Origin of the sequence: Bacteroides intestinalis DSM 17393, from assembly GCF_000172175.1 — a bacterium.
Classification (GTDB): Bacteria; Bacteroidota; Bacteroidia; order Bacteroidales; family Bacteroidaceae; genus Bacteroides; species Bacteroides intestinalis.
In genome coordinates this window covers 1,325,039-1,555,724 of record NZ_ABJL02000008.1, presented here as the reverse complement: position 1 = coordinate 1,555,724, position 230,686 = coordinate 1,325,039, and the positions used below count along the sequence as shown (strand labels likewise).

The window sequence follows — 230,686 nt, the reverse complement described above, 5'->3', positions numbered from 1 at the left end:
TGCTGATTGCTTTCAATGTGGGTATTGCCGAGTTGGTAGACATCAGCAAGATACAGTTTACATTTGAGCGCTTCTTGATTGCGGCTGTGTTTACGTGGTTGCTTATGGCATTGATGATTGTTGTCGGCATTTGGTATCCGGCTTACAAGGCCATGCGGTTACAACCTGCTGAGGCACTTCATGACGAATAGTATTGTTTTATCAGAAAAAATAGAACTATGATAATCAGACAGGCATTTACACTTTTGCGACAAAATCCGTTTTTCAGCGTCGTTTCCATTATCGGTACGGCGGTAAGTATTGCTTTTGCTATGGTAGTCTACATGGTTTATGACATTCAGACTGCCAATATTCGTCCCGAATCGCATCGTGATCGGATGGTTTATTCTTCTTATGGCTATAGTTATCGTAAGGCAGATCATAGTAATGCGAACACGGGTATGTCTTATCAGGCTGCCAGCCGTGTTTTTGAAAATTTGCCTGGTGCGGAACTTGTTACTTATACCAGTTATTTCACCATGGAGTATTGTGGGGTTTCACCGGAGAAAGGTAGTCGCCGCCAGAAGCGTCGTGTCGATCTGAACTTCTGGCGTCTTTATGATATTCGTTTCGTAGCAGGTCGTTCGTTCGATCAACAAGAGTTTGATGCTTGTGCAGATGTTGTAGTCATTGCCGAGCGGTTGGCACGCGAAGCTTTCGGTTCGGCTGAAGAAGCTATTGGCAAGAGTTATTTTGTTGATTTTCGTCCCAAACGTGTAGTAGGGGTTACGGAAGATGTAAGTTCTCTTTTCACCTTTGCTTATGGCGAGGTGTGGGTGCCTTACTATACTAAAGACCCTGCATGGGGGAGTGAAGGATTACGTGGTGGTTTTGAAGCGATGGTGTTGTGTAAACCAGATGTCAGTCCCAATGAAATGAAACAACAGATAGAGAGTTCGCTGGATAGTCTGAATGCATCACTTACCGAATATGAATTGGTACTTCCTGATTTGAGCACCTATGCTGAGCGCCAGTTCTTCCGTGATGATTTCCTTAACCCTATGGCTACCTGTATCATTTTGGGGCTTATCCTACTCATTGTGCCGGCAATCAATGTTAGTGGACTTATCTCCTCTCAAATGTCTCGTCGTCTGTCGGAACTTGCGGTGCGTAAAGCTTATGGTGCAAGTCGTCTGACCTTGATGACACAGCTGCTAATTGAGAACTTGCTGATGGCATTCATTGGTGCATTGCTGGGATTTCTGCTTTCATGCCTGCTGTTATGGTTGGGGAAAGATTGGATGCTCGCAGGTGGATATACCGATACGAACTTCGAGGTAAGTATCTGGCTTTTCCTACGACCCACCGTATTTCTGACGGTATTGGGCGTATGCCTGCTTTTTAATTTTCTGTCCGTATTTATTCCGGCATGGAATGCTACTCGCCGTCCGATAGCAGAAGTTATCAGTGGAGAATAATTGTTTAAAAACTAAAGAGAAACCATTATGATAAAGTCTATCCTGACCCAAATCTGGAACCAGCGCCGTTCGAACAGTTGGCTCTTTGCAGAACTTCTGATTGTTTTCGTATTGTTATGGTATTGTCTTGATATGCTCTATGCTTTTGCTTATGCAGAACGTCAGCCTAAAGGGTATGATTTGGAACATGTATATAAAGTCAGTATTTCCACGAACCCCATGCAGTTGGTACTTTGTTCTTCCGAAGATAGTTTGCAAAATTTCTGGTTTAAGCCTATGGAGGAAGTATTCCGCCGGATCAAACAAAATCCGGATGTGGAGAGTGCCAGTATCTGGCTTGGTTCTGATGCTTATACTCGAAACACTGTATTTCAGGGATACACCACAGATAGCATAAGTGTGAAGGATGCTAATATTCGTTATGTATCTCCTGAATACTTTGATGTAATGCGTATTCCAATACAAGAAGGCACAGGAATGTTTTCTGCTGATATGAATGCCTTTGAAAGTACTTCCGGCTCTTCGCTGTCATTTGCTTCAGCCGAGTGGAATCCTGCTGTCACTCCATTGCCAGCTGTCATTACATTAGAGCTGGCTGACAGCCTTTTTCACGCTCATAACGGAGTATTGGGGAAGGAATTTTTCGATTATTATACAGGTAGCAGTCTCCGTTACCGGGTGACTGCCGTATGCGACCATCAGAAGACAGATGATTATGCCCGCTATGAATCTTTCATTTTAACCCCTCTTCCGAATTGGTTTTACAGAATGCAAGCTATTCCTTTTATTTCCATTCGCGTGCGCCCCGAAGCTGATACGAATGATTTTGCTACCCGCTTCTCCCGTGAAATGACTTCACGGTTGCAGGTTGCACCGTTCTATCTGTTTGAAGTCCGTAGCTATGATGAACAGAAAGCGGAGCGTGATGCATCCGAAGGGATTACTCCGTATATTCGCAGTGCACGGCTTATTGCTATATTCTTTAGCTTCAATGTTTTTATCGGGTTGATGGGGACTTTCTGGTTCCGTACCCGCCATCGCCGTAGTGAAATTGCTTTGCGTATGGCGATGGGAAGCAGTCGTTCCAGGATACGTTCCCAATTGTTGGGAGAAGGTTTGTTATTGTTGATACTGGCAGCTATTCCGGCTTTGATTATTTGTGGTAATCTGGTTATGGCGGAAGCTGTAATGACGGAACAGGCTGACGCTACCGGACTTCGCTTTGTGTTAGTCTCATTATTCACTTTCTTTCTTATGACCTTGATGGTAATTGCCGGTATCTGGTTCCCTGCTGCACAGGCGATGCGGGTGAAACCGGCGGATGCCTTACACAACGAATAGTCAGTTTTTCTTCTATATGTGCACCTTTTCTTTTGCATAAGGTAAAAGAAAAGGTGCATTCTATTCTGTATTTCAATATAATCCGTATATTTGCGAGGAAAATTCTTAGCACATTTATTCAAAAACAGAAGAAATCGAGATATGAAGAGACGCATTCTCCTCGTGATGCTGATAGGCCTGTTTCCTTGCATTGTATTTGCCGGACACCTTTATGCTGCAGAACGTACATACAACGTGCTTTTCATCCAGTCATATACTCATCGTACTCCCTGGAATGAACGTTTGACGGAAGGAGTGCGTGATGGTCTGTCACGTGGAGGTATAAAAGCGAAAGTTACAACAGAATATCTGGATGCCGATTACTGGACTTTCGCATCTGAGTGTGTCATTATGCGGCGTATTTGTGAACGGGCACGTCAGAAAAACACGGATATTATTATAACAAGCAGTGACGAGGCTTTCTATACATTGATGCATTGTGGGGATTCTCTGCCTTATAAATTACCGGTTGTAGTATCGGGTATTAAATATCCTAATGAAAAACTGATGTCGAAGTTACCCAATGTCTGTGGGTATACATCTAAGATCGATTTCATACATTTGCTTGAAAATGCACGTCGTGTATTCCCTAATCGTACAGAAGTAGTTTGTGTTTCAGATAGCAGTCTTTTAGGACTTAGAGGAGTTGCTGAATTAGAACGTGCGTGGCCTGATTATCAGCAGCTTCATCCTGAATATAAGTTGAAAGTAATGAATGTGCAGGCACAGGCTCCCAATCCTGTTATTGCTTCCATCTGTTATGATTATAACGCATATAACCGTATTGTCATTGCTCCCAAATGGACTCCTTTTCTCTCTTTTATCGGAAAAAACTCTAAGGCACCGGTTTTTGCCGGACAGAGTCTGGCTTTGACAAATGGAGTATTCTGTGTGCACGATATGGAGCCTTATGAAGGGGCCAGTGCAGCAGGTAAATGTGCTGCGCAAGTTTTGCAAGGTGCCACACCTTCTGTGGTTGGAGTTACGGATCTTCCAGGCAAATTGCTTTACGACTTTAAGCAGTTGGAATATTTCAGAGTAAATGCGGATAAAGTGAGTGATAGTGGTGTTATCATGAATGCACCTTTGATGGAACGTTACCGCATCTGGTTCGTGTTGTTCTACTCTATTGTTGTAGGTGCATTAGTTTTCCTCGTAATCTGGCTTTATCGTTTGAATCGTCATGAATCACGCCGTCGTATGCATGCTCAAACACGTTTACTGATACAGAATCGTTTGGTGGAGCAACGTGATGAATTTGATAATATTTTCTGCTCTATTCGCGACGGGTTGATTACGTATGATACGGATTTCCGTATACATTTTGTTAATCGTGCTTTGATGTTGATGCTCGAACTGGATCCTGATACTCATACGGCACGTTATTACGAAGGTCAGATGGCTGGTTCCATTTTCCATATCTATTCGAATGGGGAGGATATTCTACAGGCTTTACTGAAACAGGTGAGAGCTGAGCGTCGTGTAATACCTATTCCGGAGAAGGCTTTTATGCAGGAAGTTCATAAAGGAACTTATTTCCCTGTTTCTGGTGAGATTGTACCGATTTATTCCAAGAATAAGATGACGGGTATGGCTATTTGTTGCCGCAATATTTCGGAGGAAGAAATGCATAAGCGTTTCTTCAATCTGGCTGTGGATGCAAGTTCCGTATATCCCTGGCAATATGACATACGTACGCATAGTTTCCATTTTTCAGGTGCTTTGCTTGATTACTTCGGTCTTCCCGGCAAGCAGACTATCTTGCGGAAAGAATTGGAGCTTTTTATCCATGCGGATGATTTGGAAGAGGCTCACCGACATTTCACGGCCATTTTCAAAGGTGAGGAAATGGATACCCGTATGAGTTTCCGTATGCGTAGCGGAGAAGGTAAATATGAATGGTGGGAATTCCGTAGTGCCTCTTATAACGGTCTGGATTCTGAGGCGCCTTATATGGTATTGGGTGTTTGTCAAAGTATACAGCGCTATAAAACTACCGAAGAAGAATTGATTGCAGCCCGTGACAAAGCTTTGCAGGCTGATACTCTGAAATCGGCTTTCTTGGCCAATATGAGTCATGAAATTCGTACTCCATTGAATTCTATTGTCGGTTTCTCCGATTTACTGAAAGATATTGATGCATTCAGTCCTGAAGAAGTAAAACAGTTTGTAGATACAATCAATACGAACTGTACTTTATTGTTGGCATTGATTAATGACATTCTTGATCTGTCTCGCATTGAGTCCGGTTCAATGGACTTCCGTTTTGCCGGATACAACCTTATGTTTGTAATGCAGCAGATCTATGATTCTCAGCGTCTGAGTATGCCTCCGGGTGTAGAGCTGGTCATGAAATTGCCCGAAGAAAGTAAATCCATAGTAACGGATTCTATCCGCCTGAAACAGGTAATCAATAACTTCATTAACAATGCCAAGAAGTTCACGACTCAGGGTTCTATCACTTTCGGTTTCCAGACAGAAGACCCAGGCTACACCGTTTTCTTTGTAGAAGATACCGGAAGCGGTATTTCGGAAGAAAACCAGCGACGCATATTTGAGCGTTTCTATAAAGTGGATAGCTTTACGCAGGGTGCTGGTCTGGGACTAAGTATCTGCCAAACCATTGTAGAGCGTTTCAGAGGGGAGATAAACGTATCTTCTGAATTAGGAAAAGGTACACGCTTTACAGTACGTGTACCCGATTTTAATGAATAATGCGAATCAGTAGTTGAAACTGATTCGCATGAATAGTATTATTCAACTCTTTTGCATCCGTTAGCTTGCAGGAATTCATCCAGCAGTATTTCGTAATTCCCCTGTATTAAGATGTGGTGGTTTCCCAATGGATTTTTGAGAAAGTACTCTGCAGGTGTATCCATTTTTATGCGTACTTGTGTGCGGCACATGTTGATGTAGTTAGTGTTTTCGGTTAGTGTACCTGTACTCAGGTAATACTCGTCCAGACATTCTCCGCCACATTTTACCAAAGTTACGTGTCCTGTAGGCAGGATTCCCTGAATACCGATACCCGTCTCTGTTTCAAAGTGGTTGCGGATAATGTATTGTTCGGTTTGTGCAATACCCACGGTGCAGTGTGCAAGTACGATTTCGTTGGTGCGTGCATTGATCATCGAAGGGTTTGCCATGAAAGAAGCTTTGCCAGTCAGCACTTTTACGGCAAGCTGGGTAAAGACAGATTGCAGGTCACCTTCGCAGCCGGCAATGATACCATCATCGTTCAATAGGGAGAGAGCGAGGCATCCGGTGGTTCCGGTTTGTTCTATCAGCTTGAAGCAGCTCAGAGTGAGTGCGCTCAGTTTTTCTTCTTCCACAATCCGCTTTATGGCACGATACAGACGCATTGCCTTTATCAGATCTTCCGGACTTGCTTCTCGGCAGGCAAGTGCTTTACCTGCAAAGGTTGCACAGGCTTCGCCTACTTCATCATCCGTTATTTGATTGTAGTACTTATAAACACGATCCAGTGATATGTCAGTGTATTCAATTCCCCAACGTCGTTTGGAGAGGAGGTAATCTACATTGCTGGAAACGAGCCAGGAAGAAGGAGCACCTATTACGCCGATACGCGATCCTGAGAGTGCTCGTTGAGCTTTGAAGTTGCTGTATAGTACAAAGATACGCTTGATGATTTCGGGTAGCTCTCCGTGCAGAATTTCGCTTTTCATACCCCGGCCACGTAACCAGGACGAAATTTCGAGGGCAGCGGCAAGCGAGTTTTGCATACCATCCGCCAGTAAGATAACAGGGCGGGGTAGAGACTCGAAGTGTTGGATAACCAACCGTTCTACACCGCCGGTAGCAATGAAAAGCAGGCTGAAATCGTCTTTTGTGAGTTTGTTGATGTTTTGATATTCTACAATATTTACAGTGAAATATTTCTCCAGTTCGTTTAAGATAAGTTCGTGGGAGCCGAGAATGGATGCTTGCTTATGAAGCAAAGATGCAAATGTTATCAGGTTTAATACCATGGCATTGTATACGATTTACGATTTGAGAATAATCAAAGGTACAATTTCTTTTGATACAATCACTATCTTTTAAGTCATAGCTAGTGTTTTTAAACTTTTTTGCCAATGCTTTCCTGTCATTTCAAATAAAGTGTTACTTTTGCACCTTTGATTGCATATATATGAAAGTGTATCGCCAATCGTTAACATTTATTTGTCAAATTGTAAATACTTAGACATGCCAGCAATATCTATTCGCGGAACGGAGATGCCCGCGTCTCCTATCAGAAAACTGGCTCCTCTGGCTGATGCAGCCAAGCAAAGGGGAGTGCACGTATTCCATCTGAACATCGGACAACCCGACCTGCCCACACCGCAAGTCGCGATTGATGCTATACGCAATATCGACCGGAAAGTTCTGGAATATAGCCCCAGTGCCGGATATCGTAGTTACCGTGAAAAACTGGTGGGCTATTATGATAAGTTCAACATCAAACTGACGGCAGATGATATCATCATTACGTCCGGTGGTTCGGAGGCGGTATTGTTCTCCTTTCTGGCGTGCCTCAATCCGGGTGACGAGATTATTGTTCCCGAACCGGCTTACGCTAACTATATGGCGTTTGCCATTTCTGCCGGTGCTAAGATACGCACCATTGCCACTACGATAGAAGAAGGTTTCTCACTTCCTAAAGTAGAAAAGTTTGAAGAACTGATTAATGAGCGCACCAGAGCTATCCTGATCTGTAATCCTAATAATCCGACTGGTTACCTGTATACCCGTCGCGAAATGAATCAGATACGTGACCTTGTGAAGAAGTATGATTTGTTCCTCTTCTCCGATGAGGTGTATCGTGAATTCATTTATACAGGTTCTCCTTATATTTCTGCCTGCCATCTGGAAGGTATCGAAGATAACGTAGTATTAATAGACTCCGTATCCAAACGTTACTCGGAGTGTGGTATCCGTATCGGAGCTTTGATTACGAAGAATGCGGAAATTCGTAGTGCTGTAATGAAGTTCTGTCAGGCACGTCTCAGTCCTCCGTTGATTGGCCAGATTGCTGCTGAAGCTTCTTTGGATGCTGATGAAGATTACTTGCGTGATACGTATGATGAATATGTAGAGCGCCGTAAATGCCTGATAGACGGACTAAATCGCATTCCCGGTGTGTATTCGCCTATTCCTATGGGGGCATTCTATACAGTAGCCAAACTTCCGGTAGATGATTCCGATAAGTTCTGTGCCTGGTGTCTTTCCGACTTTGAGTATGAAGGGCAGACCGTATTCATGGCACCCGCTTCCGGCTTCTATACTACTCTCGGTTCTGGTCGGAATGAAGTGCGTATAGCTTATGTACTGAAGAAGGAAGACCTGACCCGTGCGCTCTTTGTGCTTTCAAAGGCATTGGAGGCATATCCGGGAAGAACGGAATAAAGTGATAAGGTGATAGGGTGGTAAAGTAATAAAGTTATATCACTTTACCATCTTATCACTCTATCGCTCTACCACCCTTATTACTCTATCGCTTTATTATTTAATTAATTAACCCTATGAGCCTGCCGTTGTTTTTGGCCCGACGTATTTACCGCGACAGAGATGCTGGAAAGCAAGTTTCACGTCCTGCCGTGCTCATTGCCCTGATAGGTGTTGCTATCGGTCTGGCGGTGATGATTATTACGGTGTCGGTGATTGTGGGGTTCAAGAGCGAAGTGCGTGGTAAAGTCATAGGTTTCGGTTCGGACATTCAGATTACGAATTCGGATGCTGCACGTTCCTATGAAACGCGTCCTGTGGTGGTGAATGATAGCGTTATCTCCATTCTTTCCGAATATCCTGAGGTAAAGCATGTACAACGTTATTCCACTAAACCGGGCATGGTGAAGACTGCCGACGATTTTCAGGGTATGGTTCTGAAAGGGGTAGGACCAGAGTTTGATCCTGCCTTTTTCCGTGAACATCTGGTGGAAGGAGAGTTACCACAGTTCAGTGATACAGTTTCTTCCAATCGGGTCGTCATTTCTAAGGCACTTGCCACAAAGTTAAGATTGAAACTCGGAGATAAGATAGATACCTATTATATACAGGATGATATCCGTGCCCGCCGGTTGCAGGTTGTGGGAATCTATCAGACTAATTTTTCGGAATACGACAACCTCTTTCTTCTTACAGATTTATATCTTGTAAATCGTCTTAATAACTGGGAGCCGGGGCAGGTGAGCGGTGCAGAACTACAGGTACGCGATTATGATCGTCTTGAGGAAACTACCTATCAGATTGCTGCCGACCTGAACGGAATAGAGGATAAGTACGGAGAAGACTATTGTGTGCGCAATGTGGAGGAACTGAATCCCCAGATATTTTCTTGGCTCAGTATTTTGGATGTGAATATTTGGGTAATATTGATATTGATGGCTGGCGTAGCAGGTTTTACCATGGTATCCGGTTTATTGATTATCATCATTGAGCGTACTTCCATGATTGGTGTGCTGAAGTCTCTTGGCGCTAACAATACCACCATACGCAAAGTATTCCTTTGGTTTTCAGTTTTTCTTATCGGAAAAGGTATGCTATGGGGCAATGCTATCGGATTGGCATTTTATTTCCTGCAAAAGTGGTTTGGAATCTTCAAGCTTGATCCTGAAACGTATTATATGGATACTGTTCCTGTATCTTTCAGTATCCTGTTGTTCTTATTACTGAATATTGGCACTTTACTGGCATCCGTTCTGATGCTTTTAGGACCTTCTTTCCTGATTACACGTATCCATCCTGCCAATTCTATGAGATACGAATAGAAATGCCGCATTTCATCGTCCTAAATGCCACACCTCAACAAGTGAAATGCCACACTTCGTGGGTGATAAAGTGTGGCATTTGTTCTATTGAGTTGTGGCATTTAGGACGATGAGGTGTGGCATTTGAAATGCTAACCTTGTGGCATTGGAAAATAGTCATCTTCTTAGGAAATCACTTCTTTTTCTGAACTGGCAATATAGCTTCCAGCGGAGTGATTGCATCGGCTGTAAAATATCGAATACCGGAAGGGTAAAGAAGTAACGCCGTTCTTCTCCGAGGTCCTTTGCCGTCTTATTGATAATCAAAGCTTGCATAGTGTATCGCAGGGCGAACATCAGAAATGCAATGCCGGCTGTCAGCCAGTGAAAATTCAGTATTCCAATCACCAGGGCTGCTATCCATGCTGCATGGAATAATAACCGTGTTGTAGTTTCAAAGCCCGATAAATAGCGTTGGATACCCTGGTAGAAGTGTGCTGTACCCATATAGCTGATTTTCTCTTCCCGCCAGTCTTTGGCGCGGTAAACGGGTTGTACGCGTACCACTGCGTTGGCATCGGTCTCTATCCTCGTATTTTCGGCTGTAGCTGTCCTGTTGATGAATAAATCGTCATCTCCGCGTTGCAGGTTCAAGTGTGCTGAGAACCCTTTTTGGGCATAGAATAACTCTTTCCGGTATGCCATGTTGCGTCCGATACCCATATAAGGCTTTCCTGCCAGTGCATAGCCCAGATAGCGCATGGAAGTGAACAGATTATCAAAAGACACCCGTTTGTGCAGCCAGCCTTTTCCACGTTCGTATCCGCTGTATCCTAGTACGATTTGTGCACGGGAGGTAAAGTTACGTGCCATGGTGCGCAGCCATTGGTTGCTTTCGGGCAGACAGTTTGCGTCGGTAAACACAAGCCAGTCATATTTACTTGCCTTTATTCCGAGAGTGATGGCCAGCTTCTTACGGCTGATGTAGCGTGAAGAACTTGGAACGAAGCTATGATACAGGTTCGGGTACTTTTCCCCTTGCAGGGTCAGGTAGTCTTCGCTTTCGTCCGTGTTGCCATCGTTGATGACGATCACTTCGAATTGCGGGTAATCTTGCTCCAGCACAGCAGGCAGATTGCGGCGCAGGTTTTCCACTTCCTCACGGGCATAGATGATGACCGATAAAGGTGGCAACTCCTGTGAAAAATGTATGTCACTTCGCTTTACGGCACGGCTACGGGTATGTATACGATTATAAAGACAAAAGTAATAAAGGAGTTGGATCAGGAAAAGGATACCGACAGCGGCAAGTAATGCTTGTTCTGTAGTATTGAATGTTAATGTTTCCATGTGGTCGTATGACGTTTTTTGTGTTGCAAATGTACACAAAAAATATGATTATACGACAGGTACCACCACAAACTTGCTTTCCGGGAAATACTTATTCAGATACCGGCGGATATACAGCATCGTATCTTCTTGTATTGTAGTATCTTCTACGGTAGGATAGAGATTATACAGCACCGTATCCAGCTGTATTCCTCTGCTTCGGATTGCCTCGAAACTGAGCAATGTATGGTTGATACTTCCCAGCTTGCCGGAAGTCACGAATATCAGTGGATATTGTTTTTCTGCAATGTAATCAATCGTCAGGTAATCTTCGGTAAGCGGAACCATTAGTCCGCCTGCACCTTCCACAAGCACTACATCGTAGCGTCGGGCAAGTTCTTGCGTGGCACGTTCTATCTTTCCGAAGTCAATCGGGCGGTTGTCGATGCGTGCAGCCAAATGAGGGGAGCAGGGATAAGAGAATATCTCAGGCATGGTCAATCCCTCACGATCCTCCTCTGTTATACCAATACCCATGAGGCGGCGGTGCAGGTCTATATCCTCGGAATGCCCGACGTTACCTGTCTGGATGAATTTTTGCGTGATAACACGTTTACCGCTGCCAATCAGTTGGCAGGCATAATAAGCTGTACAATAAGATTTTCCGGCATCCGTGTCAATACCACTGATAAAATAGACATTGTTTTCCATTGCTTTATTTGTTTTTCTTTCGTGTGACAATATAAATAGGATGGTACGTCAGAGTGACGTTGCCATCTTCTCGGCTGAACTGCTCGGTATATCCGTTGCAGAAGGTCTGTAACCGTCCTCGTGTCCATACTTTCTTTTCCGTTCCTGTTACTCCGGTTTCTTTCAGATGTTGCAATACCTGAAGTGGAGTATTAAAGGGGAGAGAAACTATTTCCTCTTCTGCGTATACAGTCTCAAAATGAGGAGCAAGCAGTTCTTTTAAGGTTTCTATCGACAGATACTCAAGTCCATGGCCTGTGAGTGTGTGGATTTCGCGCATATTTTCAGCGCCAAAGGTACTAAAAGCCAGATAACCCTCTTCCGACAGGAAACGATGACAACGGGCGAAGAACGCCTCTGGATCATTGAACCATTGCAAGGTAGAACAGGAAGTGATTAAATCCGTTCCTTCGGGAAAGTCCAAGGCTTCGGCATCCCCGGGAATGAATTGCACCATATTTTGTGGAAGCAAATCAGTAAGACATTCTCTCATTTCCGGACATAAATCATTCAGCAGCAAACTTTCCGGTTGTAGCTTGTCCAACAATAACCTGGAATAACTGCCTGTACCACATCCAAATTCTACGATACGATGAAAGAGGGAAGTATGCTCTGTCAGTAACCGTAACATTTTTTCGGCTACTTGTTGCTGTACCCGTGCTTCGCGTGAGTAGGTATCCCGTGCACGGGCAAATCGTTCTGCAATCAATCTTTTGTCCATATATCCTGCAAATAGTATCGGAACAGTTCAACTTGATAATGAGCATCTTCCGTATAATGTACCCGTATCTTTTTCCGGTTATTCTCTTCTTCTTTACGCCAGGCATTCAGTTGATTATCGGGTGGAATGATACGGTCGTTACTTCCCACTACTACTTGTTGCCAATGGAATGAAGTGGTAGGTTGTGCGAGATACATGCGTTCTATTTCAGCCAGTTCTTCTTTCAATTCTTCCAATGGTCGTCTGGGAGTAATATTCAGAAACTCTTTGAATGCCTCTCCGTTGAAGCACATCCTTCTTAGAAACTTATTCAGGGAAGGACCTGTCAACCCTTCCAGGGTTCCGTGATAAATAACGGATGGAATGCCACACGTATCATCAATAGGATAGGGAGTGCCGTTAATGGCTATACTATTTTTGATTATGAGAGATGTATCTGTTTCCTGTAATTTATCCATTACCCGAGATGCAGCCCATACACCCATTGACCAACCGATGACATTAATCTTCTTATATCCTTTCAGCAATGAAGCATCAAAATCCAGTGTCCGGTAATCGTAACAGAGCATATAATCACTGTCCGCAGGTTGATAATCTTTGAATGGCGTTTCATCGGCTCCCCAACCGGCAAAAAATAGCAATAGCCGGGGATGCCTGTCTTTTATTATATAAACTTGTTTCATAATCCTGTATGCTTTTTAAGGTATGCGGACGATGCGGATGAAAAATCAAAACCTGTGTTCGTCCGCTTCATTCGCGTATCTATATAATTATCTTAATCAGTTTCCTGATTTCTTCTTCCCTTATCTCCGCTGTCAATGAAAAACGAATGCGTGATGTTCCTTCCGGAACCGTAGGAGGCCGTACCGGCAAGGCATAAAACCCATGCCGTTGTAACTCTTCCGCCTTTAGAATCGTGTCTGAGCTTTTCCCTACAATCATCGGTACTATATAACTGTTACTCGGACAAGTATATCCTTTTTCTTTTAAAGCTTCGCGAAGAATATTGCTGATATTTTTTAAATGTATTCTTCGCTCTCTGAATTCAGCCAATCGCCGCACAATAAACAAAGTCCATGCGATATTTACCGGAGGAAGAGCTGTTGTAAAAATAAGTGTCCGCATCCTATTCACCAGATACTCCCGGATGGTGCGCCGGCAAACGATATATGCTCCGTCTGATGCGGCTGCTTTGCCAAAAGTCCCTACCAGAAAATCAATCTCCCGAATACATCCGGCTTCTTCTGCACACCCCAGTCCTTGTTCACCCCGCGCTCCGAAAGCGTGTGCTTCATCCACGTAGAGTAACACATTCTCATACATACGTTTCAGTCGTACCAGTTCTTTCAGATCGGCTATATCTCCGTCCATACTGAAAATGCTTTCGGTGACAATAATCACCTGTCTGTATAACGCATGATTTTCAGCTAATAATCGTTTCAGTTGTTTCAGATCATTGTGCCGGTAACGGATACATTTTGCTGTCGAAAGTCGAATGCCGTCAATCAGGCTTGCGTGTACCAGTTTATCTGCCAGTATCAGGGTCTGTGCGTCGCTCACGGCAGGTAGAATACCTGTATTAGCGTGATAACCACTGTTGAATACCAGTGCTGCTTCAGTTCCAAAGAGTTCTGCGAGCGTCTGTTCCAGTTCCTCATAGATGGTGAAGTTACCTGTTAATAGACGTGATGAGGAAGATGTTGGCAAAAAACTGTCGGCTGTCAGTTCTTTCAGAAACTCCTCCCGCAAGGTCCGGTCTGTAGCCAGTCCCAGATAATCATTAGAGGAAAGATTTAGCATTCGCTGTCCGTTTGCGATGACATCCCGTCCTTCATGGATCAGGTCGGGTAATGTCCGCAGATTACTGCTCTCTTTCAGTTCTTGCAGCTCCTGCTGCATTTGCTCTATTATACTCATTCCATTTCTCCTATAATCTTCAACAATCCGCTTGTCAGCTTCGTCAATTGCTCCGGTTCTATGATAAACGGTGGCATGATGTATACCAGTTTTCCAAAGGGGCGTACCCAAATGCCTTCTTCCACAAATCGTTTCTGCATCCAGGCCATGTCTACCGGATCTTGTACTTCAATTACTCCGATGGCACCCAATACACGGACATCTGCTACCTGCGGAAGTAGTAGTGCTGGTTCCAGTTCACGCCACAACTGTTCTTCAATGCGGCTCACTTTTCCTTGCCAGTCATATTCGGGGGAAGTCAGCAAGCGTATGGAGGCGCATGCCACTGCACATGCCAGTGGGTTTCCCATAAATGTGGGGCCATGCATGAAAGCACCCGGTGCGTGATTGGAAATCGCATCCGCTACTTTATTTGTGGTCAGTACTGCAGACAGGGTCATGTATCCTCCTGTCAATGCCTTGCCTATGCACATAATGTCTGGTTCCACGCCTGCATATTCCCAAGCAAACATCTTGCCCGTACGCCCGAATCCAGTGGCTATTTCATCAAAGATCAGTAATATATTATATTCCTTGCATATTCTGGCAGCTTCCCGCAAGAATTGCGGATGATAGAACCACATGCCGCCTGCACCCTGAACGATGGGTTCCAGGATCAGTGCTGCCAGTTCCTCATGATGTTTTTCTATAATATCCAGCAGTTCCAGTGCATCATCCGCATCCCAGTCGCCATCGAACCGTGATTGCGGACGGGATGAAAAGTACCGTACCGGCAATGCCGAACCGAATAGGGAATGCATTCCAGTTATGGGATCGCATACGGACATTGCATTCCAGGTATCTCCGTGATAACCGCGTCGAATGGTTACAAAATTACTTTTTTTAGCCAGATGTGCCCAATCCGGTGCCGACTGACTCATGGCATACCAATACTGTACAGCCATCTTCATAGCTACCTCTACAGCTACCGAACCAGAGTCTGCATAAAATATCTTTTGCATGGATGGCGGTACAAGTGGTAACAGTAACTTACCCAGTTCTATGGCCGGGTCATGTGTCAGTCCACCGAACATGACGTGCGACATTTTTTCCGTTTGCTCCCGGAGAGCCTGATTCAGTACTGGGTTATTGTATCCGTGTACCATGCACCACCAGGAAGACATGCCTTCTATGAGCACCTGTCCGTTTTCCAGTGTAATGGTTGCCCCGTCTCCACGTCTCACTTTATATACAGGAAGTGGGTTGGTGGTCGATGTATAAGGATGCCATAAATGCTCCTTGTCGAATTGTGAGTCGCTGAAACGATATCCCGCATCTTCTATCAGCGCTTTGTCTTCCGAAACTTTAGATCCGAGAGTAGTTAGCAAATCTCCCACGATGGCGGAGTTTACACCTATGTACAAGGATTTTTTCACAGCTTCTTTTGTTAACTGAGAACGTCCGCCGGCAAATCGCAGATAAGCTGTCGGATTGATGAAACGGAACAAAGCAATGGTGGTCAGCACTTCTTCTTCTGTCAGTTGAGTTTGGTTTTCCAGCGGTGTTCCCGGGATGGGTTGCAACAGATTCAGGGGAATGGAAGGTACTTCCAAATCTCTCAATGTAAAGGCAAATTCAATTCGTTGTTCAGCTGTCTCTCCCATACCGATGATACCACCGCAACAGATATCCATTCCTACGCGGCGGGCGGCTGTCAATGTCTGTAGTTTTTCTTCCTGCGTATGTGTGCTGCACAGGGTAGAGAAGTGGCTTGGGGCAGTTTCCAAATTACAATGGTAGCGCGTCACGCCTGCTGTATACAAAGCACGTAGTTCGTCTTCGTTCAGTAATCCCAGTGAAGCACAGAGTTGAATGGAGCTTTTTTGCCTCATATAGCGTGCTGCTTCACATAGTTTCTCCATATTCTTTCCTGAAGGTTTCCGTCCACTGGTTACCAATGAGAAGCGTGCCACGCCTTGTGATTCGTTGTGTAGTGCATGACGCAGGCATTCCTCCTTATCCACCAGATCGTAAACATCCGCTTTCGTCTTATAGTGTGATGATTGGGCGCACCATTTGCAATTCTCTGGGCAGCGGCCGGATTTTGCATTGATGATAGAACACATATCAAATTCCTGTGATGCCCGTGCGGTCGTAATCTCGTGTGCCGCTTCATAAAGGCTTTCCTTATCCGGCTGTGTAGCCAACCATTCTGCTTCTGCCTGTGTGATGGGTACATCTTGCAGTACTTTGTTTTTCAATTCTTCTACTGTCATATTCTTACGTTGGTTTTAGGAGAATACAAAACACAAATGACGCGGGGCGTGCAAATCTGAAAACAGCATTTGCATGATCCGCGTCATTTGTATTCCACTCTTATTTATAATAGTGTTTATATCTTTCTTCCCGTCAGGACTGATGGTAGTCGGACACAATATAGGCAGCAATCTTTTGAAACCGAAGATTTCAAGCATTGTTCCCAATCCGTTTTCACATCCCAATGGTATGCCTATATCTGTTTCCTGTCCTTTACCGTTATCTGTATCTTCCAGGTTTTGTCCGCCGCTTTTGCAGCCGGCCGATGTCCCGGAATTTTGTTTGGAAAGAGAACAATCTGCCACATTTTTTGGCAGACAACCAATAGTGACACAACGCCCCAGACTGGCAAATGCAGCATAGGCTTTCCGACTCCATTTCCGGAAGCGTATAGTCATTCTATAAAGTTGTCTTTTCCTCATGATATTGGGCTATCGGTATTGAACCGATAGCCGGTATTATTTTTGTTAATCGGCTGCAAATGTAACAAAAATATTTTCGTTTGTGCGACTTCTCGCAGATTACTCTGTTTTATTTAGTCATCGATATCAATTACCCGCATCTTCGAATCGAACTTGATTTCCCAACGGTTAGACAGCTTCACTTCATATTCTTTTTTATCTTTCTCTATCTGTACGATCTTAGTATCCGGATAGTTAGTCTTTACATAAGTGCGGATAGCTTCCGGGATGATTTGTGCAGGAACTTCACTCTGCTGGCATTTAACTTCTGTCCATTCTCCCGCCTTATCGAATTCAACTTTTTCTCCATTAGTGAAGACTACATCGTAACTCTTATAGAACAATTCCGTTTCCTGTTTCGCCAATGCTACTTTGTGATCTTTAAAATAAGTGTTGAGGAAGGTCTGAGCCTTTGCTGGAAGTTGATTGACCTGGATGGGTTTATCATTATCTGCCATAACCATTGTGTGCATTGTGAACATACATACTAATAACAAGACTAACTTTTTCATATTCTTCTATTTTTAATAATTAATACTTTGGTTTATTATGATATTGCAAATATAGAAGGAGAATCTGGACAGAAACTGGAATAAATTTCTTTTTTTAAAGTTTAAAAGCAGGAACGAATTCACTTAGTTTCCCATTGTAAGTCAGTGTCAATTTATGCATTGCCCTTGTTACGGCTACATAGAGCATACTTTTATCAATAGCTGAGTTATAGTTTTTGTCATTGACATAAGGAATGATAACTTCATCAAATTCCAATCCTTTTGCCATGTGAGATGAGGTAACGATGATACCCTTCACAAAAGCGGAGCTTTGATTGGATAGAAAATAAACTTCAGCAGTATATGTCTGTAGACTTTCTGCCAGTTCTTTCGCTTGTGCTTCAGTTTTACATACTATTCCGAGTGACTTATAACCGGATTTCTTGAAGGATGAAATCAGGTCGATAATACCGGAGTTTTCTTTTTCTGTATTCTCAAATTGTAGGACTGAAGGGAATTCACCATGTCGCATGACGGGTTCTAACTCATTATTCGTTTGAATTTTTTGTGCAAAATCCGTAATCTCAAATGTAGAACGGTAACTTTTGCAGAGCTTCATTACTTCGCCCATAATGAATGCTTTTCTGATCATTCCGGCAGTTGACGAACTATAAGGATTGACAGACTGGAAGGCATCTCCAAGAATTGTTTTCCGGCAGGGATAAAGTTTCTGGATAACTTTGTACTGAATCGGAGAGTAATCCTGCATCTCGTCTATCAAAAGATGCTTGACACGGCATTGGGTAATATTCCCATCTAAAGCCAGATGTAAATAGGTTAAAGGGGCCAGGTCAGTATATTCCAGTATTCTGTTTTTCCGTAATTTGAATAATTCGGGTTTCCCAATCCATTCAAAGAACTCTTTATAAACCTGAAGATCATTGTTACCTGCAAACATTTTCTTTATTTCTTTCTTCAACAGATTCCTGTCGGCGGTGGTAACCGTAAAGTAGTATTGTACTTTCATCATTTCCAGGATATAATCCGTCATTGCCTCGAATCGTTGACGCATGGGATAACGGTTGAAGCGTCTGAATTGCTCTTCAATATATTCAGCCGGAATAGTGATGTGCTTGGTGAGTTTTACATCTGTAGCTTTGAAACAGTTATTTTCCATATAGAGAATAAACTTGTCAAGCTGTGAAATGAACTCGAAAGAGGATTTATATTTTATCCGTTCTATAAAACTCTGAGTTGTTTTCCCTAGTAATTCCGTTACCTGTTCAAAGAAGCTCTGGTATTTGTATTTGTTTTCAAGAACTCCCGAAAGAATCTGTTCCATACTGGTTTCAGGCACACTTTCTTCTCCTAACTCGGGAAGGACATTCGAGATGTAATCGCCAAAAACCTTATTAGGCGAGATTATCAGTATGTCTTTTGAAGATATATTCCCTTTCAGTGTATAGAGCAGGTAAGCGATGCGATGTAAAGCAATAGACGTTTTGCCCGATCCGGCAACTCCTTGGATAATCAATATATGGGCTTCCTCATTGCGAATAATCCGGTTCTGCTCCCGCTGGATGGTGGTAACAATATTCCTCATTTTATCGTTTGCATTACTACTGAGTTCTTTTTGGAGAATTTCATCATGAACCGTCAACGAACTTTCTATCATGTACTCCATTTTTCCTTTGCGGATGCGATACTGACGTTTGAGCGAAACATCTCCACTGATTTCACCGGCGGGAGAGGTGTAAGTTGCTTCTCCCAGTTCATAATCGTAGAACATACTGGAGATGGGAGCACGCCAGTCGTATATCAGATTCATCTTGTTTTGAGAATCGTAAAATGTGTGTATACCTATATAAATAGGTAGAATGTTGGCACCGTTTTTCTTTTCTTTAAAATCTATCCTTCCGAAATAAGGAATGTCCAGTATCCTGCCCAGCCGCCTGCGTTTATCAATCACACTTTCACCCAGTGCAAAATGATTGAGGATACTCTCGCGCATAGAACGGATTTCATGAGGATCGATATCTTTGTTCGACCAGATATAATCTTTATATTCCTGTAAGGTTTCTACATGTTCTTTGACCGAAGTATCAGTGTTATGAATCGTATCATTTATGATACTGATGAGTTGTTGCAAGTGTACTTTTTCTTGTTGCTCTGTTTGATAAAATGTCATAGTTCTTTTAATTTTTTAGCTGAAAAGTTTAGAAAGGGTGGCAAAGTTAGTCCAAATTGTCAGATTATTAAATAGCTATTTATAGCTATATATCCATCCTTTTTTCTACATTTGCAAGTCATTTCAAAAGAAAAAATATGGATATCCTTGATCTTGCCAGGCGAAATCAGCAGAAAGCTTGGAAAATAATAGAAGACACAAAAATCATCCCGGCTTGGGAAAGTGTGGGTGCCAGAGTGAATCTCGTAGGTTCTTTGAATACGGGGTTATTGATGAAACACTTGGATATTGATTTTCATATTTATACCCCACAGTTTAGTTTGTCTGACAGTTTTCAGGCAATGGTAAAATTGACAGAGAATAAATCTTTTATGAAGATGAAACATAAGAATCTGTTGGATACTGAGGCGGAATGTGTGGAGTGGCATGCCTGGTATCGGGATGCGGATAATGAGCTTTGGCAGATTGATATGATCCATATTCTGGAAGGTTCCCGGTATGATGGCTATTTTGAAAAGTTTGCTGAACGGCTTTCTGCTGTTCTGACTGAGGAAACAAAGTATGCTATTTTAAAACTGAAATATGAGACTCCTGAGTCGGAAAAGATTATGGGAGTGGAATACTACGTAGCTGTTATTCGGGATGGCATACGCAGTTATGAGGAATTCATGGAATGGAGAATCCAACATCCGGTTACAGGCGTTATGACCTGGATGCCGTAAATAAGGTATTTCTTCCGGGTTAGCTTAGTACCCCCAATTCCAATCCTGCATTGATAGCCTCTATCGAATTTTGTACTCCTAATTTATGCAGAAGGTTTTGTCGGTGAATATGAACCGTATGAATACTTATGCGGAGATTATAAGCTATTTCTTTACTCAACAGCCCTTTTTGGATAAGCTGTAAAATCTCCAGTTCACGCTGTGTCAAATGGATTCGTGGATTCGTAAGTAAGGTAGGGGAGAAAGTCTGTCCATTCTTTAGATTTAATACAGTACAATCTACCTGATCCGAATCTTTTTGATTCGGTGCGATATCCATGCTCCCGAGTATGAGCCATGCTTTCCCGGTACTGTCTTTTTCTAAAACTTGTAGCCTGCTGATAACCCGTACATACTGCTGCCTGGTATTTCGTACCCGGTAACTGTAGATATTGGAATAATCATTCCTCTGCTCCGGAGGCAGACTATAAATGAATTGACTTAACCGAATCTGCAAGGTTTGTAATTGTTGTTGGTCATCGGGGTGGATGCGAGACTCCAGATAATCTCCCTGCCTCTCCAATGTAGCTATCTTATGGCTGTCATACCCCAGTAAGTCCACAAAGTTAGAGGAGGCAAAGGCATATCTGAACTTATATACATCCACCACAAAGGTACAGCTCTGGTTAAGGCAAGACATCTGGTGGAGCATTAATTTATCACGCTCCCAGATGCTATAGTCAATATCGGCAGCAGATAAATTCTGTCTGGCCCACATTTCCTCTCTTGTAATGTCGGTTGGTTTCATACAGGATAGTTCTTTGATTGCAAAAGTATAACAAGTAACTGTTTATCCTTGCATGTCTATCCTGTTTTTTTGTTATTTTCCCTATATTTAAAGGTTATATGTAATTATTCATTACTTTGATATTCAAAGAAGTCAGTCTTCACTGACGGAATTAGGACGTACATTAATAATCAGCTTGCCATTTTCTAGTTGATACCATTTTTCAAAAGGTGTTCGTAGAAAGTTCCAACAGAAACGCAATGAATCCTCATCAAATTCGTCTCTTACTGGTTCTTTCTTAAATACTACAGGGGTTAATCCGGTAGCTTTTTCAGTAGCAAGTACACGTCCTACTGTTTGAATGCTTCAATCTGTCTTTCATTTGTAGTTGGGAAGGACGATTTAATACATATCCTATTTGCTGCCAATACATCAGGTCTTTACTGTGAAAGACAGGAATTCCGGGGAACCATTCGAAGCTGGAAGCTACCAAGTAATAGTCGTTTCCTACCCGGCAGATACTGGGATCGGGATGAAGTCCGGAGACGATAGGATTCTTAAAAGTGGCTGTTTCATGATTCTGTCCTTTCATCGATATTGGCCATCCGGTAAGTGATCCGATAAAAATAAGAAGAGAAAGATTTTTTTATATTGTCATTATGTATTATTTAATCTGAAAGCAAATGTAAGGGGAAATTTGGGAAATGGAATAGTAGTCATTTGTCTAAAAATAGCTCTATTTGATTATTTTTGCTATATTTGGCGTGTGAAATTCAAATAAAACGATTGTTCAACTTATGAAGCACCAACTCTGTATATAGCTACGCTCCACGAATAGCACCTTCCAATAAAAGCTATTCTGCTATTTGACGGATTTCTGTAGTTCGTCACAGAGTTTTCATACCTGATTTATTTATATCGAGTGGCATGCGGCTATGTATATAGTTGTGTGGCATGCGCTTATTCTAGTGGAATAATGAATTATACCTATAAACAAATATGGCTCATCAATTTTCCTGTAATGATGAGCATGCTGATGGAGCAATTAATCAATATTACTGATGCTATTTTTCTGGGACATGTGGGCGAAGTGGAGTTAGGAGCTTCTGCACTTGCAAGTGTTTATTATCTGGCCATTTATATGCTGGGATTTGGTTTCAGTCTCGGTTTACAGGTCATGATTGCCCGCAGGAACGGGGAGCAAAGATACAAAGAAACGGAAAAAAACTTTTTCCAAGGTCTATTCTTTTTGAGCGGGTTGGCCGTATTCTTAAGTTTTACTTCCTATGTGTTGTCACCTGTTATCTTGAAGTTTTTTATTCATTCTCCAGAGATTTATAAAACTGTGGTCGACTATCTGGAGTGGAGATGTTTCGGCCTGTTATTCTCTTTTCCGTTTCTTGCATTTCGCGCTTTCTTTGTTGGGATTACGAAAACGAGAGTATTGTCGTGGGCAGCTACTCTCGCAGTTCTTATCAACATCCCATGTGATTACTTGTTTATTTTCAGTTTTAATTGGGGGATTTCAGGGGCGGCAATAGCTTCTTTACTGGCTGAAGCCAGTTCTTTATTGATATTGGTTATCTACGTCTTCTTGCAAATGAACAAAGAGAATTGGGGGTTAAGACTTGTTTACGATGGGAAACTATTAAAGTCACTTTTTCATTTATCTGTATGGAGCATGATGCATGCTTTCATTAGTGTTATTCCGTGGTTTCTCTTTTTTGTGGCTATTGCACGGTTGGGGGAAGTACAATTGGCTGTATCCAATATAATCAGAAGTATTTCTACTGTTTTCTTTGTGATAGTCAATTCTTTTGCAGCCACTACCGGTTCGCTGGTCAGTAACCTGATTGGTGCGGGAGAGGGGAAAAGCATGTTCCGGCTTTGTGGTAAAATCCTCAGATTAGGATATGTAGTTGGCTTTCCCCTAATAATTATTGCTCTGTTATTAAATAAGCAAGTTGTCGGATTTTATACAGATAATCCTGCATTGATAGAGTTTGCTTATTATCCGTTTATTGTAATGTTACTGAATTATACATTTGCTCTGCCCGGTTATGTTTTTATGCATGCAGTAACAGGTACAGGCAATACCCGGATTGCATTTATTTTTCAGATATCCACTATAGCTTTCTATCTGGTTTACCTATATCTGTTGAGTTATAGTTTCATTGCTACCCTTCCGGTATATCTGATGGCTGAGTATCTGTTTGTGATTCTCTTGGGTGTACAATCTTACATATACCTGAAAATGAAGCAGCATCGATAAAGATCAATATCTCTATTTGATGGGTAGAGTAACAATCATTCGTGTACCTTCCTTATATGCAGGATATATTTTTATCTCTCCAGCAAGCCGTTTTGTGATGAGCCGGCAGAGATACAATCCCAGTCTATTGCCGGGCATAAAAGTGTCAAACTTGGAGAAGCGATTGAATACTTTTAATATCAAAAAGATGTGTGCAAAAATGCTAAAAGCAAGAAAAGAGGGCATTACTGTTGCTAAATCTATGTGTATTGGACTATTTATACCCCGGTACAATTGGAAAATAACAACTTGTTACCAAATCAATGAGAAAAAAGTCGCATAGGCAAAAGAAAAGATAACAGGACTATAAACTATAAAAAAAGAGGAGATGTGTCAAAACTAAGGCACATCTCCTTTTTTTATATTTAAATGTTTTTTTTCTCTATGCGACTCTTTTTTCACTAATTTGGTAATACGCGGTGGAAAATCCAGTGTAAGCTGCCCCCTAAAACCAAGCGATTCTGCCCCCTTGTGCTAAAATAATCCTACCCCCTTGATTCCAATATAAAAATACCCCTGCTTAGCAATGCCCGGCAGGGGATTTTTCGTAGATTTGATTCCCGTCTTGACCGGTGGGATAAAATCATTTCTACTATGACAACAAAGATAGCAAACATCCTCCAATGTTACGCATTGGGGATGGGGATAAAGCAGATAAGCAGGAGCTTTGAGCTTTCCCGCAACACGGTGCGCAGATATGTGCGCCTGTTTCAAGAGTGTGGTATACCGATAAAGGAGTTGGCCGCCATGCCTTCCGCTCGCATCCAGGAAATGTTCTCTGAAGGTGTTGGCCGTAACAGGGAACCGTCACAACGCCAGCTTGAGCTTGAGGCACTCCTTCCTGAGTATGCTGCCCGGCTTAGCCGCCGAGGCGTAACAGTGAAAACCCTGTACGAAGAGTACCGCGAGACCCATCCTGACGGATACAGACATGCCAGTTTCGGCAACTATCTCATGCGTTACCGTATGGTGACACATGTCGTAGGCCATGTCGAGCATTATGCCGGAGACCAGATGTATATCGACTTCGCCGGTGACAAACTGGAAGTCGTTGACAGTGAAAGCGGTGAATGTCGCAGCGTTGAAGTGTTCGTGGCCATACTTCCGTGCAGCCACTATACCTATTGTGAGGCGGTCTGGTCCCAGTCAAGGCAGGACTTGATTAAGGCGTGTGAGAACGCGCTTCATTTTTACGGCGGGGTTCCGATGGCGATCGTACCAGACAACCTCAAATCGGCGGTAACCCGCAGCGACCGTAACGAGCCGGTAATCAACGAGGAGTTTGCGGCATTTGCCGAACACTACGGATGTACCGTATACCCCACACGGGTACGTCATCCAAAGGACAAGGCCTTGGTGGAGAATGCCGTGAAGCTGCTTTACCGATCCGTCTACGCTGACATCGAGGGTCTTGTATTCCACTCGCTGGAGTCTCTGAATGCGGCCATATCCGAATCGCTCTCGGCCTTCAACGGACGCAGGATGAGCGGGCGTCCCCAGTCCAGACGGGAACAGTTCGAGCAGATTGAGTCCGACTGCCTCCGCCCGCTTCCCGCCATACGCCATCAGATGAAAGAGCGACGCTCCGCAACAGTAATGCGTAACGGCTATGTCACCTTCAGGCTTCACCATTACAGCGTACCGAAAGAGTATATAGGCAAACGTGTCGAGATTGTCTATGATGCGGACACGCTGGAAATATATCATGGCCTGCGTCTGGTGACCACACACCAGCGCGATGACACGCCATACTCCTATACGACCAAGGATGCCCACGGACTGCCCGGACGTCATGGAAGTTATGAAAAGGATCTGGAACAGATTTACGAACGGGCCGGCCAGACAGATAACGTCCTGCGGCTGTATCTGCGCAAGGTGGCGGAACTCAAGAAGTATCCTCCCGCGGCGTTCCGTTCATGCAGAGGCATCATGGCGTTGGAGAAGACCTTCGGGCTGGAACGGTTGGTGGCGGCAAGCGCATGCGCCACGCAACTGCGCCTATACGGATATCAGGAGATAAGGCGGATCCTTGAACGCGGGGATGATGCAGACTTCCTGTCAAAAGACGACATCGACGATGAGGTCCCCGTAACATCTATCCACAAAAACATCCGCGGAGCAGCCTACTTCGCACAATTAAAACATTTAAATAGAGACAACAATGGAAACAAATAATCTTACCGCACCGATAGCTGTCGAAAAAGACCGCAACACGTTGACAATCGAACTGATGAACCGTATGAAGCTGCACGGCATGGCCGCCGCCTTCACTGAAAGCCTGACCTCCACTATGGCAGAAACAATGACAATCGACTCTTTCCTGCACATGTTACTTGCCAGGGAATGGGACTACCGTGCCAATGCAGCCATCCAACGCCTTATACGCGGGGCGGCGTTCCGCTACAAGGCCTGCCTCGAGCAGATAGACTATGCAATCCCGCGTGGCCTTGACCGCAATCAGATGGAGCGGCTTGCATCGCTGGAGTTCATCCGCAAGGGACAGAACCTCTTCATCACAGGGTCATCCGGTACCGGGAAGAGCTTCCTTGCCACAGCAATGGGGTATGAAGCCTGCAAGAAGGGCATACGGACATATTATGCGAATGCTCCGAAACTTATGGGTACGCTTAAGGTGGCAAAAGTAAAAGGCACACTGGAATCGGAACTCAAGAGAATCGAACGGAGCACGCTGCTCATATTGGATGACCTCTTCCTTGTGAACCTTGATGCCAAGGAACGCCCCATCCTGCTCGATATAATAGAGGACCGACATGGGCGCAAGTCCATCATCATCACCTCGCAACTGCCAACGGACAATTGGTATGATGCAATCGGAGACCCTACAGTAGCAGATGCCATTATGGATCGTATTATACATACGGCGCACCGGATTGAGCTGACAGGAGAAAGTGTCCGTAAAATGGCTGCATACAGAGGGAAATAAACTAAAATAATAATAACCCCATCGGTCAAGACTTTTTAAGGGGGCATTGTTGAATGTTTTAAGGGGGTAGAATCGCTTGGTTTTAGGGGGCAGCTTACACTGGATTTTCCAGGGAATAAACACATTTTTGAATGTGGTACAGGTAAAAATCCAGATAAAGATTGTGGTGGAAGAATATGTATTAATGGATACGCAAGATCTAAAGGTTATTGGCTGCAAACAAAATCATCGGATTCTACTTTCCCTATAGTTAAGGATAAGTTGATTAAAGGAATAATCAATGCGTGTAGATTAAGAGCAGAAAGCGATGCCAATACTGAAGAACCAATGTATTGTAGAAATCCATATACAAATGTAGATGTTCTTGTTGGTAGATTAATTGGAAAAATGACCATTTGCTATGACACTCCATATAATTATAATGAACATGGTAGCAATTGGTCTGTACAATTAAGTAATGATGGCTTGCGTATAACGAATCATAAGGAAGGACGGGAATTATTTAGAAAAGGAATGTTTTCAATATATGATTGGGAGAATAATACAAAAAAAGATTTGATTGAAAAGCCATTGTTGTTAGACAATAACTGTACAGAAGTAATACCGTGTGAACTTATGCCAAATGAAGTTGTAGTGATAGGAGCAGTCCCAAACAAAGAGATATTGCTACTACCTAAATTTGAATTTTAGAGATTTAATTCTTTATTTCTGCGAATTTATCGCAAAATTTACACATTAAATCTACAAATAAAGAATTAAGCAAATATTTATCTACATCAGAAAAGCCAACTTAAACTCCATTTTTTTGAAGTGTAAGTTGGCTCTACTATTGAGTAAAATGGTGCTAATAGAAAAACCTTTTTATAAAAAGACTTTTCTATTAGCCTATGTGTGTATAGTCCACCCGTGAATAGGATTCAGCAATACAGCAAACGATTGGTCGGGCTGTCCGTGATAGAGCAATCCTCCGACAATACCCGTTCTGCCATCGGGATATACCTGTCGGAATCCGAATGAGTGAGGCGCAGAGTCATAGTAGAGTTCAATCTCACACGGGCAGTTTGGATTTTCTTCCCATTGTTTCAAACGGTCAATACATTTCTGCAATGTTTCATTCTTGATTTCCTTTGCGTAGGCAACAGCCTTTTCATAACGCTCTTGACATAAAATCTTCATACTCGATATTTTTTAAGGTTTATAATAAATCTTCATATACTCCGAAGCTGTAGCAGTCGGCAATGTAAAAGTCCTCACTGCCGATTTCTGCAAGTGACTTCATATCTTCCAGCGTATCGCAATAGAAGAAAATGTCATCATCCTTTTCGGTATCGGAATCCATTCCGATGGCGATACGCACTTCAACTGTATCGTAGTTGTCCTTATAGCGGATAAGACAATCGGCATAATGAGGCTCGATGCCTCGCTCTGTAAAGAACTTCAAGCATTGACGGCTGATTTCCTTCTTGACAGCATCGGGTTTCTTCCAATCGGAGTCATCAATAATCTCAAGGCTCATGCCTTCGATAACCAAGCAGGTAGCACCATCAATGTTTGTCATTAGTGTACGCTTTCCCATATACTTCTCTCGTTCTTCTTCCCAGTTGGGAATATCCCATCTTTCGGTAGTCCATTCTCCGCGATAATCCTTTGGTTTGCGGAGATACTCTGACAATGTCATTCTAATCATATCTATAATGTATTAAAGGTTACTTTATAAGTTGCACAAGGCTTCCCAAATGCCGGAAATGGATTGAACTCTCTTCGAGACTCCCAATCTACGGTCATAATGCAGCCACTTGGAAAATTCTCTTCAAGGAACTTTATAATCATCTCCTCTTCATCTGCTTCCAATATAGGGTCTTCCTCTATGCCATATTCAAGAGCATAGATAGCCCATGACGGGATATTATCCCATACTTTCAATTTGCTCTTCGTTTCAGCCATACCTATTATCATTTAAGTTATACATTACAGGCGAAGCACTGTATTCTATTTCTTTACCGCCTTGACTGTTCCGTGCAGGATTGTGCAAGGTTGGCGGGAAAAATACCGCAAGCCCCGTGGGGCGAGGATGATTTTTCCACGACACCCACAGGGCTTGACCTTGCTCAATCCGAAAGGCACGGAACAACCTTTGCGGTAAGAAATAGGATACAGATTCTAATCGTTATCCTCTTCGTCCTTCTCGTCTGGTAACAATCGTTTACGCAATTCAGGATCAGCCTTTATACGCTCCATTTCATCTTGAACTATCTGTTCGACTTCATCTTTGATACGGGAATAGTTACGCTCTATCTGCTCCTGCATGATGTCGTTGCCGTTCTCGTCCTTGAACTCATTGACGATAGGAATCTTCTTGTATGCCTTCATCTCAGCATTGACCTTTGCACTATCCACGATGATGCGTGAGTGGAAAATCTTCTGGTCAATCTCCTCACCGAAGTTATCCGCCACGCTACCTACGAATGTACCTTGCGAGAGGTTGGAAATCTTCGATGCAGGGATAAGGAAATCCAGCTGCGTATTGATAGAGGTAGATGTGTCCTGACGGTTGATAGATACCGACTGACGCTGCTGGAGTATTTTGCCAAAACGCTCAGAGAGGTTCTTGGCTGTTTCGCCAACCACCTGTCCGCTGAAGATGTTTCCAACCGTATTTTGGATAACCTTTGCCTCCTTGTCGCCATAGTCACGAGCCAACTGCGAGTAGTCCTGAAAACCGAGACAAACTGCTACCTTATTGCTTCGTGCAGTGGCAATGAGGTTGTCGATACCACGAAAATAGATTGTCGGCAACTCGTCAATGATGATGGAACTCTTCAACTGACCTTTCTTGTTCACCAACTTCACGATACGGCTGTTGTATAGTCCGAGTGCTGCCGAGTAGATATTCTGGCGGTCGGGATTGTTGCCAACGCAGAGTATCTTCGGCTCATTGGGATTGTTCAAATCGAGGGTAAAATCATCGCCCGTCATCACCCAATAGAGCTGCGGAGAAATCATTCTCGACAGAGGAATTTTGGCACTTGCTATCTGGCCTTGGAGCTGATCTTGAGCTCCACCTTTCCATGCGTCCATAAATGGAGATAGGTAGTTTTCCAACGAAGGATAAGAGGTCAGAATCGTAAAGATATCCGCATACGGTTTGTTCAAGAATTCAATCGTATGTGGGAAGGTACAATACTTACCGTCCTTGTAGATTCTCAGGTACCAGATAATCGCAGCCAAAAGGATAATCGGAGATTCCACAAAGAAGTCGCCCTGCTTCTGAATCCATGTTTTATTCAAGTTAAGCATAATAGTATATGCTGATTCATAGGCATCGCTGATATCAACCATAAACTTCGGGTTGATGGGATTACAGCGGTGTGAGCGTCGTGGGTCGTCAAAGTTGATGACATAGAAACTCGGCTTTACCTTGTACTTGTCGATATTCTTCAGCAGCTCGTTATAGGCAATTACAGAGAGGTCATCAAACTTGTAGTCGTAGATGTATGTGGCAAATCCTTTGGCTATGGTCTGCTTGATGTAGTTGTTCACTACGGCATACGACTTACCGCTACCCGGTGTTCCCAATACAATGGTTGCTCGGAACGGATTCACGACATTTATCCAACCGTCCCATTCCTTGCCTTGATAGACAAACTTCGTAGGCAGATTTACCGAATACTCATTCTCCATCAGTCGTGTCTCCTGCATGAAACTCTCGTTGGCCACATTGAAGACATCTTCCATAAGGTTATGCTTGAACATACGGCTAATCCATACTCCAGACATAAGAAGGAGGATATATCCGACAGTCATAGTAACCGTATAGATTGCCATATTCACGATTGGCGAGAATGGCAAATCGAGCAACCACCAGTTCATAAAGAAGAGAACAAGACCTCCGAGGAAGGTCGCATAAATCTTCTGCCAGGTCATCTTCTGATTCTTCACGCCCTTAGTACCGAGGCACGACAGAGCCAAGAATATGATGGCGAAGACCTTTGTCACAAGCAGGTTGCTGAACAGCCCTGCCGTATTCTGAAAGTTGAGTAGTATCTTATCTACCACTCCGATGTTGATACCCATATCCACGATGGCCTGATAGCAGAACCAGTAGATATGTACTACAATAAATATAATGGATATGGCACGCATAAACTCCATGACCTTTGCCAATCCTCTCAAATCATCTTCCTGTTGCATAATAAATTCGTTTTAATGGTTAGTGAAATTGGTTTACGATATGCCGCGTGAACGGCGTTTTTTCTTCTTCCTTTTCTTCTGGTACTGCTTGGCGAGCATCTCCTCCTGCGGATCATTTGCAGGAGCGTCAAACGAGAAGATTCCGAAGGCTTGCTCCAGTCCCGATTCAAGGTCTGCCGATGAGAGGCTTTGGCTCTCGGAGAAACCTTGCGGCATATCGGCCCAAGGAATGTCGCCTTGCGAGTTGAATAGCTTCTCGAAGTTGTTTGCCGAGAACTCCTTGCCCAGACGGGAACCGTTATATGCCTCACGATTGTGGTGGTCGATGAATGTGACACCGTAGATACGCCCTGCATCGTTCTCGCGGAACACCACATCAATGCCCTTGCTGCCAAGCAGACGCACGAACTCCTCGCGGTTGCCACGACAGCCGTGCATTGCCAAAGCCACATCATTGCGGATTTTAGGTTGCCACCTCTTCGCTCGGAACTCCTGAGCATTGTAGGCGATACGCTTCTCCACACCCTCGAAGCCGAAACGCTTGCCGATAAGCGAGGACTTGATTGGCGTACAGATAGGCTTGCCGTTGTCATTGGTCATCGTGTAGATGATACCCGAATAGGGCTTGCCATCGAACTCGCCTTTGACCTGCTTTGCCTCGATGTTGAAGCACGAGAGCATGGCACTATACTCGCCGAAGGATTGGAAACGATACGAGGTAAAGACACTCTTGAGAATGTTGGATACCTGCTGCTTAATATCGCCACGGGTGTAGTCCGCCTTTTTCAGATAAGGTTCCAATAGTTCCCTGCGTTTGTCGGCAATCTGTTTTAGTCCGAACATTTGCTCCAATTCTCGGCAAGCCTTCATCGAGCGGTTCCACTCGTAGGCATCATCTATCTTCTCGCCATTCTCATTCACGCAGGTAGATACAATATGTATATGTCTGCGGTCAATGTCCTCGTGGAGATAGACAATGTAGGGCTGGTTGCCGTAGCCCATCTTCTGCATATAGGCTCTTGCCAAATCCGCAAACTGACTATCGGTAAGATTGTCGTCCAGTGTCGGGTTGAGCGATATATGCAGAATAGGCTTCTCGGTGTTTCTGTTGGCTGCGAGATAGCTCTCAAAGGCGAACATCGTCTGAGAGACAATCCTGTCAGGGTCGTAGAGTGAATCGGTAATCATACGGTTGCCCGCTATGATGCGACCTGTCGCCTCATTTACCTTCTGCTGGTTGTAGATGACTGCTCCGTAGAGCGAAGCTCCTCTGTTGATCTTAGCTACCATATCAACCTCCGCTTTTACGGTTCAAGTGCCTCTCCTCAAACTCGCGTGTGAGGGCGATAATCTGTTTGCTCAATACTACCAACTCCAGTGTGGCTTTCTCCAATTTGGCGACAAGGGCAAATGCCCGCTTATCCCCGAAGTTGGCTTTTACGGCTCGCACCGTCTGATTGTAGTTGTTGCCGATGGCTTGGAACTGATGGTAGAAATTCGTGAGGCGTATGTAATAATCCATCGCCGCCTTGTCGAGTTTTACCACCTTTACTTCACGCTCGAAGATTAGAGCCTTTAGAAATTTCGACCTCTCCTTGAATCCCGATTTTTGGAATTGGATGTCGAAGTGTCCGTTCTCTTCCGATGTCAATCGGACCACATAGCGATGTATAGCTGGATCTAATTTGGGTTTCCGGCCTACACCTTTTCTTTGGTTTTTCCTGTTGTTCGTCTGCATACTTTTACATTTTATTGGTTACTAACTTCCGCTATGGATTCACGACTTTGGAGTGAATCCCTCCCCGAGCCGCAGGCGAGTGGCAAGTTTGTTTTGAGTGCCCGAAAACATTTCGGGTGCCTCAAAACACAACTTGCTATGTTCGCTTGAACATGAATTTTCCTTCGTAAAATTGGCTGTCGCCGTTCCCCTCAGAGAGAAGCATCCGAAAACTCCGTTCGTCGTGCGTCCATAGACCTTTCGGGTGCAAAGTTAGACAGGTGTATTCTATTGATAAATAGCGAGTTATATGCAATGTGATGACATATGATGACATGTGTAGTCAGAGGCTTGACGACATTGTGATTATTCCAATTTTTCGCTATTTCTTTGCGTCAGAAATGGTGCAACAAACCAATAATTGATTGCTTGATTAAGTGATTAAGGATTGGTGAAATTGTGAGAGTAAGCAAGCAAATAATTATTGCATTATTGGGGCGTTGCAACAAACAAAGGTTGACTTATTGGTTGGTGAGCACAATGTCACCATATCACCAAGTAACCAACAAACCAACAAACCAAGTAATAGACAAATAATGTAATAAGTAATTAACCATTAAAAAATTTACAGTTATGAAAAAAAAACCAGTATTTGTTGCAGTAAGCAACCAGAAAGGTGGAGTTGGTAAAAGTACAATGTTGGTAGCCCTTGCCAGCCTCCTGAACTATACGATGGATAAGAGTGTAGCCATCGTGGATTGTGATGCTACCCAGCGTAGCCTTTATAATCTCCGTGAACGAGACAAGGAGATGGTGGAGAAAAACAAGAGGTATATGACGCTTCTTGAAGAGCAAAGACTCCGTGGATGTAAGATTTATCCTATCAAAAGGGTAAGGCCCGAAGAGGCCCGCGCCACAGCGGGAGAGTTTGCTGAAACTGGAGAGTATGACATCATTTTTATTGACCTCCCAGGCTCTATGGATGTCCCCGGAGTTTTACAGACCATTTTCAATGTGGATTATGTATTGACTCCCATTGCTGCCGACAACTTTGTAATGGATAGCAGTTTCAGCTTCGCAAGCAGTGTGGTGAGATTCTTGGCAGAAAAGAAAGGCATTCCGCTTAAGGATATCTATATGTTCTGGACGAAGGTAAAGCGAAGGAGCAATGTGGAGGTACTCAAGAACTATTCGGAGTTGATGGAGAAGACAGGATTAAAAGTACTGAAATCAAGTATCCCAGAACTTTGTCGATACGAGAAGGAGTTGTCGATGTCATCTCGTACCTATTTCCGATGTTCGCTGTTGCCTCCTCCTGCGGGGCAACTCAAAGGAAGCGGATTACAGGAACTTGCCAATGAACTTCTTGAAATACTTAAACTGAAATAACTATGGCAAAGAAGAGCGTAAAAGTCGATGAGGATCTTATAAGGGGGTATATGGCAGGGCGGGAACCTGATAATGTTTCTAAGAATGAAACTTCTGTACAGGAGATTCTGAATGAAGCCATAACCACCGAGGAAGAACCTGTTGAAGAGGTGGTGCAAGAAAAGCCCAAGCCTCGCAAAAAAAAGGAAGAGAGCAACTATAGACAGAAGTATTTGATGAATACACCTATGTCGGGGCGTGTTCAAGTGTATCTGAACCGTCAGCTATACGAGCAAATCAAGAACTTTTTGCCCGTGATTGCTCCAGAGACCAGCATTGCAAGCTATCTCAGTAACATTATAGCAGAGCATATAGAACTTAACATTGAGGAGATAACTCAACTTTATAAAGAACGATTTTCACCACCTAAAATTTAACAACTATGACAACAACCATTTTTTATTTATCAGTTAAGGCTGTATCAGCAACCTATATATTATACAAAGTATGGAATATGATTTTCAGTCAGCGAATGTATGACTTCTGGAATATGTTACACAATTGGGCTCGTATTGCCCGTATCAGATTGTGGAAGTATCGAAAGAAACGGATGGAAGAGAAAGCGAGGAAGGACAGGCGAAAAGCCAGAATGCAAAGACCTATGTTGCAGAAGGTACAGTCTGAAGAGCAAGCATTTCAACCTTCATCTTATTCTGATTTGGAAGCTCAAGCAATAGTAGAGGAACTTGCCAAGAGATTTGAAGACACTTCACAAGATGAAACATTGAAGTCACCCGTAGAAGAAAAGCCCAAGCCCAAGCCTAAAATCAAACCTGTGGTTTTTGATGACCCGAATGAGGTTATGGGAAAGTCCAATATCATCTATTATGAAGACCCTGAAGTCGCTCGCAAGACTCCGACACGCTCAATAGAGTTGAAGCAGGTTGAGTTACCTGTTGATGAGGATGTCAATCCGGAAGATGTAGAGGATAATTTTGTACCGCAGAAAAGATTGTCGCAAGAGGATATGAAGGAATTGATGTCTTCCGAGTCTATTCCTGATCCGGAATTTTCGGGAGCCTGTACTTTTGAAGAGTTGGGTAATGTGGCAGATGTCTTATTGAATAGGACTACAGATAAGAAAAAGATTATGGATGCCGCAGAGACCTTATATAAACTTCAAGATTCCGACATCTATCATTTTTACACTACATCTATCAGTACGGAAAAGCAAGTGGATAGATTGCTAAGAGATAATCTTGATGGTGCAGGTCGTCGGCAGAATGGTAAGCAATCAGAGCGTATTGCGGTTGATTGGAATAAATTTATGTAATAAACATTCTTTTTTTCATTGTTTATATATTTGGTTAACTAGGCTGGCACTCCGATGTGAATCGGGGTGTCAGTGTTTATATGTGTATTCAGCTACTCCAATTAACAAGTAAGGCAAGTATCGTAATGCCTTGTGCATTATGATTCTTGCCTTGCTATTAGTAAATTAAATAAGATTTATTTGTTAAGTAACCACTCTGTAGCAGGAACAACATTTATGGTGTAACCATCCTCCTCAATTGTTTCTTGTTCTTCAAAGGTTACAAGCGTAAGATTATTGCACTTTAGTTTCTTGGCTGCATTCTTCAAACCTCTAATCTCTCTATTGCGTGTCTTTTCAGTAGAGATATCGTATGATACCTGTATCAACTCTTGTACATTGCCATCTTTTGCTATAACAAAATCAACTTGCGAAGATGTTTCCTTATAGTAGAAAACATCACAAAAGAGTGGCTTATAGCGACGCATCAGCTCAATGCATACAATATTCTCCAACTTCCAGCCAAGATTTTCCAGTGAGAAATTATCCTCGCGTTCAGTGACAAATGCAGTATCCACTACATAAACCTTTTCGTTTCTTACACGATCTTTACTTTTATATGAGAAGCGATTTACTCCTACCAATAGAAATGCCTCTTTAAGGTAGGAATAATAGTTCTCAGCCGTATGATTTGATACTCCGAATAATTCACCTACCGTTTTGGCGACAAATTCCTGACAATAATTATCGGCAAGATAAGCTGCGATTCTTCGTAATGCTTCCACATTGCGAACCTTGAAGCGTTTTGCTATATCATTCTTGATGATGGCATCCAATAATCCGTTAATATAACCTTTACGATTACTCTCATTGAACAATTCTGGGAATCCACCTTGTAGAAGATATTCATGTAGGGTACTTTTGCGAATACCCTTTGCTTTTGTTGATAGCGAAGTGGTATCTATCTTTTTCATTGCACAATACTCGGAGTATGAGAAAGGATAGAGTTCCACCTTATTATTTCTTCCTGTCAGATGTGTACTTAATTCCTTACTGAGTAATTTAGAATTAGAACCCGTAATAAATAGATGCATTTTCTGGCGAAGCAATCGATTGACAAACAATGGCCAGCCTTCTATATTCTGTATCTCATCAAGGAACAGATATTTGAACTCTCCATAGGTCATATATAATGCTTCAAGCAAATGGTCTAAATCACTTGCCTTCATATCCTCCATTCGGTCATCATCAAAGTTTACATAGGCAAAGTCAATCCCCTTTTGCTTAAGGAACATTTCGCATAATGTTGATTTTCCACATCGTCTGACACCTATCACAACCTGAGCTCGATTGCTCTTTAAGTCAAGTTGTGATTCTTCAGGACGTGGGCACAACTCCGAGTAATCATTCGCTAGCAACTCCTCACGCTGGTCTGCTACTATTGATAGTAATGTCTGAGTATTCATAATTCATATTATTTTACTGCAAAAATAATTCTATTTCCATAAAACAGCAAATTTTCCGTAATCTATTTCCATAAATAATGCGATTTGTTTATTTCTATTTCCATAAATAGTACAAATCATCATTTTCTATTTCCATAAATTCACTCTTCGGTACAAAATCTATTTCAAATTTGGCACATCATTTATAACTCCTCACGACCTCTTTTCACCCCAAAATCCACCCTTCAAAATGCCCCAACTATGACATCTGACGACACGTTATGACGTGTATAGACCGATTTGAAAATCAATGAATTAAGTGCTATATATTCGCAGTCGAAATCACTTTTTGTATAACTAAAAAACATTTCGACGTATGAAGAAAAAAGTATTATTCGCAGCAGCATTTATGCTTGCAACAGTGAGTGCATTTGCACAGGGTAACGGTATCGCAGGTATCACCGAGGCTACCAACATGGTAACATCGTATTTCGATCCGGGTACCAAGTTGATTTACGCAGTGGGAGCCGTAGTCGGTCTTATCGGCGGCGTGAAGGTCTATTCGAAGTTCTCTTCTGGCGACCCCGACACCTCGAAGACCGCAGCCTCTTGGTTCGGTGCCTGTATCTTCCTGATTGTAGCCGCCACCATCTTACGTTCATTCTTCCTCTAATATGGCGGTCTATCAAATCAACAAAGGGATTGGTCGTAGCCCCGAGTTCAAGGGGCTACGCAGCCAATACCTCTTCATCTTCGCCGGCGGTCTGCTCGCCATACTCATTGCCTTTATGGTGCTGTATATGGCAGGCGTGAACCAATGGATATGTATCGCACTGGGAATCATCTCCGCTTCGGTACTTGTCTGGGCGACATTCCACCTGAATGCCAAGTATGGCGAGTGGGGCTTGATGAAGATACAGGCTGCAAAGAACCATCCCCGCTACATCATCAGCCGCAAGCGATTCTTGCGATTGATTATTCCTAACCTCAAAAACAGAAAGTCATGAGAAATGTAATGAAAGCAGCTACCCTCGAAAGCAAGTTCCCGATTCTGTCGGTTGAGCACGACTGCATCATCAGCAAGGATGCCGACATCACGGTCTGCTATCGTGTGGAGCTTCCCGAACTCTTCACTGTCACACAGGCGGAGTATGAGGCGATACACTCGGCATGGGTCAAGGCGGTCAAGGTCTTGCCGAACTACAGTATCGTGCATAAGCAGGACTTCTTCATTGAGGAGAGCTACACCCCCGAGTTGCAGAAGGAAGACCTCAGTTTCCTTTCTCGTTCCTTTGAGCGACACTTCAACGAGCGTCCTTACCTGAAGCACACTTGTTATCTGTTCCTCACCAAGACCACCAAGGAGCATAGCCGCACAACCAGCAGCTTCAATGCCCTTACCCGCGGCTTCATCATCCCGAAGGAGATGCAGGACAAGGAGGCGGTAAGCCGATTCCTGGAGTGCTGCGAGCAGTTCGAGCGTATCATCAACGACAGCGGATTCATCACGCTCACCCGTCTTACGGGCGATGAGATTACAGGCACAGAGTCAAGTGCGGGCATCATCGAGAAATACTTCTCGCTCTCGCAGGAGGATACCACCTGCTTGCAGGATATCACCCTCGGAGCTGGCGAGATGAAGATTGGCGACAACTACCTCTGCCTGCATACGCTCTCCGATCCCGAAGACCTGCCGACAAGCGTGGCTACCGACAGCCGTTACGAGCGTCTCTCAACAGACCGTAGCGATTGCCGCCTCTCGTTTGCCGCACCTATCGGGGTGTTGCTCACCTGCAACCACATCGTGAACCAGTACCTCTTCATCGATGACTCTGCGGAGATGCTGCGTAAGTTCGAGCAGACAGCACGCAATATGCACTCGCTATCGCGTTACAGTCGCTCCAACCAGATTAACCGCGAGTGGATTGAGGAGTACCTGAACGAGGCACACAGCCAGGGGCTGACGGCTATCCGTGCCCATTGCAATGTCTTCGCGTGGAGCGATGACAGGGAAAAACTGAAGCGTGTGAAGAACGATGTAGGCAGTCAGCTCGCCTTGATGGAGGCCAAGCCCCGACACAATACGGTGGATACACCGACACTATTCTGGGCTGCTATCCCCGGCAATGCAGGCGATTTTCCTGCCGAGGAGTCCTTCTACACCTTTATCGAGCAGGCACTATGCCTCTTCATTGAGGAGACCACAGGACAGGATTCACTCTCTCCGTTCGGTATGCGTATGGTGGACCGCTTGACGGGCAAGCCTATCCATCTGGATATTTCGGATTTGCCTATGAAGCGTGGTGTCATCACCAACCGCAACAAGTTCATCCTCGGTCCTTCGGGCAGTGGAAAGTCCTTCTTCACCAACCATATGGTAAGGCAGTATTACGAGCAAGGTACGCATGTGTTGCTTGTCGATACGGGTAACTCTTATCAGGGGTTGTGTAACCTTATCAATGCACGCACGCATGGCGAGGACGGCATTTACTTCACCTATGAGGAGAGTGATCCGATAGCCTTTAATCCTTTCTATGTCGAGGATGGTGTGTTCGACATTGAGAAGAAGGAGTCCATCAAGACACTTATCCTCACGCTGTGGAAAAGGGATGATGAGCCACCGACGAGAGCCGAGGAGGTGGCACTCTCCAATGCCGTGAACCTCTTCTTGGAGCGTATCCGCACTGACAAGAGCATCAAGCCATCGTTCAACACCTTCTATGAGTTTATCCGTGACGAGTATCAGGATATTCTCAAGGAGAAGCGTACACGCGAGAAGGACTTCGATGTGTGGGGATTCCTCAATGTCTTGGAGCCATACTACAAGGGTGGCGAGTATGATTTCCTCCTGAACTCCGACAAGCAGCTGGACTTGCTCAACAAGCGGTTTATCGTCTTCGAGTTGGATAACATCAAGGACAATAAGGTACTCTTCCCGATAGTGACCATCATCATTATGGAGACCTTCATCAACAAGATGCGTAGACTGAAGGGCATCCGCAAGATGATTCTCTTGGAGGAGGCTTGGAAAGCCATCAGCAAGGAGGGCATGGCCGAGTATCTGAAGTACCTCTTCAAGACCGTGCGTAAGTTCTTCGGCGAAGCAGTTGTGGTAACGCAGGAGGTCGAGGACATCATCTCTTCCTCTATCGTCAAGGGTACCATCATCAACAACAGCGACTGCAAGATTCTTCTTGACCAGCGTAAGTATGTGAACAAGTTCGATGAGATACAGGCTTTGCTCGGACTCACCGACAAGGAGCGTGCACAGATTCTCTCCATCAACCTCTCCAATGCTCCCGGCAGGAAATACAAGGAGGTGTGGATAGGTCTTGGCGGAGCACAGTCGGCGGTCTATGCCACAGAGGTATCTTCCGAAGAGTACTACTGCTACACTACCGAGGAGACCGAGAAACTGGAGTTGCAGCAGCTCACCGAGAAGTTGGACGGCAACATCGAGCTCGCCATCAAGCAGCTTGCCGAGAGCAAGCGAAACAAGTAACCCATTTATTCACCATTTAATTCGTAACAGTATGAGATTTAAAATTTTTATGCTCTGTCTGGTGGCTCTCTTTGTCAGCCAGACATCGAGGGCGCAGTGGGTGGTGACAGACCCCGGCAACCTCGCACAAGGCATCATCAATGCCACGAAGAACATCGTGCATACATCCTCTACGGCAAGTACGATGATTCAGAACTTCCAGGAGACAGTAAAGATCTATAAGCAGGGCAAGGAGTACTACGATGCTCTGAAGAAGGTGAAGAACCTTGTCCGCGATGCACGCAAGGTACAGCAGACCATCCTGCTTGTAGGCGACATCACCGACATCTATGTGAACAGCTTTGAGCGTATGCTCAACGACCCCTACTTCACGGTGGAGGAACTCAGTGCCATTGCTCTGGGATATACAAAACTGCTCGAAGAGAGTGCCCACCTCTTGAATGACCTTAAATCGGTGGTCAATGAGAACGGGCTCTCGATGAGCGACAAGGATAGAATGGATATCATCGACAAGTGTTATAGCGAGATGCTCCAGTACCGTGGGCTTGTGCAGTACTACACCAACAAGAATATCGGAGTGTCCTACCTCAGAGCGAAGAAGCAGAACGATGTTGACCGTGTGATGTCCCTCTACGGCTCGCCGAGTGAACGCTATTGGTAAACCTGAAACCCTACGACTATGGTACTATTAGCAGTAAACTTTGACAATCTGCATCAGATACTCCAGAGTCTGTATGTGGATATGATGCCCCTCTGCTCGCAGATGACGGGTGTCGCCAAAGGACTTGCCGGATTGGGTGCTCTCTTTTACGTCGCCTATCGTGTCTGGCAGTCGTTGGCAAGAGCCGAGCCTATAGATGTCTTTCCGCTCCTGCGTCCCTTTGCTCTCGGACTGTGTATCATGTTCTTCCCGACATTGGTGTTGGGCACGCTCAACAGCGTGATGTCGCCCATCGTGACGGGAACACACAGAATCCTTGAAACACAGACCTTCGATATGAACGAGTATCGCAAGCAGAAGGATAAACTGGAATTTGAGGCGATGAAACGCAATCCCGAAACAGCCTACCTTGTGGATAAGGAGTCCTTTGACAACAAGCTCGATGAGTTGGGAGCGTTGGATGCGATTGAGGCTTGCGGAATGTATGTGGATCGTGCGATGTACAATATGAAAAAGGCTGTTCAGAACTTCTTCCGTGAACTGTTGGAACTGATGTTCAATGCCGCAGCACTTGTCATAGACACGCTGAGAACATTCTTCCTCATTGTCCTCTCGATACTCGGGCCCATATCCTTTGCGATAGCCTGTTGGGACGGCTTCCATGCCTCACTCACGCAGTGGTTTGTCCGATATATCAGCATCTATCTATGGCTCCCCGTGAGCGACCTTTTCAGCAGCGTGCTTGCACGCATACAGGTACTGATGCTACAGAAGGACATCGAGCAGTTGTCCGATCCCAATTTCATCCCTGACGGGTCGAATGCGGTCTATATCACCTTCCTCATTATCGGCATCATCGGATATTTCACCATTCCGACAGTGGCCAACTGGATAATCCAGGCAGGCGGCGGTGCAGGTAACTACGGCAGGAACGTGGCACAGACAGCGAGCCGCACGGGATCGATAGCAGCAGGTGCGACAGGTGCCGCCATCGGCAACATCGCAGGAAGATTACTTAAACGATAACCTATTAAACAGTATTCAAATGGAATTCAAATCACTTAAAAACATCGAAACCGGCTTCAGACAGATACGCTTCTTCGGCATTGCCTACCTCTTTGTCTGTGCTTCACTTGTGGGCTTCTCGCTTTGGAAGGCATACAGCTTTGCCGAGGCACAACGACAGAAGATTTATGTCCTTGACGAGGGCAAGTCGCTGATGCTGGCTCTATCTCAGGACCTGGAGCAGAACCGTCCTGTGGAGGCAAGGGAACATGTGAAGCGTTTCCACGAACTCTTCTTCACGCTTGCACCCGACAAGAGCGCCATCGAGGGTAACATCCAGAGGGCAATGTTTCTGAGCGACCGCTCGGCATACGAGCACTACAGCGACCTTGCAGAGCAGGGATATTACAACCGTATCATCTCAGGCAATGTAACACAGCGTATCGAAGTGGATAGCATAAGCTGCAACTTCAACCACTATCCCTACGAGGTGGTGACATACGCAAGGCTATCCATCATCCGCGAGAAGAGTATCACCGAGCGCAGCCTAGTGACCAAAGGGCGACTGCTTAACTCCACACGCAGCGATAACAACCCTCATGGATTCATCTTCGAGGCGTTCCGTGTGGTGGAGAACAAGGACCTGAGAGTCTATGACAGATAACCTAATTATTCACCATTAACATTTACAGCGATGAAAAAGTACATTCAAAAAATCAAGGATTCAATCAACAAGTCTTGGAACAACAAGACATCAAAGACCAAACGCCTTATCATCTACGGCCTCTTGCTGGCATATATGGGATTTGCCCTCTATGTAATCTTTATGCCTGCTCCCGATTACAGGTATAAGGAGTATGTCAGAAGTGAGCCGCCTGCCACCAACCTGATTATCGAGGAGGAGGCAGCTCCTGCCGACAGCCTCTCGGATAAGAAGATACGGGAGATGGAAGAGTTCTTTAACCAATTTAATTCAGAGAACTATGAGTAACGATGCAAACGCTCTGAAAAGAAAGGAGCAAATCAAGAAGTGGCTTATATATGCCGGAATGGGACTTTTATTCCTCGTTTCCATGTACTTCATCTTCAAACCATCGAAGGAGCAGGTACAGGCGGAACAGCAGAAGGTAGGCTTCAATGCCGAACTTCCCGATCCGCGAGGTGCAGGCATCGAAGCGGACAAGATTGCCGCCTATGAGCTGGAGGATATGCGTGTCAAGCAGGAGCAGAAGATGCGTACCCTTGAGGACTTCACCGCAATGACCGCCGATGACGAGGAGGAAGAGGTGGTCGGGATACCCGAAGAGCCGAGATACACAGGTGGTAGCAGTTCATCCTATCGAAGTGGCAGCAGTAGTCGTAGCAACTCGTTCTCCACATCCACATCTGCCTACAATGACATCAATGCCACACTCGGCAGTTTCTACGAAGAGCCGCGTGAGGATCCCGAAAAGGAGGCTCTGAAAGCGGAGCTTGAGGAGTTGAAGCAGTCGATGGCACAACAGCAGAACAGCCAACCGACATATGCCGACCAGGTGGCACTCTTGGAGAAGTCATACGAGCTTGCAGCGAAGTATATGCCCGGAGGCACAACAACCACCTCCGAGAGCAAAGCCGAGGAGGTGGAGACCACGACACGAAGCGGCAAGGCGAAGGCTCAGCCCGTAGGTCAGGTAACGACACCCGTAGTGTCGGCACTCGCTCAGCCTGTGAGCGACTCGGCGATGATAGCAAGGCTGTCGCAATCCATAGGCGGAGGTTTTCATACCGCAGTGGGTGAAGCACCTGCCGAGACCGCACGAAACACCATCAAGGCGTGCGTGCATGGCGACCAGACCATCACAAGCGGTCAGAGTGTGCGACTGCGACTTTTGGAGGCAATGCGTGTCGGAAAGTATGTACTGCCACGAAACATCCTCATCACGGGCGAAGGAAGCATAAAAGGTGAAAGGCTCGACATAGAGATTCTTCAGGTGGAGTATGACGGCACAATCATCCCCGTAGAGCTAACGGTCCACGACAATGACGGACAGGCGGGAATCTTCATCCCCGGCTCGATGGAAGCGAGTGCGGCGAAGGAGATGGCGGCAAATCTGGGGCAGAACCTCGGAACAAGTATCTCCATCACCAACCAGTCTGCCGGAGACCAACTGCTATCTGAAGTAGGTCGTGGTGCCATACAGGGCGTGTCTCAGTACATCTCCAAAAAGATGCGTGAAGAGAAGGTACACCTCAAATCAGGATATACCCTGATGCTATATCAAAACAATTAATAACCCATTAAAACATTAAAGTCATGAAAAAGTTTTTTGTAATGCTTGCCCTCACTTTGGGCGTTGTAAGTGCCAATGCACAGTCGGTTGATTCAACCGCAGTAACCAACACGGTAGCCGGTGATGTAACCCTCACTACGGACATCTATCCGCAGCAGGAGGATGGTGACATCTATCACGGTCTGACAAAGAAACTGACCTTTGACCGTATGATACCGCCTTACGGCTTGGAGGTGACATACGACAAGACAACACACATCATCTTCCCTGCGGCGGTACGCTATGTGGATCTCGGTTCGCCTAACCTTATCGCAGGCAAGGCCGACGGCTCGGAGAATGTGATTCGTGTGAAGGCTACCGTAAAGAACTTCCGCGATGAGACCAATATGTCGGTGATTACTGAGAGTGGCAGTTTCTACACATTCAATGTGAAGTACTCCGATGAGCCTCTATTACTCAATATCGAGATGAAGGACTTCATTCACGATGGCAGTGAGGTGAACCGCCCGAACAATGCTCTCGACATCTACTTGCAGGAGTTGGGCAGCGAGTCGCCGAAGTTGGTACACCTTATCAGCAAGGCTATCCACAAGGACAACAAACGCCACATCAAGCACATCGGTAGCAAGGCTTTCGGCATCCAGTATCTGTTGCGTGGTCTATACACCCACAATGGTTTGCTCTACTTCCATACGCAGGTGAAGAACACATCGAATGTACCATACGAGGTGGACTTTGTGACCTTCAAGATTGTGGATAAGCAGGTGATGAAGCGTACAGCCATTCAGGAGCAGGTCATCTTCCCTCTGCGTGCATACGATTATGCCACAACCGTTGCTGGCAACAAGGATGAGCGTACCGTATTCGTGTTCGACAAGTTCACTATCCCTGCCGACAAGGTGCTTGTGGTGGAGATGCACGAGAAGAGCGGTGGCAGACACCAGACCTTTACCGTGGAGAGTGAGGACATCGTAAGAGCAAAAGTAATCAACGAACTTAAAGTTAAGTAACTATGAAGAAGTATCTGTTTCTATTTGTTGCAGTCGTATCGCTTGCCCTGTCATCGGGGCAGGCATACGCCCAGCGTTATCTCCCGAAGATGATGGGTGTGGAACTCAGAGGCGGCTTTGTAAACGGCTCTAAATCTCCGCTCAACTACTACACGGGAATAGCGATGTCGGGATATACCAAGAAGGCAAACCGCTGGGTGGTGGGTGCAGAGTATCTGCTCAAGAACTACGACTATCGCGGCACATCTATTCCGCGTGCCCAGTTCACAGCCGAGGGCGGTTACTACCTGAAGTTCTTGTCCGATCCTACAAAGACCTTCTTCCTCTCCATCGGCGGTTCTGCATTGGCAGGCTACGAAACGGTGAATTGGGGTGACAAGATGCTCTATGACGGCTCTACGCTGCTTGCCAAGGATGCCTTCATCTATGGCGGTGCCATTACCCTTGAATTGGAGAGTTATATAACAGACCGTATTGTACTGCTTGCAAATGTGCGTGAGCGTGTCCTTTGGGGAGGCTCACTCGGCAAGTTCAGCACTCAGTTCGGTTTAGGTGTCAAGTTTATTATCAATTAAAATTAAAAGCGTTATGAAAAAGTTATTTTCCTATATGATGGTTTGTGGTGCCATGATGACCGCTGTATTGGGTTTCACATCTTGCGAGGATGACCTCGATGTTCAGCAAGCCTATCCTTTTATGGTTGAGACAATGCCTGTACCCAAGCGATTGGTACAGGGCGAGACAGCAGAGATACGCTGTGAGATTGTTCGTGAAGGGTATTTCTCCGATACACGCTACACAATCCGTTATTTCCAGCCCGATGGCGAGGGAACATTGAGAATGGATGATGGTATGGTGCTGTTGCCGAATGACCGCTATCCGCTTGACAGAGATGTGTTCCGTCTGTACTACACCTCGGAGTGTGAGGATCAGCAGACGATAGATGTCTATTTCGAGGACAATCACGATCAGCTCTATCAGCTTACATTCACTTTCAATAACGAGGTGAAGGAGGAAGAGGATACCACAGAAGGTAACACGATTACTCCCATAGGAACTATCGTCTCTCCAATCAACATCAATCCTTAACCAACGGAGGCAGGCACTCGCTTGTCGGGTGTCTGCCGCCATAACCAATCACAAAAGAGAATCTATGAGAATAAAGTTGATGATTATATGTCTGACTCTGCTTTGCGGATATGCCAAGGCACAGACACGAGGCGGCGACTCTTCGCCACCGATGCCAAAGGAGATTTCTGCGGAACTGTTCGATAAGGCGGTAGCACTCATCAAGGAGTTTGAGGGGTGGCACGACCCAAAGACCACACCGGGCTATGTGGGCTATGGTCACCAGCTACAGAAGGGAGAGCGTTTCCCGAAAACACTGACACGTCAGCGTGCAGATTTGCTGTTACGGACAGACCTCCTCCGGCACCTGCGCCTATATGCCCGTTATGGCAGGGATGCTTATCTGCTTGCCACCCTCTCGTACCAGATTGGACCAGCCAAGTTGTTAGGCAATGGACGATACCCGAAAGCGTCCCTGCTCACCCGATTGGAACGTGGCGACAGGGACATCCTGCCACTCTATCTGAGCTATTGCAAATGGAGGGGAAAAGCAGTGGCATCCATTAGGAAACGGAGGTGGGTGGAATATCAGCTGTTGTATGCCGAGCGGTGAGGCACCATCCCTCCTATACCTGTTTGTCTGTCACTTATATTATATATAAAGGTAATAATTGCAATTTCAATGTTAAAGTCAGAGCATTATGGCATCCATCAAATTAAAGTTCAGAACATCATCTGTTCAAGAGAAAGAGGGTCGCCTGTATTATCAGGTGATACACAATCGTGTGGCACGTCAGATCCATACAGAGTACAGAATCTATTCCTCAGAGTGGGATGCGGACCATTCAAACATCATTTTGCCAACTTCCGTCACTCCACAACGTCAAGCCTATCTTCTTTCCTTGAAAGATACATTGGATGCTGACAGGAAGAAACTGCTGTTGGTCATTGCACGGTTGGACAAGGAAGGGCAGTCATATACAGCAGACACCGTCGTTGACAACTTCCATGAGGGAAAAGAATTACATGGCATTATCGGCTATACGCTGGAGTTGAACGAAAAACTGAGACGCATCGGCAAGAAGCGGATGGTAGCAAGGTACAAAACCACCCTCAACAGCCTCCAGCGTTACCTGAAAGGAGGCGATGTGCCATTGGAGGAAGTCGATGGGACAACGATACAAGGCTATGAACAGTGGCTGAAAGACAGCGGACTGTGCCGCAACACCACCTCTTTCTACATCCGCAACCTGCGCACCATCTACAATCATGCCGTAGATGACGGACTGGTCATCTCTTCCTCACCGTTCAAGCATGTATATACCGGCATCGACAAGACCGTCAAGCGGGCACTCCCCTTGGAAATCATCAAGCAACTGAAAGAGCTGGACTTGAGTCTGAACCCCCGTTTGGAGCTTGCAAGGGATATGTTCCTGTTCAGTTTCTATACCCGTGGGATGTCGTTCATCGATATGGCACAACTTACACCAAGCAATCTGCATGGCAGTACGCTCATTTACCGCCGTCAGAAGACCTCACAACAGTTGCACATCAAATGGGAACCTGCCATGCAGGAGATAGTGGCGAAGTACAAAACAGATGATTCTCCCTACCTGCTCCCTATAGCAAAAGGAGAGGGAGCCATATTCTGGAGACAGTACAAGAATGCCTATAGCCGTATCACCAAGCAGTTGAAGAAAATCGGAGAAATGATAGGCCTGTCCGTACCCCTGACCACCTACGTAGCCCGCCACTCCTGGGCAAGCATAGCCAAGAGCAAGAACGTGCCCGTATCTACTATCAGCGAGGCATTGGGGCATGACTCCGAGAAAACCACACAGATATACCTCTCCTCATTGGACACCTCTGTCGTTGACAACGCCAACAATCTCATCATCAATTCTCTTTAGGAGGTGCAGCGTCTCACTGCACCTTTATTTCAATATTTATAACTATTGTATTGCGGTGTGATACCGCAACTATAATAAAAAAGTCGGGGATTGTTGAGCAAAAAGGTGTTTCTCTCTTTAAGAGAAACTCTTCGGGATGCAAAAATATGAAAATAACTCCAATTCACCAAATTATATAGCGACTTTTTTACAAAAATGCTAAAATTTGTTGATTTCCGTCAAGCAATTGTTGAGCAAATATGTCTTTTACGATAAAATGATACCTCAATATCAACTGTTTAGCAAAACGATATTTCTCTTAAAGAGAGAAACATCTTTTGCATACCTTTTCCGACCGAATTTTTATGTCGTAAAGAGGGGCTTTGCAGGGGGTGGACTCAGAAAGATGAGAATAGATGACTATTGTAGTTGAAACACATAGAAAGTTGCTGATATACAGACCGATACGCATATCGGGATGAACCATGAGTACGTTCTTTTCTCAAAAAACACATGTCAAAACAGTATGGTGAATGTATTGGACAAGGATAAGATACTGTGGTATGTCATGCGGGTCTACAAGAACGAGAATACTGCCGAAGATCGGCTCTCTAATGAAACGTATGGCTTAGAGTATTTCATACCCAAGCAGAAAGTCCTTCGCACTGTCAAGGGCAAGAAAGTCTTTTTCATGGTACCCGTCATCCATAGTCTGGTGTTTGTGCATGCAAGTCATCAGAAGATTGTTGATTTCAAACACAATTATTATTACGACCTACAGTTTGTCACATGGAAAAGTGGCGGAGAACTTGTCTATCTGACTGTACCTGATGAAGACATGACCAACTTCATCAAGGTGTGCAAGCAGGCAGATGAAGAGGTACACTTCTACAAAATCAGCGAAATCAACAAGGAAAAAGATAAACCTCAAATCCGCAACCTATAGGGTTTCGTGGGAATTAAGGTTGATAATCTTGAAATTCTAACATCCGAAGCAGGGTTAGAGGAATTAATGAATAAATATTCGAAAAGAGATGAAATAAATTAAGGAGGGGTTATAATGAACAAAGTAAATATAAAAGATAGTCAAAATTTTATTACTTCAAAATATCACATAGAAAAAATAATGAATTGCATAAGTTTAGATGAAAAAGATAACATCTTTGAAATAGGTGCAGGGAAAGGTCATTTTACTGCTGAATTGGTAAAGAGATGTAATTTTGTTACGGCGATAGAAATTGATTCTAAATTATGTGAGGTAACTCGTAATAAGCTCTTAAATTATCCTAACTATCAAATAGTAAATGATGATATACTAAAATTTACATTTCCTAGCCACAATCCATATAAAATATTTGGCAACATACCTTACAACATAAGCACAAATATAATTCGAAAAATTGTTTTTGAAAGTTCAGCCACAATAAGTTATTTAATAGTGGAATATGGTTTTGCTAAAAGTTTATTAGATACAAACAGATCACTAGCATTGCTGTTAATGGCAGAGGTAGATATTTCTATATTAGCAAAAATTCCCAGGTATTATTTCCATCCAAAACCTAAAGTGGATAGCGTATTAATTGTATTAAAAAGAAAGCCAGCAAAAATGGCATTTAAAGAGAGAAAAAAATATGAAACTTTTGTAATGAAATGGGTTAACAAAGAGTATGAAAAACTGTTTACAAAAAATCAATTTAATAAAGCTTTAAAATATGCGAGAATATATGATATAAACAATATTAGTTTCGAACAATTTGTATCGCTATTTAATAGTTATAAAATATTTAACGGCTAAAAACAATAGGCCACATGCAACTGTAAATGTTTAGTTATAGGTAGGGTAGCATAAGTTAAAATGCTATTCTGCCTTTTAAAAGTATGGTATACATTCCAGAGAGAGATTGGATATGTTCCCGCCTACCGATAGTGCCAAAAACGTAGTGGATATGTTTCCGAGAACGGATACGCTCAAATGACATTCATTCTGTCCTCTCGAGCCATGTTGAGAGCGTGGTTCTGTTGACTAAAGTACATAATTGATAGTGTGAAAATGCTTGAAATATAAGGCTTATCCGAGGATTTGGACGTAAATCCAGGTCCTCGGATTTTCCGCGTTTTAGAGGCTGCAAAGAGATGAATTTTTATAGTTGGATAGACAGAAGTGTTGATTTGGGGTTGGATAGACAAAAATATTGACATAAGACCATTGCCATAACCTAAGAGAAGAAGAACGGAGAGAAATAACTTTTTAAACGAGGGGGAATTCAGATGAAAGAAAACAAATATGATGATAATATATTTTTTCAAAAATACAGTCAAATGAGTCGCTCACAGCAGGGACTAGCCGGTGCAGGAGAATGGGAAACATTGAGAAAGCTGCTGCCGGATTTTAAAGATAAGCGTGTGCTTGATTTAGGATGCGGCTATGGATGGCACTGTATTTATGCGATGGAACACGGAGCGTCTTCTGTTGTAGGTGTTGATATTTCTCATAAAATGCTCGAGGTAGCCAAAGAAAAAACACATTTTCCACAGGTTGAATATAAATGCTGTGCTATAGAAGATGTGGAATTCCCAGAGGAGAGTTTTGATGTAATATTAAGTTCACTTGCGTTTCACTATGTAGCAGATTATGAGATTTTAGTAAAAAAGATATATAGAATACTGAAGTCTGGTGGTAATCTAGTTTTTACGGTTGAACATCCTGTTTTTACTGCCTATGGAACACAAGACTGGCATTATAACGAAAAAGGAGAAATACTGCATTTTCCGGTGGATAATTATTATTATGAGGGCAAACGGACAGCTGTGTTTTTGGGAGAAAAGGTTACAAAATATCATAGAACACTGACCACATATCTAAATACACTGCTTTCAAATGGTTTTATAATAAATCATATTGTGGAGCCGCAGCCGCCGGAAAACATGATGGATATTCCGGGGATGCAGGATGAAATGCGCCGTCCCATGATGCTGATTGTATCGGCGAACAAAAAAGTGTATAGATAGAACTAAAACACCTATAAGATATAAATGGAGGTAATTTATGTTTAAAGAAAAAATTATTATAGAGATGAAAGAAGTATTCAAAGAAATTCCTTTTGGCATAGAGCATACTTTCAAAGTTTTGAAAAATGCAGAAGATATAATGAAAGGAGAAAATATCGGAGAGGAAGAAAAAGAATTCATCAGTATTATTGCTATACTACATGATATTGGTGCGGTTGAAGCACAAAAAAAATACGGTTCTATTGATGGTGTCTATCAAGAAAAGGAAGGACCAGAAGTAGCGAAAGAAATATTAAAAAAGGTAGGCTATAACAAAAATATTGATAGAATATGCTTTATAATAGGCAACCATCATACTCCATCTAAAATTGATGGACTTGATTTTCAAATACAATGGGAAGCTGATTTGCTTGAAAATTTAACGGTTATGGATAAAGAAAAAGAACAGGAAAAGATAAAAAAGTGTATAGATGAAAACTTTAAAACAAACACAGGAAAAAGGATAGCTTATAATCGCTTTATTTTAGATTAGTAGTAGATTATTACAGTTATGTATTTTACTCAAGTTTCGGATTTAGGTTTTATGCAGTCTGAGCGATCAGTTGCATGGCCTTGAACCTGCGGTTATCCCGTATAATTTGCTCCATCAATTCGTTCTCGTCAATGGTAAAAATCTCAGCCACGATTGCTATTACATCAATAATGATTGACCAGATCTTTTCCACGACGGTGAGCTCGTGTACGCCTTCATATATATCGGCGAACAATCCTCCAATGGTCTCTTCACCATGCTCTTCAGGCGCTCAAGCTTGGATACGAAATACTCTTCCTTGCGTTTTTCGGTCTGGCAGTCTCTGTCACGCTTGCGGTTGTAGCGCCTCTCGCGCTGCCGGGCCGTAAGACCTTGTTCCTTGCCATCGACCTTCCCTCTCTCGCCGTGAATCGAGAAGTCCACGACAAATTGAGAGCGGCCGTCGCTCCAGCACAGGGCCAGCAGCTTGTAGCCGAGAATGCACCGCTGAAACACGTGCGAGAATATCTTGCCAATACACTCCATCCTCAATCCGGTCTTCGGCAGGTCGGAATCATCCACAATAAGCACTGCCGGAAGATGGCTCTTTTGATAGTCTTTCCTTATGGTCACGGCCTTGATGAGATGACAGGCGATGTGCCAGATGATGTTGCTAGTCTATATTGTCCTTGGCCATAAACGAATAGAGTAGGTCCTTCTTACCCCCGAACAGTTTCGAGATTGACGATCCGGCATAATGAGAAAAACCCGGGACGGCCATAAACGGCAGAATCAATATGATCTGGAAAAGTTGAAGGTTGGTAAGCTGACAGTTCTCACGTTTTTTCCCTCCGAGATCTTTGTCTGAAATCCTCATCCCCTCAAGGAGGGTCATAAACTTGGAAAATGCGGGATTGATTCGTTTTCCCGTGAAAAAGTTGCGGATCTCCGATGGAATTTTTGTAATTTTGCTCATGGCTTTGAGTGATTGTAATTAGTTGTTTGGGCACCTCTAAATTACTAAATTTCCGTGACATACGGAAATCCTCAAAGCCTTTTTTATGCCCAAATCTATCCTCTCAACCTAAATCCGAAACTTGAGTAAATTATAATTATGAGATGCTACGTGCTTTTGTTCAATATACCCTAAACGTCGATTTAAATGCGCCTGTGATAAAGGATTTAGTTGAAAAGTATAAGGATATAGAACAATTTAATAGGAGCATAACAGATAAATACGTTGCAATATGTAAACGCTTTTAATATTTGAATTTAGCCGTTTATGTAGAATGAAGGTGTGCAAACAAACAGACCCTGAAAAGGGTCTCACCCCCGTTAACCGCAATGTCAAAGACTTGCGGATGGCCAGATGACTCCTATACATCCGACCCCAACGGGGTCGAACCATATAATCTGTAGAAAGGTTCGACCTCCGTTGGGGTCGTGGATTGGGAAGGCACTTCGACCCGCACATTGTATCATGTGCGGTTACTTGAAGTTCGACTCCCGTTGGGGTCGATGGCTCGTCGTTATTCTGAATCTTAGCAAATCCTCTCTTTTTTAATGAACTGTGTGCTTGATCACTGAAAATAATCCTTATTTTTGCCACGAGAGTTTTACGAAAGATAAATAGATAAAGTATTGGAAAAGAAACATAACTGTCAGCAGTGCCCACTGAGGCGGCGATACGACCGTTCACCCAAGTCATTGTTGGGTCGTTTTTGGCGATGGCACATCAATTTCTGTCCGGGATGGAAAGCCTATTTCCTGTCGCTGAGCGAAGAGGAACGGCATGTATTGAGAAAGCAATACGCTTTTCATAAGCCTCAAATCCGCAACTAAGTCCTTCATCGTCCTATTTACGTGTACACGTTCTCTCATTACTGAATTATTAGATAAATTGAGGCTGAAATACCCACTTCTGCCTACAATACCCCCTTACCCCACAATGCGACTTGAGACAATACGCAGTATCATACCCATAAGTTGTAGTCGTCATCCAAAATCAGTCTGGAATACATCTGCGTAAGCATTATTACAGGTATAGATATTCAGCACATACCACCTTGATGTTCTGATCCATTTGGCTGGTACAGAGACAAATCTGAAGACAAACGCTTTTATGCGACTTGTTTTATTGGGTCCGAACCTCTTTACGTCAAGTCTTTGGATAATGACCTTGTAGAAGTTACGGATAAGTGCTGTAAGAAGAAGGAACACTGTGTTCTCTGCCATGAAGGATTTGGGCAATCTGGACCATCCGAAACCATTGTTCATGTCATCGAAGATGCGCTCCTTTCCTCCGCGGAGGTTATAGAACTCGACAATCTCTCTTACGGAAGGCTCGTAGTCGTTGGTCAGGATGCAGCGGTATGTGTATTCTCCTTCCCAGAGGTCAAGCTCACCGTCCATCCGTTTCCGCCTTTGAATCACAAGCCGGTATGTCTTGCCTTTCCACTTCTCTACAAGAATGGAATTCAGCTCAAACTCAATGCCGTTGATTTCTCCCCTCTTCCAGCCTCTGAGAGCGAAGAGGTCATTGTAGAGCGAACTACAGCGGTTGGCACGGATATAGAAGGTCTTGCAGTGGGTGGCAACCTCTTCCACGATCTCTTCAGAGCACGAGCCGCAATCAGCTCTGAAACGATTGATAACAAGATTGTTCTGTTCAAACCTTTCGAAGAATCTCTTCAGCGTGTCCTTCTGATGGAAACGGACGTTTGTGTTGCCGTCGCTGTTCTCAATGCCGACAATCAAATCTCCAATAACCGCCACACCTGGTCGATAACCAAGGAACTTCTTGTATGTATGCTTTGCATCATATTTCTCTGTTTCTATGAACTGGTGGTCGAAATCAACATCATACATCTCACCCTCTTTCAGCTGACCAGCTGCACACATACAATTGAGCAGTAAGGTATTGAGGGTGTCAGCCGTATTGAAATCGTAGTTCTTACCCGTATCTGACGTGTATGAAATGTTCTCCTGCGTCAGTTCCTTTATCGCTCTGAGGATAGTGTCAGAGCTGCAGGTACGAAGTGTCGGATGAAGCGAGAGATGGGGCATCAAATGAGTTGTGACATCCTCAATACATGAGCCGCCACAGAAGTAGATGCTCATGAGAGAACGGATGATTTCGCTGTATTGATAACCATACAGCCTGCATCTTAGACCGAGGGTTGTGTCAATTACATATGACAATGTGGAGTCAAATTGCTCCATCATTGCAAATATTCCTCCAAAAGGAGTGAGTTTCTCAGATTTTATTGCTTTCTTTGCCATGTCTGTCGGGTTTGATACATATTTTGATTTGCAACACTAAGATAGGTGAAAAATCTGACATGACAAAATCCTGAGCAACTTTTTGTTGCTCAGGTACTTAAAAAGTTATATTTATAATAGTGTTGCGGAATTAAGGATAGAAAAACAAAATCCTAATGAAGGAAAGAACTGTGAAGAATGGCAGAAACTTACTTCTGAAACGATTCCATTAGAGGATATATATCAAGTCGTATACAAAATGGATTTAGAAAGTTTTGAAGCTTTATATGACAATAGAGGAGATAGTCATGAAAACAAATTTATTGAATGGATTACCCAAAAGGATACCGCAATCCTTGATTTTCTACTTCTAGCAAAGACTAATGAATACATACGTCTAAAACGTAATTCTCGTTGGTATTATCCGTCAATGAAAATCGGAGCTAGAATGACATTGGAAGAAATAGCAGATAGTGCTATATCAATAAAAGATTCTAGACTGAGAGACAGATATTTATTACAAGGAGTAAGGGCTTTGTTCTCCTTGTCTAAATATGAAAGGTGTATTGAGTTGTGGGAAAACGAAATATCTCATTGGTCTGACGAAAACCTTATGAGACAGCTTATCCAACCATATATAGCAGGAGCAGAATTTCATATAAAGCGTTCTGAAAAAGCCATTGAATACTTTGCTCAGTTAGGAGATATTCAATCTATGTTGTTTTGTCTTGGACGTTCAGGTGAAAAACTTTCCATTATAGATGCTTTAGAGTTTATATGTGAATATGCACCCAATAGTAGATTTATAGAGGAAACATTGCAGAAGTATATCAGAGAAATCGAGCCTCTAGGTGAATTCTATTGGGAAGATGAACTGGAAAAAACGCCAGAATTGGACAAATTGTATAATCTATGTTTAAAAATGGCTCGCTGTGGTAAAAGCAATAATCCTGCAATGTGGTATTATACTGCTGCATTTCTTGAGGATTTATATGGCAATACTGCCAGTGCGTCACGATTATTAAGTTTGGCTGAAAAAAGTAGGTCTTCGGAGTATATAAAAGAATCAATTAAAATCTTTAGAATATATTTAGACGCTAAGCTGTTACCATACGATTCTTATTATGAAAACCGTTTATTTGGTCAGCTAAAGTGGCTAGATTCAAAAATTCAATCTAATATAGATGATAAAGTCCGCAATGAGACTGCTCGTGGTTATATGCTATTCAATTGTGAAAGTTACTACTATTGGAATGATATGATGCGTAGAATCCTATTAGCTGAAGTTTGTCCTCGCATGATAAAATCAGGTAAAACTACCCGTGCATTACAACTTGCTAATATGGCAGATAACAGATTACTTAATATAGTAAACAGGCATGAAATATGTGATTGGATGGATGATAAAGTTGTACATTCTTACACAATGTCAAGTTATCGATATTCAACAAATTTTAATCCACACGATTATAGCAATAGTTTTTTTGAAATGATAGATAGCCTTGGAGTAAATGAAGCTATAAGATATGTTGAACGAGTAGATAAACCACAGAATGAATTTGATAGATTTCTGAATAATTGTGGTTATATCGGAAGTGATTATTTGAATGATATTGTAGGTACACAGTGTCTTCGTTATATGCGGTATCAAGAAGCTTTAGAATATCTAGGAAAAGTTAGTGAATCATATAAAACCCATCATAACGTATATATGGCATATGATCCATTTAGTGCTGAACCGAAAGCAATTAAAATGAAGACGGATTTCAGGTATGACTTTGCAAGGGAAATGCACTCATTGGAACGAGGAATCAATCTCACAACAGAGCCAAATCGGAAAGCATTGCTGATGGTTAAATATGCTATCGGTATAAGGAATTCCTTTGATTGGTGTTGGGGGTTGACACAATATTATCGAGGAACAAGTTATTGGGGACAAGTGTGTGAAAAGCGTGATTGGGAAAACGATGAAAATACCAAAGCTGCTATAGGGAAAGTAGAAGAGTTGATAAATCTTGCATGTGATATTGTAACAGATGATGAAACTGGGGCAAATATTCAGTATATGCTTTGTAATTTTAAGACTGTAGCTCGTAATTATCCAAATACAGAGAAAGGACAGTTTGTTAGAGGTAAATGTGATAATCTCTATGACTACCATGCCGATCAATCATATAGAAGTCGATAAGACTTCTATATGATTTTTAGGTCTATCCTATTTGTACCTGCTTCGCTTGCCATGCCTGATGAGCATTAATTACATCCTGACGCTCCTTTTCGAGTAGGGCTTCCGTTTCGGGAGTATAGCCGAGAAACTCGATGCAGCCGCCATTGTTGCCCGTGAGTTTACAGCGGATACCTGCTTTCTCCAATTTATCCATTCGCTTTTGTGCGGTCTTGGCACTGGAGTATGATAGTGGCCAGAAGTATTTGTCGCCACTATGTCCGTAGGAATCTTCACCGAGTACCATCTTGCCTTGCAGTCGTTGGCTATTGTGGAAACTGAAATAGGCACCTCCTAATGCTTGGCGTATTGCCTTGTGTGCAGCACCTTCGGGGTGCTTGAAGACATCGGGCTTCTTGCCCTTGCAATCCAATTTCGGCAGTTCTACCTTGTATGGTTTCTTGTAGGTGCCTACACCTAATGTAAGGTAGAAGTTGGTGCAGAAGTAGTCGGTCATCGGATCGCTGTCATCGAAGTTGTACGACATCACAAAGTCGCAGACATTCTTCATCACCTCTTTGGCTCTGTCGGTTAGGGTGTCATCGTTGTCAATGTGGTAGTGGTTCACATCGTGGTGGAACACAACACCTTTATTCTTCTTGAATGCCCCGAAATCTGCTTTGACGAGGTAGATATGGATAGAGTTATAGTGGTGTCTTGATACGGAGAACTTATACTTGGGATAGGTTTCCTTCATCCAGTTACGCACCAGCTCCACAATCTCAGGAGTGTGTTGTCCTTGATAGTTGCGACCTTTCCAACGATACTCGTTATATACGAAGTCGGCATACTCCTTTGCCGATGCTCCTGCGTAGTCATTCTCATAACCTGAAGCATTAGCCGATACGGTGGTGTCGTTCTTCCATATCTCGTGGAGCCGTTCAAACTCCACATTTATTTGTTGCATCACTTCGGTACTGCCACCTTTGTCGGGGTGGTTCTCCAATGCCAATCGGCGATACTCCTTCTTGAGTTCCGCCAGTGAGTGTATATTCTTAAAATAAGCCATAGTAGTAGATGTTAGTAGGTTAATGCCATTGTGAAATACTCTATACATTCGGACTCGATGCCGAGACCACTGCAAGAGAGTTCAATGTCGCTCTCTTGCAGGTCGTTTACCTCTTGCAGCTCTCTGAGGTGGCGTATCTCATCATTCAGATACTCCTTTGCGGTCGCTTCATCGCAGTTACACGAGCCGCATATTCTTTCGATAATATCATTCTCAGCCATAGCAGTAAGTATTAAGATTGTGATTTGAAATAGAGTTCTCGTTGGGTATCGTAGTCTTGACCATTCCACCAATCGTTACAGGCATCTACAAAGGATTGTGAACCATCTTCCGATGAGTAGTTAGTCTCGTGCAATCCTGTTATGCTTTCCATCGTAATGAAGTCAAGGTCTTTCCACCAATCTTGCATCTTCTGTTTGTAATCGCTCAATGTGCAGAAATTCTGACTCTGTTCACAGTCTGCACACCATTTGCAGTCCGTATCGTCATCATCTACATCACTTAGATATTCTGCGTTGTTGGCATCTACCCAAGCTTGAATCTCAATTTTTCTTGAACCGCAAGCATCACAGACATATACATCATCATCGTGAGGTTCTTCTCTTGTAGCCTTGCCGTCATAGAGTGCCACAGCACGATTGACAAGCAGTTCACGGTTGTTGTCCGAGAGTTCGGCATAGAATCGTTCTGCCGCTCCGAGGATAGATTTACTTGCAAGGGAGTTCCACTTCTCCCAGAAGTGCTTATAAGCACATCCGAAGGTAATCTTGCACTCTTCCTCGCTCCAAGCGTTCCACATATAGTAGTGGAAGCTCGATACTGCATTTACAGGGTCTAATTTCATAGTCGTAATCTTTAAGCGTTGTTATCTTCGTTCTCTTCCAATTGCTGCCATACGGCATCGTATATCTCATATAGCCAGTCGATGTTCTTTGCTCCGAGTTCAAAGGGTGTGGAGCAAGTCACCTCATCATTGCAAATCTTGTCATGAGCAATTACCGTCATGCTATTGTCCGTTACCTTGACACCCATTACTTTGCACTCGTATGGGTCTCCGTCCCAATTGAACCATATTACCCATACAGGATCATACTGCTCTTCGGGAAAGGTTATCTCTGTCAACCCGTGCGAGTAGAGCAACTGCCGTATGGCATCTATGATGTCCTTACGGAGTGTCTCTATCCTGTCGGAGAAGTCCATCTTCAGACGCTTTGTTTCGTTCTCTTTCTCTGTGTAGGATAGAATCTGCATATCGGGGTGAACATCGAACTTCCAATCCACCTCGTCATCATCGAGTGTGGTGTGGATGTTTCCACCCAGAACCAGTCCGCAATCTCTTGTTACCATTGTGCGTGCTTCATTGCGGTCATCTGCCGCTACGGTGTAAGTACCCTCGAAGAGGTATCTTACCTTTACTTCAATCTTCTTCATACATTTATATTTTTATTGTTAATACTGATTAGTTTGCCGGAACGATGCTTACCTGCTTGCCAAAGAAGCAGTCACATACGCCATAGACATGCTTGATGGAGCAGTCATACTTGGAGCGTTCATTGTCAAGTCGCAGGCGGAAACCATAGCCGTCCTTGCGTGCCTTATCCAGTCGGATTCTGATATCGTTTTTAAGTTCCATCTCTATCAGACTGCCACCGCCATACATCGAGCTGAACAGCCCGCAGGTGTTACCTTTTGGGATAATGACCTCTTTTATTTTGAAGTCGGCATCGTAGAGGTCGCGGAGGTTTACAAGCCCGATATAGGTAAGCAGATTGGCTCCGCAGCAGGAGTTCTCCAACTCCTGGCAGAAGTCCTCGTAAGACACCTGCTCCTTGCCGTCACGATACTTCTTGTTCGGAAATCTGCCATATACGGTATAGCCTTTCTCCGTCAATGCCTTCTTCACCTTTGCAGGGTTGAGGCGAAGGGTATCAATCATATCCCCGAAGTAACTCTCTTTGTAGCGGAAGCCACCTTGTGACTCTAACCAGCAGGAGTTGATGCAGTCGTAGTTGGATAGCATCTCCACTCGTACAGGTATGTCGTTGGTATTCTTGATGAGGTCGTTTACCGTGGTTGAGTCGTCTCGCTCGCGTATCTCGTCCCTTATCTCATCATCGTGTTCCTCGAAGAAGGCTTCAACTTCGTCCTCTTCAAAGTCGTGGAAGTCTATGCAGTGGCTCTTCAGCCCCTTGATTATCTCCTGTGTCGCCTGCTCCTCGGCATCCTCATACCATTCCTCGACCTTTGACCACAGATCTTCGCAGCCTTGTTTTTCAAGGCATTTCTGTAATAAGTCTCGGTTCTCATCAAAACTTTCCCGATAGTCCACCCATACGAGGGTGTATTTCTCATCCATTATGCTTTCTATGAACTCCATTGTGAGTGTTTTCTTTGTTTCGTTCATTTGTCGTTACCTGTGTACGGCAGGATTCGGTTTCCCGTACATATGTCTATAAATGCGAAGAGCGACCTTGTGGCCGCCCTTCGGTTACTCTTTACCGTTGAATATCTCTTCGTATCTCTCTTTCTCCATCTCCGTTTCACCCTTGAAACTGAAATGTGCCGTATATCGGTATCCTGTTCTGGGATTGCCACCGAACTTTTGGATAGCCATATCTATCTCCCAATCCACTTCACCTATGCCGATCGATATGCGGTCATAGTGCAGCAGGTGGTGAGCCAGTCGCAGTGCAGAGTCACTCTTTCTTTCGTGCCTCAGATGGTCGAAGGCTCGTATCGCTATCTCTCTGTTGGATACCTTGATTGTCGTTCCCATATTCTTTGATGGTTAGTTGAATACTCTCTCATCGTTCTCTTTATCCTTTGCTGCAAGCATACAGAACGGCATATCCAATATGCGATGTGAGAAGCACATATCGGAGTTGTAGTCCGTGCGTTGCCACAGCGTGAACCTGTCGTTGGCGAACGACCATCGGAAATATCCCGACAGTGAGCCGAACTGAGGGTTTACATTCCTTGCTATGAGATACCTGTTCACATCCATAATGTGCTTTGCAATGAGTATGATGTTGAGTATCTCCACAAATGCCAACTGCGAGTACGGGTCAATAGGCATTACCGGTCCTTTGAAACTGATTTCCATATATCCTTTATTTTAGTTATAGTTATCATCGAATATCTCATACTGAAGAGGAAGCATGTCGCAGAAGTTGCCCGATATGCCTGTATATACCAAAGCATCATCGGCTATGTCGGCAAGTTCCTCTTCGGTTTCCTGTATGGTGTTACCGTATATATCCTGATAGTGCGACACCATCATATGCGGATCATCGGTTGTGATGTCATATCCGAAGTGTTCGCTCCAAGTGACGAAATACTCCCTTTCGTTCTCATCGAGCCTTTCCATGGCATCGCGTATCTCGAAGAAGTTGGGACATATCCACTCTCGGTTTATCAGCCTGTCGGGTATGTTCTCCCACTTGGTATATCTGTACTCGGGTTCCTCTTCTTCGGGAAAGAGGTCGGAACAGGCACAGAGAAATTCTCCCATATCGCTGTAGTCGGACATTTGCACCCAGTAGTCCTTGTACTCTTTCCCGTCCAGGATGTGCTGTGTGGTTACGGCAACCTCGGCATTGCTTAAATCCATATTTTCCATAGACTTTCTGTTTAACTTGTTACTCGCTGGCTTCCCCAGCTGATATGTATCTTACCTTCGCTGTCCGTTGAGCGTATCAGCAGGCTGTCGATGACCGACATTGTGATATCGAACTCCTCGAAGATTTCCGACTGCTCTTTCACTTCACCTGTCTTGATGAACTCGTTGAGACGCTCTTTGGTGAGTACCAATGCCATGAGGTTCTGCTCAACGGAGTCCTCGTAGGTGACATAATGCACATCTTTCATCTCCTTGGAGTCGAGGCGTATGAAACGGAAGTAGAACTGCTCCATCTTGGGTATGTTCCATTGCAGTGACTCCAGTATCACATCGTTGCAGGTGGGTATGTTTACCGAACTGCTCAAGCTCTGCTGTGTGCATATCAGTATGCCGTTGATGGTGGAGTCGAACTCCGTCACTATGCTCTGACGCTTCTTGAACGCTACATCTCCCTTTACGACATATATCGGTCTGTCGGGAAAGCGTTCACGGATATAGCTCTCATAGAGGTCAAAGGCGGCAAGGGTGGTACAGCCGATGGCTACCTTGCCAGGTATCTTGCGTATCAATGATTCTATGTATCGTGTCTTGCTCGGGTAGTCATCGCCATAGTATCCCGATATGAGGTGTGGTACCGAACAAGCCTTGATAAGCAACTTTATCTGTCGCATAAGCCTCAGTCCTGCATCCTTCTTCGTGTCACCCGTGCTGTTGTAGTAGAGCTCACAGATACGGCAGAACTCCTCGATGATGACACGATAGACCTCGTGCTCGCCCTCTGAGGGGCTTACAGTATGTGTCCGTATCTTGTATTTCTCACCTGCAAAGTCTCGGAACTTACGGGTGATGATGGTTTTGCCTATGAGGTCGAAGAGTTCATCCTTGTTATAGACATCCTGATTCTGCTTCTCAATGCCGAATACCGTAGCCTTACCCGGACAGTGGCAGGCTCGGAACAGCACATGACCTCTGAACGCTGGGAATGGCTCACCGCAGTGGAGGTTCCTTTCACATTCTATCTCCTTATCTCTGTTCTCGTGGTAGATACTGCTGCACCAACAAGTCATATTGACCGAGTTGTTGTATAGCAACTCAAACTGGCTGTATAGCTCTGCGATATTGTTACGGGTGGTTGTTCCCGTATCGAGAATCTTGTATTTGAGCCTGCGGAAGACTGCCAGAATATGCTTTGTGCGTTGTGATGATGGGTTGGTAATCTCGTCCGATTCATCGAATACAAGGCATAGCTTCCTTGACGATAGTTTCACAAACCGCATAAGGTCGCGTTTGAGCTTGCCGACCATAGAGGTGGATAGCAGCAGGAAGATACCTCTCGGCACATATTCAAGGTCCTTGTATGTGCGTATCACTCTGTATCGCTCCTTGTTTATGGCGAGGAACGGAGTCCATGTCATATTGGTGGCAATGGCAGGGGCAAGTATCACCACATTGCGTACCTTGCCATATTTGAGCAGGTATTTGGCTCTGTGATATACCGCTGCGGTCTTGCCTGAGCCTTGCTGCCAGTTAAGCAGAGCATACCGCTTCTGAAGTACAAGGTTCAGATCGTGTTTCTGCAACTGTGTAAACTCGCATACCTCACCATCTTTATTTACGAAGGTGGCATTGTCGAGATACTCGGCAAGGGCATCGTCCGTTTCCATATCGGAGAATGGTTGAATCTGTATATCATAGAGCCAACGCTTACGGCGGATAAGCCTCTTGGCGATGCGTATCTGTCGTAGATTCTCTTCGGTTGCTATCTCCGGCATAGGCAGTACGGTACTATCCAATATGAGGTCGTTGATGCTTGCCGCTTTATGCTCCACCTTGTCAAGCAGTCGTGGTACATACTGCTTGAGCTTGAAGCCGTAGGAGGTCTTTACCAATGCGACCTCCTTGCGTGGTACGACATTCTGCGAGGTGATATACTTGCGTATGGTGGCCAGCACTTTGGCAGTGGTCAGCTTCTTGCGTTCCCACTCCTTCATCTGCTCGTTGGTGGCATTCTCTGGAGGCTTCTGGTTACGGAACTTGGTAACAAGAGCCACAGCCTTGTCGATATGCTTGTTGAGTTTCTTGTGAGCCTTCAACTCATACATATACTTGGCGAGCTTGTACTCGAAGTGCTCCAACTCCTCCTTGTCTATGCGGTTGGTCTCACGCATAAGGTCAAGACGCAAGCAGTGCTTCATCTCACGGGCTTTCTTTACTCTCTCCTTGAGTTCTGCCATAGAGACGAACTCATCGGCATTGTAGGGATTCATCTCGATATGCTGTGAACGACGCAAGAAGACCATTATCTTGGTGTTGAAGTTATCTACACCTACCGATGTAAAGGCTTGTGGTGATAGTCTTGTCTGTCCGATGAAGGAGAAGTCCTCGTTCACTCTTCCTACACGGCTCTTCTCCCAGAACTCATTCTGCATAAAGGAGGCTGGAACGATGATCATCAGGAAGCCCGCGGGATTGAGCAGATGGTATGCTTTGTCTATGTAATACTCCTGTGAGAGTCGAAAATCGAACTTCAGATTGAACGGAGGATTACCGATTATGGCATCGAAGCGTTGCTCGGAGTGGTACTGCTGTATGTCGCACTTCTCGATATGTGCATCGGGATAGAGATACCTTGCCACTGCCACAGCCTTGCTGTCTATGTCAAAGCCGTAGGCGTTGTGTTGGTTTGGCAGATGGTTGAAGAAGTTACCCATACCGCAACACATATCGAGTATCATCTCTGACGATGTGGGAGAGAGTACATCTACCATATCCCGACATACCTCGTGCGGTGTGAAGAACTGTCCCATCTCGAACTCCTTCTTTGCCTCGGCATACTCGTGGTAGCTGGCGAAGTCCGACTGCTTGAGGTTGTGCAGTCCTCCGATACCTGTATAGCAGTTGTATATACTCTCCGCAGGAATCATATCCTTACCGGAATTGATGGCAAAGAGAATCTTCTCGTTGATCTCCGCACGCTTGCCTTGCGGTATCTGTTGTGGTATGATGGCATACATGGCTGTAATGATTGAAGTGGATAAAAACGAAAGACACCCCGCAGGCAGTACCTACGGAGTGTCATACATATCGTGTGGTCATCAGTTCTCGTCTCTTAGTTTGATTTCATTTAGTCGCAGTCGCTTAAAACAGTTCTCTGCCGCAGCACTGTCCTTGAACTTGACATCAATGCGGGTGTTTCCGTAAAATTTGAGACTTACGGCGTTGGTCGTTGTCAGGTCATACCATCGGGAGATATCTACATTACGGGTATCAAGCCCCATAATCATCTCGATACTTCCGCAGAGTACATCATCTGCACCGAAGGCAATACCTTCGCAGAAGCGGCTGACCTTACGGTCTGTTTCGTATGAGAACTTATAATCCTTATAATATTCGTAATGGAAGGAATCCCAAGTTACAATATCTGGGAAGATGATTTTGTCCTTCTTTAGTTCAGGCTTTACCTTGCTCCAGTTAGATGGTCTGACCGTTTCAAGGAATCGTTTGATTAACTCCTCCTCGGCAGTATCTCGGAAACTCTTGCCTCCAAGATGTTCGATAACCACATCTACATAGGTGTTATATACAGGGCGGAAGTCTATCGGCAGAGTCTTCTCGTCAATCTTTGGAGCTTCAACAGAGACGCTGTATGTGTTGTTGAAATAGCCGATGATACGACTGATGAAGTTCCTGATAGCGTTATGACGACTATCCACCAACTCATTGATGTTCTTGAAAGGAGTAAACTCGTGATGGGTATAATCCTTCTCGTCATTATTGTACCGATAGTGGAGGTCATAGCTGTTTGTGGTAATCTTACCGTTCGGCTCATGCTTGAGTTTGATTTTACCCTCATACTTCTCGGCTTCTCTCTTGAAGATGTTGTACCACCAGGCAATCTGGTCGAGCGTCTTGTAAAGCTCGTCCTGCTGATTCTGGCAATAGATACGGTCTTGCTCCGTAATCTTCTCCTCGTTTCTCACTTGTACCTTCAAGATACCTGATAGCAGGTCGGTATGACCTGTTGCTTGACTGTTGTTTAATACTGCTTGTGACATAACATTATATATTTCTTGTTAGTCCGGCTATTCGGGGCCGGAGTTCCCAAACTACAGGCTCTAAAAGGTCGTGTTCTCGTCAGGCAAGGTTGTGTGGAAAAATACAGAAAGCCCCACGGGGCGAGGATGATTTTTCCACGACACCCGCAGGGCTTGACCTTGCTTGGACGAAAAGAACACGAGTTACCTTTGCCTGTGGTTTGGTGAACTCGGCTTCGAATCTATTTATTATAATAATATCTGAACCTTTTCCATATCACTCATAATGGTTTGATCCAACACCCTTGCATAGTGTTGAGTCATACGGGTAGATGCGTGCCCCATCATCTTTGCAACATTCTCCAACGAAACTTTATTAGCCAAAGTTATGGTCGTGGCAAATGTATGACGGGCCACATGTGTGGTCAGATTCTTGTCAATATTGCAAAGCGTAGCAATTTGTTTCAGGTATGAGTTCATCGTCTGATTGCAGAACAAAGGTAAACAGACATCCTTTTCAATACAGGTTGGATGATCCTCATATTTCTCAAGTATTTCTATGGCAGGAGTGATAAGAGGTACATTGCTGATACATCTTGCCTTCTCCTTTTTCATCTTGTGACGACCTTTTCTAATCCACATCTTGCCATTGTTGTCCTTAATGATTTCAGTGCGTTTCAACTCCTTTGCATCTATAAATGCAAGACCTGTAAAACAACTGAACAGGAACATATCCCTAACAATATTTAGTCGAGCTACAGGAAATTCCATACCTGCTATTGTCTTGACTTCTTCAAGAGTCAGGAATGTAGGATCATTTTCCTGCTGGCGATATTGTATGCCGGCGAATGGATTGATTCTCATCCAACCCATATTAAGTCCCATATTGACGAATTTCTTGAAACACTTCATATATCTCACCAATGTATTTTGGCAAAGACGCTTTTCAAGACGCATATGTCGCTCGACATAGATAATAAAGTCACGAGAAAGTTCAGGAAAGACAATATCCTCCTTTTCATAGAAAGATTGAACACAAGCCTTCAAGCAACGGTAGCAGTTCCAATATCGGTTGATGGTTATCTTTTCATACTCGATACCGATAAGTGCTTCCATTGCTTTAATCTCCTTTTCCATTGTATTGAGGAAGGTTCGCTTATCACCTTTATTAAATAAGCGTTTCAATAGGTGGGAAGGAGTGATGAGTGCGTCTTCAAGCAACAACTCTTTGTGAAGGTTGTGAATCTTGGTTTTGAGAGATTCGATGTAATCGTTCAATTCGATTGAAACCCTGTCTCTGCCTTTACAGCAGCCACGGGCTTGGTTCCACAAACGAGGCAATACGCTACGCTGTATGCGTACCTCGTCAGACACTCCGTTGATAGTAACACGGACTACGATAGGTGCTTCGCCGTTCTTCAGCAAGCTGCTCTTCTTGATAACGAAGAGGATTTTCATTGTTTCATGCTTCATCTTACATACATTTTTTGTGGTACAAAAGTGCTAATGTTTGATGAAACGCACGCTATGCAAATAAGTGAATATCTGTGCTTTACATATCAAATCGTGGCTTTTTTCAGTGGCTCAAAAAAAAGCCACGAATTTGGCACGATTGAAATTCCTAAATCTGCATGTTTTGCACAGTTGAAACAAAAAGAAAACCTCTGAATTCGTTGAAATTCAGAGGTTTTCATCTTTTTGCTGTGATTCTTCGTGGTGCCACCAGGAATCGAACCGGGGACACAAGGATTTTCAGTCCTTTGCTCTACCAACTGAGCTATGGCACCATTGTTTCTCTTTTGCGGTTGCAAAGGTAGTGAAACTTTTGGACTGTGCAAGGGCTTTGGGGATAAAAAACGCTGATAATTGCCTATGTGGCTAAGTATCAGCGTTTATAATTTAATAAAAAAGTGTTTTTTTATTCTTCTCCCTTTTATTCTTCTGCATTTTCGGTCGTTTCGTCTTTCAGTGGGTTCCATCCTTGGGCTTTTAACTCAAATTCCTGGCCGTCGCGAGTAATTAAAACACAACCCAGTTCCGGTTTCGTGATATGACCGATCAGTTTCACACCCTCCATTTCAGAAATCCTTTCGTGGTCAGAGATGGGGACGGTGAATAGCAATTCATAATCCTCGCCACCGTTCAGTGCACATGTAGTCAGGTTCATGTTGAACTCCTCTGCCATGACAGCTGTCTGGTAGTCAATAGGAATATGCTCTTCGTAAACACGGCAACCTACTTTACTTTGCGTACAGATATGCAGCAATTCAGAAGATAAACCGTCCGAGATATCCATCATGGAAGTGGGCTGAATCCCTTCTTCCGCTAATTTCTTGATGATATCGCGACGTGCCTCCGGTTTTAGCTGACGTTCCAGAAGATACTCTTTTCCAGAGAAATCAGGCTGCACATCAGTCTTCCCTTTTAATGCCACCTTCTCTCGTTCCAATAGCTGTAAACCCATATATGCCGCACCCAAGTCACCGGTCACACAAACTAGATCAGTCTCTTTGGCACCATTCCGGTAGATAACCTTATCCTTATCTGCCTCACCAATACAAGTGATGCTGATTGCCAGTCCTGTAAGCGAGGAAGAAGTGTCACCACCTACGATATCCACATCGTACTCCTCACATGCCAGGCGGATACCTGCATATAGCTCCTCCATATCTTCTACGGAGAAGCGTTTGGAAAGAGCCAGGGAAACGGTTATCTGCTTCGGGGTACCGTTCATGGCATAGATGTCGGAGAAGTTCACGACAGCCGCCTTATAGCCTAAATGTTTCAGTGGGACATAAATCAAATCGAAATGCACACCTTCCATCAGCAAGTCGGTAGTAATCAAAACCTGCTTTTCGGTAGGATAGGAGAGTACGGCGGCATCGTCGCCTACACCGTACTTGCTCGATTCATTCTTCAGTTCAATGCCTTCGGTAAGGCGGCGGATAAGACCGAACTCACCGAGGCTTGATATTTCTGTTCTCATGATTACGCTCTGTTTATCAATTCTCTCATAATTTCCGTCATCTTTGGTTGTGCAGCATCGGCAGCTTTCTGTACTTCCTCGTGCGTTACTTCCACAATCTTGCCTTCCACACCGAGGTCGGTAATCACGGAGATACCGAACACTTTGATGCCACAATGATTGGCAACAATCACTTCCGGCACTGTAGACATACCTACTGCATCTGCACCGAGGATATGGAACAATTTATATTCGGACGGTGTCTCAAACGTCGGGCCTTGCGTACCGACATATACGCCGTGTTGCACCTTAATTCCTTTTTCTGCTGCAATAGCATTCGCCTTACGGATCAGCTCTTTGTCATACGCCTCACTCATATCCGGGAAACGCGGGCCATACGGAATGTTCTTGCCACGCAACGGATGTTCCGGGAAGTAATTGATATGATCCGTAATAATCATCAGGTCGCCGATTTCAAAATCAGGATTCGTACCACCGCTGGCATTTGAAACGAACAGGGTTTTGATTCCCAGTTCACGCATCACACGTACGGGGAATGTTACTTCTTTCATAGAGTAACCCTCATAGTAATGGAAGCGTCCCTGCATTGCCATGATATCTTTGTTGGCTAACTTTCCGAATATCAGTTTTCCGCTGTGTCCTTCTACCGTCGATACAGGGAAGTTCGGGATTTCCTCATATTTTATTTCATACTTCTCAGTGATTTCGGTGGCGAGACTGCCTAAACCGGTTCCGAGGATAATTGCTGTCTCTGGTTGTGTGTGCATTTTACCTTTTAGGTAAGCTGCTGTTTCTTGAATGAGCTCTAACATAGCCAATAATATTTTGGTTAAATATATGTTGTTGATTTTGTAAAAATTCTATCTCAATAGGCAAAACGTATAGATACGGTTTCAATGCTTCGGCCAATGCCGGATGATGTTGCAGCCTTGTCGCATCCTTTTCTGTTGTGATTATCAGCTTCTTATTTCCTTCCATACGCTCGAAGCGTTCCTTGATCATTTGCAGATCCTTGCTACTGAAATCATGGTGATCGTCAAACTGGCATATGTTCACATGCGGTGTATATGCTTCCAGTTTTTCCACCAAGGGTGCGGGCGAAGCGATTCCTGTAACTAGCAACACCTGTTCGTCTTTTTCCAGTGATGTGAGTGTTCTCCGCTTCTTGCCGAAAAGCGGTGTCAGTGCTCCGTATCGGAATGAGGAGAAATAAAGTTGTTGGTATGGGTACAGTTTTAGCCTTTTCGTGATGATATTGAAATCTATTGGTTTGATATCCTCCGGGCATTTGGTTACGATTACGATATGCGCCCGGTTTTTACCGTCTTCCGGTTCACGCAATCGTCCTGCCGGAAGCAGGGTGTCATCTGAGAACAACCTGTGAAAATCAGTCAGCAGGATATTCAGTCCGGCCTTTACATGCCGGTGCTGGTAAGCGTCGTCCAGTAACACCACATCCACTTTGGGATTGTCCAACTTCATCAGTTGTTCGATGCCATGACAACGATTCTCGTCTACAGCCACCCGGATACCCGGGAATTTGATTTTTATCTGATATGGTTCGTCACCGATGCGCTTTACGTCTGTTTTCTCCGTAGCTAGCACATATCCCTTGCTTTTCCGTTTATAACCGCGGCTCAGCATGGCAACGTTCGCTCCTGTCTGTTGCAACAGCTTGATAAGATACTCCGTGTGTGGCGTCTTGCCTGTTCCGCCTACAGCGAGGTTTCCAACGCATACTACAGGTACGTCAAAACTCTTTGACTGGTAATATCCCCAATCAAAGAGTTTATTTCTCAGGTATACTCCCATCCCGTAAATCCACGAGACGGGGTATAGCCAATAGTGTATCTTAACCAGCGGTTCTTCCATCCACTCCTTTCTTTAATTGATGTTCAACTCGAACGGAACGCGTGCTTGAATCTTATCGTAATTCTCAAAGTTATTCAGCCAATCGAACTGATTGTAAAGTTCACCTACTTTGCCTTTCAGCATACGAGATTGGATATATCTACCCGGATTCGTATCCATCAGCGTTTCGAAGAAACTCTTCTTGCCGGGGTAAGACATTACGGTGTAAGCATCCAGTCCGGCCTTTGCGATAGCCATTTCCAATGCTTTGTCCAGTCCGCCCAGTTCGTCTACCAAGCCCAGTTCTTTGGCTTTGGCACCTGTCCACACACGACCTTCGGCAATCTTCTTGATTTCGTCTGTAGTCATGCCGCGACCTTCTGCGCAACGTTTCACGAACAGTTCATAACCCTCGTTCACCATATTTTGCATCAAAGCCTTTTCACCATCATTCAGTGCACGTCCCATCATTCCGAAGTCAGAATATGTATTTGTCTTCACAACGTCAAATGAAAGACCGATCTTGTCTGTCAATCCCTTCACGTTGGGGAACATACCGAAGATACCGATGGAACCCGTCAGCGTGGTCGGGTCAGCTACGATGCTGTCTGCGTTACAAGAAATATAGTATCCGCCTGATGCAGCATAGTCACCCATAGATACAATTACCGGTTTTTCTTTCTTCAACTCGGTCACTGCATACCATATTTGTTCCGAACCGAAAGCGCTACCACCCGGAGAGTTCACACGCAGCACTACCGCTTTCACGTCTTCATTTTCTTTCAGTTTGCGCAAGTCGCGGATCACCTTTTCAGAGTTGATTCCATTTTCGCTATCAGCATATGAACTTCCGCTATCAATGGCACCATACGCATAGTACACGGCAACAATGTTTCCACTCTTATCCTTCGGAACGTTTTTCTTTACGTTTACCATATCTTTCAGAGTCAGTACCGGCATACGGTCATCTTCATCTATGCCTATCAGAGTTTTCAGATAGTTGCGTACATCATTCTTATATATTAAGGTGTCTGCAAGTCCATATTCCACGCAGTCTTCTGCAGGGTAGAACATCAGCATCTTGTCGGCAGCCTCGTTCAGTTTCTCTTTGCTTACGCCTCTTGATTCGGAGATGTCACCCAACATTTGTCCCCAGATGCCATCCAGGAATACAGTTACCTGTTCGCGGTTGGCCGGGCTCATTTCGGTAGAGATAAACGGTTCTACAGCCGATTTGTAAGTACCTACCTTGAATACCTGCATTTCCACACCAATCTTAGACAACAAATCCTTGTAGAAAACCGGAGTAGAAGCCAGACCATACCAGCCGATTGAACCTTGTGGATTCAGAATCACCTTGTCGGCTACACTTGCCAAGTAATACAGACGCTGTGAATATTGGTCGCCGTAAGCTACTACGAATTTACCGCTGGTCTTGAAGTCAGCCAGTGCTTTGCGTATTTCTTCTATGGAAGCAAAACCTGCACCCATTGAACCGGCCTGCAGATAAATACCTTTGATGTTTTCGTTATCCTTAGCCTTCTGGATAGACGACAGAATGTCATCCAAACCATAAGTGGTTTCATCTTCACTCAGGAACATGTCGAATGGGTTGTCCTGACTGCGTTCAGAGAGCATGCCTCTCATGTCGAGCATCATCACAGAGTTCTTGCGTACTTGTGTTTCAGACTCCGACGAAGACAGCATACTAAACAGTATCAGGATGCTGACGAAAAACAACACAACGCATGACACGATAATACCTGTGATGGTGGCAAGCGTAAATTTAAAAAAATCTTTCATTGTAGTTATTGTTTTTTGTATGCTAACTTATAAAAGCTAACAAAGATAAATAATTGAATTGATATTTACCCTATCTGTCGCAAGGTTTTTCATTTTGTCACACTGTCTATCACAAAACATTATTATCTTTGTGTCGTTTAACGTTAAAAGGAGAACAAATCATGGGTAATAAAATCTATCCGATCGGCATACAAAGTTTTGAGAAGATTCGTAAAAACGGTTACTTTTATGTTGATAAGACGGCACTGATCTACAGATTAGTGTAGACTGGTAGCTATTACTTTTTGAGTCGGCCGCGACGTTTTGGCAAGAGTCTGCTTTTGTCTACTTTAGAGGCTTACTTCTCGGGTGCACGCGAACTTTTTGAAGGACTTGCTTTGGAACAGTTGGAGAAAGAATGGAAAAAACATCCGATTTTGCATCTGGACCTCAATATCGGGAAATATGATGCGCCCCACAGCCTTGACGATATTCTGAATAAGGCATTGTTAGAGTGGGAAGCCATTTATGGTACCGGTGTCGGTGAGGTAACTCTTGCTCTGCGCTTTGCAGGTGTAGTGGAGCGGGCTTACAAGCAAACCGGCGAAGGTGTTGTTATCCTTGTTGACGAGTATGACAAGCCTATGTTGCAGGCTATTGGAGACAAAGAGCTTCAGACCGAATTTCGTAATACCCTGAAACCTTTTTATGGTGTACTCAAGACGATGGACAGATGTATCCGGTTTGCTCTGTTGACGGGAGTTACTAAATTTGGTAAAATCAGTGTCTTTAGTGACTTGAATAATCTGAATGACATCTCTATGGATGAGCCGTTCGTTTCTATTTGCGGATTAACGGAGAAAGAAGTACATAATAATCTGGAAGAAGATTTGCATGAACTGGCAACGGTACAAAAGATGACGTATGAATAAGTTTGTGCCGAGTTGAAGGAGTGTTACGATGGCTACCATTTTGTAGAAGATTCTGAAGGGATCTACAACCCTTTCAGTGTACTGAATACCTTTTATAAGATGAAGTTTGGTAGTTATTGGTTTGAGACCGGGACACCTACTTATCTCGTAGAATTGCTGAAGCATAATCATTATGATCTGGAGCAGATGACTCACGAAGAAACCAGTGTGGATGTCTTGAATAGTATCTATGATGATGATAGTCCCATACCTGTGATTTATCAAAGCGGATATTTGACGATTAAGGGATACAATTCTCGTTTCGGCACCTACTGTTTGGGGTTCCCGAATAGAGAAGTAGAAGAAGGGTTTATGAGGTTTTTAATGCCATTCTATGCTCGGGTTAACAAAGCGGAAGCTCCGTTTGAGATACAAAAGTTTGTTCGTGAAGTAGAGAGTGGGCAACCCGATGCTTTCTTCCGTCGTTTGCAAAGTTTCTTTGCCGATACTCCTTATGAGCTTGTCAGTGATCTGGAACTTCATTATCAGAATGTGGTGTTTATAATCTTCAAGTTGGTAGGCTTCTATACGGAAGCAGAGTATCATACATCTGAGGGACGTATAGACTTGGTGCTGAAAACAGATAAGTATATCTATGTTATGGAATTCAAGCTCGAAGGTACTGCCGAAGAAGCATTGCGGCAAATAGAAGAAAAACGATATGCTCTACCTTTTGAATCCGATTCCCGTAAGTTATTTAAAATTGGGGTGAACTTTAGTAATCGTACCAGGAACATAGAACAATGGATCATAAAATAACATTTTAAGAGAAAATCATAAGAATCGACAGATAAATCCTATCATTTTAAACATAGCACTGCACGACATTGTTCGTGTGGTGTTTTTTATTTTTAATACAATTGATTATGAAACAAAACAGTTTAACCGACTTCATAAATGAAGTCATTGTAGAGTTGCAGCAGGAGGGGCGTTTCGCCACTGCTAATATCTACAAGTATGCCCTGCGGGCATTTACCCAATCCGTGGGAGGTGGTGAAATCTTCTGGGGAGGTCTGAACAGGGGAGCTTTGCATCGCTTCCAGACTTATCTGGAAGATTTGCAGAAGAGTTACAACACTATCTCTACTTATATCCGTGCGCTGCGTGCGGTTTACAATAGAGCAGTGGACCGTGGATTGGTGGCGGGTGAATTCCGTCTGTTTGCAAACCTGAAGACAGGAGTGGTTTCGGAAAAAAAGCTGGCAGTTACAGCTTCACAGATGCAGAAGCTGGTGCATACGCCCCGAAACCGACAGCTACCGCTGAAGGTTCGTCAAGCGCAAGACGTTCTTTCATTGATGGTACTGTTGCAAGGGATGCCTTATACTGACTTGGCGCATCTGCATAAAGCGGACCTGAATGATACTTTGCTGACTTGCCATCGCCAGAAGACGGGTACGGAACTATGTGAAAAGTATCAGTCTTACCACTGGCACGGGCACAGCCGTTTTCCGTGCTGCAAATGCAGCTGGCACCTTGGCACTGAATGACGGTACGATCACTCTTGCCACAACAGCCACCATCACTTTTACCGCAACCGCAGGAACTTCCCAACTTCCGGGTAATATCGGTGCCCCGAAACCGGTAGCTTACGGATTGGTTGCCCCGAAAGCTAAAGACGAAACCAGTACCAACCCGATATCCCTGAACCTCGTATTGGGGCAAAAGTCTGCATCAACCAACGACCGCACCCTGACCGCTGCCAACGCCGCCCTGTTCAACGGTGAGTGGAAGAAAGGACATCGTTACACCTACAACCTGCAACTCGACAAGAATGATATCACCCTGAAAAGTGTTGAAATAAAAGCTTGGACAGAAAAGGATGGAGGCTCGCAGGACGTGCCGCCCATTATAGAATAAACCGACGAAAGGAGAAACGAAGCAATGAAGAAACAGATTTTAAATATACTGCCTTATATCGCTTCCGGCTTCCTGTTACTGGCATCCGGTTGCACCGACGAGCAATCGGGTATTCCGGTAGCGTCAGGCACTCCACTCACCATTACTGCCGAGATCGGCACTTCCGCTTCCCCTTCATCTACAGATAGGCTGGGGGATGCTGCACCTGCCAATGACTACGATCTGAGTAAATTCAGAATCGGCGCCCAGATCAATGTAACCTGTACACGTAACTCCGTCCTGCTGGCATCCTCCGGATATACCCTGAATGCAACCGGTAATTAGAAAGCATCCGCAGGTAGTGAATTGGGTTTTCTTCCTGCCGTGATGTATCGTGCTTCTTTCCCGGTCGGTTACGATGGCATCCAGGCAAGCCAGGAGAAGAAAGCAGATTTCCTGAAAAGTAACTACCTCCGTACACCCGAAGTCCCTGTTTCGGGTGCTGAAGTGAAATTTACAGGCGACAATGCTTTCAATCATGAAAATGCGAAACGGACACTGAAGTTCACCGGTGTGAATACATTGCCTGTTTTCAGCCGGATGACCATACAGGCAATCGGATTGAGGACGGGCAGCAGTACGGCTATTGAAAGTATCAATATGCTGCGCCCTGTCGATTCCGAATACATCTGGTGCACGGTGATTTATCCGCGGGCCAAGAATACGGAGATTTCAATAACAATAACAGATGCGTATGGCCTCACCTATAAGGCTATTGTCAAATGTGCCATGGCAAAAGGAACCAGCTATACATATACACTGAAATTGCAGAATAATATTCTCGTCCCGGTAGGTCAGGCCGAAATAAAGGACTGGACGGTATCAAGCAGGCATAATGGGGACTTTGATCCCTCTATTTAAAAGTAAGCATGATGAATAAGACTCATATATATACTAACTACACGGGTATCCGGTCGCAATTCCGGTTACTACTGTTATTGATGGCAGGTGTATTCGCATCGTGTACACAGGACGGTGCAGGCGTCGCTACGCCGTTGGAAATATCTGCCGAAATCGGCAATCCCCAGACGCGTGCGGACGACCCGCATCTATCGGACTATGATAAAAAGAAATTTGTGACCGATGATGTGATTAAAATATCAAAAACAGGATCAACAGACGTCAATTATAAACGGACGGCAGCCGGAAATTGGACCCCGTCTGTGTCCACTACTCCGATGACTACAACGGGCAGCGGGGAGACTTTTACAGCCACTTTTCCCAATGATTTTTCAAGTATATTGGCGAATCAAAGCACGCCTACTAATTTCTGGAAAAGCAATCGGCTGACTGCTACCGCCGCTGCCACCGGAAACCGTGTCAGTTTCAGTTTTGCACTGGCTACCTGTAAAATTACGATTATTGTAAGTTTTCAGGTTGATAATAGTAGTGGAAGTGCTAAGGTTACCGGAAAGGGACTCTGTAGTGGAAACGCTACCGAGGAAACCATCACCTTATTGAAAACCTCCGAAGCCGTGAGACGCCATACCTATTCAGGTATCTTTTCACCCAAAGCTGCCACTTCCTATACCATTTCGGTGACGGCAAGCCCCTTTGGGACCCGTACTTATCAGGAGAAAGGCAGTGGCTTGACCTTTCATGCGGGATACGAATATCAATACACGTTTACCGGAACGAATGAGTTGAACCTTACTAGTGTGGTCGTGACGGAGTTTCTTCCGGGTTTCAGTGGTACTGATGGTGAAGAAGATGTCGGCAATGCAACCTGACCGGTGTAACAAAGTAGAACGAGAAAAAATGATGAAAATGAAATATACAGATATCTTGTTGGCTTCCGTAGCAGCTCTCGTATTCTTGGGCTGTGATGGAGATGGTGTACCGGAACCGGACACTGAGGGAAATGCTTTGCAGTTACGTTCGGTGGAGTTGTCCGATCCTTCGGTCACTCGTGCGCTGGGAGCCACCCAGTTGACTAAAATCGGTGTATATGTCACCGATAACGCGCATGCAGCACTGTCAAAGAATGCCAAATCCGTGTACGAATTGGCGAATGGAACATGGAGTTCAACTACTCCTCCCGATATAACGGTGACGAATACGAGTACTCCCAATCGTTTGTATGCCTTTGCTCCGTCGGATCTATCGGTCACAAATTCTTCTGTCGGTAATCATTCCGTACCTGTTCAGGTGGTAGCGGACAATTTCAACGCTTCCCAGCAGGTGGATTACCTCCGTGCCACCCCGCTGGCAGCTACGGCTGCTTCCCGTGCGGTTACCTTCACCATGAATCATGCTCTAGCAAAGGTTAGTTTCCGGGTGTCAAAGTCTGCCAATGTACAGGAAACGCTGACTTTGACAAAGATAGAACTGCTAAGTAGCACCAGCCGTTTGCAAATGGGGTCGAGTGATACTATGAATCTGAGTACTGGAACCCTGAACGGTCTGGCATCTACCAATTCCATCGCTTTGGAAGGATCGACAGTGCTGAGCACCTTGCAAAAAGACCCTAATGTCAGTTCTTTGGTAGCCCCTATGAGTGCTGCCGAAACGCGCCTTTCATTTCGCCTTACGGTGAATGTCACCGAAGCTGACGGCAATGTCACTCCCCGTTCTTTTGAAACGGCGGTTGTGAGTGCGGTGCAATGGAAAGCAGGCTATCATTATGTCTACGCCATTACGGTAGACAAGATGGGCGGCAGTCTGACCAATGTAAAGATTGACGTATGGAAGAGTGATGCAAATCAGAATACGGGAATTGGAATATAAGTGACTTATGAAATACAAATCTTTAAATTTAGCCTCCCGCTTTCCGGTATTTTCCGGCCTTGTTTTGGGAATATTGCTGGCAGGATGTAGTGCCGGTGATGCAGTACTGCCGGATGCTGACCCCGATCCGGAGCCGGGGGAACCTGTGACATTGACGTTCGATATGTATAGTGCCTCGGTGACGCGTGCCGATGCTGCTTCTACATCAGAAGATATGGCAATCGGTAAGATATTCCGCATCTACGCCTTCCCGGCAGGAAGCACGAATCTGGGAACTCCGCTGGATAGTAAAAACTACACTGTTCAACCTGATGAAGCGACTCCTTCAAAACCCGGCAAGCTACAGGCAGTCTGACCCTGTATCGTGGAACGTACGACCTCTATCTGGTATCTTACAATTCTTCTACCGAAGTGCCGGAGTTGGATAGCAGCGGAGCATTCACCGTAAGTAACGGAAAGGACTTCATGTACACGAAGTTGGAAGGCATTGTGGTGCAACCGGATAAAACAGGAGACAATGCCATGCTGGTGTCTCTGCCCAAACCTTTTACTCGTATGGGGGCGCAGGTGATAACCACTGTGAAGGCAAGAAACTCCATGCAGCCGGTACTTCCTACGGCGTTAGTCGTAAATTTCATCAAGGTGAGCGGCCTCTATGGAAGTTTGGCTTATAAACTGAATAATACTTCCTGGGAGACGCCGACTACTGCTGCCGATGCATCCTATTCTTTTGAAAAGTTCGATGCAAATAATACGTTGGATTATAATCCTCAAGCTCCACGTACCAGCGATCTCGCTGTACTATTGCCTGTAGGTGGAACACAAAAGATGAAGTTTGATGTGAATCTGACAGTGCAATATAAATCCGGCAGTGAGACGAAAACTTCTACCGATTCCTATTTTGCCACTATTGAAAAAGCCTTGTTGCCGGGAATGACGTATCAGTTCGATTTCTCATTGACATTTTACGGTGCGATTGTTCCTTCCGATCTTACGCTTGCCATCCGTGAATGGACAACCACCAATCTGACCGGTGAGGATTTGGGAAAAGATTGATTAAAATACAGTGTATGCTTATGAATAAGATAATAACCCTTCTTTGTGTTGCTGCTACCTTCCTGTTTGTGGCTTGCGAATCTTCGGAACCAGTTGAGAATGAGAGTGGGGGACTCAGTATTTATTTGAATCTGCCTCCGGCCTTGTCGGTAGATACCCGTGCCGGATCTATCGGTGACGTTAGTTTCAGCGATGTATGGGTGGTGCAGTTCGGTGCAGATGATAAGAAGATAAAGGCTGTATGTTATAGTGGTGATGCAATTAAGAATGTTAAAATTCAGATGGTAGTGAGAATAAAGCACTTGTAGAAGTAACTACAAGCGGTTTCTCAAATCTTAAAGGAACTTTTCGTATTCTTGTGAATTTTGGTGTTGATAATTCTAAGTTGACTGCATTCTCTAACAATTCTAATGCTACAAAATCAGATTTGGAAGGCATTATAATCGACTATACAGATTATAAGAATCAGCCGAATTATCTGGTATCGGATGCAATAGAATTTGCTGGTGTGTATGATACTACGCAGGACAAAGTTGTTCTTCTGGCAGGTTTGAGCTATGCCTATAGCTGGATAGATGTGAAATGGACGAATAAAGTCAGCTCCCCTGCACGATTCACTCTCCAATCCATAACTGCTTGCAATCTACCTAAATCATTAGCAATTGAAAGCCGTGCCGGAACAACTGCTGGTGTTTATCCGCCGGTAACAACGGAAATAACCGGAACTTGTAGTGTTGGCTCTAATTCTGCCGATGCTGGTCTTAATTCAAACAGTACCTATACTTTCTATATGCCCGAAAATCTTCGCGGAGTAGGTTGCGGCAAATCTTTCCAAGAGAAAAACCTCAATGCCTACGGTCCTAAAGCCGATGGCAAGGCACCCGCATTGGGTGGTGACGGCAAACCTGAATCGGGTGGTGACTTGTCGAAATGTACCTATATTGATCTGGTCGGGTCGTATTGGTACAATTATAGTACTTCCGCTCTGGATGCCACGAACCCTATCTCTGTTCGTTATCGTTTGTATCTGGGCGGCAATCTGGTGAATGATTACAATGTTCGCCGCGGCTACCACTATACAATTACTGTGCAGATCAGCGGTGCCAACAGTGGTGATGTGCGGGTAACCATTACGAATGGTAATGTGGTGGTGTTCGATAAGGTGGAGACGATTGATAAAGTGGTGGATTTTTAAAACCTGAATGAATGGTTACTAAATATATACATATAGCTTGTGGGCATTCACCGAGTCCCGGTTTTGGTTTCTCTGTTCGTTGTGTACAGGAATAATATTCAAAAGAAGCCTTGGGTTTCTTTTATGATTCGCTCTTTGACATGCTGGAATAACGGAAAATAATTAGTACCTTTGTAAGACAATGTGTATATTATCTATTTAATCAGTAGAATGTTGATTAACAAAAGAATAACTATAATGAATGAATCCGAGAATATAATATTGGAGAACAGTGCGTCCAATCCTCTTGCCACAGAGATAAAACAACTTATAGCAAGGAGTCGGCGGCAGGTGGCTACTCAGGTAAATAGTGCTATTACATTGCTTTACTGGAATATAGGGAAGCGTATAAAGCAAGAAGTTCTGAAAGATCAACGTGCTGAATACGGTAAACAGATATTATCCAATCTGAGTAAAGAGTTGACAGTGGCTTTTGGGAAAGGATGGGGTGAACAACAGTTAAGGCATTGCATACGTTGTGCCGAAGTTTTTGTTGATGGGGAGATTTTATACACACTGTGTATAGAATTGAGTTGGTCGCATATTCGTACACTAATGTTTATTGATGAGCCTTTGAAACGGGATTTTTATATTGAAATGTGCAAAATGGAACATTGGAGTGTGCGTCAGTTGAATAAACGCATTGATTCTATGTTGTATGAACGTACCGCTATCAGTAAGAAACCGGAGCAAACCATAGCTCATGATATCGAATTACTGCGTAAAGAGAAGCAACTGACTCCTGAAATGGCATTTCGGGATCCTGTTATATTGGATTTTTTAGGTTTGAATGATACTTATTCGGAAAAAGACCTTGAATCTGCAATTTTGGCTCATTTACAAAATTTCATCATGGAACTTGGAAGCGACTTTGCGTTTCTTGCTCGCCAAAAACGGATAACTATTGATAATGTGGATTATTATATTGACTTATTGTTCTATCATAGAAAGCTGAAACGACTCATTGCTATCGAGTTGAAGTTAGGTAAATTCAAGGTAGAGCATAAGAGCCAGATTGAATTATATCTACGCTGGCTGGATAAACATGAAAGAGCAGAAGGTGAAAACTCTCCTATGGGAATTTTGCTTTGCGCTGAGAAAAGTGATAGTCTGGTAGAACTGTTGGAGTTGGGTAACTCAGGAATACATATCGCCCAGTATTTGACGGAATTACCTGATAAGAAGGTTTTAGAGGTTCAATTGAAGAAATCAATAAAGTTAGCAAAAGAAAGGTTGTAGTAAATCTGATGAAATAACATTGTTTTCCGTCCCGCCCCGTGTGCCGCAAGGTCCGCGAGGTGGGACGGTTTGTTTTCCGGCGTTCCGGCTTTGAATAGATAATTAAAACAAAGAATATATGAAACGGATATTTAAAAGAAATATTTATTTGCTTTTTGGGCTTACAGCCCTGTGTAGCGGTATTATCGGGTGTGATGACCGGATAGATGATTCGGTGTCTCCGGTATCAGGACAAGAGTTGGTCACAGTACCTTTGAGTTTCGGCTTCGCCGAAGAATCATTTGGTGAGTTATACCGCAACGGCTCGCGTTGAAGGCGGTTCTACCGCCTTCAACGCGAGCCTGTTGCCCGGTGTGATAACGCGTGCTTCGACTGAGTTCCGGATCAGCTTTACAACCTGGAAATCCGTCAGTACGACATCAACGGAAACCACCTGACGGGAAATGATTACGGTACCGTCAACATCGGCACAAGTCTGGACGTCACTTTGCAGGCGTCTGACAACTGCCAGTTAGTATTGGTAGCCCGTGGTAACGGTCCTGCAGTGACGGCTTTAGGAACAAAAACATTAGAACAAGTACAAAGTATGATAGTAAATTCTTCCGTGATAAATGCGATTGACCCCTCGGCTACGGGGAGTATGAACGCTATGCCTTACGTGCTTCATTTGAAGCATGTAAAGGTAGCCGTTGTCAATGGTAAAGCTATCATTCAGAGTCCGGACGGCAGCTACGACATGCGCCTGATGCTGAAACGTCTGGCTACGCGTCTGACTGTAACATGGGATTATAGTGTTACAGATTATAAATTGAAACAACTCCTGATTCAGAGTGTACCGTTGAACTATACCATCGTGGATAGACCGGAGACTGACGACACCTATCCCTCCATCGTTTCGCAGTTCACCATGCTTGAAATACCTGTTGCGGATGCCAATGCCGCACATGGTTCTTATTCCTGCTGGATGCCCGCCAATGTGCGTGGCGAAAGTGCTGCCGCTACCACGGAAACGCAGCGCACGAAAGCGAATGCTCCTGTAGGCAGTACCTTTTTCAATTTCGTAGCCGTGAACACGACTGACGGAAAGAAGAAGCTCGACTACCGTGTTTATATCGGTTCCGGTTCTTCTACGGATTTTAATATGTATCGCAATAAGGATTACTCTTATACCGTGAACTTTGCGCACGTCGGCATCCCTACGGGTGATAATCGTGTGACCTATATCGCCCCTATTCCTGCTTCGGAAAATAACGATAATCTGGTGCCCACCGCCAATTGCTTTATGGTGGAGCCGGGCGGTTCATTCTGCTTCGACCCTTTCGCATTCCAGCAAAACGGAACAGAGATCACCAATTCACAAATGACGGGCTGGTATGGTACTGCCAGTACAGGCATCAAGTCGGTAAAGCTGCTTTGGCAAACCCGTGAAAACGGTGATGTGGGTGATCCTGTAATGGGAATTGCTAATAGTGATGATGACCATACCAATATTGTAGACATAAAACGAACGATAGATAATAGTGATATCAATACGGTGCCAGCCAATGATAAAGGGCAATGCCGCATCTATTGCCGTGTAGCTGCCAACACCACCGGAGGTAACGGAGTGATTGCTGCATACGACGGTCCGGATGGTACGGGAAACATTGTCTGGAGCTGGCATGTTTGGGTGACGGATTATAAGCCGGATACCCGTGGAGGTGAACAAGTCTTGGAGCTGGTTAATAAGCGGAAGCTGCTCTTTTCGCTGAACAATGCAAGTGTACTTCCGATGATGGACCGTAATTTGGGAGCAATGGCGGGATATGTAGATGAAGCTCCGACTTCATTTGTCGAAATGTCCAAGACCAATGGTTTCCATTATCAGTGGGGGCGCAAAGACCCGTTCCCAAGTAGCTATACGACTAAAAAGATCTGCGTAATTAATAATAAGAATTCATCTACGCCTCCCGAAGGTATGTTGAACCGCTATGCAGCGGATGGGATTACATACGTGGTGAATGGAGGACAATCAGTTACCAGACATCTTGCCGGTAGCCGCTTGTATTTTATGCAGCCAGTAGCAAAGGTCCTGCCTAGACAAATATCGTAGCAGCGTCATTCAAAGGGTGGGATGAAACGGATAAACCTGTTTGGGACCCATGTCCTGCCGGGTGGAGAGTTATATCCCGGGTTGATCTGGCTGCTGTGAATCAGAATGGAAGCAGTCTGCCTAACAATAATATAAAGAATTATAATACGAGAAATGACGATGGCGGCTATCTGCTTTATTTCGAACAGTTGAATGGCGGGCATGCCTCTTATTTCCGGTTTACAGGTTATGGCAGATACATGGATACATTCGAGTTTATTGGAGACTTGTGTACGATATGGACCCGAAATAAGGGAACTGATAATGGCTATAATTCCTATGCAGGATGGTTTAATTCAGGAGGAACCTCCAGTGAATTGTTTACTATCATAACTAAGTACCAGTCTGACGCCCATCCGCTTCGTTGCGTGCAGGAAAAGGCTGATTAACGATAAGGAATGATTCAAAGTAATTTGAATACATTCGCTCTTTGACATGCTGGAATAACGGAAAACAATTGCTATCTTTGCTGTACGTAAACAATGTAAAAAGCAATGTGTATGAGCAGCAAGATTTATCCTATTGGTATTCAGAATTTCGAAAGTCTTCGTAGAGATAACTATTTCTATATAGATAAAACGGCCTTGATTTATCAAATGGTGAAGACGGGACGTTATTATTTCCTGAGCCGTCCGCGCCGTTTCGGAAAGAGTTTGCTGGTTTCTACCCTCGAAGCCTATTTCCTGGGGAAGAAGGAACTGTTCACCGGGTTGGCGATGGAGAAGCAGGAAAAGGACTGGATAAATTATCCAGTGCTACATCTTGATCTGAATGCCCGTAACTATGAAGATGCCGATTCTCTGCTTGAGGAACTGAATAAAAATCTTGAAATCTGGGAGCGGACCTATAGCAGCCCCTATTCCGATCGTGCGCCTGAAGAACGGTTTTACCATGTCATTCGTTTGGCTTATGAACAAACGGGACAGCGTGTCGTAATCCTTGTGGACGAGTATGATAAACCTATGTTGCAAGCCATCGGCAATGAAGCCTTGCAACGTGAGTTCCGCAACATGCTGAAACCCTTTTACGGGGTATTGAAGACTTTGGACGGCTGCATCAAGTTCGCTTTGCTGACGGGAGTTACGAAGTTTGGTAAGATAAGTGTGTTTAGTGACTTGAATAATCTGAATGATATTTCTATGTACGAACCGTTTGTCTCTATCTGTGGAATGACGGAGCGGGAAATACATGAGAATCTGAAAGCCGAATTGCATGAGCTGGCCGCCGCGCAAAAGATGACTTACGAGCAAACCGCCGCCGAACTGAAAGAGTGCTACGATGGCTATCATTTCGTTGAGAATACGGAAGGCATCTATAATCCTTTCAGCGTGCTGAACACTTTCTATAAGATGAAGTTCGGCAGCTACTGGTTTGAGACAGGTACGCCTACCTATCTCGTGGAATTGTTAAAGCGTAGCCATTACGATTTAGAACGTATGGCACACGTACAGACTGATGCCGATGTTCTGAATAGTATCTATGGTGACGAAGACCCCATTCCTGTGATTTTTCAGAGTGGGTATCTCACCATAAAAGGGTACGACAAGGAATTCGGCCTCTATCGTCTCGGTTTCCCGAATAGGGAGGTAGAAGAGGGGTTCATTAAGTTTTTGGTACCTTTCTATACCCGGCTCAGTAAAGTGGAGGCTCCTTTTGAGATACAAAAGTTCGTGATGGAATTGCGTGCCGGAGACGTTGATGCTTTCTTCAAGCGTCTTCGTAGTTTCTTTGCAGATACCCCTTACGAGTTGGTGAGCGATCTTGAACTTCATTATCAGAATGTGCTTTTCATCATTGACAAGCTCCTGGGTTTCTATGTCAATGCAGAACGTCACACCTCGGACGGACGCATTGACCTGGTGTTGCAGACGGACCGTTTCATCTATGTGATGGAATTCAAGCTGAACGGTACCGCCGAGGAGGCCATGGCGCAAATTAACGAGAAAGGTTATGCACAGCCTTTCGAGAAGGACGGCCGGCAACTGTTCAAGATTGGCGTGAACTTCAGTAACAAGACGCGAAACATTGAGAAGTGGATTGTAGAGAAGCAAAGTTGATTTAGGAGGATATATCCGAAAAAAGATATTTGTCATTAAGTTTTCCGTCCCGCTTTATGCAGTGAATGCTGCATGAGGCGGGATGGTTTGTTTTCTGATATTCCGGATCGCCTGCGCTGTATGCAGGAATGAAGAATAAAAACAGATGGTCTGTTTATGCAGAACAGACTATCTGTAACAGTGAAACGGATGGTCTGTTTGTCGTGAATAGACCGTCTGTTTTGGAGATAATGAACTATTTTATAAAATTAATATAAATATGAAACGAATGAAATTTGGAAGTATTTTTACTATGTTTTTAGGGCTGGTTGCACTTATGAGTGGGCTGGCAGGATGTGAGGATAAGATAACCGAGGGGGAAATCCCGGTGGATAATGAGAAACTGGTGACGGTGCCGCTGGCATTCGATTTCGCTCCCGAAACCGACGGATATGAAATAGCCTCGGGCTCGCGCTGAAGGCGGTATAACCGCCTTCAGCGCGAGCCTGTGCCCCAAGTATTAACCCGTGATGTTACCGAACTCACTCCGGATGCCTTATATAACCTGGAGATCAGGCAGTACAACTCCGCAGGCACACACTTGGCAGGTACGACTTTTGCGCAAGCCACCATCGGCACAGCCCTGGATGTAACACTGCAGGTAAGTGACGACTGCCAACTGGTGATTGTGACACGCGGAGACGGTAAAACAGTTAAAACTGAATTGGGAACCAGAACCTTACAGAAAGTGCAGGAAAATATAACTGCTGACTCGACAGTGATTAGCCGGATAAATCCGACGGACCAGTCAAGCATGAACAAGATGCCTTATGTACTTCACCTGAAACATGTGAAAGTGGTACAGGAATCAGGCAAGTACATCATCTAGAGTATTGACGGAGCTTATGACGTCCGTTTCCGACTGAAACGTCTGGCAACCCGTCTCACAGTGAAATGGACCTATACCGTCAGTGATTTTCATATGAAGCAGATTTTGATTCAGAGCGTACCTTTGGGATATACCGTGGTAGATGCACTGGATGAAAACGACGGTACTTATCCGTTTCTTATCCAGCAATTCACTACGATTGAAGTTCCTTCGGTGGGCAACAGTGGCACTTATTCTTGCTGGATTCCTGCCAATGCGCGTGGCAATTCTGCTGCTGCTACTTCGGAGATACTACGCACGAAAGCTAATGCACCCTAGGGAAGTGCTTTTGTGAATTTTGTGGCAGTGAACAAAACAGATATGAAGAAGAAATTGGACTATCGTGTTTATCTGGGTGGCAGGGAAGCATCGGATTTCAATGTTTTTGGTAACACCAATTACAATTATACCGTGAATTTCAATCATACAGGTATTCCTGCAAATGACGGACGCGTAACGTATATCGACCCTATACCGGCCTCCCAAAATAACAATAATCTTATCCCCACTGCCAATTGCTTCATGGTTACACCGGGTGCTGCGTTCTGCTTCGATCCGTTTTCGTTTCATCAGGGTGGGAACTCTATAACGAATGACAAACTGGTGGAGTGGTGCAGTAGTTCCGGGATAAAATCCGTGAAATTACTTTGGCAGACTAAGGAAAACGGTGATGTGGGCGATCCTGTGATGGGCATTGCCAACAGTGACGACGACCATACCAACATTGTGGATATAAAGCGTACGGACGGTTCATCCATAACACTGGTTCCCGCCAATGGAGTGGGGCAGTGCCTTATTTACTGTCGCGCAGCAGCCAACACATCTGGCGGAAGTGGTGTGATTGCCGCTTATGACGGAGAAAATGGTACGGGAAATATCCTTTGGAGCTGGCATGTGTGGGTGACGGATTATCATCCCGATGCCTCGGGAACCGAAACGGTGCTGACACCGGAGACGAAGCGGAAGTTGAAACTGGTACCGGCCAGTTCTTCTGACGGTACTACTGCCACTATTATAATGGATCGAAATCTGGGAGCATACGAGGCAGCGGTCAATGCCATTCCGAAAGATATGCTGACGATGTCCCGCAATAACGGACAACCCTCTTCCTTTATGGGGTACTACCAAGACTATTCATGATCCATGTCCTGCTGGATGGCGGGTTCCTCAGAAAAGCGAGCTTACTGTTCTGGTAAATCGTAATGCAACTGCGATTCCTACAAGTGCGCAAAATGATGGTGGAATATTGCTTAAATATGATGATACGGGCAATAAGTTTTATATACGGTTCACCGGATATCCACCTGCGATATATCAATTGAACAATGTGGGAGTAGTGGGGTATATCTCTGCAGTAGAGAGCATGTCGGTGTTCAGAGCAGATGGAGGCAGTGGTAGTTCTAAACCGGAAATAAGTGGTTTACGAGATTATGACGCCCATACTACCCGTTGTGTACAGGAAAAAAATGGAATAAGATTCCGCTTCAGCGGTGATTGAACTGCCTGATGTAAATCAGGGTGCGGAAGACGCAGAAGTACAGATAAATACATGATAAATTGTATTCATTTACACTCTCTCTGCGTCTTCTGTGTTTTAAAATACAAATTAATAACTAATAAAAAGAAAAGTATGAATTTAATGACAAAAACACTATTGGAAGAACGGCTTGAACGTACCAAACAACGCTATGTCCACCAACAGGAACGGATGGAAATTTGTTGTGTAGTATGCAGAATAATGCAGAGAATATCAGACAAATAGAATACGTGTTGGTCATGATGGAACATGTCAGGAAACAACGTCGCCGGCATCGCATTGTTTCACGTACAGAAGTGAAAGAATTCTTTATGTATGCTTTTCGTGTTTACGATCGTATTCAGCACCGTATGCATATACAACACCTCAATTATACCTATGTCTGTTATGTCATCTGTTCTCGCTATTTGTTTGAAAGTTGTTTGCATATTCCGAACCGCCGCTTTGTCAGTCCGGCTACAGTGAATTCTTATTTTAAGAAAGAACGGGGAAGGCGATACTCAACTTGTGAGTATCGTATTTTTTGACTTTTTATTTCTTTGTAATTTTGCGCCCGATATTTTTAAAAGACGGATGCATAGTCCGTACTAATTAATTTTTTAATTATAATGAAAGAAAGAAATTTTGACTGGCTGCTTCAGGGCTGTCATCCTCTGTCCGAAGTGGCACAGGCGTATTATCCGTGTGAGTACAACAGTTCGTCCATCCGTTCGTTTCGAAAACATATTAAGGGGATACCGCAACTATATGCAGACTTGCTGGAGGCGGAGTACACTGATAAGGTCACCACATTGACCCCACTACAGATTGCGATAGTGATCCGGCATCTGGACGTTCCCAATCAGGCGAAAGAGGAACTCGAAAAGCAGCCGTTTAGTTGAGAAGGAGACTGGTCTCAATCTCCGGAAATGCGAAGGATATATTTTAATATATCCTTCTTTTAGTTTCTTATATTATTTATTTATGTACGGTTAATTGTACGGATGTCTGTTTGCCGGAATGGGTAGGTGTCTAATAATCAGGCTACTATATTAACCGCAAACCTACTCAAAATAAGTTTGCTGTTTTTGTCCGAATATATTCACTTCTGGCGGGTTATGAGCTAAATTGATACGCGGACAAGGCGGACGAACGCGGATTTTATAAGGCTGAAAGCCTGAGATTACATAGCGTAGGGCATCGCCCTACGTGATTATGTATATCTATTTAAGCCCTGAAAGGGCGCAATCAAGCATACACGCTTTATCTCGCCCTTTCAGGGCTCAGAAATGGGGATGTATATTACGTAGGGTGATGCCCTACGCTATATAATGCAAGCCTTTCAGGCTTAAAATTCAGTCCGCTAACTTATCATTTAGCTTATTATTTTCCGTTATAAATAGACTTTCTCTAACGAAACTTATTAGACTAATACGAACCTGTATCGGATGATTGCAACCAACCGAAACAAGCGGGAGACGGAAAATAGATTTCTTGTCATACTTTTGTGCTCGCTAACAAAAACAATGATAAAAAATGGATAGAAATTTAGGAACAACAGGTTATGTTATGATACCACGAGCTTTACTTTTGAAAGCATTTGACGAACACCATGAAGCAAGTGGAGATATGGAAGCCTTTTTGAGGATACTGACATATGTCAATTATGCAGAAGCAGTAGTGAGGCGTGTGAATACGAATGTGGTTTGTGCACGTGGAGAGTCAGTTATTTCCTATAGCCATTGGGCGGAAATTTTAGGATGGAGCCTTGGACGAACCCGGCACTACTTCATGAGACTCGTTGCCGAAGGTAACATTGAACAAGTGAAAGGTGACTGTGCCAGTCATATCCGCATACCGGGCTACGACGTGTGGACAGGTAAAAGTCAGACCGGAAAAAAGGGTGATTCTGCCGTGGAAGAAAGCTTCGGCCAGTTCTGGAATGAATATCATGAAACCACCCGTATGGCTCGGCAGAATAGGGAAAGTGCTCTCAGGGAGTGGAAGAAATTATCGCAGAACGAACGGAAACAGGCTTTGGAACATATTGACGAGTACCTCTTTCATTTGCGCGATACGAAGTTTTGCAGGCAGGCGGCGAAGTATCTGGCAGATAAGTTGTTTCTTGCTGTCATTCAGGCCATATTTCGTGCCGGGAAACAGATTGACATACTTACAGTGAAGTATGAACTGGCTTCGTGTGGTAATCTGGAGAAGGTGGGCGGTCCTTATACGTTGGTGCGGCTTGCTTCACGCGTAGCATCGGGGGCACATCTGGAATATCATGCGTGCATACTGCGTGAGATGTATGTCCGCCGTGAAGTGATTCTGGGTTCGTACAAACTACTGGCTGCGGCTTCCGACGAGTCCGTGGATATAGCAGATGTGCTGGCAGGCATACACGATTTGCTCGACCACCTTGAAGGAGAGATGGGAACTGCCGACCATCTCCGCACAATGGGCCAGTTGATGGAAGATACTATGGTACAGGTAGAAGCACGTGTGGAAGGGAACCGGAATGGTATTACTGGTATCCCTACCGATTTTACGGATCTGGACAAGTTGACGGCGGGGTGGCATCGGGGAGATCTGGATGTCATTGCTGCCACCCCGCCCGGCAGCAGGAAAAACGGCCTTTGCATTGCATCTGGCCAGGGCAGCGGCAATAGCGGGATATTCGGTAGTGGTTTTCAGTCTGGAAATGCAGGGAGAGCGTTTGGGAGACCGTTGGCTGGTTGTTGCCGCTGAAGATGTAGATGCTTCACACTTGCGCAGAGGGCAACTCGGCACAAGCGAATTGCGCCAGGTGCGTGAGGCTTCCTACCAGCTTTCCCAGCTTCCCATCCGGGTGGAAGATAGTCCGGTGATTAGTATGGATCATGTACGCTCGGTGGCTCGTATGCTGAAAAGTAAAGGAGGATGCGATAGGGTCATCGTGGATTACTTGCAACTTTGTGATATGAAGTCTGATCAGAACAATCGCAATCGTGAGCAGGAAGTGACGCAAGCCACCCGTAAGGCCAAACTAATGGCTAAAGAACTGGATGTACCAGTATTGTTGCTCAGTCAGTTGAACCGTATGAGTGAAGGACGTCCCGATTGCCGGCCTCTTCTGAGTGACCTGCGCGAAAGTGGTGCCATCGAGCAGGATGCGGATATGGTAATGTTGCTGTATCGTCCTGCCCTGCATGGTTTGAAAACGGAACATAAGAGTAGATATCCTTCTGACGGGCTTGGTGTGGTGATCGTTGCGAAACATAGGAATGATGAAACGGGTGATGTTTATTTCGGACATAACCCCAGTCTGACAAAAATGGGGGATTATATCCCGCCTGATGAATGGCTGATGAAGCATGCGAAGTGATATGGTTCTAATCGGTTAAAAACGGTCATTATTTGTTTAGAAATATTTAGTAATAAGCTTGACTTCCGCCCTCTGATGTTGTATCTTTGTATCATACTTGAAAGAGTAATAATAACTTAAATCTTAACTTAATTTGTTTTACTTATGGATGTAACCGTAGAGCGCTATATGCGCAGAAAAATCGTGACTGATTCGGCGTCTCCCCAATTTTTCTATCTCCGTCAGAAACCCGGTACGTGCAAGACTGTGGATGTGGATACCCTTGCCGCCGCCATACAAAAAAGTTGTGCGATGACGAAAGGAGATGTGAAACATGTGATCGAAGCTCTCGTAGAGGAGGTTCAGGAGAATCTGGTTAATGGGAACAAGGTGAAGTTGAACCTGTTTGGTACGTTTCATATGACATTTTGCTGTCCGGGAGTAGCTACTTCGGCAGAGTGTACCGTGAAGAATATCAAACGGGTGAATATCCGTTTTGTTCCGGACAAGGAGCTGAAGTTGGTAAATAACAGCCATGCCGTCACCAGAAGCCCTGCAAATGTAACATTCGCATTGGAAAAACCGAAAGACGAAGATGGCAGTTCTTCCGGTGGCAACTCCGGCGGTGGTGATTCCGGCGGCGACGGCGGGATTGAGGATGATCCGCTGGGATAGGGTCTAAATCCGGAGGCTTTGGAAATTAAAAATTAAAGGCTGCGCCGCCTGCTTATCATTTATCACTAATCGCTAATCACTAAAAAACTCTCTTATGAAGAAAAGGACCTGGGACAAGATTTTGAAAATTGTAATTGCTGTAGCTTCTGCTCTATTGGGTGCGCTGAGTGCGCATGCGATGACAGTATAATCTTTTATCTATGAGAAAAATTGATATAATCGTGATTCATTGCAGCGCCACCCGCGCTGACCGTTGTTATACGGAATATGATTTAACCACAGACCACCTGCGCCGGGGCTTCTCCGGCGCAGGTTATCATTATTATATAAGGAAGAACGGGGATATCAAAAGTCTTCGTCCGGTAAAAACGCCCGGTGCACATGCGAAAGGTTACAATGCTCACTCAATAGGTGTATGCTATGAAGGCGGGTTGGATACGAACGGCCGCGCTTCCGATACGAGAACCGATTTCCAGAAACATTCCCTCCGTGTATTGGTCATGTTGCTATTGCGGGATTATCCCGGTAGTAGGTTAGTGGGACATCGTGATCTTAGCCCCGACCTGAACCATAACGGTGAAATAGAACCGGAAGAATGGATAAAAGAGTGTCCTTGCTTTCATGCTTTCACTATTTTGCAAGATCCCCCGCCTCAGAATCCTGCTTATTTATAATAATACTATCTCAATTCTCTCTTTCTCGCGTGCACGTATATATATAATGTATATCCTTCCGTGCCCGCCCACACCTCCTTTTAAAAATATGTTCTACAACATCCTTATCAATCAACGAGTTACAAATTAGTTTCAAAAAACTTGTGAAAAAATGATAGATATATTTGGATTGAATGGATATATGCGCTACTTTTGCACCCGCTTTCCAAGAGACGGAAAGCCTTGCAATTGACATTCTGACAGAAGCGGCGTAAGAACTCTGACGTTTTTCTTTCCTTTTGCCTTAATTCCAACCAAGAATGCGGCAGTCGAAAAGAAATTTGAAAAAAAACTTCCGAAAACATTTGGAAGATATGTGATAAAGTTCTTACCTTTGCACCCGCTTTCCGAAAAGGAATGCAATCGCTGATTGATTTACTGATTAAGAAACCGGTGTTGTTAAGAACTTCTTTTTCTTTCCTCTTTATCTCCCTTTCGCAAAGAGAGACGACGAGAAAAAGAAAAAAGAAAAAAAACTTCCGAAATTATTTGGAGTATATGCTTAAAAGTTCTTACCTTTGCATCCGCTTTCTGAAAAGAAAATCAGTTTAAAAAAGAAGCGATCTTTGAAGAATTTACATAAACAATACAAGTAGTACAAGAGCAAGGTTACTGCATTTTTGGAGTAATCTTGGGTATAAAAAAAGAACCGTCAAGTAACTTATATATATAGGTAATTTGAAAACTTTTAATAGACCGAGCGTCCTGAACAGAGCAAGAATCGGTAGCAATACCGACTAACAATACTTTTACAATGAAGAGTTTGATCCTGGCTCAGGATGAACGCTAGCTACAGGCTTAACACATGCAAGTCGAGGGGCAGCATGACCTAGCAATAGGTTGATGGCGACCGGCGCACGGGTGAGTAACACGTATCCAACCTGCCGATTATTCCGGGATAGCCTTTCGAAAGAAAGATTAATACTGGATAGCATAACGAGAAGGCATCTTCTTGTTATTAAAGAATTTCGATAATCGATGGGGATGCGTTCCATTAGTTTGTTGGCGGGGTAACGGCCCACCAAGACATCGATGGATAGGGGTTCTGAGAGGAAGGTCCCCCACATTGGAACTGAGACACGGTCCAAACTCCTACGGGAGGCAGCAGTGAGGAATATTGGTCAATGGACGAGAGTCTGAACCAGCCAAGTAGCGTGAAGGATGACTGCCCTATGGGTTGTAAACTTCTTTTATATGGGAATAAAGTGAGCCACGTGTGGCTTTTTGTATGTACCATACGAATAAGGATCGGCTAACTCCGTGCCAGCAGCCGCGGTAATACGGAGGATCCGAGCGTTATCCGGATTTATTGGGTTTAAAGGGAGCGTAGGCGGATTATTAAGTCAGTTGTGAAAGTTTGCGGCTCAACCGTAAAATTGCAGTTGATACTGGTAGTCTTGAGTGCAGCAGAGGTAGGCGGAATTCGTGGTGTAGCGGTGAAATGCTTAGATATCACGAAGAACTCCGATTGCGAAGGCAGCTTACTGGACTGTAACTGACGCTGATGCTCGAAAGTGTGGGTATCAAACAGGATTAGATACCCTGGTAGTCCACACAGTAAACGATGAATACTCGCTGTTTGCGATATACAGCAAGCGGCCAAGCGAAAGCATTAAGTATTCCACCTGGGGAGTACGCCGGCAACGGTGAAACTCAAAGGAATTGACGGGGGCCCGCACAAGCGGAGGAACATGTGGTTTAATTCGATGATACGCGAGGAACCTTACCCGGGCTTAAATTGCAACTGACGGATTTGGAAACAGATCTTCCTTCGGGCAGTTGTGAAGGTGCTGCATGGTTGTCGTCAGCTCGTGCCGTGAGGTGTCGGCTTAAGTGCCATAACGAGCGCAACCCTTATCTTTAGTTACTAACAGGTCATGCTGAGGACTCTAGAGAGACTGCCGTCGTAAGATGTGAGGAAGGTGGGGATGACGTCAAATCAGCACGGCCCTTACGTCCGGGGCTACACACGTGTTACAATGGGGGGTACAGAAGGCAGCTACACAGCGATGTGATGCTAATCCCAAAAGCCTCTCTCAGTTCGGATTGGAGTCTGCAACCCGACTCCATGAAGCTGGATTCGCTAGTAATCGCGCATCAGCCACGGCGCGGTGAATACGTTCCCGGGCCTTGTACACACCGCCCGTCAAGCCATGAAAGCCGGGGGTACCTGAAGTACGTAACCGCAAGGAGCGTCCTAGGGTAAAACTGGTAATTGGGGCTAAGTCGTAACAAGGTAGCCGTACCGGAAGGTGCGGCTGGAACACCTCCTTTCTGGAGCGACGCTCAGAGTATAATGAGGCGCAAGCCAAGTATTATATTAAAAAGTTGGTTCTTTAAGTCATGCTACCATAAGAACCTCTTGGACTACGAGTAATTGTTTATTTAAACATATAAATGAGAAAGAAGAAGCCGAGCCGCAAGGCGAGGTTGAACTCGACAGTCCTATAGCTCAGTTGGTTAGAGCGCTACACTGATAATGTAGAGGTCGGCAGTTCAACTCTGCCTGGGACTACGCAGTTGGCAATCTGTTGGTTGCTTACTTCGGGGGATTAGCTCAGCTGGCTAGAGCACCTGCTTTGCACGCAGGGGGTCAACGGTTCGAATCCGTTATTCTCCACTCTACCTTTTAGAGGTAAACGTTCTTTGACATGATGTACAAAAAAAGTAAAGTTATAACAAGCTGAAAGTATATATCGAGCCATACGGCTAGGTAAGACTAAAAGTAAGCAAGGGCGCATGGCGGATGCCTTGGCTCTCGGAGGCGATGAAGGACGTGATAAGCTGCGATAAGCCGCGGGTAGGTGCAAATGACCTTTGATCCGCGGATTTCCGAATGGGACAACCCAATATCTTGAAGAGGTATTATCCTACTAAGTAGGAGGCAAACGCAGGGAACTGAAACATCTTAGTACCTGTAGGAAGAGAAAATAAATAATGATTCCCCTAGTAGTGGCGAGCGAACGGGGAACAGCCCAAACCATATGTGTTACGGCATGTATGGGGTTGTAGGACCACGTCGTGGGACGACAGTTAGTGAGTAGAATGATCTGGAAAGTTCAGTCATAGACGGTGATAACCCGGTATACGAAGCTAACTTAACCCTAGTGGTATCCTGAGTAGCGCGGGACACGAGAAATCTTGCGTGAATCTGCCGGGACCATCCGGTAAGGCTAAATACTCCCGAGAGACCGATAGCGAACCAGTACTGTGAAGGAAAGGTGAAAAGCACTTCGAACAGAAGAGTGAAATAGTCCCTGAAACCATGCGCCTACAAGCGGTCGGAGCAGCTTTATGCTGTGACGGCGTGCCTTTTGCATAATGAACCTACGAGTTACTTTTTCCGGCAAGGTTAAGGATCTTGAGATCCGCAGCCGAAGCGAAAGCGAGTCTGAACAGGGCGGATAGTCGGAAGGAGTAGACGCGAAACCAAGTGATCTACCCTTGGCCAGGTTGAAGGACAGGTAACACTGTCTGGAGGACCGAACCGATAAGCGTTGAAAAGCTTCCGGATGAGCTGAGGGTGGGGGTGAAAGGCTAATCAAACTTGGAGATAGCTCGTACTCCCCGAAATGCATTTAGGTGCAGCCTTGATTTATACTAATATGAGGTAGAGCGACTGATAAGATGCGAGGGCTTCGCCGCCTATCAAGTCTTGACAAACTCCGAATGCGTATTAGTTCTATATCAGGAGTGAGGGCATGGGTGCTAAGGTCCATGTCCTAAAGGAGAACAATCCGGACCATCAGCTAAGGTCCCGAAATAACCACTAAGTTGATCTAACGAAGTCAGATTGCTAAGACAGCTAGGATGTTGGCTTGGAAGCAGCCATTCATTTAAAGAGTGCGTAACAGCTCACTAGTCGAGGAGTTTGGCGTGGATAATAATCGGGCATAAGTGGTTTACCGAAGCTATGGGATGTTTAATACATCGGTAGGGGAGCATTCCACTCCGCGTCGAAGGTGAAGCGTGAGCTTTGCTGGAGCGTGTGGAAAAGCAAATGTAGGTATAAGTAACGATAAAGGGGGTGAGAAACCCCCTCGCCGAAAGACTAAGGTTTCCTGATCAACGCTAATCGGATCAGGGTTAGTCGGGTCCTAAGGCTCAGCCGAACGGTGAGGCCGATGGCAGAACAGGTTAATATTCCTGTACTACCTTAAAGAGTGACGTGGAGACGGAGGCGTGACAGTGCCGCGGACTGACGGAATAGTCCGTTGAAGGGTGTAGATGTTGATCGGGGTAGGCAAATCCGCTCCGAGAGTCGAACCTGATAGTATGGAGCGTTCTTCGGAACAATCCAATAGCGCATGTAATCATACTCCCAAGAAAATCCGCTAAACTTAATCTTTAAGGTACCCGTACCGTAAACGGACACACGTAGTCGGGTTGAATATACTAAGGCGCTTGAGTGATTCACGGTTAAGGAACTAGGCAAATTGACCCTGTAACTTCGGGATAAAGGGTCCCCACTGTAAGGTGGGGCGCAGAGAATCGGTCCAGGCAACTGTTTAACAAAAACACAGGGCTGTGCAAAATTGAAAGATGAAGTATACAGCCTGACACCTGCCCGGTGCTGGAAGGTTAAGAGGAGATGTCATCGCAAGAGAAGCATTGAATTGAAGCCCCAGTAAACGGCGGCCGTAACTATAACGGTCCTAAGGTAGCGAAATTCCTTGTCGGGTAAGTTCCGACCTGCACGAATGGTGTAATGATCTGGACACTGTCTCAACCGTGAGCTCAGTGAAATTGTAGTATCGGTGAAGATGCCGATTACCCGCGATGGGACGAAAAGACCCCGTGAACCTTTACTATAGCTTAACATTGAATTTGGGTAATTGATGTGTAGGATAGGCCGGAGGCTTTGAAGCAGGTACGCCAGTATTTGTGGAGCCGCTGTTGAAATACGGCCCTTTGGTTATTTGAGTTCTAACTCGTGATACGAGGACACTGTTTGGTGGGTAGTTTGACTGGGGTGGTCGCCTCCAAAAACGTAACGGAGGCTTCTAAAGGTGCCCTCACGACGATTGGTAACCGTCGGCAGAGTGTAATGGCATAAGGGCGCTTGACTGGGAGACTTACAAGTCGATCAGGTAGGAAACTAGAGCATAGTGATCCGGTGTTTCTGTATGGAAAGGACATCGCTCAAAGGATAAAAGGTACTCCGGGGATAACAGGCTGATCCCTCCCAAGAGCTCATATCGACGGAGGGGTTTGGCACCTCGATGTCGGCTCGTCACATCCTGGGGCTGGAGAAGGTCCCAAGGGTTGGGCTGTTCGCCCATTAAAGTGGCACGCGAGCTGGGTTCAGAACGTCGTGAGACAGTTCGGTCTCTATCTATCGTGGGCGTATGAAATTTGCGTGGCTCTGACACTAGTACGAGAGGACCGTGTTGGACTGACCTCTGGTTTACCAGTTGTGCCGCCAGGTGCATTGCTGGGTATCTAAGTCGGGATTGGATAAGTGCTGAAAGCATCTAAGTACGAAGCCAGCCACAAGATTAGATTTCTTAGGGTCGTCAAAGACGATGACGTTGATAGGATGCAGGTGTACAGGTGGTAACATCATAGCCGAGCATTACTAATTGCCCGTTCACTTTTGGTCCTTGCCTTGTATGGCGGATATATACGTTCAGTTTTCTGACTTTACTTTTTACATCGTGTCTGACTTATTCAGGTGACTATAGCATCAGGGTTCCACCTCTTCCCATTCCGAACAGAGAAGTTAAGCCTGATCACGCCGATGGTACTGCGTCAAGTGGGAGAGTAGGTAGTTGCCGTTTTTCAGGAAAGCCTCCATATCGAAAGATATGGGGGCTTTTTGTATTTGTATAATTCTAATTTTTTGCTTATATTTGCGCCGCACTATTTATTATTAATGTTTAAAGCAAAATTAGAGATGAAGACAAAGTTATTTTTGGCAGCTGTTGCAGTTGCATTTTCTTTCGCCGTGACTTCTTGTGGTAACAAAAAGGCAGCTAATACTGAAGTAGAAGCTACTGAAGTTGAAGTTGTAGAAGAAGTACAGGCATGTGATTCAACAAAAGCTTGCTGCAAGGCAGATTCTGCTGCTTGCGATAGCACAAAAGCTTGCTGCAAAGAGAAAAAAGAATGTGATAAAGCTTGCGACAAGAAGTAATTCTTATCACATAGGATCATATAAAAAAGGGGCATACGTTCAAGTATGTCCCTTTTTTGTTATACTTTATAGAGTTATTTGATAGCAAACTTATAAAATGATGTTTTTTTAGAGAAAAAAGTTACGAATTTGTTTGTATGCTACAAAATTATCTATACCTTTGCACCGTCATAATAAAAACAAGAAGATAAAAATGATACAGAACTTTACATATATTCTACTGTGTGGTATTATTATTCTACTGGCAAGGTTTAGTGGAAGTGAGTGCTGTGCGTGAATATATGTAACGATTAGGATATTCGAAAGCCTTTCTCACTTCCAAGTGCGAAAGGCTTTTTTTAATGGCAATAAATTATAAAAACTATAAGAAATGAGTGACAAGTTATTTATTTTCGACACAACGCTCCGCGATGGCGAGCAGGTCCCGGGATGCCAATTGAACACAGTGGAAAAGATTCAAGTAGCAAAGGCACTGGAACTGCTAGGCGTGGATGTAATTGAAGCCGGATTCCCGATTTCCAGTCCGGGAGATTTCAACTCTGTTATTGAAATATCCAAAGCGGTGACATGGCCTACTATTTGCGCATTGACCCGTGCAGTACAAAAAGATATAGATGTAGCTGCAGATGCTCTGAAGTTTGCTAAGCATAAACGTATTCATACCGGTATCGGCACATCGGATTCGCATATCAAGTATAAATTCAATTCCAATCGTGAGGAAATCATCGAGCGTGCAGTAGCTGCCGTGAAGTATGCTCGTCGTTACGTGGATGATGTGGAGTTCTATGCAGAAGATGCAGGTCGTACGGACAATGAATATTTGGCTCGTGTGGTGGAAGCTGTAATTAAGGCAGGTGCTACAGTAGTGAACATTCCGGATACGACCGGCTATTGTTTGCCGGACGAATATGGAGCGAAGATCAAATATTTGATGGAGCATGTGAGTGGTATTGAAAAAGCGATTCTTTCTACGCACTGTCATAATGACTTGGGAATGGCTACTGCAAATACGATGGCTGGTGTACTGAATGGTGCCCGCCAGGTAGAGGTTACTATCAATGGTATCGGTGAACGCGCAGGTAATACTTCGCTTGAGGAAGTGGCTATGATTATCAAATGCCATAAAGATATTGAAATTGAAACGAACATCAATACACAGAAGATTTATCCGACAAGCCGCATGGTTTCAAGCTTGATGAACATGCCGGTGCAGCCTAACAAGGCTATCGTAGGTCGTAATGCCTTTGCACACTCATCGGGTATCCATCAAGATGGTGTGTTGAAGAATGTGCAGACTTACGAAATTATCGACCCGCACGATGTGGGTATCGACGATAATTCTATCGTATTGACTGCCCGTAGCGGACGTGCTGCTTTGAAGAATCGTTTGCAGGTATTAGGCGTGGATCTTGAACAGGAACAACTGGATAAGGTATATGAAGCTTTCCTGAAATTGGCGGATAAGAAGAAAGATATTAATGATGATGATATCTTGGTGCTTGCCGGTGCAGATCGTACTCAGAATCACCGCGTGAAATTGGAATATCTGCAAGTGACCAGTGGAGTAGGTGTGCGTTCGGTTGCTAGTCTGGGACTGAATATCTCCGGTGAAAAGTTTGAAGCGGCTGCTAGTGGAAACGGTCCGGTAGATGCAGCGATAAAGGCTTTAAAGAAGATCATTGACCGCCATATGACACTGAAGGAATTTACGATCCAGGCTATCAGCAAGGGTAGTGACGATATGGGTAAGGTACACATGCAGGTGGAATATGACAATCATATCTATTATGGTTTCGGTGCGAATACGGATATTATTGCCGCATCGGTAGAAGCTTATATCGATTGTATCAATAAGTTCAAATCATAAGACTAACCTCAATTATAAATTGTAAAATCGTAATAAATCTGATGAATACATTATTTGATAAAATCTGGGATGCCCACGTGGTTCAGCAAGTGGAAGATGGTCCCACACAGTTATATATAGATCGCCTTTATTGTCATGAAGTAACCAGTCCGCAGGCTTTTGCGGGAATGCGCGCACGCGGTATCCAATGTTTCCGTCCGGAAAAGATTGTTTGTATGCCCGACCATAATACGCCGACCCACGATCAGGACAAGCCGATTGAAGATCCGATCTCGAAAACACAGGTGGATACACTGGCCAAGAATGCGGAAGATTTTGGATTGACACATTTCGGCATGTTGCATAAGAAGAATGGTATCATCCATGTGGTAGGTCCGGAAAGAGGCTTGACATTGCCAGGAATGACGATTGTGTGTGGTGACTCGCATACTTCAACGCACGGTGCGATGGGAGCAGTAGCTTTTGGTATCGGTACAAGTGAGGTCGAAATGGTAATGGCTTCACAATGTATCTTGCAGACACGCCCCAAGACAATGCGCATCACAGTGGACGGAAAATTGGGTAAAGGTGTGACGGCAAAAGATATTGCTCTTTATATGATGTCTAAAATGACAACGAGCGGTGCAACTGGTTATTTTGTGGAATATGCCGGAGAAGCAGTGCGCAGTCTGACTATGGAAGGACGCCTGACACTGTGCAACCTGAGTATAGAAATGGGTGCACGTGGTGGTATGGTGGCACCAGATGAAGTGACATTTGAATATATTAAAGGTCGCGAATATGCTCCGGCAGGTGAGGAATGGGAGAAAGCATTGGCATACTGGAAGACGCTGAAGAGCGATGAGAATGCTACGTTTGATAAAGAAGTGCATTTTGATGCGGCAGATATCGAACCGATGATTACATACGGAACAAATCCGGGTATGGGTATGGGCATCACGCAGCACATTCCTACGACTGACGGAATGGGAGAGGCTGCAAAAGCTTCATTCCTGAAATCAATGAATTATATGGGCTTCCAACCCGGTGAGGGAGTATTGGGCAAGAAGATAGATTATGTGTTTTTGGGTGCTTGTACGAATGGACGTATTGAAGATTTCCGTGCTTTCGCCTCGTTAGTGAAAGGCCGTAAGAAGGCGGAACATGTGGTTGCCTGGTTGGTGCCCGGTTCGTGGATGGTAGATGCACAGATTCGTGAAGAAGGCTTGGATAAAGTATTAGAGGAAGCAGGTTTTGCTATCCGCCAGCCGGGATGTTCGGCTTGTCTGGCAATGAATGATGATAAGGTGCCTGCCGGAATGTATGCGGTTTCTACAAGTAACCGTAACTTTGAAGGTCGTCAGGGACCGGGGTCACGCACATTGCTTGCCAGTCCGCTGGTGGCAGCTGCGGCAGCAGTGACAGGAGTGATTACGGACCCGAGAGAACTGATGTAATACCAGTCCTCCTGGCAGAAGCCATTAATAATAAGTATTTCAAAATCAAAGATAAGAAACAATGAAACAGAAATTCAATATCATCACCAGTACTTGTGTGCCTCTCCCGTTGGAGAATGTAGATACAGACCAGATCATTCCTGCACGTTTTCTGAAAGCTACGACTAAAGAAGGCTTCGGCGAGAATCTGTTCCGCGACTGGCGGTATGACAAGCAAGGAAACAAAATCGACTCTTTCGTTCTGAACGATCCGACCTATAGCGGACAGGTGCTTGTAGCCGGAAAGAACTTCGGTTCGGGCAGTAGCCGCGAGCATGCGGCATGGGCCATTGCAGATTATGGTTTCCGCGTGGTGGTCAGCAGTTTCTTTGCAGATATCCACAAGAATAATGAACTGAATAATTTCGTATTGCCTGTAGTGGTGAGCGAACCGTTCCTGAAAGAATTGTTTGATTCCATTGCCGCCGATCCGAAAACGGAGGTAGTGGTGAACCTGCCGGAACAGACAATCACCAACAAGGCAACAGGTAAAAGTGAGACTTTCGAAATCAATGCTTACAAGAAACATTGCCTGATGAATGGCCTGGATGACATCGATTTCCTGGTAGAGAATAAAGATAAAATAGAAGCGTGGGAAAATAAAAAATGAAGTATAGACAGCCCCAAATAGAAATCATGGACACTACGCTCCGCGACGGTGAGCAAACCAGCGGTGTGTCGTTCGTCCCCCATGAAAAGCTGATGATAGCCCGTCTGCTACTGGAAGAACTGAAAGTAGACAGGGTGGAAGTAGCTTCGGCACGGGTTTCGGACGGTGAGTTCGACGCAGTCAAGATGATATGTGACTGGGCGGCGCGGCGTAATTTATTGCCCCGGGTGGAGGTGTTGGGCTTCGTAGACGGGTATACGTCGGTAGACTGGATACACGCTACCGGCTGCCGCGTCATTAATCTTCTGTGCAAAGGTTCGCTGAAGCATTGCACATGTCAGTTGAGAAAGACCCCTGAAGAACATATCGAGGATATTATTGGCGTAGTGAATTATGCCAATGAGCAGGATATGGAGGTGAATATTTACCTGGAAGACTGGAGCAACGGGATGAAAGATTCTCCAGAGTATGTCTTCCAGATGGTGGATGCACTGATGCACACGAATATCAAACGGTATATGTTGCCTGATACATTGGGTGTGCTGAATCCTTTGCAGGTCATCGAATATATGCGGAAGATGGTGAAGCGCTATCCGCATGCTCACTTCGATTTCCATCCGCATAATGACTACGACCTGGCAGTGAGCAATGTGCTGGCTGCCGTGCTGAGTGGTGCGAAGGGACTTCATACCACGATCAACGGTCTGGGCGAACGTGCCGGTAATGCACCGTTGTCCAGTGTGCAGGCTATTCTGAAAGATCATTTCAATGCTATCACTAACATTGACGAAGGTCGTTTGAATGAAGTCAGCCGGGTGGTTGAATCTTATTCCGGTATTGCCATACCCGCCAATAAACCGATTGTAGGTGAAAATGTGTTCACGCAGGTAGCGGGGGTACATGCCGATGGAGACAATAAGAGTAACCTTTATTGCAACGACCTGTTACCCGAGCGTTTCGGACGTAAGCGGGAGTATGCACTGGGTAAGAACAGTGGTAAGGCGAACATCCGTAAGAATCTGGAAGATCTGGGACTGACGCTGGATGAGGATTCCATGCGTAAGGTGACGGAACGGATTATCGAGTTGGGTGACAAGAAAGAACTGGTTACCCAAGAAGATTTGCCTTATATCGTTTCGGATGTACTAAAGCACGGAGTGATGAATGAGAAAGTGAAGCTGAAGACATACATCGTGAACCTTGCTTACGGTCTGAAGCCGATGGCTACGCTGAAGATTGAAATCAACGGACAGGAGTTTGAAGAAAGTTCCAGCGGTGACGGTCAGTATGATGCTTTTGTACGTGCTCTGCGTAAGATTTATAAGGTGACGTTGGGACGCAAATTCCCCATGCTGACGAACTATGCCGTAACCATCCCTCCCGGTGGGCGTACCGATGCTTTTGTGCAGACCGTGATTACCTGGAGCTATGACGGCACAGTGTTCCGTACACGCGGATTGGATGCTGACCAGACGGAGGCAGCGATTAAGGCGACGATGAAGATGCTGAATATCATTGAGGATGATTATGAACTTAAAAAATCAGAATGATGAGTTCTATTGAGGAAAAGAAAATAGAAGAATACCTAAAAAATAAAGAAAACAATGGATTTTAAAATTGCAGTATTAGCCGGTGACGGCATTGGCCCGGAGATTTCCACCGTAGGTGTGGACGTAATGACCGCCGTATGTGAGAAGTTCGGACATAAAGTAAACTACGAATATGCCATCTGCGGTGCAGATGCTATCGACAAAGTGGGTGATCCGTTCCCTGAAGCTACTTATGAAGTTTGTAAAAACGCGGATGCTGTTTTGTTCTCGGCTGTAGGCGACCCGAAATTCGACAATGATCCTACTGCCAAAGTACGTCCCGAACAGGGTCTGCTGGCTATGCGTAAGAAACTGGGATTGTTTGCCAATATCCGTCCGGTACAAACTTTCAAATGTCTGCTCCATAAATCACCGCTTCGTGCAGAACTGGTGGATGGCGCAGATTTTCTTTGTATCCGCGAACTGACCGGCGGGATGTATTTCGGTGAGAAGTATCAGGACAACGATAAAGCGTATGATACCAATATGTACACTCGTCCGGAGATTGAACGTATTCTGAAAGTTGGTTTTGAATATGCCATGAAACGCAATAAACACCTCACAGTGGTAGATAAAGCCAATGTGCTCGCATCTTCACGCCTTTGGAGACAGATTGCCCAGGAGATGGCTCCGCAATATCCCGAAGTGACTACGGACTATATGTTTGTGGACAACGCTGCCATGAAGATGATTCAGGAGCCTAAATTCTTTGATGTAATGGTTACCGAGAATACCTTCGGTGATATCCTTACGGATGAAGGTTCTGTAATCAGTGGCTCTATGGGACTGCTTCCTTCGGCTTCTACAGGCGAAAGCACTCCTGTATTCGAACCAATCCACGGTTCATGGCCACAGGCTAAAGGTTTGAACATCGCTAATCCGTTGGCGCAAATCCTTTCGGCTGCCATGTTATTCGAATATTTCAATCTGCTGGAAGAAGGCGCATTGATCCGCAAAGCCGTAGATGCTTCTTTGGATGCTAACGTCCGTACACCGGAAATTCAGGTAGAAGGTGGTGCGAAGTATGGTACCAAAGAAGTAGGAGCATGGGTGGTAGATTATATCAAACGTAGCTAATCTTTATTAAGGAAATAAAGGAACAACAAGATTTTTTCTACCTTTGTGAGGCTGTATCAGAGATTTTGATACAGCCTCTTAATTTTTATGATTATGGCAAAAATAGCAAAGAACCTGACGGAATTAATAGGGCATACGCCTTTAATGGAATTAGCGGAATACAGTCGTAAATATGGACTGAAACAGAATATTATCGCAAAGTTGGAAGCGTTCAATCCGGCTGGTAGTGTGAAGGATCGTGTGGCGCTTGCCATGATTGAAGATGCAGAAGCGAGCGGAGCACTGAAGCCCGGTGCGACGATTATAGAGCCTACCAGTGGAAATACCGGTGTGGGACTGGCGATGGTTGCTACAATCAAAGGGTATCACCTGATGCTCACAATGCCCGAAACTATGAGTATAGAGCGTCGTAATCTGCTGAAAGCACTGGGTGCTGAAATTGTGCTGACAGATGGATTGGCCGGTATGGCAGGATCCATTGCGAAAGCGCAGGAGTTAAGGGCATCTATTCCCGGTTCGGTCATTCTTCAACAATTTGAAAATCCTTCTAACGCACAGATTCATACGCTTACTACAGGTGAAGAAATCTGGACGGATACAGACGGAAAGGTAGATGTGTTTGTTGCCGGAGTGGGAACAGGCGGAACAATCTGTGGGGTGGCACGTGCCTTGAAAAAACATAATCCGGATGTGTATATTGTTGCTGTAGAACCGGAATCGTCTCCTGTTTTGGAAGGTGGAGTGGCAGGACCGCATCGTATTCAGGGAATCGGAGCCAATTTTGTTCCTGCTATTTATGATGCCTCTGTTGTAGATGAAGTGCTTCCTGTGCCCGATGATGAAGCAATTCGTGGCGGACGTGAGTTGGCGTCTACCGAAGGATTACTGGCGGGTATATCTTCAGGTGCGGCTGTATATGCAGCGCGTTTGCTGGCACAACGTCCGGAGTTTGCGGATAAGAAGATTGTAGTTCTTTTGCCTGATACGGGAGAGCGTTATCTGTCGACGGAACTGTTTGCATTCGATACTTATCCGCTGGATTAAGTACCAACTGTTTTTAGTATAAGTCACATCATTACAGTTCCCATTAAAGGAAACGGGCGTTCCCATGAGGGGAAACTGTAGTTCCCATTAGAGGAAACGAGCGTTCCCATGAGGAGAAACAACAGTTCCCATTAAGAGAAACGGCCGTTTATCTGTAAGTAACAAAATCTTTAATAGCATTATGAAAAAGTTTATTCTTTCTTTCCTTATATATATAATAGGTGTAACCTCTGTGTTTTCCCAAACTTATCAGGAACTGAGCGACCGTGCCATCGTCTGTACCGAACAAGACAGTCTGGCACAAGCGGAAAATTATATCCGTCAAGCCTTGAAACTGGAACCTGCTAATCCGCATAATGCTTTGTTGTTTTCTAATCTCGGTACTATCCAGCGGCGGCAACGGGATTATGATCAGGCTTTGGAATCATACACGTATGCTTTGAACATTGCTCCACGGGCTGTTCCCATTCTCTTGAATCGTGCGGCGCTGAATCTTGAAATGGGGCGGAATGAGCAGGCACGTGTGGATTATTCTTTAGTGCTGGATTTGGAAAAGGATAATCGGGAAGCACTTCTGATGCGTGCTTATATTTATGTGACCCAGCGTGATCTCAAGTTTGCCCGGGCGGATTATGAAAGATTACTGAAGCTCGATCCTCAGAATTATAACGCCCGTTTAGGACTCGCTACCTTGGAGCAAAAAGATGGAAACTTACAAAAAGCTCTGGAGATATTGAATAAGATGCTGGTAGAAGATCCGCAGGATGCAGCCTTATACGTAGCACGTGCGGGAATAGAACAGGATATGCAGCATGTAGATCTGGCGATGATTGATCTGGAAGAAGCTCTGAAACTGAATCCTTCGCAGACGGAAGCCTATCTGATGCGCGGACAAATCTATCTGTCCCAGAAGAAGAAAAACCTGGCAAAGCAGGATTTTGAGAAAGCAATGTCTCTTGGAGTGCCGCAGGCGGATCTTAGGGGATTGTTACAGCAATGCAAGTAAAAGTGTGCCAAAACAGAATAAAAGAATACAAATTGCACAAATAATAAATCAGATAAACTCTGATTATCAGAAGTATAAAGAAACATTATTTGCGTAATTTGTGTTCTAATCTTTATTTTGACCCATCTTCATTAAACGTATTTCCTGATTAATTCGACGAAATCCTTTCCGTATTTCTTTTTTTTATATTCGCCGATGCCGCTGATATTACCGAATGCTTCCATTGTAGTAGGGCGGGCTGTACTGAGTAAATGCAATACCTTATCGGACAGTACAATATAAGCCGGTAGTGCTTCTTGGTCTGCGAGCCGTTTCCGCAACGCGCGTAAGGCTTCGAAAAGTTCTTCACTTTCTGTGTTCGGTAACCCCAATGGCAATTCTCTGACTGGAATAGTCGGTTTCTTCTTTCGTCCTTTGGCGGGTGCGGACTCTTCACGCCGGATTACTGCCAATCGTGCTTGTGACCGTCCAAAGAGAACGTCGCTACCACTGTTCGTTATTTTCAGATGATTGTTCTCATTGTACGCTATTTCAAAATACCCCAGTTGTAGCATTTGCAACAAATAGTCTTGCCAATCACGGGCAGGAACTTCACGTCCGGCACCGAAAGTTTTCAGTTGCTGATATCCTTTCTCCGATACATCCGGTGTGTTATTTCCGCGCAAGATATCTACAAGAATACTCGTGCCGATCTGCTGTTCCGTACGGACGATAGCGCTTAAAGCTTTTTGTACAATAACAGTTCCGTCGAAACGCTGGGGAGGATTTTTGCAGACATCGCAGTTTCCGCAATCCTCTGTTGTAGCTTCTCCGAAATAACTCAACAGGATGCGACGCCGGCAAACATCAGCTTCAGCATACTGTTGCATACGTTGTAGCTTCTCCAGATTGATGCCTTGCTGACCGCTTTCCGTCGCAAACTTGGTTAATAGAATAAGGTCGGCCAGAGAATAAAACAAGAGGGTGTCGCTTGGTAGTCCATCCCGTCCTGCACGCCCAATCTCCTGGTAAAAACTTTCTATACTTTTAGGAAGATTGTAATGGATAACCCAGCGCACGTTACTTTTGTCGATTCCCATACCGAAAGCAATCGTGGCACAAACTATTTGTACACGGTCGTTGATGAAATCGTCCTGTGCTTCATCTCTCCGTACGGAGGATAATCCGGCATGATAGACTGCCACACGTAACCCTTGCTTTTGCAGCATCTGTGCCACTGTCTCCGTTTTACTGCGACTCATACAATAGATGATACCGCTTTCACCACGATGGCGACCTATGAAATCCAGGATAGCTTTGCTTTTTTCTTTTTGTTGGTATCCCCGTTTTACGGTAAGGCTCAGGTTGGGACGGTCGAAAGAAGAGATAAAAACCTTCGGCTGGTTGAGGTGTAACTGCCGTACAATATCCTCACGTGTAATTTTATCTGCTGTAGCTGTAAGAGCTATGACCGGAATATTGGGAAACATCTCGCGTATGAATCCCATTTGTGCATATTCCGGACGAAAATCATGTCCCCATTGTGAAATGCAATGTGCTTCATCGATGGCAAATAATGAGATATGCATATCTCTTAAAAGATAGTTGGCTTCGGCTATTAATTTCTCAGGCGAAATGTAGAGTAATTTCAGGCTCCCTTCCATACAGGCACGACGTAGAACGGCATTTTCAGTCTCGTCATTACTGCTGTTCAGAGCACCCGCGGCGACACCGTTGGCACAAAGTGATTCCACCTGATCTTTCATCAGGGAAATCAAAGGGGAAACTACTACGGCAGTTCCTTCGCATAACAGGGCCGGAAGCTGGTAACAAATGGACTTTCCACCTCCGGTAGGCATCAATACCAGTGAATCTCTTCCATCCAGTACTGTGCGGATAATCTCTTCCTGTAAAGGTCGGAAACTATCGTAACCAAAATATCGTTTAAGCGTTTGTATCATTTTAGCTGATAAAGTTTTATCCTGCAAAGGTACATTAATTATTGTATATAAAACAAGCTGATAAACGTATTCATTTTATATCATAAGCCCTTTTGTAAAGGTTAAAGTTTCTTATTAAATCGGCTCAAATACTACTTTTCAACCTTTTTCGTTGTTTATAGGTCAAAAATATGTACGATAAAAGTTGCGTATTAGAAAAAAATGTCAGACTTTTGTAAAGTCTAAAGGAAAATCCTTCGGGCTTTCATGTTTTAACAAACCCTAACCAGTTAATTCAAATGAGTGATTTAGAAAACAAGAATCAGGAAGCGGCTACTAAGAAGCGCCCTTATAACCTGAGAGAGAAAAAAGAGAAGAATGCTGCTTACCGCTCGTTGATTCGTCCGGAATTGGCAGATGAGTTGTATGACAAGATATTGAATATCGTAGTTGTGCAGAAGAAGTACAAAGATCCCGATTACTCGGCTAAAGATTTGGCGAAAGAGTTGAAAACCAACACTCGCTATTTGTCCGCTGTAGTAAATTCTCGTTTTGGTATGAACTATTCATGCCTGTTGAATGAGTACAGAGTAAAAGATGCAAAACATTTATTGACGGATAAGAGATATGCCGACAAGAATGTAGAAGAAATCAGCACGATGGTAGGTTTTGCCAACCGTCAGTCTTTTTACGCTGCATTTTATAAAAATGTAGGTGAAACTCCTAATGGATATCGTAAAAAACACGCAGATAAAAAACAGTAATTCTGCGTAGAACAATGTATAAAAAGGAAATATTCCGGAGCAACTGTTTCGGAATACTTCCTTTTCGTCTTTTCTAAATACCAACTCACATATCTCCCGACACATGAAGAAACAACTAATAGCATGTGCCGCTTTTGCATTGCTGACAGCTTGTAGCGGCTCAAAAACAACAACTGCCGAGGCAGATAAATTTGATTATACAGTGGAACAATTTGCAGACTTACAAATATTACGTTACCGGGTTCCCGGTTTCGAGAACTTGTCGCTCCAACAGAAAGAGCTGGTGTATTACCTTACGGAAGCTGCTTTGCAGGGCCGTGATATTCTCTTCGATCAGAATGGAAAATATAACTTGCGCATTCGTAGGACGTTAGAAGCAGTTTATACAGGATATAAAGGAGACAAAAATACGCCTGATTTTAAGGCGATGGAAGTGTACCTTAAACGTGTGTGGTTCTCTAATGGCATTCACCACCATTATGGCTCTGAGAAGTTCGTGCCTGGTTTTGTACCCGAATTTTTCAAAGAGGCTGTGCTGAGTGTAGATGCCTCTACATTGCCGCTGGCTGAAGGACAAACCGCAGAACAATTATGCGATGAGCTGTCTCCGGTTATTTTCGATCCGACTGTAATGCCGAAGCGCGTGAACCAGGCGGCAGGAGAGGACTTAGTGTTGACTTCTGCTTGCAATTATTATGACGGTGTGACGCAGAAAGAAGCTGAAGACTTCTATAATGCAATGAAAGACCCGAAAGATGAAACGCCTGTTTCTTACGGTTTGAATAGTCGTTTGGTGAAGGAAAACGGCAAGATTCAGGAAAAGGTCTGGAAAGTGGGTGGTCTGTACGGACAGGTTATCGATAAGATCGTATACTGGCTGAAGAAAGCAGAAGGCGTAGCTGAAAACCCGGAACAGAAGGCTGTGATTGCCGAACTGATAAAGTTTTATGAGACCGGTGATCTGAAGACTTTTGATGAATATGCTATCCTTTGGGTGAAAGATTTGAATTCCCTTGTGGACTTTGTAAATGGATTTACTGAAAGCTATGGTGATCCGTTGGGTATGAAGGCAAGCTGGGAATCATTGGTGAACTTTAAGGATATGGAAGCTACGCATCGTACTGAGATTATCAGTGGCAATGCGCAATGGTTTGAAGATCACTCTCCGGTAGATAAACTATTCAAGAAAGATGAAGTGAAAGGTGTTTCCGCCAAGGTGATTACTGCTGCGATTTTGGCCGGTGACCTTTATCCAGCAACGGCTATCGGTATCAATCTGCCCAACTCCAACTGGATACGCAGCCATCATGGTTCTAAATCCGTGACTATCGGTAATATTACGGATGCATATAATAAGGCGGCTCATGGCAACGGATTCAATGAAGAGTTTGTATATAGCGATACCGAATTGCAGTTGATAGATAAATATGCCGATCTGACGGGCGAACTCCATACGGACTTGCATGAATGTTTGGGACATGGTTCCGGAAAGTTGCTTCCGGGAGTTGATCCGGATGCTTTGAAAGCCTATGGCTCTACGATCGAGGAAGCGCGTGCGGACTTATTCGGTTTGTATTATGTAGCTGATCCTAAGTTGGTAGAATTGGGACTGACACCTAATGCGGATGCTTACAAAGCAGAATATTATACTTATCTGATGAACGGCCTGATGACACAACTCGTTCGCATAGAACCGGGTAACGATGTGGAAGAAGCCCACATGCGTAATCGTCAGCTCATTGCCCGCTGGGTGTTTGAGAAAGGTGCGGCGGATAAAGTAGTAGAACTGGTGAGGAGAGATGGTAAGACTTATGTAGTAGTGAACGATTACGGAAAGTTGCGTACACTCTTCGGTGAATTACTGTCCGAGATCCAACGTATCAAATCAACAGGCGACTATCAGGGTGCGCATGATTTGGTAGAAAACTATGCAGTGAAGGTAGATCCGGTTTTGCATGCCGAAGTTCTGGAACGTTATAAGAAACTGAATCTGGCTCCGTACAAGGGATTTGTAAATCCGAAATATGAAGCAGTGGTAGATGCAGCCGGTAAGATAACCGACGTAAAGGTGACTTATGACGAAGGTTATGCGGAACAAATGTTGCGTTACAGTAAGGATTATTCTAATCTGCCTTCTATTAATAATTAACTATAAATCATTGTTTGGTGGATCTACATGAACAACTGAAAGAAATAAAGACACAGCTCCGCCTCTCTATGAACGGGGCTGTGTCTCAAAGTATGCGTGAAAAGGGGCTGGTTTATAAATTGAATTTCGGTGTAGAACTTCCCCGTATCAAGGCGATTGCCGAAACGTATGAAAAAGACCACTCATTGGCGCAAGCTTTGTGGAAAGAAGATATCCGCGAATGTAAGATTATGGCGGGGCTGTTACAACCGGTAGACAGCTTCTTTCCGGAAATTGCAGATATTTGGGTGGAAAATATTCAGAACATTGAAATAGCGGAATTTACTTCTATGAATTTGTTCCAGCATCTTCCTTATGCTCCTGCGAAATCTTTTCAATGGATTGCGGATGAGCGGGAGTATATACAGACGTGCGGCTTTCTCACCATTGCCCGCTTGCTGATGAAGAAAGGTGATATGAATGAACGGGCTGTGAACGAATTTCTCGACCAGGCAGTTTGTGCTTTCATTTCCGGTTCCTACCACGTGCGCAATGCAGCTATGGCGGCCATTCGCCGTTTCATGCAGCATAGTGAAGAACATGCTTTCCAAGTATGTCGCCGGGTGGAAGAGATGGAACATTCCGAATCGGAGGCCGAACAGTTGCTATATAATCTTGTAAGAGAAGAAGTAGAATAAAGTGATAGGGTGATTACTCTATCACTCTTTTTTTGTTTTTTTTCCTCTTTCTCATTTGCTTTCCGCAAAAAAGGCTTAACTTTGTTGGCTGTAAAAAACTGTGCCGCCAAAATGGAAAGTCAGAATGTGAAAGATACGGTAAAGCAGATATTCACTGAATATCTCAACGCGAACGGGCATCGCAAGACTCCCGAGCGCTATGCCATACTCGATACTATCTATTCCATTGATGGGCATTTTGACATCGATACACTTTATTCGCTGATGGCTGACCAGGAAAATTTCCGTGTAAGCCGCGCGACTCTTTACAATACTATTATCCTTCTCATCAATGCAAGACTGGTTATTAAACACCAGTTTGGAAATTCCTCCCAATACGAAAAAAGTTATAACCGTGATACGCATCACCATCAGATCTGCACGCAGTGTGGTAAAGTAACTGAGTTTCAGAACGAAGAATTACAGCAGGCGATTGGGAATACTAAATTGAGTCGGTTCAGTCTGTCGCATTATTCGCTTTATCTGTATGGATTGTGCAGTAAGTGCGACCGAGCTAACAAACGTAAGAAGAAAAGTAATAACTATAAGAAAGAAAAATGAAAGTAGATGTTCTATTAGGATTACAATGGGGCGACGAAGGCAAAGGCAAAGTCGTTGACGTATTAACTCCGAGATACGATGTCGTGGCTCGCTTCCAAGGCGGACCGAATGCCGGACATACACTCGAGTTCGAAGGGCAGAAGTATGTGCTCCGTTCTATTCCCTCGGGAATTTTCCAAGGTGACAAGGTGAATATCATTGGTAATGGCGTAGTGCTTGATCCGGCTCTCTTTAAGGCAGAGGCTGAAGCATTGGAAGCATCCGGTCATAACCTGAAAGCGCGCTTGCATATCTCTAAGAAAGCGCATCTCATCTTGCCGACCCACCGCATATTGGACGCCGCTTACGAAGCTGCGAAAGGTGATGCTAAAGTAGGCACGACGGGTAAAGGTATCGGCCCGACTTATACTGATAAGATTAGCCGTAACGGTGTGCGTGTAGGTGATATCCTGCATAACTTCGAACAGAAATATGCTGAAGCCAAAGCACGTCATGAGCAAATTCTGAAAGGTTTGAACTATGAATATGACCTGACAGAAATTGAAAAGGCCTGGATGGAAGGCATTGAGTACCTGAAGCAATTCCCGTTGGTAGACAGCGAGCATGAAATCAATAACCTGCTGAACGATAATAAGTCAGTACTTTGTGAAGGTGCTCAAGGTACGATGTTGGATATCGACTTTGGTTCTTATCCGTTCGTTACTTCTTCCAATACTATTTGTGCAGGTGCATGTACCGGTTTGGGTGTGGCTCCTAATAAGATTGGTGAAGTCTATGGTATCTTCAAAGCATATTGTACACGTGTAGGTGCAGGTCCGTTCCCGACGGAACTGTTTGATAAGACAGGTGACCAGATTTGTACACTGGGACATGAGTTCGGTTCGGTAACAGGTCGTAAACGTCGTTGCGGTTGGATTGACTTGGTGGCGTTAAAGTATGCCATTATGGTAGACGGTGTTACCAAATTGATCATGATGAAGAGCGATGTACTTGATTCATTCGAAACAATCAAAGCCTGTGTAGCTTATAAAGTAAACGGTGAAGAAATTGATTATTTCCCGTATGACATCAGCGAAGGTCTTGAGCCGGTTTATGTTGAGTTACCCGGTTGGGAGACTGACATGACGAGAATGCAGAGCGAAGACGAATTCCCTGAAGAATTTAATGCTTACCTGACATTCCTGGAAGAACAGTTTGGTGTGCCCATTAAGATCGTTTCCGTAGGTCCTGACCGTGGACAGACGATTGAACGTTATACAGAAGAGTAAGTCTAATTATATTATAATGAGATTACATCAGTATATGTGCTGATGTAATCTCATTTTTTTATTAACCCATCCGCATACTTATGATGAAAACACAACTTCTTTTATTCCTTTTGTTTGCAGCATCCTTTTTACCTGCAAAGGCGCAGACTTATCAACCGTCTGCCGAGAACCTGAAAGCCCGTCAGGAGTTTCAAGACAATAAGTTTGGAATATTTCTACACTGGGGGCTATACTGTATGTTGGCTACCGGTGAATGGACAATGACCAATAAAGATTTGAATTATAAAGAATATGCCAAACTAGCCGGAGGTTTCTATCCCTCCAAGTTTAGTGCGGCTGAATGGGTAAGTGCTATTAAGGCATCCGGAGCCAAGTATATCTGCTTTACAAGTCGTCATCATGAGGGCTTTTCTATGTTCCATACTAAATATTCTGATTATAATATTGTGGATGCCACTCCTTTCAAACGGGATATTGTGAAAGAACTGGCAGATGAATGTCATAAGCAGGGGGTTCGGTTACATTTTTATTATTCCCATATCGACTGGTATCGTGAAGATGCACCGTGGGGACGCACAGGGCGTGGAACCGGACGCCCTAATCCGAAGGGAGACTGGAAAAGCTATTATACTTTTATGAACAACCAGTTGACGGAGTTGCTGACGAACTATGGTCCGATAGGTGCTATCTGGTTCGATGGCTGGTGGGATCAGGATGCTAATCCTGATTTCGACTGGCAGTTACCGGAACAGTATGCGTTGATACATGGCCTGCAACCTGCTTGCTTGGTGGGTAACAATCATCACCAGATGCCTTTCCCTGGAGAGGATATACAGATTTTCGAGCGTGATCTGCCGGGCGAGAACAGTGCAGGGCTTTCCGGACAAGATGTCAGTCGACTGCCTTTGGAAACTTGTGAAACCATGAATGGAATGTGGGGATATAAAATAACCGACCAAGAGTATAAGTCAACGAAAACTTTGATCCATTATCTGGTGAAGGCTGCCGGAAAGAATGCGAACTTGTTGATGAATATAGGCCCTCAGCCCGACGGATGTCTACCGGAAGTGGCAGTTCAGCGGTTGAAAGAAGTAGGAGAGTGGATGAAAGTTTACGGTGAAACGATTTACGGCACGCGTGGTGGTATGGTTGCTCCGCATGACTGGGGTGTGACAACGCAAAAGGGAAACCGGCTCTTTGTTCATATTCTGAACTTGACGGATAATGCACTGTATCTTCCATTGGATGGAAAAATGGTGAAGAAAGGCTTTCTGTTTAAAGATCAATCTCCGGTACGGATCACTCGTGCCGGACAGGGAGTGGTGTTGCAGTTACCGGAAGTTCCTTCAGATACGGATTACGTGATAGAGTTACAACTTGTTGGGCAGTAGTGGGTTTTCGCTAATTCTTCCTAAAAGATAAGGGAAACTGTAGTAAAGCTCACGGTTTCCCTTTATTTTTGGCAAACAATTTGTATTATATATAACAAACGACACATTTTTAATTACTAAAAACAGAAAAAAATTATGGAAGGAATGATAGGAATACAATGGATTATCTTTATTGGTATAGCTGTAGTCAGCTGGCTGGTGCAAATGAACTTGCAGAACAAGTTCAAGAAGTACTCCAAAATCCCTACCGGTAATGGAATGACGGGCCGTGATGTTGCCCTTCAGATGCTACATGACAATGGAATTTATGATGTTCAGGTGACACATACGCCGGGACAACTGACAGACCACTATAATCCTGCCAATAAGACAGTAAACCTGAGTGAAGGTGTATATGAAAGTAATAGTATCATGGCTGCTGCCGTTGCTGCTCACGAGTGCGGTCACGCAGTACAGCACGCACGGGCTTATGCTCCGCTGACTATGCGTAGCAAGCTTGTACCGGTGGTATCGTTTGCTTCACAGTGGATGACCTGGTTGCTGCTGGGTGGTATCTTGCTGCTGAATACATTCCCGCAATTGTTGCTGGCAGGTATTATTTTGTTTGCTATGACAACGCTGTTCAGTTTCGTCACTTTGCCGGTGGAAATAGATGCAAGTAAGCGTGCATTGGTATGGTTGAGTCGTTCGGGCATTACGAACTCTTACAATCATAAACAGGCTGAAGATGCACTTCGTTCTGCTGCTTATACCTATGTAGTGGCTGCATTGGGCTCATTGGCAACGCTGATTTATTATATTATGATATTTATGGGTCGCAGAGACTAATCTTGTCCAATATATAAAACGATAAAAACAGACCATCTATTCACTGCGAATAGGTGGTCTGTTTGCTTAAGATAGATGGTCTGTTTTTATTTCTGATATGGTGATTGCCAGAACCAGTCGGCATCATAAGTGATGTAGGAACCTTTTTCCATGTCATTATAATAACCAGTCGGCATAAGGGCAACATAGTCTGCAGGGTTATACTTTTTGTCTTCTGTACCGAATTCGCTACGGAATGTACAGTTAATATAATACAAATTCTTAGCCATGTAGGAGTCCAGATACTCTTCTTTAGTGGTTTTTTGTTTATTATTCCAGTTGGCTTCTTTATTCAATACCAGTGGCAGACCTGTACGCATTCGTTCGCGTACTTCCGGTATGCTGAGCATGGTACCATTTTCGTCCATGACCCAAGCATTTTGTGTAGGGTCTACCCATACCCATTTATCCAGAGTTTTAGAATAAACAGCATTAATAACGTGACAATCACTGATGTATTTTTTAGGCATACAGGTTATAAAACGTGATTTGAAACCCATTGCGAGGTAACATTCATTCAATACAGTGGCCAGTCCACGGCAGTTCAAACCACGGGAACCGTCTTTACAGGCTTCCGCCAAGGCAATGGAATTTAGATGCTCAGGGTTGTTATGTTGTCCGTCATGTTTGATTCTATTATGTATAAAGGTCAGTATGTTCTTTATCTTCGAGAGTTCATCCCCTGTGCCAGCTACGCTATCTAATTTAAAATATTCCTTCACGGCTATCAGATTACTATCGCTCGGCTCCATATATGTGAAATGGGGAGGAGTACTGGTATACTCGGCTGCTTTTTGCAGAATATAAAGATAATCTCCTTCTTCTCTGATTTTAACCAGTGTCTCCTGGAATTTCTTTTCGTTGCGTATGTTATCCAAATCTGTATCTTTTTGTATATGAGCATAATTGACATATCCATTCTGAAAGGCCAGATCAAAATGTTTCAAAGCATCTTCTGTCTTTTTTTGCAGAGATTGGTAACAGGCAATATCATAATAATGGTATCCATAGTTTAATCCAATTCTTTTCTGTACTGTTTCCGGAAGTTTCTTGTAATTATCGATAATATTCCAGATGCACTGTTCCACCTTTGCATAATCTTTCTTATCTAAAGCTTGTTTTTTCTCTTGATTCAATGAGTTGAGTGTCTTGTAAAACTCATCTTTCATTTTAGACTCTTCCTGGGTTTGTGCCCAGCCGATAGTAGAGCAACATAGGAATGCTGCGAATAATAAACTGATTTGTTTTTTCATAATATTCTTCTTTTAATGTTTTGGGTAACACATATAGCAAATAATATGCCGAAAGGATAAGGTGTTGATATCTAATAGGATGTATGTATTGGATATTGTTCAAAAGCGGACATGTTCTCCATATACGAACACATGGCTATGTACATATTCATTCAAAATCTCCTGTCTTTCTTTCAGCTAATTCAATAATTTGCCGTAAATTTGCATTCCAAACTAAATAATATAGAATAATTATGGCAGCAAAACCAGGTATTCCCAAAGGAACCCGTGACTTTTCGCCAGTAGAGATGGCGAAGCGTAACTATATATTCAATACCATTCGCGATGTATACCACCTCTATGGTTTTCAGCAGATTGAAACACCTGCAATGGAAATGCTTTCTACACTGATGGGGAAGTATGGCGAAGAAGGTGATAAACTCTTGTTCAAGATACAGAACTCAGGTGACTACTTTTCCGGGCTGACTGATGAGGAACTACTGAGTCGTAATGCTGCTAAACTTGCCAGTAAATTCTGTGAGAAAGGTTTGCGTTATGATCTCACTGTGCCGTTTGCCCGCTATGTGGTAATGCATCGTGATGAAATAATTTTCCCTTTCAAACGTTATCAGATACAACCCGTTTGGCGCGCAGATCGTCCACAGAAGGGACGTTATCGTGAATTTTATCAATGTGACGCTGATGTAGTGGGTAGTGACTCTTTACTGAATGAAGTAGAGTTGATGCAGATTGTTGATACGGTCTTTACCCGTTTTGGTATCCGGGTTTGTATTAAGATTAATAACCGTAAGATTCTGACCGGTATCGCTGAGATTATTGGTGAGGCTGATAAAATAGTGGATATCACAGTAGCCATTGATAAACTGGATAAAATAGGTTTGGACAATGTGAATGCAGAACTGAAGGAAAAAGGTATCAGTGATGAAGCTATTGCCAAATTGCAACCTATTATTCTGCTGAATGGTACGAATGAAGAAAAACTGGCTACTTTGAAAGAAGTGCTTGCGGGTAGTGAGATCGGTCAAAAGGGTGTGGAAGAAAGCGAGTTTATCTTGAAAACTCTGTCTGTTTTCGGTTTGAAAAATGAACTGGAACTGGATCTGACGCTTGCCCGCGGATTGAACTACTACACTGGCGCTATCTTTGAAGTGAAAGCCTTGGATGTGCAGATCGGAAGTATCACAGGTGGCGGTCGCTATGACAATCTGACCGGTGTGTTCGGTATGGCTGGTGTTTCCGGTGTAGGTATCTCTTTTGGAGCCGATCGTATCTTCGATGTATTGAATCAGCTTGACCTTTATCCGAAGGAAGCTGTGAACAGTACACAACTTCTTTTTATTAACTTTGGTGAGAAAGAAGCTGCTTACTCTCTGAATATACTTGCTAAGGTACGGGCCGAAGGTATTCGTGCAGAAATCTTTCCGGATTCTTCAAAGATGAAAAAACAGATGAGCTATGCTAATGCCAAGAACATTCCATTTGTAGCCCTTGTGGGAGAGAATGAAATGAATGAGAATAAGGTGACGCTGAAGAATATGGAGACTGGTGAACAGAGCTTGGTTTCGGCCGAAGAATTGATACAAACTTTAAAGAAATAAAAACTTCATAAAAGAGTAAACTCTTTGTAGTCCATCTTGGTTATCTTTGTAGTACTAACCTAACAAAGATAACTATTATGGATGTTTTAGAACCGAAGTATTACGCAGCCATCGGTATGGTGATGACGTTAATAGCCGTAATATTCCTTTTCTTGATGGGGAGTGCTTTAGTACATTCTACCAAGAGCTTCTGGCAGGGATATTCGACAGAATTGAGTTGTGATACGGATCTGGATATTGACTAAACTGGCTAAGTTTATCATTTTTTCAGTCGCCAATTTCTTGTTGACAAGAACTTAACTCCCTGTTGACAAGAAGTTAACTTCTTGCATGCAAGGTCTTAACTTCTTGTAGAGGGGAATTTTAGTGTAATTTTCACTGTTTATCATCTTCTCTTTACTATTCCCACATATACTAATAAGATAATATTCATCATCAGTGCATAAATAATGGCTGGTATAGCAATTACATCATTATTGAATATAAACGGGCTACTTGCAATGGCAATACTTTGAGCTGCATTCTGCATTCCTATTTCAATGATAAGTGTGCGTTGCTCTTTTCTGTTCAATTTCATTAGCCAAGAGATTATATATCCTCCACCCATAGCCAGCAAAATCATCATTGTGATGCACGATCCTAATCGTCCGATCTGTGCAGCTATCGTTTCGTGATGTTGCATGAAGAAGACAGAGGCCAATAATATCAAGGCGGGAAAAGCTACTTTAGATAATATTTTGTGTATCCGTTCGGCCGCTTTAGGGCAGAAACGTTTTGTTAAAATGCCTGTTGCAATGGGGAGCAACATAAGTAGTAAATTCTGGATGATGAGGCTACCGACAGGTAAGTGTATGATCATTCCACTATTGTCTCCTGCAACTTGTGTGGCAAACTCCATAATGACAGGAATAGTGAATAGGGTGATAATACTGCTGAATGCAGTCAACGATACGGAAAGTGCTACATCGCCTTTGGCAATCATAGAGAATATATTGGAAGAACTTCCTCCCGGAGAACAGGCTATGAGTACCAATCCAATAAAAAATAAAGGCTCCAGATGAAACAGATATCCCAGCGCAAAAGCTAATACAGGTAAAAGAATTATTTGTCCTATCAAACCTGCAATTATAGGATAGGGACGTTGACGAAATAATTTAAAATCTTTAATTTCAAGTGTCAATCCCAGTTCAAACATTAATAATGTGAGAATGGGCAAAACAATCCAGACTGCATTCATGTTCTAAAAACGTTTTTTGAGGGGGCAAAGATAATGCAAATCATGAAAAAGTTATGCTGAGATGCCGCTTATCTTCTCTAAAGATAATGGAATATTGTCTTATTCTTTGCCAATTTGGCAGTTTTATACTGACAGAAATTTAGCTTTGCTGTTTGGCACGCTTTTCGCAATTTATTTTGCGTCTCACCAATAACGAGGCAAGACATTACTATAATAAATGTATAACATATAAAAAACAAAAGAACTATGAACATTAAACCATTGGCAGACAGAGTGCTGATACTCCCTGCACCTGCAGAAGAGAAAACAATTGGCGGTATCATTATTCCGGATACAGCAAAAGAAAAACCTTTGAAAGGTGAAGTTGTGGCAGTTGGTCACGGTACGAAAGATGAAGAGATGGTATTGAAGGTGGGCGACAACGTTTTGTATGGCAAGTATGCTGGTACTGAACTGGAGGTTGAAGGCACTAAATATCTGATTATGCGTCAAAGTGACGTACTCGCTGTGTTAGGTTAATATAGTAATTATAAAATATTTAAATTGTAAATATCATTATGGCAAAAGAAATATTATTCAATATCGATGCCCGCGACCAATTGAAAAAAGGTATCGATACACTGGCAAATGCTGTGAAAGTAACTCTCGGCCCTAAAGGTCGTAATGTGATTATCGAAAAGAAATTCGGTGCTCCTCACATCACGAAAGACGGCGTAACTGTAGCTAAGGAAGTGGAACTGTCTGATGCATACCAAAATACGGGTGCACAGTTGGTGAAAGAAGTTGCTTCTAAGACTGGTGACGATGCTGGTGACGGTACTACTACTGCTACTGTATTGGCACAGGCTATTGTTGCTGAAGGCTTGAAGAACGTAACTGCCGGTGCAAGTCCTATGGATATCAAACGTGGTATTGACAAGGCTGTTGCCAAAGTGGTTGACTCAATTAAGTCACAAGCTGAAAAAGTAGGTGACAACTACGATAAGATTGAACAGGTTGCTTCTGTATCTGCAAACAATGATCCGGTTATCGGTAAGTTGATTGCTGATGCTATGCGTAAAGTTTCTAAAGACGGTGTAATTACTATCGAAGAAGCTAAGGGTACTGATACTACTATTGGTGTGGTAGAAGGTATGCAGTTCGATCGTGGTTACCTTTCCGCTTACTTCGTTACTAATACGGAGAAGATGGAGTGTGAAATGGAAAAACCATACATCCTGATCTACGACAAGAAGATTTCTAACCTGAAAGATTTCTTGCCTATCTTGGAACCTGCTGTACAAACCGGACGTCCTCTGTTGGTAATCGCAGAAGATGTGGATAGTGAAGCTTTGACTACGTTGGTTGTAAACCGTCTGCGTTCTCAATTGAAGATTTGTGCTGTGAAAGCTCCGGGCTTCGGTGACCGTCGTAAAGAAATGCTGGAAGATATCGCCGTATTGACTGGCGGTGTAGTGATCAGTGAGGAAAAGGGTCTGAAACTGGAACAAGCTACCATCGAGATGTTAGGTACTGCTGATAAGATCACAGTTTCTAAAGATAACACTACCATCGTAAATGGTGCCGGTGACAAACAAAATATCAAGGAACGTTGCGAACAGATTAAAGCTCAGATTGCTGCTACTAAATCTGATTATGACAAAGAAAAATTGCAGGAACGTCTGGCTAAATTGTCTGGTGGTGTTGCTGTTCTTTACGTAGGTGCTGCTTCTGAAGTTGAAATGAAGGAAAAGAAAGACCGTGTAGACGATGCTTTGCGTGCAACACGTGCTGCTATTGAAGAAGGTATTGTACCGGGTGGCGGTGTAGCTTACATCCGTGCACTCGATGCATTGGAAGGTTTCAAAGGTGATAACATCGATGAAACTACCGGTGTTGACATTATCAAGCGTGCTATTGAAGAACCGTTGCGTCAGATCGTTGCCAATGCTGGTAAAGAAGGTGCTGTAGTTGTACAGAAAGTACGTGAAGGTAAAGGTGACTACGGTTACAATGCTCGTACTGATGTATATGAAAACTTGCATGCTGCCGGTGTAGTTGATCCTGCAAAGGTTGCTCGTGTAGCTTTGGAAAATGCTGCTTCTATTGCAGGTATGTTCCTGACTACTGAATGTGTAATCGTTGAAAAAAAGGAAGACAAACCTGAAATGCCAATGGGTGCTCCCGGTATGGGCGGCATGGGTGGCATGATGTAATACCCGTTTTTCCCTGAACTCATAATTATAATAAATGACCACAGTATCTCTATGAAGGTACTGTGGTCTTTTTTTTCTCTTTTCTAGTCTTTTTCTACTCATATTACCTGTATATTATTACGAAACTGTTACAATTTTGATTAAAAAAGATATCTTTTGTTCGTTTTTTATGTTTTATAAATAAAAAGTGATACCTTTAGGGTGATAAATTAGGATAACCTAAACAAAAACCAATCAATTATTTAACCTTTTTAATGACGAGAAGAGATGAACAAAAGCGACATCGGCCTGAACGCAGGCAAGATTTGGAGGTTGCTTAGCAATTACGCCAAATGGGACTATGGGACTTTGAAGAGAAAGTCCGGGCTGAAGGACAAAGAACTGGGAGCCGCCTTGGGATGGTTAGCTTGTGAAGACAAGATTGTATTGCACCAAGAGAACGAAGAACTCTACATTTTTTTGGGCGTGAATGTTTATATCGGCTAAAGAATGAAAAACCGATTGAAAACCTAAACGAAAGCGTGGATTTTTAAAATCCACGCTTCTTTTTTTCTGCTAACGAATATATTTTGTTCCTTTGCATGCTCTTAGTAGTAAATGATAATTCGGGTGCTAAGATAATTTATTGATAAAATGAATATAACTATGAGAAGTTTTGCTTCAGACAACAATTCCGGTGTACATCCATTGGTGATGGAAGCACTAAACCGGGCAAACCAAAATCATGCAGTAGGTTACGGTGACGATCCTTGGACGGAGGAAGCCGTCCGTAAAATCAAGGAGACATTTACAGCTGATTGTGAACCGCTTTTTGTTTTTAATGGAACAGGTAGCAATGCAGTAGCTTTACAGTTGGCTACGCGTCCTTATAATTTGATTCTTTGTGCGGAGACAGCACATATTTATGTGGATGAATGTGGTGCTCCTGCACGTATGACAGGTTGCCAGATCCGTCCGATTGTAACACCGGATGGTAAACTCACCCCAGAGTTGGTACAGCCTTATCTAAAGAATTTTGGTGAACAACATCATTCCCAGCCGGGTGCTATTTATATTTCCCAATGTTCGGAATTGGGTACTGTTTATACTCCGGAGGAATTGAAGGCATTAACAGCTTTAGCGCATAAACATGGTATGTATGTACACATGGATGGTGCACGCCTGGCGAATGCTTGTGTAGCTTTGAATCTTAGTTTCAAGGAACTTACGGTTGATTGTGGTATTGATATACTTAGTTTTGGTGGAACAAAGAATGGTTTGATGCTTGGGGAAAGCGTAGTCATTTTTAATCCAGAGCTCAAAAAAGAGGCACTTTATGTGCGGAAGCAATCGGCCCAGTTAGCTTCTAAATTACGTTATCTTTCTTGTCAGTTCACAGCTTACCTTACAGATGATTTGTGGAAAAAGAATGCTATGCATGCCAATGCAATGGCACAAAAACTGTATGATGGTTTGAAGGTATTCCCGGGTGTACATTTTACACAGAAGATGGAGAGTAACCAGTTATTCCTGACTATGCCTCGTTCGGTTATTGATAAGCTGATGAAGTCTTACTTCTTCTATTTCTGGAACGAAGCTGAAAATGAAATTCGTTTTGTGACTTCTTTTGATACAACAGAGGAAGATATACAAACCTTGTTACAGGCTGTAAAAGATAGTTTTTAATTTTCCTTATTGTGCACTTATCTGCATCACCCCACACACTTATTTGCATCGGGTTGAAGACTTATCTGTGTAGGGCGATGCACTTATCTGCATAGGCTGATGCACTTATCTGCATCAAAATCTTCTTCATCATATTATAAAAATGACAGAAAAAAGCTCCGGACCTTCTCAGGCATGGAGCTTTGGTTTGAAACTTTTTCCCTTGGGGGTGGGAAAAAGCCTACTGAAAACAAACCGATTGAATATTACCTTAAATACCTTTGCATGATAACCTTTAACTAACCTTTTTATGATAATCGTATGGACTACATTCCTATTGCTTCGAGTACGGGTACAAAAGTATAGCCTTTCCGTTTCAATGTTTTAATCATTTTATCCAGATAGCCATTATAGAATTTATCCGTACGGCGGTCGTCCGTACCGAAGTGTATCAACATCAAATGTCCGTTTAAACCTTCTTTTTTCTCTATTTCCATGATTTTATCATAGATGAACTTACTGCTGCGATATTTCTGTCCCATATCCGGGGTAGTGTAATCTGCATTACTCATTGTACCGGGCGTATAGTTAATAAGTTGGATGCCCATATTTTTTGCCCATGCAGCTATTTCTTTATTATAATATTCATAAGGCGGGATATATACCGGAGCATCTTTGTATTCGATACCTGCCTCGCGCATACCTGCATAGCTTTTTAACATATCCTGTTCAAACTGCTCACGGGTTACTAATAGTGAATCGCGATTTTCCCACGGCATATACAGTAAGTGTCCATAACTGTGGCTACCTACCAGATGTCCTTCGGTACGCAGACGTTTGACTACTTCAGGGTAGAGTTCGTAGAATTCACCGGTGAAGAAAAATCCACCTTTGATGCCGTACTTTTTCAGTGTGCTGATGATAGCATCGGCACCGTCTGCCTTATCAGCTGCAGTAAAGACAAGTGTAATTTGTTTTTTTGATGGATCAGTGCGAATGATGCCACCATTTACATATATATTCTTATCGCCTTGAATATTGGCTTGCTTCATGCCCTCTTTTTGCATGGCAGAGAGGTAATAAGTGAGACATGCAGTTCCATCCATAGTCGGTTCATTGGTCGAATAGTCATGAATGGCATCATGATATACCATCAAGTCCGGCTGAAAGCGTTCATAATCTTGTCCGGGAGTACCGGGAATACCAGTCATATTTACTCCACGCAGACTTTCAAAAATAGTGCGGTAAACTGGTCCGTCTACCAATCCGCCTGTAGTGTTGCCTACTCCTGCATTTAGTAATGAAGAGTGGGGTTGTGAAGGATAATCTCCATATAGGGGAAGTTCTACGACCATACTGGTTCCCCATGGGTTACAACCGAACAACCAGTCGAGCATGGCGGCTTCCATTTCTTTGTATGTTTCATCACCTGTTGCTTCACGATACAGGCGGCACTGTGTCAACATGGCAGTTGTTAAGTTGTTAGAACACCAAGTGTAGGGAATGCCATGCATGAATGGGCTTTCGACTGCTTTCTCGTAGGTACGTACAATACCGGTATGCATGTTTCGGATGAATTCTTTGCTGAGGCGGTCATTGTTTACTTTTGCTAAGTGGTAATGTCCCATATTCATGAACGGATACCACTGGTAGTGGCGTGCACTGTCAGCACCCATCCATGGGGTAACAGGTTCACGTCGTCCATACTCAACGGCTTGCTGCAGATATGTCAGGTCTCCGGTACTTTTAAACAGTTCCATGGCTCCCAACTCCATATCGTCTACCCAGTTATCTTCTTCATAGATATACGGGGACAAGACGGATGCCGTCTGGCAAGCCCCTGGCTTCTTTACACCTTGCTGATAGGCTGCATCGGCCTTTGCCTCTATTTCGGCTGCAAATTCCGGATAGAAATTCTTCAGGAGACGTGCACCGAGAGCGAAGCAGGAAGCATATTTGCCTGCCGTGCTGGCTACACCTGTAGTTGCGTTCATAAACTGGCCACGTACCTGAGGTTCACCGCTACAGAAATAAACAGGACGTCCGTTACCCGGGCCATATCCGTAATCTACTTTATCTTTGTTGGGCAGACGCATACCAGCATGGTCACGGTCGTCAGCAATCTGGTTGTATAGTTCACCGGGAGCGGGATTCATGCGATTTAACCAGTCCAGTCCCCATTTTATTTCGTCTACAATGTCAGGGATACCGTTAGCACCGGGAAGTCCGGCAGCATCATAGAAATCACCGAAAGATTCCGGGTTTTCCTGATAGGCGAACATCATCTGATAAATAGCATTGGCGGAAGTTGTGGTATATTGCAGATAATCCGTTGCATCGTGCCAGCCACCACGGACATCAATGTGTTGTCCCGTCTTAGTGGGATGATACAAGATGTAGCCATCGTGCACATGACAACTGTCTTTTAGGAAAGGATTATAACCGCAGCGCTGCTGACGCATATAGTTCAATAAGAAATCTGCAGTTCCATTGTATACATGGTTATTGATGGGAAAATGGGGAGAGACAGCTTTACCTGCTTTCAGGTAATAGGTTCCCGGTTGATTGAAATCGCTAAAATTCAAACGATAGGTACTCTTCATTAGGCCCATCTTTCCGGTTGATTTGATAGAATTGAAAGTGCTAACTGTTTGTCCGGTGAAGGCATCTACAAGTGCATACTCTTGTATGTCAGTGGGTTCTTCACTCATGAATACTGCTACTTTTACAGACTGCGGCAAGTAGCCAAGTTGGTTAATACGTATCCATGCATCTGCTTTGGTTTGCAGGACGATGAAAGTGAGTGCTACCGTAAGTAGCCAATGGTTACTTTTCATAATAAGTCAATATATTAAGGTTGGGGGAATTATGCTTTCTGTAAATGCATTATTTTATATACAAATAAAGTGTTTTCTGTTTATTTTAGGAAGTTTTAGCATGAATAATTAATTGACGTTACGAGTCGTTTACATTGTTTTAGAATTAAAAAGACGTTAATGAATCTTTCTGTAAATGGATATTTTGTTGATTATCTATGGTTTATGCTTTTTGATACTCCTTTTTAGTTTTCGTTTATGTATTTTAATATTCAAAACACCCACTTGGTGCGTTATTTGTAATAGGGTATATAAGAATAATAAAATTTATAGACTATGGCTTATATAGATTATTATCAAGTCCTTGGGGTAGATAAGACGGCAAGCCAGGATGATATAAAGAAAGCATTCCGTAAATTGGCACGCAAATATCATCCTGATCTGAATCCGAACGATTCTTCTGCCAAGGATAAATTTCAGGCAATTAATGAAGCAAATGAAGTGCTGAGTGATCCTGAAAAGCGTAAAAAATACGATGAGTATGGTGAGCACTGGAAGCATGCTGATGAATTTGAGGCACAAAAGCGTGCCCGTCAGGAGGCGAGTGCCGGTGGATTTGGAGGCTTTGGCGGCGGCTCGGGTGCAGGATATGGTACGGATGGTGGCTCTTACTGGTATTCATCCGATGGACAGGAATTTTCCGGTCATGGTGGCGGCTTCTCCGATTTCTTTGAATCTATGTTCGGAAACCGGGGGCGTGGAGGTGCTAATGCAGGCTTCCGTGGACAGGATTACCATGCAGATTTAAACCTCTCGCTTCGTGATGCAGCCCAGACTCATAAACAAGTGCTGACTGTAAACGGTAAGAATGTGCGCATTACTATTCCTGCGGGAGTAGCAAACGGGCAAGTAATTAAATTGAAAGGTTATGGTGGCGAAGGTGTTAACGGTGGACCTGCCGGAGACTTGTACATAACGTTTGTGATTGCGGATGATTTGGTATTCAAGCGTTTAGGGGATGACTTGTATGTGGATGTGCCTATTGATCTTTATACCGCTATCCTGGGTGGTGACCAATTGGTGGACACTTTGGATGGAAAGGTGAAACTGAAAGTGAAACCCGAAACACAGAACGGTACGAAGGCTCGTTTGAAAGGTAAGGGATTCCCTGTATATAAGAAAGAAGGACAGTTCGGTGACCTCATTGTGACTTATTCCGTGAAACTGCCGACGAACTTGACGGAAGAGCAGAAAGAGTTGTTCCGTAAACTTCAAAGTATGAACTAAAAGGAGGTAGCACTATGCAGAATGAATTAATCATAGTCAGCGAGTATTGTCGCAAATGCCACATTGAACCGTCGTTTATCGATTTGTTACAGGAAGGTGGCCTGATAGAAGTAATGACCGAGGGTGGGGAACGCTATCTGACGTTTACTCAATTACCGGACATAGAACGTTACAGCCGTATGTATTATGACTTATCCATCAACATTGAAGGAATTGATGCCATCCATCACCTGTTGCAGCGTATGGAAGAGATGCAGAATGAACTTCATGAGTTACGCAGTCAGTTGAGACTGTTCCGGTAAGGAGCTTTATTCCTAAAAAAGAAGGCTGTCTCATTGATTTGAGGCAGCCTTCTTTAAATATAGTAATCGGTTAATTACTTGCGATAGCTTTCCAATTCTTCAGCCTTGAACTTACGGATGAAATTGAAGTGCTTTTCTACTTCAGCTTCAGCATAGTTCAGATAAACAACAGCTGATTTCGCGAACAACTCAGGAGCTTTGGTTGCATCCTGGATGAGAAGATGAGACATCACGCATACAGCCGCCATTTCGTAAAGGCGACGGGCTACGAAATCCAACAGTTCTTGGTTGGCAGCTTCTTTCGTTGCATTGGTGACAGCCTCAAACTTATTTGTCATTTCTTTCAGGCGATCCATCAGAGGTTGCATTTCTTCACTGCAAGGAATTGTTTCATAATCACGGAGTGTAGCAGCATACGAACCATTTGTTACGTAACGGATAGCGGCTACGGTCTGTAATTGAGTAGTACCTTCATAGATGCTGGTGATACGTGCATCACGATAAATGCGTTGGCAAGCATACTCCAACATGAAACCGGAACCGCCGTGAATCTGGATACAATCATAAGCATTCTGATTTGCATATTCTGAGTTCATACCTTTAGCCAGCGGAGTGAAAGCATCAGCAAGCTTAGAATATTTCTTCTGTTCCTGGCGTTCTTCCGGAGTCAGCTTACGTTCGCGGGAAATATCATCCAAAGCTTTATAAACATCTACGTAACGAGACGTTTGGTATAACAATGCACGTCCGGCATCCAGTTTTGCTTTCATGATAGCCAGCATGTCATATACAGCCGGGAATTCAATAATAGCTTTATTGAACTGTTTACGATCTTTCGCATAAGCTAAGCCTTCGTTGTAGGCAGCTTGCGACAGACCTACCGACTGTGCGGCAATACCCAAACGTGCACCGTTCATCAATGCCATTACATACTTGATCAAACCGAGTTTACGATCACCGCAAAGTTCAGCCTTTGCATTCTTATAAACAAGTTCACAAGTTGGAGAACCGTGAATACCTAATTTATTTTCGATACGGCGTACATCTACGCCACCTTCGCGCTTATCATAGATAAACATGGACAATCCACGACCATCTCTGGTTCCTTCTTCCGAACGGGCCAGTACGAGGTGTAAGTCTGCATCACCATTCGTGATGAAACGCTTTACACCATTCAGACGCCAGCAATTTTCTTTTTCGTCGAAAGTGGCTTTCAACATTACACTCTGCAAATCGGAACCGGCATCGGGTTCTGTCAAGTCCATAGACATAGTTTCACCGGCACAGATACGTGGAATGAAACGGCTGTGCTGATCTTCGTTACCGAATTCATACAGTGTTTCGATACAGTCTTGCAGAGACCAGATATTGCCGAAACCGGCATCGGCTGCTGCTACGATCTCGGCACACATGGTGTACGGAGTGATGGGGAAGTTCAAACCACCGAAACGGCGTGGCATAGTCATACCATTCAGTCCGGCTTTCACCATTGCATCCAGGTTCTGTCTTGTACCGCTGGCATATTCCACACGACCGTTAGCACAGTGAGGACCTTCTTCATCTACACCTTCGGCGTTCGGGTTGATAATCTCTCCGGTGATTTCTCCGGTGATTTCAAGAACCTTATCATAAGAGTCCATTGCGTCCGCATAATCTTGTGGGGCATAGTCAAATTTGTCTTTATCTTGGTATCCGCGCTCTTTCAGTTCGCAGATACGTTCCATCATCGGGTTGTTCAGCTGGAACTTCAATTCAGGAACTTCGGTATAAAAATTTGCCATAATCTTTTTATTGTTTTTAGTTATAAACGAAAATTGACGGGAATGGTGAAGTGCATGTTAGCCGGTTGTCCTTCTATCTTCCCGGGAGTGAATTTGTAAGTCATCGTCAGGAAACCTACTACTCTCATCGCTTCCTTGTCCAGTTCGGGGCAAACGCTCTTCACAACTTCTGCCATCTTAGGATTGCCTTCCTTGTCTATCGAGCATTTTATGAGGACCAATCCTTGCTTTTTGTCTTTTATGGCCTGCCGAGGATACTTGGTATATTGGGCTATCAGCTTTGATAGCTCGGCATTGCCTCCTGGAAACTGAGGCAGCTCTATATAAGGAATGAAGTCCAGTTCTTTACCGTCAATATCATACAGATGCCCTTCGGAAGAATCGCCGTTCATGACTTCTTCACGCTTCAAGGCTCCGTTTTCATAATACTGCTTCAAGTTCAGCTTGCGCCCATTCTTGTAGGTTGATATTAACCGTATTTGCCCATTGGGATAATATTCTGTCCGTTGTCCTACCAATCTTCCGTTTTTATAGAAGCATACTATGCTGTCATTTCCGTTGGCATATGAATAGACATGCTTGCCGTTTTTCGGAAGTTTGTTCTGGGCATTCAGCATTCCGCACGTACAGAATAGACATAGAGCAATGATGACTCCCTTCATTTCGTTTATAAATTTATTTACTGTTTTCTTTATAGTATTTAATCATCTTCGGAATGACTTCTTCTACCGTACCGTTAATTACATAATCGGCAATGGTGTTAATAGGAGCATTCTCATCATTATTGATAGAGATGATAATACCACTTTCTTGCATACCGGCAATGTGCTGGATTTGTCCCGAGATACCGCAAGCGATATACAGTTTGGGGCGAACTGTTACACCTGTCTGTCCAATTTGGCGGTCGTGATCGCAGAAACCTGCATCAACGGCTGCGCGGCTGCCGCCTACTTCGGCATGCAGTTCCTTGGCCAGTTCAAACAGCATATTGAAACCTTCGCGGCTCCCCATACCGTAACCACCGGCTACGACAATCGGAGCGCCTTTCAGGTTGTGCTTTGCTTTCTCTACATGGCGGTCGATAACCTTCACTACATAGTCCGTAGTAGGCACATATTTGGCAACGTCGTGGTTGATGACTTCGCCCTGATAGTTGGTGTCGAGAATTTCCTTCTTCATCACGCCTTCGCGAACAGTAGCCATCTGCGGGCGGTGTTCGGGGTTGACGATGGTTGCCACGATGTTACCGCCGAATGCGGGACGAATCTGGTACAGCAAGTTTTCGTATACTTTGCCTTCTTTCTTATCTTCATGCTCGCCGATTTCCAGTGAAGTACAGTCGGCGGTCAGTCCGCTGGTTAGCGCAGAAGAAACACGTGGCCCAAGGTCACGACCGATAACGGTGGCGCCCATCAGGCAGATTTGCGGCTTTTCTTCTTTAAACAGATTGATGAGTACGGAAGAGTGGGGCAGTGAAGTATAAGGGAACAAGCCCGGAGCATCGAAGATGTGCAGACGGTCGACACCGAAGGGCAATACTTGTTTTTCGATTCCTGCAAGGTTAGTACCGGCAACAACGGCTTCCAGTTGGCAGCCCAGTTGGTTAGCTAACTTGCGTCCTTTGGTAAGGAGTTCGAGACTTACTTCGGCAACTACAGTGCCTTCAAGCTCACAATATACAAATACGTTATTCATATTTTTTAGTTTTTAGCTACTAGCTACAGGTTACAAGTGCTGTTTAGGATAATGGTGCAGCAACTTGTAGCTTGTCGCTTGTTGCTCGTAGCTTAGCCAATCGTATGATTGGCGAGTAGTTCAACAATAAGATCTTCTACATCCTGGTCGCTTCCGGTCAGCGTACGGCTTTCCTTGGCTTGGAAGGAGATGTTCTGAATGGCTTTCACTTTGGTAGGCGAGCCACTGAGGCCGCATTGTTTCAAATCACCGTTGACATCGGCCACACTCCATTCGGTGATGTTCAGATAAGGGTACTTCTCGTAGAGGTCGGCATAAGGCAGAATAGCACCTTCCTTGGTGATAGCAGCTTTTTCCTGTGCACCGAGAGCACGTTTGTACTTCTGTACCAACTTAGCGTTGCGTGGGCGGCAGGGGGCTGCACTTCCATTCACAGTGATCACGATAGGTAGAGGACCTTCTACTGTTTCCACACCACCGTCGATATGACGTTTCACTACAACACGTCCGGTCGTTTTCTCCACGTTCAGAATTTCTTCGGCATAAGTAATTTGTGTCAGACCGAGCTTTTCAGCAACTTGCGGACCCACTTGAGCTGTGTCACCGTCAATAGCCTGGCGTCCGCCGATGATGATGTCATACTCGCCTATCTTCTTGATGGCAGTGGCAAGGGCGTACGAAGTGGCAAGGGTATCTGCACCAGCAAAAGCACGGTCAGTCAACAGATAACCATTGTCGGCACCGCGGAACAATCCTTCACGAATAATTTCGGCTGCGCGTCCCGGTCCCATTGTCAGGATGGTTACGGTAGAGCCCGGGTGTGCATCTTTCAGTCTGAGGGCTTGCTCAAGAGCGTTCAAGTCTTCGGGGTTGAAGATGGCGGGGAGTGCCGCACGGTTAATGGTTCCGTCGGCTTTCATGGCATCTTTCCCAACATTACGTGTGTCGGGAACTTGTTTAGCCAATACTACGATTTTCAAACTCATGTTATTAATTATTAGTATTAGTATTTCTCAAAGTGTCAGTGCCGGGAATAGGAGTAGGAGGTACATAGTGTGTCCAGCTACTGAAATTGTCCGGTTAACTAATTATCAGCGTGCAAAATTAGTCAAACTGTTCGTTCTGACAAGAAATGCGGGCAAAAAATGCACATTGAAAAGGTTTTTGAGCAATATAGGGGCTTTAGAAAGGGAATTAGTTATGAGTTACAGGCTACAAGCTACAAGTGCCTTTTCAGAATATAGCGCAGCAACTTGTAGCCTGTAACTCATAACTAATTTATAATCGTACAGGAGAGAATTATAAAGATCTGTTTACGGAATATATAAATAGTGGATGATGAAATAGTGGTGAGTGATCACTTATCACTCACCACTAATAACTTTATTTAATCCCCAGCTTTTTCAACAGCGCCTTAGGCACTGCATCTTTGTGTACCAGTATATTGATAGTCTTGTAAGCTACGAAAGGTTTAGAAGCATACCAGGTACCTTTGTATTTGTTGTTTGTACCCCATGAATTCTTCACCATATAGTATTCCTTGCCATTTTGATCTTTAGCGATACCATAGATAAGCATGCCATGGTCGTCGGTTGTTTCCCAATTGTCGAATGCTGTTTGACGCATTTCCTGAGTTACAGTGATTTCCGGCAATGGACGTGAAGTCAGTTCTTTACGTTTGTCGGCAGCAGTAAGACCTGTCCAGCGTGCCATATCCGAACCGGTGAGTTCAGCACCACGATCTGCGTCGGGCATCACTGCAATACCGTCACGAGTAAAACCTGTTTCGCTTACGTCGCTACCCCAGGCTACAGTATAACCGTTATTAACAGCATTGTCAATAACAGACATGAATTCCATCAAAGGCAAGTTGTAAGAAAGTCCATTACGCCAGTTATCTTGGATTTCAATGTTCATCTGAGTATAGAACGGATGGTGAGTGAATGAAGTCAGTGATACATAATCATCCGGATTGATGCCGAGAGATTCTGCAAATGTCTTCGGAGTATATTCTTTTCCTTGATAAGTGAACGTTTCGGGACATTTACCCAGGTAAGTATCGTAAATAGCAGATAATCCCTGTTTCCAAACCGGAGTCAGTTTCGTCAGTTTGCCTTTAGCTATTGCATTCATGTAAGCACCGGCTACGGCATCCAATTCATTGTGTACAGGCAGTGTATCGCCATACATAATTCCCGGCATAGCTTCTTGCGGAACGAGACCGTAGTTTTTCAGGCAATACATAATGTCATAAAAGCTTCCGCCCGGTGAGAAAGAACTGTCGCCGTGGTAACGTGCATAATTCACGCCACGGTCTACCATTGTGTGGTGTACTACAAACATTTCGGATAAATCATACTCTCCTTTGCCCATACGCAGCAACTCACTTTCAAGGAAACCCAAAGCCGAAAAACTCCAGCATGTACTTGAACGATTTTGATTTTTAACAGAAGTAATAGGATTCTCTTTAACGGTTGTGAAGATGAAACCTTCGTCTGATTTCGGAGTGTCTTGTGCTGACACATTGAAACTCAATAAGCCCAAAGTGGCAATAAGTATTGACTTTTTCATCATAATTAAATTGATATTAAATGATTGTTACTGCCACAAAGATAGGGAGATTTCGGAAACAAAAGCTATCTTTGGAGCGTTAATTCAGATAATTATGGAGAAAAAGATACATATCAAACCCCAAACAGGATTGGTTCTTGAAGGCGGTGGCATGCGCGGAGTCTTTACTTGTGGCGTGCTGGACAGCTTTATGGACCGTGGCATCCGCTTCCCCTATACTATCGGAGTAAGCGCCGGAGCCTGTAACGGACTTTCTTACATGTCCGGTCAGCGCGGCCGCGCCAAGTACAGTAATATTGATTTGCTGGAGAAGTACCAGTATATCGGTCTGAAATATTTGTTGAAGAAACGTAATATCATGGACTTCGACCTGCTGTTTCAGGAGTTTCCCGAGCATATTCTGCCTTATGACTACGAGTCCTATTTCAGTTCTCCGGAACGTTATGAAATGGTCACTACGAACTGTGTGACGGGCGAGGCGAACTATTTTGAGGAAAAGCAGGATAAAGGCCGGGTGATTGACATTGTGCGTGCTTCAAGCAGCCTTCCGTTTGTATGCCCCATTGCTTATGTGGACGATGTGCCGATGCTCGACGGGGGCATTGTGGACAGCATCCCCCTGATGCGTGCCCGGAATGAGGGTTTCACGCATAATGTAGTGGTGCTTACCCGCAATCATGGGTATCGCAAGGAAGCAAAGGATATACACATCCCGTCTTTTCTCTACCGGAAATATCCGAAGATGCGTGAGGCATTGAGCCGCCGTTGTCGTGTGTACAACGAGCAGTTGGAGATGGTAGAACGCATGGAAGAAGCGGGAGAAATTACTGTAATCCGTCCGCAGAAACCTGTAATGGTAGACCGCATCGAACGGGATATACGGAAGCTGACTGATTTGTATGAGGAAGGCTATGCGTGTGCGGCGAAGTATGATTTTCAGTGATTAATCCTCTTTATTCTTAATCTTTGTCGGACTACAAACTTTAGGAGGTCTGATATCATTTGTAGAAAATAATGAATATCCTTTTTCTGAAAACTCTTGGAGCTACATGTGGTATGGAAATGATAGAAGATGCCATCAACTACATTGTTAACTTCACGGCAGATACTTATGCCGAATTACTATATCAACTGCCCGAAAAACAGAAACAGGTGCTGATTGCCATCAATCGGGAAGGACAGGCACGCAATGTAGTTTCCGGTGCCATTAATTGATAAGCGTACGAAAATTACACAAAACATAAAACTTCTCCGGCATTCGTTAGTTCAGTGCCGGATTGAATGGGATTCAGTATACGACTGAATAGGGTTCAGTCGTATACTCATCCCTATTCAGTCGTATACTGATTATTCCCCCTCTCAGAATATATTCCAGACGGTCTTCGGGGAAATATATAACGAAGGTAAAAATTAGCTACGTTTCTCCGCTTAGTAGTGGCTGACCTTCACGTTGCTGACTTCCACACTTCCCGAATAGCTGTTGATAGACCACAGATTCTTCTGTATCCCGTAAATGCGATTCGTATAAGCCACATTGTCATTGATATAAACCACGCAGACAGAGTTATCCGTACAGATCGTTACATTATAAGTATTATCAGCAGGTCTGTCGAACAGATAACCGTCTATTCCGTCAATGAATCCTTTACCATCTTCACCTTCTTCTTCGAAGTTTATCTTCCGCTTATTGTTGTTGTCTTCCGGGTTTACGACGATGGTATAGTACTTCTTGGAGTCCGTGCCGCGTACCAGAGAGATACCGAATCTATCTGCATCACCTGCCGTCTTTACGGTGAATGAAATCTTGTTATTTACATTTAAGCGATTGAATAGGATATAATCGTTATCCGTCAGAGTATAGTTACCGTTGCTTTCTGATACTCCGTTACTTTTTTCCATCACTTTTACGGCAGAGGCAGTGGCATATTTCTGGCTGATACCTTCTACTAAGCCTAAAGTCAAAGTACCATCCGCATGCTGGATGACTTTGTGAGCAACCAGGCTTCCTGCCCATTCCGGTTCGTTCGGAGAAGCTCCTACGGCAGTATTGTCATTACCCGAGCGAGTAGGGCACCATCCCCAAATGTAGCGGTTAGTTCCGTCCGAAGCCGTCTTGCCTGCATAGAAACCGCGGGAGTCAAGGAAACCTTCGTGGCTGTCGGGCCAGATGCCGGTATCATTGGCGGTAGTTGCTTTCAGCTCTTCCAATGTACGCCCCTTGAAATATTGAACTTTGCGTATGGCTGCATGCATCTCCGAGTAGACCAGATACCACCAGTCTCCCATCTTGAAGACATCGGGACATTCGTAAAAGCGATCCCACATCATGGTCATGAACACACCTGCATGTTCCCAGCTTTTCATATCCGTAGAAGTATATTCGGCCAGCACACCTTTACCACTTTTGGTAGTGGAAATAAGCATGTGGTATTTTCCATCTTCACCTTCAAAAACGAAGGGATCGCGGAAATCATTCTTGCTGTATCCGTCAGTGTCACCTTTCAGATAGAAAGTGCGATTCTTGGTCCAGGTCTTGAAGTCAGGTGAAGTAGCATACATCACTACCTGACCGTTCTCGGAAGAAGTAGGTTGATATTTGTTACCTGTGTAGAAAGTATAGTACAATTTATCCGAAGGATTATAAATAGTACTACCCGTTCCGATAGCAGCATCCTGTTCCGCCAGTCCGCCGCAGGAAATCAGTTCACCCATAGAGGTATATGAGGCGGCATCTTGGGTACTTACCGCCCATATCGGGTGGTAAGTGCCTGCCTGGTTCGGACGGTATTCCTGTAGATACATAATCTTGAAATCTTTAGCCTGCGGATCATAGAAAGGCATCGGATCGCCTACATAACCAACAGATGGCTTGTAGTAAGTATCAAACTTCATGGCATCTGCCGAAGCAAAATAAGTGGTGGTTCCGTCCCAGTCCTTCTGAGTTAAAACCGGATCATTGTCATCGCTACAGCTGCTGAAAGAAGTGATCATCAGAGCAGCCAGTGTGAGTGAATATATCATTGTTTTCATATATTAGTTTTATTTACCAGTTAAATAGTCAATTGCATTCTCTGTCAGTTTGGCCACATTGCCGTGGTATTTGTCCGCTGAAGCGTCTATGCCATAGGCATACCAGTCGTAGCATCCTGAGCCGATACATACGATGCCTCCGCGAGAACCTTCAGACAGATATTCCCATGCTACGATAGCACCATCACCACCATAACCCAGATCAACACCGCCATGATTGGTACGCCATACTTCATTTGTGGCGTAACCGCCCCAGTCGGAACCGATGTGCCATTGTGCTGTACTGTTGGTGGTCCGGTAACCGGTATCGAAAGTATAAACCTTGTCTGTTTCACCGCTGTTCATCACCAGGTTCTGGTAGAGAGCATGCGACTCGTGTCCCTGGATAAAGAAGTTCCATGCACCACCTACTATTTCACCGGATTCTTCCGATTGTCCCCAACAGTTGTTCGGGTTGTTGCCGTCCAAGGTAGCCCCCAGCTTGGCGGCATAATAAGTGGCATAGCGGGTAAGTAACAGGTTCATACCATTGTTATAAAGTTCTTTCATCTTCACCAATGCACTGATTGCCGCAGGCGCTGCCTTTTCAAACTTATCCATGCTGTCGATGCCGCCGTCTATGTGCAGATGCCACCACATGATTTCACATTCGCTCAGGTCTACTCTTCCTGCCTGCACATCTTCGAATGAGATATATTGTGAATTGGCAACATTGTTCAGCATCCAGGTTGCTGCTTCTTTTTCTTCCGGATTTAGTTCATTCAGTGTAGCTGCCAGACCTACATATACGGCACTCGGTGCATCGGTCGGGATAACCGTTACCGTATAAACGGCGGATGCAGTGTTGTATGAAACAGTGAATTCTACAGGATTACTGAAGTCAATAGCTTGGCCGGATGCCGGCATTACGATGGCTCCTGCCGAAGTTGTGATGATCGAAACCATATTTTTGATATTGACTGAGCTTGGCACACGTACGGTGATGGTACGTTTAGACTGGTCGATAACTCCGGCATAAGCGTCATTCAGTTTGAAGGAGAGTATCCGCGCTTCATCATGCTTGATATTGACTGTATAATCCAGGAATACGTTTCCATTAGTCACTTTTATCACTTGGGGGAATGAGAAGTTCAGCACATCGCCTGCTTTAACAGAAGCCTCGGCACCTTCGGATACTTCGATACCGGTGACTTTCATTGCATCAGTATCGTATATTTCGGGCACTGCAACGGTCACGGTCTTATTGGTCCGGTCTATCACTCCCATATAGGCGTTATTCAGTTCAAAGGCGGTAAGCCATGTGTCTCCGTCCAGTTTCAGTTCGGATGTATTATCATCGCTGCATCCCGGGAATGCTAACAGCAGGACGATTCCCAGTACAAGCAGATTTAGTTTATTCAGTATTGATTTCATAATGCTCTTTTTTTTATAAGGTTACCAGTTACCACAATTCTGCGTATAATTCCCGTTGCTGGCACTCATCTGTGCAAACGGAATAGGAAGATATTCGTTTTTATTTTTAGTGAACGAGGCATTCGTGTAGATGGTGCAGTCGGCAGCTTCCTCGGCATAAAACTTATTCAGTACCTCGGCGGCTTCACCCCATCTTACCAGGTCAAAGAAGCGTTCTGATTCCAGAGCCAGTTCTACACGGCGTTCAAACTTCAGCAATTTCAAGGCATCTGCCTGTGAGTAGCTTCCTGTATAAGGCTGAATGTTGAAACGTACGCCATATTCCATTTCGTAGTCGGCAATCATGGCTGTGCTTTGTTTGGCGCGGTTACGCACTTCGTTAATCAGGCTGATAGCTTCGGCGATGCGTCCGTCGTTCAGTTGGATCAGTGCTTCGGCACGCATCAGCAATACATCCGAGTAGCGCAGTACGATACGGTTCATCGGAGAACCCCACCAGGCACCCTTTATCAGGTAATCGCCATCCGGGTCTACATTGTGTTTCAGGGTTACGTAGTATCCGTAAAGTCCGTTGCTGCGACTCCAGGTAGTCGACTGATCCATCATATAGTTCTTATTGAATTCATAAGGGAATCCCGGCATACCTACCGTCAGGAAGAGGCGTGGGTCAGCATAATCGGATTGTGAATTGTAATCGGTACTGTTAAAGGAATCCAGCAGTGGGTGTCCGTTGGCATCTGTCCTGAATGCATTCACCAGATTCTGGCTCGGTTTGTAGAAGTCGCAACCACCATCAGTAATTCCCGGAATGTTGGGAACAATCAGACCGTAAGACCAGTTACAATTACCGTTATTAGTTCCGTCATTCATGGAGTATTGCATGGCCCACAGGGATTCTACGCCATTTTCATATTGAGGTTCCGGACGGAAGTTGTTGTGGAAATCCGATTCCAGCCCGTAGCCGCCTGCCGACATGATGGCATTGTCCGTGTATTGCACTACTTTTACCAAGTCTTCCGTGCTGAGGCTTGTCACTTCGTGGCTGTCTGCATTATCCTGATGATAAGCTTTGTACAGATAAGTCTTTGCCAGATAGGCAGCTGCTGCGGCTTTGGCGGGACGACCTTTGTCTGCCTGCTTCACGGGAAGGTTATCATAAGCAAACAGGAAATCGTCTGCAATTTGTTGCCAGCCTTCGTCATTGTTGTAAGTAGTGTTGGAGAGATAGTTGTATTCTTCCGGTGACAAGTTGGCATCGTTGGCAAACGGGATCTTCTTGTACAGGCGTTTCAGCAAGAAATGACCATGTGCACGGAGGAATCTCATTTCGGCAATGCGTTGCTGCTTCAGTGAATAGGTGTGTTCATCCACTTGTTCCAACAGTTGCAAAGCTGTATTGACACGTGAGATACAGTTGTAGAGACGCTGCCACATATCGCTGATGTTCCATGCCGTAGTCATGATACCTTGCGAGATGTCCAGTGAGTGGAATACATCACCGTCTTCCGTACCGTTTCCGCCTTTATAAGCGTCATCCGAACGTACGTCATAATTCCACATGGAGAAGGAAGAGTTGATATCTTCGGCGGTAATCCATACTGCATAAGCAGAGATCACCAGGTTGTCGATGTATGCCGGGTTCTTCAGCTGTTCGTCGCTGATGGTTCCCTGGGGGAGCTGATCTTCCAGAAAGTCGGTACAACTGCCGCACATCAGTGAAAGACCTAAGATTGCTGTATATATTAACTTTTTCATAAGTAACTGATTTTATTGTTAAAAGCCTACATTAATACCGAAAGTTATATTCATCGGGATGGGGTAGCCATAGTTGGCATTTTCAGGATCTACTCCGGTGAATTCCTTACTCTTGATGGTGAATACGTTCTGTGCACTCAGGTAGAAGCGCAGGCGCTCCATCTTCATCTTCTGGGCAAAGGTTTTCGGAACGTTGTAGCCCAACTGTATATTGCGTAACTTCAAGAATGAACCATTCTCAACGAAATAAGTGGAAACACGCTTCTCATTGTTTGTATCGCTGCGCGACAATGCAGGAATGGTAGAGTTCGGGTTGGTGGGCGACCATGCATTGAGTACTCGCTTACCTTTGTTCAGGAAACCAATGTTGAGTCCACTCCAAAGGTCTGTCTCTTTCTTCAGGTCGCTGATAACGTCTACTCCCTGAACTCCTTGCCAGAACATGGTGAGGTCGAAATTCTTGTATTCAAGGTAGATGTTCAGACCATAGCTGAAGTCTGGTGTCGGATCATAAATCCATTGTTGGTCTTTCTCGTTGATGATGCCGTTGTGATCCAGGTCGCGCCAGCGGATACGGCCTATTCCGGCACCTTCCTGAGTGGCGTGGTTATCAATCTCTTCCTGTGATTTGAAGATGCCGTCGGCTACATAACCAACTTGTGAACCATTGGCATGTCCGATTACGCTTTGTACACCGTTACCTCCGAAAGTACCATTGGCTGCTACTGTAGTAGGCAGTTTTGTAATTTCATTCCGGTAAGTGGCTATGTTGGCATTCAGGTCATACTTCAATCCGAATGCAGTTTGATTACGATAACCGAGATTCAGTTCAACGCCCACGTTCTTCATTTCTCCAGCATTGATCCATTGGCTGCTTCCTTCGCCCATAGCGGCGATACCAGCCATCTGTACCAGGATATCCGTTGTCTTTTTGTAGAACCAGTCGAATGAGCCGTAAAGAGATTGTTTGAGAATTGAGAAATCAAGGCCCAGGTTGATCTGTGTGGTTGTTTCCCATTTGATGTTATCGTTACCAATTTGGTTACGTTTGAATCCGGACTGAAGGATACTGCCGCCATTGGTTCCGGCAATGTCATAGGAAGTACCGTAGCTTTGACCGCCTGATTCTGTCACACCGTAGTTGGGAACGTAAATAGTATAGCGGGCAATGTTCGAGATTTCCTGGTTACCGGTCTGGCCCCATGAGCCGCGGACTTTCAGGTCGTCAATCCAACTGAGGCTCTGCATGAACTTTTCACGGTTCAGGCGCCATCCCAGTGAGAAGGAAGGGAATGTGGCATAGCGGTTATTCTTACCGAAACGTGAAGAACCGTCACGGCGTACTGTCATAGAGAGCAGATATTTATCATTATACGTATAATTCAGTTTTCCGAAGAAAGAAACCAGTGAATAACCTTCACCCGAGCCATAAGCTTGAGCCGTACCGGAACCGGCATTCGGCCACATATAGTCAGGCGTCAGGATGGAATAGTCTTCTTTATAACCCGAAAAATTGATATCGTCTTCGCGGTTCAACTCCATACCGACCATGGCGTCACCACGGTGTTTGCCAATTTCCAGATTGTAGGTAGCGATGGCATTCCACATCCATTTCGTCCAGTGTTCTTGCTTGGCTTCTACGGCATTCTTATCATTTGTCACATTACCTTCGGTGATGGGATAGGTGAAGATGCGTTGTGATTTTTGTGCATAATCCAATCCGAAGGTGGAGCGTACATTGAATCCTTTGAAGGGATTGAGATTAATGTAGGCATCACCAAACATACGCCAGTAAGTATAGCGATTATCGGAGTTACGATCCAGTCTTGCCACGGGGTTTTCGCGGTCAGGGTATCCACCTACCGGACCGGCATATTCTCCATTGATATCATAAACCGGCAGTGAAGGATTGAATTGCAATACATTCTGCAGGAATCCGCCCGGTGCCTGTACTTCCGAAGTACGGTTCAGGGTGAAATGTTCTCCTATGGTCAGGAATTTACCAATCAGGTTGTAATCAGAGTTCATACGGGCAGAGAAACGTTCAAAGTCGCTGTCTTTAATGATACCTATATTCTTATAATAACCCAGTGAGAAGAAAGAAGATCCCTTTTCCGAACCGTTGCTTACTGATACATTGTACTGCTGGATAATACCTGTACGGGTGGTTTCGTCAAACCAGTCAGTATCGGCAGCCGGCACAGTGTTGGCGGAATCCAGATATTTGGACATGCTGATGTTGTTCAGTTGAGGATAACCGTTTGCATCGTAACCCCAACTATACTTATAACCCAGTGCATTGGTATTGGGGTCCTGCCCTTCGTTTACGTAAGCCTGCCACATGGCACGACCATATTCTTCTGCATTTAGTACTTCCATCTTATTGGTATACATGGAAGCGGCGATAGAAGCATCGAAGTTAATCTTTATCTGCCCTTCTTTACCTTTCTTCGTAGTGATGATGATAACACCGTTTGCAGCACGCGAACCATAGATAGAAGCAGAAGCTGCGTCCTTCAATACCTGAATGGATTCAATGTCATTACCGTTCAGTTCGTGCATACCCGATTTGGTAGGGACACCATCAATAATATAAAGAGGGTCATTGTTGTTCAGAGTTCCAATACCGCGGATACGTACTGTGGCATTTCCACTGGGATTACCGTCGGCTGTGATGTTCATACCCGGTACACGTCCTTGCAATGCTTTAATTGGATTATTTTCATTTTGCTTGGCAATTTCATCCATGCTAACTACGGATATCGCTCCGGTCAGGTCAGCTTTGCGTTGAGTGGTATAGCCTGTGACTACAATTTCCTGTAGTAATTCGGATTCTTCTTCCAGGGTAATGTCTAGTGTAGCTTGTGCTTCCACATTCACTGTTTTGAAGCCGATATACGAAATAGTCAGTTCTGCACCTTGTGGTACAGATAGTGTAAAGTCACCGTCAATATTAGTTATGGTACCGTTGCCTGTCTGGTTAGTCTCTATGACGGTTGCGCCAATAATAGGCTCTCCGTCAGTCTTGGAAACCACTTTTCCTTGTACAGTCAGGCGTTGGGCCTGAACCATTGTACATATAATAAGAAAGAGTGCAAATAGAAGCGATCTTTTTATGCCTTCCATGTTTTTAGATTTTAATTAATATGCTTTTCATTTTGTAATCGCTGTGGATTACCTCTCAAAACATGCTTTCCCGAGTGATGTTTTGATGTTGCAAATAAAAGGAATTCTATGATAAGAGGCTGTAATTTATGTTTCATATGCTGACATATTTGTAACAAAATAAAAGGTAGGTATCAAAATTACCAGCTTATGAAACATAAATAGCAGGCTGTTTCTTTTTTATTGGCTTCCTTTGCAAAGTGCTTTCCCGAGTAACCCATTATTAATTAAATGTAATACCCAAAAACATCATGAATTTAAAAAACAATTTGTTGACCGTGCGATGGACCCTTACCTTTATAATAGGTACAATTTGGTCGGTCTTTTCGTGCCAAGCTATTAACCCTCCTTTCGTGATTAAACATTTAGGTGACGGACAGAGCATTGTCCAGATTGAAAATCAAAAGAAATTCCTGTTGCTTCCCGTAGAGGAGGCTTCTCCGGAAGCAAAACTGTATATGATAGCAGACAATGATGTAGTACGCAACATGAATGTTCGTCTGGCTATAAATAAGGTAGACTACTTTGTTCCAGTAGATCTCTCCGGATTTGATAATAAATCACTTTCCTTTAACTTCCAGTTGATTCCTGATACGGCTATTTGCTGGGATGAAATGAAGCTTTCTGATGAGTTTGATACGACAAACCGTGAGAACTTCCGTCCGCTTTATCACTTTACTCCCCAATATGGCTGGATGAATGATCCGAATGGCATGGTGTATAAAGATGGTGTTTACCATCTGTTCTATCAATACAATCCTTATGGTTCAATGTGGGGAAATATGCATTGGGGACATGCCACTAGTACAGACCTTGTAAGTTGGGAACATCAGCCGGTAGCCATTGCACCTGATGCATTGGGAACCATATTCAGTGGCTCATGTGTGGTTGATAAAGATAATACGGCAGGCTTTGGTGCCGGTGCAATCGTAGCTTTCTATACTTCGGCCAGCGATCGTCAGGTGCAGAGCATGGCTTATAGTCTGGATAATGGTAGGACATTCAAGAAGTATGCACGTAATCCGATCTTGACCTCCACCCAGCGTGACTTCCGCGATCCGAAAGTATTCTGGCACGATGCTACCGATAAATGGATTATGATTCTTGCTGTGGGGCAGGAAATGCAAATCTATTCTTCTGCTAATCTGAAAGACTGGTCTTATGAAAGTAGTTTCGGTGAAGGTCAGGGTGCTCATGGCGGCGTATGGGAATGTCCTGATCTGATTGAATTGCCTATTGAAGGTACCGAATTGAAGAAATGGATATTAATCTGTAATATTAATCCTGGCGGACCTTTTGGTGGTAGTGCTACTCAATATTTTGTAGGTACTTTTGATGGAAAGAGGTTTGTAAATGAATCACCCGAAGCTACTAAATGGATGGACTGGGGAAAGGATCATTATGCTACCGTGACCTGGAACAATACACCCGAAGGACGCCATATTGCATTGGCGTGGATGAGCAACTGGCAATATGCCAACAATGTACCTACGACTCAATATCGCAGTGGCAACTCTGTTCCCCGTGATTTGAGTCTCTATACCTCGGCCGGTGAAACATATCTGAAGTCATCTCCTTCCAGAGAATTGCTGGAACTGCGTGGAAAAGAAGAAAAGAAATGTTCCTTCAAAGTGGACCGCACCTATAATCTGGATAAGTTGCTTTCCGATAATACGGGTACATATGAAATTGAAATGACAATTAAGAACCGGAATGCTGAGATTGTAGGTTTCCAACTATTCAATTCAAAAGGAGAAGAAGTGGATATCTATTATAATCTGGTTGAGAAGAAATTTGCGATGGACCGTAGTAAGAGTGGAATCGTATCATTCAGTCCGGATTTTCCGATAGTGACTTTTGCTCCAATAGAGGATAATTCGGAAATGACATTACGTCTTTTTATTGATAAATCGAGTATTGAAGCATTTGGAGATGACGGACGTTTTGCAATGACAAACCTGGTATTTCCATCGGAACCTTATAACCGCATCAGTTTCTATGCTAAAGGTGGAAGCTATACGGTAAGTTCGTTCAAGGTTTATAAATTGAAGTAAAATTAGTCTGTTTTACCTCTTTTACCATCCCTAACCTACACCAAAGCCGTACCAACTCCGTATTTGCTCCGTACCTAAGCGTTTGGACCAGACACGGGGTTGGTACGGCTTTGATACGGAGTTGGTATGGATATGATAGGCCGATTGGTCTATTTCTCTTTTATTCCTCTATTTCAATAGTGTATTTTCCTCTGAATATTTCTTCGGGCTGCAGATGCTGCATCCAATCCTTTTCTTTATATTCTCCTGTATAGTGTGCTCTGTCACAACGACCATACCACGGTTCTATACAGACGAATGGAGCATTCTTGGAAGGAGGTGACCACAAACCGACTACAGGTGCATTGAAATGCAGGCTGAGGTAGGGTTGTTTATCCTTATTATATAGAGTAACCTGCCGTACCTGACTGTTTTCCAATATCAGTGCATCTTTATCAAAGGTATGTATATCTAAAGGTAACAGTCCATCAGTTAATTTCAACGGATATTTGGTGTCCGGATCAGCGCAGCCTTTTTCGGAAATGAGGATATATTTCAGGCTGTTCTTTTTTCCAAAGCCAAAGAAACCCCGCTCTTCTTTAGCTGCATCGAAATCCGGATAACAGAATGCCGGGTGTGCCCCAATTTGGAAATGCATTTCTTTTTCTCCGGTATTCTTTACTTCCCATGTTACGTCGATTTTCTTGCCATAGATGCGATAACCAATTTCAAGACAAAATGGAAAGGGATATTTCTTGAGTGTTTCTTCGTTGCTGACAAGTTGATAACGCACTTCGTCGTCATGCTCTAATATGAGCGTAAATTCCATGTCGCGGGCAAATCCATGCTGTGTAAGGGCATAGGTTGTACCTTCATTGCGATATTCATTTTCCCACACACTTCCTACGATAGGAAAGAGCACCGGTGAATGACGTTTCCAAAATGCGGGGTCTGCTTGCCACAGATATTCTTTTCCATTAGAGAAAATACTGCACAATTCGGCTCCATGTGCAGAGACCTCGATACTAAGTTTTCCGTTAAAGAGTATTTCCATAATGATTTATTTATGAGTTTGCTGTATATACTTATACAAAAGTAGCTAAAATGGATGATAATAGGGCTCAAATACGGCTAAAAAACAGTCCTGTATCATAATTGATATTCTTTGTAACAAAATTGTTATCCCGTTGTCGTGGTATTCGCTTCCTTTGCAACGTGCTTTCCCGAGCAAGAAATACTTAAATTAATACCATACAACCATGAAATCAAATTCTTCGTTATCCAAGCTCTTCCCGGTGATGCTTTGTTTCTTCGCCATGGGATTTGTTGATCTGGTAGGCATTGCCTCCAATTATGTAAAAGCTGATTTAGGTCTGACGGATTCTCAGGCTAACATCTTTCCCTCGCTGGTTTTCTTCTGGTTTTTGATCTTTTCCGTGCCGACAGGTATGTTGATGAGTCGTATCGGACAGAAAAAGACGGTACTGCTTAGTTTGCTGGTGACCTTTGCTTCTTTATTATTACCGGTTTTCGGTGATAGTTATACGCTTATGCTGATTTCTTTCTCTTTATTAGGTATCGGCAACGCGCTTATGCAGACTTCACTGAATCCGTTACTTCCCAATATTGTCAGAGGTGATCGTCTGGCAAGTAGTCTAACCTTTGGACAGTTTGTGAAAGCGATAGCCTCGTTTCTTGCACCTTACATTGCCATGTGGGGAGCTACGCAAGCTATTCCATCCTTTGGTCTGGGCTGGCGGGTGCTATTCCCTATTTATATGGTCATTGCTGTAATCGCTGTTTTACTATTAGGGCAGACACAGATCGCTGAAGAAAAAGAAGAAGGCAAACCTTCTACATTTGGTCAGTGTTTAGCTCTATTGGGCAAACCGTTTATTCTGCTATCTTTTATCGGCATTATGTGTCATGTAGGAATTGATGTGGGCACGAATACTACCGCACCTAAGATTTTAATGGAACGCTTGGGTATGGGATTGGATGATGCTGCGTTTGCTACCAGCCTTTATTTTATATTCCGTACGGCAGGTTGCTTTACAGGGTCTTTCATTTTGAGAAAGATGAATGCCAAATCGTTCTTTGCTATCAGTAGTTTTATGATGTTATTGGCAATGATAGGGCTTTTTGTTTTTCATTCAAAAACATCTATTTATATTTGCATTGCATTGATAGGTTATGGTAACTCAAATATATTCTCGATTGTCTTTTCGCAGGCATTGCTGTATATGCCGGGCAAGAAGAACGAAGTTTCCGGTCTGATGATTATGGGCCTTTTTGGTGGAACGGTGTTTCCGTTGGCAATGGGATTGGCTAGTGATGCGGTAGGACAAAGCGGTGCAGTAGCGGTAATGACAGTCGGTGTGCTTTACCTGCTGTATTATACTCTGAAGATAAAGAAATAACTTTAAAGGAAAATTGCAGTATGAAGTTAATCTTAAGACTATTATTGACCGGCGCATTTTTACTTTCGTGTAATTGGGCGTTTTCTGGTGACATTGAATTGAAAATCAACAAAAAGTATCTGAATTTTCCTGTTTCTCATAAACAGGAAAGGGCGAAAATGACTTTTAAATCGGAAGGTAAGCCCGATTTGTCGGTAGTGATCCGTCTGGCATCCGGCGAAGCTGATTATTGGGTGTTTAAAGATGTTTCCGATCTTAAAGGTAAAACAATAAGGATAAGTTATGAGGGAGATGAAAAGGGGTTAAGTAAAATATACCAGGATGATTTTATAGCCGGACATGACAGCCTTTATCGGGAAACGAACCGTCCGCAATTCCATTTTACTACTCGCCGTGGCTGGATAAATGACCCTAACGGGCTGATATACCATGATGGAGAGTATCATTTGTTTTATCAGCATAATCCCTATGAACGCGACTGGGAAAATATGCACTGGGGACATGCTGTAAGCAAAGACTTAATTCATTGGGAAGAACTACCGGATGCTCTTTATCCAGATCATTTAGGTACAATGTATTCAGGATCAGCAGTGACAGATTATGAAAATACTGCAGGGTATAATAGAGATAATGTTCCTGCCATGATAGTGGCTTATACAGCTGCCAGCCCGGATAAGCAAGTGCAATGTATAGCATATAGTCTTGACAATGGGCGTACTTTTACCAAATATCCGGAGAATCCTGTGATTGATTCGAAGCATATCTGGAATAGTATAGATACGCGTGATCCGAAAGTATTCTGGTATAAACCCGGTAAGCACTGGGTTATGGTGCTGAATGAACGTGATGGACACTCTATTTACATTTCTTCCAATTTGAAAGAGTGGACTTATCAAAGCCATATAACCGGATTTTGGGAATGTCCTGAGTTGTTTGAATTGCCTATTGATGGAGATCCGAATAATACGAAGTGGGTGATGTATGGTGCCACAGGCACCTATATGCTTGGTTCGTTCAATGGGAAAGTTTTTAAACCGGAAATGGGAAAATATCAATATACAACAGGCTCTATATATGCTGCGCAGACATTTACCAATATGCCCGACGGACGACGTATTCAAATAGGGTGGGGGCGAATCAGTCATCCGGGAATGCCTTTTAATGGTATGATGTGTTTGCCAACGGAGCTTACCCTTCGGACTACTAAAGATGGACCAAGATTATTTAATGTCCCGATTAAGGAATCCGAGCAGTTGTTTACGCCTCTCCGTCAATGGAATTCTCTCAAGGCAAATGAAGCCAATGAGTTGCTGAAAGAATTTGAAAATGCAGATTACCTTAGAATTAAAACCACATTCAAGTTGTCTCATGCAACTAGTGCCGGATTTAATTTGTTTGGCCAGCAAATGCTTACTTACGATCTTAATCCGAATACAATAAATGGCGTGTTCTACTCTCCTGATGATATGACAAGTATGGAAATAACTGCCGATATATATATAGACAGAACTTCTATTGAAGTGTTTGTCGATAACGGAGCATATTCATTTTCAATGGTTAGAAAGCCGGATAAGAATAATAAGGAAGGATTTCATTTCTGGGGGAATAATATTGATATTAAGGATCTACAAGTATTTGGGGGTAAATCAATATGGGACAAATAATTTATTAATGGTTTAAATCAATCTCTTTTCGGAGAGTAACAACTTATTTATATATGAATACAATCGTTGGAATGGGTGAAGCACTTTGGGATGTGCTGCCCGAAGGAAAGAAAATAGGTGGTGCACCTGCCAATTTCGCTTATCATGTATCACAGTTTGGTTTTGACAGTCGTGTCGTAAGTGCTGTAGGGCGTGATGCTGATGGACGGGAAATATTGGATGTTTTTGCTCAAAAGAAGCTGACTTGCCAGATAGAACAGGTGGATTACCCTACGGGTACGGTACAGGTTACTCTTGATGCTGTCGGTGTACCTTGTTATGAAATTAAAGAGGGGGTAGCTTGGGATAATATTCCTTTTACGGACGATTTGAAACGGCTGGCTCTTTCTACCCGTGCTGTTTGTTTCGGTTCTCTGGCTCAACGCAGTCCTGTGAGTCGGGCTACTATCCAGCGCTTTTTGGATACAATGCCTGACGGAGAAGATCAGATTAAGATTTTCGATATTAATCTTCGCCAGGGATTTTATACGAAGGAGATTCTTTGCGAATCTATGCGTCGTTGCAATATCCTTAAAATCAATGATGAGGAATTGGTGACAATCAGTCGCATCTTTGGTTATCCGGGTATCGATTTACAGGATAAATGCTGGATACTTCTGGCTAAATACAATCTGAAGATGCTGATTCTGACTTGTGGAACCAATGGCAGCTATGTATTTACTCCTGGTGTAGTATCTTATCAGGACACACCGACAGTTCCTGTTGCCGATACTGTGGGAGCGGGTGATTCATTTACTGCTGCTTTCACATCTGCCATACTTAGTGGAAAACCTGTTCCTGAAGCACATAAACTGGCCGTAGAAGTTTCTGCTTATGTTTGTACACAGAGTGGGGCTATGCCGGAATTACCTTATGCTTTTAAGAGTCGGTTGGAGTAACTACCTGAAAGGTTACAATTAGATTGTTTTCTCCTTTATCATTACTATTCTGATATGGTAATGATAAAGGAGATTCATTTATATGGCAACTAATTTGGTATTATAAGGGCATTGTGTAGCATACAATACCTGTTTTCTTCCAACTTCCTGCTATTCCATATTCCTGTTTGTCTTCTGTAGTGTAACAATAATCATTTTCATTTGCTGCTTCGTATAGAGGAATGGCTCCGTCTACAGGTGAAGTATATACATATCCCAGTTCTTTTTCCAGTTGCCATCCGGCGTCTGCTTGTAATGGCTCTACGGATAAACGTTGTTTTTGTCCGTTGCTATATAAATACAGAGGCACGGTATGTGTTCTTTGCTGTTTGTAGATGGAACAAACGGCTCCTTCATATTTTCTGTTGGAGTGCACTGCAATATCTAAATAAGATGTATCGTATGTGTGATTTTTGCCATTCCAAGCCTGAAGTAACGGAGTTGTGGAAACAGATGATAACTTTTGGTTGGAAATATATTTTTCTATGGCATCTTTCACTTGTTTTCTTTTGGTGGCATCCGCTATCAGTTCATAAATAGGAAGAACTTTGTCTTGAGTGATTTTAGTCAAGGTATAATTTTCTTCATTGAAGGACTTCCACCAGGCATTGAAGCCATCGGTTATCGGCTGTGAAGTCAATAGGCTTGTATTTCCTCCATAGAATTCCAGTATAAGCTGGCCTCCTATGCTTTGTGCCACTTCTTCTTCCCACCCGCCGACACCGCTTCCGGTAAAGAGACCTTGCTGGCCTATTTTTGTCAAAGCGCTGAGTAAGGTGATTCTTGCACTGCTGGCAGCCGATGTCGCTGTAGGCACTGCTGTCCGGAAAAGTCCTCTGAATCGTGCCCCTATGCCGACGTCCACTAAAAGGTGTGTGCCATATTTATTTATGATATCTTCTGCTGTCAGACTGGCAACATCATTTTCAAACTCCTGCGTAAGGTATCTGTATTTATATTTCTCTGAGTTATAGAAGAACGAAAAGTACCAGCGTTCCGCCGTAAATAGCTGTTCACTGGAAGCAAAAGAATATTGTGAAGAATGGTTGTAGTCAGATTCGAACTCTTTGTGCTTGAGAATGGTACCGATCGATAGAGCATTCCTGGAATTTATGTCTCCCAGTATTAGGTTATTGGTCATGTCGGTCAGGAACGTTGTTGCATTTTCTCCAGCGTAGTCTCTGGGTTCGGAAGCATTTGCCCGCATACGATAGATATTATCTTCATCGTTGTTTTCTAACTTCTCCAAATCTATTATGGGAGCTTTTATGGCTTCGGGACTTAAGTAATCAGCGGTAACATCGTAGCCCGCACCAAGAATTTGCTTCATATTTGCCGGGTAGGTTTTGAAAATGACTTCCTTGTCAGGAATAGCTTTGAGTTCATAGACATCAGAAGGAGTTTCATCTTCCGGGGTGAAATCTGAATCTGAGGAACATGCATATGAAATACATGCCAGAATGACAAAATAGAATAGCTTTTTCATAAAATAATAGTTTTCTAGTAGTTATATTGTATTTGTAGGCAAAAGTAACAGAAGTATTTGAAGGGGCAATGTGTACACGTCCTTTTTTACAGAAAAAGTGTCTTGTTTTATATTATCGACGATTTTACATTACTGCACAAAGTTCCTCCACCTGCTTTTCAAAACTATCTCTCATCTTAGCCTTATTTTTTACTACGCTCCGATGATTGTAAATAGTTTGTGGCGAATAGAACAGGAGGGTGGCTATCTTAGAGCTATCTTTAATCCCCATACGTATCAATGCAAATATACGGAGCTCCGTATTCAATATCTCTCCTCTTTTAGGAATGATTTCTTCACCTTCTCGTAATAATGCATTAAATTCTTCTATAAATTTGGGGTATAAGTTCAGAAATGCAGTATCGAAGTTTACAAAGAATTCTTTCGCATCGGTGTCTGATAGTTTAGTGGTATTGACTAACTTCAAAAGATCATCCGTTTGTTTTGCTTTCACTTTGCGTTTTACCAAATCCTGGTATTTATTCAGTTTATCTATATAGGCAGCACACAGATCCATGAACAGGCTTACATATTCTTCACGTGTATGATTGGTCTCTACTAATGCTTTATTCAGATGCTGTAATGCCTGATTCATATCCGCCAGTATCTCTCTGCGTTTATGAAGTTGGTGCATTTGCCGGTAAATATAGATCAGGGAAATAACTAGTCCGATAGATAATATACTGATACATATCAGTGACCATTGTAGTCGTTTACTTTTAATAAGGTTCTGTTCCTGATAAGACAGTACGATAGAAGGGAATTTCTTCGCTATCTCGAGCATGCGGAGACGATTGTTATAAAACTGTGCGTCTTCCATGGAATAATTCAGGTAGCGGTTAGCACGCGATACTTCTCCACTTTTATTTTTAAAGATATATAAGGCAAGTTCCTGCAGAGCCAGGTTTTCCTTAAGCGGGCATACCTGATCCGAAATAGCAGCTTTGATCAGATAATGCTCGTATTCGTCCCAATTCCCTAATTTAGAATGTACTAATGCCAGACCGTAAGTAACCATAGCATAAAGACGAACATTTACGGGAACTCCTTCCAGTGCTTTTTGGTAGTATTCTTTCGCTTCGGGATATCTTTGGTGACGATAGAGATTTTCTCCTTTCCAGTAGTCGTGTAATGACGAACCGACGGGCAGTACGCTGATTAGAGAATCCTGATAGAGCATCTCTTTTTCATAATAGCGGGGGGCATATACTTTATCATTGGAGTATTCGGCCCACATACTGTAAGCCCATTCACAGGCGACATAGTATTCTATCTTTGACGGAGCATCTAAAGTGCGTGAGTCTATTTGTGCCAGATTCTGAATGGATTCGCTGAAATAGCCTGAAGTGGAAAGAAGTACTGAACGGTGAATGATGCTCAGATTGCGATAAGTAGGATTTGAAAGTTGCATGGCCACTTGTTCTTCCCTGTCTACATAGAGCATGGCCGAATCGAAACGATATGTATAGTACTCTTCATAAATGGCATTGTATAATCGGAAGCGTTCATTTTTATCCATTGCCGGATATAGCAAATGTTTTAGGCTGTCAATCCGGGTTTCCTTTTGGAGCGAGTATTGGTTGCGCTGTTTTAAAGCTGATTCCAATTCATTGGATAAGTCCGTTTTATTCGCTGCACGAAAAGGTACAAGCATAAATAGTAGAAATAATCCTGATAACAAGTATCTTTTCATAGGGTATATTCATTTAAAGTAGACAAATACAAAGATATTAAAAGTTTTTAGCAAACGGATACATCTACCTGCTTTTATAAAATGAATACCTGTAATATGTTTATAATCAGTGTGATAATGACGTGTGCTACTTCACTTCAATCTACCTGACGACTACTTGTGGCAACAGTGCATAATAATACCTTCTAACTTTGCCCTCGTTGAAAGATAAAGGATGTATTTCCATCCGATCCTTTGGCAAAGAGTTTAATTTTAAATCCTATTAATATTATGAAAGTAAGTCTCTTTTCTTATGTTGTATTGGCAGCTTTGTTATTCGCTACTACTGCGATAGCAAATAGTCCGGTGGAGAATGACACCATCAGTAGTAAGAAGACGGAAGGAAGCGAACGCAATGTGATGCTGAATGCTTCGGATGCTAACAAGCCTCGTGAAATCCAGATCGGACTTCCCAGTGAAGATGTGAATGTGTATGAGAACGGATTGCCCGCCGTATATTCTTCGGCTGTGCACAAGTTGGCTACTCACTGGCGCAGCGATGCCAGCCTGGGTGAAGTCGGATTAATGACACCGTCCGAATCTGCTATTGCTACCGGAAATATTGCTTATTCCGTAAATTCTTTCTCTAAATTGGGACAGAAGGAGTTTAAGGGAGTCTTGAATTATCATACCAATCACTTCGGATGGCAGAATGTGGACATGAATGTGTCCGGTGGCATCGGAGATCGTTGGCTGTATACAGCGAGCATTTATCAGAATTTCGATCCGGGTAGTTTCGCCCCTAAGTTTGAAAACTTCAGTGACCGCACCCAATTGTATCATGCCGGGCTGACCCGCCTTTTCAATAACAATCGTGGAAAATTCTCCGTTATTTATAAATTCTCGAAAAGTAATGCACTCGGTTCGATGATTAATGCTGCTCCGTTCATTTATGTGGGAGATGGCAGCGTAAAAGAAATTTCGGGGTTCAAGTTGGGGACTTCTTCATATGCTCCCGAAGGTGGACGCTTTCAATATATGGACGTAATGGATGGAAAGATGAAGAGCGGGCGCTTCGGTGACTTCACGGGGAATAGAGCGCATGAAGTAGCTATGCTGTTTGATTATACTTTCCATAATAATCTGAATTGGATATTCAATGCCAAGTTTATGAATGCTCCTGAAGCAAATTATGTAGATTTCGGCGGTAGTAATATCAGTGAAGCAACTGAGGAAGATGGTCTTTTTCTGGATGGTTCGAAAGATGCCTATACCGGATTGGTGGAAGGTAGACGTACCTGGTTGCACCTTGGAAAGGTGAAGAATGTATTGCTAACCTCTGAGTTGAAAAAGAAAGTCGGTAACCATGATGTACGTCTGGGGTTGAATGAATGGTTTTATCACTTGAATTATCAATCTTCTTCTTTTCAATGGACGGGAACCGTCACCGAATATCCGCAGATACTGAACCGGGTGGAAGCTGACGGAAGTACCAGTAAATTCAGAGGATTCAATGAACTGAGCCCTGAGTACACGAAAGGGACTGAGAATAAACTGGCTGCTTACTTTACGGACAATTGGCAGGTAAGCCCGAAATTCACAGTCTACTACGGGGCTCGCCTGGAATATTATCGTATGTCTGCCGACCAGATTCCTTACAGCCGTTATTCTGGTTTCCATATTGGTGATACCCATGAATATACGGACAATGAAGGGAATGTGCTTTCTACTGAAAAGATACAGCCGCATAAAGTGGTAAAAGATAAGTTGAATTATGCTGCAACGGCACAATTTACTTACAAACTGACCAGGAACTTCGGGCTTACTGCTGATGGAACTATTGCTACCCGTTTTCCGCGCATTAATGAATATGCAGGAACCGGCCCAACTGAGGAACAGTATAAGCGTGTGACCATCCCCTTGTTGCGTGGTGGATTATTCTATCAGAATGACTGGATAAACCTGACTTCTATGATTACCTATATCTCTAAGTCGAATAACATAGACCAGCAGAATGTAACCAAGCCGGGAACAACGCAATCCAAGACCACTTTGTTGATTTACGATATCAAGACATTGGGCTGGACTACTTCTGCTGAAATCAATCCCTTCAAAGGTTTTCATTTGCATGCCCTGTTCACTTACCAGAAGCCCACTTATAATAACTACTTCATTAAATCTCCATTTGAAGGAGTGTCCGATCTGAATGCCAACGGTAATATTGTGAAGGAAATTCCCCAGGTATTGGCTGAAATAGATCCCAGTTATAACATAACGCCCGATTTACGTCTGTGGCTTAGCTTCAGTTACTTTGGTAAGACATATGCCAATCTGATCAATGTCCTCTATTTCAATGGCCGCTGGGAAACTTTCGGTGGAATTAACTGGAAAGTGAATAAACATCTCTCACTGGGTGCAACGGTAGTGAACTTCCTGAATCAGAAAGGTGCCAGCGGCACGATTAATGGTGCAGAACTGTTGGGTAAGGAAGAAGCAGGCAAGTTTAAAGACCATTATATGAGTGGTAACTATTTGCGTCCGTTTACGCTGGAATTCAGTGCAAGTCTTTCATTCTAATTTAAATTAATATATTTTTGTAACTAAATTGATTGTATACCATGAAAAATTTACTTGTAACCCTTTTTGCATGCGCTACTTTATCGTATACTCATGCAGCGGAAAACAAAACGATCCGCATTTCTACGGACAACACTGACCTGGTGCTTCAGGTAGGCGATAATGGTCGTCTGTATCAAACTTATTTAGGTGAGAGACTACTGCATGAACAGGATTTGAATAATTTCAGCTGGAGTATCCATGCAGGTGCCGATGGTAGTGTAAGCCGGCGTGGTTGGGAAGTATATAGTGGTTCGGGTAATGAAGATTACTTTGAACCGGCCATTGCTATTACTCATAACGATGGCAATCCGTCCACTATCCTGTATTATGTTTCTTCTTCCTCTAAGGCGGTTGAAGGCGGTATGGAGACTGTGATTAATCTGCGTGACGACAAGTATCCGGTAGATGTCACTCTGCATTATGTGGCTTATCCGAAGGAAAACGTTATCAAAACTTGGAGCGAAATCATACATCAGGAGAAGAAGCCTGTAATGCTTTCGACCTATGCCTCTACCATGCTTTATTTCAATAATTCAGCTTATTACCTGACTGAGTTTAGTAGTGACTGGGCGAAGGAAGCACAAATGAGCAGCCAACAGCTACAGTTCGGTAAGAAAGTGATCGATACGAAGTTGGGGAGTCGTGCCGCCATGCATACGCATCCTTTCTTTGAAGTAGGACTGGATCAACCGGTCAGCGAACATCAGGGAAGCGTATTGATGGGTACATTGGGCTGGACCGGTAATTTCCGTTTCACTTTTGAGGTAGACAATGTAGGAAACCTTCGCGTAATCCCTGGCATCAATCCTTATGCTTCGAACTATGAGTTGAAACCGAATGAAGTGTTTACTACCCCTGAATTTATCTTCACTTTAAGCAATGACGGCGCTGGGAAAGGTAGCCGGAATCTCCATGAGTGGGCACGTAACTATAGTTTGAAAGATGGTAAAGGCAGTCGTCTGACTCTTCTGAATAACTGGGAAAATACAGGCTTTAACTTTAATCAGGAGATACTGGCTGAATTAATGAAGGAAGCCAAACATCTGGGTGTAGATATGTTCTTATTGGACGACGGGTGGTTTGCGAACAAATATCCCCGTAAAAATGATCATGCGGGTTTGGGAGACTGGGATGTGAATCATAATAAATTGCCCGGCGGTATTCCGGCTCTGGTGAAAGCTGCCAAAGATGCAGATGTGAAGTTCGGTATCTGGATTGAGCCTGAAATGGTGAATCCCAAGAGTGAACTCTTCGAGAAACATCCGGATTGGGCGATCATGCTGCCTAATCGCGATACGTATTATTATCGTAACCAGTTGGTGCTTGACCTTAGCAATCCGAAAGTGCAGGACTATGTGTATAGTGTTGTAGAGAATATAATGAAAGAGAACCCGGAAGTTGCTTTTTTCAAATGGGATTGCAACAGCCCTATTACCAATATCTATTCCCCGTATCTGAAGAATAAACAGGGGCAGTTGTATATTGACCATGTCCGTGGTATTTATAATGTTCTGAAACGTGTGAAGGAGAATTATCCTGATGTCCCGATGATGCTTTGCTCCGGTGGTGGTGCCCGTTGCGATTATGAAGCACTGAAATATTTTACCGAGTTCTGGTGCAGCGATAATACGGATCCTGTAGAACGTATCTATATCCAGTGGGGCTTCTCTCAATTCTTCCCGGCAAAAGCTATGGATGCTCATGTGACCAGTTGGAACAAGGCGACTTCCGTGAAATTTCGTACCGATGTGGCCTCTATGTGTAAACTTGGTTTCGATATCGGTCTGAAAGAACTTACTGCTGACGAACTGGCTTATTCCCAGACAGCCGTTGCCAATTGGAAACGCCTGCAGAATGCTATTATGGATGGTGACCAGTATCGTTTAGTTTCTCCTTATGAGGGAAATCATATGGCATTGAACTATGTGAGTAAAGATACCAACAAAGCAGTACTGTTTGCTTACGATATCCATCCCCGCTTTCAGGAGAAACTGATGGCAGTGAAATTACAAGGTCTGGATCCGAATAAGCAGTATAAAGTAGAAGAAATCAATCTGATGCCTTCGGTTACTTCAAAGTTAGGGTCTAACGGAAAAGTTTTTTCCGGTGATTATCTGATGAAAGTCGGTTTGAATGTATTCGGTTTGGCTACGACTCAGAGTCACGTGATTGAGTTTACTGCTCAATAAGTAGATTGCCGATAAAGATATTTTTATAATAAGTGCGCCCACTAAAACTTTATTTTAGTGGGCGTATCTGTTTTTATGTACCTTCATATCATCAAAAAAAGTATGAAATCGTAAAATTAAGGATGCCTTTTAATCTTTAATATTCTAAATATCAGTGCTATAAAATTATTTATTTTAGTTTATTGATTTTAGAATTTAGATTCCTCCATTTCCCATTATTTTTGTTCTCGTCCATTGAGTCTAATACAAATGAATCATATAAAGAGGATGAAATAGTCCGATTTAATAACCTGAACGGTTACAGGAATGTGCCTGACAGCACAAAGATCTTGCTTCCGTTATTAAAAAATAATTAAGATTATGAGTGAATCGCCTTCTGTAAACAAAGACCGCGTACTGACCTGTTCCGTTTATTGTAACGGAAACAAACTGGGAAATGAGTACACCTTGGTTGCTGCTACGGTGCATTTGGAACTGAACCGCATCGGTAAAGCAACATTGAAATTTAATGCCGGAAATATGAATAAGCAGACCTTCGACGAGAGTGATGCCGACCTTTTCAAGCCGGGTAATGCTATCCGTCTGGAAGTAGGCGATATTGAAAAGGAAAATATACTGTTCGATGGTATGATTATCGGGTTACGCATCATTACTGATAAGGACTTTCATTCCTATATGTTAGTGGAGTGCCGTGACCATGCCTATTCTGCCACGCAAGGACGTAAGAATCGCATCTTTGAAAAGAAGAAGGACTGTGACATCATTAAAGAAGTATTGTCAGCTTACGGTAGTGTGGAAGTAGACTCCACACCCTATCAGTACCCCACGCTGGTACAGTATTATTGTTCCGATTGGGATTTTGCCCTTTCGCGTGCCGATGCCAATGGCCTGTTTATCTTTACTGATGGTGGTAAGATAAAGGTGAAGAAGCCCGATGTGAGTACGTCGCCTGTACTGACTGTAACTTATGGTGTCGACTTGACTACTTTTGACCTTGAACTGTCCGCTGATGACCAGTTTACGCAATATGAAGCGATGTCTTGGGATCCGGCCACACAGAAAGCTGTGAAAGTGTCTGCTAGTTCCCCCTCGCTCAATAAGCAAGGGGACTTGCAGCCGAAGAACATTGCCATAGGCGATAGCTTTTTGTTGCAAACCGATGCTCCTACAGACGAAAAAGCGTTGAAGCAATGGGCGGATGGCATGGCGTTGAAAGCTGGATTGGCACGTTATCAAGGATCGTGCAGGTTTTGTGGTTCCGCCAAAGTGGTGCCCGGCTGCATCATTGAACTGAAAGGTTTGGGCAAGCGATTCAATGGCAATCTGTTTGTCGGCTTAGTGACGCATACCATCGAGAACAACGAATGGACGACCGAAGCGGGTGCAGGCGTTTCATCCCTGAACATTACTGATGAAACGGATGTGGTATCGCCTTCCGCTTCCGGCTTTTTGCCCGGTTTGCAGGGACTTCATGCGGCAGTGGTGAGGAAACTGGACGGCGATCCGTTGAAAGAATACCGTATTCAGATAGAATTGCCATGGATGGAAAGAACAAGCTGCTTTGGGCAAGACTCTCCACTGTGTACGCCACAAACGCATCAGGTAACTTCTTCCTGCCCGAACCGGATGATGAAGTGGTGGTGGGCTTTATGAATGAAGACCCCGGGCATCCCATCATATTGGGCGGGGTGTATGGTGAGAGGCACAAACCGCCTTATGAATACGAGGCGAAGAATAATACGAAAGCCATCGTCACCCGTGAGAAGATGCGGATAGAATTCAATGAGGAAAAGAAGATGGTAAAGATTTCTACTCCTGGAAAAAACACAGTGGAAATCAGTGACGACGACAAGCATATCAAGCTGACCGACCAGAACAAGAACGAGATTGTGATGAACAGTAGCGGTATTTCCTTTTCGTCGGCAAAAGATATCACACTGAAAGCGAAAGGTGCCATCACAATGGATGCCACTTCAAAATTCAGCGCCACGGCCAAGCAGGATGTCAGTCTGGAAGGACTGAACGTGAACATGCAGGCTAAAGTGAGTGCAGCTGTTAAAGGCAACGCCAAGGCGGAACTTTCAGCTTCGGGCCAAACTACTGTTAAAGGCGGAATGGTCATGATAAACTAATGGACAATTAGGAAATGGATTTTTAATTTATAACTTTTAATTTGAAAATTATGCCTCCAGCAGCAAGAATAACTGATATGCACACCTGCCCCATGCAGACCCCGGCGTTTCCCTCGCCGATACCGCATGTGGGCGGACCGATAGTCGGTCCCAGTGTGCCGAATGTTTTAATAGGGAAAATGCCAGCAGCCGTCGTAGGTGACATGTGCGTCTGCGTGGGACCGCCGGATACAATAATAAAAGGTTCATCCACTGTAATGATAGGTGGCAGACCTGCAGCCCGTATGGGTGATAGCACCGCACATGGTGGCACGATAGCTGCCGGATGTCCGACGGTGATGATAGGCGGATAAAGGGTATAAGCACACATTAGACAATGATGCTTTTCCGGGCAAAGGCTGAAACTTTCTACCTATACTGGCAGAAACGTTGCAAATAAGGTACTTTATGAGCAGGACATTCAGCGAAGTCTGGATGTCCTGTTTGGTATGTCTTCCGGCGAACGGGTGAATTGTTATGATTATGGAGTCCGTTCCGCGAGTATATTTCCGAAGTGATGAATACGGAAATTGTAGTAGAGATAGTTGTCGCATTTGAGGTAAATACTTACTTTTGTAAACATATGATAGAGAGGTTGATTCATATAGTAATATATAAATGGTGAGTATATGGAAATGATTCAGGTTCAGTATTATCAATCTCCCTATGGTGAGTTGATATTTGGTTCCTTCGAGGGTAAACTTTGTATGTGTGACTGGGTGAATGAAAAACGCCGGGAGGTAATCGACAAACGACTGCAAAAGGCACTGCATGCCGATTACTGCACGCAAGGTTCTGAAGTAATTGCAAAAGCAATTCTTCAGTTGGAAGAGTATTTCGCCCGCAAAAGGAAGGCATTCGACATCCCATTACTCTTTATAGGAACGGATTTTCAGAAATCAGTATGGCAGGAATTGCTGAATATCCCTTACGGTAAAACCGTATCTTATGGTGAGTTGTCACAAAAACTGGGAAATTCAAAGGCAGTTCGCGCAGTGGCAACTGCCAATGGAGCGAATGCTATTTCAATATTTGTTCCTTGTCATCGTGTCATTGGCAGCAACCATAAGCTGGTCGGATATGCCGGCGGATTGGAAGCTAAGAAGGGATTGTTAGACTTGGAAATTAATCTTTATGATAGATTCATGAACCATTAGTGAAAGCTAAGGAGATTTTCTGGTAAAGGGTTAAAGACTAAGATAACGAAGGTTAATTTGTCCCCTTATAAGGGGACGTAATGTTCTCCATGGTGGAGAGCATTAGCCTCCGTAGGCAGAGATACTAATTTCTCCTATTGCCCTATTAAGGTATCCTTGCTTTATGTCTTGAAGGTATTTAATAGTATGAACACAAGCTTATTTACTCTTTAATTCCGCAACAGGCATTCATGTTATAATTTAGTAGAGTGGAGCTTTTTTTAAGAAACAGGTAAAGATTCCTATGATAATATTTTTATATTTGCGTTACTAATACCAGAAAAGATGAGAAGATATACTTTCCAATTGTTGCTTATTCCAATGCTCTCCCTCTTTTGGCTGACTGCTTCGTGTACGCATCGCGACGTGCATTTCCGTATCGGCGTTTCCCAATGCAGTGACGATGAATGGCGGCATCAGATGAACAATGAAATGCTGCGCGAGGCACTTTTTTATGATGGAGTGGAAGTGGATATCCGCACCGTGAAAGACGATAATGCACAACAGATAGAAGATATTCGCCATTTCATTCAGGAAGGGGTAGACTTGCTTGTTGTTGCCCCCAATGAAGCTGCTCCCATTACTCCGGTGGTAGAGGAAGCATTTGATCGTGGGATTCCTGTCATAGTCTTCGACCGGAAGATACTTTCTGATAAATATACTGCTTATATAGGTGCGGATAATTATGAGTTGGGAAAAGCTATAGGTAATTATGTAGCCAATATGCTTCATGGGCGGGGTAATATTGTAGAGATTGCTGGGTTGACCGGCTCTACGTCTGCCATGGATCGCCATCAAGGATTTGTTTCTGCGATATCTCCTTATCCCGGTATTCAACTTCTGGCTCGTGAAGATGCCGGTTGGTTACGTTCGGAAGCGGGAGAAAGGATGGACACTCTTTTGAAGCGTTTTCCGGAAATAGATGTGGTGTATGCCCAGAATGACCGTATGGCTGCAGGTGCTTATGCCGTTGCTAAACAACAGGGCAGGGCGGAAGAAATGCGTTTTATTGGTACGGATGCTTTGCCTGGTGAAGGATATGGTGTGGAGCAGGTGTTGAACGGGCAATTGGATGCCACGTTTATTTATCCTACAGGTGGTGACCGTGTGATACAGATTGCAATGGACATTCTGAATAAACGTGATTATCCTCGTGAGACTGTATTGGGAACTTCTGTCGTAGATGCTACCAATGCCCAGATTATGCAGATGCAGACCTCACATATAGCTACTCTTGATGAGAAAATAGAAACCATGAACGGGAAGATGAGTCAGTTCTTCGACCGTTATGCTACGCAGCAAGTTGTGCTATATGGTAGTCTGTTGGTACTTTTATTGGTAGTAGGCTTATTGGTTGCCGTGTATCTGTCTTTGCGTACTAAAAATCGCTTGAACCGGAAACTGTCTCGTCAGAAGGAGAAGTTGGAAGAACAGAAACTGCAACTGACACAACAGAAAGAACAGCTCATTCAGCAGAAAGAACAATTGGAACAACTTTCCCGTGAATTGGAAGAGGCAACTCATGCCAAACTGGTCTTTTTTACCAATGTCTCACATGATTTTCGCACCCCATTGACGTTGATTGCAGATCCTGTTAATCAACTTCTTGCCGATAAATCTCTTGGAGAACGTCCACATCAGTTACTGGAACTGATGAAGAAGAATGTCAATATTCTCCTTCGTCTTGTTAATCAAATCCTTGATTTCCGTAAAGTGGAGAACGGACGAATGGAACTCCATCTGGAGCCGTTCGATCTTTTGAGCAGTTTTCGTGGCTGGAACGATTCTTTCCGCATGGCGTTGTTGAAAAAGCATATATCCTTCTTTTTTGAGGTTACCCCTGATATGGATTTCCGTATGATGGCAGATAGTGAGAAAATGGAGCGTATCTACTTCAATTTGTTATCCAATGCTGTGAAGTATACACCCGAGAATGGAAAGATTATAGTTCGATTGGAAGCAGAAGCTACTAATTTCCGCTTTTCAGTATTTAATTCCGGTAGCCATATTTCTCCCAAAGAAGTTGACGCTATCTTTGAACGTTTTTATCAGATAGACGGGCATCAGGCTGGCACAGGGATTGGTTTGGCACTTGTTCGTGCTTTTGTTGAGATGCATGGCGGTCAGATCACTGCCCATAGTGATGAAAAAGGAGCGACTTTTACTGTTCTTTTTCCGGCGCAGAGTGTTTCTCAGTATCACCCGACGGTGGTTACTCTTCCAAGTGAAGAAGCAGAAGTTTCTACCACATTAGTCGAAACCGATTTTCCTATGGGTGAGGAAGAAACGAGAGATGCGGATCGCCCGGCAGTTCTGGTTATCGATGATAATGCTGACATCCGCAATTATGTGAAAACATTGCTTGCCGAAGAATATCATGTGTTGGATGCACCGGAAGCTGCTACGGGAATTCGTCTTGCAATGAAATATGTTCCCGATGTGATTGTGTCCGATGTTATGATGCCCGGTATGGACGGGGTAGAGTGTTGCCGGAGACTGAAGACAGAGTTGCAGACTTGTCATGTCCCCGTTATCCTTCTTACGGCTTGTTCGCTTGATGAACAACGCATACAGGGATATAATGGCGGTGCAGACTCTTATATATCTAAGCCTTTTAATTCCCAATTGTTATTGTCCCGTATCCGGAACCTGATAGACTCCCGTCGCCAGCTTCGGCAGTTCTTCGGTGATAATCAGACATTGGCAAAAGAGAATATATGTGATATCGATAAAGATTTCGTTTCCCGCTTTAAATCTCTGGTGGAGGAGAAAATGAGAGATCCGGAACTGAATGTGGAAGACTTAGGCAAAGATATGGGGCTGAGTCGTGTACAGCTTTATCGTAAATTGAAATCGCTTACGAATTATGCTCCCAATGAATTGCTGCGCCAGGCACGTCTTAAGAAGGCAACTTCCTTGTTGGCTTCTTCCGAGATGACAGTTGCGGAAATTGCCTATGAAGTAGGTTTTTCTTCTCCTTCTTATTTCACAAAGTGTTATAAAGAACAATTTGGCGAAAGTCCGACGGATTTCTTGAAGCGGAAGAATTTATAGTATAACAGGGGTAAGAAATGATAATAATTGCCTACTTTTGCAATATCAAAAAGGAATTGAATATTTTATGAAATACGATCTTTGTTGCATTGGATATATTACTTTGGATAAAGTAGTTACTCCGCAGAAAACAGTGCACATGCCTGGAGGAACCTCTTTCTATTTTGCGCATGCCATTAAACACCTGAATACTGAAGGATTCCAACTTGTTACTGCTTTGGCTGATAGCGAGATGTCGGTGGTGAATGATTTGAGAAGAGACGGCATTGAAGTGAAAGTACTTCCCAGCACTCATTCCATTTGCTTTGAGAATATTTATGGAGAAGACACTAATGAAAGAAAGCAGCGGGTCACAGCTAAGGCTGATCCTTTCACAATTGAAGGTTTGCAGGATGTAGATTCCCGGATTTATCATCTGGGCAGTCTATTGGCGGATGATTTTTCATTAGATGTCATTAAACATCTTGCCGGGAAAGGGCTATTGTCTCTTGATGTACAGGGTTATTTGCGCGAAGTACAGAATGAAGAAGTATTGGCGGTGGACTGGCTTGAAAAAGAAGAAGCCTTGAAGTATATCCATATTCTGAAAGCGAATGAACATGAAATGGAGGTACTTACGCAGTGCACGGATCCTTATGATGCTGCTGTGAAATTGGCAGAATGGGGAGTGAAGGAAGTCTTGCTTACCTTGGGAGATAAAGGTTCACTCATCTATGTTGATAAGCGATTCTATGAAATACCTGCCTATCCGGTAGAAAATGTAGCTGATGCCACAGGCTGTGGAGATACATATATGGCAGGCTATCTATATATGCGTAAAAGAGGAGCATCCTATCAGGAAGCCGGTTGCTTTGCCGCTGCCATGTGTTCTGTAAAGTTGCAGAGCTATGGTCCGTTCGGTGGAACGGAAGAAGAAGTTCATAGCATAATAAAAAAAGAAAATGCCGTAATTTAATACGGCATTTTCTTTTATATACAGATAGACTTGTCTATTTCAACATCTGTGGCAGATTATCTCTTCCCCAGAAATAATAAAAGATCAGTCCGATCCAGCTAGTGAGCAAAACAAGGATGGCGACTAATAGTTTTTTCACTCCATCTACCTTCCATTTCATAATTTCCAATACGGCCTTGATTGCAAGTATCAAGCCAATAATCCAAATAATAAATCCAATCATAATGTTTGTTGTTTATTAATTTAAAAACAAATAAAGGCTACATCCGGTTCACGGGTGCAGCCTTCATTTTTCAGAGTCTATTATTCCCTATTTCAATAATTATCGAAATTATTCGGCATCAGCACCCCAGTTTTCTTTAGACAGACGCTTGTAGCTGTTATAACGCCACTTAGCATTGTCTTCAGCTGCTTGGAACAGTTCGGCAGCTTCTGAAGGATATTGTTTCATTACAGAAGAGTAACGAACCTCACTCTTCAGGAAGTCCTGGAATCCAGCCCAATCGGGTTCTTTGCTATCCAACTGGAACGGGTTCTTGCCTTCAGCTTCCAAAGCCGGATTGTAACGCCACAAGTGCCAGTAACCACACTTAACAGCCTTTTCTTCCTCAGCCTGGCTTTTACCCATACCTGCCTTCAAACCGTGGTTGATACACGGAGCGTAAGCGATGATGAGTGACGGTCCGGGATAAGCTTCAGCTTCACGGATTGCCTTCAAAGTCTGAGCCTGGTCAGCACCCATAGCAATCTGAGCTACGTAAACGTAACCGTAAGTAGTAGCCATCAGACCGAGGTCTTTCTTGCGTACACGCTTACCGGCAGCAGCAAACTTAGCGATAGCACCCACCGGAGTAGCCTTAGAAGATTGACCACCTGTGTTAGAGTAAACCTCAGTATCCAGAACCAGGATGTTAACGTCCTTACCGCTGGCGATTACATGGTCGAGACCACCGTAACCGATATCGTAAGAAGCACCGTCACCACCGATGATCCACTGGCTGCGTTTTACCAAATATTGAGTCAAGCCTTTCAGTTCCTTGCTAATCGGGCAGCCGGCAGCGATGCCTTGCTCGATGATAGCCTCGATCTGAGGTGCAAGTTCTTTAGTCTTGTCTGCATCGTACATGTTTTCAATCCATGCTTTCAATACTTCCTTAACTTCAGCAGGAGCATTTTCGCCTTCAAGGATCTGGTTGAACAGTTTCACAATACGGTCACGCATCTTTTCGTTAGCGAGTTCCATACCCAAACCGAATTCACAGAAGTCTTCGAACAAAGAGTTTGCCCAAGCAGGACCTTGACCCTTTTCATTCTTAGTATAAGGAGTAGAAGGAACTGAACCGGAGTAGATAGAAGAACATCCTGTTGCATTAGCTACCATTTCGCGGTCACCGAATAACTGAGTGATCAACTTCACATACGGAGTTTCACCACAACCAGAGCAAGCACCTGAGAATTCAAACAACGGAGTAGCGAACTGAGAGTTCTTTACGTTAGCTTTAACGTCAACCAAATGTTGCTTGCTTGCTACCTTTTCAGCGCAGTAATCCCAGTTAGGAACTTGGTTCAACTGGCTTTCCAGATGTTTCATAGTCAAAGCCTTGCCACCCTTCTTCGGATTACCCGGACAGATGTCGGCACAGTTACCGCAACCCAGACAGTCGAGAACGTCAACCTGGATACGGAATGTCATACCATCGAATACTTTACCTACCGCTTTCAGCATCTCGAAGTTTGCACCTTTCTGCTCTTCAGCATCCAGAACGAACGGACGGATAGAAGCGTGAGGACAAACGTATGCACACTTGTTACACTGGATACAGTTTTCAGCATTCCATTCGGGTACGAAAGCAGCTACACCACGTTTTTCGTATTTAGCTGTACCTTGATACCAAGTACCGTCTTCGATGCCTTTGAATGCAGATACCGGCAACAAGTCACCATCCTGTGCATTGATCGGACGAACTACTTCGTTGATGAATGCAGGATCGTTGTTTTCAGCCTTAGCGTCGTCAGCCAAGTTAACCCAAGCAGGATCAACAGTCAATTGTTTGTATTCACCACCACGGTCAACGGCAGCATAGTTCTTGTTTACGATATCTTCACCCTTCTTACCGTAAGACTTCTGGATGAATTTCTTCATCTGTTCTACAGCCAGGTCAACAGGAATTACGCCTGTGATACGGAAGAATGCAGATTGCAGGATTGTATTGGTACGGTTGCCCAAACCGATTTCTTGTGCAATCTGAGTTGCATTGATATAGTATACAGAGATATTGTTTTTAGCGAAATACTTCTTCACGCGGGTAGGCAGATTCTTAGCCAGTTCTTCGCCTTCCCAGATTGTGTTCAGAAGGAATGTACCATTCTTACGCAAACCGCGGGTTACATCGTACATGTGCAGGTAAGCCTGAACGTGGCAAGCCACAAAGTTCGGAGTGTTTACCAAGTATGTAGAGCGGATCGGAGTATCACCGAAACGCAAGTGAGAACAAGTGAAACCACCTGACTTCTTAGAGTCATAAGAGAAGTAAGCTTGGCAGTGTTTATCAGTGTTGTCACCGATGATTTTTACAGAGTTCTTGTTAGCACCTACTGTACCGTCAGCGCCCAGTCCGTAGAATTTAGCTTCGAACATGCCTTCGCCACCCAATGCGATTTCTTCTTCCTGAGGAAGTGAAGTGAAGGTTACGTCGTCTACGATACCGATAGTAAAGTGGTTCTTCGGCATCGGCATAGCCAGATTCTTGAATACGGCAATGATCTGAGCAGGAGTAGTGTCCTTAGAACCCAAACCGTAACGACCGCCTACGATTACCGGAGCATTAGCAGTACCATAATAGCAGTCTTTTACATCGAGGTACAACGGTTCGCCGTTAGCACCCGGTTCCTTTGTACGGTCAAGAACTGCAATAGTCTTAGCAGTCTTAGGCACAGCAGCCAGGAAGTGCTTAGCAGAGAACGGACGATACAAGTGTACGGCAACCATACCTACCTTTTCGCCATTAGCTACCAAGTGGTCGATAGCTTCGCGGGCAGCTTCAGTTACAGAACCCATAGCGATGATAACGCGTTCTGCGTCTTCGGCACCATAGTAATCGAACAAGCCGTATTTACGTCCTGTGATTTTAGAAATTTCATTCATGTATTCTTCTACAATAGCAGGAACTGCTTCGTAGTAGTTGTTGCATGATTCACGGTGCTGGAAGAAATGGTCGGGGTTTTCAGCCATACCACGGGCAACCGGATTCATCGGATTCAATGCGCGAGCACGGAATTCAGCCAAAGCTTCCTGGTCAATCAGGGGAGCGAGATCATCGTTTTCCAACATCTCGATCTTCTGGATTTCATGAGAAGTACGGAAGCCGTCGAAGAAATTAACAAACGGTACACGAGCTTTGATAGTTGACAAGTGAGCAACACCGGAGAGGTCCATAACTTCCTGTACAGAACCTTCGGCCAGCATAGCAAAACCGGTCATACGGGTTGACATAACGTCTTGGTGGTCACCGAAGATACACAGAGCGTGAGAAGCCAGTGTACGAGCTGATACGTGGAATACGCAAGGCAGGAATTCACCGGCAATCTTGTACATATTCGGGATCATCAGCAACAGACCTTGAGATGCAGTGTACGTTGAAGTCAACGCACCGGCTTGCAATGAACCGTGAACGGCTCCGGCAGCACCGGCTTCTGATTGCATTTCCTGTACCAATACTGTTTCGCCGAAGATGTTTTTGCGTCCTGCGGCAGCCCATTCGTCTACGTACTCAGCCATCGTAGAAGAGGGAGTGATGGGATAGATAGCAGCTACTTCAGAGAACATATACGAGATATGCGCAGCAGCCTGGTTACCATCACAAGTAATGAATTTCTTCTGTTTAGTCATAACTAAATTGAATTATTATTAAGTGAATAAATCTCAATATAAAAAGCCGAACATCCAGAGTGGAATCTGATTCCCTCTTCCTATTTCTGCTTTGTGCAGGGCGTAGGTGACGCCGGGATTGTTCTTAATCTTCATTCCTTCCGGACAAATCTTGAAAGGCATCACATCGTCCACCAGGAACGACATATTTTTGTCGCCTTTGTTCACCTTGTGATCTTTCCACAAGGAATTTGCGAAGAAAGTGTCCAGTACATCCAGTTCTTCCACTTTCACGGGATAGATGGAGTACATCAGGTTGGAGTTGTGCATCATGATCTTTGATGGTTTCTTAGGGAATTCTTCTCCCTTCGGATATACCATATTGATAAGACGTGCATCTGCCAGATATTTGATGTAGTTCATTACCGTAGCGCGGGATGTCTGTATATCGTTTGCCAGCTGGCTTACGTTCGGGGCTTTCGGACCGTCTACTGCCAGCATATAGAGCAATTTCTTAATTTTTGAAAGATATTTCAGTTCAATCTGTTTAATGAGCAGGATATCCACTTCCACCATCATATTCATGGTCTTCAGTAGATTTTCCGAGAAATTGCGTTTTTCCAGAAAGAACGGATAAAAACCGTGGTGCAGATAATCCTGCAGGTAATCTAACGGGCGCACTTTCGAAAGGATACCTTTGGCAATCTGTTCGTGATTGCTCAAAATCTCTTCCAGTGTGTAAGCACGGAACTTCATGCCGGTCTGCAGGTTCAGATACTCACGGAAAGAGAAGCCACGCAGATTATAGCTCTTCACAATGTCACGCAATTCCAGATTTTCCTCTTTCAGTCGCATTACGGACGAACCGGTGAATACGATTTTGAGGTTCGGGAAACGATCGTAGCACATTCTCAGTTCTCTGCTCCAGTCAGGGTGTTTAAACACTTGGTCTATCAATAATACTTTTCCGCCGCGACGTTGAAATTCGTAAGCGAAATCAACGATACTGAAGTTGGAAAAATAGAAATTGTTCATATTGATAAAGAGACAGGAACGGTCAGTGCCGAATTTCTCTTTAGCGTATTGCAACAAGAACGTGGTTTTACCGACACCACGCGTTCCTTTAATACCGATAAGGCGGTCGTTCCAGTTGATCTCATCCATGAGGTCACGGCGAACAGGGGCATTGGTATGCTCAACAAGATAGGCGTGTGTGCGGTAGAATGCTTCCATGCTGTTAAATTCGGTTTATCGGGCGACAAATATACGCCTTTTTTGTAGAATTGCAAAGTAGAGATGGCAAAATATCTTTTTTGTTAGTGAAGTTTATATATTTGTTTTGCCTTGTTTTTCTCTGTAATTTTGCGGCCTTAAATAATAAAGAACTGTAATTGTATGAAACTCTACGTATTTAACCCAGACACAGACATGGCGCTTGCTAACAATGAAGAAAATTATATAGCTCCCGCTTCTGCTCGCCGAATGGCTCAGGACCTTGCTTTATTACCCATCTGGTATGCCCAGCCTGGCAGTGCCGTACTCGCTCCATCAGCTTATAATGCAGATTATCTGCAAATAATGAAGCGTATGTTTCCCCTTTCCGTACAGTTGGTTACCGAACCTGAACTGCCTGATTATGCCGAATCTCAGATTATACCATGGGGTTGGAATCTTGCTTTTCGTAAACGCATGTTGAAAGGGGGAATTGCAAAACACAAACTTCCTACGTTGGAGGAATTAAAAAGACTTCGTGCCTTTTCTTCTCGAGAGTTGGCTATGGTAGTGCTTGACGGCTTGCATGGCATTGAGAATTGTTGTGGTTTGGCCAACTATTTGAATGACCTCCCTGCTTGTCAGGAATTTGTAGAGAAGTATAAACGTACAGTGTTGAAGGCGCCTTGGTCAAGTAGTGGTAAAGGACTGAACTGGTGTAGAGGTATATTTACCGATTCTATTGCTGGTTGGTGCCAGCATGTTTTGGATGAACAAGAGGGGGTAATCGGGCAACCTGTATATAATAAAATAGAAGATTTTGCTCTTGAATTTTATTCTGATGGACATGGCAGGGTACTTTTTACCGGTTATTCTCTTTTCCTGACCAATGAAAAAGGAGCCTATCTTGGTAATCTACTGGTAACACCTGAATGGGTGGAAAACTGGATAACTGAATACGTACCATTGGTAACTTTGGTGCAGGTACACGAAAGGTTGCAGGAGTTATTAACCGTTGTATTTGGAGAATCTTATACGGGTTATCTGGGTGTAGACATGATGATTTGTCGTGATGAGGAAACGCAGAGTTACCGTATTCATCCTTGTGTGGAAATTAACGTGCGTATGAATATGGGAGTGGCGGCACATCTGTTTCGCGAGAATTTTGTAGCTCCGGGTACGGTCGGTAATTTTAATATTGATTACTATCCAACGAACGATGCCTTGCAGGAAGAGCACAAGCAGGCGATGGAGCAGTATCCTGTTGTTATAGAAAACGGACGTTTAGTCTCCGGTTACCTTCCGTTAGTTCCGGTAACACCGAAGAGCCGATATCGCGCCTATGTTCTATGTTATAAGAGTAGGGTGAATGATACGAATGATTAGTGTAAGACCTGTTTGCATGCTTCGCTCTCATTTCCACAACGATCTACAGCTGTAACGGCAAAGTATTTCTTTGCCGTCCACAGACGGATGGGGGCATATGTATATTCTGTTTCCTGTACACGCTGGGCTATGATATTTTCCGGGTTAGAGGTATCTACGGGATAAGTATCCGAACCATAGATGACATAAGTCGGCACATTGCGTTTATCATTGTCCGTGGCGGGAAGCCAGCTCAAGTGTATGTAACCGTCGCACTGCTGGGTAACGATTAAATTGCCGGGAGTTGTAGGTGGCACGTTGTCTATCCATGGCATGGCAGGCTGCAAGGCAGGAGCGGTATAGAAATCTTCTTCCAATGCATCATACAATCCCTGAGTGTTATCCATCAGATATTTTACACGATAATGAGCCTGGCCTGCCAGTTTATGTTTGCGGATAAAGTACATTTGACGTTCCACTTCGTCCAAGGTCCAATTGCCTTCGCTGGGGTCAAGGAAATAAATGCCCAGTCCTGGAATAATCTGTCGTCCGTTACTTTGTTCCTGCCAATCGAGGGCAAAAGGGTAGAAGTGATTACCACGGAAATAAATCATGGGATATATCTGATCTTGTATCCCTTCGCCCAGCCAACCTTGTGCATCCTGATAGACGGTATGGAAAGCATTCCAGCCGCGAGAAGGATAGCGGGAAGTGTCACGGTATTTACCTACGGGGCAGGTACTGACCTTTACCCAGGGTTTCAGAGCTTTTACACCTTTATAGAGATGACGGACGATTTCTGTGATATTATCCCTGCGCCATTGGGAAAGGTCGCGTCCTTTACCGTACTTCCGGAAATCGTAGGTGTCGGGAAAACGGAGAGCATTCTCCGGATAACGCAGATAATCGAAATGGACGCCATCTACGTCATATTTTTCCACAACCTCACGTACAAGACTCATCAGATATTCTTTGGTTTGCGGATTTCCGGGATTGAGGAAATATTCCCGCTTGTAAGGTACACAAATGGCGGATTTCTGTTTGGTGACAGAGGTATTACCCAGATTGGCAACATGTTTGCGGTTACCCAATGGAATGGCTACCATCCAGGCATGGCATTCCATACCGCGTTTATGACATTCCTCTACGGCAAAAGCCAGTGGGTCATATCCCGGGTCGCCACCTGTTTTCCCGGTTAGTATAGAATTGAAAGGTTCTATTTTAGAGCGATAGAGTACATCACCGCGTGTCCGTGTCTGGAAGAGTACGGTGTTGAAGTTCGCATCTTTCAGTCGGTCCAGTATTTCGATAAGTTCTGCCTTTTGTTTCCGGATACTTTCGGGCGTGGTGGCACGGGTACGTGGCCAATCCAAACCATAGACAGCGGTAATCCAGGCGGCACGTACTTCGTACTTGGGAGGACGATTTGTCGTCTCACCGATGGATTGTGCAGTGAGGGGCAAAGCTAATATGCTAAATACGATGGCGAGCAGTAACTGTTTCATGATAGGGCTGGATTCTCTTTTACTTCTTTATTTCTGTCATTTTTCGCGGCGAAGATAAGTAAAACACTCGAGAAAGTTGTGCAGTTTCCCAAGAAACTGTTACATTTGCGTGCATTAAAAGTAATGAATAACAACGCACCATGATTACATTTACACTTTGCTTACTGGCATTGATAGTGGGCTATTTTCTTTACGGGCGTTTCATTGAACGCATTTTTGGCCCTGACGATCGTAAAACACCTGCCCTGACCAAGACCGACGGGGTGGACTATATTCCTTTGCCCACCTGGAAAATATTCATGATACAGTTTCTTAATATTGCCGGTTTAGGACCCATCTTCGGCGCTATTATGGGGGCTAAATTCGGGGTGTCATCTTATTTGTGGATTGTGTTTGGCAGTATCTTTGCCGGTGCTGTACACGATTATTTGGCGGGTATGCTTTCTTTGCGTAATGGCGGTGAAAGTTTGCCGGAAATCATCGGTCGATATCTGGGTACGACTACCAAGCAAGTGATGCGTGGTTTTACCGTACTTCTGATGATATTGGTGGGGGCTGTGTTTGTAGCCGGTCCTGCCGGGCTGTTGGCAAAGCTTACGCCGGAGTCGCTGGATGTAACGTTCTGGATAGTGGTTGTATTTATCTATTATATTTTTGCGACTCTGTTGCCGGTCGATAAGATAATCGGTAAGATTTATCCACTGTTTGCTGTTGCACTGCTCTTTATGGCTGTGGGTATATTGGTGATGCTCTACGTGAAACACCCTGTTTTGCCGGAGTTCTGGGACGGATTGCAAAATACGAATCCGAATGCTACCGAATTACCTATTTTCCCGATTATGTTTGTAAGTATAGCTTGTGGCGCTATCAGTGGCTTCCATGCAACACAAAGCCCGTTGATGGCCCGTTGTATGACGAGTGAACGTCATGGCCGGCCTGTGTTCTATGGTGCTATGATTACCGAAGGCATCGTTGCTTTGATATGGGCTGCTGCTGCCACTTACTTCTTCCATGAAAATGGAATGGGCGAAAATAATGCGGCTGTAGTGGTGGATGCCATCACTAAAGACTGGCTTGGCGTGGTGGGAGGTTTCCTTGCCATATTGGGGGTGATTGCTGCACCTATCACCAGTGGTGACACTGCTTTCCGTTCTGCCCGTCTCATTGTGGCTGACTTTCTTGGAATGGAACAAAAGACCATGCGACGCCGTTTATATATATGCATTCCGATGTTCCTCGTTGCTATTGGTTTGTTGCTTTACAGTCTGCGTGACAAAGAAGGTTTTGATATGATTTGGCGTTACTTCGCATGGACCAACCAGACGCTTTCTGTTTTCACTCTTTGGGCGATAACCGTTTATCTGGTGCGTGAGAAGAAGGGGCATTACTTTTATGTAACTTATTTCCCGGCTATATTCATGACGGCTGTTTGCACGACCTATATCTGCATAGCCCCCGAAGGTTTTGGATTAGGACCTCAGATGGCGCTTACTATTGCTATTCTTTCTGTGGTGGTAGCCGCATTCTGGTTCAATATCTGGTATTTCAAAACGACTAAAAAACTTTGGTAATGAAGAAATTCAAAAAATCTACAAGTATTACAATTGCCCTGCTTATTTATGTGAGTGCTACGGCAGCCTATTTCCTGCCACGTAACACTGTCATCAGTGATACGGAGAAATACGTCACGGTTGCAGCGTCCTATGTCATTGTGTTTATCCTTTGGCTGGTTCTGCGCAAAAAGGAAGAATTGCAGCGGAAACGTAAAGAAGAAGATGAAAAGTATAATAACACCAAAAACTATAAGTAACAATGAAAAAATTAGTATTATTCGTTTGTCTGCTTGTGGCCACAGTGGCTGCCCAGGCACAGTTTGAAAAAGGAAAGTGGATTGTAAATCCGTCAATTTCCGGGTTAGGTTTGTCGCATAATACGGATACGGATAAGACCTCTTTTGGCATCGAAGCCAAGGGTGGTGCATTCTTGTTGGATAATGTGGCGTTGTTGGTACATGCAGGGGCTGCCTGGAACAATGGTGGTTCGGATACGGATGTCTATACTCTCGGTGTAGGTGGTCGTTATTATTTCAGTAATATTGGTATATATCTGGGTGCTGATGTCAATGTGGACCGTTGGGATTGGGGTACAAGTGATGATACCAAGTTTTCTTTTGGAGCGGAGGCTGGCTATGCTTTCTTTTTGACAAGGACGGTGACGCTTGAGCCGGCTGTGTACTGGAACGTAAATAGTGACCGTTCTGTATTTGGCCTGAAGGTAGGTTTCGGCTTCTATTTCTAAGAGTTTTCTTCCGCTTGGCGGATTTTATAAACCGTCCCATGAGATCATATTAATAGTCTTGTGGGACGATTTTTTTTATCTCATGGGACGGATATTTTCATCTTACGAGACAAAATAAATCGTCTCATGAGATGATTTTCTTTCTATTATTTCATGTGTAATTTCTCTTGCAGGAATTGACCCGTATAGCTTTCTGCACATCGCGCTACTTCCTCCGGTGTACCTGCCGCCACCAGATTTCCACCTTTATTACCGCCTTCCGGTCCGAGGTCTATCACGTAGTCGGCACATTTGATAACATCCATGTTGTGTTCAATGATTACAATGGAGTGTCCACGTAATATCAATGCATCGAATGCTTCCAGCAGTTTACGGATGTCATGGAAGTGCAATCCCGTGGTCGGTTCATCAAAGATAAACAGGGTGGGATCTGCTTTCTCCTGACTGAGGTAGTAAGCCAGTTTCACACGTTGATTTTCACCACCTGAAAGGGTGGAGGAAGATTGTCCCAGTTTGATGTATCCCAATCCCACATCTTGCAGTGGAGCAAGTTTCTTCACAATCTTCTTTTGTCCGTGTTTGTTGAAAAACTCCACGGCCTGGTTTACGGTCATTTCCAGTACATCATATATATTGGCATCATGGAACTTTACTTCCAATGTATCTGCTTTGAAGCGTTTGCCGTGGCAGGTTTCACATTCCAGAACCAAGTCGGCCATGAATTGCATTTCTACTGTGATGGTTCCGTCACCTTTACACTCTTCGCAACGTCCGCCTTCACTGTTGAATGAGAAGTAACCAGCGGTGTATCCCATTTGCTTGGCAAGCGGTTGTTCTGCCCATAATTTACGAATTTCATCGTAAGCTTTGATATATGTCACGGGATTCGAACGACTGGATTTACCAATGGGGTTCTGGTCTACAAATTCTACGTTCCGTAGATTTTGCAGGTCACCACCGATAGAAGCGAATTCACCCGGGCGTTCACTGCATTCGTCCAGTTCGCGCTTCAGGGCACGGAAGAAAATGTCACGTACCAGAGTACTCTTACCGGAACCGCTGACTCCAGTTACTACGGTCATCACGTTTAGCGGGAAACGTACGTTTACTCCTTTCAGGTTATTCTCGCGGGCTCCGGTCAGTTCTATGTAATTATTCCATGGACGACGGTGTTCCGGAACGGGAATTTCTTCTTCTCCCAGCAGATAACGTACTGTGTAACTATCACTATTCGGTTGCAAATCTTTCATATCTCCCTGGTAGACAACTTGTCCGCCCAGACGTCCGGCTTTTGGTCCGATATCTATAATGTAATCTGCTGCACGGATAATTTCCTCGTCATGCTCCACGATGACAACCGTATTACCCAATTGTTGTAATTGACGTAATACATGGATCAGCTTATCTGTATCGCGGCTATGCAACCCGATACTTGGTTCATCAAGAATGTAGAGTGAGCCAACCAGGCTACTGCCTAATGAAGTGGCGAGATTGATGCGTTGACTTTCACCACCGGAAAGCGAATTGCTGAGGCGGTTTAATGTCAGATATCCCAATCCTACATCGAGAAGGAAGCGGATGCGACTGTTGATTTCCGTTAGGATACGGGTGGCAACATCCGTATCATGCTTATCCAGTTGAAGGTTATCGAAGAAAGTTTTCAGTTCCGTAATCGGCAAGTCCACAAGTTCGGAGATATTTCGTCCGCCTACCCGTACATAGCTGGCTTCGGGCTTCAGACGGGTACCGTGGCACTTTGGACAAAGCGTTTTGCCACGATAGCGTGCCAACATCACGCGGTATTGTATTTTGTACTGATTTTCCTGTACCATCTTGAAGAAAGCATTGATTCCTTGGAAGTAAGGGGTGCCTTCCCATAACATGCGGCGCTGTTCGTTTGTAAGTTCAAAGTAGGGGGTGAAGATCGGGAAACCGACTTTTTCGGCACCGCGTATCACCATGTCTTTCCATTCGCCCATCACTTCACCGCGCCAACATACCACGGCACCGTCGTATACGGATAATGAGCGGTTGGGTATTACCAAGTGTTCATCAATGCCGATTACTTTGCCGAAGCCCTCACACTCAGGACATGCACCAATAGGGGAATTGAAAGAAAACATCTGGTCGCTGGGCTCCTCAAAAGTAATGCCGTCTGCCTCGAATTTAGTGCTGAAGCGGTATAGGCTGGTTGTTCCGTCAGGTTGATAGAATCGCAGCAGGCAAGCACCGTCACCTTCGTACATGGCTGTCTCGGCAGAATCTGTTAACCGGCTGATTGCATCTTTCTCTTTAGATGCTACCATACGGTCTATCAATAAGAAAACAGTATCTTCTTTTTTAGGTTCGTATTCGTCGATACGAACCATTTCTCCGTTTACTTCCAGACGGTTGAAACCTTGTTTCATATCGATATCTAATTGTTGCTTCATCGTTCGGTCTTCTCGAAGTAATATCGGAGCCAGTACGGTGTATCTTGTTCCCTCCGGATATCCCAACATACAGTTTACGATATCTTCTGTGGAATGTTTTTTTACTTCCTCTCCGCTGATGGGACTGAATGTCCGTCCGATGCGTGCATACAGTAAACGCAGGTATTCGTAAATTTCGGTAGAGGTACCGACGGTAGATCGTGGGTTGCGACTACTCACCTTCTGTTCTATGGCAATAGCTGGCGGAATTCCTTTAATAAAGTCACATTCCGGCTTGCTCATACGTCCCAGGAACTGGCGGGCATAACTGCTCAGGCTTTCTACATAACGACGTTGTCCTTCTGCATATAGCGTGTCGAATGCCAGGGATGATTTACCGGAACCGGATAGTCCGGTGATAACGACAAGTTTGTTTCTGGGTATTTCTACGTCTATATTTTTCAGGTTGTTGACGCGTGCGCCTTTGATAAGTATGGAGTTGTTTTTTATCATAATCAGAGTCACTATAGTGAATATCAGTTTGCAAAGATAATCACTGCGGTTCAAATATGTATAATGATTGGCAGGTTAAGATTTGTTATACTTTTAAATAGTTGCTGATATACCAGCAGGAAAAGAGCTATTTTTATGCGCATTTTTAAACGAATCATCCCTATGCGATACCCTCGGATATGCTTGTGTGCCATTTTGGTATGCTTGTTCTCTTGTGTCGAGACAATTACAGGACAAGAGACTGTTGATCTGAAATCACTTGCCGATAGTGTGCGGAAAGCTAGTGGCAAGCCGAATTTTCTACCTTTGGGCATGCACTTTCTGGAACTGGCAAAAGCACGGAAAGATACGGCAAATATCAGTGATGCTTATGCCATCATTACAAATCATTATTATGAGTTGGGTGATACGGATAGCCTGCGTCTGATGACTTATGAATATATGGATTGGGCGGACCGTTGTCATCGCAATACGGATCGCTACCAGGCATGGAGGCAATATATTCAGCGGATGACTGAAAAGGGCATGCAGGAAGAGGCGATGAAAGAGACAGAATTGCTATGTAAAGATGCTGAACAGAGGAAAGATAAATATGGCATGGCATCTGGGGAGATGTGTATAGGCTATAACCACCGTGTGTTTGGGCAGAATATAAAGCTCTGTATTGAATATTATGATAATGCCTTAAAACATTTTGAGGAAGGAAAATACTACCGTGACGCTTACGTCGTTTCTCTTAATATCATTCAAACTCATCTGGCACGTCAGTCGTATAATGAGGCTTTGCCTTATTTGGATCGTTTGGAACAGTTGGAAAAAACAATAGAAGAGAAAAAAATATCTATAGGAGAAGCGCTATACATGCGTTTTTATCAGTTTCGTGTTATCGCTGTCTTAGGGGTGAAAGGAGCGAAGGCAGCGGAACCTTACGTTCGTGAGACGAATGCTTATTATTTCAAACATAAAGGAGATATTTCACAAGAAGGATGGTTTGGTTACAAAATAATGTGCAACCAGATCCTGGGAGATATAAGTAATGCTGTGGTTTATATGGATTCTTTAATTGATTACCAATGTTCGATCGGTAATTATTACCCTGGAAATTATAGGCAGAAAGCCATTATGCTGGAACAAGTAGGTCACTATAAGGAGGCATGCCGTGCTTTTGCAGAATACTCTCAATTGAATGATTCTGTACGTACGGCAGAAATGGATGAACAACTGAACAAATACACTGCCCAGTTTGAAGTGGACCGCCTGAAGATGGAAAAATTGGAATTGAGTGAAAGAATGAGTCGTGAACGGCTTATTACGGTATCTATTGCCGGTTGCCTGATATTTATATTACTTCTGCTGGTTACTTACCTCTATGTTCGCACTTTATCTATGAACCGGAAATTGGATGTTGCCCGTAAGGAATTGCAGAAGATGAGCCGTATCAAGAGTTCATTCATCCAGCATGTTACGCATGAGTTGCGTACACCGCTTAATTCTGTAGTAGGCTTTTCTGCTTTGCTTGCTGAGGAAGGACTGGATGTGGAAGATGCTCGTGAATACTCTGGTCAGGTGGAGAAGAATAGTGCTTATTTGCTGGGATTGATTGATAATATTATTGACATAGCTGACATGGACTCTCAGACGGCAGATATGCCTAAAGAAGTTGTGGATGTCAACGCTTGTTGTCTTGAATGTATAGATGAATTTGGAGGCAAACAAAATGACGGTGTGGAATTGCAGTGGGTTCCATCTCCTGATGATCCTGTAATCCTGACTGTGCGTACCTGGATGAAGCGTGTCCTGGCTTTGTTGTTGGACAATGCCGAGAAGTTTACCGAGCAAGGAGTCATTCGTCTACTGTGTGAGGAAGATAAAGCGAATAGTATCATTCGTTTTGTTATAGAGGATACGGGTATAGGTATTGACCCGCAATATCAGGATACTATTTTCGAACGTTTCTTTAAAATAGATACTTTTAGGCCTGGTACAGGATTGGGACTTTCCATAGCCCGCCAGGTAATGGACATTGTTGATGGCAAAATCTATCTGGATACATCTTACACAGGCGGTACCCGTATGGTAGTAGAATGGCCTGCATAATTAATAAACAACCCTTAATCAGATTTATAAAGAATGAAAGTAAAAACTCTTTTGTGCATATGCGCCCTGCTCTTTTCTTTAGCAGTGGCGGCACAATCTCCGCAACCCGAAAGATATCCCAAACGTGAATTTCGCGCAGCCTGGATTCAGGCTGTCAACGGACAGTTTCGTGGAATTCCTACCGAGAAGTTGAAACAAACCTTGCTTGACCAGTTGAATTCTTTGCAAGGGGCAGGTATCAATGCAATCATTTTTCAGGTACGTCCTGAGGCTGATGCTCTTTATGCTTCCAAGCTGGAACCGTGGAGTCGTTTTCTGACAGGTGTACAGGGAAAAGCTCCTAATCCTTACTGGGATCCTATGGAGTTTATGATTGAAGAATGCCATAAGCGAGGCATGGAATTTCATGCGTGGATCAACCCCTATCGCGTGAAGACCTCGCTAAAGAATGAATTGGCTCCGAATCATGTTTATAATATCCATCCCGAGTGGTTTGTGACCTATGGTGACCAATTGTATTTTGATCCGGCATTACCGGAAAGCCGTCGTCATATCTGTATGGTGGTAATGGATATTGTTTCCCGCTATGATGTGGATGCTATCCATATGGATGATTATTTCTATCCTTATCCTAAACCGGGAGTGGACTTTCCGGATGATGCCAGCTTTGCCCGTTACGGTGGTGGCTTTTCTAATAAAGCAGACTGGCGGCGCAGCAATGTCAATGTGTTGATAAAGAAAATACATGAGACGGTACGCGAGGTGAAACCCTGGGTTAAATTTGGTGTATCTCCTTTCGGTATCTATCGTAATGAGAAGAGTGATCCGCTGGGTAGCAAGACCAATGGATTACAGAACTATGATGACCTTTATGCCGATGTGCTTCTTTGGGCTCGTGAAGGCTGGGTGGACTATAACATTCCGCAAATATATTGGCATATTGGCCATCCGGCAGCTGATTATGAAACATTGGTGAAATGGTGGGCAAAGCATACGGAGAACCGTCCTTTGTTTATCGGGCAATCAGTGATGAATACAGTACAGAATGCTGATCCGCAAAACCCCTCTATGAACCAACTTCCCCGCAAGATGGCATTGCAGCGTGCTTATCAGACAATTGGCGGAAGCTGTCAGTGGCCTGCCAGCGCAGTGGTGGAAAATGCGGGGAAATATCGCGATGCTTTGATTGCTGAATATCATAAATATCCTGCTTTACCGCCGGTATTCGATTTCATGGATAATGAAGCACCTGACAAAGTGCGTAAGGTAAAACCAGTGTGGACAGCAGATGGGTATCTTTTGTTCTGGACAGCCCCGAAGTACAAAGATGAAATGAACCGTGCTGTTCAATATGTGATTTACCGCTTCGGTGCAAAAGAGAAAGTGGATATCAGTGATCCTTCCCATATCGTAGCTATTACGCGCGATAATTTTTATAAATTGCCGTATGAGAATGGGAAAACAAAATATCGTTATGTGGTGACGGCACTCGACCGACTGCATAATGAATCGAAAACAGTTGCAAAAAAGGTGAAGCTATAAGCTTCACCTTTTTTATTGATATAATATAAGCCCTGCTATTCCGCAAGCTACAATCATTAGTATAGGATTGATTTTATATTTCCTGGTTCCTACAAAGGCTACTAGGAAAATGAGGCAGCTAATAATAAACGAGTACATATCTTCTTTAGGTGAACTGAAGTTTTCTGCGTTCATCAAGACCAATGCTGCTGATGCCAGCAATCCGACCACTGCTGGACGCAATCCACTGAATACGGCTTCTACAACCGGATGTTTCTGATATTTCAGGAAGAATTTACTGATGGCTAACATCAATATGAATGAGGGAAGCACCACTGCAAGAGTAGCAATGATAGAGCCCCATACACTTCCGGTAGCTGTGAAACCTACATACGTTGCCGAATTGATTCCGATAGGTCCGGGCGTCATTTGACTGATAGCCACAATATCCGTAAATTCTTGTGATGTCAACCAGCCATAGCGGGTGACCACTTCACCCTGTATCATAGAAAGCATGGCATATCCGCCACCAAAGCCAAACAAACCGATTTTGAAGAATGTATAGAATAACTGTAAATAAAGCATGGGAGAATTATGATTTATAATTTATGATTTATGATACGCAGCCAACTTTCAACTTTCAACTTTCGGACGACGCAATTGTCCGTACAAGTATCCTCCCACACCGGCAATGATAATTACCCAAATAGGGGAGAAGTTCAGTAACCAGATGACCAATGCTGACACGACGGGTATCCAGATATTGTATCGGTTTACCTTGGCTGATTTTGCCATACTGAATGTAGGAGCGGCGATCAATGCAACCACTGCCGGACGAATACCTTTAAAGATACGTTCAACAATGACATTGTCTTTGAAGTTATGGAAGAATAACGCAATGGCAAGAATTATGAAGAATGACGGTAATATAGTACCTAAAGTGGTAACTATACTTCCGCGAATTCCCCTTAGCTTATATCCGATGAAAATAGAAATGTTGACTGCAAGAATGCCGGGGGTTGATTGGGAAATAGCAAGTAAGTCAATGAAATCGTCTTTGGCAATCCATTTCCGTTTATCTACAATCTCTTCTTCTATCAATGGCACCATAGCATAGCCGCCTCCTATAGTAAAGAGTCCTATCTTAGAAAAGAGGCCGAATGCCTCGAAGTAAATATTCATGTTATTATATCATCTTACCATTATTATCTTCTTCTTTCTGTTTCGCATATTGGCTTGGGCTGACGTTAAAATGCTTTTTAAATACTTCACGGAAGTACTTTGCATCACTAAATCCCGTCATTTCGGCAACCTCAGTTATACTGTGTTGTTGCTCTTTCAGTAACTGGGCGGCACGTTTCAGGCGTATCAGTCGGATATAATCTGCCGGGGCTTGGTCAGTCAGAGCTTTTATTTTGTTATAAAAGCTGGTGCGACTCATATTCAGTAAGTTACAGAGTACGTCAACTGTAAAGGAACTATTATCCATATTGTCTTCCACACTCTTCTTGACAGTAGAAATAAATTTCCAGTCAATATCGGTGGAACAGTTGATGCAAGCTGTGTCACTCTCTTCATCGTTCAGTTCCAGATTGGCATATTTATGGCGTAATAAGGAACGGTTAGTAAGGATATTAGCTATCGTAGCACGAAGAATTCCAATATTAAATGGTTTCACGATGTATTCGTCTGCTCCTGTCTTCAATCCTTCAATGATATTTCTATCATTATTCAGTGCTGTAAGTAATATGATAGGGATATGTGATGTTTCAATATCATTCTTCAACTTGTGACACAATTCATCTCCACGCATTTCGGGCATCATGATATCCGAAATGATCATATTAGGCATGTATTCTTTAACGATGTCAAGTGCCTGCTTACCGTCACTGCATACTTGTATGGTATAATCATCCGACAGTGTATTGCGCAAATACTCTCTCAGTTCGTCATTATCCTCTACGATTAAGATTTTAGGGAGATCGTCGTTCTGTTGTTGTCTCTGTCTGGCAGTATCGTAAACCGTACTTAAAGAAATATTCTTAGGTACACCTGATTCTGCATAAACCACTTTCTCACTTCCCGGTTTCGGACTGTGAACGGCTTTGCGATAATATTTTTCTTTTTTCGGGAATATAACCTTAATGCAGGAACCTTTACCCTCCGTACTGCTGAAGTTAATTTTACCTTTATGCAGACGGACGAGCTTCCATACTAATAGCAGGCCGATACCACTGCCTGTAACCTTTGAGTTTATGGCATTACTACCCCGAAAATGCATTCTGAAGAGCTTTTTTTGTTCGGAAGCCGGAATGCCGATACCCGTATCCTTTACTTCAACGCTCCAGTTATCTTCAGTTTCAGCTGTAAAAATATGTACGCTACCACCTTCCGGTGTATATTTCAAAGCATTGGAAATCAAATTCTTCAGAATAGAGTCCATTTTATCTTTGTCGAGCCAGACATTCATATAGCGGAAGTTGCTTTCGTATGTCAGGCTGACACGTTTGACATCTGCATAAGCCCGGAAAGCATTGATCATTTCTTCCATATATGTACTCAGTTCGTATTCTGATACATACAAAGCACTGGAATAAGTATCTGCACGTTCAAAGTTGATTAGGTTAGTCGTAAGACGCAGCAGGGCATTCACATTTCGTATGGCAGTATTCATATTACTACGTCCGCCTGGTGTCAGATCTTCCTTTTCGCTGAGTTCTTCCAAAGGAGCTTTGATCAATGTTAACGGAGTACGGATATCGTGCGCTGTATTGATAAAGAAGCGTATCTTTTCATCCGAAGTTTTTCGTTGTTTACGTAAGATGATGACACGTAAAGTTATAGTAACAATTGCTGCAATAACAAGAGCATAAAGTAATAAAGCCCAGATGCTGAGCCATATTGGTTGTTCTATCATAATATCCATGTCACGTTCTTCAAGAACGATTCGCCTGTCTTCACTGGAAATGGCACGTACCCGTAGTGTATACTTTCCGGGATTTAGGTTAGTGAATCGGATCAAACAGTCTTTTTCAGGACGGCTCCATCCGTCATAAAAGCCTTCCAATTTCCAGGAATACAAAATCAGAGACGGGTAATCATAGTTAATGGAAGATATTCGCAAAGAGAATATATTCTGATTATATTTTAGTTTCAATACTTTGGTTTCATCTATGTCAACCTCCAGCGGTGAGCCTTCGTCACCAGGGTAAACGGTCTGATAGAATACACGTAAATCGCTGAATATCATTTGAAATTTGTAATTTCGTGGAATCATCATGTCTTTATGAAATTCTATAGCTCCGTCCGTACTTCCGAGAATGAAGTTTCCATTCTTCCGCAATACACCTGATGCAGAATTGAAATGGTCACTTTTCAATCCTTGCTCCTTAGTCCAGTTATGGAATACTTTTTCACTTGGATAGTAACTTGTCAGACTGTTTTCGGTACTCAACAGAATACTTTGGTCTTCATCTGAAAGAATCGTATATATATTGTTGGAAATCAAAGGGCAATTATCTTTATGAAAGTGCTCGAACGATTTGTTCTCATAATCATAAATGAGTAGTCCAGAATTACTGGTTCCTATATATAGCAAACCGTTGTCCGATTGGTAAAGTGCATTGATATAAAAAGATTCTATCGGCATTGATATATATTGAAATTCACCGCTCTCTTTATCTAATAAATACAGACCTGTGGCAGTACCTATCCACATATGTTTCTCGTCCTTTTCTATAATGTCCGTAATGCCGTTCAGTCCCGGATATGCACGTATGTTCTTACGTGAAATATCAATTTGTTTTAGATTGTAATAGCCGCCGGACCAGATGTTGCCGGCAGAATCTTTCATAATAGAACGTATATATTTGTCTGGGCGGATATCACTGTCACTAAATGTAGAAGGAGTGAAGAATTCCGCTTTCATTTGTTTTTTGTTGATTTGATAAATGCCTGAACTGTATCCGCCTGCCCAAATAATACCCGGTGAAACCTCACATAAAGAAATAAAAACATGATTCTTAGTAACATTCCCATTATCGAATACGCTGAGGAACGAGTACCATTGCTTGGTTTGAGTGGAGTACAGGCTGATACCGTTGTTGGTAGCGAACCATAAGTCACCCTCGTGATCTTCAATGATCGCATTTACCTGATCATTAACAAGTGATTGCCTATTGCCAATAGAATGTTTAATCCATTGATAACTGGCGTATTGATTATTGCGTACCGTGATGCCGATAGGATAATTAGCCATCCAGATACGGTCACCATCAACATAGAGATCATAGATACTGTTGCCGTTCATGGCGTTATAACTGTTATAGTCCGCTACAATGTAAGGATCGCACTTGTAGCTATCCACATTCATTTTATATACGCCTGCACCATCAGTGGCTATCAATATTTCCTTATCGTTGAAAGCTTTTATACGGGTAATACTGACATCTTCCAAACCGGCATTGAGCTTGATAGCTTGATGGATGTTCATGTCGTACAAATAAAGACCTTTTTGGAAGGTACCGATAAAGAGTTTACGACTTTCTTTATGAAAATATAGTTCGTTGACTTGCATTTTCAGGTTATCCAGCCAATGACAAGGAGAAAGATTGAGAACGTTGTCTTTTAATTCGGCATGATGTATACCGACATCCGTACCGATGAAGTAATGTTCAGAATCAATCTGTTCGATATCCGTGATACTTTCACCAATATGATTTTTGATAACGCTGGTTTTGCCGGTGTCGACATCATAGAGGTATAGCGCTTCTTCATTGCAGAGCCATACAATGTTATTACTGTCGATAAAGCCGTAACTTACAGGAGTCGGATTTCCTTTTACCACTTCATCCGGTAATTTGTATACTAACTGGAAGCGGTCATGTTTGGCATCATAGCGGAATACTCTTCCTTTCTTACCTATTTCCCAAAGTGTTCCATCCGTGCCAACATAGAGCCAACTCAGATTTAACATAGAATTGACCTCTATTTCACTGTCTATAAGCCGGTATTGCTTGAAGTTTTTTCCGTCATAGCGGTCGATGCCATTATGCGTAAGAAACCACATATAACCTTTTGGCCCTTTCTGGATGGCGTATACCCTACGGTTACTTAAGCCATCTTCTACGCCGAGATATTTATATGTTTGGGCGATGCATAGGGCAGAAAAATATGTGAATACAAAGAAAAGGACGAGTTTTCTCATAACAGTTACGGTCGTTTGTTGTTGGAAGCTTTTGTGAAATTAACGCAAAAATATGCATTTTGTTTGATAAAAGCAAAACGAATGTAGAAGAATAGTGTCCGATACCTCGTATTGTTTAGACGAAAACAGGCGCAAGTTGTATATTATAACCTGCGCCTGTACATCACTTATAAATTGTAGTCAGAACTACTTTGTCTTTTCTTCTACCCATTTACGTGCATTGACGAAGGCTTCCATCCATGGAGTAATTTGATCACTGTGCAGGCGGTCGGCAGGATAACAACCGTTCTGCCATGGGAATATGGAACGCTCCAAGTGAGGCATGATAGCCAAATGACGTCCGTCGGAACTTGCTATTGCAGCAATGGAGTAGTCCGAACCATTCGGATTGGCAGGATATTCATCATAACTATATTTAGCCACTACGTTGTATTTATCTTCATCGTAAGGCAAAGAGAATTTACCTTCTCCATGGGCTACCCAGATACCGAGTTTGCTTCCGCTTAGCGAACCGAACATTACACTGCGGTTTGTAGGAATAGTAAGTCCCAGGAATCTGGATTCGAATTTATGAGATTCGTTGTGAAGCATCTTGCCATTCTTCTTGTGTTCCGGGTTAATGAGGTTCAGTTCCATCATCAACTGACAGCCATTACAAACACCCAGTGAAAGTGTATCTTCACGAGCGTAATATTTGTCGAGAGCTTCTTTAGCTTTCGGGTTGAAGAGGAAAGCACCTGCCCAACCTTTGGCAGAACCCAGTACGTCGGAGTTGGAGAAACCACCGCAGTAAACAATCATGTTCACATCTTCCAGTGTCTCGCGTCCGCTGATAAGGTCGGTCATTGTAACGTCTTTCACATCGAATCCTGCCAGATACAGTGAGTAGGCCATTTCGCGTTCGCCATTCGTACCCTTCTCGCGGATAATTGCTGCACGGATACCTGTCGGGGTACGACGGTCCGGATCAATACCGTATTGAGAGAGTTTACCTTTGAAATCAGGCATGAAAGCGAATTCCATAGGCTGCATCTTATAGTTTTCGAAGCGTTTTTTAGCGCAGCCGTTCATAGATTGTTTGCGGTCGAGTAGGTAAGAAGTAGAATACCATACATCACGCATATAATCGATACCGAACTGGTAAGTAGCATCATCTTTGGATACGAGGATGTGGCGTTCGTCAGTCGGCTTACCGATTTTCACATAACCCACACCGGCATCTTCCAATATCTGTTTAACCTCTTCTTTGTGCTTGTCGCTTACCTGGATCACGATACCCGGATTCTCGGAAAACAAAATTTTCACAAGATCGTGTTCTTTCATTTTGTCGAGGTTGATCTCCATACCACCTTCTACATTAGCAAAACACATTTCAAGCAGAGTTGTAATCAAACCTCCGGCAGAAATATCATGTCCGGCAAGAATCAATCCTTTGTTTACCAACTCCTGAACAGCAAGGAAAGCATCGCGGAAATATTCGGCATCTTGTACGGTAGGTACTTCGTCACCTACTTTGCCCAATGACTGTGCAAAAGCCGAACCACCCAGTTTCAATGTATCGAAACTGAAATCAATATGATAAATGGTTGTCTTTTCGTTGTTTACCAGTACAGGAGAAACAACTTTCTTCACGTCGGATACTTCACCGCCTGCCGAAACAATAACGGTTCCCGGAGCAATCACCTTGCTACCGTCGGGATATTTCTGAGTCATGGAGAGAGAGTCTTTTCCGGTAGGCACGTTGATTTGCAGTGCACAGCAGAAATCACTTAATGCCTTTACAGCGGTGTAGAGGCGTGCATCTTCACCCTCTTGTGAGCGGCAAGGCCACATCCAGTTGGCAGAGAGGGAAATGCTGTCCATTCCTTCAGCCATAGGAGCCCATACAAGGTTGGTCAACGCTTCGCTTACAGAAAGTACCGAACCGGCTGCCGGATCTGCCAATGCAGCTTGTGGCGCATGTCCCAATGAGGTAGCGATACCTTTTTCGCCACGATAGTCGAGGGCAACCACACCGCAGTCACTCAGCGGTAACTGCAATTCGCCTTGGCATTGCTGGCGGGCAATCTTACCTGTTACGGAACGGTCTACTTTGTTAGTCAACCAGTCTTTGCAGGCAACGGCTTCCAATTGCAATACATTCGTCAGGTATTCATGCAACTTGGACTGTTCGTATTTTGGCATTTCGTAGTGACGCTCTACGGTTTTGTCTATCATGTAAGTCTTGGGAGACGAACCGAACATCTGTTCCACGGCAAGGTCGAACGGACGTACACCGTCAGCTTGTTGGAAGGCAAAACGATGGTCGCCGGTAGTTTCACCTACCACATACATCGGAGCACGTTCGCGTTCAGCTACTTTACGTACATGCTCGATGGCTTCTTCTTCAATCAGCAATCCCATGCGCTCCTGGCTTTCGTTGGCGATGATTTCTTTAGCTGACAAAGTTTGGTCACCTACGGGTAACTTGCTCATGTCGATCAAACCACCACATTCTTCCACCAATTCGGAGAGACAGTTCACGTGTCCTGCCGAACCGTGGTCGTGGATGGACACCACCGGGTTAGTTTCTTCTTCGCAGAGGGCACGTACTACGTTGTAGGCACGTTTCTGCATTTCGGCGTTGGCACGTTGTACGGCGTTCAGTTCAATACCACTGCTGTAACGTCCGGTATCTACTGAAGATACGGAGCCGCCTCCCAAACCGATACGATAATTGTCACCACCGATCACGACGACTTTGTTTCCGGCTTCGGGAGCACCCTTCAAGCAGTCACGTTTTGTACCGTAACCTACACCACCGGCGAGCATGATTACTTTATCGTAACCATAAACTTCGTCGTTCTCTTTATGTTCAAAAGTAAGTACCGAACCGCAAATCAATGGTTGGCCAAACTTATTACCGAAGTCGCTGGCACCATTGGATGCCTTGATCAGAATCTGTTCCGGAGTCTGGTACAGCCATTGGCGTACCGGCAATATTTCTTCCCAAGGACGTCCTTCGTCCGTGCGGGGATAAGAAGTCATATAGACAGCAGTTCCGGCAATCGGCCAGGAACCTTTACCACCGCCCATACGGTCACGGATCTCACCACCTGTACCAGTAGAAGCACCGTTGAACGGTTCCACAGTGGTAGGGAAGTTATGTGTTTCAGCTTTCAGTGAGATAACACTCTGTATATCTTTCACCTGGAAGAAATCAGGCTTGGAGTGATCTGCCGGAGCAAACTGCTCAACTACCGGACCTTCTGCAAAAGCTACGTTGTCTTTGTAGGCTGAAATAATCTTATTCGGATTTTCCTGAGTGGTCTTTTTAATCATCTGGAAGAGGGAAGACTCTTGTTCCACACCGTCGATGATGAACGTTCCACCGAAGATTTTGTGACGGCAGTGCTCGGAGTTGATTTGAGCGAAACCAAACACTTCGGAGTCTGTCAACTTACGTCCGAGGTCTTGCTCTACTTTCTTAAGGTAGTCCATCTCTTCTTTAGAGAGTGCCAGACCTTCTTTCTCATTGTAAGCTTCCAGGTCTTCGATATGGACGATCGGTTCCGGCTTACGGTTTGTGGTGAATACATCCTGATCTAAACCTTTGTACATGCGTTGCAGCATCGGGTCACGGTCGGTGTTTTCGTCCTTTACGGGGAAATACTCTTCAATACGGGTAATGCCATTCAATCCCATGTTCTGGGTGATTTCTACGGCATTCGTACTCCAAGGAGTAATCATTTCGCGGCGCGGACCAACGAAATGTCCTTTCAGGTTGTCTTCACTTTCGGGGGTGGCTTCTCCAAAAAGCCAGCAGAGTTTGTCGCTTTCTGCCTGGGTGAGTGCGTGGTCACATTCTACGGCTATCACGCTCTTGGATGGGGTCTTGAAAAAAAGAATCATACTGAATATTTATGATTTATAATTTATGATTTATGCTTGAGGTACTCCGAAAAAGGCAAGGAAGCACTTACGGGAGATACCGGCTTTTTTTCTTTGGCGCAAAGATACATAAAATCGTTGGGGGAGAGAAAGAAATGGAAATAAAAAACGCATGCAGATTTGCTTGCATGCGTTTTTATCGGGAATCCTTTATTGTTTTACTTTGTCAGGGAAAGGATGGTTGTACCAATCGTAATCCGGATTGGCAATCCATAGCTCGAAATTCTCAAAAGATTGGCGGAGATTGTTGCCCTCTAGTGGGAAGCTGAATTCACCGGGGATTATCATGACCCAGCAGAAATTACCCTTTGCCCTGAATGGGGTATTGGGGGATGCAACCACTCCGCCAATGGCGGATGTGTCGAACAAGTCGGTTGCTTTTCCATTGATCTGGTGGATTTCCATACGTTTGCCTTGTGTTGCATTGCAAGTGATGAAGAAGTTCAATTTGTTTAAAGCCAATTTGGATTCTTCCACACTGTTCTCTTTGAAATGAATGGTTACGGTGAATTCTTTAGGATTGAATTCAGCGTCCTTATAGGTACCTACGATGGGAGTGCCGTTATAACCTGCAAAAGCATGCGCATGGTCGAACAGAGGTATAACTGCTAAAGTTTGTCCTTGTTCAGTGCCGTTGGCATTGGTTTTGAACATATTTTCTGTGAAGTTATTACTTGTATCATATTGAATACTGCTAATATCGCCGGCAGTGAGTTCGTCCAACTGTACTCCTGCGGAAATGCGTTTGCTTGCTCCGATGGCGGCAAGTTTACACTTCAGTGTGGCTTGGGTTACGTAGTTAGCTGTAGCTTTTAGTGTAACTTTGGTAACCAGTACAATATCATTCATGTCGTAATCGCCAAAGTTGGGCCACAGATCTTCAAAGGCGTAGGTATACTGCCCTAAAGTATATTCTTTATCATTACCGGGTTCTTCCGGGGTACCCCCTTCCTCCGGTTTGTAGGCGGGAGCACAATCGGAGCCTGTTGTTTTCACCCCTGCGTTGGCAGCAGCTTTCGTATTCCCCCATTGGGCACCGTCTTCCAAATAAATGTTTTTCGGCTTTTCCCCATTGTTGTGGTCGCATACGATGAATACTTTATTTTTAATTTGTGGGGTTTTACCGTTGTGTTCGTTTATTACTGTTGCATCCGTTAGTTTGACTACCGCCCATTTGCCATCATCATCTCCCTCTATTTCACAGTCGTTTTTTAACTCTAAAGTTTCCTCAATTTCTAAAAGAGAGTTCTTTTCCATTTCTAAAGTGGCTTTTTGCATCCACATTGTTTTGGAGAAAACGTATCCCCTTTCTTTTATTTCAAGTAATGAGTCATCCTTTCCGTTACCATCCAATTCTATTTTTTCGGCGTGAAGGCATCCATAGTTATCTATTTCACCACCATTTTCAATGGCGAGTGTTCCGTTTACTGTCATTGTACCGTAATTCTCTATTTCAAATTCATTCTTAACAGTGAAGTCGCCAAAGCATTGAAGAATCCCCGCTGCTTCTCCTTTGGACTGTTCCTTGCTTAAGATGATAAATTTGGCATCTTTATGGTTCTGAAATGCGTTCTTTGCTGAAATGTTTAATGTTCCTGCAATATAAATTTTACCGCCTTCCATAATGTTGATGTTATCATTCAAGTTAACCATGTTCCCGGTAGAAACTTTGTATTCTTCGCCCTTATTTATCTCTGTGATGTCAGTTGTTAACTCTTTTGCTTTATTCCAATCTTCCAGGTCATCATCACTACGTGTGGTTATGTTGGGAGAACGGGTGGACGAGACTGTGTTGCCGGACTCTCCCAGATGTAATGTTGCTTTCTTGTTGACTATAGGGACATTGCATTCCAATGTCATTTGGCTACCGTCTGTATAGTGTAATGTTTGGGTTACGGCCACTATCGTATCGCTGGCAGGTAGTGTGATTTCTTTGTTATATGGGTAGTTGAAACTGGCTGTGCCAATGGCTACAGGCAAACTCTCCTCGTCTGCTCCTTGTGGGTAGATGGAGATAGTATAAGTGTGGGGCGTATTATTGCCGATAGTTACGTGAACGGCAACTTGGGCAGTGGTTGACCATAGAAAATCTGAGGGAATAGTAAGATCGGTGACATTTCCATTGTCAGGTTCATTGTCTGGTTTGCTGTCAGGATTGTATACATCATTGTTCATACAACTGGCAAGTGCAAGTAGTGTAATGAATAAGAGATTCCTTAATTGATGAGCTGTTTTCATAAGCATGTCTTTTCTGTTTGTATTAATTGACGATACAAAGATAATATAAATCTTGATATAAAGCTATTGAAAGTTGTCTTTTTATTCTTTTAAGTTGGTTATTTAATAATATCTGTACTGAATTATCCTTTTGTTTGACTTCTAAAATAAAATTTATCTGAACTTTCCATATTGCTTTTATGTAAAATAATAGGATGCTAAGAGTCGCTTGTATTCTACTTTATGTACGCTCTTTTAACCGGTGCTCAAGTAACTATTCTATAATCAGCTTTTATGTTTAAATAAATCTCCGTAATAAATGCATGTTTTTTACAATGTCAAACTAAAATGTCTCTATTTTCATTCTCTGTAAAACGACTTGCAAATTCATTTTCTTATAAAAGACTTTTCACCTCTAAACATGCACAACGTGTCTGTCTAAGAATAGCCTGTTATTTGTCACTTTTTCGCTTTAGTAGTGTAAAGTATTAGGTGTTTTATGCTAATCAGTCGAAAAAACGTTAACACAATTGGTTCGTCTCACAAAAAAGTACGATATTTGCAGCCATGATTGAAATAAGGACCATATTCGATATATTATGGAAGGGCTTTATTATCGGGGTAGTTGTGTCTGCTCCGTTGGGGCCTGTCGGCGTGCTGTGCATTCAGCGTACGTTGAATAAGGGGCGTTGGTATGGTTTCATAACAGGACTGGGAGCCTCGTTGAGTGACATTGCTTACGCTCTGCTGACAGGGTACGGAATGAGTTTCGTATTCGATTACGTCAATAAAAATATCTTTTATTTGCAGTTGTTCGGAAGTATCATGTTGTTAGCTTTCGGTATTTATACGTTCCGTAGTAATCCTGTTTCGTCCATTCGCCCTGTTTCTACTAATAAAGGTTCTTATTTTCATAACTTCATAACGGCATTCGCCGTCACACTATCCAATCCACTTATTATTTTCCTGTTTATCGGACTCTTTGCACGCTTTGCCTTTGTCAGCGAAGGGGTGCTGGTGTTTGAGGCAGTCACCGGATACTTGGCTATTGCATTGGGAGCATTGGCGTGGTGGTTCGGTATTACTTTCTTTGTGAATAAAGTCCGTACACAGTTCAACCTGCGCGGCATCTGGATATTGAACCGTATCATCGGAGGCATTGTCATTGTTGTGTCTGTGTTTGGATTGGTGTTTACGCTGATGGGCGAATCACTTTACTGACAAGAAACATAAAATCATGAAGATAGCACAACAACTGAAAGCGAAGAATATCGCAGAATACCTTATATATATGTGGCAGGTGGAAGATTTGATACGTGCCAACGGTTGCGATATAGATAAAATCCGCGAAAATATTATTTCCCGTTATCCCGAAGAAGAGCGCCCTGCATTGGAGGAATGGTATGGAAATCTGATTGATATGATGCGTATCGAAGGTGTGAAGGAGAAAGGGCATCTGCAAATCAACCGTAATGTAGTGATAAACCTGACGGAGTTGCATGGCGAATTGCTATCATCACCCAAGTACCCTTATTATAGTGCGGCTTATTTCAAAGCACTGCCTTTTATTGTAGAGTTGCGTCAAAAGAGCGGGAAGAAGGATGAACCGGAATTGGAAACATGTTTCGAAGCTTTGTATGGTGTTCTGCTGTTGCGTTTGCAGAAGAAGGAAATAACACCGGGAACGGCGAAGGCAATAGAGGTTATCAGCAGTTTCATATCTTTGCTTGCCAACTATAATGAGAAGGACAAGAAGGGGGAGTTAAAGCTGGAAGAGTGATAAAGTGACAGGGTGATGAGGGATCGTAGTTTTAATCGTGAATTGTAATTAATAGAATCTAAATATAGAGATGAGAATATTAGTAACCGGAGCCAACGGACAACTTGGCAACGAGATGCAAGTTCTTGCAAAAGAGAATCCGCAACACACCTATTTTTTTACTGACGTACAGGAATTGGATATCTGTGACGAACACGCTGTACGGGCATGCATTGCCGGCAATCAGATTGATGTCGTAGTAAATTGTGCCGCTTTTACGGCGGTTGACAAGGCAGAGGATAACGAAGAACTATGCCGCAAACTGAATGAGGAGGCTCCGGGAATACTGGCACGTGCTGCACAGGCTTATGGTGCTGCAATGATACAAGTTTCTACGGACTATGTATTCGACGGTACGGCGCATATACCTTATAAAGAAGATTGCATGCCGTGTCCTAATTCAGTTTATGGCTTCACTAAACTGGGCGGAGAGAAGGAAGTCATGCAGAACTGCGAGAAGGCGATGGTGATTCGCACTGCCTGGTTATACTCTATTTATGGAAACAATTTTGTGAAAACGATGATTCGTCTGGGGCGTGAACGTGAATCTTTGGGAGTTGTTTTCGACCAGATCGGTACACCGACGTATGCAAAAGACCTGGCAGTTGCCATCTATGCAGCCATCAATCAGGGAATTGTACCTGGGATTTATCATTTCAGCGATGAGGGTGTATGTTCTTGGTATGACTTTACAGTTGCCATTCACCGCATTGCAGGCATTACGACTTGTAAGGTTAGTCCGTTGCATACGGATGAATATCCGGCAAAGGCTCCACGTCCGCATTATTCCGTATTGGATAAGACAAAGATAAAAAATACTTTCGGGATTCATATTCCACATTGGGAAGAAAGCCTGAAAGTATGTATTGATAAACTGAATGCCCAATAATAATATTATACCTATTTATATATGGCAAATAATAACGAAATAGAAAGAAGACGGACCTTTGCGATTATCGCGCATCCGGATGCCGGTAAAACGTCATTGACTGAAAAACTGTTGCTTTTCGGTGGACAGATTCAGGTGGCGGGTGCTGTAAAGAGCAATAAGATAAAGAAAACGGCTACATCCGACTGGATGGATATAGAGAAACAGCGTGGTATTTCTGTAACTACCTCCGTGATGGAGTTCGATTACAAAGATTATAAGATTAATATCCTCGACACTCCCGGTCACCAGGACTTTGCCGAAGATACTTACCGCACGCTGACTGCTGTAGATAGCGTTATCATCGTTGTGGATGGTGCAAAAGGTGTGGAAACGCAGACCCGTAAATTGATGGAAGTGTGCCGTATGCGTAATACGCCGGTTATTATATTCATCAATAAAATGGACCGTGAGGCCAAAGATCCTTTCGATTTGCTGGATGAGCTGGAGGAAGAACTTGCTATTCATGTGCGTCCGTTGACGTGGCCTATCGAAAGTGGTGTGCGTTTTAAGGGAGTTTATAACATCTATGAGCAGAATCTGAACCTTTTTCAGCCTTCCAAGCAGGTAGTGACGGAAAAGGTGGAGGTAGATATCAATACCGAAGAACTGGATAAGCAAATCGGTGCGCAACTGGCTGATAAATTACGTGGTGAGTTGGAGTTGATAGATGGAGTATATTCTGAATTTGATAAGGAAGAATACCTGAAAGGGGAAGTGGCGCCTGTATTCTTTGGTTCGGCTCTGAATAATTTCGGTGTACAGGAGCTGCTGGATTGCTTTGTGGAAATAGCCCCAAGCCCTCGTCCGGTGCAGGCGGAAGAACGTGAAGTGGAACCGGAAGAACCGAAATTTACCGGTTTTGTGTTTAAGATTACGGCAAATATTGACCCGAATCACCGTTCTTGCATTGCATTCTGCAAGATATGTTCCGGTAAATTCACACGTAATACTCCTTATCTGCATGTACGTCATGGGAAGACGATGCGTTTTTCTTCGCCCACGCAGTTCATGGCACAGCGCAAGACAACCGTTGACGAGGCTTGGGCAGGCGATATTATCGGTTTGCCGGATAACGGTACTTTTAAGATTGGTGATACGCTGACGGAAGGGGAGATGCTTCATTTCCGTGGTTTACCGAGTTTCTCACCGGAGATGTTCAAGTATATCGAGAATGCTGACCCGATGAAGCAGAAACAGCTTGCCAAGGGTATCGACCAGTTGATGGACGAGGGTGTGGCGCAGTTGTTTGTCAATCAGTTTAATGGGCGTAAGATTATCGGTACGGTAGGACAGTTGCAGTTCGAGGTTATCCAGTATCGCTTGGAGAATGAATACAGTGCGAAGTGTCGTTGGGAACCGTTGAGCTTGTATAAGGCTTGCTGGATAGAGAGTGATAATCCGGAAGAACTGGAAGCCTTTAAAAAGCGCAAGTATCAGTATATGGCAAAGGATCGTGAGGGTAGGGATGTATTCTTGGCTGATAGCGGTTATGTGTTGCAGATGGCGCAGATGGACTTTAAAAATATTAAGTTCCACTTTACAAGTGAGTTCTGATTTTTCTTGTTTTAAGATAGATAGAGGGCATAAAGTAACGAAAAACTTTGTGCCTTTTTTGTTTATTATGTAGAGAAAGCATTACCTTTGTGACACTAAGATTGATATGTGTTGATTATAAAAACTACGACAAAACATTGATTATGAAAAGCGGATATATGCTATTCTTTTTGTCCTTTCTTTTTCTTCTGGGGCTGACGGCTTGCACTGCCCCTGTCAGTAAAACCATGCTCGATTATGAACAATCCCTTGTCCGTGCCGACTCTTTAGTACAAGCCGGTGTCGCCGATAGTGCCCAAACCGCCCGTCTGCTTTCCGAACTGCATCGTGAATATAACAGGGTGAAGGAACTCTCCGACGGAAAGCGCGTCCGCCTGATGCCTGCCGATAAGCGGAAGCAATTCTTCTGGGGAGCATTTACTGCACTGATGATAGGTCTGAACGTATGGCTCTCCATAAGCAATATCAAGTTTTCGACCGACCGTAAGCATCGCCGTTACCTCATTGATTTGAGCGAGAATGAGCAACGTCTGCGCAACAATGAACTGGAAAAAAATGAATTGCAGGAGTGCCTGAGGGAAATGTCGTTGACGGATGAAGAACGGGAAGAAGTACATCGGTCATTGATGAACCTTATGGAGCATGGCAGTCACTTGTGCGATGAAAATGAGTCCCTTCGTACACGTCTTAAGGATTATGAAAATCGCCCCTTGCCCCGCGAACTGGAATTGTTGCGGAAGGAGGGGGAGCGTGCGCACGTGCTGGATGGCCAGGTACAGGCACTCACTTCTGTCTTGATAGACCGCGATGAGGTAGTGGGGCAACTGCGCAGTCATCCCAAGTTCCTCACGGACGAACAGTGGAGATACCTGCAAACACTCACGGACCGTGTGTACGAAGGGTTTACCACTCGCCTTGCCGGACGTTTCCCGAAACTTACGCCTGCCGACCTTCAGCTTTGCCTGCTCATCCGGTTGCGCTTTACCAACGCGCAGGTTGCTACGTTGACGGCCGTGTCGCCCGCTTCGGTATCTCAGCAGAAGTTCCGGTTGAAGAAGAGGCTGTTGCAGATGGACGAGGCGTTGTTTGCCAACGGTGAAACAGTGGATGCGGTGGTGGAAGGGTGCTGAATAACCGAAATATGGCAACAAAAAAATGCTTCCGAATCTCTTGTTTTGATGGAGGTACCCTCAGTCGTTATATGAGGTGCCCTCTGTCGTTATGTGAGGTATCCTCTGTCGTTATGTGAGGCATCCTCTGTCGTTATCTTTGGATACCCCGTCGAGAAGTGTTTCTGACGGGGATTTTTGTACCTGAATGGTAATTTTCGCTTTGGGGGCGTTTTTTACAGGATTGCGATAAAACTTAACTTATACCCAAGCAGAAACTATTGGCTTTAATTCCTGACAAAGTGATAACTCCTTTAAATCCTGTTATGATTAATACAGGTTATAATGTATATACAGTTTCGTCTCCGCAGATGTTACGGATTTTCATTCTCAAAGGCTTGTGGTCACAACGGATACGGGCATCCCAGAACTCATTGGTTTTTATGCCGTTTCGGATAGTGTAGCCCAGCTTGTCGATTTTTACCTCACTATTGCTGTGCCAGATAGCCTCCTTGTCGGCTGTAGAGCAGTCTAGGCTAATCCATTCGATGGTTTCGAGCCCTTCATCGCTGATGGTGATGGGGGAGTATTTCTTTTCCTTACCCTTGCCGGAGTTCTTCAGATTGAACTGCGCGACTTGCTGCTCCCCTTTGAGGTTGATGACTTCTATCTTCTTAAGCACACGGTCGCTGTGGAACTGTATGATTTCTACTTGCCATCCTTTGAACAGGTTGTCCTGTGTTTCTGTAAGTTGCCATTCGGCATAGTCTTCCACTACTACGTTGTCAAGCACCTGCTTCAGGTCGCGTAGCTCGATTTCAATGAGCGGGTTGCCTTGCTCTTTGATGAACTGCTCTATCTCTTTCCGGTCGATGATATCTATGTAATAGACGATTACGCGCTTTACATCATCAGGCAAATCGGGCATGGCTTCGCGGATGATGCGGTTCATTAGTGGTTTGTCCAACAAGCGGGTGCTGCTGTCCATCAGATTGGGCAGATAGACAGGCATCATGCCGCATTTGGTATCCATAATACTGCCTTCCCAGAATTTGTCCAAGGCATCTTCGTTGCGAAGGCCGATAATCAGGCTTTTCAGTTTCTCCATAGTCTGTACGGGGTTTCGGTAGAGGGAAACGCCGTCTTTTATTTCGAAGATGTCGAATTCGGCCTTTGCGGCTATGAGGCGGTCGCGAACGGTTTGTATGCTGTTGATGCCGATGTCACAATGAATGAACCGACGGTTATTAAGATGGGAGGCAGTTGATAGAACTCCACTACCTCCAAAAAAATCAGCTACAATATCATTTGAATTAGAACTTGCTAAAACTATTCTCTCAATGAGTGGGTATGGTTTCTCTGTTGCATATTCTACTCGTTTTATTCCATCAACAGGATATCTTGAGGCAACAGCATATTTCCACCAATCTTCTGGTATTTTCCCTTTTTCATTTAAGTCGTATGTATCAGAAATGAAGCCTGATCCAACAAGTCCTTTTTTGAAATTGTCAATAGTCTTGGCATTATGTGTCATTCGAATATCTTTATCATTAAAGATATAGTCCTGTTTATCTTTACAATACCAAAATATAGTATCATGTTTTTTATTAAAGTGTTGCATTCCCGGTGAACCAGGTCCATTATAACACCACACTATCTCGTTCACAAAGTTATCTTCTCCGAACACCTCATCCATCAACACCTTCACATAATGCCCTATATGCCAGTCCAAGTGAACGTAAATGCTTGCCGTATCGCTCATCACACTCTTGATGGCCATCAGATTCTCGTACATCCAGTTCAAATAGCGTTCCTTGTCCCAAATGTCACCGTACATCTTCTCCTCAAAGGCTTTCAGTTCTTCCACATCCAGCTCCGTTTCAGCCTGTCGCATTGCTTCCGCCACTTTGGGATTCCTCCTTATATAAACCTTCTTCGCATAATCCGCCCCGCTGGCGAACGGGGGATCGATATATACCAAATCCACACTGATGCCTTTATCTTTTAAGTAGGCGCAGGCAGAAACACACTCACCACGGATAATCAAGTTCCCGTCCGGGTTTTCACCCCTCTTTTCCTGCAACTCTGTTTCGTAGAACGGCATGCCACGCTCTATGTGTTCTATCACTTTGTCATTGTCGCGATAGCGGAGGATGCGTTTGGTACGTACAAAGTTGTCGAGCAATGCTTGGCCTTCCAGTGTATTCGGGAAATAGGGTACATATTTAATAGCCATATCTTGAATGTTTTTTAGTTGTTAAAGAATTGATTGATTGCATGCAGGGTTCGTCTTTCCTGTTCCTCTCTGCTTAATGTGTCTTCCAGATAGAGGAAGTTGAAACGTGGGTAGCCGAACTTTTCGTTGTTCTTCTTGATGAACTCGGTCTCAATAAAGTTGCGCTTATCTGCAAACTTGGCGGCAAATCCTTCACCTTTCGTCTCAATGATAATGATTTTGTGAATCTGCTTGTCGGCATTGCGGCTGATGAGAAGGAAGTCAGGGACGTATTTTCCTATGTATCTCCATTCTTTGCCTGCCTGTTTGTAACAGTCAATCTTGAATTCGGTTATGGTGTCATCACCGTTGAAGTATATTTCCAGCTCCTTGTTTTTGATTATGGGCAGGATGGATTGTGAGAAATATTCTCTCTCCAGAGGGCTGTCGAAACGGTAGGGAAGGTAATGATAGGTCTTCCTACGTTCGGGGTGTGGGTCATGCGGGTGTAGCGATGAGGTATCCATTCCTTGTGCTTCCAATATTTTCATGGCAGCCTGCACTTCAGGGGCAAGTGGAGCGTCAGCAGCGTGATTATCCCATTGGAGCACTTCTTTCACCTCTTTTTGTGAAGGGTAGAAATGGCTGTCATCGGTCACTTCAATCGGAGAAACTAATTTTTCTATTTGCAGCAGGTTAGCTTTGGCAGGCACAATCTCTTCATTGGTGCGAAAATCTCGCTTGGGGACGAATGCTTGGCGTATCAGAGAACGTATCTGCATGTGGTCAAAATAGTGATTGAAAGACAGGAACTTTCCTTCTTTGAGTGTGATCTGGCGAAAGATGCCGTTTAACTCTTTATCGTATTTTCTTAGTTCCGGAATGGAGAGTGTACCGAAGCTTTCTTTGGCAATGAGTTGTAGCCAATGATTGAAAGAAGCGATTTCATGGTTCGATTGTTTTTCTTCTTCATAGTGCCCTATGATGTGTCCTTCCATGTCTTGATGATGAATGATGGACAACTCGGCCTGTCGCAATATGCCTTTGTCTGTCAGCCGTTCTGCGGTATGCGTATCTTCGTCGATGATTAATGTCTGATACGAAACTTTTAACTGGAAGAAGTCAATGGGAGGCACCTGCATCCGCTCCATGCGCGAAAATCGTTCGATGGATTTGAAGGAATATGTTTTCTTGTCACTGAACTCCTGCAAAGTGATGTTCTGTTGTTGTTTCAACTGCTTGTTCAAGGTGTCGGCATTAAATTTGTTCAACCAGATCAAGGCAGTTTCCGCATGGTTTTTCTGCACTTGACGCAGACAGCGGCAACTTGTTTGTAGCACCATATTCGTGGGGCATACTCCTTTTTGAGGAAGGATTACGCCGGTGAGGCTCTTACAGTCCCATCCCTCTTTGCCGATTTGTACCAGCAAAACTATTCTGATTTTGGAAAAGATAGTGTCAAGTGAGGCGAACTCTGTTTCCGATCCTTCCGGCTGTGGATATTTAGAGTTTCCACCATGATATTTCAGAATACTTGTCACGGGGTCCAGTCCATAAGCAGCTGATATTTCGGCGGCGAGCGGATAAATCTGTTCTTCCAGCGTCTCTATCTGTCCGCAATAGATGGCTAGCTTGGCACGGGTCTTGTCCGGATAAATGGTTGCTTTATATTTTTCCAAAAACTCCTTAATTCCGTTGCGGACAATCATATCGGTCTCATTATCGGCATACTTCACCTCAGGTGTTTTCAAGAAATTACCGATCCCCTCAATGAGAGGGTAGTGATACACCACGTTGGCCAGGTCTGTATTTTTGATGCTGAATGTTTCTCCTAAAACTACATTCTCCGCTTTCTCCAAATAGGGGGTACCCGAAAAGCCTAATACAGCATTGAACGAGTGGGCGCGCGTCCATTCGTTCACTACTTTGCGTAGTTTTATTTCGCCATCGGCGGCATGGTGCACTTCGTCTATGTAGATGGTCAGATTGGGTAATTGTCCGATGATATTCCGCAATTCATTAGCAAGTTTCACCTTATTATATTCTTCTTCTGAGAACAGATTAATCTCTTCTTCTTGATCCACCCTGTCCAATATTACTTTTTCGGCGTTGGTAATGGCCACTAATCCCATCAAGTCCTCCAGTGGTTGGTGATTGTTTATCTTCTGCGCGTTGGGGTTTTTGATGAGATTACTCTTCTTGGCTGATTTCTGTTCGTTCAGTATCTCGAATTTGATTAGCCGCTTAAGCTGTGAAGCAGTAGGCTCAGGTATTACCCATGACGGATCAAACTCTTTGATATGCTTTAGGCTGGGGATAATGGATGATTTCAGTCCGGAAGGAGCAAATATCATGAAGTTATGTGCAAAGCAAGGATTGCTTGGCTCATTCTGTGCGAAGTAGAGATCTATATAGATGAATGCTGCCATCAGATAGGTTTTTCCGGCTCCCATGGGCAGGCTGAACAGATAATCCGTATAGGTTACGTCATAGAATATCTTTCGGAAAGCCTTTTCATAGTCTATCTCCGTAGCATGTTCTTTGATGAAGGTTTCCAATGCGGGAGCAAGCTGTCTTCCGTTCTTGTCCTTCTGCAAGGCATATTCCAACAAGGCAGCGGCGGCTTTGTTGGTTGTCAGCACATTGCGTGCCTCTACTGTGAGCGGCATTGTACTTAAGTCCATGCTATTGAATGTTCCATTAACGAACAGTTTCCACAAAGGTTGGTTTTTGCATGCTATCTTGAGAAACAGGTAGGTTTTTATGGCATCGAGCTGGGTATCGCGCATCCTTCCTTTTCGGTCGATATAGGATAGCAATTCGCGGATTGTGCAATCTGCGGAGCATAGCCATTCATCACGTTTTTGGGTTATCAGTCTATAGAACATATATTTAATTTATGGAGCAATCTTTTATTGATTAAGTATTTGGGTGCAAAGTAATGAAATTATGCGCAATTAAAAGAGGGAAAGAGAAGAAAAGTTCTTTTACCCGTATTGTAGAGACACTTTGTTTTCCTATTGTTCATTATCAGTTCTTTAGCTTCCTTCCTTGTAGAGATACTTATCGTTTGCTTCATTTTCCATACTTGCTCCTGTTGTTGTATTGTAGAGATTCACTTTTTGTAATATATTGATTAATAGTGGATTGGTGAAATAGGTTGTAGAGGCTGTTTTCTTGCTTTTCCTTCTTGTGTATCCTAACTTTGCAACATCGAATTTGAGAAAAACGAAAGGTTTAATCGTTGAGGCCTCGCGATGAAATTCTTTCTTAATTATCTCTTATTATAAGGAGATGCGGCCTCGGTCAGTCCTTAACCTGATCGGTCAAAGCAATGATGACTGGTTCATTTGCAACTATATTTATATTTACTTAATACATTATTAATTATGTTTTACAAGAAAAATCAACAGAAAATCAATGGCTTGTGGTATCCTAAATCAATTACATGGGGTAAAGCCATTACAACCGATCAGGTTGCGGATCAATTGGCATATCTTTCTACCACTACCCGTGGTGATGCCTATGCTATCGTCAAAAACTTGGGAAAAGTGCTCTCCCTTTATATGGCACAGGGACGTACGGTGAAAATAGATGGGGTTGGCACTTTTTATTATACGGCTGCTGCTAATAAGAAGGGAGTACAAACTGCTAAGGAGGTCAGTGCCTCTCAGATCGTGGGCGTGCGCGTCCGTTTCATTCCCGAGGTTGAACGCGATGTGAATAGTAAGGTTGTTACTCGCAGCATGGTGGATAATAATATCTGTTGGGAAGAGTGGGGCAAAACCGTCACTTCCGGTGGCAACACCGATAGCGGAAATACCGGCGGCGACGGTGGTATCGAGGATGATCCGTTGGGCTGATTTTCCAGGTTTCGACAAGTTGGTATCTTTTGATATCCAGTAACTTGTGACAGGTGGTTCCCGTGCAATCTTTTTAACAGAAGAGAGCACGGGAACTTTCGTTTTAGCATATTTTATCGTTCTTTTTCTATTTTAATTCATCAAAAATCCGTAATTTCGGACGATTTTTTGCAAAACAGACCGAATAACTAATAATTTATAATATGGAAAATCTCAACACAGCGCTTCTGCTGATGGTGGTAGGTATGACGACAGTGTTCGCTATCCTGCTGATTGTAATCTACTTAGGTAAAGGACTCATTCTTCTGGTAAACAAGTATGCCCCCGAAGAGGTGGTGCCGGATAAGAAAGGTGCGCAAGGTCCCGCAGCGATTCCCGGAAATATTTTGGCTGCTATCAGTGCCGCTGTAACAGTGGTGACACAAGGCAAGGGTAAAGTAGCCAAGGTCGAGAAAGTAAAATGATAATCTTTAATAAAAAACACACATCTATTTATTTAGTATGAAAAAAGAAATTAAGTTCAGCTTGGTGTTCAGGGACATGTGGCAGAGTGCCGGAAAATATGTGCCCCGCGTAGACCAGTTGGTAAAGGTTGCTCCAGCTATTGTTGAAATGGGCTGTTTTGCCCGGGTAGAAACCAATGGCGGAGGTTTTGAACAGGTAAATTTATTGTTTGGTGAAAATCCTAATAAAGCTGTACGTGCATGGACGAAACCGTTCCACGAAGCCGGTATACAAACTCACATGTTGGATCGCGCATTGAATGGTCTGCGCATGAGCCCCGTGCCTGCGGATGTACGTAGGCTGTTTTACAAAGTGAAGAAAGTACAGGGGACAGACATCACACGTACGTTCTGTGGACTGAATGATACCCGTAACATTATTCCTTCCATCACTTACGCTAAGGAAGCCGGAATGATTTCACAGTGTTCGCTCTGTATCACCCATTCGCCCATCCATACAGTAGAATACTATACGGATATGGCGTTAACGCTCATCAAGGCAGGTGCCGATGAAATCTGTATCAAGGATATGGCAGGTATCGGACGCCCGGTATCATTGGGTAAGATTGTAGCAAATATCAAGGCGGCACATCCTGAAATCCCTATCCAGTATCATAGTCATGCAGGTCCTGGTTTTAATATGGCAAGCATCCTTGAAGTTTGTGAGGCTGGTTGCGATTATATCGATGTGGGTATGGAACCGTTGTCATGGGGTACGGGACATGCTGACTTGCTGAGCGTGCAGGCAATGCTGAAAGATGCAGGTTTCCAGGTTCCTGAGGTGAATATGGAAGCATACATGAAGGTACGTGCATTGATTCAGGAATTTATGGACGATTTTCTTGGTCTGTACATCAGTCCGAAAAACCGCTTGATGAACTCCCTGCTGATCGGTCCGGGACTTCCGGGTGGTATGATGGGTAGCCTTATGGCCGACCTGGAGTCCAATCTGGAATCCATCAATAAATATAAGGCAAAACGTAACTTGCCGTTTATGACGCAGGATCAGTTGCTTATCAAGCTGTTTAACGAAGTAGCTTATGTATGGCCGCGTGTAGGTTATCCTCCGTTGGTAACTCCGTTCAGCCAGTACGTTAAGAATCTGGCGATGATGAACGTGATTGCCATGGAAAAAGGCAAGGAACGTTGGGGTATGATCGCTGATGATATCTGGGATATGCTGTTGGGCAAGGCAGGTAAACTGCCGGGTACGCTGGCTCCTGAACTCGTGGAGAAAGCGGAACGTGAAGGCCGTAAGTTCTTCACCGGAAATCCACAGGATAATTATCCGGATGCGCTCGACAAGTATCGCAAGATGATGAAAGAGAATAAATGGGATCTGGGAGAAGATGATGAAGAACTCTTCGAATATGCCATGCATCCGGCACAATACGAAGCATACAAGAGTGGCAAGGCGAAAGAAGACTTCCTGGCAGACGTGGAAAAACGGAAGGCGGAACTTAATAAGTCCCCGTTGGATGACGCTAAACCGAAGACGCTAACCGTACAGGTGGATGGACAGGCTTATCGCGTAACGGTGGCTTATGGTGATATTGACCTACCGGCAAATGCTACTGCGAAAGTGGAAGCCCCCGTAGGCGAAGGTCAGGATGTGATCGCTCCGTTGGAAGGTAAGTTCTTCCTGACGAAGAATGCACAGGAAACTCCGGTGAAGGTGGGCGACAAGGTGAAGAAAGGTGACTTGCTTTGCTACATTGAAGCCATGAAGACATACAATGCCATCCGTGCCGACTTTGACGGAACAATTACGGCTATTTGTGCCACTCCGGGGGACACTGTTTCAGAAGATGATGTATTAATGAAGATAGGATAAACAGCGATGGAAGAAATATTTGCAAAACTCTATGATATGACGGCGTTCAGCAATATCATTGCCGACCCGTCGTTTCTGGTGATGTATGCCATTGCTTTCATTCTGCTGTACTTGGGTATCAAGAAGCACTACGAACCGTTGTTGCTGGTGCCCATCGCTTTTGGTGTACTTATCGCCAACTTTCCCGGTGGTGATATGGGGGTCATTCAGGCAGATGAAAACGGAATGGTAATGGTAAATGGGGTATTGAAGAACATCTGGGAAATGCCGCTCCATGAAATAGCGCACGACCTGGGATTGATGAACTTCATCTACTATATGTTGATTAAGACGGGCTTCTTGCCGCCTATCATTTTTATGGGTGTGGGTGCTTTGACGGACTTCGGACCGATGCTTCGCAACCTGCGTCTCTCTATCTTTGGTGCTGCTGCACAGTTGGGCATCTTCACTGTGCTGCTATGTGCTGTTATGATAGGTTTCACTCCACAGGAGGCTGGTGCACTGGGCATTATCGGTGGTGCTGATGGTCCGACGGCTATCTTCACGACTATTAAGCTGGCTCCGCATCTGTTGGGTCCGATTGCTATTGCAGCCTATTCTTACATGGCGTTAGTGCCGGTGATTATTCCGTTGGTAGTGAAGCTGTTCTGCTCTAAGAAGGAATTGATGATCAATATGAAGGAACAGGAAAAGCTCTATCCTTCGAAGACGGAAATCAAGAATCTGCGTGTACTGAAAATCATTTTCCCGATAGCAGTAACTACAATTGTCGCTCTCTTTGTACCGACGGCAGTGCCTTTGATCGGTATGTTGATGTTCGGTAACCTGATTAAGGAAATCGGTGCGGATACAAGCCGTTTGTTTGATGCGGCTGCCAATAGTATCATGAATGCGGCAACTATTTTCTTAGGACTGAGTGTAGGCGCAACTATGACAAGCGAAGCATTTCTGAACTGGACAACCATTGGTATTGTTATTGGTGGTTTCCTTGCATTTGCGCTTTCTATTACGGGTGGTATCTTCTTTGTGAAGCTGTTCAACCTGTTCAGCAAGAAGAAGATAAATCCGTTGATCGGTGCAACAGGATTGAGTGCTGTGCCTATGGCAAGCCGTGTGTGCAATGAGATTGCTACGAAGTATGACCCGAAGAACCATGTGCTGAATTACTGTATGTCCAGTAATATCTCCGGTGTAATCGGTTCGGCTGTAGCGGCGGGTGTGCTGATTTCGTTCCTGGGATAAGGGGAATAGATACGAAGACGGCGCGGATTACGCGAATTACACGGATTCTTTTGTTGCAATTTGTTGCAATAAAGCTGATCTGCGTAATCCGTGTAATCCGCGCCTGATTTTTTATTCACTAATCACTTTTCTGTATTCTGCCACTGCCATTTTTTCTGCCAGATATGCATTAATCAGGTTCGTATGAGCCTGTGTCCACGACAATTGTGCGGACAAGACATCTGCCATACTGGATTTTCCTTCATTATAAGAGAAAGTCACAAGGTCCAGGTTCTCTTCGGCAAGAGCCATATTTTCCTTTGCAGTCTTTACTTGCTGCTCCGTTTCTGTCAGTTTCGTAGTGGCGGCGGAGAGCTCTTCAAGAATAGTATCAGTAATATAACTTTGTTGTAGCTTCTGGATGCCAATGAATGCTTTCTGTTGTCGGTTTGTCTTGAAACGGGCTCCCCAACGGAAGATGGGGATACTGACGTTTACTCCGGCTACAGGAGTATGGGGGATTTCCTGTCCCATATATGTGATACCTGTATCCCAACCTGTGGCAAGGAACATACTTACCTGGGGATTATACTTGCTGAGAGCGGCATGGCGTTGTGCTTCACTTCGGGCAATGTTTACTGTTGTACTGGCATAATCGGCACGGCGTGGAAGTACATCGTCAAGTCCAAGAATGTCGACGGGTTCACTGGCTATACTGATTTCACTTAGACTATCAACGGGAGTATTGGGTGCTGCTCCCATTAAAATGTTCAGTTGTTGCAGGGCAAGGGTATAATTCTGGCGGGCTTTGATATATTGCAATTCAGCTTCTTTCTGGCGGGTGGAAATCATCAGCAGGTCTGTACGGCTGATAGCGCCATCGTCGAAACGATCCTGAATAATATCGTGCTGCTTCTTTATGATATCCTGAAATGTAGCAGCAGCCTCAAGACTGGCATAAGCGGCTGAAGCATTCCAGTAAACGGCATCACTTTGATAATGAATTTGGTCGAGAGTAAGTTCGGTGGTGAGTTGGCTTAACTCTTCGTCTGCCTGTGCCATACGTTTCTGGGCTATCAGAGAACCACCGGTATAGAGGGGCTGTGCCAAAGTTGCGAGTGCCTGATAGGTGTAGGGGCGGTATTCACCCTTCGGACTGTTCCACTTATCCAGATGGTTGAGGTTGGCGGTACCTTCGGCAGTGATGTCTATTTGTGGCAGGAAGCCGGTATTTGCTATTTTTCGCGCTTCGGTGCTTGCCATGGTTTTCAGGCGCTGCTGTTTCAACACCTGGCTGTAGGCTTCTACTTTGTCACGATATGCTTCACGGCTGAGATACTGTTGGGCTCCGGCTTTCAGGCCGAAGCAACAGAGTAGTGTGACTATGAATATCTTCTTTTTCATGATTACTTGTATTTCTTCTTTTCACTTTTTAATCTTATGTATCGCACAATATGCCACTGGAAGAACGAACAGAGTTAATGCTGAAGCCACCAGCAAACCACCCATGATTGTTGCCGCCATACCACCGAACATAGCGTCGAATAGCAACGGTAACATACCCAGAATCGTGGTTCCGGATGCCATGGCTACAGGTATGATACGACTGGTTGTTGCACTGATTACCGCATTCAGTGGCGTTTTTCCGGAAGCAGTTTCTATATCGATCTGGTCTACCAATACAATTGCATTCTTGATATTCATACCAATCAATCCCAGTAGGCCAAGGACAGAGAAGAAGTCGAATGATTTACCAAGCAAGATTAATCCCAGTACGATGCCAATAAAGATAAGCGGCAACATCAATAGGATGACAATTGGCTTGCGGTAGGTTCTGAACAGGAATAACAGGGTAATGAACATCAGGAAAAAAGTTAATGGCATGTTAGCTGCCAATGCTGCATTACTTTCTGCCTGACTTTCCTGTTCACCAAAATACTTCATGGTGTATCCTTCCGGTACCTGAATTTCTTCTCGCACTTCTTTCCATATCTTATTGAATGCTGCTATGGCATTTACTCCCCGGCGTGGATCGGCTTGCGCCATCATTACCATCTGGCGGTTATAATCTTTCACATTCGAGAACTTATATTGGAAATCAAATTCACTGACTACTTGTTCCAGTGTAGTGGTCTCCTGTGTTGTACCGAATACGGGTAGCGTACGCAGATCGTTGATACGGAAAGAATCGACCGTGTTATCTTTTAGCAGGATAGGCAACACTTGGTCGCCTTCACGATATTCACCTAATGTCATACCGCTTGTGCCAATCTGAATACTCTGTGCCATGCTCTGTCGGGAGACACCTAACGGTTGGGCACGTTCCGGACTGTAAACGGGTTTCCATACAGGAATCTTATTCCCCCATGAATTTCGTACGTTAATGAGATCGTCATCCCGATGCATGATTTCCAGGACCTTATTGGTCAGCATCACCAGTGAATCGACATTATTACCGATGAAACCGATTTCAATGGCAGCATCTACCGCAGGTGATAGTTTAAACAAAGTGGTACGGGTAATGGCATTCGGATAGTTCGCCTTCATATACTGGTCGAAATTCTCTTCGTATTCCTTTGTATATTTACTGTCGGTTAGTTCAATGAGTATATTGGCAAAGTTGGGCTTGGGACCCACGGAAGTAGATGCTAGATAGTAACGTAATGGCGTACTGCCGAAAGTAGTGGATATCCGTTTCACTTCCGGTTGTTGCAGGAGGTGCGCTTCCACCTGTTTCATTTCCTTTTCCACGTCACGGATGCTGTAACCGTCCGGATAGAATATATCGGCACGGAAATAGGGCTTATCCAATGAGGGGAAGAAGTTTTGCGGCATCATTCCCATGATGATCAGTGAGATGATAAACAGGACTACCATACTACCTAGTGTGAGCGTTTTCTTTTTGATAAGTACTCCGAGGATAGATGCGAACTTGTGATAGAAAGGTTTATCATACGGATCTTTATTAGTATCGCCGGATTTGGTTTTCAAGATAAAATTGCCGAAAGTGGTGGTTTGCGTGAGTGCCAGTACCCAGCTTAATCCCAAAGAAATGGCAAGTACGACAAACAGAGGTTTTACGATTTCCGCTACGGCAGAAGGGGCGAGGTACAGCGGGAGGAATGAACAAATGGCGATGAACGTGGCGCCAAGTAAGCCCCATTGTGGTCCGGTAGCTCCATCTATCAGTGCTTTTCTACGGTCTATTCCTCGGGCAATGGCTATTTGTGCATTGTCCGTCACTACAATGGCATTATCCACCAGCATACCCATGGCAATGATGAAACCTGCCAGGGAAGTACGGTTCAGTCCTACCCCCATGAAGGACATGATGAGCAACGTGCCGCCAATGGTAAATAGCAGTGAACTTCCTATAAGTATACCAGCACGTAGCCCCATCACCAGCATGATGATAACGATTACAATGAGGAGGGATTCTATCAGGTTAATGATGAAACCATTATTTGCTTCCTGAGCTATGACATTTTCCGGATACAGACTTTCCAGCTCCAACCCTACCGGAATAAGGGGAAGAAGTTCAGCCAGTTTCTGATCTACCAGTTCTCCGGTCTTTACTACATCCTTTGTCGGGTCGGTGGAAACGCCGATACCTATGGCACGCTTCCCATTGACATGCATGATGTTGCCGGGTGGGTCCATATATCCTTTTTCGATAATGGCTATATCACCCAATTTTACTTGCCCTCCCGAAGTTGTAATCACTTGGTTCCGGATGTCATTGACGGTGGTGTAAGTTCCGTTGGCTACAATACGCAATTGTTGTTCACCGGCGTTGATTTCACCCGTGTTGATAATCTGGTTTTGCGATTGCAACAGGCTTGCCACTTGCTTCGGGTCTATCCCCATACCGGCCAGTTTATTGACGGATATAAAGATATTCACCACTTCGGTTTGCGTGCCGAACAGGGCTACTTTCATTACCCCGTCAGCAGTGATAACCTGAGTTTTGATACGCTCTGCCCAGTTGCGCATTTCTTCGTAAGAGAAACCGTCATCGCCTACCAGACCGTAATAGATGCCGAATACATCACCGAAATCGTCCGATACCGTGGGAACGGAAGCACCGGCGGGTAGTTGCGGTTGTATGTTGAGCACCTTGCGGCGAAGTTCATCCCATTTCTGCGGAATAGACTCTGCGGAAAGGGAAGGTTGAAGCTCGAATGTTATCTTGGATAGTCCGTACATGGACTCCGATTTAATTTTATATGCACCACTCATCGACTGTATCTCGCGGGAGATCGGTTCGGTGATCAGTCGTTCTACTTCTGCCGGTTCTGCCCCCGGATAGCGAGTCATAATGACCGCTGACTTGATGACGAAGGGTGCATCCTCTTTCTTTCCCAACCGGCCGAATGATAGTATACCGCCGATTAGCAACACAGCCAGGAAGAAATAAACAATCTTGGTGTTGTCTAATGCATATTTAGCTAAATTCATATGATTTATATTTGGGCGACCTCAAGGTCGCAGTAGTTGGTAGTCTAATTGATAACTTTCACCGTTTGTCCGTCCACCAGTTGGTGCACTCCGGCAATTACAATAGTTTCTCCCGGTTGTATACCAGCAGAGATAAGAGCATTGGCTTCTCCAGTGGGAGAGTATACGGTTACTTCCCGCTTGCTTACCTTATTATCTTTTACTACCCACACATAAGTTTTCTGGTTTTCGCTTTCACCGAATATGGCACTGAGCGGAATATTCACAAGCTTTTCTTCCAGGAAGGGAGCTACGTCCGATGCCAGCTTGATTTTACACGTAAATCCCGGTTTCACATCGTATAAGGAACGATTAAAAGCAGGATCTTCAATCGTAATAGTTACCGGGATACCTGTTCCGGCTGTAGAAATGTCCAGATATTCTTCCAATTGTGCGTTGAACACCATGTCCGGATAGGTGTCGAAAACCACTTTGAATGTTACATCTTTTGCACGAAGCAGATACAGATAATCATCCGGCACGGTGAATTTGATGCGGAGCTTTTGTGTATTCACCAATTGTACAATGCCTTCTCCGGAATTCACGCGCTGATAGTTTTCCACCAGACGCTTTTCGATGGAACCGTCGAAGGGAGCAGTCAGTTTGGTATCCCGCATATTATTGCTGGACAATTCATAAGCGGACTTTGCCTTTTGGTAATTGGCAACGCTGATTTCATATTCCTGCACGGAGATAGCCTGGCGTCCCAACAGGCGCTTGTTACGTTCCACCTGTGCTGCGGCAGTCTCATAAGCGGCTTTGTCGGCGGCGTATTGCAGGGAAATGTCGCGTGGATCAATGGCGGCGATCAATTGTCCTTTCTTTACCCGCTGACCTTCTACCACAGGCAGATTTATAACCTGTCCGCTGACACGGAAGGCTAGTTTCACGTATTCTACGGCTTCTACAATACCGGAGAAGTCTTTCCGGATGACCGATTGGGAGCTGGCACTAGCTGTCTTAACAGGTCGAATCAGGGTGGCATCGCCCTCTTTCTTGTGTCCGCATGATGTGACAAGCAGCATCACGCCGATGGTGAACAAATAGATTCTTTTCATACTAATATATAGTTGTTCGTTTAGATATAGAAACATAAAACCGGAAAAACAGATAATTGTTCTCCCGGTTTATTTTGTTACGCGTTGTTAATGATAAAGGCTTCTACTCCTCTATTCTGAGCAACAAATCGGTGCCCAGTTTGAGCTTATAAACGTTTTTATATACTTGTATGTTCAGTTCTTCTCCGGTAATAAGTGAAATATTTATTTCTTTGCCTACGCGCATCTGAAGTGTACGTCCCTGATAATTTATCTGGAAGGAATAACTGCTCCATTTTTCGGGAATGACTGGGAAGAAAGAGAGTATGCCCTCCAGGATCTGCATTCCGGCGAAGCCTCGTACAATGGCAAGCCAGCTGCCCGGCATACTGGTGATATGCAGTCCTTGGTGAGTTTCGTTGTTGTAGTCATCCAGGTCAAGACGGGTGGCATGCAGAAAGAGTTGGTAAGCCTTTTCCACTTCGCCAATGCGGGCGGCAAGAATGGAGTGGATGTGCGGGGAAAGTGAAGATTCATGTACCGTCATTGTTTCATAGAAATCAAAGTTACGGCGGACAGTTTCCTTGTCGAAATTGAAGTAATACAGATATAATCCCAGTAACACATCACTTTGTTTGATGTAGCACGAACGAAGAATACGATCCCAGGACCAATGCTGATTGATGGGGCGTTCTTCGGGTGGAATGGCATCGGTACTGTTCAGTTCCTTATCCAGGAAACCGTCATTTTGTACAAAGATCCCCAGTTCTTTGTCTTCCGGTAGATACATACGGTTGATGATGTCGCGCCAGCGTTCAGCCTCTTCTTGTTGGCGGAGGTTGGTGACACGGCGTACACGCGCATATTCGTCGGGGTATTCTCCGGCAATGATTTCAAGATAGTTAAGTGTCATCTGCAGGCACTGCACACACGAGTAATTGGTGTACCAGTTATTATCCACATTGTTTTCGTACTCATCCGGTCCGGTTACCCCCAGTATGACATATTTCTGTTTTGGTTTTGAGAAAGATACACGTTGGCTCCAGAAGCGGGAGACGGCAATCATTACTTCCAGTCCGTATTTGGCTATATAATCTTTGCTGCCTGTGATTGCGGCATGTTGTGCAATGGCATAGACGATGATATTGTTGCGGTGTATTTCTTCAAAAGTAATTTCCCATTCGCTGTGGCATTCCTCACCACTGTAAGTGACTTGCGGAAAGAGAGCAGCCCCCTCTTTGAATCCCAGTTTACGGGCATTCTCTATAGCTTTCGGTAGTTGGTTATAACGGTATATCAACAGATTTTTTACAATCTCCCTCGGAGTAGAAAGCAGGAAGAACGGTACACAACAAAGTTCCGTGTTCCAGTATGTGTTTCCACCGTATTTTTCACCAGTGAATCCTTTCGGGCCGATATTCAGACGCGGATCATCACCGCGGTACGTCTGGCATAGTTGGAAGATGTTGTACCGGATACCCTGTTGTGCTTCCGGGTCCCCTTCGATAACCACATCCATTTCCTTCCATATATTAGCCCAGGCTTGTTGATGATTGTTTTCCAACTTATCCCAGCCGTCTATTTTAGTCTGACGGGCTTTGGTGATGGAATGTTCTATCAATTCCTGGCGTTCATCATAGAGCGACGAACTTATAACGGTATATTTGATGAGCATTACATTGTCTCCCGGTTTCACATCTGCCCCGATGCTGAATCCGGTTTGTTTCTCTTTTTCAATGCGTATCGGGTTCGAGGAGGCTTCTTTGCCGTTCTTGAAGAACTGATAGGTCATGGCGTAGCACACTTGCGCATCTTCCCGCCGGGTTTGCGTCCATAGATAAGCACAATCCTTTGTGACGCCGGAACGGAGGATATTCCATATCTTCTCGTTCGGATCATCATCCTTATTGACTATGATTGCATCCAGAGAGGGAATCAGTGATATTCTTCCTGTATAATTGATGGAGGTGACGCTGTATTTTATTAGGCATAAATCGGGGTGGGCCATATTGTTGATATGCTCCACATGTACCCGTATTTGATGTCCTCTGGGAGATGTGATTTCGAAATCCCGGTAGGAGATACCTGCTTTCATATCAAGTCTGCGGCTGAAGCTGTTTACGTCCCATTGTGCCAGGTCCAGTTCTTCATCGATGAGACGCAGGCTGACACGACTCCAGTCCGCTGCATTGGGAATACGCGTGTAAAAAGCAGGAAAGCCGTTCTTCCACCAACCTACACGCGTTTTATCCAGAAAAGTGATACCGGCTACAAATGAACCGCGATAGGAATCGCTTGAATAAGGCTCTTCAAAATTTCCCCGTTGTCCAAAGCGTCCGTTCCCCAAGCTGAATATACTTTCGGACATTCTCAGGTTGTCGGCGTGAAAGTTATCTTCAATAATATTCCATTCATCGGTTCTAAGGTATCTTTTCATGGCGTGTATCTCAATGGTGATTATGGCGGTAAAGATAAACAAATAAACGGATAAACGGCAAGAAAGTATGACAAAAGTAGATGAAAGAGGAGTGATAAGGTGATAAAGTGGTAAGGTGATAGAGTGATAAAGTAGCTGCGTTATATATCACAGAGTGTTGTTCCACTATCACTTTGCCACTTCATCACTTTATCACTTTATCACTCTTTTTATAAGGATTATGCTTTTGTTTGTTCTCCTTTGGTCTCTTTGATTAAATATACACAAACTGCGCCGATAATCAGCATGACACCTGCCATGACCAGCATATTGATTTCGGGAGGCAACATACCTTTGGGAGTGAACAGGGCAAGAATGCTCCCGCCGAGTGAAGCCGCCACAATCTGCGGAATACAGATTGTTCCGTTGAACAAGCCCAGATAAGTTCCCATGTGTCCGCCGCTCAGTGCGTTGGTCAGGATGGTGAAAGGCAACGCCAGCATAGCAGCCCATGCGCAACCTATCAGTAGGAAGGAGATGAACAATACATATTGATTATGAACAAAATAAGTAGAGATGAAACCCAATCCACCCAGCACCAGACTGAGAGAATAGATCAGTTTGCGATCCTTGAACAACGGGATGCAGACAGCCCATAGTACAGAACCGATAGCCTGTACGGCAAACAACACGCCTACCCAGTCGGCAGCATCCTGATATTGAATACTCTTGGTGTCCAGCATAACTTTGCTGACTCCGTTCACTGCGGTTTCCACTGTAGGAGCATCGAATACATTGGCGGCTACACTACCATTGGTATACGTCCACATAAACATGAAAGCAAACCAGCAGAAGAACTGAACCAAACCTACCGTCCAGAAAGCTTTCGGCGCTTTTATCAGCAGTTTCACCATATTGATTTTTTCTTTTTCTTCCTCTTCGGTGATGCCGTGGTATTCAGCGTATTCGGCGGGTGGCATCTCCTTTACTTTCACTGTGGTATAGATTACACAAAGTATCAGGATGGCGGCTCCGATATAGAAAGAATAAATCACCGAGTCGGGTACTACGCCTTGCGGGGCTATGTTGCTGATACCGATCCATGTAAAGATGAACGGGAACAGGAAACCTACGAGGCTGCCCGCATTACACAGGAAACTCTGGATGGAGTAGGCGAGGCCTTTTTGCTTTTCGTTCACCATGTCGCCTACCATCATCTTGAATGGCTGCATCGCCATATTGATGGAGGTATCCAGGAACATCAATGATACTAATCCGAATATCATTGCCGTGCTGACTGCCATACCGAAACTACCGGCATTCGGCAGCAGGCACATTACCAATACGGCTACCAGTGAACCGACAAACAGATAAGGAATACGGCGTCCGAAGCGCGTCCACGTCTTGTCGCTTGCAGCGCCCACGATGGGTTGCACGATGATGCCTGCCAATGGTGGTAATATCCAGAAATAACTTAAACTATGCGGGTCTGCACCCAGTGTTGCAAAAATACGACTGATGTTTGCACTCTGCAAGGCGTAGGCAATCTGTACGCCAAAAAATCCGAAGCTGATGTTCCACAACTTCCAAAAGCTCAAATCGGGTTTTACTTTCATTCTTAATAAATTATTAGTTACGAGCTACGAGCTACAAGCTACGAGTTCCTTTCGGCATACTGGCAATTCCGCGTAGCCTACTCGTCACTCGTAGCTCGTAGCTTGTCACTCATTTATTTCGTTGTTCCCCTCACTACAAGATTCGTTCTCACAATCTTGTTACTACTCTTGTCATCGCCCCCTTCCAGCTTGCCTATCAGAATGCTGAAAGCACTTCTTCCGACTTCTTCTCCATGTTGTTCCACGGTGGTCAGTTTGGGATCTGTGCTTTGGGCAATGGCTCCGTCGGTAAATCCACAGATCGATACTTCATCGGGCACTTTCTTTCCAACCAGTTTACAGGCATACAGAATGCCCGAAGCTGTTTCGTCATTGATGGCGAAGAAAACATCGGGATGACCGGGACCTTCCAGTATGTCAGGGGTGATGGATATGGCGCGTTCCCTTGTATCACACAGCATAATCATGCTGTCGTCCACGGGAATTTTGTATTTCTTCATGGCATCCAGATAGCCATTCCGACGATTCTTGGTGATTTCCAGATGCGGGGCTGCTCCATAAAACAGGATACGCTTGCAACCTGTCTGTATCATATACTCCACGGCGGCAAAAGAACCGGCATAGTCGTCCACTACCACCCGTTCTGTTTTCAATCCGGTGCAGATGCGATCGTAGAACACAATGGGGATATTATTATTCAGCAGGTCCTGATAATGATCGTATTGAGAGGTATCCTTTGCCAGAGAGGCAATCACACCACAGACGCGGGCGGCAAGGAATGAGTGTACGATTTTCACTTCCTGTTCATAAGATTCATTGCTCTGGGCTACCAAAATATTGTATCCTGCTTCGGCAGCAGCCTTTTCAATGCCACTCAGCACGCACGAGAAAAAATGATGTACCAGTTGCGGGACAATTACACCGATTGTATTCGAACGGCTGGCACGAAGGTTCACTGCAAGTACGTTAGGCTTGTAATTATGCTCCCGGGCATACGCATGTATAAGGTCACGGGTCTCCTGGCTGATATCCGGATTGTCTTTCAGCGCCCTCGACACAGTGGATGGTGAGACGTTCAACGCCCGGGCAATATCCTTGATGGTTATCTGCGGTTTATTCATGGTATTTTCTAAATATTCCCAAAGATAATGCAAACCGAAAGCAGTACAAAATAAGCTTGCTTATTTTTATTGCTGAGGTGCAGCTTATCTTAATCAAAGGTTATTCAAATGAGGATAGCTGCCAAACTAAAAAAATGTAAGCCAACTATTCCGATTGCAAAAATAGCGGAATAGATGAGAATAAGCTTCTTCGTTGAGAATTATCGGATTATAGAATAGCGCAAACGTTTGCAGACATCCATTGACTTTGCATCTGAATGGGCGTTGCACGTTGCTTTCTTGCGAGACGCTTTGTTTCCAGATGAAACTGTCGGGACTGCATGGATTCTCGGAAGTAAATATAAAACGGTTGACTAAGCTTTCAGTCATTATAAATAATAACTGCGATATACCCCTTCTATAAGAACTTTTGTTGTCTTTAGATAAGATAAGCTGCATTTCGGCATAACTTTTTCATGCAAGCATGAAAGTTCTGCACTCAATTTGCATTATCTTTGTGTCGTTATCCCGTCATAAAGCGACGGATTAAATATCCCAAAAACAGCAGGAGGACATTATATGGACCCATTAGAATACTTAGTACCCGGCAGAAAGAGACTTCCCTACGGCATGATGAACTTCGCGGTCATCCGCCGTGAAGACTATTATTACGTGGACAAAACCCGCTTCATCCCCATGATAGAGCAGGCGGACCGCTTTTTCTTCTTCATCCGTCCGCGCCGTTTCGGGAAGAGCCTGACGCTGAACGTGCTGCAACATTACTACGATGTGCGTACCCGCGACAAGTTCGACGACCTCTTTGGCGACCTCTACATCGGGCAGCATCCCACACCGAGTCGTAACACTTATCTTGTGCTCTATCTCAATTTCTCCGGCATCACCGGTGCACTGAACGACTATCGCAAAGGGCTGGATGAGCACTGCCAAATCCGCTTCGACTTTTTCTGCGAAGTCTATGCCGACCTTCTGCCGGAAGGCATCAGGGATCGGCTGGACGAGAAGGACGGAGCCGTCAACCAATTAGACTATCTGATTTCGGAATGCGAACGTGCCGGACAGAAGGTGTACCTCTTTATCGACGAGTACGACCACTTCACCAACGCCATTCTCTCCGACCCCGAAAGCCTGCACCGCTATACCAACGAAACGCATGGCGAAGGTTATCTGCGCGCCTTCTTCAACAAAGTGAAAGCAGGAACCTATTCCAGCATCGAGCGCTGTTTCATTACCGGTGTAAGCCCCGTGACGATGGATGACCTCACCAGCGGCTTCAACATCGGAACCAACTATTCCCTCTCACCGGACTTCAACCAAATGATGGGTTTCACAGAAGAAGAAGTGCGCGAAATGCTGACCTACTATTCTACCACCAGCCCCTTCAATCATACCATTGACGAACTGATAGAGATAATGAAGCCGTGGTATGATAACTATTGCTTCGCGCAGGAATGTTACGGCGAAACCACGATGTATAACTCCAACATGGTGCTTTATTTCGTCAAGAACTACATCTCGCGTGGCAAAGCACCGCTAAGCATGGTGGAAGAGAACATCCGCATCGACTACGAGAAACTACGCATGCTCATCCGTAAGGACAAGGAGTTTGCCCACGACGCCTCAGTCATTCAAACCCTCGTGAGCCAGGGCTTCATCACCGGCGAACTGAAGAGTGGCTTCCCTGCCTCCGGTATCACTAATCCCGATAATTTCGTGAGCTTGCTCTACTATTTCGGCATGCTCACCATCAACGGCATGCACGAAGGAAAAACTAAACTGACCATCCCTAACCTGGTGGTTCAGGAACAACTTTATACCTATCTGCTGAGTACGTACAACGATGCAGACCTCAGTTTCAGTAGTTACGAAAAGAGCGAACTCTCCAGTCGCCTTGCTTACCGAGGCGATTGGAAAGCCTACTTCGACTACATTGCCGACTGCCTGAAGACCTACGCCTCGCAGCGCGACAAGCAGAAGGGCGAGTTCTTCGTGCATGGCTTCACCCTTGCCATGACCGCACAGAACCGTTTCTACCGCCCCATCTCCGAACAGGACACGCAGGCGGGCTATGTCGATATTTTCCTATGTCCGATGCTGGACATCTACTCCGACATGACGCACAGCTACATTGTAGAGTTGAAGTATGCCAAGTACAAAGACCCCGAAACCCGTGTGGAGGAACTGCGTCAGGAGGCTATCGCACAAGCCAACCGCTACGCTGATACCGATACGGTGAAGCGTGCCATCGGCAGCACCCAGCTACATAAGATTGTGGTGGTGTATAAAGGCATGGAAATGCGGGTGTGCGAAGAAATACAGTAGTCCGGACCTTTAACGTAACCCGGCGTATGCACAGACCAGTTCTTTTTCTTTTCATTCTGTTACAGATATGGCTTCCTTGCACTCTGGTGGGGCAGAAGTCCGATTACAGGCTGTTTGATAATATCAGTCTGGGGACGGAAGCATCCGTCATCAGTTGCTTCCTGCAAGACACGCAAGGACTGATATGGATAGGTTCCAACAAAGGACTGTTCAGCTACGACGGCTATTCCTCACAACCGCATTTCACTTTCGGCGAGCGCAGCAATACTCGCATTTATTGCGGTACGGTGGTGGACAGCACCTATCTTTATATAGGTGCGGACAATGGCTTACTGATTTATAACTACCGAACAGACACTTACCAAGAACCGGAAGCGGACTTCCCGACCGACATCCGCACACTGGCATTGCGTGACGGCGTGCTGTGGCTGGGGACACTAAACGGCCTCTATACCTACTCACCGGAAACCCGGCAACTCTCCGCCATCACCGAAGGACTTCCGCACCAGACCATTTATTCCATTATCCGCGCCTCGGACGATAACCTCTACATTGGTACGTACAACGGCTGTTGCCGCTACATCCCCGCCACCGGACGCTTTGAAACCATAGACCTGCCCGTCACCCGTGGCCGAAGCAATCAGTTTGTCAATTCACTCCTGGAAGATACCGCGCGTGGTTGCATCTGGATAGGCACAGAAGGATGTCTTTTCAAATACACCCCTGCCGACGGGCATACGCAGCGGATAGATGCTTTCCATGATAACTCCGTCAAGTCTCTGGCACTGGACGGGAACGGTCAATTGCTGGTAGGCACCGATAATGGTCTGTACGTCTATCAGGAGGACGAGCCCCTGTTGCACGTTGTTCATGACTCCCGAAACCTCCAGTCCCTTTCTAACAATATCATCTGGACCATCTTTGCCGACCGCGAGCATAACGTCTGGCTGGGTACGGATTACGGTATCTCCATGTTCCGCCATAACAGTGTGTTGCGTCATATCCCTATCTCGCAGATTACCGGAACAGGGGAGGGCAACCAGTTCTATTCCATGCTGCGCGATACGCACGGAACTTATTGGTTTGGCGGCACCAACGGCCTCATTCGCTTCACCGCTCTTATGGATGGGGAACAGGACGTTGCCTGGTACAAGATGGGAGACCGGAAATATCCTTTGTCCCACAACCGGGTACGCCATCTTTACGAAGACCGTGAACAACAACTTTGGGTGGCTACGGATGGCAGCATCAGTCGTTACGACCCGGCGAAACGCCAGTTTATACATTATAACATAGTGGACAGCACCCGCCGCTACAACGCCAATTGGACGTATAGCCTTTTTGAAGACCGTGACGGACAACTTTGGATAGCCACCTGTCTCGGCGGTATTTTCGTTGTAGATAAGGAAAACCTCATGCGTTCTTCCGGCGGACTCTACATGGCGGAGAAGACTTATTCCATCCACAACGGCCTGTCCGGCATGTTCATCAATCAGATGATTCCCGACCGGGAAGGGAATGTATGGGCATTGCTCTATAACAGTCACAACAGCATCGAAAAGATAAATCCCCGTACCGGCGAAGTCACCCATATTGCCGCCGATGAACTGAAAGGCGAGCGTACTCCCAACTTTATCCTTTGTGCCGAAGACGGCTACATCTGGATAGGTTTCCCCGGCGGAGTGATGCGCGTGACTCCCGAAAACGACAGTATCCGCATGTTGCCCTTTGATGCCTATAATCATTACGAAGTGCTTTCCATGGCCGAAGCCGACGGCCGCATCTGGATCTCTACCACAGATGGTTTCTGGGTAGCCGACCAACAGACTCTGGAAGTCCGCCGACTGAATATCACCGACAAGCGTTTCACCAGCATGTTCTTTGATAAGACAAGCGGAGAACTCTATCTGGGCACCGCAGACGGTTTTGCCATCTCCTCACCCGAGGCCTTGCTGGCGGAACACCTTGAACAGCCTTTGATATTGACCGCCCTTTATGTCAACAACCAACTTTACCAGTCTGGGGCGGGGCAGGCGCTTGATGCAGTGCAATCCGCACAAAGCATCCGTTACTCACAGCGTATAAATCTGGACTACGACCAGAACAATCTTGCTTTTGAACTTTCCGACCTGCCTTATTCCCTTGAAGAGAAAAGCAAACTGTTGTATCGCCTGGAAGGTGTGGACCGTGAATGGAACTTGTTGAAACCGAATACGAACCGGATTACTTACAACAATCTGAACTACGGTGACTACCGCCTGATAGTGAGTAAGCTGGATGCGCATGGCAAGCCGTCCGAAAAGACGTATGCATTGGACATCCACATCATTCCGCCCTGGTACTACACCCCGTGGGCAAAGGCCGTTTATGTCTTGCTGTGCCTTGTCCTGATACTCTGGACAATCAACTTCTTTCGTGTGAAGAACCGTCTGAAACTGGAGCGTCTGGAAAAAGAGAAAATCCTGGAGCAGTCTCAGGCTAAGATGGAGTTCTTTACGAATCTCTCCCACGACCTGAAAACTCCGTTGAGCATGATTATCGCGCCTATCAGCAAGTTGCTGCCCGGCATCAAGGATCAGCAGGAGAAGAAACAACTGGAACAGGTGCATCGCAATGCCATGAAGTTGAATTCGCTTATCCATCAGGGGCTGGACTTCAACCGGGTGGATAGTGGAAACAATACATTACTGATACTTTCTCAAATCGAACTGGTGTCTTTTGCGCGTGGCTTATTCACCTTGTATGCAGAGGAGAAGGCGAAAGAGAAGAAGCTGACTTTCCATTTCCATGCCGACCGTGAAAAGATATACATACAGATGGATGCCATAAAACTGGAATCTATCTTGGATAATCTTTTATCCAATGCCGTGAAGTATACTCCGGAAGAGGGTGAGATAACGCTTCGTTTGCAGGCTTCTGATAAAGAAGTGCATATCTCTGTATCCGATACAGGTATCGGTGTTCCCCGTCAGGATCAACCGTATGTTTTTCAGCGTTTCTTCCAGTCTCCCAAGACGGCAGGCACGAAGGAGGGAACAGGTATCGGCCTGTATTTGGTAAAGACTTATACGGAACTGCATGGTGGTAAAGTTCAGCTTTCTTCAGAAGAGAATAAAGGTACTGCCATTACGCTGACCCTTCCGGTGATTGCTATGGAACAGCCTGTCGTAGAGGTCTCTCCGGAAATTGTATCTTCTGATATCGAACCTGTCGCTGCCGGAGTTACAGTTGTGGTTCCAGATACAGATACGCCCGCTCCGGATGCTCCATTGCTTCTGATTGTGGATGATACTCCGGAGGTTTCAGAGTTTATTTATCAGATACTGCATACTAAATATCGTTGCCGTTTGGCGGAAAATGGTAAGATAGGTGTGGAACTTACCCTGGAATTAATGCCCGATCTGATTATTGCTGATGTCATGATGCCCGTAATGGATGGTCTTGAAATGGTGCGTCATATCAAGAAGCATATTCCTACATCCACTATTCCCATCATCTTGCTGACGGCGAAAAGTGATAAGGAAACGGAGCTTGAAAGTATTCAGCTGCATATAGATGCTTTCATTCCTAAACCCTTTGAACCGGATATTTTGCTTTCGCGTGTGGAGCAATTATTACATAGCCGGGAGACGCATGAGGCGAAAGCCCGCATGGAAGTTCTTTCCACCCCGAAAGAGATAGAGGCGGTTTCTTATGATGAGAAGTTCCTGGCAAATGTAATTCATCTGATTGAAGAACACATCTCAGACTCCGAACTGAATGTGAATGCCCTTTGCGAATGGACCGATATCAATAACAAGCAGATGTATCGCAAGATAAAGCAACTGACGGGCATGACACCTGTGGAATACATTAAGTCTATCCGCATGAAAAAGGCGGCTATGCTGCTGAAACAGCAGAAGTTTACTGTGGCCGAAGTGATGTATATGGTTGGTTTCTCCAATCATTCCTATTTTTCTAAATGCTTTCAGGCTGAGTTTGGGATGACGCCGAAGCAATACGTTTAGTTCAGCCTTATAATTCTTTGCCACCTTATTGGCAAGGTTTTGCCAATAAGGTGGCAGAGTCTTGCCAATAAGATGACAACAGTTTGCCAGTAAGGTGGCAAGGAATTGGCACAATTAAGTGTTCAGGAATACTTCTGCTCCTAATAGATTATTAAAGTAAGTGGCATTCCGTTCATCCTCAAGTCCTCCGTCGAGGGTGAACAGTAGTTGGTATCTAGTTTGTGTATTCGCCATTCCCACAACTACGGAAATTACTGATTGTTTTTCGGGAAATTGAACCAATGTGACTCCCTGCACCATTCCATCGGAATATTCGCTTGCTGCAAAAGCATTGTACACGGCATTGGGCACTTCGTCCATTGTTCCCCAATCAATCTGTCTCATTTCCCATTGTGCTTCAGAGTTGAACCAGACTTTTGTGTCGAACCCATTCTGTATAAAGTCCGCTACATAGTAAATCTCATCCCGTGACCAGGCAACATCCTTGGCGGCGGGATACATTTTTTTTAGTGCTGTCTGTACATTGACAGGCGCATAATCGGCCAGAGCCGGAACTGATGTCAGGAGCATCAGAAGCAGGAAAGAATACGTCAACTTTTTCATTGTTCCTTCATTTAGATTGTTATCGTTCTGAAGAAAACAACGGGTAGTGAGTTTTGTTTAGTAATTAGGATCACCGTCCAGTGGAAGTATAAACAGGAAACGTGCTCCTTTGGTGTAACTCTTATCCAGTTTCACTTCACCTTTCAGGCGCCCGGCAATGATGGAACAGATATTCAGTCCGAGTCCTGTGCCCTGTTTAAATTCATCCAGTTTGCTGAACCGGTCGAAAACATAGTCTGCCTGGTCTGCCGGAACTCCCGGACCGGTATCTGTAACGGAGAAGGTTATCTTTCCCGGATTCTCTGTGAGAGAGCAGTGGAGGTGAATTTCCCCCCGTACCGTGTGTTTCTCCGCATTGGTCAGGAAATTGATAAGTACCTGTTGCAGGCGTTCTTTATCCGTCACAAACAAGAAGTCATTCGGTGCGTCGGAAGTGAAATAGGACTTCACTTCTTTCGGATTACGATGCACAACAGAAGCCATTGCTATCTGGCATAACTCATTGCAGCGATGAGGCGCCAGATGCATGGTGTATTTACCACTTTCCAAACTGGCAAGGTCAAGGACATCATTAATTAGCGTAGTCAGTAACTCGGAATTCTGCTGGATAAGCATGCTGAACTCTGCTTTCTCTTCCTCGTCCACCTCCATATCCGGAGTGGATAAAACTTGTGAGAATCCGACTATGGCATTGAGCGGTGTACGTATCTCGTGGCTCATATTCTGTATAAAGAAACTTTTCATCCGGTCCGATTCCTCGGCATGGTCGCGTGCAACGGTGAGCTCTTCATTTTTCTCCTGTAGGATAGCCATTGTTCTACGGCGTCTGTACAGGTAGAATATCAGGAAGCAGGTGAAAAGAAACAAGAACGAAAGTACGAGACTGAGAGTTACGATGTAATGTTGAGAAGCACTTTGCTGCTCTTTTAAGATGGCTTTCTGTTTTTCCGCTTCTACATTGAGACGTGCCAGTTCCAGGTTCCGGTTCTTCAATACCAATTTGCTGTTCTCAGCATTTATCTTTTCCAGTTCAGATTGTGACTTAGTCCGCTCCAGTTCCAATTGGGTATTCCTTAAGTTGAGTGCTGCATTCTTATATTCCAAGGCCTTGGCATCCAATTTCATGCGTTCGTTGCCTATCTGTGCATTCAGTTCAGCGATGTCTGTAGATTGTACCAGACGGTTGATTGAATCTTGGTGCTTGTGAATCAACTTATTATATGTATAAGCCTTTTCATAGTCTCCTGATTTCAGATATAATACATGAAGTATCTGGTAAACCTGCAACGGGCTTCCTATCGAATCAGCTGCTATATATGCCTGATCGTATTTTTTATCCAGAACAAGTTTGCAGATACGTAAACGCAACAAAGCTGATTTGCGGATAACACCATATTGTTCGACCAGTTGCAGGCATTCTTCATAGCAAGTGTTAAAGTCATCGATTCGGTCCATACTATACAGAGTCTGGCATTTATCCATTAGGGAAGCTACACGGCTCTCATTGGTTTTAGCAGTTTTCACGGCTTTCTCATTGTATTCCAATGCTACTTCACCTTCGTCTTTCTTTCGGTAATACTCAGCAAGGTTCATATAAAGGTATGACGGATCTTGTTCGGGCAAATGCTTCAGCATGTATTCCAAGGCATTTTTGTAGTACTCGGCTGCTACCTCACTATTCTGACGCATATAGTAGATGTGTCCCAAGGTACGAATACACGAAAAGATGCCGTAGTTGTGCTGGTCTTTGAAAGCCTGTTCTTTCATTTCTTCGGCTTTGTGCAGGGCACGCAGTGAATGTCCGTTGTTAAGGAGCCAATTTATTTCGCTCGTATATGCGGAATAGTAATATTGCAGATAGTTGTTTTTGCGTGCCTCTTCCTTTAATTTAGTGGCTGCCTGTTCCAGTTTCTCATAATTGCCGGAACTATAGTAGAAACTTACCGGAATGGTAAGTGCCAAACATTGTGCTTTTTTGTCTTTCTTTTTGGTTGCTTCTGCATAAAGAGTGTCAGCGATAAGCAATCCTTGGGGATAAGTTCGTGATTTGGTGGCGCGCTGAAAAAAGGGGTATAAAGAGTCATCTATCTTATAAGGGTTGTTTTGTGCTCCGGCAGGAATAAAAAGCCCTGTGAGAAGTAGTAAAATTAGTATGTTAGTGTATCTTTTCATCTTATCTTTTACAAGAGAATGTGACAAAGATACTTTTTATGCTTAATAATTACAAGAAAATGGAGAAAAAGTAGTAGTCTTTGGATTGAGAATTCCTAATTATTATTTATAACTACTATACATATATTGCTGATAATCAGTTAATGTCCTTTTTGTTTCCTTTTATGTCCGATATCTGCTTTGATGAATAACTCCACTCCGTTACTTTTGTCAACAGAAAAACAACTTGAATTTGATGACATGCAGAGACACATTCTTATCTTGATTACTTGTTTGCTGGCAGTAGTTGCTCCGGCACAGAACAAAGTACCCAAAAGCGTTCCTACTATTTATGTAGATGCCGGCGGCGTCATGCGTTGGTCGGATACGAAGAAAGA

At 44.1% G+C, this 230,686-nt stretch carries 183 protein-coding genes, 3 tRNA genes, 3 rRNA genes and 5 pseudogenes (2 of these 194 cut by a window edge); 119 read left to right on the top strand and 75 right to left on the bottom strand.

Annotation, left to right across the window (positions count from 1 at the left end):
* The 4 genes from BACINT_RS15630 to BACINT_RS15615 all read left to right on the top strand — a co-directional run.
* Positions 1 to 191, top strand: the 3' portion of a protein-coding gene (locus BACINT_RS15630) for an ABC transporter permease (RefSeq protein ID WP_007664720.1). It extends 1,084 nt beyond the left edge of the window; 191 of the gene's 1,275 nt are visible here — the last part of the coding sequence; its start codon lies beyond the left edge, outside the window; the stop codon is at positions 189 to 191.
* Positions 192 to 218: 27 nt separating this feature from the next.
* Positions 219 to 1,457, top strand: coding sequence for an ABC transporter permease (locus tag BACINT_RS15625; RefSeq protein WP_007664719.1), 1,239 nt, complete (start codon positions 219 to 221; stop codon positions 1,455 to 1,457).
* Between the two features lie 27 nt (positions 1,458 to 1,484).
* On the top strand, positions 1,485 to 2,798 hold the full coding sequence (locus BACINT_RS15620) for an ABC transporter permease (RefSeq protein ID WP_007664717.1): 1,314 nt from the start codon (positions 1,485 to 1,487) through the stop codon (positions 2,796 to 2,798).
* 141 nt (positions 2,799 to 2,939) lie between these two features.
* Positions 2,940 to 5,552, top strand: coding sequence for a sensor histidine kinase (locus BACINT_RS15615; RefSeq protein WP_007664716.1), 2,613 nt, complete (start codon positions 2,940 to 2,942; stop codon positions 5,550 to 5,552).
* A 38-nt stretch (positions 5,553 to 5,590) separates the two neighbouring features.
* Here BACINT_RS15615 and BACINT_RS15610 read toward each other — a convergent pair whose 3' ends face one another.
* Entirely contained in the window at positions 5,591 to 6,826 is a 1,236-nt protein-coding gene (locus BACINT_RS15610) for a hypothetical protein (RefSeq protein WP_007664712.1), read from the bottom strand.
* Positions 6,827 to 7,043: 217 nt separating this feature from the next.
* Between BACINT_RS15610 and BACINT_RS15605 the strand changes: the two genes are divergently transcribed.
* Together BACINT_RS15605 and BACINT_RS15600 are read left to right on the top strand one after the other, a co-directional pair.
* Complete coding sequence (locus BACINT_RS15605; RefSeq protein WP_007664710.1) at positions 7,044 to 8,243, top strand: pyridoxal phosphate-dependent aminotransferase; 1,200 nt, start codon at positions 7,044 to 7,046, stop codon at positions 8,241 to 8,243.
* Between the two features lie 116 nt (positions 8,244 to 8,359).
* Complete coding sequence (locus BACINT_RS15600; RefSeq protein WP_007664709.1) at positions 8,360 to 9,604, top strand: ABC transporter permease; 1,245 nt, start codon at positions 8,360 to 8,362, stop codon at positions 9,602 to 9,604.
* 156 nt (positions 9,605 to 9,760) lie between these two features.
* Here the strand turns inward: BACINT_RS15600 and BACINT_RS15595 are convergent, their stop codons facing one another.
* The 9 genes from BACINT_RS15595 to BACINT_RS15555 all read right to left on the bottom strand — a co-directional run bounded on the left by BACINT_RS15595 (position 9,761) and on the right by BACINT_RS15555 (position 19,735).
* Positions 9,761 to 10,933, bottom strand: coding sequence for a glycosyltransferase (locus BACINT_RS15595; protein ID WP_007664708.1), 1,173 nt, complete (start codon positions 10,931 to 10,933; stop codon positions 9,761 to 9,763).
* A gap of 48 nt (positions 10,934 to 10,981) precedes the next feature.
* Positions 10,982 to 11,623 carry a dethiobiotin synthase gene (bioD, locus tag BACINT_RS15590; protein WP_007664707.1) on the bottom strand — a complete coding sequence of 214 codons (642 nt, stop codon included), beginning with the start codon at positions 11,621 to 11,623 and terminating at the stop codon, positions 10,982 to 10,984.
* A 4-nt stretch (positions 11,624 to 11,627) separates the two neighbouring features.
* Positions 11,628 to 12,383: a malonyl-ACP O-methyltransferase BioC gene (bioC, locus tag BACINT_RS15585; RefSeq protein ID WP_007664706.1), complete on the bottom strand. Its 756-nt coding sequence runs from the start codon at positions 12,381 to 12,383 to the stop codon at positions 11,628 to 11,630.
* The gene (locus BACINT_RS15580) at positions 12,368 to 13,066 is read right to left on the bottom strand and encodes a pimeloyl-ACP methyl esterase BioG family protein (protein WP_007664705.1); all 699 of its coding nucleotides are present in this window, start codon (positions 13,064 to 13,066) and stop codon (positions 12,368 to 12,370) included. Before BACINT_RS15580 ends, bioC begins: the two co-directional genes overlap by 16 nt.
* A 79-nt stretch (positions 13,067 to 13,145) precedes the next feature.
* Positions 13,146 to 14,300 carry an 8-amino-7-oxononanoate synthase gene (locus tag BACINT_RS15575; protein WP_007664704.1) on the bottom strand — a complete coding sequence of 385 codons (1,155 nt, stop codon included), beginning with the start codon at positions 14,298 to 14,300 and terminating at the stop codon, positions 13,146 to 13,148.
* A complete protein-coding gene (gene bioA, locus BACINT_RS15570; protein WP_007664703.1) occupies positions 14,297 to 16,555 on the bottom strand; it encodes an adenosylmethionine--8-amino-7-oxononanoate transaminase in 2,259 nt (752 codons plus the stop codon). Before bioA ends, BACINT_RS15575 begins: the two co-directional genes overlap by 4 nt.
* 15 nt (positions 16,556 to 16,570) lie before the next feature.
* On the bottom strand, positions 16,571 to 16,993 hold the full coding sequence (locus BACINT_RS15565) for a hypothetical protein (protein ID WP_021967598.1): 423 nt from the start codon (positions 16,991 to 16,993) through the stop codon (positions 16,571 to 16,573).
* 137 nt (positions 16,994 to 17,130) lie between these two features.
* On the bottom strand, positions 17,131 to 17,568 hold the full coding sequence (locus BACINT_RS15560; RefSeq protein ID WP_007664701.1) for a PepSY-like domain-containing protein: 438 nt from the start codon (positions 17,566 to 17,568) through the stop codon (positions 17,131 to 17,133).
* A 94-nt stretch (positions 17,569 to 17,662) separates the two neighbouring features.
* Positions 17,663 to 19,735 carry a HelD family protein gene (locus BACINT_RS15555; RefSeq protein WP_007664695.1) on the bottom strand — a complete coding sequence of 691 codons (2,073 nt, stop codon included), beginning with the start codon at positions 19,733 to 19,735 and terminating at the stop codon, positions 17,663 to 17,665.
* Positions 19,736 to 19,872: 137 nt separating this feature from the next.
* Here BACINT_RS15555 and BACINT_RS15550 point away from each other — a divergent pair, with 137 nt between their 5' ends.
* Positions 19,873 to 20,457 carry a nucleotidyltransferase domain-containing protein gene (locus BACINT_RS15550; RefSeq protein WP_007664686.1) on the top strand — a complete coding sequence of 195 codons (585 nt, stop codon included), beginning with the start codon at positions 19,873 to 19,875 and terminating at the stop codon, positions 20,455 to 20,457.
* Positions 20,458 to 20,476: 19 nt separating this feature from the next.
* Here BACINT_RS15550 and BACINT_RS15545 read toward each other — a convergent pair whose 3' ends face one another.
* From BACINT_RS15545 to BACINT_RS15540, 3 genes and pseudogenes are all read right to left on the bottom strand, one after another.
* Positions 20,477 to 21,244, bottom strand: a complete 768-nt coding sequence (locus BACINT_RS15545) for a response regulator transcription factor (protein WP_007664684.1) — start codon at positions 21,242 to 21,244, stop codon at positions 20,477 to 20,479.
* Positions 21,245 to 21,376: 132 nt separating this feature from the next.
* A complete protein-coding gene (locus BACINT_RS24885; protein WP_197080046.1) occupies positions 21,377 to 21,586 on the bottom strand; it encodes a beta-xylosidase family glycoside hydrolase in 210 nt (69 codons plus the stop codon).
* 13 nt (positions 21,587 to 21,599) lie between these two features.
* Positions 21,600 to 21,815, bottom strand: a pseudogene (locus BACINT_RS15540) (family 43 glycosylhydrolase); the annotation flags it as partial.
* Positions 21,816 to 22,199: 384 nt separating this feature from the next.
* Here BACINT_RS15540 and BACINT_RS15535 point away from each other — a divergent pair.
* A complete protein-coding gene (locus BACINT_RS15535; RefSeq protein WP_007664680.1) occupies positions 22,200 to 23,495 on the top strand; it encodes an MATE family efflux transporter in 1,296 nt (431 codons plus the stop codon).
* Between the two features lie 12 nt (positions 23,496 to 23,507).
* Here the strand turns inward: BACINT_RS15535 and BACINT_RS24835 are convergent, their stop codons facing one another.
* On the bottom strand, positions 23,508 to 23,633 hold the full coding sequence (locus BACINT_RS24835; RefSeq protein ID WP_333491877.1) for an ATP-binding protein: 126 nt from the start codon (positions 23,631 to 23,633) through the stop codon (positions 23,508 to 23,510).
* 495 nt (positions 23,634 to 24,128) lie between these two features.
* Between BACINT_RS24835 and istA the strand changes: the two genes are divergently transcribed.
* From istA to BACINT_RS23375, 3 genes are all read left to right on the top strand, one after another.
* Positions 24,129 to 25,709 (top strand): IS21 family transposase, encoded by a 1,581-nt coding sequence (gene istA / locus BACINT_RS15525; protein ID WP_007663077.1) that lies wholly within the window; start codon positions 24,129 to 24,131, stop codon positions 25,707 to 25,709.
* Positions 25,696 to 26,478 carry an IS21-like element helper ATPase IstB gene (gene istB / locus BACINT_RS15520; protein WP_005824105.1) on the top strand — a complete coding sequence of 261 codons (783 nt, stop codon included), beginning with the start codon at positions 25,696 to 25,698 and terminating at the stop codon, positions 26,476 to 26,478. The genes istA and istB overlap by 14 nt, the downstream gene beginning before the upstream one ends.
* Positions 26,479 to 26,739: 261 nt before the next feature.
* Complete coding sequence (locus BACINT_RS23375; protein WP_007664674.1) at positions 26,740 to 27,168, top strand: hypothetical protein; 429 nt, start codon at positions 26,740 to 26,742, stop codon at positions 27,166 to 27,168.
* A 195-nt stretch (positions 27,169 to 27,363) separates the two neighbouring features.
* On the opposite strand, the gene BACINT_RS15510 is transcribed toward BACINT_RS23375, so the two are convergent.
* From BACINT_RS15510 to mobA, 6 genes are all read right to left on the bottom strand, one after another.
* Positions 27,364 to 27,654: a DUF4120 family protein gene (locus BACINT_RS15510; protein ID WP_007664672.1), complete on the bottom strand. Its 291-nt coding sequence runs from the start codon at positions 27,652 to 27,654 to the stop codon at positions 27,364 to 27,366.
* Positions 27,655 to 27,673: 19 nt separating this feature from the next.
* Positions 27,674 to 28,165 (bottom strand): hypothetical protein, encoded by a 492-nt coding sequence (locus BACINT_RS15505; protein WP_007664670.1) that lies wholly within the window; start codon positions 28,163 to 28,165, stop codon positions 27,674 to 27,676.
* Positions 28,166 to 28,167: 2 nt separating this feature from the next.
* Positions 28,168 to 28,422 carry a DUF6926 domain-containing protein gene (locus tag BACINT_RS15500; protein WP_044155308.1) on the bottom strand — a complete coding sequence of 85 codons (255 nt, stop codon included), beginning with the start codon at positions 28,420 to 28,422 and terminating at the stop codon, positions 28,168 to 28,170.
* A gap of 216 nt (positions 28,423 to 28,638) precedes the next feature.
* Entirely contained in the window at positions 28,639 to 30,669 is a 2,031-nt protein-coding gene (gene mobC, locus BACINT_RS15495; protein ID WP_007664667.1) for a conjugal transfer protein MobC, read from the bottom strand.
* A gap of 33 nt (positions 30,670 to 30,702) precedes the next feature.
* Positions 30,703 to 31,959 carry a conjugal transfer protein MobB gene (gene mobB, locus BACINT_RS15490; protein WP_007664666.1) on the bottom strand — a complete coding sequence of 419 codons (1,257 nt, stop codon included), beginning with the start codon at positions 31,957 to 31,959 and terminating at the stop codon, positions 30,703 to 30,705.
* Between the two features lies 1 nt (position 31,960).
* On the bottom strand, positions 31,961 to 32,407 hold the full coding sequence (gene mobA, locus BACINT_RS15485) for a conjugal transfer protein MobA (RefSeq protein ID WP_007664665.1): 447 nt from the start codon (positions 32,405 to 32,407) through the stop codon (positions 31,961 to 31,963).
* A 612-nt stretch (positions 32,408 to 33,019) separates the two neighbouring features.
* On the opposite strand from mobA, the gene BACINT_RS15480 reads away from it, so the two are divergent.
* The 3 genes from BACINT_RS15480 to BACINT_RS15470 are packed head-to-tail and all read left to right on the top strand — an operon-like array spanning position 33,020 to position 35,087.
* The gene (locus tag BACINT_RS15480; RefSeq protein ID WP_005794037.1) at positions 33,020 to 33,775 is read left to right on the top strand and encodes a ParA family protein; all 756 of its coding nucleotides are present in this window, start codon (positions 33,020 to 33,022) and stop codon (positions 33,773 to 33,775) included.
* Positions 33,776 to 33,777: 2 nt separating this feature from the next.
* On the top strand, positions 33,778 to 34,191 hold the full coding sequence (locus BACINT_RS15475) for a DUF3408 domain-containing protein (RefSeq protein WP_007664664.1): 414 nt from the start codon (positions 33,778 to 33,780) through the stop codon (positions 34,189 to 34,191).
* 5 nt (positions 34,192 to 34,196) lie between these two features.
* Complete coding sequence (locus BACINT_RS15470; RefSeq protein ID WP_007664662.1) at positions 34,197 to 35,087, top strand: DUF4122 family protein; 891 nt, start codon at positions 34,197 to 34,199, stop codon at positions 35,085 to 35,087.
* A gap of 176 nt (positions 35,088 to 35,263) precedes the next feature.
* Here BACINT_RS15470 and BACINT_RS15465 read toward each other — a convergent pair whose 3' ends face one another.
* Positions 35,264 to 36,532 carry an ATP-binding protein gene (locus tag BACINT_RS15465; protein WP_007664660.1) on the bottom strand — a complete coding sequence of 423 codons (1,269 nt, stop codon included), beginning with the start codon at positions 36,530 to 36,532 and terminating at the stop codon, positions 35,264 to 35,266.
* 355 nt (positions 36,533 to 36,887) lie between these two features.
* Between BACINT_RS15465 and BACINT_RS15460 the strand changes: the two genes are divergently transcribed.
* From BACINT_RS15460 to BACINT_RS15380, 17 genes are all read left to right on the top strand, one after another.
* Positions 36,888 to 37,184 carry a DUF4134 domain-containing protein gene (locus BACINT_RS15460; RefSeq protein ID WP_007664658.1) on the top strand — a complete coding sequence of 99 codons (297 nt, stop codon included), beginning with the start codon at positions 36,888 to 36,890 and terminating at the stop codon, positions 37,182 to 37,184.
* Position 37,185: 1 nt separating this feature from the next.
* Complete coding sequence (locus tag BACINT_RS15455; RefSeq protein ID WP_007664656.1) at positions 37,186 to 37,518, top strand: DUF4133 domain-containing protein; 333 nt, start codon at positions 37,186 to 37,188, stop codon at positions 37,516 to 37,518.
* On the top strand, positions 37,515 to 40,013 hold the full coding sequence (locus BACINT_RS15450; RefSeq protein ID WP_007664654.1) for a TraG family conjugative transposon ATPase: 2,499 nt from the start codon (positions 37,515 to 37,517) through the stop codon (positions 40,011 to 40,013). Before BACINT_RS15455 ends, BACINT_RS15450 begins: the two co-directional genes overlap by 4 nt.
* Positions 40,014 to 40,044: 31 nt before the next feature.
* Positions 40,045 to 40,674 (top strand): DUF4141 domain-containing protein, encoded by a 630-nt coding sequence (locus BACINT_RS15445; RefSeq protein ID WP_007664652.1) that lies wholly within the window; start codon positions 40,045 to 40,047, stop codon positions 40,672 to 40,674.
* An 18-nt stretch (positions 40,675 to 40,692) separates the two neighbouring features.
* Complete coding sequence (gene traJ, locus BACINT_RS15440; protein WP_007664651.1) at positions 40,693 to 41,700, top strand: conjugative transposon protein TraJ; 1,008 nt, start codon at positions 40,693 to 40,695, stop codon at positions 41,698 to 41,700.
* 19 nt (positions 41,701 to 41,719) lie between these two features.
* On the top strand, positions 41,720 to 42,343 hold the full coding sequence (gene traK, locus BACINT_RS15435; RefSeq protein ID WP_007664650.1) for a conjugative transposon protein TraK: 624 nt from the start codon (positions 41,720 to 41,722) through the stop codon (positions 42,341 to 42,343).
* Positions 42,344 to 42,373: 30 nt separating this feature from the next.
* The gene (locus BACINT_RS15430; protein ID WP_007664649.1) at positions 42,374 to 42,670 is read left to right on the top strand and encodes a hypothetical protein; all 297 of its coding nucleotides are present in this window, start codon (positions 42,374 to 42,376) and stop codon (positions 42,668 to 42,670) included.
* Positions 42,663 to 43,952 carry a conjugative transposon protein TraM gene (gene traM, locus BACINT_RS15425; protein ID WP_007664648.1) on the top strand — a complete coding sequence of 430 codons (1,290 nt, stop codon included), beginning with the start codon at positions 42,663 to 42,665 and terminating at the stop codon, positions 43,950 to 43,952. The genes BACINT_RS15430 and traM overlap by 8 nt, the downstream gene beginning before the upstream one ends.
* A gap of 23 nt (positions 43,953 to 43,975) precedes the next feature.
* Positions 43,976 to 44,962, top strand: a complete 987-nt coding sequence (gene traN / locus BACINT_RS15420) for a conjugative transposon protein TraN (protein ID WP_007664647.1) — start codon at positions 43,976 to 43,978, stop codon at positions 44,960 to 44,962.
* A gap of 2 nt (positions 44,963 to 44,964) precedes the next feature.
* On the top strand, positions 44,965 to 45,537 hold the full coding sequence (locus BACINT_RS15415) for a conjugal transfer protein TraO (protein WP_007664644.1): 573 nt from the start codon (positions 44,965 to 44,967) through the stop codon (positions 45,535 to 45,537).
* A gap of 13 nt (positions 45,538 to 45,550) precedes the next feature.
* The gene (locus BACINT_RS15410) at positions 45,551 to 46,051 is read left to right on the top strand and encodes a DUF3872 domain-containing protein (RefSeq protein WP_007664642.1); all 501 of its coding nucleotides are present in this window, start codon (positions 45,551 to 45,553) and stop codon (positions 46,049 to 46,051) included.
* A 151-nt stretch (positions 46,052 to 46,202) separates the two neighbouring features.
* The gene (locus BACINT_RS15405) at positions 46,203 to 46,643 is read left to right on the top strand and encodes a lysozyme family protein (protein WP_044155306.1); all 441 of its coding nucleotides are present in this window, start codon (positions 46,203 to 46,205) and stop codon (positions 46,641 to 46,643) included.
* Positions 46,644 to 46,731: 88 nt separating this feature from the next.
* Positions 46,732 to 47,940 carry a putative resistance-associated DNA invertase gene (locus BACINT_RS15400; protein WP_005816149.1) on the top strand — a complete coding sequence of 403 codons (1,209 nt, stop codon included), beginning with the start codon at positions 46,732 to 46,734 and terminating at the stop codon, positions 47,938 to 47,940.
* 505 nt (positions 47,941 to 48,445) lie between these two features.
* A complete protein-coding gene (locus BACINT_RS15395; protein WP_232288775.1) occupies positions 48,446 to 48,865 on the top strand; it encodes a UpxY family transcription antiterminator in 420 nt (139 codons plus the stop codon).
* 114 nt (positions 48,866 to 48,979) lie between these two features.
* The gene (gene erm(G) / locus BACINT_RS15390) at positions 48,980 to 49,714 is read left to right on the top strand and encodes a 23S rRNA (adenine(2058)-N(6))-methyltransferase Erm(G) (RefSeq protein ID WP_007664629.1); all 735 of its coding nucleotides are present in this window, start codon (positions 48,980 to 48,982) and stop codon (positions 49,712 to 49,714) included.
* A 473-nt stretch (positions 49,715 to 50,187) separates the two neighbouring features.
* Positions 50,188 to 50,928 (top strand): class I SAM-dependent methyltransferase, encoded by a 741-nt coding sequence (locus BACINT_RS15385; RefSeq protein ID WP_007664628.1) that lies wholly within the window; start codon positions 50,188 to 50,190, stop codon positions 50,926 to 50,928.
* A 37-nt stretch (positions 50,929 to 50,965) separates the two neighbouring features.
* Complete coding sequence (locus BACINT_RS15380) at positions 50,966 to 51,460, top strand: HD domain-containing protein (protein ID WP_007664627.1); 495 nt, start codon at positions 50,966 to 50,968, stop codon at positions 51,458 to 51,460.
* A 159-nt stretch (positions 51,461 to 51,619) separates the two neighbouring features.
* On the opposite strand, the gene BACINT_RS24380 is transcribed toward BACINT_RS15380, so the two are convergent.
* Positions 51,620 to 52,072 (bottom strand): hypothetical protein, encoded by a 453-nt coding sequence (locus BACINT_RS24380; protein WP_007664626.1) that lies wholly within the window; start codon positions 52,070 to 52,072, stop codon positions 51,620 to 51,622.
* A 1,008-nt stretch (positions 52,073 to 53,080) separates the two neighbouring features.
* Between BACINT_RS24380 and BACINT_RS23785 the strand changes: the two genes are divergently transcribed.
* Entirely contained in the window at positions 53,081 to 53,281 is a 201-nt protein-coding gene (locus BACINT_RS23785) for a hypothetical protein (protein WP_007837439.1), read from the top strand.
* Positions 53,282 to 53,434: 153 nt separating this feature from the next.
* On the opposite strand, the gene BACINT_RS15360 is transcribed toward BACINT_RS23785, so the two are convergent.
* Complete coding sequence (locus BACINT_RS15360; RefSeq protein ID WP_007664617.1) at positions 53,435 to 54,721, bottom strand: IS1380-like element ISBaov1 family transposase; 1,287 nt, start codon at positions 54,719 to 54,721, stop codon at positions 53,435 to 53,437.
* 82 nt (positions 54,722 to 54,803) lie between these two features.
* Here BACINT_RS15360 and BACINT_RS15355 point away from each other — a divergent pair, with 82 nt between their 5' ends.
* Positions 54,804 to 56,888 carry a hypothetical protein gene (locus tag BACINT_RS15355; protein WP_232288774.1) on the top strand — a complete coding sequence of 695 codons (2,085 nt, stop codon included), beginning with the start codon at positions 54,804 to 54,806 and terminating at the stop codon, positions 56,886 to 56,888.
* A 22-nt stretch (positions 56,889 to 56,910) separates the two neighbouring features.
* Here BACINT_RS15355 and BACINT_RS15350 read toward each other — a convergent pair whose 3' ends face one another.
* The 16 genes from BACINT_RS15350 to sppA all read right to left on the bottom strand — a co-directional run bounded on the left by BACINT_RS15350 (position 56,911) and on the right by sppA (position 72,226).
* Positions 56,911 to 57,933, bottom strand: a complete 1,023-nt coding sequence (locus BACINT_RS15350; RefSeq protein ID WP_007664613.1) for an LPD29 domain-containing protein — start codon at positions 57,931 to 57,933, stop codon at positions 56,911 to 56,913.
* Between the two features lie 11 nt (positions 57,934 to 57,944).
* Entirely contained in the window at positions 57,945 to 58,154 is a 210-nt protein-coding gene (locus BACINT_RS15345; protein ID WP_007664612.1) for a hypothetical protein, read from the bottom strand.
* An 11-nt stretch (positions 58,155 to 58,165) separates the two neighbouring features.
* Positions 58,166 to 58,777, bottom strand: a complete 612-nt coding sequence (locus tag BACINT_RS15340) for a hypothetical protein (RefSeq protein WP_007664611.1) — start codon at positions 58,775 to 58,777, stop codon at positions 58,166 to 58,168.
* Between the two features lie 11 nt (positions 58,778 to 58,788).
* Positions 58,789 to 59,364 carry a hypothetical protein gene (locus BACINT_RS15335; protein ID WP_007664610.1) on the bottom strand — a complete coding sequence of 192 codons (576 nt, stop codon included), beginning with the start codon at positions 59,362 to 59,364 and terminating at the stop codon, positions 58,789 to 58,791.
* A 28-nt stretch (positions 59,365 to 59,392) separates the two neighbouring features.
* Complete coding sequence (locus tag BACINT_RS15330; RefSeq protein ID WP_007664609.1) at positions 59,393 to 60,337, bottom strand: protein kinase family protein; 945 nt, start codon at positions 60,335 to 60,337, stop codon at positions 59,393 to 59,395.
* 84 nt (positions 60,338 to 60,421) lie between these two features.
* Positions 60,422 to 60,709 (bottom strand): hypothetical protein, encoded by a 288-nt coding sequence (locus tag BACINT_RS15325; protein ID WP_007664608.1) that lies wholly within the window; start codon positions 60,707 to 60,709, stop codon positions 60,422 to 60,424.
* A gap of 12 nt (positions 60,710 to 60,721) precedes the next feature.
* A complete protein-coding gene (locus BACINT_RS15320; RefSeq protein ID WP_007664607.1) occupies positions 60,722 to 61,036 on the bottom strand; it encodes a hypothetical protein in 315 nt (104 codons plus the stop codon).
* Between the two features lie 12 nt (positions 61,037 to 61,048).
* Positions 61,049 to 61,552, bottom strand: coding sequence for a hypothetical protein (locus BACINT_RS15315; RefSeq protein WP_007664606.1), 504 nt, complete (start codon positions 61,550 to 61,552; stop codon positions 61,049 to 61,051).
* 11 nt (positions 61,553 to 61,563) lie between these two features.
* Positions 61,564 to 64,566 (bottom strand): N-6 DNA methylase, encoded by a 3,003-nt coding sequence (locus tag BACINT_RS15310; protein WP_007664605.1) that lies wholly within the window; start codon positions 64,564 to 64,566, stop codon positions 61,564 to 61,566.
* An 81-nt stretch (positions 64,567 to 64,647) separates the two neighbouring features.
* On the bottom strand, positions 64,648 to 65,607 hold the full coding sequence (locus BACINT_RS15305; RefSeq protein WP_007664604.1) for a hypothetical protein: 960 nt from the start codon (positions 65,605 to 65,607) through the stop codon (positions 64,648 to 64,650).
* Between the two features lie 228 nt (positions 65,608 to 65,835).
* Complete coding sequence (locus BACINT_RS15300) at positions 65,836 to 67,059, bottom strand: site-specific integrase (RefSeq protein ID WP_007664598.1); 1,224 nt, start codon at positions 67,057 to 67,059, stop codon at positions 65,836 to 65,838.
* 241 nt (positions 67,060 to 67,300) lie between these two features.
* Positions 67,301 to 67,373 (bottom strand) — tRNA-Phe (locus BACINT_RS15290).
* Positions 67,374 to 67,519: 146 nt separating this feature from the next.
* Positions 67,520 to 68,572: a thiamine-phosphate kinase gene (gene thiL, locus BACINT_RS15285; protein WP_007664587.1), complete on the bottom strand. Its 1,053-nt coding sequence runs from the start codon at positions 68,570 to 68,572 to the stop codon at positions 67,520 to 67,522.
* A gap of 2 nt (positions 68,573 to 68,574) precedes the next feature.
* A complete protein-coding gene (locus BACINT_RS15280) occupies positions 68,575 to 69,384 on the bottom strand; it encodes a purine-nucleoside phosphorylase (RefSeq protein ID WP_007664585.1) in 810 nt (269 codons plus the stop codon).
* Entirely contained in the window at positions 69,341 to 70,444 is a 1,104-nt protein-coding gene (gene lpxK, locus BACINT_RS15275; protein ID WP_007664583.1) for a tetraacyldisaccharide 4'-kinase, read from the bottom strand. Before lpxK ends, BACINT_RS15280 begins: the two co-directional genes overlap by 44 nt.
* Before the next feature lie 12 nt (positions 70,445 to 70,456).
* Complete coding sequence (gene sppA / locus BACINT_RS15270; protein WP_007664581.1) at positions 70,457 to 72,226, bottom strand: signal peptide peptidase SppA; 1,770 nt, start codon at positions 72,224 to 72,226, stop codon at positions 70,457 to 70,459.
* Between the two features lie 161 nt (positions 72,227 to 72,387).
* Between sppA and BACINT_RS15265 the strand changes: the two are divergent.
* The 40 genes and pseudogenes from BACINT_RS15265 (at position 72,388) to BACINT_RS15090 (ending at position 107,477) form a co-directional block, all read left to right on the top strand.
* Positions 72,388 to 73,935: pseudogene (locus BACINT_RS15265) on the top strand (ATP-binding protein).
* Positions 73,936 to 74,042: 107 nt separating this feature from the next.
* Positions 74,043 to 74,591 (top strand): annotated as a pseudogene (locus BACINT_RS15260) (phage integrase SAM-like domain-containing protein); the annotation flags it as partial.
* Positions 74,592 to 74,652: 61 nt separating this feature from the next.
* The gene (locus BACINT_RS15255) at positions 74,653 to 75,036 is read left to right on the top strand and encodes a fimbrillin family protein (RefSeq protein ID WP_007664568.1); all 384 of its coding nucleotides are present in this window, start codon (positions 74,653 to 74,655) and stop codon (positions 75,034 to 75,036) included.
* 24 nt (positions 75,037 to 75,060) lie between these two features.
* Entirely contained in the window at positions 75,061 to 75,360 is a 300-nt protein-coding gene (locus BACINT_RS15250; protein WP_007664565.1) for a hypothetical protein, read from the top strand.
* A 21-nt stretch (positions 75,361 to 75,381) separates the two neighbouring features.
* Positions 75,382 to 75,936: a fimbrillin family protein gene (locus BACINT_RS15245; RefSeq protein WP_044155074.1), complete on the top strand. Its 555-nt coding sequence runs from the start codon at positions 75,382 to 75,384 to the stop codon at positions 75,934 to 75,936.
* A gap of 11 nt (positions 75,937 to 75,947) precedes the next feature.
* Positions 75,948 to 76,805, top strand: coding sequence for a fimbrillin family protein (locus BACINT_RS15240; protein WP_232288773.1), 858 nt, complete (start codon positions 75,948 to 75,950; stop codon positions 76,803 to 76,805).
* A 37-nt stretch (positions 76,806 to 76,842) separates the two neighbouring features.
* Positions 76,843 to 77,802, top strand: a complete 960-nt coding sequence (locus BACINT_RS15235) for a fimbrillin family protein (protein ID WP_118308507.1) — start codon at positions 76,843 to 76,845, stop codon at positions 77,800 to 77,802.
* A gap of 7 nt (positions 77,803 to 77,809) precedes the next feature.
* Complete coding sequence (locus BACINT_RS24615; RefSeq protein ID WP_007664557.1) at positions 77,810 to 78,157, top strand: hypothetical protein; 348 nt, start codon at positions 77,810 to 77,812, stop codon at positions 78,155 to 78,157.
* 56 nt (positions 78,158 to 78,213) lie between these two features.
* The gene (locus BACINT_RS24610) at positions 78,214 to 78,858 is read left to right on the top strand and encodes a hypothetical protein (protein ID WP_007664556.1); all 645 of its coding nucleotides are present in this window, start codon (positions 78,214 to 78,216) and stop codon (positions 78,856 to 78,858) included.
* Positions 78,859 to 78,878: 20 nt separating this feature from the next.
* Positions 78,879 to 79,166: a hypothetical protein gene (locus tag BACINT_RS15220; protein WP_147400730.1), complete on the top strand. Its 288-nt coding sequence runs from the start codon at positions 78,879 to 78,881 to the stop codon at positions 79,164 to 79,166.
* A 119-nt stretch (positions 79,167 to 79,285) separates the two neighbouring features.
* The gene (locus tag BACINT_RS15215; protein WP_157448660.1) at positions 79,286 to 80,053 is read left to right on the top strand and encodes a DUF4906 domain-containing protein; all 768 of its coding nucleotides are present in this window, start codon (positions 79,286 to 79,288) and stop codon (positions 80,051 to 80,053) included.
* A gap of 237 nt (positions 80,054 to 80,290) precedes the next feature.
* The gene (locus BACINT_RS15210; protein ID WP_115502714.1) at positions 80,291 to 81,331 is read left to right on the top strand and encodes a PDDEXK nuclease domain-containing protein; all 1,041 of its coding nucleotides are present in this window, start codon (positions 80,291 to 80,293) and stop codon (positions 81,329 to 81,331) included.
* Between the two features lie 118 nt (positions 81,332 to 81,449).
* The gene (locus tag BACINT_RS15205; protein ID WP_007664548.1) at positions 81,450 to 81,644 is read left to right on the top strand and encodes a hypothetical protein; all 195 of its coding nucleotides are present in this window, start codon (positions 81,450 to 81,452) and stop codon (positions 81,642 to 81,644) included.
* Between the two features lie 273 nt (positions 81,645 to 81,917).
* Positions 81,918 to 83,423 carry a DUF4906 domain-containing protein gene (locus BACINT_RS15200; protein WP_232288772.1) on the top strand — a complete coding sequence of 502 codons (1,506 nt, stop codon included), beginning with the start codon at positions 81,918 to 81,920 and terminating at the stop codon, positions 83,421 to 83,423.
* Between the two features lie 95 nt (positions 83,424 to 83,518).
* Positions 83,519 to 83,851: a hypothetical protein gene (locus BACINT_RS15195; protein WP_007664544.1), complete on the top strand. Its 333-nt coding sequence runs from the start codon at positions 83,519 to 83,521 to the stop codon at positions 83,849 to 83,851.
* Positions 83,852 to 83,962: 111 nt separating this feature from the next.
* Positions 83,963 to 85,519 carry an ATP-binding protein gene (locus BACINT_RS15190; protein ID WP_007664541.1) on the top strand — a complete coding sequence of 519 codons (1,557 nt, stop codon included), beginning with the start codon at positions 83,963 to 83,965 and terminating at the stop codon, positions 85,517 to 85,519.
* 259 nt (positions 85,520 to 85,778) lie between these two features.
* Positions 85,779 to 85,976 carry a hypothetical protein gene (locus BACINT_RS15185; RefSeq protein WP_007664537.1) on the top strand — a complete coding sequence of 66 codons (198 nt, stop codon included), beginning with the start codon at positions 85,779 to 85,781 and terminating at the stop codon, positions 85,974 to 85,976.
* Positions 85,977 to 86,006: 30 nt separating this feature from the next.
* Complete coding sequence (locus tag BACINT_RS24605) at positions 86,007 to 86,387, top strand: hypothetical protein (RefSeq protein WP_007664535.1); 381 nt, start codon at positions 86,007 to 86,009, stop codon at positions 86,385 to 86,387.
* 93 nt (positions 86,388 to 86,480) lie between these two features.
* Positions 86,481 to 86,705 carry a hypothetical protein gene (locus BACINT_RS24600; protein ID WP_007664533.1) on the top strand — a complete coding sequence of 75 codons (225 nt, stop codon included), beginning with the start codon at positions 86,481 to 86,483 and terminating at the stop codon, positions 86,703 to 86,705.
* A gap of 42 nt (positions 86,706 to 86,747) precedes the next feature.
* Positions 86,748 to 87,566, top strand: coding sequence for a hypothetical protein (locus BACINT_RS24595; RefSeq protein WP_052302184.1), 819 nt, complete (start codon positions 86,748 to 86,750; stop codon positions 87,564 to 87,566).
* 106 nt (positions 87,567 to 87,672) lie between these two features.
* Positions 87,673 to 87,924: a hypothetical protein gene (locus tag BACINT_RS24590; RefSeq protein WP_225663035.1), complete on the top strand. Its 252-nt coding sequence runs from the start codon at positions 87,673 to 87,675 to the stop codon at positions 87,922 to 87,924.
* 230 nt (positions 87,925 to 88,154) lie between these two features.
* A complete protein-coding gene (locus BACINT_RS15175) occupies positions 88,155 to 88,490 on the top strand; it encodes a hypothetical protein (protein WP_052302183.1) in 336 nt (111 codons plus the stop codon).
* An 81-nt stretch (positions 88,491 to 88,571) separates the two neighbouring features.
* Positions 88,572 to 88,844, top strand: coding sequence for a DUF4248 domain-containing protein (locus BACINT_RS15170; protein WP_007664523.1), 273 nt, complete (start codon positions 88,572 to 88,574; stop codon positions 88,842 to 88,844).
* Positions 88,845 to 90,069: 1,225 nt separating this feature from the next.
* Positions 90,070 to 91,306, top strand: a pseudogene (locus tag BACINT_RS23765) (replicative DNA helicase); the annotation flags it as partial.
* A 144-nt stretch (positions 91,307 to 91,450) separates the two neighbouring features.
* Positions 91,451 to 91,960, top strand: a complete 510-nt coding sequence (locus BACINT_RS15160) for an HU family DNA-binding protein (RefSeq protein WP_007664518.1) — start codon at positions 91,451 to 91,453, stop codon at positions 91,958 to 91,960.
* A gap of 94 nt (positions 91,961 to 92,054) precedes the next feature.
* Positions 92,055 to 92,150, top strand: coding sequence for a smalltalk protein (locus tag BACINT_RS24220; protein ID WP_021967006.1), 96 nt, complete (start codon positions 92,055 to 92,057; stop codon positions 92,148 to 92,150).
* A gap of 10 nt (positions 92,151 to 92,160) precedes the next feature.
* Positions 92,161 to 92,634, top strand: coding sequence for an N-acetylmuramoyl-L-alanine amidase (locus tag BACINT_RS15155; RefSeq protein ID WP_007664516.1), 474 nt, complete (start codon positions 92,161 to 92,163; stop codon positions 92,632 to 92,634).
* Between the two features lie 790 nt (positions 92,635 to 93,424).
* Positions 93,425 to 94,947: ribosomal RNA gene (locus BACINT_RS15150) — 16S ribosomal RNA — on the top strand.
* A gap of 167 nt (positions 94,948 to 95,114) precedes the next feature.
* Positions 95,115 to 95,188, top strand: a tRNA-Ile gene (locus BACINT_RS15145).
* Positions 95,189 to 95,219: 31 nt separating this feature from the next.
* Positions 95,220 to 95,293: transfer RNA gene (locus BACINT_RS15140), tRNA-Ala, on the top strand.
* A gap of 99 nt (positions 95,294 to 95,392) precedes the next feature.
* Positions 95,393 to 98,275, top strand: a 23S ribosomal RNA gene (locus BACINT_RS15135).
* 68 nt (positions 98,276 to 98,343) lie between these two features.
* Positions 98,344 to 98,453, top strand: a 5S ribosomal RNA gene (gene rrf, locus BACINT_RS15130).
* Together the 16S, 23S and 5S rRNA genes with 2 tRNA genes alongside form the textbook arrangement of a ribosomal RNA operon.
* A gap of 116 nt (positions 98,454 to 98,569) precedes the next feature.
* Positions 98,570 to 98,809, top strand: coding sequence for a hypothetical protein (locus tag BACINT_RS15125; protein ID WP_022208084.1), 240 nt, complete (start codon positions 98,570 to 98,572; stop codon positions 98,807 to 98,809).
* A gap of 370 nt (positions 98,810 to 99,179) precedes the next feature.
* Positions 99,180 to 100,676, top strand: a complete 1,497-nt coding sequence (locus tag BACINT_RS15120; protein ID WP_007664509.1) for a 2-isopropylmalate synthase — start codon at positions 99,180 to 99,182, stop codon at positions 100,674 to 100,676.
* A 41-nt stretch (positions 100,677 to 100,717) separates the two neighbouring features.
* Complete coding sequence (leuC, locus tag BACINT_RS15115) at positions 100,718 to 102,112, top strand: 3-isopropylmalate dehydratase large subunit (RefSeq protein WP_007664508.1); 1,395 nt, start codon at positions 100,718 to 100,720, stop codon at positions 102,110 to 102,112.
* Positions 102,113 to 102,173: 61 nt separating this feature from the next.
* Positions 102,174 to 102,761 carry a 3-isopropylmalate dehydratase small subunit gene (leuD, locus tag BACINT_RS15110; protein ID WP_007217260.1) on the top strand — a complete coding sequence of 196 codons (588 nt, stop codon included), beginning with the start codon at positions 102,174 to 102,176 and terminating at the stop codon, positions 102,759 to 102,761.
* Positions 102,758 to 104,311, top strand: coding sequence for an alpha-isopropylmalate synthase regulatory domain-containing protein (locus BACINT_RS15105; RefSeq protein WP_007664507.1), 1,554 nt, complete (start codon positions 102,758 to 102,760; stop codon positions 104,309 to 104,311). The genes leuD and BACINT_RS15105 overlap by 4 nt, the downstream gene beginning before the upstream one ends.
* Positions 104,312 to 104,365: 54 nt before the next feature.
* Positions 104,366 to 105,427: a 3-isopropylmalate dehydrogenase gene (gene leuB, locus BACINT_RS15100; RefSeq protein WP_007214989.1), complete on the top strand. Its 1,062-nt coding sequence runs from the start codon at positions 104,366 to 104,368 to the stop codon at positions 105,425 to 105,427.
* A 93-nt stretch (positions 105,428 to 105,520) separates the two neighbouring features.
* Complete coding sequence (gene cysK / locus BACINT_RS15095; protein WP_044155294.1) at positions 105,521 to 106,471, top strand: cysteine synthase A; 951 nt, start codon at positions 105,521 to 105,523, stop codon at positions 106,469 to 106,471.
* 181 nt (positions 106,472 to 106,652) lie between these two features.
* Entirely contained in the window at positions 106,653 to 107,477 is an 825-nt protein-coding gene (locus BACINT_RS15090; protein WP_007664505.1) for a tetratricopeptide repeat protein, read from the top strand.
* A gap of 131 nt (positions 107,478 to 107,608) precedes the next feature.
* Here BACINT_RS15090 and recQ read toward each other — a convergent pair whose 3' ends face one another.
* Complete coding sequence (recQ, locus tag BACINT_RS15085; RefSeq protein ID WP_007664504.1) at positions 107,609 to 109,417, bottom strand: DNA helicase RecQ; 1,809 nt, start codon at positions 109,415 to 109,417, stop codon at positions 107,609 to 107,611.
* A 278-nt stretch (positions 109,418 to 109,695) separates the two neighbouring features.
* Between recQ and BACINT_RS15080 the strand changes: the two genes are divergently transcribed.
* The 7 genes from BACINT_RS15080 (at position 109,696) to BACINT_RS15050 (ending at position 117,073) form a co-directional block, all read left to right on the top strand.
* Positions 109,696 to 110,160 carry a helix-turn-helix domain-containing protein gene (locus BACINT_RS15080; RefSeq protein WP_007214984.1) on the top strand — a complete coding sequence of 155 codons (465 nt, stop codon included), beginning with the start codon at positions 109,696 to 109,698 and terminating at the stop codon, positions 110,158 to 110,160.
* A 103-nt stretch (positions 110,161 to 110,263) separates the two neighbouring features.
* Positions 110,264 to 112,309 (top strand): dipeptidyl-peptidase 3 family protein, encoded by a 2,046-nt coding sequence (locus BACINT_RS15075; RefSeq protein ID WP_007664503.1) that lies wholly within the window; start codon positions 110,264 to 110,266, stop codon positions 112,307 to 112,309.
* A 17-nt stretch (positions 112,310 to 112,326) separates the two neighbouring features.
* The gene (locus BACINT_RS15070; RefSeq protein WP_007664502.1) at positions 112,327 to 112,986 is read left to right on the top strand and encodes a DNA alkylation repair protein; all 660 of its coding nucleotides are present in this window, start codon (positions 112,327 to 112,329) and stop codon (positions 112,984 to 112,986) included.
* A gap of 111 nt (positions 112,987 to 113,097) precedes the next feature.
* Entirely contained in the window at positions 113,098 to 113,586 is a 489-nt protein-coding gene (locus BACINT_RS15065) for a Fur family transcriptional regulator (RefSeq protein WP_007664501.1), read from the top strand.
* Complete coding sequence (locus BACINT_RS15060; RefSeq protein WP_007664500.1) at positions 113,583 to 114,854, top strand: adenylosuccinate synthase; 1,272 nt, start codon at positions 113,583 to 113,585, stop codon at positions 114,852 to 114,854. Before BACINT_RS15065 ends, BACINT_RS15060 begins: the two co-directional genes overlap by 4 nt.
* Positions 114,855 to 114,937: 83 nt before the next feature.
* Positions 114,938 to 116,245, top strand: a complete 1,308-nt coding sequence (locus BACINT_RS15055) for an alpha-L-fucosidase (protein ID WP_044155292.1) — start codon at positions 114,938 to 114,940, stop codon at positions 116,243 to 116,245.
* A 135-nt stretch (positions 116,246 to 116,380) separates the two neighbouring features.
* On the top strand, positions 116,381 to 117,073 hold the full coding sequence (locus BACINT_RS15050) for a zinc metallopeptidase (RefSeq protein ID WP_007214977.1): 693 nt from the start codon (positions 116,381 to 116,383) through the stop codon (positions 117,071 to 117,073).
* A gap of 86 nt (positions 117,074 to 117,159) precedes the next feature.
* Here the strand turns inward: BACINT_RS15050 and BACINT_RS15045 are convergent, their stop codons facing one another.
* Positions 117,160 to 118,365 carry a transglutaminase-like domain-containing protein gene (locus BACINT_RS15045; RefSeq protein ID WP_007664498.1) on the bottom strand — a complete coding sequence of 402 codons (1,206 nt, stop codon included), beginning with the start codon at positions 118,363 to 118,365 and terminating at the stop codon, positions 117,160 to 117,162.
* A 233-nt stretch (positions 118,366 to 118,598) separates the two neighbouring features.
* On the opposite strand from BACINT_RS15045, the gene hisS reads away from it, so the two are divergent.
* Positions 118,599 to 119,963 carry a histidine--tRNA ligase gene (gene hisS, locus BACINT_RS15040; protein ID WP_007664497.1) on the top strand — a complete coding sequence of 455 codons (1,365 nt, stop codon included), beginning with the start codon at positions 118,599 to 118,601 and terminating at the stop codon, positions 119,961 to 119,963.
* 77 nt (positions 119,964 to 120,040) lie between these two features.
* Complete coding sequence (locus tag BACINT_RS24375; protein ID WP_007214867.1) at positions 120,041 to 120,208, top strand: hypothetical protein; 168 nt, start codon at positions 120,041 to 120,043, stop codon at positions 120,206 to 120,208.
* Between the two features lie 140 nt (positions 120,209 to 120,348).
* Here the strand turns inward: BACINT_RS24375 and BACINT_RS15035 are convergent, their stop codons facing one another.
* Positions 120,349 to 121,200 carry a bile acid:sodium symporter family protein gene (locus BACINT_RS15035; protein ID WP_007664496.1) on the bottom strand — a complete coding sequence of 284 codons (852 nt, stop codon included), beginning with the start codon at positions 121,198 to 121,200 and terminating at the stop codon, positions 120,349 to 120,351.
* Positions 121,201 to 121,446: 246 nt separating this feature from the next.
* Between BACINT_RS15035 and BACINT_RS15030 the strand changes: the two genes are divergently transcribed.
* From BACINT_RS15030 to BACINT_RS15015, 4 genes are all read left to right on the top strand, one after another.
* Complete coding sequence (locus BACINT_RS15030) at positions 121,447 to 121,719, top strand: co-chaperone GroES (RefSeq protein ID WP_007664495.1); 273 nt, start codon at positions 121,447 to 121,449, stop codon at positions 121,717 to 121,719.
* A gap of 38 nt (positions 121,720 to 121,757) precedes the next feature.
* Positions 121,758 to 123,395: a chaperonin GroEL gene (groL, locus tag BACINT_RS15025; protein WP_007664493.1), complete on the top strand. Its 1,638-nt coding sequence runs from the start codon at positions 121,758 to 121,760 to the stop codon at positions 123,393 to 123,395.
* A gap of 267 nt (positions 123,396 to 123,662) precedes the next feature.
* Positions 123,663 to 123,881: a winged helix-turn-helix domain-containing protein gene (locus BACINT_RS15020; protein ID WP_007664492.1), complete on the top strand. Its 219-nt coding sequence runs from the start codon at positions 123,663 to 123,665 to the stop codon at positions 123,879 to 123,881.
* Positions 123,882 to 124,040: 159 nt separating this feature from the next.
* Positions 124,041 to 125,060: a threonine aldolase family protein gene (locus BACINT_RS15015; protein ID WP_044155291.1), complete on the top strand. Its 1,020-nt coding sequence runs from the start codon at positions 124,041 to 124,043 to the stop codon at positions 125,058 to 125,060.
* Positions 125,061 to 125,365: 305 nt separating this feature from the next.
* On the opposite strand, the gene BACINT_RS15010 is transcribed toward BACINT_RS15015, so the two are convergent.
* Positions 125,366 to 127,876 (bottom strand): glycoside hydrolase family 9 protein, encoded by a 2,511-nt coding sequence (locus BACINT_RS15010; protein ID WP_007664490.1) that lies wholly within the window; start codon positions 127,874 to 127,876, stop codon positions 125,366 to 125,368.
* 315 nt (positions 127,877 to 128,191) lie between these two features.
* Here BACINT_RS15010 and BACINT_RS15005 point away from each other — a divergent pair, with 315 nt between their 5' ends.
* Both BACINT_RS15005 and BACINT_RS15000 read left to right on the top strand, forming a co-directional pair.
* The gene (locus BACINT_RS15005) at positions 128,192 to 129,142 is read left to right on the top strand and encodes a DnaJ C-terminal domain-containing protein (RefSeq protein ID WP_007664489.1); all 951 of its coding nucleotides are present in this window, start codon (positions 128,192 to 128,194) and stop codon (positions 129,140 to 129,142) included.
* Between the two features lie 14 nt (positions 129,143 to 129,156).
* The gene (locus BACINT_RS15000; protein ID WP_007664488.1) at positions 129,157 to 129,444 is read left to right on the top strand and encodes a chaperone modulator CbpM; all 288 of its coding nucleotides are present in this window, start codon (positions 129,157 to 129,159) and stop codon (positions 129,442 to 129,444) included.
* Between the two features lie 74 nt (positions 129,445 to 129,518).
* On the opposite strand, the gene BACINT_RS14995 is transcribed toward BACINT_RS15000, so the two are convergent.
* The 5 genes from BACINT_RS14995 to BACINT_RS14975 all read right to left on the bottom strand — a co-directional run bounded on the left by BACINT_RS14995 (position 129,519) and on the right by BACINT_RS14975 (position 135,491).
* Positions 129,519 to 131,225 (bottom strand): acyl-CoA dehydrogenase family protein, encoded by a 1,707-nt coding sequence (locus BACINT_RS14995; protein ID WP_007664487.1) that lies wholly within the window; start codon positions 131,223 to 131,225, stop codon positions 129,519 to 129,521.
* Between the two features lie 20 nt (positions 131,226 to 131,245).
* Positions 131,246 to 131,887, bottom strand: a complete 642-nt coding sequence (locus BACINT_RS14990; RefSeq protein WP_007664486.1) for an energy transducer TonB — start codon at positions 131,885 to 131,887, stop codon at positions 131,246 to 131,248.
* Between the two features lie 13 nt (positions 131,888 to 131,900).
* Entirely contained in the window at positions 131,901 to 132,920 is a 1,020-nt protein-coding gene (locus tag BACINT_RS14985) for an electron transfer flavoprotein subunit alpha/FixB family protein (RefSeq protein ID WP_007664485.1), read from the bottom strand.
* Between the two features lie 92 nt (positions 132,921 to 133,012).
* Positions 133,013 to 133,906, bottom strand: a complete 894-nt coding sequence (locus BACINT_RS14980; protein WP_007664484.1) for an electron transfer flavoprotein subunit beta/FixA family protein — start codon at positions 133,904 to 133,906, stop codon at positions 133,013 to 133,015.
* 397 nt (positions 133,907 to 134,303) lie between these two features.
* A complete protein-coding gene (locus BACINT_RS14975; protein ID WP_044155289.1) occupies positions 134,304 to 135,491 on the bottom strand; it encodes a C1 family peptidase in 1,188 nt (395 codons plus the stop codon).
* A gap of 94 nt (positions 135,492 to 135,585) precedes the next feature.
* On the opposite strand from BACINT_RS14975, the gene BACINT_RS14970 reads away from it, so the two are divergent.
* The gene (locus BACINT_RS14970) at positions 135,586 to 136,434 is read left to right on the top strand and encodes a patatin-like phospholipase family protein (protein WP_044155071.1); all 849 of its coding nucleotides are present in this window, start codon (positions 135,586 to 135,588) and stop codon (positions 136,432 to 136,434) included.
* 71 nt (positions 136,435 to 136,505) lie between these two features.
* Positions 136,506 to 136,706 (top strand): hypothetical protein, encoded by a 201-nt coding sequence (locus BACINT_RS14965; protein WP_007664481.1) that lies wholly within the window; start codon positions 136,506 to 136,508, stop codon positions 136,704 to 136,706.
* A 213-nt stretch (positions 136,707 to 136,919) separates the two neighbouring features.
* Here the strand turns inward: BACINT_RS14965 and BACINT_RS14960 are convergent, their stop codons facing one another.
* Genes BACINT_RS14960 through BACINT_RS14945 form a run of 4 tightly spaced genes read right to left on the bottom strand, consistent with a single transcriptional unit; the run spans position 136,920 to position 144,761 of the window.
* The gene (locus tag BACINT_RS14960; protein WP_007664480.1) at positions 136,920 to 138,521 is read right to left on the bottom strand and encodes a glycoside hydrolase family 32 protein; all 1,602 of its coding nucleotides are present in this window, start codon (positions 138,519 to 138,521) and stop codon (positions 136,920 to 136,922) included.
* Positions 138,522 to 138,530: 9 nt separating this feature from the next.
* Positions 138,531 to 139,934 carry a DUF4960 domain-containing protein gene (locus tag BACINT_RS14955; RefSeq protein WP_007664479.1) on the bottom strand — a complete coding sequence of 468 codons (1,404 nt, stop codon included), beginning with the start codon at positions 139,932 to 139,934 and terminating at the stop codon, positions 138,531 to 138,533.
* A 21-nt stretch (positions 139,935 to 139,955) separates the two neighbouring features.
* Positions 139,956 to 141,689, bottom strand: a complete 1,734-nt coding sequence (locus BACINT_RS14950; protein ID WP_007664478.1) for a RagB/SusD family nutrient uptake outer membrane protein — start codon at positions 141,687 to 141,689, stop codon at positions 139,956 to 139,958.
* Between the two features lie 18 nt (positions 141,690 to 141,707).
* Positions 141,708 to 144,761, bottom strand: coding sequence for a SusC/RagA family TonB-linked outer membrane protein (locus BACINT_RS14945; protein WP_370807775.1), 3,054 nt, complete (start codon positions 144,759 to 144,761; stop codon positions 141,708 to 141,710).
* A gap of 344 nt (positions 144,762 to 145,105) precedes the next feature.
* On the opposite strand from BACINT_RS14945, the gene BACINT_RS14940 reads away from it, so the two are divergent.
* On the top strand, positions 145,106 to 146,908 hold the full coding sequence (locus BACINT_RS14940; protein WP_007664476.1) for a GH32 C-terminal domain-containing protein: 1,803 nt from the start codon (positions 145,106 to 145,108) through the stop codon (positions 146,906 to 146,908).
* Between the two features lie 160 nt (positions 146,909 to 147,068).
* On the opposite strand, the gene BACINT_RS14935 is transcribed toward BACINT_RS14940, so the two are convergent.
* Positions 147,069 to 147,941 carry an aldose 1-epimerase family protein gene (locus BACINT_RS14935; RefSeq protein ID WP_007664475.1) on the bottom strand — a complete coding sequence of 291 codons (873 nt, stop codon included), beginning with the start codon at positions 147,939 to 147,941 and terminating at the stop codon, positions 147,069 to 147,071.
* A 205-nt stretch (positions 147,942 to 148,146) separates the two neighbouring features.
* Here BACINT_RS14935 and BACINT_RS14930 point away from each other — a divergent pair, with 205 nt between their 5' ends.
* Genes BACINT_RS14930 through BACINT_RS14920 form a run of 3 tightly spaced genes read left to right on the top strand, consistent with a single transcriptional unit; the run spans position 148,147 to position 151,909 of the window.
* Entirely contained in the window at positions 148,147 to 149,307 is a 1,161-nt protein-coding gene (locus BACINT_RS14930; RefSeq protein ID WP_044155069.1) for an MFS transporter, read from the top strand.
* Positions 149,308 to 149,327: 20 nt separating this feature from the next.
* Positions 149,328 to 150,971, top strand: a complete 1,644-nt coding sequence (locus BACINT_RS14925; RefSeq protein WP_007664473.1) for a glycoside hydrolase family 32 protein — start codon at positions 149,328 to 149,330, stop codon at positions 150,969 to 150,971.
* A 53-nt stretch (positions 150,972 to 151,024) separates the two neighbouring features.
* Complete coding sequence (locus BACINT_RS14920; RefSeq protein ID WP_007664472.1) at positions 151,025 to 151,909, top strand: carbohydrate kinase family protein; 885 nt, start codon at positions 151,025 to 151,027, stop codon at positions 151,907 to 151,909.
* Positions 151,910 to 152,009: 100 nt separating this feature from the next.
* Here BACINT_RS14920 and BACINT_RS14915 read toward each other — a convergent pair whose 3' ends face one another.
* A complete protein-coding gene (locus BACINT_RS14915; RefSeq protein ID WP_007664471.1) occupies positions 152,010 to 153,434 on the bottom strand; it encodes an MACPF domain-containing protein in 1,425 nt (474 codons plus the stop codon).
* A gap of 124 nt (positions 153,435 to 153,558) precedes the next feature.
* Positions 153,559 to 155,166 carry a DUF6377 domain-containing protein gene (locus BACINT_RS14910; RefSeq protein ID WP_044155068.1) on the bottom strand — a complete coding sequence of 536 codons (1,608 nt, stop codon included), beginning with the start codon at positions 155,164 to 155,166 and terminating at the stop codon, positions 153,559 to 153,561.
* A 270-nt stretch (positions 155,167 to 155,436) separates the two neighbouring features.
* Here BACINT_RS14910 and BACINT_RS14905 point away from each other — a divergent pair, with 270 nt between their 5' ends.
* From BACINT_RS14905 to BACINT_RS14875, 7 genes and pseudogenes are all read left to right on the top strand, one after another.
* On the top strand, positions 155,437 to 157,722 hold the full coding sequence (locus BACINT_RS14905; RefSeq protein ID WP_007664469.1) for a TonB-dependent receptor: 2,286 nt from the start codon (positions 155,437 to 155,439) through the stop codon (positions 157,720 to 157,722).
* Positions 157,723 to 157,763: 41 nt separating this feature from the next.
* On the top strand, positions 157,764 to 159,953 hold the full coding sequence (locus tag BACINT_RS14900) for an alpha-galactosidase (protein ID WP_007664468.1): 2,190 nt from the start codon (positions 157,764 to 157,766) through the stop codon (positions 159,951 to 159,953).
* Between the two features lie 360 nt (positions 159,954 to 160,313).
* Positions 160,314 to 162,085: pseudogene (vgrG, locus tag BACINT_RS14895) on the top strand (type VI secretion system tip protein VgrG).
* Between the two features lie 50 nt (positions 162,086 to 162,135).
* Complete coding sequence (locus BACINT_RS23755) at positions 162,136 to 162,438, top strand: PAAR domain-containing protein (RefSeq protein WP_044155065.1); 303 nt, start codon at positions 162,136 to 162,138, stop codon at positions 162,436 to 162,438.
* 315 nt (positions 162,439 to 162,753) lie between these two features.
* The gene (locus BACINT_RS14885) at positions 162,754 to 163,281 is read left to right on the top strand and encodes a methylated-DNA--[protein]-cysteine S-methyltransferase (protein WP_007664457.1); all 528 of its coding nucleotides are present in this window, start codon (positions 162,754 to 162,756) and stop codon (positions 163,279 to 163,281) included.
* 324 nt (positions 163,282 to 163,605) lie between these two features.
* Complete coding sequence (locus BACINT_RS14880) at positions 163,606 to 166,374, top strand: substrate-binding domain-containing protein (protein WP_081450321.1); 2,769 nt, start codon at positions 163,606 to 163,608, stop codon at positions 166,372 to 166,374.
* 67 nt (positions 166,375 to 166,441) lie between these two features.
* Positions 166,442 to 167,329, top strand: coding sequence for a PfkB family carbohydrate kinase (locus tag BACINT_RS14875; protein ID WP_007664452.1), 888 nt, complete (start codon positions 166,442 to 166,444; stop codon positions 167,327 to 167,329).
* A 34-nt stretch (positions 167,330 to 167,363) separates the two neighbouring features.
* Here the strand turns inward: BACINT_RS14875 and BACINT_RS14870 are convergent, their stop codons facing one another.
* The 3 genes from BACINT_RS14870 to BACINT_RS14860 all read right to left on the bottom strand — a co-directional run bounded on the left by BACINT_RS14870 (position 167,364) and on the right by BACINT_RS14860 (position 172,430).
* A complete protein-coding gene (locus BACINT_RS14870; RefSeq protein ID WP_007664451.1) occupies positions 167,364 to 167,552 on the bottom strand; it encodes a hypothetical protein in 189 nt (62 codons plus the stop codon).
* Between the two features lie 108 nt (positions 167,553 to 167,660).
* Entirely contained in the window at positions 167,661 to 171,218 is a 3,558-nt protein-coding gene (gene nifJ / locus BACINT_RS14865) for a pyruvate:ferredoxin (flavodoxin) oxidoreductase (protein ID WP_007664450.1), read from the bottom strand.
* A 33-nt stretch (positions 171,219 to 171,251) separates the two neighbouring features.
* Positions 171,252 to 172,430 carry an ATP-binding protein gene (locus BACINT_RS14860; protein WP_007664449.1) on the bottom strand — a complete coding sequence of 393 codons (1,179 nt, stop codon included), beginning with the start codon at positions 172,428 to 172,430 and terminating at the stop codon, positions 171,252 to 171,254.
* Between the two features lie 162 nt (positions 172,431 to 172,592).
* Here BACINT_RS14860 and BACINT_RS14855 point away from each other — a divergent pair, with 162 nt between their 5' ends.
* Positions 172,593 to 173,795, top strand: coding sequence for a hypothetical protein (locus BACINT_RS14855; protein WP_007664448.1), 1,203 nt, complete (start codon positions 172,593 to 172,595; stop codon positions 173,793 to 173,795).
* Here BACINT_RS14855 and BACINT_RS14850 read toward each other — a convergent pair.
* On the bottom strand, positions 173,792 to 175,279 hold the full coding sequence (locus BACINT_RS14850) for a glycoside hydrolase family 10 protein (RefSeq protein WP_007664447.1): 1,488 nt from the start codon (positions 175,277 to 175,279) through the stop codon (positions 173,792 to 173,794). The two genes, BACINT_RS14855 and BACINT_RS14850, sit on opposite strands and share 4 nt — an antisense overlap.
* A 140-nt stretch (positions 175,280 to 175,419) precedes the next feature.
* Here BACINT_RS14850 and BACINT_RS14845 point away from each other — a divergent pair, with 140 nt between their 5' ends.
* Genes BACINT_RS14845 through BACINT_RS14835 form a run of 3 tightly spaced genes read left to right on the top strand, consistent with a single transcriptional unit; the run spans position 175,420 to position 177,577 of the window.
* Positions 175,420 to 176,850 (top strand): carbon starvation CstA family protein, encoded by a 1,431-nt coding sequence (locus BACINT_RS14845; RefSeq protein ID WP_007664446.1) that lies wholly within the window; start codon positions 175,420 to 175,422, stop codon positions 176,848 to 176,850.
* Positions 176,850 to 177,089, top strand: coding sequence for a hypothetical protein (locus BACINT_RS14840; protein WP_007664445.1), 240 nt, complete (start codon positions 176,850 to 176,852; stop codon positions 177,087 to 177,089). The genes BACINT_RS14845 and BACINT_RS14840 overlap by 1 nt, the downstream gene beginning before the upstream one ends.
* A 2-nt stretch (positions 177,090 to 177,091) precedes the next feature.
* Positions 177,092 to 177,577 (top strand): outer membrane beta-barrel protein, encoded by a 486-nt coding sequence (locus BACINT_RS14835; protein ID WP_007664444.1) that lies wholly within the window; start codon positions 177,092 to 177,094, stop codon positions 177,575 to 177,577.
* Between the two features lie 146 nt (positions 177,578 to 177,723).
* Here BACINT_RS14835 and uvrA read toward each other — a convergent pair whose 3' ends face one another.
* Entirely contained in the window at positions 177,724 to 180,501 is a 2,778-nt protein-coding gene (uvrA, locus tag BACINT_RS14830) for an excinuclease ABC subunit UvrA (protein ID WP_007664443.1), read from the bottom strand.
* A gap of 162 nt (positions 180,502 to 180,663) precedes the next feature.
* On the opposite strand from uvrA, the gene BACINT_RS14825 reads away from it, so the two are divergent.
* The gene (locus BACINT_RS14825; RefSeq protein WP_044155287.1) at positions 180,664 to 182,598 is read left to right on the top strand and encodes a sensor histidine kinase; all 1,935 of its coding nucleotides are present in this window, start codon (positions 180,664 to 180,666) and stop codon (positions 182,596 to 182,598) included.
* 33 nt (positions 182,599 to 182,631) lie between these two features.
* Positions 182,632 to 184,140: a glycoside hydrolase family 10 protein gene (locus BACINT_RS14820; RefSeq protein ID WP_007664440.1), complete on the top strand. Its 1,509-nt coding sequence runs from the start codon at positions 182,632 to 182,634 to the stop codon at positions 184,138 to 184,140.
* A gap of 12 nt (positions 184,141 to 184,152) precedes the next feature.
* Here the strand turns inward: BACINT_RS14820 and BACINT_RS14815 are convergent, their stop codons facing one another.
* From BACINT_RS14815 to BACINT_RS14795, 5 genes are all read right to left on the bottom strand, one after another.
* Complete coding sequence (locus tag BACINT_RS14815; RefSeq protein ID WP_007664439.1) at positions 184,153 to 184,704, bottom strand: chromate transporter; 552 nt, start codon at positions 184,702 to 184,704, stop codon at positions 184,153 to 184,155.
* Positions 184,705 to 184,752: 48 nt separating this feature from the next.
* On the bottom strand, positions 184,753 to 185,301 hold the full coding sequence (locus BACINT_RS14810) for a chromate transporter (protein WP_007664438.1): 549 nt from the start codon (positions 185,299 to 185,301) through the stop codon (positions 184,753 to 184,755).
* A 4-nt stretch (positions 185,302 to 185,305) separates the two neighbouring features.
* Positions 185,306 to 189,325, bottom strand: coding sequence for a hybrid sensor histidine kinase/response regulator transcription factor (locus BACINT_RS14805; protein WP_007664437.1), 4,020 nt, complete (start codon positions 189,323 to 189,325; stop codon positions 185,306 to 185,308).
* Positions 189,326 to 189,511: 186 nt separating this feature from the next.
* On the bottom strand, positions 189,512 to 193,216 hold the full coding sequence (purL, locus tag BACINT_RS14800; RefSeq protein WP_007664436.1) for a phosphoribosylformylglycinamidine synthase: 3,705 nt from the start codon (positions 193,214 to 193,216) through the stop codon (positions 189,512 to 189,514).
* Between the two features lie 189 nt (positions 193,217 to 193,405).
* Positions 193,406 to 195,493: an LruC domain-containing protein gene (locus tag BACINT_RS14795; RefSeq protein ID WP_115501887.1), complete on the bottom strand. Its 2,088-nt coding sequence runs from the start codon at positions 195,491 to 195,493 to the stop codon at positions 193,406 to 193,408.
* Positions 195,494 to 196,039: 546 nt separating this feature from the next.
* Between BACINT_RS14795 and BACINT_RS14790 the strand changes: the two genes are divergently transcribed.
* From BACINT_RS14790 to BACINT_RS14770, 5 genes are all read left to right on the top strand, one after another.
* A complete protein-coding gene (locus BACINT_RS14790) occupies positions 196,040 to 196,693 on the top strand; it encodes a LysE family translocator (protein ID WP_007664434.1) in 654 nt (217 codons plus the stop codon).
* A 16-nt stretch (positions 196,694 to 196,709) separates the two neighbouring features.
* Positions 196,710 to 197,252, top strand: coding sequence for a DUF4924 family protein (locus BACINT_RS14785; RefSeq protein ID WP_007664433.1), 543 nt, complete (start codon positions 196,710 to 196,712; stop codon positions 197,250 to 197,252).
* Positions 197,253 to 197,322: 70 nt separating this feature from the next.
* Positions 197,323 to 198,180 (top strand): dTDP-4-dehydrorhamnose reductase, encoded by an 858-nt coding sequence (gene rfbD, locus BACINT_RS14780; protein WP_007664432.1) that lies wholly within the window; start codon positions 197,323 to 197,325, stop codon positions 198,178 to 198,180.
* Positions 198,181 to 198,201: 21 nt separating this feature from the next.
* A complete protein-coding gene (locus BACINT_RS14775) occupies positions 198,202 to 199,776 on the top strand; it encodes a peptide chain release factor 3 (RefSeq protein WP_007664431.1) in 1,575 nt (524 codons plus the stop codon).
* A 143-nt stretch (positions 199,777 to 199,919) separates the two neighbouring features.
* A complete protein-coding gene (locus tag BACINT_RS14770; RefSeq protein ID WP_007664430.1) occupies positions 199,920 to 200,906 on the top strand; it encodes a helix-turn-helix transcriptional regulator in 987 nt (328 codons plus the stop codon).
* A gap of 319 nt (positions 200,907 to 201,225) precedes the next feature.
* Here BACINT_RS14770 and BACINT_RS14765 read toward each other — a convergent pair whose 3' ends face one another.
* Positions 201,226 to 203,121 carry a DNA-methyltransferase gene (locus BACINT_RS14765; protein ID WP_007664429.1) on the bottom strand — a complete coding sequence of 632 codons (1,896 nt, stop codon included), beginning with the start codon at positions 203,119 to 203,121 and terminating at the stop codon, positions 201,226 to 201,228.
* Between the two features lie 14 nt (positions 203,122 to 203,135).
* The gene (locus BACINT_RS14760) at positions 203,136 to 205,988 is read right to left on the bottom strand and encodes a DEAD/DEAH box helicase family protein (protein WP_007664428.1); all 2,853 of its coding nucleotides are present in this window, start codon (positions 205,986 to 205,988) and stop codon (positions 203,136 to 203,138) included.
* 498 nt (positions 205,989 to 206,486) lie between these two features.
* Between BACINT_RS14760 and BACINT_RS14755 the strand changes: the two genes are divergently transcribed.
* The 4 genes from BACINT_RS14755 (at position 206,487) to BACINT_RS14740 (ending at position 210,542) form a co-directional block, all read left to right on the top strand.
* A complete protein-coding gene (locus tag BACINT_RS14755; protein ID WP_044155285.1) occupies positions 206,487 to 206,963 on the top strand; it encodes an HU family DNA-binding protein in 477 nt (158 codons plus the stop codon).
* Between the two features lie 203 nt (positions 206,964 to 207,166).
* Positions 207,167 to 207,427, top strand: a complete 261-nt coding sequence (locus BACINT_RS14750) for an OadG family protein (RefSeq protein ID WP_007664426.1) — start codon at positions 207,167 to 207,169, stop codon at positions 207,425 to 207,427.
* Between the two features lie 37 nt (positions 207,428 to 207,464).
* A complete protein-coding gene (locus BACINT_RS14745; RefSeq protein ID WP_007664425.1) occupies positions 207,465 to 209,300 on the top strand; it encodes a biotin/lipoyl-containing protein in 1,836 nt (611 codons plus the stop codon).
* A 6-nt stretch (positions 209,301 to 209,306) separates the two neighbouring features.
* Complete coding sequence (locus BACINT_RS14740) at positions 209,307 to 210,542, top strand: sodium ion-translocating decarboxylase subunit beta (protein ID WP_007664424.1); 1,236 nt, start codon at positions 209,307 to 209,309, stop codon at positions 210,540 to 210,542.
* A gap of 111 nt (positions 210,543 to 210,653) precedes the next feature.
* Here the strand turns inward: BACINT_RS14740 and BACINT_RS14735 are convergent, their stop codons facing one another.
* The 6 genes from BACINT_RS14735 to BACINT_RS14710 form a co-directional block, all read right to left on the bottom strand.
* Positions 210,654 to 211,925 carry a TolC family protein gene (locus BACINT_RS14735; RefSeq protein WP_007664423.1) on the bottom strand — a complete coding sequence of 424 codons (1,272 nt, stop codon included), beginning with the start codon at positions 211,923 to 211,925 and terminating at the stop codon, positions 210,654 to 210,656.
* 21 nt (positions 211,926 to 211,946) lie between these two features.
* Positions 211,947 to 214,979, bottom strand: coding sequence for an efflux RND transporter permease subunit (locus BACINT_RS14730; RefSeq protein WP_007664422.1), 3,033 nt, complete (start codon positions 214,977 to 214,979; stop codon positions 211,947 to 211,949).
* A 44-nt stretch (positions 214,980 to 215,023) separates the two neighbouring features.
* Entirely contained in the window at positions 215,024 to 216,076 is a 1,053-nt protein-coding gene (locus BACINT_RS14725; RefSeq protein ID WP_021968255.1) for an efflux RND transporter periplasmic adaptor subunit, read from the bottom strand.
* Positions 216,077 to 216,179: 103 nt separating this feature from the next.
* Positions 216,180 to 218,492, bottom strand: a complete 2,313-nt coding sequence (locus BACINT_RS14720; protein WP_021968256.1) for a family 65 glycosyl hydrolase domain-containing protein — start codon at positions 218,490 to 218,492, stop codon at positions 216,180 to 216,182.
* 218 nt (positions 218,493 to 218,710) lie between these two features.
* Complete coding sequence (locus BACINT_RS14715) at positions 218,711 to 220,087, bottom strand: MFS transporter (protein ID WP_007664419.1); 1,377 nt, start codon at positions 220,085 to 220,087, stop codon at positions 218,711 to 218,713.
* 113 nt (positions 220,088 to 220,200) lie between these two features.
* Entirely contained in the window at positions 220,201 to 221,208 is a 1,008-nt protein-coding gene (locus BACINT_RS14710; RefSeq protein WP_007664418.1) for a LacI family DNA-binding transcriptional regulator, read from the bottom strand.
* Between the two features lie 558 nt (positions 221,209 to 221,766).
* Here BACINT_RS14710 and BACINT_RS14705 point away from each other — a divergent pair.
* Both BACINT_RS14705 and BACINT_RS14700 read left to right on the top strand, forming a co-directional pair.
* Entirely contained in the window at positions 221,767 to 223,527 is a 1,761-nt protein-coding gene (locus BACINT_RS14705; protein ID WP_021968259.1) for an AAA family ATPase, read from the top strand.
* Positions 223,528 to 223,553: 26 nt separating this feature from the next.
* A complete protein-coding gene (locus tag BACINT_RS14700) occupies positions 223,554 to 227,534 on the top strand; it encodes a hybrid sensor histidine kinase/response regulator transcription factor (protein WP_021968260.1) in 3,981 nt (1,326 codons plus the stop codon).
* Between the two features lie 114 nt (positions 227,535 to 227,648).
* On the opposite strand, the gene BACINT_RS14695 is transcribed toward BACINT_RS14700, so the two are convergent.
* Together BACINT_RS14695 and BACINT_RS14690 are read right to left on the bottom strand one after the other, a co-directional pair.
* Positions 227,649 to 228,137: a PepSY-like domain-containing protein gene (locus tag BACINT_RS14695; RefSeq protein WP_007664410.1), complete on the bottom strand. Its 489-nt coding sequence runs from the start codon at positions 228,135 to 228,137 to the stop codon at positions 227,649 to 227,651.
* A gap of 57 nt (positions 228,138 to 228,194) precedes the next feature.
* Positions 228,195 to 230,309 (bottom strand): tetratricopeptide repeat-containing sensor histidine kinase, encoded by a 2,115-nt coding sequence (locus BACINT_RS14690; RefSeq protein WP_007664409.1) that lies wholly within the window; start codon positions 230,307 to 230,309, stop codon positions 228,195 to 228,197.
* A gap of 240 nt (positions 230,310 to 230,549) precedes the next feature.
* Here BACINT_RS14690 and BACINT_RS14685 point away from each other — a divergent pair, with 240 nt between their 5' ends.
* A protein-coding gene (locus BACINT_RS14685; RefSeq protein ID WP_021968262.1) for a glycoside hydrolase 5 family protein crosses the window boundary here: on the top strand, positions 230,550 to 230,686 show its start. 2,431 nt of this gene lie beyond the right edge of the window; the window shows 137 of its 2,568 coding nt (coding positions 1–137); its start codon is at positions 230,550 to 230,552; its stop codon lies beyond the right edge, outside the window.

What these genes read in the sequence shown, in the direction of transcription:
- BACINT_RS15625 (WP_007664719.1), top strand. Translation starts at nt 219, where the DNA reads ATGATAATCAGACAGGCATTTACACTTTTGCGACAAAATCCGTTTTTC.
- BACINT_RS15620 (WP_007664717.1), top strand. Translation starts at nt 1,485, where the DNA reads ATGATAAAGTCTATCCTGACCCAAATCTGGAACCAGCGCCGTTCGAAC.
- BACINT_RS15615 (WP_007664716.1), top strand. Translation starts at nt 2,940, where the DNA reads ATGAAGAGACGCATTCTCCTCGTGATGCTGATAGGCCTGTTTCCTTGC.
- BACINT_RS15610 (WP_007664712.1), bottom strand. Translation starts at nt 6,826, where the DNA reads ATGGTATTAAACCTGATAACATTTGCATCTTTGCTTCATAAGCAAGCA.
- BACINT_RS15605 (WP_007664710.1), top strand. Translation starts at nt 7,044, where the DNA reads ATGCCAGCAATATCTATTCGCGGAACGGAGATGCCCGCGTCTCCTATC.
- BACINT_RS15600 (WP_007664709.1), top strand. Translation starts at nt 8,360, where the DNA reads ATGAGCCTGCCGTTGTTTTTGGCCCGACGTATTTACCGCGACAGAGAT.
- BACINT_RS15595 (WP_007664708.1), bottom strand. Translation starts at nt 10,933, where the DNA reads ATGGAAACATTAACATTCAATACTACAGAACAAGCATTACTTGCCGCT.
- bioD (WP_007664707.1), bottom strand. Translation starts at nt 11,623, where the DNA reads ATGGAAAACAATGTCTATTTTATCAGTGGTATTGACACGGATGCCGGA.
- bioC (WP_007664706.1), bottom strand. Translation starts at nt 12,383, where the DNA reads ATGGACAAAAGATTGATTGCAGAACGATTTGCCCGTGCACGGGATACC.
- BACINT_RS15580 (WP_007664705.1), bottom strand. Translation starts at nt 13,066, where the DNA reads ATGAAACAAGTTTATATAATAAAAGACAGGCATCCCCGGCTATTGCTA.
- BACINT_RS15575 (WP_007664704.1), bottom strand. Translation starts at nt 14,300, where the DNA reads ATGAGTATAATAGAGCAAATGCAGCAGGAGCTGCAAGAACTGAAAGAG.
- bioA (WP_007664703.1), bottom strand. Translation starts at nt 16,555, where the DNA reads ATGACAGTAGAAGAATTGAAAAACAAAGTACTGCAAGATGTACCCATC.
- BACINT_RS15565 (WP_021967598.1), bottom strand. Translation starts at nt 16,993, where the DNA reads ATGACTATACGCTTCCGGAAATGGAGTCGGAAAGCCTATGCTGCATTT.
- BACINT_RS15560 (WP_007664701.1), bottom strand. Translation starts at nt 17,568, where the DNA reads ATGAAAAAGTTAGTCTTGTTATTAGTATGTATGTTCACAATGCACACA.
- BACINT_RS15555 (WP_007664695.1), bottom strand. Translation starts at nt 19,735, where the DNA reads ATGACATTTTATCAAACAGAGCAACAAGAAAAAGTACACTTGCAACAA.
- BACINT_RS15550 (WP_007664686.1), top strand. Translation starts at nt 19,873, where the DNA reads ATGGATATCCTTGATCTTGCCAGGCGAAATCAGCAGAAAGCTTGGAAA.
- BACINT_RS15545 (WP_007664684.1), bottom strand. Translation starts at nt 21,244, where the DNA reads ATGAAACCAACCGACATTACAAGAGAGGAAATGTGGGCCAGACAGAAT.
- BACINT_RS15535 (WP_007664680.1), top strand. Translation starts at nt 22,200, where the DNA reads ATGAATTATACCTATAAACAAATATGGCTCATCAATTTTCCTGTAATG.
- BACINT_RS24835 (WP_333491877.1), bottom strand. Translation starts at nt 23,633, where the DNA reads ATGCCCGGCAATAGACTGGGATTGTATCTCTGCCGGCTCATCACAAAA.
- istA (WP_007663077.1), top strand. Translation starts at nt 24,129, where the DNA reads ATGACAACAAAGATAGCAAACATCCTCCAATGTTACGCATTGGGGATG.
- istB (WP_005824105.1), top strand. Translation starts at nt 25,696, where the DNA reads ATGGAAACAAATAATCTTACCGCACCGATAGCTGTCGAAAAAGACCGC.
- BACINT_RS15510 (WP_007664672.1), bottom strand. Translation starts at nt 27,654, where the DNA reads ATGAAGATTTTATGTCAAGAGCGTTATGAAAAGGCTGTTGCCTACGCA.
- BACINT_RS15505 (WP_007664670.1), bottom strand. Translation starts at nt 28,165, where the DNA reads ATGATTAGAATGACATTGTCAGAGTATCTCCGCAAACCAAAGGATTAT.
- BACINT_RS15500 (WP_044155308.1), bottom strand. Translation starts at nt 28,422, where the DNA reads ATGGCTGAAACGAAGAGCAAATTGAAAGTATGGGATAATATCCCGTCA.
- mobC (WP_007664667.1), bottom strand. Translation starts at nt 30,669, where the DNA reads ATGCAACAGGAAGATGATTTGAGAGGATTGGCAAAGGTCATGGAGTTT.
- mobB (WP_007664666.1), bottom strand. Translation starts at nt 31,959, where the DNA reads ATGGTAGCTAAGATCAACAGAGGAGCTTCGCTCTACGGAGCAGTCATC.
- mobA (WP_007664665.1), bottom strand. Translation starts at nt 32,407, where the DNA reads ATGCAGACGAACAACAGGAAAAACCAAAGAAAAGGTGTAGGCCGGAAA.
- BACINT_RS15480 (WP_005794037.1), top strand. Translation starts at nt 33,020, where the DNA reads ATGAAAAAAAAACCAGTATTTGTTGCAGTAAGCAACCAGAAAGGTGGA.
- BACINT_RS15475 (WP_007664664.1), top strand. Translation starts at nt 33,778, where the DNA reads ATGGCAAAGAAGAGCGTAAAAGTCGATGAGGATCTTATAAGGGGGTAT.
- BACINT_RS15470 (WP_007664662.1), top strand. Translation starts at nt 34,197, where the DNA reads ATGACAACAACCATTTTTTATTTATCAGTTAAGGCTGTATCAGCAACC.
- BACINT_RS15465 (WP_007664660.1), bottom strand. Translation starts at nt 36,532, where the DNA reads ATGAATACTCAGACATTACTATCAATAGTAGCAGACCAGCGTGAGGAG.
- BACINT_RS15460 (WP_007664658.1), top strand. Translation starts at nt 36,888, where the DNA reads ATGAAGAAAAAAGTATTATTCGCAGCAGCATTTATGCTTGCAACAGTG.
- BACINT_RS15455 (WP_007664656.1), top strand. Translation starts at nt 37,186, where the DNA reads ATGGCGGTCTATCAAATCAACAAAGGGATTGGTCGTAGCCCCGAGTTC.
- BACINT_RS15450 (WP_007664654.1), top strand. Translation starts at nt 37,515, where the DNA reads ATGAGAAATGTAATGAAAGCAGCTACCCTCGAAAGCAAGTTCCCGATT.
- BACINT_RS15445 (WP_007664652.1), top strand. Translation starts at nt 40,045, where the DNA reads ATGAGATTTAAAATTTTTATGCTCTGTCTGGTGGCTCTCTTTGTCAGC.
- traJ (WP_007664651.1), top strand. Translation starts at nt 40,693, where the DNA reads ATGGTACTATTAGCAGTAAACTTTGACAATCTGCATCAGATACTCCAG.
- traK (WP_007664650.1), top strand. Translation starts at nt 41,720, where the DNA reads ATGGAATTCAAATCACTTAAAAACATCGAAACCGGCTTCAGACAGATA.
- BACINT_RS15430 (WP_007664649.1), top strand. Translation starts at nt 42,374, where the DNA reads ATGAAAAAGTACATTCAAAAAATCAAGGATTCAATCAACAAGTCTTGG.
- traM (WP_007664648.1), top strand. Translation starts at nt 42,663, where the DNA reads ATGAGTAACGATGCAAACGCTCTGAAAAGAAAGGAGCAAATCAAGAAG.
- traN (WP_007664647.1), top strand. Translation starts at nt 43,976, where the DNA reads ATGAAAAAGTTTTTTGTAATGCTTGCCCTCACTTTGGGCGTTGTAAGT.
- BACINT_RS15415 (WP_007664644.1), top strand. Translation starts at nt 44,965, where the DNA reads ATGAAGAAGTATCTGTTTCTATTTGTTGCAGTCGTATCGCTTGCCCTG.
- BACINT_RS15410 (WP_007664642.1), top strand. Translation starts at nt 45,551, where the DNA reads ATGAAAAAGTTATTTTCCTATATGATGGTTTGTGGTGCCATGATGACC.
- BACINT_RS15405 (WP_044155306.1), top strand. Translation starts at nt 46,203, where the DNA reads ATGCCAAAGGAGATTTCTGCGGAACTGTTCGATAAGGCGGTAGCACTC.
- BACINT_RS15400 (WP_005816149.1), top strand. Translation starts at nt 46,732, where the DNA reads ATGGCATCCATCAAATTAAAGTTCAGAACATCATCTGTTCAAGAGAAA.
- BACINT_RS15395 (WP_232288775.1), top strand. Translation starts at nt 48,446, where the DNA reads ATGGTGAATGTATTGGACAAGGATAAGATACTGTGGTATGTCATGCGG.
- BACINT_RS15385 (WP_007664628.1), top strand. Translation starts at nt 50,188, where the DNA reads ATGAAAGAAAACAAATATGATGATAATATATTTTTTCAAAAATACAGT.
- BACINT_RS15380 (WP_007664627.1), top strand. Translation starts at nt 50,966, where the DNA reads ATGTTTAAAGAAAAAATTATTATAGAGATGAAAGAAGTATTCAAAGAA.
- BACINT_RS15360 (WP_007664617.1), bottom strand. Translation starts at nt 54,721, where the DNA reads ATGGCAAAGAAAGCAATAAAATCTGAGAAACTCACTCCTTTTGGAGGA.
- BACINT_RS15350 (WP_007664613.1), bottom strand. Translation starts at nt 57,933, where the DNA reads ATGGCTTATTTTAAGAATATACACTCACTGGCGGAACTCAAGAAGGAG.
- BACINT_RS15345 (WP_007664612.1), bottom strand. Translation starts at nt 58,154, where the DNA reads ATGGCTGAGAATGATATTATCGAAAGAATATGCGGCTCGTGTAACTGC.
- BACINT_RS15340 (WP_007664611.1), bottom strand. Translation starts at nt 58,777, where the DNA reads ATGAAATTAGACCCTGTAAATGCAGTATCGAGCTTCCACTACTATATG.
- BACINT_RS15335 (WP_007664610.1), bottom strand. Translation starts at nt 59,364, where the DNA reads ATGAAGAAGATTGAAGTAAAGGTAAGATACCTCTTCGAGGGTACTTAC.
- BACINT_RS15330 (WP_007664609.1), bottom strand. Translation starts at nt 60,337, where the DNA reads ATGAACGAAACAAAGAAAACACTCACAATGGAGTTCATAGAAAGCATA.
- BACINT_RS15325 (WP_007664608.1), bottom strand. Translation starts at nt 60,709, where the DNA reads ATGGGAACGACAATCAAGGTATCCAACAGAGAGATAGCGATACGAGCC.
- BACINT_RS15320 (WP_007664607.1), bottom strand. Translation starts at nt 61,036, where the DNA reads ATGGAAATCAGTTTCAAAGGACCGGTAATGCCTATTGACCCGTACTCG.
- BACINT_RS15315 (WP_007664606.1), bottom strand. Translation starts at nt 61,552, where the DNA reads ATGGAAAATATGGATTTAAGCAATGCCGAGGTTGCCGTAACCACACAG.
- BACINT_RS15310 (WP_007664605.1), bottom strand. Translation starts at nt 64,566, where the DNA reads ATGTATGCCATCATACCACAACAGATACCGCAAGGCAAGCGTGCGGAG.
- BACINT_RS15305 (WP_007664604.1), bottom strand. Translation starts at nt 65,607, where the DNA reads ATGTCACAAGCAGTATTAAACAACAGTCAAGCAACAGGTCATACCGAC.
- BACINT_RS15300 (WP_007664598.1), bottom strand. Translation starts at nt 67,059, where the DNA reads ATGAAGCATGAAACAATGAAAATCCTCTTCGTTATCAAGAAGAGCAGC.
- thiL (WP_007664587.1), bottom strand. Translation starts at nt 68,572, where the DNA reads ATGAGAACAGAAATATCAAGCCTCGGTGAGTTCGGTCTTATCCGCCGC.
- BACINT_RS15280 (WP_007664585.1), bottom strand. Translation starts at nt 69,384, where the DNA reads ATGTTAGAGCTCATTCAAGAAACAGCAGCTTACCTAAAAGGTAAAATG.
- lpxK (WP_007664583.1), bottom strand. Translation starts at nt 70,444, where the DNA reads ATGGAAGAACCGCTGGTTAAGATACACTATTGGCTATACCCCGTCTCG.
- sppA (WP_007664581.1), bottom strand. Translation starts at nt 72,226, where the DNA reads ATGAAAGATTTTTTTAAATTTACGCTTGCCACCATCACAGGTATTATC.
- BACINT_RS15250 (WP_007664565.1), top strand. Translation starts at nt 75,061, where the DNA reads ATGAAGAAACAGATTTTAAATATACTGCCTTATATCGCTTCCGGCTTC.
- BACINT_RS15240 (WP_232288773.1), top strand. Translation starts at nt 75,948, where the DNA reads ATGAATAAGACTCATATATATACTAACTACACGGGTATCCGGTCGCAA.
- BACINT_RS15235 (WP_118308507.1), top strand. Translation starts at nt 76,843, where the DNA reads ATGAAATATACAGATATCTTGTTGGCTTCCGTAGCAGCTCTCGTATTC.
- BACINT_RS24615 (WP_007664557.1), top strand. Translation starts at nt 77,810, where the DNA reads ATGAAATACAAATCTTTAAATTTAGCCTCCCGCTTTCCGGTATTTTCC.
- BACINT_RS15220 (WP_147400730.1), top strand. Translation starts at nt 78,879, where the DNA reads ATGAATAAGATAATAACCCTTCTTTGTGTTGCTGCTACCTTCCTGTTT.
- BACINT_RS15210 (WP_115502714.1), top strand. Translation starts at nt 80,291, where the DNA reads ATGAATGAATCCGAGAATATAATATTGGAGAACAGTGCGTCCAATCCT.
- BACINT_RS15205 (WP_007664548.1), top strand. Translation starts at nt 81,450, where the DNA reads ATGAAACGGATATTTAAAAGAAATATTTATTTGCTTTTTGGGCTTACA.
- BACINT_RS15200 (WP_232288772.1), top strand. Translation starts at nt 81,918, where the DNA reads ATGATAGTAAATTCTTCCGTGATAAATGCGATTGACCCCTCGGCTACG.
- BACINT_RS15190 (WP_007664541.1), top strand. Translation starts at nt 83,963, where the DNA reads ATGAGCAGCAAGATTTATCCTATTGGTATTCAGAATTTCGAAAGTCTT.
- BACINT_RS15185 (WP_007664537.1), top strand. Translation starts at nt 85,779, where the DNA reads ATGAAACGAATGAAATTTGGAAGTATTTTTACTATGTTTTTAGGGCTG.
- BACINT_RS24600 (WP_007664533.1), top strand. Translation starts at nt 86,481, where the DNA reads ATGAAGCAGATTTTGATTCAGAGCGTACCTTTGGGATATACCGTGGTA.
- BACINT_RS24595 (WP_052302184.1), top strand. Translation starts at nt 86,748, where the DNA reads ATGAAGAAGAAATTGGACTATCGTGTTTATCTGGGTGGCAGGGAAGCA.
- BACINT_RS15175 (WP_052302183.1), top strand. Translation starts at nt 88,155, where the DNA reads ATGCAGAATAATGCAGAGAATATCAGACAAATAGAATACGTGTTGGTC.
- BACINT_RS15170 (WP_007664523.1), top strand. Translation starts at nt 88,572, where the DNA reads ATGAAAGAAAGAAATTTTGACTGGCTGCTTCAGGGCTGTCATCCTCTG.
- BACINT_RS15160 (WP_007664518.1), top strand. Translation starts at nt 91,451, where the DNA reads ATGGATGTAACCGTAGAGCGCTATATGCGCAGAAAAATCGTGACTGAT.
- BACINT_RS24220 (WP_021967006.1), top strand. Translation starts at nt 92,055, where the DNA reads ATGAAGAAAAGGACCTGGGACAAGATTTTGAAAATTGTAATTGCTGTA.
- BACINT_RS15155 (WP_007664516.1), top strand. Translation starts at nt 92,161, where the DNA reads ATGAGAAAAATTGATATAATCGTGATTCATTGCAGCGCCACCCGCGCT.
- BACINT_RS15125 (WP_022208084.1), top strand. Translation starts at nt 98,570, where the DNA reads ATGAAGACAAAGTTATTTTTGGCAGCTGTTGCAGTTGCATTTTCTTTC.
- BACINT_RS15120 (WP_007664509.1), top strand. Translation starts at nt 99,180, where the DNA reads ATGAGTGACAAGTTATTTATTTTCGACACAACGCTCCGCGATGGCGAG.
- leuC (WP_007664508.1), top strand. Translation starts at nt 100,718, where the DNA reads ATGAATACATTATTTGATAAAATCTGGGATGCCCACGTGGTTCAGCAA.
- leuD (WP_007217260.1), top strand. Translation starts at nt 102,174, where the DNA reads ATGAAACAGAAATTCAATATCATCACCAGTACTTGTGTGCCTCTCCCG.
- BACINT_RS15105 (WP_007664507.1), top strand. Translation starts at nt 102,758, where the DNA reads ATGAAGTATAGACAGCCCCAAATAGAAATCATGGACACTACGCTCCGC.
- leuB (WP_007214989.1), top strand. Translation starts at nt 104,366, where the DNA reads ATGGATTTTAAAATTGCAGTATTAGCCGGTGACGGCATTGGCCCGGAG.
- cysK (WP_044155294.1), top strand. Translation starts at nt 105,521, where the DNA reads ATGGCAAAAATAGCAAAGAACCTGACGGAATTAATAGGGCATACGCCT.
- BACINT_RS15090 (WP_007664505.1), top strand. Translation starts at nt 106,653, where the DNA reads ATGAAAAAGTTTATTCTTTCTTTCCTTATATATATAATAGGTGTAACC.
- recQ (WP_007664504.1), bottom strand. Translation starts at nt 109,417, where the DNA reads ATGATACAAACGCTTAAACGATATTTTGGTTACGATAGTTTCCGACCT.
- BACINT_RS15080 (WP_007214984.1), top strand. Translation starts at nt 109,696, where the DNA reads ATGAGTGATTTAGAAAACAAGAATCAGGAAGCGGCTACTAAGAAGCGC.
- BACINT_RS15075 (WP_007664503.1), top strand. Translation starts at nt 110,264, where the DNA reads ATGAAGAAACAACTAATAGCATGTGCCGCTTTTGCATTGCTGACAGCT.
- BACINT_RS15065 (WP_007664501.1), top strand. Translation starts at nt 113,098, where the DNA reads ATGGAAAGTCAGAATGTGAAAGATACGGTAAAGCAGATATTCACTGAA.
- BACINT_RS15060 (WP_007664500.1), top strand. Translation starts at nt 113,583, where the DNA reads ATGAAAGTAGATGTTCTATTAGGATTACAATGGGGCGACGAAGGCAAA.
- BACINT_RS15055 (WP_044155292.1), top strand. Translation starts at nt 114,938, where the DNA reads ATGAAAACACAACTTCTTTTATTCCTTTTGTTTGCAGCATCCTTTTTA.
- BACINT_RS15050 (WP_007214977.1), top strand. Translation starts at nt 116,381, where the DNA reads ATGGAAGGAATGATAGGAATACAATGGATTATCTTTATTGGTATAGCT.
- BACINT_RS15045 (WP_007664498.1), bottom strand. Translation starts at nt 118,365, where the DNA reads ATGAAAAAACAAATCAGTTTATTATTCGCAGCATTCCTATGTTGCTCT.
- hisS (WP_007664497.1), top strand. Translation starts at nt 118,599, where the DNA reads ATGGCAGCAAAACCAGGTATTCCCAAAGGAACCCGTGACTTTTCGCCA.
- BACINT_RS24375 (WP_007214867.1), top strand. Translation starts at nt 120,041, where the DNA reads ATGGATGTTTTAGAACCGAAGTATTACGCAGCCATCGGTATGGTGATG.
- BACINT_RS15035 (WP_007664496.1), bottom strand. Translation starts at nt 121,200, where the DNA reads ATGAATGCAGTCTGGATTGTTTTGCCCATTCTCACATTATTAATGTTT.
- BACINT_RS15030 (WP_007664495.1), top strand. Translation starts at nt 121,447, where the DNA reads ATGAACATTAAACCATTGGCAGACAGAGTGCTGATACTCCCTGCACCT.
- groL (WP_007664493.1), top strand. Translation starts at nt 121,758, where the DNA reads ATGGCAAAAGAAATATTATTCAATATCGATGCCCGCGACCAATTGAAA.
- BACINT_RS15020 (WP_007664492.1), top strand. Translation starts at nt 123,663, where the DNA reads ATGAACAAAAGCGACATCGGCCTGAACGCAGGCAAGATTTGGAGGTTG.
- BACINT_RS15015 (WP_044155291.1), top strand. Translation starts at nt 124,041, where the DNA reads ATGAGAAGTTTTGCTTCAGACAACAATTCCGGTGTACATCCATTGGTG.
- BACINT_RS15010 (WP_007664490.1), bottom strand. Translation starts at nt 127,876, where the DNA reads ATGAAAAGTAACCATTGGCTACTTACGGTAGCACTCACTTTCATCGTC.
- BACINT_RS15005 (WP_007664489.1), top strand. Translation starts at nt 128,192, where the DNA reads ATGGCTTATATAGATTATTATCAAGTCCTTGGGGTAGATAAGACGGCA.
- BACINT_RS15000 (WP_007664488.1), top strand. Translation starts at nt 129,157, where the DNA reads ATGCAGAATGAATTAATCATAGTCAGCGAGTATTGTCGCAAATGCCAC.
- BACINT_RS14995 (WP_007664487.1), bottom strand. Translation starts at nt 131,225, where the DNA reads ATGGCAAATTTTTATACCGAAGTTCCTGAATTGAAGTTCCAGCTGAAC.
- BACINT_RS14990 (WP_007664486.1), bottom strand. Translation starts at nt 131,887, where the DNA reads ATGAAGGGAGTCATCATTGCTCTATGTCTATTCTGTACGTGCGGAATG.
- BACINT_RS14985 (WP_007664485.1), bottom strand. Translation starts at nt 132,920, where the DNA reads ATGAATAACGTATTTGTATATTGTGAGCTTGAAGGCACTGTAGTTGCC.
- BACINT_RS14980 (WP_007664484.1), bottom strand. Translation starts at nt 133,906, where the DNA reads ATGAGTTTGAAAATCGTAGTATTGGCTAAACAAGTTCCCGACACACGT.
- BACINT_RS14975 (WP_044155289.1), bottom strand. Translation starts at nt 135,491, where the DNA reads ATGAAAAAGTCAATACTTATTGCCACTTTGGGCTTATTGAGTTTCAAT.
- BACINT_RS14970 (WP_044155071.1), top strand. Translation starts at nt 135,586, where the DNA reads ATGGAGAAAAAGATACATATCAAACCCCAAACAGGATTGGTTCTTGAA.
- BACINT_RS14965 (WP_007664481.1), top strand. Translation starts at nt 136,506, where the DNA reads ATGAATATCCTTTTTCTGAAAACTCTTGGAGCTACATGTGGTATGGAA.
- BACINT_RS14960 (WP_007664480.1), bottom strand. Translation starts at nt 138,521, where the DNA reads ATGAAAACAATGATATATTCACTCACACTGGCTGCTCTGATGATCACT.
- BACINT_RS14955 (WP_007664479.1), bottom strand. Translation starts at nt 139,934, where the DNA reads ATGAAATCAATACTGAATAAACTAAATCTGCTTGTACTGGGAATCGTC.
- BACINT_RS14950 (WP_007664478.1), bottom strand. Translation starts at nt 141,689, where the DNA reads ATGAAAAAGTTAATATATACAGCAATCTTAGGTCTTTCACTGATGTGC.
- BACINT_RS14945 (WP_370807775.1), bottom strand. Translation starts at nt 144,761, where the DNA reads ATGGTTCAGGCCCAACGCCTGACTGTACAAGGAAAAGTGGTTTCCAAG.
- BACINT_RS14940 (WP_007664476.1), top strand. Translation starts at nt 145,106, where the DNA reads ATGAATTTAAAAAACAATTTGTTGACCGTGCGATGGACCCTTACCTTT.
- BACINT_RS14935 (WP_007664475.1), bottom strand. Translation starts at nt 147,941, where the DNA reads ATGGAAATACTCTTTAACGGAAAACTTAGTATCGAGGTCTCTGCACAT.
- BACINT_RS14930 (WP_044155069.1), top strand. Translation starts at nt 148,147, where the DNA reads ATGAAATCAAATTCTTCGTTATCCAAGCTCTTCCCGGTGATGCTTTGT.
- BACINT_RS14925 (WP_007664473.1), top strand. Translation starts at nt 149,328, where the DNA reads ATGAAGTTAATCTTAAGACTATTATTGACCGGCGCATTTTTACTTTCG.
- BACINT_RS14920 (WP_007664472.1), top strand. Translation starts at nt 151,025, where the DNA reads ATGAATACAATCGTTGGAATGGGTGAAGCACTTTGGGATGTGCTGCCC.
- BACINT_RS14915 (WP_007664471.1), bottom strand. Translation starts at nt 153,434, where the DNA reads ATGAAAAAGCTATTCTATTTTGTCATTCTGGCATGTATTTCATATGCA.
- BACINT_RS14910 (WP_044155068.1), bottom strand. Translation starts at nt 155,166, where the DNA reads ATGAAAAGATACTTGTTATCAGGATTATTTCTACTATTTATGCTTGTA.
- BACINT_RS14905 (WP_007664469.1), top strand. Translation starts at nt 155,437, where the DNA reads ATGAAAGTAAGTCTCTTTTCTTATGTTGTATTGGCAGCTTTGTTATTC.
- BACINT_RS14900 (WP_007664468.1), top strand. Translation starts at nt 157,764, where the DNA reads ATGAAAAATTTACTTGTAACCCTTTTTGCATGCGCTACTTTATCGTAT.
- BACINT_RS23755 (WP_044155065.1), top strand. Translation starts at nt 162,136, where the DNA reads ATGCCTCCAGCAGCAAGAATAACTGATATGCACACCTGCCCCATGCAG.
- BACINT_RS14885 (WP_007664457.1), top strand. Translation starts at nt 162,754, where the DNA reads ATGGAAATGATTCAGGTTCAGTATTATCAATCTCCCTATGGTGAGTTG.
- BACINT_RS14880 (WP_081450321.1), top strand. Translation starts at nt 163,606, where the DNA reads ATGAGAAGATATACTTTCCAATTGTTGCTTATTCCAATGCTCTCCCTC.
- BACINT_RS14875 (WP_007664452.1), top strand. Translation starts at nt 166,442, where the DNA reads ATGAAATACGATCTTTGTTGCATTGGATATATTACTTTGGATAAAGTA.
- BACINT_RS14870 (WP_007664451.1), bottom strand. Translation starts at nt 167,552, where the DNA reads ATGATTGGATTTATTATTTGGATTATTGGCTTGATACTTGCAATCAAG.
- nifJ (WP_007664450.1), bottom strand. Translation starts at nt 171,218, where the DNA reads ATGACTAAACAGAAGAAATTCATTACTTGTGATGGTAACCAGGCTGCT.
- BACINT_RS14860 (WP_007664449.1), bottom strand. Translation starts at nt 172,430, where the DNA reads ATGGAAGCATTCTACCGCACACACGCCTATCTTGTTGAGCATACCAAT.
- BACINT_RS14855 (WP_007664448.1), top strand. Translation starts at nt 172,593, where the DNA reads ATGAAACTCTACGTATTTAACCCAGACACAGACATGGCGCTTGCTAAC.
- BACINT_RS14850 (WP_007664447.1), bottom strand. Translation starts at nt 175,279, where the DNA reads ATGAAACAGTTACTGCTCGCCATCGTATTTAGCATATTAGCTTTGCCC.
- BACINT_RS14845 (WP_007664446.1), top strand. Translation starts at nt 175,420, where the DNA reads ATGATTACATTTACACTTTGCTTACTGGCATTGATAGTGGGCTATTTT.
- BACINT_RS14840 (WP_007664445.1), top strand. Translation starts at nt 176,850, where the DNA reads ATGAAGAAATTCAAAAAATCTACAAGTATTACAATTGCCCTGCTTATT.
- BACINT_RS14835 (WP_007664444.1), top strand. Translation starts at nt 177,092, where the DNA reads ATGAAAAAATTAGTATTATTCGTTTGTCTGCTTGTGGCCACAGTGGCT.
- uvrA (WP_007664443.1), bottom strand. Translation starts at nt 180,501, where the DNA reads ATGATAAAAAACAACTCCATACTTATCAAAGGCGCACGCGTCAACAAC.
- BACINT_RS14825 (WP_044155287.1), top strand. Translation starts at nt 180,664, where the DNA reads ATGCGATACCCTCGGATATGCTTGTGTGCCATTTTGGTATGCTTGTTC.
- BACINT_RS14820 (WP_007664440.1), top strand. Translation starts at nt 182,632, where the DNA reads ATGAAAGTAAAAACTCTTTTGTGCATATGCGCCCTGCTCTTTTCTTTA.
- BACINT_RS14815 (WP_007664439.1), bottom strand. Translation starts at nt 184,704, where the DNA reads ATGCTTTATTTACAGTTATTCTATACATTCTTCAAAATCGGTTTGTTT.
- BACINT_RS14810 (WP_007664438.1), bottom strand. Translation starts at nt 185,301, where the DNA reads ATGAATATTTACTTCGAGGCATTCGGCCTCTTTTCTAAGATAGGACTC.
- BACINT_RS14805 (WP_007664437.1), bottom strand. Translation starts at nt 189,325, where the DNA reads ATGAGAAAACTCGTCCTTTTCTTTGTATTCACATATTTTTCTGCCCTA.
- purL (WP_007664436.1), bottom strand. Translation starts at nt 193,216, where the DNA reads ATGATTCTTTTTTTCAAGACCCCATCCAAGAGCGTGATAGCCGTAGAA.
- BACINT_RS14795 (WP_115501887.1), bottom strand. Translation starts at nt 195,493, where the DNA reads ATGAAAACAGCTCATCAATTAAGGAATCTCTTATTCATTACACTACTT.
- BACINT_RS14790 (WP_007664434.1), top strand. Translation starts at nt 196,040, where the DNA reads ATGATTGAAATAAGGACCATATTCGATATATTATGGAAGGGCTTTATT.
- BACINT_RS14785 (WP_007664433.1), top strand. Translation starts at nt 196,710, where the DNA reads ATGAAGATAGCACAACAACTGAAAGCGAAGAATATCGCAGAATACCTT.
- rfbD (WP_007664432.1), top strand. Translation starts at nt 197,323, where the DNA reads ATGAGAATATTAGTAACCGGAGCCAACGGACAACTTGGCAACGAGATG.
- BACINT_RS14775 (WP_007664431.1), top strand. Translation starts at nt 198,202, where the DNA reads ATGGCAAATAATAACGAAATAGAAAGAAGACGGACCTTTGCGATTATC.
- BACINT_RS14770 (WP_007664430.1), top strand. Translation starts at nt 199,920, where the DNA reads ATGAAAAGCGGATATATGCTATTCTTTTTGTCCTTTCTTTTTCTTCTG.
- BACINT_RS14765 (WP_007664429.1), bottom strand. Translation starts at nt 203,121, where the DNA reads ATGGCTATTAAATATGTACCCTATTTCCCGAATACACTGGAAGGCCAA.
- BACINT_RS14760 (WP_007664428.1), bottom strand. Translation starts at nt 205,988, where the DNA reads ATGTTCTATAGACTGATAACCCAAAAACGTGATGAATGGCTATGCTCC.
- BACINT_RS14750 (WP_007664426.1), top strand. Translation starts at nt 207,167, where the DNA reads ATGGAAAATCTCAACACAGCGCTTCTGCTGATGGTGGTAGGTATGACG.
- BACINT_RS14745 (WP_007664425.1), top strand. Translation starts at nt 207,465, where the DNA reads ATGAAAAAAGAAATTAAGTTCAGCTTGGTGTTCAGGGACATGTGGCAG.
- BACINT_RS14740 (WP_007664424.1), top strand. Translation starts at nt 209,307, where the DNA reads ATGGAAGAAATATTTGCAAAACTCTATGATATGACGGCGTTCAGCAAT.
- BACINT_RS14735 (WP_007664423.1), bottom strand. Translation starts at nt 211,925, where the DNA reads ATGAAAAAGAAGATATTCATAGTCACACTACTCTGTTGCTTCGGCCTG.
- BACINT_RS14730 (WP_007664422.1), bottom strand. Translation starts at nt 214,979, where the DNA reads ATGAATTTAGCTAAATATGCATTAGACAACACCAAGATTGTTTATTTC.
- BACINT_RS14725 (WP_021968255.1), bottom strand. Translation starts at nt 216,076, where the DNA reads ATGAAAAGAATCTATTTGTTCACCATCGGCGTGATGCTGCTTGTCACA.
- BACINT_RS14720 (WP_021968256.1), bottom strand. Translation starts at nt 218,492, where the DNA reads ATGAAAAGATACCTTAGAACCGATGAATGGAATATTATTGAAGATAAC.
- BACINT_RS14715 (WP_007664419.1), bottom strand. Translation starts at nt 220,087, where the DNA reads ATGAAAGTAAAACCCGATTTGAGCTTTTGGAAGTTGTGGAACATCAGC.
- BACINT_RS14710 (WP_007664418.1), bottom strand. Translation starts at nt 221,208, where the DNA reads ATGAATAAACCGCAGATAACCATCAAGGATATTGCCCGGGCGTTGAAC.
- BACINT_RS14705 (WP_021968259.1), top strand. Translation starts at nt 221,767, where the DNA reads ATGGACCCATTAGAATACTTAGTACCCGGCAGAAAGAGACTTCCCTAC.
- BACINT_RS14700 (WP_021968260.1), top strand. Translation starts at nt 223,554, where the DNA reads ATGCACAGACCAGTTCTTTTTCTTTTCATTCTGTTACAGATATGGCTT.
- BACINT_RS14695 (WP_007664410.1), bottom strand. Translation starts at nt 228,137, where the DNA reads ATGAAAAAGTTGACGTATTCTTTCCTGCTTCTGATGCTCCTGACATCA.
- BACINT_RS14690 (WP_007664409.1), bottom strand. Translation starts at nt 230,309, where the DNA reads ATGAAAAGATACACTAACATACTAATTTTACTACTTCTCACAGGGCTT.